Source organism: Psychrobacter sp. LV10R520-6 (assembly GCF_900182925.1).
Taxonomy (GTDB): Bacteria; Pseudomonadota; Gammaproteobacteria; order Pseudomonadales; family Moraxellaceae; genus Psychrobacter.
In genome coordinates, this window is sequence record NZ_LT900024.1 from 979,246 (window position 1) to 1,209,931 (window position 230,686).

Annotated in this window: 192 protein-coding genes, 1 tRNA gene and 12 pseudogenes (2 of these 205 running past the window's edge); 88 read left to right on the plus strand and 117 right to left on the minus strand. The window is 43.0% G+C overall.

All coding sequences use genetic code 11. The annotated features are described in order from the left end of the window. Nucleotides 1–250 carry the final stretch of a methylated-DNA--[protein]-cysteine S-methyltransferase gene (locus U1P77_RS04020; RefSeq protein WP_321156098.1) on the plus strand. Its footprint begins 323 nt before the window's first position, so 250 of the gene's 573 nt are visible here — the last part of the coding sequence; the start codon falls outside the window, past its left edge; its stop codon occupies nucleotides 248–250. Nucleotides 251–348: 98 nt separating this feature from the next. Here the strand turns inward: U1P77_RS04020 and tnpB (U1P77_RS04025) are convergent, their stop codons facing one another. Next, on the minus strand, nucleotides 349–1,500 hold the full coding sequence (gene tnpB, locus U1P77_RS04025; protein WP_321156099.1) for an IS200/IS605 family element RNA-guided endonuclease TnpB: 1,152 nt from the start codon (nucleotides 1,498–1,500) through the stop codon (nucleotides 349–351). A gap of 244 nt (nucleotides 1,501–1,744) precedes the next feature. Further along, nucleotides 1,745–2,494 (minus strand): YebC/PmpR family DNA-binding transcriptional regulator, encoded by a 750-nt coding sequence (locus U1P77_RS04030; protein WP_321156100.1) that lies wholly within the window; start codon nucleotides 2,492–2,494, stop codon nucleotides 1,745–1,747. 321 nt (nucleotides 2,495–2,815) lie between these two features. On the opposite strand from U1P77_RS04030, the gene U1P77_RS04035 reads away from it, so the two are divergent. Further along, nucleotides 2,816–3,646, plus strand: a complete 831-nt coding sequence (locus U1P77_RS04035) for an ion transporter (protein WP_321156101.1) — start codon at nucleotides 2,816–2,818, stop codon at nucleotides 3,644–3,646. Between the two features lie 149 nt (nucleotides 3,647–3,795). Here the strand turns inward: U1P77_RS04035 and U1P77_RS04040 are convergent, their stop codons facing one another. Continuing rightward, entirely contained in the window at nucleotides 3,796–5,121 is a 1,326-nt protein-coding gene (locus tag U1P77_RS04040) for an ABC1 kinase family protein (protein WP_321156102.1), read from the minus strand. A 219-nt stretch (nucleotides 5,122–5,340) separates the two neighbouring features. Continuing rightward, entirely contained in the window at nucleotides 5,341–5,877 is a 537-nt protein-coding gene (gene aroQ, locus U1P77_RS04045) for a type II 3-dehydroquinate dehydratase (RefSeq protein WP_321156103.1), read from the minus strand. A 331-nt stretch (nucleotides 5,878–6,208) separates the two neighbouring features. Between aroQ and U1P77_RS04050 the strand changes: the two genes are divergently transcribed. After that, nucleotides 6,209–6,424 carry a cold-shock protein gene (locus tag U1P77_RS04050; RefSeq protein ID WP_321156104.1) on the plus strand — a complete coding sequence of 72 codons (216 nt, stop codon included), beginning with the start codon at nucleotides 6,209–6,211 and terminating at the stop codon, nucleotides 6,422–6,424. Between the two features lie 259 nt (nucleotides 6,425–6,683). Then, on the plus strand, nucleotides 6,684–7,838 hold the full coding sequence (locus U1P77_RS04055) for a DEAD/DEAH box helicase (RefSeq protein ID WP_321156105.1): 1,155 nt from the start codon (nucleotides 6,684–6,686) through the stop codon (nucleotides 7,836–7,838). 151 nt (nucleotides 7,839–7,989) lie between these two features. Here the strand turns inward: U1P77_RS04055 and U1P77_RS04060 are convergent, their stop codons facing one another. The 9 genes and pseudogenes from U1P77_RS04060 to ilvA all read right to left on the minus strand — a co-directional run bounded on the left by U1P77_RS04060 (nucleotide 7,990) and on the right by ilvA (nucleotide 15,699). After that, nucleotides 7,990–8,904: a sulfite exporter TauE/SafE family protein gene (locus U1P77_RS04060; RefSeq protein WP_321156106.1), complete on the minus strand. Its 915-nt coding sequence runs from the start codon at nucleotides 8,902–8,904 to the stop codon at nucleotides 7,990–7,992. A gap of 120 nt (nucleotides 8,905–9,024) precedes the next feature. Then, nucleotides 9,025–9,348, minus strand: coding sequence for a cbb3-type cytochrome oxidase assembly protein CcoS (gene ccoS, locus U1P77_RS04065; RefSeq protein ID WP_321156107.1), 324 nt, complete (start codon nucleotides 9,346–9,348; stop codon nucleotides 9,025–9,027). Nucleotides 9,349–9,484: 136 nt separating this feature from the next. Further along, a complete protein-coding gene (locus U1P77_RS04070) occupies nucleotides 9,485–10,255 on the minus strand; it encodes a YdcF family protein (protein WP_321156108.1) in 771 nt (256 codons plus the stop codon). After that, nucleotides 10,245–11,405, minus strand: a complete 1,161-nt coding sequence (gene murB / locus U1P77_RS04075; protein ID WP_414479043.1) for a UDP-N-acetylmuramate dehydrogenase — start codon at nucleotides 11,403–11,405, stop codon at nucleotides 10,245–10,247. The genes U1P77_RS04070 and murB overlap by 11 nt, the downstream gene beginning before the upstream one ends. A 113-nt stretch (nucleotides 11,406–11,518) precedes the next feature. Further along, nucleotides 11,519–12,037, minus strand: coding sequence for a low molecular weight protein-tyrosine-phosphatase (locus U1P77_RS04080; RefSeq protein WP_321156109.1), 519 nt, complete (start codon nucleotides 12,035–12,037; stop codon nucleotides 11,519–11,521). A 274-nt stretch (nucleotides 12,038–12,311) separates the two neighbouring features. Continuing rightward, entirely contained in the window at nucleotides 12,312–12,734 is a 423-nt protein-coding gene (locus U1P77_RS04085; RefSeq protein WP_321156110.1) for an Hsp15 family ribosome-associated heat shock protein, read from the minus strand. Between the two features lie 166 nt (nucleotides 12,735–12,900). After that, nucleotides 12,901–13,551, minus strand: a complete 651-nt coding sequence (locus tag U1P77_RS04090; RefSeq protein WP_321156613.1) for an FMN-binding negative transcriptional regulator — start codon at nucleotides 13,549–13,551, stop codon at nucleotides 12,901–12,903. Between the two features lie 85 nt (nucleotides 13,552–13,636). Then, nucleotides 13,637–13,801, minus strand: a pseudogene (locus U1P77_RS04095) (excalibur calcium-binding domain-containing protein); the annotation flags it as partial. Nucleotides 13,802–14,145: 344 nt separating this feature from the next. Beyond that, entirely contained in the window at nucleotides 14,146–15,699 is a 1,554-nt protein-coding gene (gene ilvA / locus U1P77_RS04100) for a threonine ammonia-lyase, biosynthetic (RefSeq protein ID WP_321156111.1), read from the minus strand. Nucleotides 15,700–15,996: 297 nt separating this feature from the next. On the opposite strand from ilvA, the gene rpiA reads away from it, so the two are divergent. Next, the gene (gene rpiA, locus U1P77_RS04105; protein ID WP_321156112.1) at nucleotides 15,997–16,656 is read left to right on the plus strand and encodes a ribose-5-phosphate isomerase RpiA; all 660 of its coding nucleotides are present in this window, start codon (nucleotides 15,997–15,999) and stop codon (nucleotides 16,654–16,656) included. Nucleotides 16,657–16,787: 131 nt separating this feature from the next. Here rpiA and argF read toward each other — a convergent pair whose 3' ends face one another. The 3 genes from argF to dnaB form a co-directional block, all read right to left on the minus strand. Then, the gene (gene argF / locus U1P77_RS04110; protein ID WP_321156113.1) at nucleotides 16,788–17,711 is read right to left on the minus strand and encodes an ornithine carbamoyltransferase; all 924 of its coding nucleotides are present in this window, start codon (nucleotides 17,709–17,711) and stop codon (nucleotides 16,788–16,790) included. Nucleotides 17,712–17,887: 176 nt separating this feature from the next. Next, on the minus strand, nucleotides 17,888–19,012 hold the full coding sequence (gene alr, locus U1P77_RS04115; RefSeq protein ID WP_321156114.1) for an alanine racemase: 1,125 nt from the start codon (nucleotides 19,010–19,012) through the stop codon (nucleotides 17,888–17,890). Nucleotides 19,013–19,165: 153 nt separating this feature from the next. Beyond that, on the minus strand, nucleotides 19,166–20,566 hold the full coding sequence (dnaB, locus tag U1P77_RS04120; protein ID WP_321156115.1) for a replicative DNA helicase: 1,401 nt from the start codon (nucleotides 20,564–20,566) through the stop codon (nucleotides 19,166–19,168). A 365-nt stretch (nucleotides 20,567–20,931) separates the two neighbouring features. Between dnaB and pdxA the strand changes: the two genes are divergently transcribed. From pdxA to U1P77_RS04135, 3 genes are all read left to right on the plus strand, one after another. Next, on the plus strand, nucleotides 20,932–22,014 hold the full coding sequence (pdxA, locus tag U1P77_RS04125; RefSeq protein WP_321156116.1) for a 4-hydroxythreonine-4-phosphate dehydrogenase PdxA: 1,083 nt from the start codon (nucleotides 20,932–20,934) through the stop codon (nucleotides 22,012–22,014). A 298-nt stretch (nucleotides 22,015–22,312) separates the two neighbouring features. Further along, nucleotides 22,313–23,182 carry a 16S rRNA (adenine(1518)-N(6)/adenine(1519)-N(6))-dimethyltransferase RsmA gene (rsmA, locus tag U1P77_RS04130; protein ID WP_321156117.1) on the plus strand — a complete coding sequence of 290 codons (870 nt, stop codon included), beginning with the start codon at nucleotides 22,313–22,315 and terminating at the stop codon, nucleotides 23,180–23,182. A 118-nt stretch (nucleotides 23,183–23,300) separates the two neighbouring features. Then, nucleotides 23,301–24,143 carry a symmetrical bis(5'-nucleosyl)-tetraphosphatase gene (locus U1P77_RS04135; RefSeq protein ID WP_321156118.1) on the plus strand — a complete coding sequence of 281 codons (843 nt, stop codon included), beginning with the start codon at nucleotides 23,301–23,303 and terminating at the stop codon, nucleotides 24,141–24,143. An 81-nt stretch (nucleotides 24,144–24,224) separates the two neighbouring features. On the opposite strand, the gene U1P77_RS04140 is transcribed toward U1P77_RS04135, so the two are convergent. The 5 genes from U1P77_RS04140 to U1P77_RS04160 form a co-directional block, all read right to left on the minus strand. Beyond that, nucleotides 24,225–26,723, minus strand: a complete 2,499-nt coding sequence (locus U1P77_RS04140) for a site-specific recombinase (RefSeq protein WP_321156119.1) — start codon at nucleotides 26,721–26,723, stop codon at nucleotides 24,225–24,227. 267 nt (nucleotides 26,724–26,990) lie between these two features. Further along, a complete protein-coding gene (locus U1P77_RS04145) occupies nucleotides 26,991–28,775 on the minus strand; it encodes an acyl-CoA dehydrogenase C-terminal domain-containing protein (protein ID WP_321156120.1) in 1,785 nt (594 codons plus the stop codon). A gap of 547 nt (nucleotides 28,776–29,322) precedes the next feature. Next, a complete protein-coding gene (locus U1P77_RS04150) occupies nucleotides 29,323–31,116 on the minus strand; it encodes an acyl-CoA dehydrogenase C-terminal domain-containing protein (protein WP_321156121.1) in 1,794 nt (597 codons plus the stop codon). Nucleotides 31,117–31,603: 487 nt separating this feature from the next. Beyond that, nucleotides 31,604–33,301 carry a putative bifunctional diguanylate cyclase/phosphodiesterase gene (locus U1P77_RS04155; protein ID WP_321156122.1) on the minus strand — a complete coding sequence of 566 codons (1,698 nt, stop codon included), beginning with the start codon at nucleotides 33,299–33,301 and terminating at the stop codon, nucleotides 31,604–31,606. A 160-nt stretch (nucleotides 33,302–33,461) separates the two neighbouring features. After that, nucleotides 33,462–34,337, minus strand: a complete 876-nt coding sequence (locus U1P77_RS04160) for a 16S rRNA (uracil(1498)-N(3))-methyltransferase (protein ID WP_321156123.1) — start codon at nucleotides 34,335–34,337, stop codon at nucleotides 33,462–33,464. A gap of 348 nt (nucleotides 34,338–34,685) precedes the next feature. Between U1P77_RS04160 and tnpB (U1P77_RS04165) the strand changes: the two genes are divergently transcribed. After that, the gene (tnpB, locus tag U1P77_RS04165) at nucleotides 34,686–35,840 is read left to right on the plus strand and encodes an IS200/IS605 family element RNA-guided endonuclease TnpB (protein WP_321156124.1); all 1,155 of its coding nucleotides are present in this window, start codon (nucleotides 34,686–34,688) and stop codon (nucleotides 35,838–35,840) included. 104 nt (nucleotides 35,841–35,944) lie between these two features. Here tnpB (U1P77_RS04165) and U1P77_RS04170 read toward each other — a convergent pair whose 3' ends face one another. From U1P77_RS04170 to U1P77_RS04180, 3 genes are all read right to left on the minus strand, one after another. After that, nucleotides 35,945–36,790, minus strand: coding sequence for a methylenetetrahydrofolate reductase (locus U1P77_RS04170; protein ID WP_321156125.1), 846 nt, complete (start codon nucleotides 36,788–36,790; stop codon nucleotides 35,945–35,947). A 47-nt stretch (nucleotides 36,791–36,837) separates the two neighbouring features. Further along, nucleotides 36,838–38,262 carry an adenosylhomocysteinase gene (gene ahcY / locus U1P77_RS04175; protein WP_321156126.1) on the minus strand — a complete coding sequence of 475 codons (1,425 nt, stop codon included), beginning with the start codon at nucleotides 38,260–38,262 and terminating at the stop codon, nucleotides 36,838–36,840. A 370-nt stretch (nucleotides 38,263–38,632) separates the two neighbouring features. Beyond that, the gene (locus tag U1P77_RS04180; protein ID WP_321156127.1) at nucleotides 38,633–40,564 is read right to left on the minus strand and encodes a TonB-dependent receptor domain-containing protein; all 1,932 of its coding nucleotides are present in this window, start codon (nucleotides 40,562–40,564) and stop codon (nucleotides 38,633–38,635) included. A gap of 357 nt (nucleotides 40,565–40,921) precedes the next feature. Here U1P77_RS04180 and U1P77_RS04185 point away from each other — a divergent pair, with 357 nt between their 5' ends. Then, on the plus strand, nucleotides 40,922–42,841 hold the full coding sequence (locus U1P77_RS04185; RefSeq protein ID WP_321156128.1) for a mechanosensitive ion channel family protein: 1,920 nt from the start codon (nucleotides 40,922–40,924) through the stop codon (nucleotides 42,839–42,841). Between the two features lie 107 nt (nucleotides 42,842–42,948). On the opposite strand, the gene U1P77_RS04190 is transcribed toward U1P77_RS04185, so the two are convergent. The 5 genes from U1P77_RS04190 to uvrA form a co-directional block, all read right to left on the minus strand. Beyond that, nucleotides 42,949–43,428 (minus strand): DNA-3-methyladenine glycosylase family protein, encoded by a 480-nt coding sequence (locus U1P77_RS04190; protein ID WP_321156129.1) that lies wholly within the window; start codon nucleotides 43,426–43,428, stop codon nucleotides 42,949–42,951. Then, nucleotides 43,422–43,583 carry a hypothetical protein gene (locus tag U1P77_RS04195; protein ID WP_321156130.1) on the minus strand — a complete coding sequence of 54 codons (162 nt, stop codon included), beginning with the start codon at nucleotides 43,581–43,583 and terminating at the stop codon, nucleotides 43,422–43,424. Before U1P77_RS04195 ends, U1P77_RS04190 begins: the two co-directional genes overlap by 7 nt. A 220-nt stretch (nucleotides 43,584–43,803) precedes the next feature. Beyond that, nucleotides 43,804–44,535, minus strand: coding sequence for a Smr/MutS family protein (locus U1P77_RS04200; protein ID WP_321156131.1), 732 nt, complete (start codon nucleotides 44,533–44,535; stop codon nucleotides 43,804–43,806). A 112-nt stretch (nucleotides 44,536–44,647) separates the two neighbouring features. Next, on the minus strand, nucleotides 44,648–45,535 hold the full coding sequence (trpC, locus tag U1P77_RS04205; protein WP_321156132.1) for an indole-3-glycerol phosphate synthase TrpC: 888 nt from the start codon (nucleotides 45,533–45,535) through the stop codon (nucleotides 44,648–44,650). A gap of 646 nt (nucleotides 45,536–46,181) precedes the next feature. After that, on the minus strand, nucleotides 46,182–48,776 hold the full coding sequence (uvrA, locus tag U1P77_RS04210; protein WP_321156133.1) for an excinuclease ABC subunit UvrA: 2,595 nt from the start codon (nucleotides 48,774–48,776) through the stop codon (nucleotides 46,182–46,184). 779 nt (nucleotides 48,777–49,555) lie between these two features. Between uvrA and U1P77_RS04215 the strand changes: the two genes are divergently transcribed. Then, nucleotides 49,556–51,055, plus strand: coding sequence for a SulP family inorganic anion transporter (locus tag U1P77_RS04215; RefSeq protein WP_321156134.1), 1,500 nt, complete (start codon nucleotides 49,556–49,558; stop codon nucleotides 51,053–51,055). 55 nt (nucleotides 51,056–51,110) lie between these two features. Further along, the gene (locus tag U1P77_RS04220; RefSeq protein WP_321156135.1) at nucleotides 51,111–51,971 is read left to right on the plus strand and encodes a universal stress protein; all 861 of its coding nucleotides are present in this window, start codon (nucleotides 51,111–51,113) and stop codon (nucleotides 51,969–51,971) included. 35 nt (nucleotides 51,972–52,006) lie between these two features. On the opposite strand, the gene U1P77_RS04225 is transcribed toward U1P77_RS04220, so the two are convergent. Beyond that, nucleotides 52,007–52,879 (minus strand): LysR family transcriptional regulator, encoded by an 873-nt coding sequence (locus tag U1P77_RS04225; RefSeq protein WP_321156136.1) that lies wholly within the window; start codon nucleotides 52,877–52,879, stop codon nucleotides 52,007–52,009. A gap of 308 nt (nucleotides 52,880–53,187) precedes the next feature. Between U1P77_RS04225 and U1P77_RS04230 the strand changes: the two genes are divergently transcribed. Then, entirely contained in the window at nucleotides 53,188–54,318 is a 1,131-nt protein-coding gene (locus U1P77_RS04230) for an S-(hydroxymethyl)glutathione dehydrogenase/class III alcohol dehydrogenase (protein WP_321156614.1), read from the plus strand. A 157-nt stretch (nucleotides 54,319–54,475) separates the two neighbouring features. Here the strand turns inward: U1P77_RS04230 and U1P77_RS04235 are convergent, their stop codons facing one another. After that, nucleotides 54,476–55,372 carry an AraC family transcriptional regulator gene (locus U1P77_RS04235; protein ID WP_321156137.1) on the minus strand — a complete coding sequence of 299 codons (897 nt, stop codon included), beginning with the start codon at nucleotides 55,370–55,372 and terminating at the stop codon, nucleotides 54,476–54,478. Here U1P77_RS04235 and U1P77_RS04240 point away from each other — a divergent pair. Next, nucleotides 55,300–55,569 (plus strand): annotated as a pseudogene (locus tag U1P77_RS04240) (Ohr family peroxiredoxin); the annotation flags it as partial. The gene U1P77_RS04235 and the pseudogene U1P77_RS04240 sit on opposite strands and share 73 nt — an antisense overlap. 218 nt (nucleotides 55,570–55,787) lie before the next feature. Here the strand turns inward: U1P77_RS04240 and U1P77_RS04245 are convergent. The 5 genes from U1P77_RS04245 to pnuC form a co-directional block, all read right to left on the minus strand. Further along, the gene (locus tag U1P77_RS04245; RefSeq protein WP_321156138.1) at nucleotides 55,788–56,312 is read right to left on the minus strand and encodes a TIGR00645 family protein; all 525 of its coding nucleotides are present in this window, start codon (nucleotides 56,310–56,312) and stop codon (nucleotides 55,788–55,790) included. 81 nt (nucleotides 56,313–56,393) lie between these two features. Beyond that, complete coding sequence (locus tag U1P77_RS04250) at nucleotides 56,394–57,284, minus strand: DMT family transporter (protein ID WP_321156139.1); 891 nt, start codon at nucleotides 57,282–57,284, stop codon at nucleotides 56,394–56,396. Nucleotides 57,285–57,293: 9 nt separating this feature from the next. Beyond that, nucleotides 57,294–57,596 (minus strand): LysE family translocator, encoded by a 303-nt coding sequence (locus U1P77_RS04255; RefSeq protein ID WP_321156140.1) that lies wholly within the window; start codon nucleotides 57,594–57,596, stop codon nucleotides 57,294–57,296. A 131-nt stretch (nucleotides 57,597–57,727) separates the two neighbouring features. Beyond that, complete coding sequence (locus U1P77_RS04260; protein ID WP_321156141.1) at nucleotides 57,728–58,312, minus strand: ATP/GTP-binding protein; 585 nt, start codon at nucleotides 58,310–58,312, stop codon at nucleotides 57,728–57,730. Further along, a complete protein-coding gene (gene pnuC / locus U1P77_RS04265) occupies nucleotides 58,263–59,003 on the minus strand; it encodes a nicotinamide riboside transporter PnuC (protein ID WP_321156142.1) in 741 nt (246 codons plus the stop codon). Before pnuC ends, U1P77_RS04260 begins: the two co-directional genes overlap by 50 nt. Nucleotides 59,004–59,282: 279 nt before the next feature. On the opposite strand from pnuC, the gene U1P77_RS04270 reads away from it, so the two are divergent. The 7 genes from U1P77_RS04270 to U1P77_RS04300 all read left to right on the plus strand — a co-directional run bounded on the left by U1P77_RS04270 (nucleotide 59,283) and on the right by U1P77_RS04300 (nucleotide 67,694). Continuing rightward, nucleotides 59,283–60,428 (plus strand): beta-ketoacyl-ACP synthase III, encoded by a 1,146-nt coding sequence (locus tag U1P77_RS04270; RefSeq protein ID WP_321156143.1) that lies wholly within the window; start codon nucleotides 59,283–59,285, stop codon nucleotides 60,426–60,428. Nucleotides 60,429–60,685: 257 nt separating this feature from the next. Beyond that, complete coding sequence (gene prfA, locus U1P77_RS04275) at nucleotides 60,686–61,774, plus strand: peptide chain release factor 1 (RefSeq protein WP_321156144.1); 1,089 nt, start codon at nucleotides 60,686–60,688, stop codon at nucleotides 61,772–61,774. Nucleotides 61,775–62,029: 255 nt separating this feature from the next. After that, complete coding sequence (locus tag U1P77_RS04280; RefSeq protein WP_321156145.1) at nucleotides 62,030–62,338, plus strand: type II toxin-antitoxin system HigB family toxin; 309 nt, start codon at nucleotides 62,030–62,032, stop codon at nucleotides 62,336–62,338. Beyond that, nucleotides 62,328–62,678: a helix-turn-helix domain-containing protein gene (locus U1P77_RS04285; RefSeq protein WP_321156146.1), complete on the plus strand. Its 351-nt coding sequence runs from the start codon at nucleotides 62,328–62,330 to the stop codon at nucleotides 62,676–62,678. The genes U1P77_RS04280 and U1P77_RS04285 overlap by 11 nt, the downstream gene beginning before the upstream one ends. Before the next feature lie 104 nt (nucleotides 62,679–62,782). Next, nucleotides 62,783–64,318, plus strand: a complete 1,536-nt coding sequence (lysS, locus tag U1P77_RS04290) for a lysine--tRNA ligase (protein WP_321156147.1) — start codon at nucleotides 62,783–62,785, stop codon at nucleotides 64,316–64,318. Between the two features lie 250 nt (nucleotides 64,319–64,568). Continuing rightward, nucleotides 64,569–66,560: a DNA polymerase III subunit gamma/tau gene (dnaX, locus tag U1P77_RS04295; RefSeq protein WP_321156148.1), complete on the plus strand. Its 1,992-nt coding sequence runs from the start codon at nucleotides 64,569–64,571 to the stop codon at nucleotides 66,558–66,560. Between the two features lie 234 nt (nucleotides 66,561–66,794). Then, the gene (locus tag U1P77_RS04300) at nucleotides 66,795–67,694 is read left to right on the plus strand and encodes a LysR family transcriptional regulator (protein WP_321156149.1); all 900 of its coding nucleotides are present in this window, start codon (nucleotides 66,795–66,797) and stop codon (nucleotides 67,692–67,694) included. A 456-nt stretch (nucleotides 67,695–68,150) separates the two neighbouring features. On the opposite strand, the gene U1P77_RS04305 is transcribed toward U1P77_RS04300, so the two are convergent. From U1P77_RS04305 to purD, 4 genes are all read right to left on the minus strand, one after another. Then, entirely contained in the window at nucleotides 68,151–69,332 is a 1,182-nt protein-coding gene (locus tag U1P77_RS04305; protein ID WP_321156150.1) for an aspartate aminotransferase family protein, read from the minus strand. A gap of 81 nt (nucleotides 69,333–69,413) precedes the next feature. Beyond that, nucleotides 69,414–69,605: a DNA gyrase inhibitor YacG gene (locus tag U1P77_RS04310; protein ID WP_321156151.1), complete on the minus strand. Its 192-nt coding sequence runs from the start codon at nucleotides 69,603–69,605 to the stop codon at nucleotides 69,414–69,416. Between the two features lie 368 nt (nucleotides 69,606–69,973). Beyond that, on the minus strand, nucleotides 69,974–71,380 hold the full coding sequence (locus tag U1P77_RS04315) for an ABC1 kinase family protein (RefSeq protein WP_321156152.1): 1,407 nt from the start codon (nucleotides 71,378–71,380) through the stop codon (nucleotides 69,974–69,976). Between the two features lie 323 nt (nucleotides 71,381–71,703). Then, on the minus strand, nucleotides 71,704–73,047 hold the full coding sequence (gene purD, locus U1P77_RS04320; RefSeq protein WP_321156615.1) for a phosphoribosylamine--glycine ligase: 1,344 nt from the start codon (nucleotides 73,045–73,047) through the stop codon (nucleotides 71,704–71,706). A 285-nt stretch (nucleotides 73,048–73,332) separates the two neighbouring features. Here purD and U1P77_RS04325 point away from each other — a divergent pair, with 285 nt between their 5' ends. Then, nucleotides 73,333–73,506, plus strand: a complete 174-nt coding sequence (locus tag U1P77_RS04325; protein WP_321156153.1) for a hypothetical protein — start codon at nucleotides 73,333–73,335, stop codon at nucleotides 73,504–73,506. 66 nt (nucleotides 73,507–73,572) lie between these two features. Beyond that, nucleotides 73,573–78,444 carry an NAD-glutamate dehydrogenase gene (locus tag U1P77_RS04330; RefSeq protein ID WP_321156154.1) on the plus strand — a complete coding sequence of 1,624 codons (4,872 nt, stop codon included), beginning with the start codon at nucleotides 73,573–73,575 and terminating at the stop codon, nucleotides 78,442–78,444. A 135-nt stretch (nucleotides 78,445–78,579) separates the two neighbouring features. On the opposite strand, the gene U1P77_RS04335 is transcribed toward U1P77_RS04330, so the two are convergent. From U1P77_RS04335 to U1P77_RS04360, 6 genes are all read right to left on the minus strand, one after another. Then, nucleotides 78,580–82,557 carry an SbcC/MukB-like Walker B domain-containing protein gene (locus U1P77_RS04335; RefSeq protein WP_321156155.1) on the minus strand — a complete coding sequence of 1,326 codons (3,978 nt, stop codon included), beginning with the start codon at nucleotides 82,555–82,557 and terminating at the stop codon, nucleotides 78,580–78,582. Nucleotides 82,558–82,687: 130 nt separating this feature from the next. Next, nucleotides 82,688–84,289: an exonuclease SbcCD subunit D C-terminal domain-containing protein gene (locus U1P77_RS04340; protein WP_321156156.1), complete on the minus strand. Its 1,602-nt coding sequence runs from the start codon at nucleotides 84,287–84,289 to the stop codon at nucleotides 82,688–82,690. Between the two features lie 173 nt (nucleotides 84,290–84,462). Further along, a complete protein-coding gene (gene cobA, locus U1P77_RS04345) occupies nucleotides 84,463–86,136 on the minus strand; it encodes a uroporphyrinogen-III C-methyltransferase (protein ID WP_321156157.1) in 1,674 nt (557 codons plus the stop codon). A gap of 258 nt (nucleotides 86,137–86,394) precedes the next feature. Then, a complete protein-coding gene (locus U1P77_RS04350) occupies nucleotides 86,395–87,033 on the minus strand; it encodes a phosphoadenosine phosphosulfate reductase domain-containing protein (RefSeq protein WP_321156158.1) in 639 nt (212 codons plus the stop codon). A 79-nt stretch (nucleotides 87,034–87,112) separates the two neighbouring features. After that, nucleotides 87,113–87,709 (minus strand): DUF934 domain-containing protein, encoded by a 597-nt coding sequence (locus U1P77_RS04355; protein WP_321156159.1) that lies wholly within the window; start codon nucleotides 87,707–87,709, stop codon nucleotides 87,113–87,115. Next, a complete protein-coding gene (locus tag U1P77_RS04360; RefSeq protein ID WP_321156160.1) occupies nucleotides 87,702–89,387 on the minus strand; it encodes a nitrite/sulfite reductase in 1,686 nt (561 codons plus the stop codon). Before U1P77_RS04360 ends, U1P77_RS04355 begins: the two co-directional genes overlap by 8 nt. A 370-nt stretch (nucleotides 89,388–89,757) precedes the next feature. Here U1P77_RS04360 and sat point away from each other — a divergent pair, with 370 nt between their 5' ends. From sat to U1P77_RS04390, 6 genes are all read left to right on the plus strand, one after another. Then, nucleotides 89,758–91,017, plus strand: coding sequence for a sulfate adenylyltransferase (sat, locus tag U1P77_RS04365; protein WP_321156161.1), 1,260 nt, complete (start codon nucleotides 89,758–89,760; stop codon nucleotides 91,015–91,017). A 592-nt stretch (nucleotides 91,018–91,609) separates the two neighbouring features. After that, nucleotides 91,610–92,749, plus strand: coding sequence for a sulfate ABC transporter substrate-binding protein (locus tag U1P77_RS04370; RefSeq protein WP_321156162.1), 1,140 nt, complete (start codon nucleotides 91,610–91,612; stop codon nucleotides 92,747–92,749). A 268-nt stretch (nucleotides 92,750–93,017) separates the two neighbouring features. Next, complete coding sequence (locus U1P77_RS04375) at nucleotides 93,018–94,043, plus strand: sulfate ABC transporter substrate-binding protein (RefSeq protein ID WP_321156616.1); 1,026 nt, start codon at nucleotides 93,018–93,020, stop codon at nucleotides 94,041–94,043. A gap of 246 nt (nucleotides 94,044–94,289) precedes the next feature. Beyond that, on the plus strand, nucleotides 94,290–95,114 hold the full coding sequence (gene cysT, locus U1P77_RS04380; RefSeq protein ID WP_414479066.1) for a sulfate ABC transporter permease subunit CysT: 825 nt from the start codon (nucleotides 94,290–94,292) through the stop codon (nucleotides 95,112–95,114). A gap of 1 nt (nucleotide 95,115) precedes the next feature. Continuing rightward, nucleotides 95,116–96,036, plus strand: coding sequence for a sulfate ABC transporter permease subunit CysW (gene cysW, locus U1P77_RS04385; RefSeq protein ID WP_321156164.1), 921 nt, complete (start codon nucleotides 95,116–95,118; stop codon nucleotides 96,034–96,036). Between the two features lie 143 nt (nucleotides 96,037–96,179). Continuing rightward, nucleotides 96,180–96,902 (plus strand): sulfate/molybdate ABC transporter ATP-binding protein, encoded by a 723-nt coding sequence (locus U1P77_RS04390; protein ID WP_321156165.1) that lies wholly within the window; start codon nucleotides 96,180–96,182, stop codon nucleotides 96,900–96,902. A 107-nt stretch (nucleotides 96,903–97,009) separates the two neighbouring features. Here U1P77_RS04390 and U1P77_RS04395 read toward each other — a convergent pair whose 3' ends face one another. Next, nucleotides 97,010–97,333, minus strand: coding sequence for an ArsR/SmtB family transcription factor (locus tag U1P77_RS04395; protein WP_321156166.1), 324 nt, complete (start codon nucleotides 97,331–97,333; stop codon nucleotides 97,010–97,012). Nucleotides 97,334–98,074: 741 nt separating this feature from the next. On the opposite strand from U1P77_RS04395, the gene U1P77_RS04400 reads away from it, so the two are divergent. From U1P77_RS04400 to bfr (U1P77_RS04410), 3 genes are all read left to right on the plus strand, one after another. Next, nucleotides 98,075–98,266 carry a (2Fe-2S)-binding protein gene (locus tag U1P77_RS04400; protein ID WP_321156167.1) on the plus strand — a complete coding sequence of 64 codons (192 nt, stop codon included), beginning with the start codon at nucleotides 98,075–98,077 and terminating at the stop codon, nucleotides 98,264–98,266. Nucleotides 98,267–98,561: 295 nt separating this feature from the next. After that, a complete protein-coding gene (bfr, locus tag U1P77_RS04405; protein WP_321156168.1) occupies nucleotides 98,562–99,050 on the plus strand; it encodes a bacterioferritin in 489 nt (162 codons plus the stop codon). Between the two features lie 80 nt (nucleotides 99,051–99,130). Next, nucleotides 99,131–99,613, plus strand: a complete 483-nt coding sequence (bfr, locus tag U1P77_RS04410) for a bacterioferritin (protein ID WP_321156169.1) — start codon at nucleotides 99,131–99,133, stop codon at nucleotides 99,611–99,613. A 136-nt stretch (nucleotides 99,614–99,749) separates the two neighbouring features. Here the strand turns inward: bfr (U1P77_RS04410) and U1P77_RS04415 are convergent, their stop codons facing one another. Further along, nucleotides 99,750–101,126 (minus strand): DHA2 family efflux MFS transporter permease subunit, encoded by a 1,377-nt coding sequence (locus U1P77_RS04415; protein ID WP_321156170.1) that lies wholly within the window; start codon nucleotides 101,124–101,126, stop codon nucleotides 99,750–99,752. Nucleotides 101,127–101,459: 333 nt separating this feature from the next. Here U1P77_RS04415 and yghU (U1P77_RS04420) point away from each other — a divergent pair, with 333 nt between their 5' ends. The 6 genes from yghU (U1P77_RS04420) to rhuM all read left to right on the plus strand — a co-directional run bounded on the left by yghU (U1P77_RS04420) (nucleotide 101,460) and on the right by rhuM (nucleotide 108,776). After that, nucleotides 101,460–102,341: a glutathione-dependent disulfide-bond oxidoreductase gene (yghU, locus tag U1P77_RS04420; protein WP_321156171.1), complete on the plus strand. Its 882-nt coding sequence runs from the start codon at nucleotides 101,460–101,462 to the stop codon at nucleotides 102,339–102,341. A 260-nt stretch (nucleotides 102,342–102,601) separates the two neighbouring features. Further along, nucleotides 102,602–103,765 carry a DUF1176 domain-containing protein gene (locus tag U1P77_RS04425; protein WP_321156172.1) on the plus strand — a complete coding sequence of 388 codons (1,164 nt, stop codon included), beginning with the start codon at nucleotides 102,602–102,604 and terminating at the stop codon, nucleotides 103,763–103,765. Between the two features lie 371 nt (nucleotides 103,766–104,136). Further along, nucleotides 104,137–104,331 (plus strand): hypothetical protein, encoded by a 195-nt coding sequence (locus tag U1P77_RS04430; RefSeq protein ID WP_321156173.1) that lies wholly within the window; start codon nucleotides 104,137–104,139, stop codon nucleotides 104,329–104,331. Nucleotides 104,332–104,421: 90 nt separating this feature from the next. Next, nucleotides 104,422–106,086 carry a DEAD/DEAH box helicase CsdA gene (locus U1P77_RS04435; protein WP_321156174.1) on the plus strand — a complete coding sequence of 555 codons (1,665 nt, stop codon included), beginning with the start codon at nucleotides 104,422–104,424 and terminating at the stop codon, nucleotides 106,084–106,086. 269 nt (nucleotides 106,087–106,355) lie between these two features. Then, entirely contained in the window at nucleotides 106,356–107,615 is a 1,260-nt protein-coding gene (locus tag U1P77_RS04440) for a DUF819 family protein (protein WP_321156175.1), read from the plus strand. A gap of 150 nt (nucleotides 107,616–107,765) precedes the next feature. Further along, nucleotides 107,766–108,776, plus strand: a complete 1,011-nt coding sequence (gene rhuM / locus U1P77_RS04445; protein ID WP_321156176.1) for a virulence RhuM family protein/type II toxin-antitoxin system death-on-curing family toxin — start codon at nucleotides 107,766–107,768, stop codon at nucleotides 108,774–108,776. Between the two features lie 218 nt (nucleotides 108,777–108,994). Here rhuM and U1P77_RS13520 read toward each other — a convergent pair. Continuing rightward, nucleotides 108,995–109,402, minus strand: a pseudogene (locus tag U1P77_RS13520) (DUF2855 family protein). Between the two features lie 355 nt (nucleotides 109,403–109,757). On the opposite strand from U1P77_RS13520, the gene U1P77_RS04455 reads away from it, so the two are divergent. From U1P77_RS04455 to U1P77_RS04465, 3 genes are all read left to right on the plus strand, one after another. Beyond that, entirely contained in the window at nucleotides 109,758–110,513 is a 756-nt protein-coding gene (locus U1P77_RS04455) for a M90 family metallopeptidase (RefSeq protein ID WP_321156178.1), read from the plus strand. Nucleotides 110,514–111,010: 497 nt separating this feature from the next. Next, the gene (locus U1P77_RS04460; RefSeq protein WP_321156179.1) at nucleotides 111,011–111,277 is read left to right on the plus strand and encodes a hypothetical protein; all 267 of its coding nucleotides are present in this window, start codon (nucleotides 111,011–111,013) and stop codon (nucleotides 111,275–111,277) included. A gap of 1,508 nt (nucleotides 111,278–112,785) precedes the next feature. Beyond that, nucleotides 112,786–114,066 carry a tyrosine-type recombinase/integrase gene (locus U1P77_RS04465; protein WP_321156180.1) on the plus strand — a complete coding sequence of 427 codons (1,281 nt, stop codon included), beginning with the start codon at nucleotides 112,786–112,788 and terminating at the stop codon, nucleotides 114,064–114,066. A gap of 355 nt (nucleotides 114,067–114,421) precedes the next feature. Here U1P77_RS04465 and U1P77_RS04470 read toward each other — a convergent pair whose 3' ends face one another. Continuing rightward, nucleotides 114,422–114,991 (minus strand): plasmid pRiA4b ORF-3 family protein, encoded by a 570-nt coding sequence (locus tag U1P77_RS04470; protein WP_321156181.1) that lies wholly within the window; start codon nucleotides 114,989–114,991, stop codon nucleotides 114,422–114,424. 166 nt (nucleotides 114,992–115,157) lie between these two features. Beyond that, entirely contained in the window at nucleotides 115,158–116,147 is a 990-nt protein-coding gene (locus tag U1P77_RS04475) for a hypothetical protein (RefSeq protein ID WP_321156182.1), read from the minus strand. A gap of 266 nt (nucleotides 116,148–116,413) precedes the next feature. On the opposite strand from U1P77_RS04475, the gene U1P77_RS04480 reads away from it, so the two are divergent. The 10 genes from U1P77_RS04480 to U1P77_RS04525 all read left to right on the plus strand — a co-directional run bounded on the left by U1P77_RS04480 (nucleotide 116,414) and on the right by U1P77_RS04525 (nucleotide 131,666). Further along, nucleotides 116,414–117,484: a LysR family transcriptional regulator gene (locus U1P77_RS04480; RefSeq protein WP_321156183.1), complete on the plus strand. Its 1,071-nt coding sequence runs from the start codon at nucleotides 116,414–116,416 to the stop codon at nucleotides 117,482–117,484. Nucleotides 117,485–117,793: 309 nt separating this feature from the next. Further along, the gene (locus U1P77_RS04485; protein WP_321156184.1) at nucleotides 117,794–119,080 is read left to right on the plus strand and encodes an NRAMP family divalent metal transporter; all 1,287 of its coding nucleotides are present in this window, start codon (nucleotides 117,794–117,796) and stop codon (nucleotides 119,078–119,080) included. A gap of 669 nt (nucleotides 119,081–119,749) precedes the next feature. Further along, nucleotides 119,750–120,643, plus strand: a complete 894-nt coding sequence (prpB, locus tag U1P77_RS04490) for a methylisocitrate lyase (protein ID WP_321156185.1) — start codon at nucleotides 119,750–119,752, stop codon at nucleotides 120,641–120,643. A gap of 96 nt (nucleotides 120,644–120,739) precedes the next feature. Further along, nucleotides 120,740–121,867: a bifunctional 2-methylcitrate synthase/citrate synthase gene (gene prpC, locus U1P77_RS04495; protein ID WP_321156186.1), complete on the plus strand. Its 1,128-nt coding sequence runs from the start codon at nucleotides 120,740–120,742 to the stop codon at nucleotides 121,865–121,867. Between the two features lie 403 nt (nucleotides 121,868–122,270). Continuing rightward, on the plus strand, nucleotides 122,271–124,904 hold the full coding sequence (acnD, locus tag U1P77_RS04500) for a Fe/S-dependent 2-methylisocitrate dehydratase AcnD (protein WP_321156617.1): 2,634 nt from the start codon (nucleotides 122,271–122,273) through the stop codon (nucleotides 124,902–124,904). Nucleotides 124,905–125,005: 101 nt separating this feature from the next. Then, a complete protein-coding gene (locus U1P77_RS04505; RefSeq protein WP_321156187.1) occupies nucleotides 125,006–125,791 on the plus strand; it encodes a hypothetical protein in 786 nt (261 codons plus the stop codon). A 92-nt stretch (nucleotides 125,792–125,883) separates the two neighbouring features. Continuing rightward, nucleotides 125,884–127,119 (plus strand): 2-methylaconitate cis-trans isomerase PrpF, encoded by a 1,236-nt coding sequence (gene prpF / locus U1P77_RS04510; RefSeq protein WP_321156188.1) that lies wholly within the window; start codon nucleotides 125,884–125,886, stop codon nucleotides 127,117–127,119. Between the two features lie 192 nt (nucleotides 127,120–127,311). Continuing rightward, a complete protein-coding gene (locus U1P77_RS04515) occupies nucleotides 127,312–129,165 on the plus strand; it encodes an ABC transporter ATP-binding protein (protein ID WP_321156189.1) in 1,854 nt (617 codons plus the stop codon). 109 nt (nucleotides 129,166–129,274) lie between these two features. After that, the gene (locus tag U1P77_RS04520) at nucleotides 129,275–129,892 is read left to right on the plus strand and encodes a GNAT family N-acetyltransferase (RefSeq protein WP_321156190.1); all 618 of its coding nucleotides are present in this window, start codon (nucleotides 129,275–129,277) and stop codon (nucleotides 129,890–129,892) included. A 259-nt stretch (nucleotides 129,893–130,151) separates the two neighbouring features. Continuing rightward, on the plus strand, nucleotides 130,152–131,666 hold the full coding sequence (locus U1P77_RS04525; RefSeq protein ID WP_321156191.1) for a bifunctional 2-methylcitrate dehydratase/aconitate hydratase: 1,515 nt from the start codon (nucleotides 130,152–130,154) through the stop codon (nucleotides 131,664–131,666). Between the two features lie 79 nt (nucleotides 131,667–131,745). On the opposite strand, the gene U1P77_RS04530 is transcribed toward U1P77_RS04525, so the two are convergent. From U1P77_RS04530 to merR, 6 genes are all read right to left on the minus strand, one after another. Further along, a complete protein-coding gene (locus U1P77_RS04530) occupies nucleotides 131,746–132,504 on the minus strand; it encodes an SDR family oxidoreductase (protein WP_321156192.1) in 759 nt (252 codons plus the stop codon). Between the two features lie 196 nt (nucleotides 132,505–132,700). Further along, on the minus strand, nucleotides 132,701–134,146 hold the full coding sequence (gene merA / locus U1P77_RS04535; RefSeq protein WP_321156193.1) for a mercury(II) reductase: 1,446 nt from the start codon (nucleotides 134,144–134,146) through the stop codon (nucleotides 132,701–132,703). Nucleotides 134,147–134,149: 3 nt separating this feature from the next. Further along, entirely contained in the window at nucleotides 134,150–134,395 is a 246-nt protein-coding gene (gene merF / locus U1P77_RS04540) for a mercury resistance system transport protein MerF (protein ID WP_321156194.1), read from the minus strand. Between the two features lie 9 nt (nucleotides 134,396–134,404). Next, a complete protein-coding gene (gene merP, locus U1P77_RS04545) occupies nucleotides 134,405–134,680 on the minus strand; it encodes a mercury resistance system periplasmic binding protein MerP (protein WP_321156195.1) in 276 nt (91 codons plus the stop codon). A gap of 43 nt (nucleotides 134,681–134,723) precedes the next feature. Next, the gene (locus U1P77_RS04550) at nucleotides 134,724–135,071 is read right to left on the minus strand and encodes a mercuric transporter MerT family protein (protein ID WP_321156196.1); all 348 of its coding nucleotides are present in this window, start codon (nucleotides 135,069–135,071) and stop codon (nucleotides 134,724–134,726) included. Nucleotides 135,072–135,309: 238 nt separating this feature from the next. After that, entirely contained in the window at nucleotides 135,310–135,696 is a 387-nt protein-coding gene (gene merR, locus U1P77_RS04555) for a mercury resistance transcriptional regulator MerR (RefSeq protein ID WP_321156197.1), read from the minus strand. Nucleotides 135,697–135,990: 294 nt separating this feature from the next. Between merR and U1P77_RS04560 the strand changes: the two genes are divergently transcribed. The 3 genes from U1P77_RS04560 (at nucleotide 135,991) to U1P77_RS04570 (ending at nucleotide 140,367) form a co-directional block, all read left to right on the plus strand. Further along, the gene (locus U1P77_RS04560) at nucleotides 135,991–137,376 is read left to right on the plus strand and encodes a DUF2868 domain-containing protein (RefSeq protein WP_321156198.1); all 1,386 of its coding nucleotides are present in this window, start codon (nucleotides 135,991–135,993) and stop codon (nucleotides 137,374–137,376) included. 120 nt (nucleotides 137,377–137,496) lie between these two features. After that, entirely contained in the window at nucleotides 137,497–138,492 is a 996-nt protein-coding gene (locus U1P77_RS04565; RefSeq protein WP_321156199.1) for a sterol desaturase family protein, read from the plus strand. Nucleotides 138,493–138,597: 105 nt separating this feature from the next. Further along, complete coding sequence (locus tag U1P77_RS04570; protein WP_321156200.1) at nucleotides 138,598–140,367, plus strand: GTPase/DUF3482 domain-containing protein; 1,770 nt, start codon at nucleotides 138,598–138,600, stop codon at nucleotides 140,365–140,367. A gap of 53 nt (nucleotides 140,368–140,420) precedes the next feature. Here U1P77_RS04570 and U1P77_RS04575 read toward each other — a convergent pair whose 3' ends face one another. The 3 genes from U1P77_RS04575 to U1P77_RS04585 form a co-directional block, all read right to left on the minus strand. After that, entirely contained in the window at nucleotides 140,421–141,440 is a 1,020-nt protein-coding gene (locus tag U1P77_RS04575; protein ID WP_321156201.1) for an ArsA family ATPase, read from the minus strand. A 43-nt stretch (nucleotides 141,441–141,483) separates the two neighbouring features. After that, nucleotides 141,484–141,771 (minus strand): cory-CC-star protein, encoded by a 288-nt coding sequence (locus U1P77_RS04580; RefSeq protein WP_321156618.1) that lies wholly within the window; start codon nucleotides 141,769–141,771, stop codon nucleotides 141,484–141,486. Nucleotides 141,772–142,074: 303 nt separating this feature from the next. Next, a complete protein-coding gene (locus tag U1P77_RS04585; protein WP_321156202.1) occupies nucleotides 142,075–143,754 on the minus strand; it encodes a carbon starvation CstA family protein in 1,680 nt (559 codons plus the stop codon). Nucleotides 143,755–144,351: 597 nt separating this feature from the next. Between U1P77_RS04585 and U1P77_RS04590 the strand changes: the two genes are divergently transcribed. Together U1P77_RS04590 and U1P77_RS04595 are read left to right on the plus strand one after the other, a co-directional pair. Further along, on the plus strand, nucleotides 144,352–145,023 hold the full coding sequence (locus U1P77_RS04590) for a hypothetical protein (RefSeq protein WP_321156203.1): 672 nt from the start codon (nucleotides 144,352–144,354) through the stop codon (nucleotides 145,021–145,023). A gap of 109 nt (nucleotides 145,024–145,132) precedes the next feature. After that, nucleotides 145,133–145,696 carry a hypoxanthine-guanine phosphoribosyltransferase gene (locus U1P77_RS04595; protein ID WP_321156204.1) on the plus strand — a complete coding sequence of 188 codons (564 nt, stop codon included), beginning with the start codon at nucleotides 145,133–145,135 and terminating at the stop codon, nucleotides 145,694–145,696. A gap of 85 nt (nucleotides 145,697–145,781) precedes the next feature. Here U1P77_RS04595 and recD read toward each other — a convergent pair whose 3' ends face one another. The 3 genes from recD to U1P77_RS04610 all read right to left on the minus strand — a co-directional run bounded on the left by recD (nucleotide 145,782) and on the right by U1P77_RS04610 (nucleotide 157,277). Continuing rightward, on the minus strand, nucleotides 145,782–148,112 hold the full coding sequence (gene recD / locus U1P77_RS04600; RefSeq protein WP_321156205.1) for an exodeoxyribonuclease V subunit alpha: 2,331 nt from the start codon (nucleotides 148,110–148,112) through the stop codon (nucleotides 145,782–145,784). A gap of 109 nt (nucleotides 148,113–148,221) precedes the next feature. Next, nucleotides 148,222–152,742, minus strand: a complete 4,521-nt coding sequence (locus U1P77_RS04605) for a UvrD-helicase domain-containing protein (RefSeq protein WP_321156206.1) — start codon at nucleotides 152,740–152,742, stop codon at nucleotides 148,222–148,224. Nucleotides 152,743–152,843: 101 nt separating this feature from the next. After that, nucleotides 152,844–157,277 (minus strand): exodeoxyribonuclease V subunit gamma, encoded by a 4,434-nt coding sequence (locus tag U1P77_RS04610; RefSeq protein ID WP_321156207.1) that lies wholly within the window; start codon nucleotides 157,275–157,277, stop codon nucleotides 152,844–152,846. Between the two features lie 440 nt (nucleotides 157,278–157,717). Here U1P77_RS04610 and U1P77_RS04615 point away from each other — a divergent pair, with 440 nt between their 5' ends. The 10 genes from U1P77_RS04615 to U1P77_RS04660 all read left to right on the plus strand — a co-directional run bounded on the left by U1P77_RS04615 (nucleotide 157,718) and on the right by U1P77_RS04660 (nucleotide 165,664). Then, nucleotides 157,718–158,236, plus strand: coding sequence for a hypothetical protein (locus U1P77_RS04615; RefSeq protein ID WP_321156208.1), 519 nt, complete (start codon nucleotides 157,718–157,720; stop codon nucleotides 158,234–158,236). Nucleotides 158,237–158,301: 65 nt separating this feature from the next. Further along, nucleotides 158,302–158,526: a hypothetical protein gene (locus U1P77_RS04620; RefSeq protein ID WP_321156209.1), complete on the plus strand. Its 225-nt coding sequence runs from the start codon at nucleotides 158,302–158,304 to the stop codon at nucleotides 158,524–158,526. 23 nt (nucleotides 158,527–158,549) lie between these two features. After that, nucleotides 158,550–159,071, plus strand: coding sequence for a hypothetical protein (locus U1P77_RS04625; RefSeq protein ID WP_321156210.1), 522 nt, complete (start codon nucleotides 158,550–158,552; stop codon nucleotides 159,069–159,071). Between the two features lie 61 nt (nucleotides 159,072–159,132). Next, a tRNA-Arg gene (locus U1P77_RS04630) sits at nucleotides 159,133–159,208 on the plus strand. Between the two features lie 220 nt (nucleotides 159,209–159,428). Continuing rightward, nucleotides 159,429–160,895 (plus strand): tyrosine-type recombinase/integrase, encoded by a 1,467-nt coding sequence (locus U1P77_RS04635; RefSeq protein WP_321156211.1) that lies wholly within the window; start codon nucleotides 159,429–159,431, stop codon nucleotides 160,893–160,895. 164 nt (nucleotides 160,896–161,059) lie between these two features. Beyond that, entirely contained in the window at nucleotides 161,060–161,881 is an 822-nt protein-coding gene (locus U1P77_RS04640) for a hypothetical protein (protein WP_321156212.1), read from the plus strand. Nucleotides 161,882–162,011: 130 nt separating this feature from the next. After that, nucleotides 162,012–162,308, plus strand: coding sequence for a helix-turn-helix transcriptional regulator (locus U1P77_RS04645; RefSeq protein ID WP_321156213.1), 297 nt, complete (start codon nucleotides 162,012–162,014; stop codon nucleotides 162,306–162,308). A 2-nt stretch (nucleotides 162,309–162,310) separates the two neighbouring features. Beyond that, nucleotides 162,311–162,589, plus strand: a complete 279-nt coding sequence (locus U1P77_RS04650; protein WP_321156214.1) for a hypothetical protein — start codon at nucleotides 162,311–162,313, stop codon at nucleotides 162,587–162,589. A 194-nt stretch (nucleotides 162,590–162,783) separates the two neighbouring features. After that, nucleotides 162,784–163,392, plus strand: coding sequence for a hypothetical protein (locus tag U1P77_RS04655; protein WP_321156215.1), 609 nt, complete (start codon nucleotides 162,784–162,786; stop codon nucleotides 163,390–163,392). 109 nt (nucleotides 163,393–163,501) lie between these two features. Continuing rightward, nucleotides 163,502–165,664: a DUF3987 domain-containing protein gene (locus U1P77_RS04660; RefSeq protein ID WP_321156216.1), complete on the plus strand. Its 2,163-nt coding sequence runs from the start codon at nucleotides 163,502–163,504 to the stop codon at nucleotides 165,662–165,664. A gap of 55 nt (nucleotides 165,665–165,719) precedes the next feature. Here the strand turns inward: U1P77_RS04660 and U1P77_RS04665 are convergent. Further along, a protein-coding gene (locus U1P77_RS04665) for an IS3 family transposase (RefSeq protein WP_321156217.1) occupies nucleotides 165,720–166,909 on the minus strand; the annotation gives its coding sequence in 2 pieces (ribosomal slippage) (nucleotides 165,720–166,639 and nucleotides 166,639–166,909; 1,191 coding nt in all). A 263-nt stretch (nucleotides 166,910–167,172) separates the two neighbouring features. Between U1P77_RS04665 and U1P77_RS13525 the strand changes: the two are divergent. From U1P77_RS13525 to U1P77_RS04675, 3 genes and pseudogenes are all read left to right on the plus strand, one after another. After that, nucleotides 167,173–167,301 (plus strand): annotated as a pseudogene (locus U1P77_RS13525) (hypothetical protein); the annotation flags it as partial. A gap of 43 nt (nucleotides 167,302–167,344) precedes the next feature. Next, nucleotides 167,345–167,515 carry a hypothetical protein gene (locus U1P77_RS04670; protein ID WP_321156218.1) on the plus strand — a complete coding sequence of 57 codons (171 nt, stop codon included), beginning with the start codon at nucleotides 167,345–167,347 and terminating at the stop codon, nucleotides 167,513–167,515. A 15-nt stretch (nucleotides 167,516–167,530) separates the two neighbouring features. Then, nucleotides 167,531–167,668 (plus strand): annotated as a pseudogene (locus U1P77_RS04675) (peptidoglycan DD-metalloendopeptidase family protein); the annotation flags it as partial. A gap of 116 nt (nucleotides 167,669–167,784) precedes the next feature. Here U1P77_RS04675 and U1P77_RS04680 read toward each other — a convergent pair. The 15 genes and pseudogenes from U1P77_RS04680 to U1P77_RS04750 all read right to left on the minus strand — a co-directional run bounded on the left by U1P77_RS04680 (nucleotide 167,785) and on the right by U1P77_RS04750 (nucleotide 178,997). Continuing rightward, nucleotides 167,785–168,810: a WD40 repeat domain-containing protein gene (locus U1P77_RS04680; RefSeq protein ID WP_321156219.1), complete on the minus strand. Its 1,026-nt coding sequence runs from the start codon at nucleotides 168,808–168,810 to the stop codon at nucleotides 167,785–167,787. Further along, nucleotides 168,803–169,777: a CobW family GTP-binding protein gene (locus tag U1P77_RS04685; protein WP_321156220.1), complete on the minus strand. Its 975-nt coding sequence runs from the start codon at nucleotides 169,775–169,777 to the stop codon at nucleotides 168,803–168,805. The genes U1P77_RS04680 and U1P77_RS04685 overlap by 8 nt, the downstream gene beginning before the upstream one ends. Nucleotides 169,778–169,973: 196 nt before the next feature. Then, a complete protein-coding gene (locus U1P77_RS04690; protein WP_321156221.1) occupies nucleotides 169,974–171,005 on the minus strand; it encodes a CobW family GTP-binding protein in 1,032 nt (343 codons plus the stop codon). 147 nt (nucleotides 171,006–171,152) lie between these two features. Beyond that, nucleotides 171,153–171,650, minus strand: coding sequence for a phosphoribosyl-AMP cyclohydrolase (gene hisI / locus U1P77_RS04695; protein WP_321156222.1), 498 nt, complete (start codon nucleotides 171,648–171,650; stop codon nucleotides 171,153–171,155). A gap of 52 nt (nucleotides 171,651–171,702) precedes the next feature. Beyond that, a pseudogene (locus U1P77_RS04700) lies at nucleotides 171,703–172,134 on the minus strand (amidohydrolase family protein); the annotation flags it as partial. Between the two features lie 15 nt (nucleotides 172,135–172,149). Beyond that, nucleotides 172,150–172,575 carry a dihydroorotase gene (locus U1P77_RS04705; protein WP_321156223.1) on the minus strand — a complete coding sequence of 142 codons (426 nt, stop codon included), beginning with the start codon at nucleotides 172,573–172,575 and terminating at the stop codon, nucleotides 172,150–172,152. Between the two features lie 29 nt (nucleotides 172,576–172,604). Then, on the minus strand, nucleotides 172,605–173,066 hold the full coding sequence (locus U1P77_RS04710; RefSeq protein WP_321156224.1) for an amidohydrolase family protein: 462 nt from the start codon (nucleotides 173,064–173,066) through the stop codon (nucleotides 172,605–172,607). Continuing rightward, complete coding sequence (locus U1P77_RS04715) at nucleotides 173,056–173,616, minus strand: LbetaH domain-containing protein (RefSeq protein WP_321156225.1); 561 nt, start codon at nucleotides 173,614–173,616, stop codon at nucleotides 173,056–173,058. Before U1P77_RS04715 ends, U1P77_RS04710 begins: the two co-directional genes overlap by 11 nt. Continuing rightward, complete coding sequence (locus tag U1P77_RS04720; RefSeq protein WP_321156226.1) at nucleotides 173,606–173,908, minus strand: hypothetical protein; 303 nt, start codon at nucleotides 173,906–173,908, stop codon at nucleotides 173,606–173,608. Before U1P77_RS04720 ends, U1P77_RS04715 begins: the two co-directional genes overlap by 11 nt. Beyond that, nucleotides 173,905–174,831, minus strand: a complete 927-nt coding sequence (gene folE2, locus U1P77_RS04725) for a GTP cyclohydrolase FolE2 (RefSeq protein WP_321156227.1) — start codon at nucleotides 174,829–174,831, stop codon at nucleotides 173,905–173,907. Before folE2 ends, U1P77_RS04720 begins: the two co-directional genes overlap by 4 nt. Nucleotides 174,832–174,915: 84 nt before the next feature. Next, entirely contained in the window at nucleotides 174,916–176,121 is a 1,206-nt protein-coding gene (zigA, locus tag U1P77_RS04730) for a zinc metallochaperone GTPase ZigA (protein ID WP_321156228.1), read from the minus strand. Between the two features lie 216 nt (nucleotides 176,122–176,337). After that, nucleotides 176,338–177,228 carry a metal ABC transporter solute-binding protein, Zn/Mn family gene (locus U1P77_RS04735; protein ID WP_321156229.1) on the minus strand — a complete coding sequence of 297 codons (891 nt, stop codon included), beginning with the start codon at nucleotides 177,226–177,228 and terminating at the stop codon, nucleotides 176,338–176,340. Between the two features lie 22 nt (nucleotides 177,229–177,250). Further along, entirely contained in the window at nucleotides 177,251–178,123 is an 873-nt protein-coding gene (locus U1P77_RS04740) for a metal ABC transporter permease (RefSeq protein ID WP_321156230.1), read from the minus strand. Further along, complete coding sequence (locus U1P77_RS04745; protein WP_321156231.1) at nucleotides 178,120–178,875, minus strand: metal ABC transporter ATP-binding protein; 756 nt, start codon at nucleotides 178,873–178,875, stop codon at nucleotides 178,120–178,122. Before U1P77_RS04745 ends, U1P77_RS04740 begins: the two co-directional genes overlap by 4 nt. Then, on the minus strand, nucleotides 178,872–178,997 hold the full coding sequence (locus U1P77_RS04750) for a hypothetical protein (RefSeq protein ID WP_321156232.1): 126 nt from the start codon (nucleotides 178,995–178,997) through the stop codon (nucleotides 178,872–178,874). Before U1P77_RS04750 ends, U1P77_RS04745 begins: the two co-directional genes overlap by 4 nt. Nucleotides 178,998–179,326: 329 nt before the next feature. On the opposite strand from U1P77_RS04750, the gene U1P77_RS04755 reads away from it, so the two are divergent. Further along, entirely contained in the window at nucleotides 179,327–179,749 is a 423-nt protein-coding gene (locus U1P77_RS04755) for a bifunctional hydroxymethylpyrimidine kinase/phosphomethylpyrimidine kinase (RefSeq protein ID WP_321156233.1), read from the plus strand. On the opposite strand, the gene U1P77_RS04760 is transcribed toward U1P77_RS04755, so the two are convergent. The 4 genes and pseudogenes from U1P77_RS04760 to U1P77_RS04775 all read right to left on the minus strand — a co-directional run bounded on the left by U1P77_RS04760 (nucleotide 179,634) and on the right by U1P77_RS04775 (nucleotide 181,846). Beyond that, the gene (locus U1P77_RS04760) at nucleotides 179,634–180,275 is read right to left on the minus strand and encodes an aminotransferase class III-fold pyridoxal phosphate-dependent enzyme (RefSeq protein WP_321156619.1); all 642 of its coding nucleotides are present in this window, start codon (nucleotides 180,273–180,275) and stop codon (nucleotides 179,634–179,636) included. The genes U1P77_RS04755 and U1P77_RS04760 overlap by 116 nt on opposite strands. 46 nt (nucleotides 180,276–180,321) lie before the next feature. Next, a pseudogene (locus U1P77_RS04765) lies at nucleotides 180,322–180,534 on the minus strand (integrase core domain-containing protein); the annotation flags it as partial. 40 nt (nucleotides 180,535–180,574) lie between these two features. Beyond that, nucleotides 180,575–180,733 (minus strand): annotated as a pseudogene (locus U1P77_RS04770) (IS3 family transposase); the annotation flags it as partial. 25 nt (nucleotides 180,734–180,758) lie between these two features. Beyond that, a protein-coding gene (locus U1P77_RS04775; RefSeq protein ID WP_321156234.1) for an IS3 family transposase occupies nucleotides 180,759–181,846 on the minus strand; the annotation gives its coding sequence in 2 pieces (ribosomal slippage) (nucleotides 180,759–181,594 and nucleotides 181,594–181,846; 1,089 coding nt in all). A gap of 519 nt (nucleotides 181,847–182,365) precedes the next feature. On the opposite strand from U1P77_RS04775, the gene U1P77_RS04780 reads away from it, so the two are divergent. The 3 genes from U1P77_RS04780 to U1P77_RS04790 all read left to right on the plus strand — a co-directional run bounded on the left by U1P77_RS04780 (nucleotide 182,366) and on the right by U1P77_RS04790 (nucleotide 183,546). Continuing rightward, nucleotides 182,366–182,548 carry an integrase arm-type DNA-binding domain-containing protein gene (locus U1P77_RS04780; RefSeq protein WP_321156235.1) on the plus strand — a complete coding sequence of 61 codons (183 nt, stop codon included), beginning with the start codon at nucleotides 182,366–182,368 and terminating at the stop codon, nucleotides 182,546–182,548. A 172-nt stretch (nucleotides 182,549–182,720) separates the two neighbouring features. Beyond that, on the plus strand, nucleotides 182,721–183,095 hold the full coding sequence (locus U1P77_RS04785) for a tyrosine-type recombinase/integrase (protein WP_321156236.1): 375 nt from the start codon (nucleotides 182,721–182,723) through the stop codon (nucleotides 183,093–183,095). Between the two features lie 40 nt (nucleotides 183,096–183,135). Next, nucleotides 183,136–183,546, plus strand: a complete 411-nt coding sequence (locus U1P77_RS04790; RefSeq protein WP_321156237.1) for a tyrosine-type recombinase/integrase — start codon at nucleotides 183,136–183,138, stop codon at nucleotides 183,544–183,546. A 563-nt stretch (nucleotides 183,547–184,109) separates the two neighbouring features. Here the strand turns inward: U1P77_RS04790 and U1P77_RS04795 are convergent. From U1P77_RS04795 to U1P77_RS04820, 6 genes and pseudogenes are all read right to left on the minus strand, one after another. Continuing rightward, entirely contained in the window at nucleotides 184,110–185,792 is a 1,683-nt protein-coding gene (locus U1P77_RS04795) for an NAD-dependent malic enzyme (protein WP_321156238.1), read from the minus strand. Between the two features lie 706 nt (nucleotides 185,793–186,498). Next, the gene (locus U1P77_RS04800; RefSeq protein ID WP_201554532.1) at nucleotides 186,499–187,623 is read right to left on the minus strand and encodes an NAD(P)-dependent alcohol dehydrogenase; all 1,125 of its coding nucleotides are present in this window, start codon (nucleotides 187,621–187,623) and stop codon (nucleotides 186,499–186,501) included. 33 nt (nucleotides 187,624–187,656) lie between these two features. Then, nucleotides 187,657–189,111, minus strand: coding sequence for a benzaldehyde dehydrogenase (locus U1P77_RS04805; protein ID WP_321156239.1), 1,455 nt, complete (start codon nucleotides 189,109–189,111; stop codon nucleotides 187,657–187,659). 203 nt (nucleotides 189,112–189,314) lie between these two features. After that, a pseudogene (locus U1P77_RS04810) lies at nucleotides 189,315–189,572 on the minus strand (integrase core domain-containing protein); the annotation flags it as partial. Nucleotides 189,573–189,812: 240 nt separating this feature from the next. Beyond that, nucleotides 189,813–189,983 (minus strand): hypothetical protein, encoded by a 171-nt coding sequence (locus U1P77_RS04815; RefSeq protein WP_321156240.1) that lies wholly within the window; start codon nucleotides 189,981–189,983, stop codon nucleotides 189,813–189,815. Nucleotides 189,984–190,157: 174 nt separating this feature from the next. Continuing rightward, the gene (locus U1P77_RS04820) at nucleotides 190,158–191,084 is read right to left on the minus strand and encodes a bestrophin family protein (protein WP_321156241.1); all 927 of its coding nucleotides are present in this window, start codon (nucleotides 191,082–191,084) and stop codon (nucleotides 190,158–190,160) included. 183 nt (nucleotides 191,085–191,267) lie between these two features. On the opposite strand from U1P77_RS04820, the gene U1P77_RS04825 reads away from it, so the two are divergent. Then, nucleotides 191,268–191,966 carry an IS1 family transposase gene (locus U1P77_RS04825; RefSeq protein WP_321156242.1) on the plus strand — a complete coding sequence of 233 codons (699 nt, stop codon included), beginning with the start codon at nucleotides 191,268–191,270 and terminating at the stop codon, nucleotides 191,964–191,966. Between the two features lie 196 nt (nucleotides 191,967–192,162). On the opposite strand, the gene U1P77_RS04830 is transcribed toward U1P77_RS04825, so the two are convergent. From U1P77_RS04830 to U1P77_RS04885, 12 genes and pseudogenes are all read right to left on the minus strand, one after another. Next, entirely contained in the window at nucleotides 192,163–193,167 is a 1,005-nt protein-coding gene (locus U1P77_RS04830; protein ID WP_321156243.1) for a porin, read from the minus strand. A gap of 150 nt (nucleotides 193,168–193,317) precedes the next feature. Continuing rightward, a complete protein-coding gene (locus U1P77_RS04835; protein WP_321156244.1) occupies nucleotides 193,318–193,671 on the minus strand; it encodes an acyl-CoA thioesterase in 354 nt (117 codons plus the stop codon). Between the two features lie 67 nt (nucleotides 193,672–193,738). After that, nucleotides 193,739–194,933: pseudogene (locus U1P77_RS04840) on the minus strand (IS3 family transposase). 91 nt (nucleotides 194,934–195,024) lie between these two features. Next, a complete protein-coding gene (locus tag U1P77_RS04845) occupies nucleotides 195,025–195,408 on the minus strand; it encodes a rhodanese-like domain-containing protein (protein WP_321156245.1) in 384 nt (127 codons plus the stop codon). A gap of 249 nt (nucleotides 195,409–195,657) precedes the next feature. Continuing rightward, the gene (locus U1P77_RS04850) at nucleotides 195,658–196,356 is read right to left on the minus strand and encodes a VIT1/CCC1 transporter family protein (protein WP_321156246.1); all 699 of its coding nucleotides are present in this window, start codon (nucleotides 196,354–196,356) and stop codon (nucleotides 195,658–195,660) included. A gap of 66 nt (nucleotides 196,357–196,422) precedes the next feature. Next, on the minus strand, nucleotides 196,423–197,160 hold the full coding sequence (locus U1P77_RS04855; protein WP_321156247.1) for a DUF8596 domain-containing protein: 738 nt from the start codon (nucleotides 197,158–197,160) through the stop codon (nucleotides 196,423–196,425). A gap of 95 nt (nucleotides 197,161–197,255) precedes the next feature. Further along, entirely contained in the window at nucleotides 197,256–198,362 is a 1,107-nt protein-coding gene (locus U1P77_RS04860; RefSeq protein WP_321156248.1) for an FAD:protein FMN transferase, read from the minus strand. Between the two features lie 60 nt (nucleotides 198,363–198,422). Further along, complete coding sequence (locus tag U1P77_RS04865) at nucleotides 198,423–198,743, minus strand: hypothetical protein (protein WP_321156249.1); 321 nt, start codon at nucleotides 198,741–198,743, stop codon at nucleotides 198,423–198,425. Beyond that, nucleotides 198,736–199,329 (minus strand): hypothetical protein, encoded by a 594-nt coding sequence (locus tag U1P77_RS04870; protein WP_321156250.1) that lies wholly within the window; start codon nucleotides 199,327–199,329, stop codon nucleotides 198,736–198,738. Before U1P77_RS04870 ends, U1P77_RS04865 begins: the two co-directional genes overlap by 8 nt. Before the next feature lie 66 nt (nucleotides 199,330–199,395). Beyond that, a complete protein-coding gene (locus tag U1P77_RS04875) occupies nucleotides 199,396–200,889 on the minus strand; it encodes an ATP-binding protein (RefSeq protein WP_321156251.1) in 1,494 nt (497 codons plus the stop codon). Nucleotides 200,890–201,049: 160 nt separating this feature from the next. Next, nucleotides 201,050–201,724, minus strand: a complete 675-nt coding sequence (locus U1P77_RS04880) for a response regulator (RefSeq protein ID WP_321156252.1) — start codon at nucleotides 201,722–201,724, stop codon at nucleotides 201,050–201,052. Nucleotides 201,725–201,743: 19 nt separating this feature from the next. Beyond that, nucleotides 201,744–202,352, minus strand: a complete 609-nt coding sequence (locus U1P77_RS04885; protein ID WP_321156253.1) for a cytochrome b/b6 domain-containing protein — start codon at nucleotides 202,350–202,352, stop codon at nucleotides 201,744–201,746. 206 nt (nucleotides 202,353–202,558) lie between these two features. Here U1P77_RS04885 and U1P77_RS04890 point away from each other — a divergent pair, with 206 nt between their 5' ends. The 5 genes from U1P77_RS04890 (at nucleotide 202,559) to arcC (ending at nucleotide 207,183) form a co-directional block, all read left to right on the plus strand. Further along, a complete protein-coding gene (locus tag U1P77_RS04890) occupies nucleotides 202,559–203,260 on the plus strand; it encodes an IS1 family transposase (protein WP_321156254.1) in 702 nt (233 codons plus the stop codon). A 49-nt stretch (nucleotides 203,261–203,309) separates the two neighbouring features. After that, a complete protein-coding gene (locus U1P77_RS04895) occupies nucleotides 203,310–203,642 on the plus strand; it encodes an amino acid permease (protein WP_321156255.1) in 333 nt (110 codons plus the stop codon). 138 nt (nucleotides 203,643–203,780) lie between these two features. Continuing rightward, a complete protein-coding gene (gene arcA, locus U1P77_RS04900; protein ID WP_321156256.1) occupies nucleotides 203,781–205,025 on the plus strand; it encodes an arginine deiminase in 1,245 nt (414 codons plus the stop codon). Between the two features lie 127 nt (nucleotides 205,026–205,152). Next, on the plus strand, nucleotides 205,153–206,163 hold the full coding sequence (locus tag U1P77_RS04905; protein WP_321156257.1) for an ornithine carbamoyltransferase: 1,011 nt from the start codon (nucleotides 205,153–205,155) through the stop codon (nucleotides 206,161–206,163). A 66-nt stretch (nucleotides 206,164–206,229) separates the two neighbouring features. Beyond that, complete coding sequence (gene arcC, locus U1P77_RS04910) at nucleotides 206,230–207,183, plus strand: carbamate kinase (protein ID WP_321156258.1); 954 nt, start codon at nucleotides 206,230–206,232, stop codon at nucleotides 207,181–207,183. Between the two features lie 9 nt (nucleotides 207,184–207,192). Here arcC and U1P77_RS04915 read toward each other — a convergent pair whose 3' ends face one another. From U1P77_RS04915 to U1P77_RS04950, 8 genes are all read right to left on the minus strand, one after another. Then, complete coding sequence (locus U1P77_RS04915) at nucleotides 207,193–207,342, minus strand: hypothetical protein (protein WP_321156259.1); 150 nt, start codon at nucleotides 207,340–207,342, stop codon at nucleotides 207,193–207,195. 961 nt (nucleotides 207,343–208,303) lie between these two features. Then, the gene (locus U1P77_RS04920; RefSeq protein WP_321156260.1) at nucleotides 208,304–208,717 is read right to left on the minus strand and encodes an acetyl-CoA carboxylase biotin carboxyl carrier protein; all 414 of its coding nucleotides are present in this window, start codon (nucleotides 208,715–208,717) and stop codon (nucleotides 208,304–208,306) included. A gap of 100 nt (nucleotides 208,718–208,817) precedes the next feature. Further along, nucleotides 208,818–209,552: a 5-oxoprolinase subunit PxpA gene (gene pxpA, locus U1P77_RS04925; RefSeq protein ID WP_321156261.1), complete on the minus strand. Its 735-nt coding sequence runs from the start codon at nucleotides 209,550–209,552 to the stop codon at nucleotides 208,818–208,820. Beyond that, complete coding sequence (locus U1P77_RS04930; protein WP_321156262.1) at nucleotides 209,542–210,465, minus strand: 5-oxoprolinase subunit C family protein; 924 nt, start codon at nucleotides 210,463–210,465, stop codon at nucleotides 209,542–209,544. The genes pxpA and U1P77_RS04930 overlap by 11 nt, the downstream gene beginning before the upstream one ends. Before the next feature lie 87 nt (nucleotides 210,466–210,552). Then, complete coding sequence (pxpB, locus tag U1P77_RS04935; protein WP_321156263.1) at nucleotides 210,553–211,236, minus strand: 5-oxoprolinase subunit PxpB; 684 nt, start codon at nucleotides 211,234–211,236, stop codon at nucleotides 210,553–210,555. 33 nt (nucleotides 211,237–211,269) lie between these two features. Continuing rightward, a complete protein-coding gene (gene accC / locus U1P77_RS04940; RefSeq protein WP_321156264.1) occupies nucleotides 211,270–212,616 on the minus strand; it encodes an acetyl-CoA carboxylase biotin carboxylase subunit in 1,347 nt (448 codons plus the stop codon). Nucleotides 212,617–212,684: 68 nt separating this feature from the next. Beyond that, nucleotides 212,685–213,218 (minus strand): acetyl-CoA carboxylase biotin carboxyl carrier protein, encoded by a 534-nt coding sequence (accB, locus tag U1P77_RS04945; RefSeq protein WP_321156265.1) that lies wholly within the window; start codon nucleotides 213,216–213,218, stop codon nucleotides 212,685–212,687. 572 nt (nucleotides 213,219–213,790) lie between these two features. After that, nucleotides 213,791–214,504 (minus strand): DarT1-associated NADAR antitoxin family protein, encoded by a 714-nt coding sequence (locus U1P77_RS04950; RefSeq protein ID WP_321156266.1) that lies wholly within the window; start codon nucleotides 214,502–214,504, stop codon nucleotides 213,791–213,793. Between the two features lie 499 nt (nucleotides 214,505–215,003). On the opposite strand from U1P77_RS04950, the gene U1P77_RS04955 reads away from it, so the two are divergent. From U1P77_RS04955 to U1P77_RS04970, 4 genes and pseudogenes are all read left to right on the plus strand, one after another. After that, nucleotides 215,004–215,759, plus strand: coding sequence for a glycosyltransferase (locus U1P77_RS04955; RefSeq protein WP_321156267.1), 756 nt, complete (start codon nucleotides 215,004–215,006; stop codon nucleotides 215,757–215,759). A gap of 78 nt (nucleotides 215,760–215,837) precedes the next feature. Continuing rightward, nucleotides 215,838–217,068, plus strand: a pseudogene (locus U1P77_RS04960) (IS256 family transposase). 314 nt (nucleotides 217,069–217,382) lie between these two features. Continuing rightward, entirely contained in the window at nucleotides 217,383–217,688 is a 306-nt protein-coding gene (locus U1P77_RS04965) for a helix-turn-helix domain-containing protein (RefSeq protein WP_321156268.1), read from the plus strand. Between the two features lie 17 nt (nucleotides 217,689–217,705). Next, the gene (locus U1P77_RS04970; protein WP_321156269.1) at nucleotides 217,706–218,962 is read left to right on the plus strand and encodes a type II toxin-antitoxin system HipA family toxin; all 1,257 of its coding nucleotides are present in this window, start codon (nucleotides 217,706–217,708) and stop codon (nucleotides 218,960–218,962) included. Nucleotides 218,963–219,642: 680 nt separating this feature from the next. Here the strand turns inward: U1P77_RS04970 and U1P77_RS04975 are convergent. The 8 genes and pseudogenes from U1P77_RS04975 to U1P77_RS05010 form a co-directional block, all read right to left on the minus strand. Then, the gene (locus U1P77_RS04975) at nucleotides 219,643–220,707 is read right to left on the minus strand and encodes a 2,3-butanediol dehydrogenase (RefSeq protein ID WP_321156270.1); all 1,065 of its coding nucleotides are present in this window, start codon (nucleotides 220,705–220,707) and stop codon (nucleotides 219,643–219,645) included. 236 nt (nucleotides 220,708–220,943) lie between these two features. Next, nucleotides 220,944–221,327 (minus strand): hypothetical protein, encoded by a 384-nt coding sequence (locus tag U1P77_RS04980; RefSeq protein ID WP_321156271.1) that lies wholly within the window; start codon nucleotides 221,325–221,327, stop codon nucleotides 220,944–220,946. 384 nt (nucleotides 221,328–221,711) lie between these two features. Continuing rightward, on the minus strand, nucleotides 221,712–223,466 hold the full coding sequence (locus U1P77_RS04985) for a hypothetical protein (RefSeq protein ID WP_321156272.1): 1,755 nt from the start codon (nucleotides 223,464–223,466) through the stop codon (nucleotides 221,712–221,714). 424 nt (nucleotides 223,467–223,890) lie between these two features. Beyond that, nucleotides 223,891–224,475: a TetR/AcrR family transcriptional regulator gene (locus U1P77_RS04990; RefSeq protein ID WP_321156273.1), complete on the minus strand. Its 585-nt coding sequence runs from the start codon at nucleotides 224,473–224,475 to the stop codon at nucleotides 223,891–223,893. 167 nt (nucleotides 224,476–224,642) lie between these two features. Next, on the minus strand, nucleotides 224,643–225,500 hold the full coding sequence (gene yghU, locus U1P77_RS04995) for a glutathione-dependent disulfide-bond oxidoreductase (RefSeq protein ID WP_321156274.1): 858 nt from the start codon (nucleotides 225,498–225,500) through the stop codon (nucleotides 224,643–224,645). Nucleotides 225,501–225,548: 48 nt separating this feature from the next. Then, nucleotides 225,549–226,229 (minus strand): glutathione S-transferase family protein, encoded by a 681-nt coding sequence (locus tag U1P77_RS05000; protein WP_321156275.1) that lies wholly within the window; start codon nucleotides 226,227–226,229, stop codon nucleotides 225,549–225,551. 20 nt (nucleotides 226,230–226,249) lie between these two features. Continuing rightward, nucleotides 226,250–226,756: pseudogene (locus U1P77_RS13530) on the minus strand (transposase). Between the two features lie 34 nt (nucleotides 226,757–226,790). After that, nucleotides 226,791–227,150, minus strand: a complete 360-nt coding sequence (locus U1P77_RS05010; RefSeq protein ID WP_321156277.1) for an IS630 transposase-related protein — start codon at nucleotides 227,148–227,150, stop codon at nucleotides 226,791–226,793. A gap of 511 nt (nucleotides 227,151–227,661) precedes the next feature. On the opposite strand from U1P77_RS05010, the gene U1P77_RS05015 reads away from it, so the two are divergent. The 5 genes from U1P77_RS05015 to U1P77_RS05035 form a co-directional block, all read left to right on the plus strand. Then, the gene (locus tag U1P77_RS05015; RefSeq protein WP_321156278.1) at nucleotides 227,662–227,817 is read left to right on the plus strand and encodes a hypothetical protein; all 156 of its coding nucleotides are present in this window, start codon (nucleotides 227,662–227,664) and stop codon (nucleotides 227,815–227,817) included. Between the two features lie 78 nt (nucleotides 227,818–227,895). After that, nucleotides 227,896–228,189: a putative quinol monooxygenase gene (locus U1P77_RS05020; protein ID WP_321156279.1), complete on the plus strand. Its 294-nt coding sequence runs from the start codon at nucleotides 227,896–227,898 to the stop codon at nucleotides 228,187–228,189. Nucleotides 228,190–228,656: 467 nt separating this feature from the next. Continuing rightward, nucleotides 228,657–229,211: a carboxymuconolactone decarboxylase family protein gene (locus U1P77_RS05025; RefSeq protein WP_321156280.1), complete on the plus strand. Its 555-nt coding sequence runs from the start codon at nucleotides 228,657–228,659 to the stop codon at nucleotides 229,209–229,211. A 146-nt stretch (nucleotides 229,212–229,357) separates the two neighbouring features. Then, nucleotides 229,358–230,026, plus strand: coding sequence for a DsbA family oxidoreductase (locus tag U1P77_RS05030; protein WP_321156281.1), 669 nt, complete (start codon nucleotides 229,358–229,360; stop codon nucleotides 230,024–230,026). Between the two features lie 128 nt (nucleotides 230,027–230,154). Then, a protein-coding gene (locus tag U1P77_RS05035; RefSeq protein ID WP_321156282.1) for an ABC transporter substrate-binding protein crosses the window boundary here: on the plus strand, nucleotides 230,155–230,686 show its 5' portion. Its footprint extends 773 nt past the window's final position; the window shows 532 of its 1,305 coding nt (coding positions 1–532); the start codon lies at nucleotides 230,155–230,157; its stop codon lies off the right edge, out of view.

Here is a 230,686-nt window from a genome sequence, read left to right on the forward strand (position 1 = left end):
GCAAAGAGTATGGAGAGAACTGCAAACAATACCTCATGGTGAAGCTATCAGCTATGCCACGTTAGCACAGCTTGTTAATAATCCTAAAAGCTATCGTGCCGTTGCTAATGCTAACGGGAAAAACCCATTTAGCATTATTGTTCCTTGTCATCGAGTGATCAGTAGTGATGGTAAGCTTGGTGGTTATACTGGCGGATTGGATAAAAAAGAATACTTGTTGGCGCTAGAAGGCGTTAAATGTAAAGGTTAGCTTTAATGATGAACTACCGACCACCTATAGAGGTGGCGGTTTCTTAGGTAATACCCATACTTGATACGATATTCTGTATCAGCGGTTAGGCAAATTCACTAAGCTAACCCTGTCGCACCGACAGTTTTATTCTTTAGACAGCGTAATCCTTGATTTAGGATGTTGATACTGGCGTTGATATCCCTATCATTACTCTGTAAGCAATTTGGGCACTGCCAAGACCTCACAGATAATGGTAATTCAGCCTTAGCAAGTACATGATCACAGCCTGAGCAGGTTTTAGACGATGGATACCATCGGTCTATTTTGACAAGCTCTTTACCATACCATTCTGATTTATAAGCAAGCATGGCGGTAAAAGTAGACCATGAGCTGTCCGATATGGCTTTGGCCAGCTTTCTATTCTTAACCATGCCCTTGATGTTCAAATCTTCAATTGCAATAACATCGTGGTTTTTGATGAGATTGAATGAGAGTTTATGCAGGAAATCTTTGCGTGCATTGGTTATTTTTTCATACACTTTGGCAACTTTTAGGCGCTGCTTTTGGTAATTACGACTTTCTGACAGCTTACGCTGTTGAGTTTTAGCAACTAGTCTGCGCTTGGCTAATATCTTCTGAGATTTGGCCATTTTAATTTCAAGTTTTGATAAAAACTTAGGATTAGCAACTTTTAACCCGTCTGATAAAGTAATAAAGTCTGTTAATCCTAAATCAATACCGATATTGGAGTGGGTTTTAGGTAGATCATCAACCATTGTTTCAACCAGTAGGCTGACATGGTATTTGCCCGATGGGCTTTTGCTGATGGTAGCGCTTTTAATTAAGCCATTGATAGAGCGGTGTATCTTCGCCTTGATGTGACCGATTTTAGGCAGTTTAACGCTGCTTTGTGTGACTGAAACTGTACCCTTTTGATTATTGGTAGTGTAGCTGTCTTTGATGCCTTTTTTCTTGAATTTAGGAAAGCCTGAACCTTGTTTGAAGAATTTACTATAAGCACTGCGTAGGTTTTGCTGGACGTTGGCTAACGCCAAACTATCCACTTCTTTTAACCATTCAAACTCAGTCTTGTATTGAGCTGGAGTATTTTTTAGTTCGGTTTTGGTTTCTCGGTAATGTTCAATCTTATCATTCAGCATCTTGTTCCAAATAAAGCGGGTGCAACCAAACGACTTAGCAAAGAATATTTGCTGATCCTCTGTCGGGTACAGTCTGATTTTATAGGCTTTAAGGATTTGTTTGCTCATATAGAAGTTGCTTGTAATTAGCGGTATAATTATTAATTATTATAACACATACGCCAAATAGTAACCCAAAAATACGCATTCATCCCACTACTTTAGAAGTAGGGGAGTTCTGCACTGAGGTGTTAAAATTAACCATTTAAAAAGTTTATTACATAAAGAAGGTGCAAAAAAGGCCAAACGTTTAGAAGCGTTTGGCCTCCTTTCTACATAAACTATCTATTAATAGATAGCTTGTTAATAACCATTATTCCTCAAGCTGTGCTATCACCTCGTCTGAGAAATTTACATTGGTGTAAACTTCTTGTACATCATCGATGTCCTCTAACATATCAATCATTTTCATTACTTGTTGCGCATCATCAATGTTACCAATCTCCGCACTAGTCGCTGGTGACATAGTGACCTCAGCGTTGTCAGAGACCAAGCCTGCCGCATTTAAGGCGTCTTTCACTTGACCAAAGCTATCTACTTCGGTAATAACTAACAGTGTTTCACCATCGTTTTCGATATCTAGTGCGCCGGCATCTAATGCTGCGAGCATTACTTCATCCTCTAAACTGACATCATTAAAGCTAATCTCACCGCGCTTATTAAATAGATAAGCGACAGAGCCTGAAGTGCCTAAGTTACCATCGTGTTTGGTAAAAGCATGACGCACTTCACTGACGGTTCGGTTGAGGTTGTCAGTCATGGTTTCGACTAATACGGCTACGCCGCCGATACCATAACCTTCATAGCTGACTTCTTCCATATTGTCGTTATCACCGCCGCCCGTACCACGAGCAACCGCACGATTGATCGTATCCCTAGTCATATTGGCTGATAAGGCCTTTTCAATGACGGCTCGTAAGCGTGGATTTTTATCAGGGTCGGGGTCACCTTGCTTGGCAGCGGAGACAATTTCGCGGATAATTTTGGTAAATACTTTACCTTTTACCGCATCCTGACGCGCTTTACGGTGTTTGATATTTGCCCATTTTGAATGACCTGCCATATTACATCCTTAAATTTTTGCTTGTTATTTAGTGAGCTGATAAGAGGGCTGCTAATAACAACCGCTGATTTGTGCTCACATAATTTTTTATTGTACAATGGCCAAGCTGATTTGTGGTAATAAGCTTACTTGTGCGTTAATGATTTGTATGTTGTTAAGAGCGTTTTTTTGCTACACTGTGACAAATGTTATAGGGCTATAATAACCATCAGTTGTCGATATTATAAACCACTTATAAGCATTTTGACTCGCCACACTTTTCATACCGATTTAAACCATTCGATTTTATAAACCCATTACTGCTATGACGCTACCTATTCTATGAAGCAACCAACCGCTGAAGCCATTACTCGCCTACGTAAGCGCATTCATATTGTTATTGAGGGAACAGATACCCGTTTGGGTAAGCTGTTCGATATTGTATTATTGATTGCGATTTTGGCCAGTGTGGCCGTAGTGATGCTTGATAGTGTGCTATATATGCGCTTGCAGTATGGCACGATATTTTATTATGCCGAATGGTTTTTTACTATTTTATTTACTATTGAATATGCTTTAAGGCTATTTTCAGCGCCTAACCGCTTCCGTTATGTCTTTAGTTTTTTTGGGGTAGTGGATCTATTATCTGTGCTACCGAGTTACTTAAGCCTAATGTTCGTGGGCGTACAGTATCTACTAGTAATACGTATCTTGCGTATCTTGCGTATTTTCCGAGTGCTCAAGCTGAAAGCTTATATGCAGCAGGCGGGCTTTTTAGCATCGGCACTCAAGACCAGTCAACAAAAAATCACCGTATTTTTCTTATCACTAGTATTGTTAGTAACTATTTTCGGCTCGGTTATTTATGTGGTTGAAGGGCCAGAAAATGGTTTTACCAGTATTCCACTTTCTATTTATTGGGCAGTGGTGACTATGACCACAGTCGGCTATGGCGATATGTCACCAAAAACGCCACTGGGACAAGCCATTGCGACTATGGTTATGATTACCGGTTATTCCATTATTGCCGTACCGACGGGGATTTTTACCTCCGAGCTGGCACGTAATATGCGTCCACAGCTCAATCCAGTAACTTGTCCGAACTGCGGTAAATTTGGTCATGCCTTAGGGGCCGTGTTTTGTGATCGTTGTGGATATGCATTACATGTCTAATATGGTAGACATGCTCTACATGTGCAAGATGTAGTCTGCCTATCATAAAACGACTACATCATGCCTCGCTAGTCATACCTACTTTGATAAATAGAATCTAGCTTGCTTGCACTCGTGTCATCATAAATTGACCATACTAAAGATGAAAATTAACGTGCAGGTGTTTCTATCGTTGATGTTTTTATATATTCATCAACCAGCGGCGACAAATCGATTTTCACGCCTAGATTAACTAAGTTCCAATACTGTCCGGATACCGTGCGATCTAGCATCATAGTAATAGCTGATGGTTGAAACTGACCAAAATACTTTAAAGATGTTCGCATTTGGGTGATGGCTTCGTGATGTACTTGGCTGGTAGCAAAATCAAAATCGCCGTCTTGATAGGGCATGATGGACAAAGGTTTGAGACCAATCGATAGCCATTTTTGATAAAAATCACCGGGAATTTCTGTATTTTCATCTCGGCGTACTTCAAGAGCGACTAAGTCTTGCTCAAGCGCTGTCACATCACCTTTTATTGCATGTTGAGCAAAACGGCGAAATAATTGAACTTCACTATCACTATAGCTGCGAACACCACCAAAATCATAGGCTATGACACTGCCATCGATGCGAAAAGCAAAGTTGCCTGGGTGTGGATCGCAGTGCATCCGATATAAGCCAAAAAGTTGTCCGGCGCTAAAATGAAACAAACGTTCTGCGATTTTCTTTTTAATAGCGTTATCCCAAGTTGCGGCTACTGTCAGCGTTTCGCCCATTTCTTCGGTTAAGGTTAAGACCCGTTTAGAGGAGTGGCTACTGATGACCTTTGGAATAATAAGGCCTGTATCATCGGCGTGAAAAGCGCCAAACACTCTTAGATTATGCGCCTCTTTCGTATAGTCCAGCTCGTCATGTAAGCTTTGGCGAATCTCGTTAAACAGCTGATTTTGTAGCTCGCGGCTCATGTTAAGAACACCAGCAATTTTGAGTGCCATGCGCACCTGTTTAAGGTCACTATCACAGTTTTCATCAACATCGGGATACTGCACTTTGACGACTACTTTTTCACCAGAGGGTAGAATAGCCTTATGGACTTGTCCGATAGAGGCGGCGGCAAATGGTGTTTCTTCAAATTCAGTAAACAGCTGGTCAACAGGAGCTTTGAGCTCACGCTCTATTTGCGCACGTATCTGCGAATAAGGCATTGGCGGCGCATCTTTTTGTAGCTTCTCTAAGGCGGTTGCGACTTCAGGTGGAAACACATCTTTATATTGTGATGCAATTTGGCCCACTTTCATCACCGCACCTTTCATCTCCCCAAGTGTTTCGGCTATCTGAATACCCACATCTTGCATTAACTCTGAGCGCGCTTGCAGGCGTTTTTCTTCGTCACTAGAGAGGTGCTTTAATGAGTTTTTTGCCGCCTTGCCCGCAATACTTGCAGTCATGCCAGCAAGTTTCATAAAGCGTTTTCCGGACGATTTTGCCATTCATATCACCATTATTAAATTATTCATTAAGTCATATTTTTGATTATTAAGCTGTTTTGTTGCTATGACTGTTTGTTTATAAGCGCTACTTTATTACCAATATAAGCGCTAAATATAAAATCTATGTTTTCATTAAGTCTTGTTTTAATCAAGCTGTCACTACTTAACCAGTTCGCTTTAGTTACTGTACCAAACGATGCAAATATTAGTGCAGAAAAATCAATCATCTAAATTTATAAGATAGGTATTGACCAGCCAATAATCTAACGCCATCTGATAGCCCAAATGCCCCAAACCACAGACAACACCGACTGCTACATCACTTAAATAAGAATGTTGCCGGAAGGATTCCCGCGTATGGACGTTGGATAGATGCACTTCGATAAATGGCTTTTGGGTCGCCAATAAGGCATCACGTAGAGCAACCGACGTATGAGTGAAAGCCGCAGGATTAATAATAACCGCGTCTACTTGCGCCGTAGTTTCTGCTAGCAACCCGTAGTGCTGAATGTCATCAACAAGCCTGCCTTCATGGTTTGATTGAATACAAACCAGCTCAACACCGTGTTGAGCGGCGCGATTAATCAAGCGCGTCTCGATATCAGCAAGGGTAGTATGACCATAAATTTCAGGCTCACGCTTGCCTAGTAAATTAAGATTTACCCCATTAACAAGTAATAGTTTATAGGTAAGGGCTTGGGTTACCTTAGGATTAGAGAGGTTTGCTGGCATCGTTGACTGAGGGGAGGTACTCATAATGGTCTCTACAAACTTGAAGTGGTATTGGTACTCATCAATTATTAATGCATAAAAGATGCTTATATTAGAAAGGATAAGCTTAACAAGTTTAACCCTAGCTCTTTATCATAACAGCTTGCTAGCTAGGTTATAAAAAAATTACATCAAAAACTGACTTAGACCTCAAAAATCGTGTTAAAAGTCTTTATGTTACTAAAAACCCGTGCTATGATATTTTATAAGCAATAATTATTGCAATTTTGTTACTGATTTCATAATTTTAGTACCCGTTTATATGCAATGTTGCAAAGGAATTTGGGGCTAAGCGAACTTTTTAGGAAGTAATGTTATGTCAGATCGTGAGCAAGGTATCGTTAAGTGGTTTAACGACTCAAAAGGCTTTGGTTTCATTCAACGTGATAGCGGAGAAGACATTTTCGTTCATTTTCGCGCGATCCAAGGTGATGGTTATCGTTCTCTAAAAGATGGCGAAAAAGTCGAATTCAGTGTGGTAGAAGGCGATAAAGGCCTCCAAGCGGAAGAAGTGAGAAAAGTAGAAGAGTGATCAAGACTGACATTAGCGCAGTTTATCTATAATGTCAGCGCAAACTACTGATATACTACTAAGTCAAGCCTGTCTTATCTTACCGATGTTGAGTTTATCGCAGCGTATTCGGTAAGGGATAGATGTTAGGCTTGGCTTTTTTATGCTTTTTAGTTTGGCATGGCTATAGTTATTGATATTTAGATACAGTCTACGCTAAGGCTTACCGTGAGCCTATCATTGGTTAATATATAAGCGGTTAATATAAAAGGATAATTTTTTGAGTAATTTCACGACATTTACTGATTTGCCACTTTCAGCGCCCACTCTACGTGCGGTGAGTGATTTAGGCTTTACCGAGCTAACTCCCATTCAAGCGCAGATATTACCGCATACCTTGGCACATCAAGATGCTATCGGTCAGGCGCAAACGGGTACCGGAAAAACGGCGACCTTTTTGCTCACCATTATGGAAGCTTTGCTCAACCGTCCTTTTGCTAGTAATGAAGAGCGCTATTTAGGTGAACCGCGCGCAGTTATCATGGCGCCAACACGCGAACTTGCTCAGCAAATATTCGATGATTGTATTATGCTGACCAAATATACTTCGCTACATAGCGTCTGTATCATGGGCGGAACCAACTACGAAACCCAGCAGCATGAGCTTGAGCGTCAATATGTCGATATTTTGGTTGCAACGCCTGGTCGTCTGATTGATTTGATGAATAAAGGCATGGTTCATCTTGATCGTGTGGAAGTACTGGTATTAGATGAAGCCGATCGCATGCTAGACATGGGTTTTATTCCTGATATTAAGCGCTTAGTTGGCCGGATGCCACCCAATACCGATCGTCAAAGTTTGTTGTTTTCTGCCACATTTAACCAAGATGTGATGAACTTGGCTTATCGCTGGCTGCATGAGCCGCAGTTTGTTGAAATTGAGCCGGAGCATAAAACCAGCGAGCTGGTTGATCAGCACTTTTATTTACTCACAGAAGATCAGAAGTTAGAAGCGTTACAGCGTATTCTTACCGATACGGCAGTGGAAAAAGTGATTGTCTTTGCCAACCGTAAAGATCAGGTAAAGCGTCTCTATCATAAGCTACGCCAAGCACACAAAATTGTCATGCTATCCGGTGATGTGATTCAGCAAAAACGTGAAAAATACTTACAACGTTTTAAAGATGGTCATGCCTCTATTTTGGTAGCAACGGATGTGGCAGGGCGCGGAATACATGTTGATGATATCAGTCATGTGGTCAATTATACTTTGCCCGATCAGCCGGATGATTATGTTCATCGCATTGGCCGTACAGGGCGCGCTGGACAAACAGGAATCAGTATTAGCTTCGTCAGTGAGGACGATGCTTTTAATATACCAGCATTAGAGAAGCATTTAGATACTAAGTTTACCCTTGAGCAGTGGCAACAGTAACTGTTGTAAAGTACTAGCTGTAAAGCACCATTATAAACCAAGCATCATGTTTAAAATAAAACCCTTAACGTCACGATTGGCGTTAAGGTTTTTTTTATGGAGGTTGCTAATGAGATATTTTCACGCTGAATTGTGACATATTTTTATCATATCACTGAGTATTTTTTATCGCAGCGGAATGATTATTGTCCATGTTATATTCACTTGGCATATCACTTGGCATGGTACTCATGTCGTGCCTACTAAGATCTGTAGTGTTATCGGTATTGGGCATCATATCATGATTCATTTGACTCATATCGGCTGCAGTTGCTTCAGACAGTTCCGGCTTAGACATCATAGAAGAATTACTGCCGTGATCCATCTGTGCATCGCTACCGCCATGACCACTGTGCATGTTAGCCATTACCATAGGTATAAAAACAACTGCTAAGCCAGATAACACCATAATAGCGCCATTTAGCTGTCTTAGGCGAAAACGTCCAATCTTATCGCGTAACCAGCCAACGGTTTCGTGCGTGGCAACCAACATTGGCACTGTGCCTAAGCCAAAGACGAACATCAATGCTGCACCGCTCAACGGATTGTGGGCGACTATTGCGATAAGTAGGGCACCGTAGACCAAGCCACAAGGCAAGAAGCCCCAAAGTAGACCAGCAGTTAGTGCACGTGGGAAAGTGGTTAGTGGGAATACTTTTTGACGAAGTGGGCTAAGGTACTGCCAAAAGCGCATACCAAAACGCTCAAGCTTGGTCAAAAATGGTGCGCCAAGCATGGTTACGCCAACAAAAACCAGTACTAAGCCCAGTAAAATACGTGGCGTACTGTTACCCTTCATTAATGGCTCTAACACAGTGGTGCCAATAAGTCCTGCGACTAAGCCTAAGAGTGCGTAACTGGTTAGACGTCCCAGATGATAGGTGGCAACTAGAGCACGGCGCTTAGCGGGACTGACATCTTTCATAGATAGTCCAAATGCCGTCACAAGACCACCACACATACCTAAGCAGTGCGGTGATCCAAAAAACCCCATCAATAATGCTGCGACTAATAAAGCGGTGGTCATAATGAGCGTCTCATAGAATAAGTAGCGGGCCGAAAACGGGTTTATCTTATCGTTAGTAACTTAGTAATAGTGACCGATAATGCAGTTGATGACAGATAGGAAGTATTGGTCAAAGCTATATTAAATATTTGGGTTGTCGTCACTGTCAGTATTATGATTAGTACTACGGTTAGTAATAAGAGTCGCATCCACTTCTGCACTATTCACTTGCTGGTTATTGGAGTCGTCACTGTTAAATTCATGCTTAGTGTTCTCAGCAGATGCTTTAGCATTATCATGAGCTTGAATGGTTTGCCTGCGTTCTTGACGATCCTCTAAAATAATGAGCTGCGAGGCATTGTCTAGATCTTCAAACTGGTTGGATTTTACCGCATAGCGTACCGCCCAGATGGCAACCACAAACAGCATCAAACTCAATGGAATTAATAAAAATATGCTGAGCATTATAGACCTCTTGGTTGGCGGTTCCACTCTATTATACGCTGATTGCTGATAGATTAAATGACTGGTATGGGAGAAAGCGTAGGCACAATTTGACAAGTTATAGAAGCGCTTAAAGCATAAATTTCAATCAAAGGTACTAATCGAAGGTTTTGGCCGCTTTGCCCCTTGGAGTCAGTAACTGCTGGGAGGTCATGTCTTCGGCGCGGCGACAGTCTAACTGCGGGCGTAAAACATCACGAAGGTAAGCGGCAATTTCGTAAACGGCACGCCTTGAATGGCTTAAGTTTTGTGCCGGCTCCCTCCAATCACGTTCGACCGGCAAGGGTGCATTAATTGGGGTACTGTTGATACCGTTTAAAGCAAATTGTCTCCGCGCACGAGCCATATGATAGCTATCGGTAATAAGATAGACGTGATGTAGAGGAATGCGTTTGGCGGTAAAGCGTGCATTTTCGCAGGTATTCATACTGGCATTTTCACTTATTAAGCCATCAATACCATGTTCGATGAGCCACTGCCTGAGCCAAGGCGCTTCAGCACCACTTAGCACGATAGGTAGTGGTAGATCGTGATACGCTGTGGCCGCAGTACGAACGCGATTGAGGCTATAGCGATTGAGGATAATTTGATTGTTGTTGTCATTGGTCAAGCCGCCACCGAGAACCACATATGCAGTTGGTGGTGAGCTCATCGCGGCAGCTGGCATAGTGGGTAGAGGCAAGTGTTGCAATACATAGATAACAGTGTGTGAGAACAGGGGCGTAAATAAACTGATAAGCACTATAATAACGGTCGTTGAACCGAGCACAAAAGTAATGCTAATAATACGAAACAGTTTGACCATGCGTTCAGCTGATCGCAGGTAATGTCGCCATAGGCGTTTAGACAAGGACTGTTTAGACCACATGCTCGCCATTTCCGATTGAGCCATCAGCATTTACCCAAACCGGCTCACGAGATAAATGAATCGCAAACTTCTCATAAACACAATCCGCAATGTATTGCTGAGCTTGTGCTACGTCGTCTTGGGTGGCTTGATAAGGGGTGTGGTTGGTGAGCACTAACGCTTGCTGTTGATGAGTGACAATCGGTGCAATACCGCCACCTTTTAAGCCAGCTTGCTCAATCAACCAGCCTGCGGCGACCTTGACCATTGACTGAGGCATCGAGTAGCCAACGATATCAGGGTAAGTTTCTTGTAGCGCCGTAAACTTAGCATTACTGATGATAGGGTTTTGAAAAAAACTACCACAATTGGGTAGTTGCTTAGGGTCAGGTAGTTTTTGTGTGCGAATATCGATAATTGCTTGCATCACATCAGCCGGAGTGGGGAGCGTACGATTTTGTTGTTTGGCATAACTTTGCGCTACCAATTGCACATCGCCATAGCTGGCTAAAATACGTGTGGGATCAAGATGCAAACGAAAACCCACACGACTGATTAGCCAGGTATTTGGCGAGCGTTTAAAGAGACTATCACGATAACCAAACTCGCAGTCAGTAACCGATAAATGCTGCCAAGTTCTGCTGGGTAAATGATAGGCACGCACATATTGCAAGCTATCTTCTAACTGGACGCCATAAGCGCCGATATTTTGTACAGGTGCTGCACCAGTCAGACCAGGTATTAGGGCGAGGTTTTCAAGTCCATACCAGCCTTGAGCGACCGTATAGATGACCAAATCGTGCCAGTTTTCACCCGCCATGACTTCAATATCGACGTACGTTTGGGTCTGATTGATGACGACAATACCGCGCATTAGTGGTCGTAAGACGATGGCGTGCAATTGCGCTGGCAATAACACGTTACTACCGCCAGACAGTACCAATAACGGTATATTGTATTCATTGCTTCCTGCATAATTTGCCATAAAGCGATCAAGCTGGTCCTCATCCGTTAACGTCACCACGGAATCAGCAACACATGCCAACGCCATAGTATTGGCATGTGACAAATCATACGACCTTTCAGAAAACTTTTTGTGTGAGAAGTCATGAGATAGGTCAGGCGATAAATCACGTTGGATGCTAAGATCAGGGCGCAAAGCTGAAGTCATAAGGTAGCCTGTTTGGCGAATAAATAACAAATTATGCGGTATTTAGTATAAAGGATGCGCCGACTAAAAGTGGGAGAAATATAGAGATCTTATCTCTATATAGTCTTTCAAACTTATACGGTCTTCCAACTCTCAATCCAAGCTTGGGCGCTTGATTCAATACGTTCAATAACTTCTTCAAAAGCTTGGCCATCACCTTGATAGGGATCGGGGACATCGTCGCCACCATAGGTTGGGTCTTCTTCGCTAAATAATGCTAATTTTGCTAATGGCTTAGTGGTTATGTTAGCGCTATCGTTTGTATCAGCGATACTGTTTTTGAGTACTTGTAAGTCAGCTAGGTTTTGCGCATCCATTGCCAAAATCAGATCAAAGTTACGGAAGTCATCTGCACTTACTTGGCGGGCCACCAGTTTATTGATATTATAACCGTGAGCTTTGGCATGACGCCGCGCCCGTGCGTCTGGCTTATGACCAATATGCCAATCGCCTGTACCTGCTGAGTCTACTTTCATCGCTAGCCCTGCAATAGCAGCTTGCTGACGAAAAATCTCCTCGGCGGTTGGTGACCTGCAAATATTGCCCAAACAAACTAACAATACAGATGATGGAGTGGATGCTTTAATCAGCATAGTATGACCTTCTATGACAATAAAAAAAACACGCTATAAGAAACCAACATTAATAATGCGGCTTATTAGCATGTAAATGGTTAAACAAATTAGCTCTCAGCGTAACGGTTAATGCCCTGAATGGCAAGAGTCTAAGCTAAACATTAGGGTCATTCATCGAATCTGCGCTGATACTATCTGCGCAGATATTATAGGTTACCGTTGATACTAACGTTTACGTAGCGCGTAGGTAATGCTTTAGCGTTCTTTTAGTTCTATTGGTTAGCCCTAATGGTTAGTCTTGATTGTTTTTAAAGCGCTGCAAGTCACGGCGCTCTTTCTTACTAGGCTTATTATCAGGGCGCGCAAGATTGGCCAATTTACGCTGCTCAGCATAATAGGCACGGCGCTCTTCGCTTTCTTCAGTTTCTGAATATAAGACTTGGGCGGCAGTAGCATTGCCTCGCTGAGCCGTTAATGCTTCCACGGTTACTGTTTTTTCGGTCATCGCGGTTGCGGAACCTTGGCGGATGGTTAATTCATCTCCAACCGCTATCTCTTTACTGGTCTTCACACGGCTACCGCCATAATGCACCCGTCCGCTCTCAATGGCTTGTTTGGCAAGGGTGCGCGTCCGATAAAAGCGTGCTGCCCACAGCCATTTATCAAGGCGGATTTTAATTAAAGCTTGGTTTGTATTATCAAGGTTGTTTTTCATGGTGATCCCTTTGAATACATATGGAATAAGACACTCTAAAACTAATTAAGAATAATAAGTGCTAAGTAAATACTATTAGTGCTAAATGGTTGTAGGATTTTTATATTCAAGTGGTTTTATATAAAAGCGCTCTGTATTGAAGTGCTTTAGTATTATCAATATAAAACTAACGGCTGCTATGGTAGCCGTTTTGCTTTACAACTTTATGAGCCATAGTAGCCGCGTGTTCAGTATTTAACTCGTTTAGCCCATTGATGACACCTGCTATATTTTCTTCAACTTTGCCCTGACTCAGTTTAAACTGAGCCTGTACAGCTTCTATGGTTAGCTCAAACCCAATAATAGCGCGACACATAGTATCAATATAGGCAGCTGGCGCATCTTCTAATGACCAAGGACTATCTGATATAGTTTCCTGCTGTGAGGTCATTTTCCCTAACACCCACTTCAGTCTATCAGTATCTTCAATCAAATTAATGTCTGCTTGTATATGTATACTTTGATAGTTCCAAGTAGGCACTTCTTTATGCGTTTTAGCTTTGGTCGGATACCAATTAGGGCTGATGTAGTGTCCTGAGTCTTGAAAAATGATTAACCAAGATGTAGAGTTCAAAGCATTTTGATAAATTGGGTTTTTCCGAGCAAAGTGACCATAAAGCTTACCGTACTGAGAATGATCGTTATGCCAAAATAAAGGTATATGACAGGCTTCAATACCATCGCTGGTTTGAGCGACCAATGTCGCTAATGGATTGGCTGCAATAAAATCAATAATACTGTCTAAGTTATTTTCAGAAAAGTTTGTAGGGACGTGAATGGCACTCTCAACCTCATACTTTCAGTAGTAGTCAATGAACCATCACAAAAATGATAGGTTACTCTAACAAAGATAGTTTTTAAAGTTAATGACACCACTGTTGTTCACAGGGGATACCATCGTTATTGCCATCCATTTTTGTATTAGGACAATGTTGTATAAAGTAAGTCGCTTCTGCACATGACTTCATTTGTGAGCAATGCTGTCTGCCGTCACAAGAAAAGCTTGGCGTTGCTACTACTGGCGGAGCAGGTTGTGAATTTACTACTGAATTCAGTATTGGGTCTGATGCTGAAGTTGGCTTTGAGTCAACGTACGTCGGCGGTATATCATCAAAGTCAGTGGACGTGAAGGCATAGCCAGTAGAGGTGTCGGTCGCGACATCGATTATGGAGTTAGTAGTAGTGTCATTTTCAGATTGAACAAGTTTATAGCCGTAAAACGCTAGAATGATTAAAACCACGACAATCAATATCTTTTTCATGATCGCTTGATACCTATTCATAGCCGCTATGAATTAATGACCGTTATCAATTAAAAACGGCCATTAGTTAGAAACAGGCATGACACGCTATAATTCATGCCTGTTTTATACTATTTCAAAAACAACTGATAGCCAATATTGTCATTGACCGTAGCACAGTCATAGCCGATATCGAGTAGGGCATCTTGTAACAAGCGTGAGTTGCTCTCAGACGCTTGCAAGCCAACCAAAACGCGACCTTCAGCGGCACCATGATTGCGATAATGGAATAAAGTGATATTAAAATCGTCGCCTAATTTTTCTAGGAAAGTTAACAGCGCACCAGGGCGTTCAGGGAAGGTAATCTTTAATAACTGCTCATTTTCTACATGGGCATGACCGCCAATCAGATGGCGTATATGCGACTTAGCGATATCATCATCCGTTAAATCGTGTGCCGCGTAGCCATCAGCTGCCAATTGGTCGCTGATAGTCTGGCGCTCTTTATCACCTTCTTTTAGCCCAATACCGACAAATATCGCAGCAGGCTCCATAGAGTCTGGTGATAGTTGATTGTCCGCACGGTAGTTAAATTCAGTGATATTACGACCATGTAGACTGCGGCAGAAGTTTAAGAAGGCACCTGTTTTCTCAGGAATGGTAACGGCAAAGATCGCTTCTTTTTTCTCACCAATCTCAGTACGTTCAGCGATATAACGTAAGCGGTCAAAGTTCATGTTCGCGCCACAGATAATACCCACACAGTTCTTATCTTGTATGTTATTAGCCTTGATATATTTTTTCATACCAGCGACTGATAACGCGCCAGCAGGCTCAACGATGCTACGATTTTCTTCAAAAATATCTTTGATAGCGGCGCAGACTTCATCGTTGCTACAAGTTACTACTTCAGGTTCAACCACCGGTCCTGAGTTATCACTTTTTTGGGTGCGAATCACCTCAAACGGCAGCTCGCCAATTTGTGCCACTGCTACGCCATCAACAAATAAGCCAACTTGTTCGAGTTTTACGCGCTCGCCAGCTTTAAGTGCCGCTTGTAGGCAAGCAGATTGTTCGGCTTCTACCGCGATAACTTTAACGTGTGGAACCACTTCGCCAAGGAATGCCGCAATGCCTGAGATAAGGCCACCGCCACCTACAGCAACGAAAACATAGTCCATATTGCGCCATTGCTGGGTCAGCTCAAGACCAATGGTGCCTTGACCGGCAATGACCAGCTCGTCATCGTATGGCGGTATAAACGTTAAGCCTTCACGCTCAGCAAGCGCAATGGCATAACGGTTGGCTTGATCGAAACTATCACCCTGTAGGTCAACATTGCCACCCAACGCTTTGACCGCATCGACCTTAATGTCAGGGGTGGTGGTGGGCATAACGATAATATTTTTTAGCGACAATTTTCGTGCGGAATAAGCAACACCTTGGGCATGATTACCGGCTGAAGCACAGATAACGCCGTGAGACTTTTGCTCATCGCTTAATTGACTGATACGGTTATAGGCCCCGCGCAATTTAAAGGAAAAAACGGGTTGTAAGTCTTCGCGTTTAAAACGAATGTCATTAGCAAAACGCTGGGTCAGCTTGGGTGCAGGCTCAAGTGGGGTTTGAATAGCAACGTCATAGACGGTGGCTTGCAAGATGGCTCGTACCCAATGTGACAGCATAACGACTCCTAATCTAGGTGATGAATAAATAGATGATGAATGAAGATAAAAACGAAATAGATTAGCCTATGCTGATTTTTGTCATCTTGCAAGGCGCAATTGCAATTTCCGTGGTCGTGTTCACGCTAGTTATGATTTAATTAAAGCCTTTATAACGAAACATGCATCCTAAAAATGACCAAAATAATGGCTAAATTAAAATTGGTGGCAGGCTGACATCTGTTATAGGCATCAGTTATAATGACCGCGCATTTTACCTCTTTTATATTGATAAGTTTGTCTTGCCAAGGATTTATGATGAGTGATCAGCACGCACAAAAGCAAGCCGCTGCCAAGGCTGCTCTACGCTATATCGAAGACGATATGATATTAGGGGTAGGGACGGGTAGCACGGTAAATTGTCTGATTGAGTTATTGCCTACATTTAGGCTTGCCGGTGCGGTTGCCAGCTCACAGGTTACAGAAGATAAACTTCGTGCACTCGGTATCGAAGTGGTCGACTTAAATTTTGCCGGTACGCTAGATGTTTATATCGATGGTGCAGATGAGGTTAATGAGCATTTGCAATTAATTAAAGGGGGCGGCGGGGCACTCACTCGCGAAAAAATCGTTGCAGCCGCGTCTAATAAGTTTGTATGCATGGTTGATGACAGCAAAATGGTTAAGGTACTTGGGCGCGAGTTCCCCGTACCGATTGAAGTGCTACCGCAAGCGCGCTCTTATGTGGCACGGCAGTTGGCGCAGTTGGGCGGTGAGCCCGTATATCGTGAAGACTTTGTTACTGATTATGGCAATGTCATCTTAGATACTTATGACTTAGATGTTAGTAATCCGCTTGAGCTTGAACAGCAGTTGAATAATATCGTGGGCGTGGTATGTAATGGTATTTTTGCTGCCAATCAAGCCGATATTGTGTTAAAGGCGGGTAGTGATGGGGTAGAAACCTTAACGCGTTAAGATTAATTTAATATTTTAGCATAACGGTTTTTGTATAGTAAAAAAGGCAGATTACTAATGTAATCTGCCTTTTTTATGGTGTCGATTTTTTACGATATTAACTTTAAAAAATCTTTTTAGACATATCTTTACTATGCAGGCAACTTAATCTTGTCTTTTAATAAAAATTCCATCAATGCCTTTTGCGCATGTAAGCGGTTTTCTGCCTCATCCCAGACTACAGAACGTGGGTCATCGAGCATATCGTGAGAAATTTCCTCTCCACGATGCGCAGGCAAGCAGTGCATAAAGACCACTTCTGGGTCTGCTTTGTCTAATAATGATGGTGTCACTTGATAGGGAGCAAAACGGCGCGCGCGGGTGTTTTGTTCTGACTCTTGACCCATACTGGCCCACACGTCTGTGACAATTAAGTTGGAGTCTTTTGCCGCATCCTGCACGTTTTCGACTAGGCTGACGCAGTGCGAGAAACGCTCCATAAGCGCAGGATCTGGCTCAAAACCATAAGGGGCAGCGACGCGCAGCTCAAAGCCAAACTGATTTGCTGCTTGCATAAACGATGAGCACATATTATTGCCATCACCGACCCAAGTGACGATTTTATTTTCGATACTACCGCGATGCTCGTAGTAGGTTTGCATATCAGCAAGCAGCTGGCAAGGGTGGTAGTCGTCGGTTAGCGCATTGATAATCGGCACACTGGAATATTCCGCAAAAGTTTCAACTTTTTCGTGCCCAAAGGTACGAATCATGATGATGTCAACCATGCTCGATATCACGCGTGCCGAGTCCTCTAAAGGCTCACCGCGACCCAGCTGCGTGTCATTTGGCGATAGAAAAATAGCACTACCGCCGAACTGACCCATACCGGTTTCAAACGATATGCGTGTACGGGTAGATGATTTTTCAAAAATCATACCCAGCGTACGGCCAACAAAGGGCTGATAAATCTCGCCGGCATGTTGCATCTTACGCAATTCACTCGCGCGTTTGATGAGAGCTTCTAGTTCTTGTTTGGTTAAATCAGATAAGGTCAAAAAATGGCGCAAACTCATAGCAGTCCTAGCAGTCGATCACAGTCAATGAAAAATGATACGTTATCAGCCGTCAATGGCGATCAGCTATGCCGTGGTGACAACAAACTTTTAGTATAGCGTAATTACTTCCAATGTAAACGCCCAATTTTGACATGAGGAGTGAGTACTAGGACTTCGTTATTTGGATACATTAGTTAAACTTGTTTGCGCTCTGGACGTGCGCTAAGGCGACACAGAAGCTCATAACCAATAGTACCAGCATGAGCGGCCACTTCATCAACATGAGGCGCACTGCCCCAAAGCACCACCTTACTGTTTAGAGCAATATTTTCAGGTGCTGCACTGATATCTATAACAATCATATCCATCGCGACCCGACCACGAACCGGACAGGGATAGCTTTGGTTATTACCATCATCAGTATTGGCATCGATGACAGAGACATAAGAATCGTCATTGATCACACGTGGATAACCGTCACCATAACCTATACTAATCAATGCCGTTCTGGTATCTTGTTGTGCAATCCAGCGGCTACCATAGCCAATAGCGTCGCCAGCTTTAACCGTTTGAAAGGCCATAATTTGCGCGCTAAAGTCCATCGCAGGCTGTAAATTTAAATCATAAGCAGATTTCGTATTGACCGGCGAGCTACCATATAACATGATGCCTGGGCGTACCCAGTCATAGTGGCTGTCGGTAAAATTCACCAATCCTGCTGAATTGCATAGTGATCCTCTAATATCTGGGCTGATATTATCTCGTAGGACAGTGAGCATGTCAGCGAAGCGCTGTATTTGGATAGCATTTAATGGGTGGTCACGGTCATCTGCATTGGCAAAATGAGTGGTAAGAATCAGTTGGTAGCCAGCAGCATGAAGTTGATTTGCTGCCTGAATGACGTTCTCATCGTTAAAACCCAAACGATTCATGCCGGTATTATATTTAAGCCATACTAGCCGTGTTGGGCTATTAGCTGACGGTACATTCTCTAACGCCCAATCTAGCTGTGGACGATGATGAATGACACAACTGAATGACTGATCAATGGCTTGCTGCCATTCATCCACGCTAAACACCCCTTCAACTAGGCCAATCGTTTTATCCCAGCCTAATTGCCGTGCCTCTAGCGCCTCATCAAAAGTTGCCACGCCGATACCGTCTGCCTGCTGTAGAGCTGGCAAGACCACGGCGACTCCATGACCATACGCGTTGGCTTTCACCATGGCTAGAACTTTTGCAGTAGGCACAATTTTTTTGACTTGCATCAGGTTGTGGGTAAGGGCATCGGGGTTAATAGTGATAGTGGCGGTGCGCATAGTCAGCTTCTTTATTAGCAGAGTTTCAAAGCTACTGACCAGCCAAAGCTATTGTTATTAATAGCCGTTTGTTATCAGCAGCAATTTATCGTTAAAAGTTAATCAAATTATTAAAGGTTAATTGCTTTTTTAAATATTAGGCACGCTCGCGCACTATTCATCATCAAAGGTAACGCCTTGATAGTATTCAGGCGTGAGGTTGATAAAGCGGGTAAACTGCCCCTCAAAACCCAAGCGTAATGTTCCGATAGGACCGTTACGTTGCTTACCAATAATAATCTCAGCCACGCCTTTGTGGTCTGAGTTTTCATTATAAATCTCGTCGCGATAAATAAACATAATCAAATCGGCATCCTGTTCAATTGCGCCAGACTCACGTAAATCTGACATAATCGGGCGCTTATTTGGACGGTTTTCTAGACTACGGTTCAGTTGTGATAGGGCAATGACTGGACATTCAAGTTCACGGGCTAACGCCTTTAGACTACGAGAGATCTCAGAGATTTCCCCAACACGGTTGGTATCAAGACCAGGGACTTTCATTAATTGTAGATAATCGACGATGATAGCGCCTAACTTTCCGTCATGATTTTTGGCGATACGGCGACAGCGTGAACGTAGCTCTGATGGTGGTAGGGCAGTACTGTCATCGATATATAAATGCTTTGATTGCAGATGTTGAATGGCATTCATCATCTTTGCCCACTCATCTTCGTTCATTTGCCCTGAGCGCAGATGGGTTTGATTGATCGCTCCCCACGATGACAATAGACGCATAACAATTGATTCTGCTGGCATCTCCATAGAAAACACCACCACTGGAAGATCTTCATTGAATAAAATCCCCTCCGCCAAGTTCATAGCAAAGGTGGTCTTACCCATAGAAGGACGAGCGGCGACAATGACTAGATCACCAGCTTGTAGCCCTTGGGTTTTATTATTTAGCTCGGCAAATGGGGTTTGCAGACCAATCATGCCATCAGGATTTGATTTGAGCTCTTGAATTTTATCGATGACGTTGGTCAATACCGAAGTAATACCAACCGGCCCGCGCTGCTCAGCGCGTTTATTATGCTGCTCATTGATACTGAATATTTTGGCTTCCACATTGTCCAAAATATCACTGACGGTTTGATCTTTGGGATGATAAGCTAAAGTGAGCATATCATTGCCCGTAGCAATCAGCTGGCGCAAGGTAGACAGTTCACGTACGCGCTGTGCATAGGCCGTTAGGTTAAAGAGAGTCGCTGGGCTTTGGCTTAAGATATCGGCTAAATAACTGTCACCACCAGCACTTTTAAGAAGCTTTTGAGCTTCTAACCAGTCATGCACCATAACCGTATCATAAGGCTCATTAACGGCCGCCAAATGAGCGATAGCGTCGAAGATATATTGGTGCCGCCCCGCATAAAAGTCGTCTTTGGTGACGATGTCGGCAATCTTGTCATATGCCTCTTCAATACTCATCAAAGAAGCCAGCAACGCCTTTTCGATATCGATATTGTGTGGCGGTTGCTGATTGAGTAAGTCGTCGGTCTTGTCGGTGTCTGCCATGAGTGCCTAATTATTAAAAAAAGTCGGTATTCAGAAGTCGTTGTAAAAAATGCATTAAAATAAAACAGTTAAAAGAGTATGTCTAAAAAAATAGTATGATTAAAAATATAAACAGAAAGTGAGCTGTACTTCTACGATAGAGGTACCAAAACGTGGCTTCATCGCTCGCCAGTAAATGCTACAATCAAAAGCGAAAGTTTAACACATTATGTGCTTTTTTCGGACGCTATCAGCAACTATCTATGTATCCGCCAGTCTCTTAATAGATATGAATAGCGAATAAAATGATGCACTAAAAAGTCATAAATATAATAAGAAATATAATAAAATCTGATATTTATAATATGAGTAAGGACAGTTCGACTATGCAAAAACTACCTCTTCTTATCACCACTGGTGAGCCTGCGGGCATCGGTATGGACGTGGTGCTACTACTGGCACAAGCCGGTAAGTTACAAGATTTTTCGCGACCAATTTGGGTGACCGCTGATGCCGCTGCCATGCAAGCGCGAGCAGATGAGTTGGTCGCCGCTGGTGTGTTAACGAGCAAACTATCTTGGCAAACAGCAGATGCACAAATAGATGCTGACGATTTTATAGGGCATATATCACAGCAGTTTGCTGTCACTAATGATGATAATAGCCCTGCGTTTATTTTACTTGATATTCCTTGTGGTGCTCCTGTGGTCGCTGGTCATATTGATATTAATAATGCGCTAATGGTTGCGCAGCAATTAGAAATCGCCCATCAGCTTGCGTCAAATAACACTGTGGCCGCTATAATAACCGGACCACTACAAAAATCTGCGCTGATTGATGCAGATATCAAGCTGTTGGATGGCACGATGTTTAGCGGTCATACGGAATTTTTTATGCAGCAAAGTGGCCGTGATAAAGTGGTAATGATGTTAGCCAATCCAACCATGAAAGTCGCCTTGGTGACCACTCATTTGGCTCTAAAAGATGTGCCCGCTGCTATTACTGCAAATAATGTACGCCAGACCGTACAAATTGTGCTCGATGATATGCGCTCAAAATTTGGCTTGACTCAACCGCGTATTTTAGTTTGTGGTCTTAATCCGCATGCTGGCGAGGGTGGGCATTTGGGCACGGAAGAGATTGAAATTATCAATCCTGTGTTGCAAGAATTTATCGCAGCAGGGGTAGATATCTCGGAGGCGATGCCCGCTGATACACTATTCACGCCCAGACATTTGGAGAATTGTGATGCAGTCATTGCGATGTATCATGATCAAGGATTGCCGGTACTTAAGTCGCATGGTTTTGGTGATACGGTTAATCTAACCTTAGGGTTGCCTTATATTCGAACGTCTGTAGATCATGGCACGGCGCTTGATTTGGCGGGTCGCGGCGGCGCCAGTGCTACTAGCTTATACCAAGCGTTGGTTATGGCGAATGAAATGGCAGATAAGGCTTTGGCTCATTAGAATACGCTACTTACAATCATTGATTTACTTTAAAAAGAATACAATGCTGCTAGGATAAATTTTTTGGAGCCTCTAAAGTTGAGACGCCGCACAGCAAGCGAGGAAAATTTGTACCAGTAGCACATTATAATACTTGTGCCATTTTTATTTTGAACGGACTATATTTTTCAACCTACAAGATAATGCGAAATGCAGGCTGATTATAAGCTGTGATATAATTTAAAAAATATAAAACCACTCTCTTACTGCCTTATTAGCGGTATTTACTATTTTATTGTTTATTAATTAAGAATCCTTTATGTCTAAACCTTCGTTTGACGCCGAAACCTTATCTGCCAGCTTGCGAGCTGCCAAACACCAGCCACGCAAACGCTTTGGGCAAAATTTCTTGCATGATCGCAGTGTTATTCGTGAAATTGTCGATAGTATTCATTTAAGTCGTGATGAAAACCTAATAGAAATTGGTCCCGGTATGGGGGCATTGACTGAACCTTTATTAGCTGAAGTCGACGCTATGACTGTCATTGAGCTTGATCGAGATTTGGCAGATAGCTTACGCATTCGTATCGGTGCCAACAGCCATCCTAACTTTACGATTATCAAAGCCAACGCCATGAGCGTTGATTATCGCGAGCTATACACCCCCGAGCGTGGCAAGCTACGCGTGGTGGGCAATCTACCGTATAATATCTCTACGCCGATACTATTTCATTTGCTTAGTTATGCCGATGTCATTCAAGATATGCACTTCATGTTACAAAAAGAAGTAGTAGAGCGTATTACCGCCGACGTTGGCAGCAAAATCTATGGTCGTCTGTCAGTCATAATGCAATATCATTGTGATACCGATTATTTACTGACCGTACCCAGAGGTGCTTTTAACCCACCGCCCAAAGTGACTAGTGCGGTCTTTCGCCTTACCCCGCATATTGATAAGCCAATAGTGGCAGAAGATGAGCAGCATTTTGCACTCATAGTACGTGAGACCTTTAACCATCGCCGCAAAACCCTGCGCGCTATTTTTAAAAAATCAACCCTGCTATCCACACTAAGCGAAGACGATTTTGCAGCTTGTAATATTGATCCACAAGCACGTCCAGAGACTCTAAGCGTCAGTGACTTTGTGAATTTAAGCAATCATGCGCGTCATTTAGAAGTAGAGAGCTAAAGTATATTTATTATTGATAAACGTTATCCGTATCTCTAGCGTCGATTGTTTTCAATAAATATTTCTTTATGCACTTATCTTTCAATAATAATTATCAAGTCTTAGCAACAGAGGCATTATGAGTTTTCGTCATCAATACGTCATCGGTGATTTGCAAGGTTGCTATGGCGCGTATCGTCAATTACTTGACACCCTAGATTTTGATCCTACCCAAGATAAGCTATGGTTTGCCGGTGACTTAGTGGCGCGCGGTGAAGACTCATTGAGTACCTTGCGCGATGTGAAAGCGTTATGTGAGCAAGGCGCAGCAGCGACTGTCCTTGGTAATCATGATTTGAATTTGCTAGCGGTGTGGCGCGGGGCGACTAAGATTAAGAAAAAAGACAAGACGGCGCCAATTTTTGCCGCCGATGATAGCGAGGAATTACTGCAATGGTTACGTCATCAGCCGATTCTAGCTTATCCTGACGCTCATACGGTATTGGTACATGCGGGTATTCCACCGCATTGGAGTATTGAGGCAGCAGCAGATTACGCACTGCAGTTGGAGGCACAGCTGCAAGGCAGTTTATATCAGCTTGATCGGATACTGCCACACTTATATAGCAAAACGGTCGATGAGTGGCACACCGGTATTAATGGTTTTACCAAAACACGAGCAATTGCTAATTATTTTACCCGTATGCGACTATGCAAACAGGATGGCACACTGGAGTTTAGCTTTACCACCAGTCTCGATGAAGCGATGCCAGATGATTTTGCGCCATGGTTCGAATGGCAAGTGCCACGCGAGCGTAAGATATTGTTTGGACATTGGGCAGCGCTTAAAGGTGATATTGATCTACCACACGCTCGTGCCCTTGATGGCGGCTGCGTCTGGGGTAATTATCTATTGGCTTACCGATTAAGTGACGGTAAAGTTATCACTTCTAGTGCGCACTGTCCTACGCCACAGCCTTAAATCACAATCCGCTGAATTTGTTTATTCCGACATTTTTTAAGTGAGCTCGTTTTAAGCAAAAAAACAAGTCGCCGCCCCAATCTAATTCGGTAGGTTGGGCGGCTTTTTGGGTTTAGGAAGTGGCGTTTTGGCATCCCCCGCAGCTTTGCTACCAGAGCCCTCATGACTACTACCAGAGCTATTATGACTACCATCAGAGCCCTCATGATGGTTATTGTTTTTGCCATTAGTAGCTGCGTCAAGCGTTTTGGTGGCCTTATCATATTGAATGTCATCAGTGTAGGGTACGCTGTTGAGCTCTTCATCTACTAGCCCATCGTCAAGGTCGATTATATTTTTGGGTGAGGCGTTAAATAACGTAGTCTGAGCTACCTGTCCTGTACTGATATCATCGATATTATTAGCTTGAGGTTGATTGTCGTAGTAGATGTCCGTTGCGTCAGATTTCATGGACTCAGGTAATATTTTGATATCAGATAAGCGTCTGACGACATAATCATTGGGTATTGGCTTGCCGTCTTTTTGTGCTGAGCTGTCCTCAAAAATCATATGCCCTTGGCTATCGATACGCGCGTATTTCATGGGATTGTCGCGTGGCCAGAAAAAATCAGACGGGTGATGAATAATATGGCCAAAGACGAGTTTGGTGAGCCGACTCCATTCAAAGAATCTGACTTCTTTAGAACGCAATGCTACAAATAGGGCAAGCGAAAAGCTTACCATCAAGTTGACGATACCAATAAGCGCGACCCCAAGGAAGGACAATAAAATGACTTCCCAACTCATTTGTGTGGCTGATAGGTTAAACAGTCCGTGCGCCAAGTTTGCCGAAGCAAAAGCAATGTGACGAATATCAATCGGTAAACCAAATAAGTAACCGATAGTGGCGGTACTGCCTAAGAATACCCCAAATAAAAAGTTGCCCATGATCGCGCCAAGATTGGCTTCTATAAAGCCGCCCAAACGCTGAAGCCATGATTTGGGTAATAAATATTGCAGTAACCGATGCCGTTGAATCCGCGCACCAATTTGATTGTAAACGGCCAAATTATCATAGTAGCCAGCAATAAGACCAGATAAGAATAGATAAACCCCGGCAATGGCCGCGTGCGGTAGCGCTAATGAGCGAAAGGGATCTAGATCATGGAGAAGGTGGCCCGCCTTATCCGGATCAATCATAGGCGTACCCGTGTACTGCAGCCATGCAAAAGAGATAATCAGCGCCACCGGTATGGCCAGCATAATATTGCCCATAATAGCGATGAATTGGGTGCGCAAGATATCGACCATCAGCTCTGATAACTTAGTGAGCTGATGTGATTTTTTACCCGAGCTGTCTGAGATGGTCGAGGCGATAGCAGCAGCGGTCATTGCCGGCTGTTTGGTTGCCACTGTACCATGAATGACGTGGATAAAAACGAAACCTAAGCCATAGATCATACTGTTTATAAAGGCTCGGCCCATTGGTGCCAGCGCTAAATGATAAGCCAATATTTTAGTAGTGGCCATAAAAGCAATCACAAACCCGCCGATAGAAGCTTTTTTAAACATTTTTTGGTAGCCAGCTTTATCGGTACTGATATAGTGTTCACCAACGCGGCTGGCGTTTTCGGTCACTTTACGTGAGAGTAGCTTGGTATTGTTATCAATCAAATAACCAATACTATAAAGACGATTGGCAGAGGTGATCAGCGCCTGAATAAGTTCAATCACTGCGCGATCGTGTTGTTGAGAGTCATCTGAAACCAGCTGAGTTAAGACACGCATGCGCTGCAAACTTTGATCGAGACGCAGCATCATATTGGTCAGGCGGATGGAAATACCGGTTTTATAAATACGTTTGCGGACGGTGGCGACGATATCTTCACATTGCTCCAGCATGACTAATAATGGCGCTGGGTTGACCGCTTGTTCAGGAGTAATATCAGTTAAATTATCTAGCTCGTGTGTTTGTCGATATTGATTAACAAATAAAACTGCTTCCTGATTTTGTGCCACAAAGGACGCTGAGTAGTTTAGTATTTGCGGGTAAGCTCCCATCAAATCAGGATGTAGTCCGATACCACTGATACGATAAGATAAAATAACAATAGCGTTCAAAATACTATTTTTTGCCGTGGCGACTAAGTACAGATGTTGTTCTTTGACTTGAAGTAATTCAACTAAAGCATCCCACTTTTCTTTTTCGATGTTAGCCAGCCAGCGCTCATCAGAGCGCTTATCGAATAAATATCCTACTAGCTCAACGACCGAGTCATCTTGTGGCAGTAGCGGTAAAAATCGATGCCCGATTAAGCGGCGCAGGCTACTAAAAAATCCCTCATCTGACATGATGCCAGTATCAGTATATAGGGCAATTTGGCGATATTGGATAATCAGCTTTAATACAAAGCTGGCAAGTCCATCACCATATTCTGGATGTTGACGTAAGATATTAATAAGGGTCTGGAGGTTTTTATTGGCTAAAACGGGCTCCTTATCAGTCACTCGCAGCTCATCAATTAAGCGTTTGAGAACCGAAGGATCGGGTACATCACTTAAGGCAGTAATCTGCTGTAAAATGCGTTTCATTTCTGACACATCGTACCCTTTATTGTGGTTGTTCGAATATGGGTTGTTTTTTTGGATATTTAAAATGACTTAACCAGATAGCAGCATATTTAGCTGTTATTAAAAGTCAAAGGCTAGCCCGCTGTTATTTTAATCTGAACAGCGTGTCGATGGTCAATTATTTTGTTAGTAATTGATTTCAAGAGGTAGTTTGAGTAAAAAAGTATTGGGCAATAAAAAAGGACAGTAGTAAAACTGTCCTCTTTATCGTTGTATTAAGGATGGTTTAGCAGATGATTAGCTAACAGCGACATTAAAGTAATCAAGATCAAAGTTCATCATTGGATCGCTACCGGCTTGGACCATTTGCGCATGAGCATCAATACGGGGTAGTACACGACCGACAAAGTAGTCAGCAAGCTTGGCTTTATTGGTATAAAACTCGCCTTCTTTACCATCAGCAGCTTCTACCATCATGGCAAACATGTAAGAGTAGCAGAGATAACCAAACGCATGCATGTAGTCAACCGCGCAGCCATTAATCTCATTCTTACGCGTACTGATATTAGCAAGAACCGTTTTAGTTAACTCTTCAACCGTATCCGCAGCCCCTAATGTTGCTTGCTTGATACCATGGTCTGCTTGCATGGAGTCAATATAATCACGAATTTCACCTAAGAAGTTGGTAACATATTTACCCTCGTTGCGAGCGACTTTACGGCCAAGCAGATCAAGCGCTTGGATACCATTGGCCCCTTCGTAAATCTGAGCGATACGGGTATCACGAACGATTTGTTCCATGCCCCATTCGCGCACATAACCATGACCACCAAAGACTTGTTGGCAATCGATGGTAGCTTCTAAAGCTTTGTCGGTTAAGAAGGCTTTAGCCACAGGCGTTAGCAATGCAACACGAGCAGAGGCAATTTGAGCTGCTTCAGGGTCGGTACTGAACTTTTCAGCATCAAGTTGCTTGGCGACGTACATGGCAAAACAGCGTGATGCTTCAGAGTTCACCTTAGCGTTTAATAGCATACGGCGGACATCAGCATGGTGAATGATGGCATCAGCAGGCTTTTCAGGGCTTTGGAGTTGCGTATCGCTACGACCTTGAGCACGATCAAGCGCATAGAGTGCGGCATTTTGATAAGCCAGCTCGGAGCCACCAAGACCTTGAAGACCCATAGTCACGCGTTCGTAGTTCATCATAATGAACATAGAGGACAGCCCTGTATTTTCAGCCCCAACCAACCAGCCTTTGGCATTATCAAAGTTCATGACACAAGTAGCGGAGGCTTTGATACCCATTTTATGCTCAATAGAGCCCGCTGCTAGCGTATTGCGCTCGCCTAAGCTACCATCTTCATTAACTAAGAATTTTGGCACCACAAACAATGAAATACCTTTGGAGCCCGCTGGTGCGTCTGGAGTTTTTGCTAACACTAAATGAATAATATTTTCAGTTAAGTCGTGCTCACCACCGGTAATAAATATTTTGGTACCTGAAATGTTGAAACTATCGTCGTCGTTAGGCACCGCTTTAGTTTTGATGATACCTAAGTCAGTACCAGCATGAGGCTCAGTCAAACACATCGTACCTGACCATTCACCAGAATACATTTTTTCTAAATAGGTTTTCTTTTGTTCTTCTGAGGCGGCGGCATTCAAACATAGGGTTGCACCAACGGTAAGGTTAGGGTACAAAGCAAACGATTGGTTGGTGGTGAAGATCATCTCTTCAGTCAACATAGTGACCATTTTTGGGAAGCCTTGTCCACCGTACTCAGGATTACCGCCAAGACCAACCCAACCGGATTCCGCATATTGGTTGTAAGCTTCTTTAAAGCCTTCAGGAGTAGTGACTACACCGTCGCCTTGGAAGGTCGCGCCTTCTTCGTCGCCGCTACGGTTAATAGGGAGGAGAACGTTTTTGGATAATTTTGCCATTTCTTCCAAAATCATATCGACAGTTTCCATATCGACATGAGACAAATTATCATTATTTTGCCAAAATTCATGAGCTTTGAAAACGTCTGTTAAGATAAAACGCATGTCATTAAGAGGGGCATTATAGACAGACATAAATATTCCTTATTGTTCTATATGGATAAAAGTAAATCGGCTTATCTGCTATTGCTAAAGCTATAGATAGTACTAAAGCGGTTAGATGGTACTAAAGCAATAAACACGCTAAATAATAGGGTTGTTCGTAGTACTTGTTATTTATTGATGATGTACGATTTACCGGTAACGTCATGGTAATGATGTGACATATGCTAGCTGTCACACTAATTTTATCATTGTAAACATGATAAGCGATAAATAAATTTTAGCAAATTAGCGTCTAATCTTGTGTATTTCTTCGTGAATTACGCGTACACCAAAAGTTGCGTAGCGCCCTTGTAGTATTTAAATAGAACTTAAATAGTCTATTTATCATTCAAGATTGGCTAATCAAGACCTATTAATAACAGACGGGTAAACAAGTGTAAATAAATACACTATAAGAGACAGCTGGATCTAAGAGCTTGACCTAACACCTAAAATAAAATCGGCAACATACCTGAGTATGTTGCCGATTATTGATTAGTCTTTGTTAAATCGATCAATCAAAAGTTGAAACGCTTGGTTAAAAAGCAAATTGATCAACGTCCATACTCATGTAGGGCTCAACGCCAGTGCCGATACGCTGTACGTGGGTGGTAGTACGTGGCAATAATTTAGCAAAATAGAACTGCGCTGTTTTTAATTTGGCATCGTAAAACGCTTGTTCGCTACTACCGTTGGCAATTTCGGTTTGAGCGATCAATGCCATACGTGCCCATAAGTAGGCAAGAGTCACATAACCGCTAAAGTACATATAATCGACAGCTGCGCCGCCTACCGCTTCAGGGTTTTCAGCCGCTTGCTTGCCGATATCTGTGGTCAGATCGGTCCATTCTTTGACATGTTTGATAAGAGGACGGGTAAATTGGCCCATCTCATCATTGTCTTTATTGTCTTCACAGAATTGTTCAATAACCTTAGTGAAATTCGCAAGCAGTTTGCCTTGTGAGCCCAATACTTTACGACCAATCAGGTCAAGTGCTTGAATTTGAGTCGTGCCCTCATAAATACAACCAATAGTCGTATCACGGACATTTTGCTCCATACCATACTCAACGCAAAAGCCACTACCGCCCAAAGCTTGAACGCCGTGGTTGGCAGACTCAAGACCGGTTTCGGTCAAAAAGGCTTTACCAATGGGGGTAAGCAGCGACAGCATTTGATCCGCGTATTTGCGGGCATCGCCTTCACCTTTGGCAACCGTATCAGCAAACTGAGACATATAACCGATCAATGCACGGCCGCCTTCAGCAAATGCTTTGGTGGTCAATAACATATCGCGGACTGCTGGATGCACGATGATAGGGTCGGCAGGTTTTTCAGGGAATTTAGCGCCATCTAAAGAACGGAATGCTAAGCGCTCTTTGGCAAAAGCCAATGCTCCTTGAAAGGCGTACTGAGAGGCGGTAACCCCTTGGATGGAGGTGCCGATTCGTGCCACATTCATAAAGGTAAACATGTATTTTAGACCACGGTTCTCTTCACCGATTAAATAGCCGGCTGCCCCGTCATAGTTGATTACGCAAGTGGCTGAGGCTTTGATGCCCATTTTGTGCTCAATAGAGCCACAAGAAACCGCATTACGCTCGCCTAAACTGCTGTCCTCGTTGACCATGAATTTTGGTACAACAAATAAAGACAAGCCTTTGGTGCCCGCTGGTGCATCTGGCGTGCGCGCCAAAACAATATGGATAATATTATCAGACATGTCGTGCTCGCCTGCAGAAATCCAGATTTTACCGCCTGTAATTTTATAGGTGCCATCATCGTTAGGTTCCGCTTTGGTGCGGACCAAGTTTAGATCAGAGCCACATTGTGGTTCAGTCAAACACATCACGCCTGTCCATTCGCCTGCGACCAGTTTAGGCAAATACTTGTGTTTTTGCTCGTCAGTACCATGATGCTCAAGAGTGGAGACACAGCCTTCTGAAAGTCCTGGATACATACCAAACGACCAGTTAGCGGTACCCACAAACTCAGAAAGAGCTGAGTTTAGAGACATGGGCATGGCCTGGCCACCGAATTCTTCATCAGCTGTTAAAGACGTGAATCCAAGCTCACAGTACTGCTTATAGGCCTCTTTAAACCCTTTAGGGGTAGTGACTTCGCCATCATTAAAATGACAACCTTCAGCATCACCGCTCATATTTAGTGGTGACAGCTCATTTTCAGCAAAACTTGCTGCAGCTTCTAGGTAACTGTCTACAATATCCGCTTCAATATGAGAAAAAGCATCCATAGTTTGGTAATGTGCAGTGCTGTTTAAAAGCTCATGCATGACAAATTTCATATCACGTAGCGGCGCTTTATATTGCATACTTCCTGTCCTTTTTTAGAATATGAACGATAGCGAAACAATGATTGCTACTATTATCTAGCAGCTAAGTCATATTTACGGTTGCCTGATTTGTCTTAATTAATTTTTTCATTAATGATAGACAGTGACAAAGACTATTGGAGATATCGGTCATATTGGATTTAGATAACGTTTAAAAGAGTTAAATATAATGACTGTTAAGGCCTGCTTAATATTTAGCTGGTCTCAATGAATTCACTGTAAAAGATAGGCGTTCACAGGGGATAATACAAGTTTGGCGGTGAAACTGATAAGTCATGAACCTATCTTGCATCCTTTGTACAATCAACGTTAGGAGATAGATAATGATGGGTAGTGATCGCATAGTAACTTTATAGATATATTATACTATGTACTATAAAAGACAACTATTAACGATGTTAACAACGACTATTCGTGAGGTAAAAACTAAACAATACGCCCTAACCAAAGCTGATTTATAGTGGTTTTATTTGGATGAATATTGCTGGGTCAACATTTCGGTTGCCTCGTCTGCGGTGACCGGTCTGCTAAACCAATATCCTTGACCATACGTGCAGCCCATTTGTACTAATAAATCACGCTGTTGTTCGGTTTCGATACCTTCAGCGACAACCTGCATATCAAGAGCGTTTGCCAAATCTAAAATAGTTTTTACAATAGCGTTCTGGGTACGATCGGTGACGATTTTAGAAATAAAGCTTTTATCAATTTTGATGAAATCAAAGGGATATTCTTGTAAATAACTGAGAGATGCATAACCAGTGCCAAAGTCATCAAGGGCTAGGCAGACGCCCAGTTCTTTGAGTAAGGTGAGCTGTTGCTTAACGTTAGCATGGCGTAGCATTAAGGATGATTCGGTTACTTCGATGTGTAACTGATGCGCGTGGATATCATGTTGGGTAAATAAATTATTGATAAAACTGAAAAATTTAGAATGACTAAACTCAGCAGCGTCAGCATTGATACAGATATGCTGAGTAAATTCTAGCGCCTGCCAAATAGACAGCTGCTGGGCGATTTGTACCGCCATTTGATAAAACAACTCAAATGATAGCTTGTACTTGATAATCGCATCGATGAAGTCGATAGGTCTTAGCAGACCGCGGGTAGGGTGTTGCCAGCGTACCAATGCCTCAAAGCCAGTAATAGCTCCGGTATCCAAGGCTACTTTTGGCTGATAGTAGGGCACAAACTGACAATCATTGATAGCTACTCTAAGTTCAGCTTCCAGTTGTAAGCTGTCAGTAGTTGCCTCATTGATGGTTTCGTTGTACCAACAGACATCATCACCACCATTCTGCTTGACATAATGTAAGGCTTTTTCAGCTTTAATAAGCAGCTCTGAGAACTGATTGCCATGGTCAGGGAAATAACTGACGCCAACAGAGATGTGCAAATAAATCACATCGTTAACCAGTGCATATGGGCGCTCGCACATTTGCATGAGACTATCGAGCTGATTGCGTACCATATTAGCGTCGCTACATTCAAAAAGTAATGCAAAGTCATCCCCACCAAAATGTGAAAAACAGCGCAAGTTGCTCATCTCTAGCTTGCTAACCTGCTTTACGAAGTCTTTTACTAGGATGTTGATACTATCAGTCCCTAATGTGCTGGCAAGATTACGATAGCGGTCGATGTTTAAACGCACAATGACCACTTCTTGGTAGCTTTCTAACAATAACTCACTGGTCTGGCTCAAAAACACCTTACGATTAGGCAGACCGGTTAGTTGGTCATAATTAAGCAGATGCGCCACTTGTTTTCTATCTTTGACAACTGATGACATATCGCGAACCATACCGACATGGTAGACCGTTTGCTCGACACAAAGTCTGCGGTAAGTCATATGGCATTCTAGTGTTTGTCCGTAACGGGTAGCCATCGAAAAGTCATTTTCATAAAACCCCTCATTGTCCAAACGCTCGGTAATATCTTTCAGGATAGTCCTTTCTTCTTCTGATAAGAATTCAGCAGAATATATTCCCAGTGGTCGGCCAATCAAGAATTCTTCATTGTAGCCAATCATAATCTCGTAGGTAGCATTGACCGATAAATAACGAAGATTGGTGTCCAATATGAATATGGCATCTTCGAACCGCTCACATAATTGAGTCAAAAGTTGCTGCTTGATCGAAGCTGGGATGGGGTCAAAATTACTCATAACACTGGCTCATAAAAGATACTGGCTCATAAAATTCAAAACAAATGCTGGAATATAAGCAGGCTAATATTAAGGAGAAATACTATCAATCATACTATAACTAACAATAGTTTATTTTTAATGTTGAAAGTTAATAGAGATTGCTGTTCTTATCCTATTATTAACGACTCAGAGCATGCAACGTTGCCAACGCGACAAGCGGGGCGGTCTCGGTACGCAACACGCGCGCACCAATTTGCCAAGGCGCAAAGCCACTGTGTTTAGCTTGCGCGCTTTCGTCATTGCTGAGGCCGCCTTCAGGGCCAATCAACAGCTCAATATAAGGCACATCTTGTTTTAATACGACTAATAGCGCCTCTGGCATTAAAGGCTGACCTGTTGCCGGAACACTCATTTGCAAACGTATATCCGCTTGATGATTGAGTACCTGATAATAGGGATCTTGACTGAGCGCTACCATAGTGGGACTGACCGCGTCATCGACTGTCAATGATGCGGTATCAGTGTTTAACCACTGGGTAATGGGCTGAGGCGTAAGAATAAGTGGCGGACGGTTTAATCCGCATTGTTCACAAGCAGCAATAGCGATTTGCTGCCAATGGTGCAGTTTTTTGTCGACTTGCGAAGGCTTTAACGAGACTTCACCGTGATGGCTACTGAGCAACTGAATGGCAGTGACGCCAAGCTCAGTGGCTTTTTGGATGGCATAATCCATACGGTCGCCGCGGCTCATGACTAAGCCTATTTTGCTGATAATAGGCGCGCTGCGATCATCGCTTATATGCGCTAATAAGGTGACCGTGGCATGCTTTTTACTGATGGTTTGTAGCTGTACTTGGTATTCACCGCCAAAGCCATCGAATAAAATACCTTGGTCGCCGATATTGGCTCGTAGCACACGGCACCAATGATGGACGATACTGTCCGGTAACTCGACGTCATTGCCTATAGGCAGCGAGCCTAATCGAGGTCGACAAAATTGCTCGGATTTATGGTCGTAATTATCACTATTGATGGCATAAAAGAAACGTCGCACGGCGTTTTATTCCTATTTTTTTAATTAAGAATATTTAGTAATAGCCTAATAGAATATCACTTGGCTACTTTAAAAATATTTTTTGTCACAAATTTTTATTATAGAGTAAATAGTCTATAAATAAAAAACTGGTGCTCCTAAGAACACCAGTTGCTTAAACTATAAATTTAAAAGAAGCTGAATGTGATAAATACTTAGCAGTTTTAACAACCCTCGCGCAGAAATCCCCTACCTCTAAGGTAGTCGGCTGAATGCGTCATTGGTTATATATTGATATTACATTATAATTATAAAAAATATTATGAGGTGTTATTATATCTATACTAACCAAAAGAGTAAAACGATTGCATGAGCAAGCCCATTATTAAAGCCTACAAATTCAGGCTGTACCCGACTGATGACCAGCAAGTGTCCTTTGCTAAGTCATTCGGCTGCGCTCGTTTTATATGGAATAGAATGCTTGCTGATAAAATAAAACATTATGACTGTCATAAAGAAAGCTTAAAAAATACACCCGCTCAGTATAAAAAAGAGTTTGAATGGCTAAAAGAAGTGGATAGCTTGGCATTGGCCAATGTGCAACTCAACCTACAAAAAGCCTTCCAGAGCTTCTTCAAATCACCTACTTTCGGCTTCCCAAACTTCAAACACAAAGGTAAAAAAGACAGTTATACCACCAATAATCAAAAAGGTACGATTGCGGTTGGCTTGAACAGTATTAAGTTGCCAAAAATCGGTCACATCAAAGCGATTATTGATAGAAAAATTACAGGGCTGGTTAAAAGCGCCACCATTACCAAGACTGCTACTGGTAAATACTTTGTCAGTATTTTGGTTGAAACGGTAGCCGTCGATCTACCTAAAACCCAATCAAATATCGGTATTGATTTAGGATTAACAGACTTTATCGTCTTATCGGACGGTACAAAAGGTGCTAATCCTAAGTTTCTAGCGAGACTTCAAGGCAAGCTTGCCAAGGCGCAACGTATTTTATCCAAACGTGCGCGGGTGGCAAAATCTGCCAATCGTAAATTATCCGAAAGTTGCAATTACCAAAAGCAGAATACCAAAGTCGCTAAAATTCATGAGCGGATCAGAAACACCCGCACTGACTTCTTACATAAAACCTCATTCAATATCGTCAAAAACCACGACATTATTGCGATTGAGGATTTGAACGTCAAAGGGTTGCTCAAAAACCATAAGCTTGCTAAAGCAATCGCTGACAGCTCATGGTCAACCTTTACCCATATGCTGACCTATAAAGCTGACTGGTACGGCAAGACCGTTATCAAGGTAGATAGATGGTATCCCTCGTCTAAAACCTGCTCTTGCTGTGGTCATATTCTTGGCAAAGCGGAACTTAAACTAAGCGACAGAGAGTGGGATTGCAAAATTTGCCTGACCCACCACAACCGCGACATTAACGCCAGCATCAATATCCTAAATGAAGGGTTGCGATGCTTGCAAACTCTCAAAAAACCCTTGGTTCAAGGGTGTTAGCTTGGTAAATTTACCTAACCGCTGGTGCAGAACATCGTACTAAGTATGGGTATTACCCAAGAAACCCCTACCTCTTAGGTAGTGGGTAGTTCATGCGCCAAACTCTAAGCAAGTCCTAAAGCTTCAACCAAGCGTTTATTTGGTTCAACCTTATTCATACTATAAAAGTGCATCGCTGGCACACCCTCAGCGATTAAGCGCTCGCATAGACGGTAAACAACATCAAAACCAAACTCACGAATAGCTTTGCGATCATCACCAAAGTCAGCAAGTTGCTTACGCACATAGCGCGGAATATCAGCGCCACAGCTGTCAGCAAATCGGACTAAATTGCTAGAGTTGGTAATCGGCATAATGCCCGCCACCAACGGCTGTGCTACGGTATCGATACCACGGCTTTCTAACGCATCACGCAAATACAAGTAGCTGTCAGCGTTGTAAAAGAACTGGGTAATCGCCGCGTTTGCGCCAGCTTGATATTTATTCACTAAATTATCAATATCGAATAAAAAGCTACGCGCTTGCGGGTGCATTTCAGGATAGGCAGCCACTTCGATATGGAAATGATCACCTGAATGCTCACGGATAAACTTGACCAAGTCGAGTGCAAAAGGCAGTTGACCCATACCGACTTGTCCTGACGGCAAATCACCACGTAACGCTACTAAACGCTTAATACCTAGACTTTTATAATGAGTTAATAACTCAGCAATTTCGTCCTTATCGTCACCGATACAGGAAATGTGCGGCGCAACCTCAGTCTCGCCACGCGCGCACAGATCTTGCACAATCTGTAAGGTACGGCTGCGCGTTGAGCCGCCCGCACCATAGGTCACCGAAAAGTAGGTTGGTGATAGCTTGTTTAACTCATCAAAGGTGCTGAGTAGCTTCTCATGTCCTTGCTCAGATTTGGCAGGGAAAAACTCAAAAGAAAAAGCAGGCTTACTCACAGTCGCGCTCCTTATTGTTCATATAAATATTGATATAAGTACTTATATTAGTATTTATAGGCATCAGGTTTGAAAGGGCCTTCAACTGGCACACCTAGATATTCGGCTTGCTTATTGGTCAGCTTGGTTAGCGTGCCGTTAAAGCCGGCTACCATAGCAGCAGCCACTTCTTCGTCTAGCTTCTTCGGTAAGACTTTGACATATAAGTTATCAAAGCGCTCATCGACAGGTAGCTCAGCGAATTTTTCTTCAAACAGATACATTTGCGCCAATACTTGGTTGGCAAATGAGCCGTCCATCACGCGCGATGGGTGACCAGTAGCATTACCTAAGTTCACTAAACGACCTTCAGCTAATAGAATTAGGTAATCGTTCACATCGTCTGAGCGGAAGATTTGGTGAACTTGTGGCTTAACTTCTTCCCAGCGCCAGTTATCACGCATAAACTGAGTATCGATTTCAGTATCAAAGTGACCGATATTACAGACTACCGCACCTGGTTTTAGAGCCGCAAGCATGTTTTTATCACAGACATGGTAGTTACCAGTGGTAGTGACAATCATGTCGGTATCTTCTAGCAGGCGAGTATTGATGTTTTCCGCACCGCCAGTATTGTCGCCATCAATGTATGGTGATAATACTTCGTAGCCATCCATACAAGCCTGCATGGCACAGATAGGATCGACTTCTGAAACCCGAACAATCATGCCTTCTTGGCGTAAGCTTTGTGCTGAGCCTTTGCCCACATCACCATAACCGATAACTAAAGCGCGACGACCGGCAAGGAACATATCCGTACCACGTTTAATCGCGTCATTTAAGCTATGACGGCAACCGTACTTATTGTCGTTTTTAGACTTAGTGACGGCGTCATTAACGTTGATAGCAGGAACTTTTAGCGTGCCTTTGTTAAGCATTTCGATTAAGCGATGCACGCCGGTAGTGGTCTCTTCTGAGATGCCATGCATGTTATCTAATAGGTGAGCATATTCGTCATGGATAAGTGCGGTCAAATCACCGCCATCATCTAAGATTAAGTTAGCATCCCAAAGCTGGCCTGTTTCTTCGCCGCCAACGTGTACTTGCTGGCGTAAGCACCATTCGTATTCTGCGTCAGTTTCGCCTTTCCAAGCGAATACAGGAATACCAGCAGCAGCAATCGCAGCAGCAGCATGGTCTTGGGTTGAGAAGATATTACATGAAGTCCAACGCACTTCAGCACCGAGCGCAATTAAGGTCTCGATAAGTACGGCAGTTTGGATGGTCATGTGGATACAGCCGACGATTTTGGCGCCTTTAAGGGGCTGATCCGCTTCGTAGCGACGACGCAAACCCATAAGGGCAGGCATTTCGGCTTCAGCAAGGGTGATTTCACGGCGGCCGTAATCAGCTAAGCTAATGTCCGCGACTTTATAGTCAGTGAAAGAGGGGTCGATCGTATGGGCAGATGGGGAAGTAGACACTGCGTCCATAATATGCTCCTATCAGTGGTTAAAGTATGATAAAAAGAATAAAAACGCAGGTGCCGTTGTTCACGCTACTTAATACTCAAATCTTTAGTATTAAACAGTTTACCGAGCCTAACATGACGAATTAATTAGCGTAGCTTGTTTATAAATCTCAAACTTAACTATTAATTAACATGGCGCAACACCTCTCGGAGGTCGTTATTGTAATTCATGGCGCATAATTTGTCACCTATTGGCTGCGGTAAATACTGTACGCTGATGTTACGAATTACGTTTTCAGTTCGTTGACAAATAATTGAAAGCCATAAAAAAAGGCCATCGATTGATGACCTTTATAGTTAGTAATATACGTTTTAAGTGAGGCTAAATAAATTTAGAACCAGTTATAGGTTAGTGAGGTGAAGAAGTTAGTGCCGTCTTGGTTATAACGCGAGCCATATTCACCAAAACTTTCATTGGTTGAGTAGTCTACGTTGGTCAAGTTATTAATACGACTTGTCCATGTTAGATTTGGGCTAAGATAATAACTGCCACTGATATTAAACAGCGTGTAGTCATTCATGAAAGTGCTATTATCCGTAACATTATATGTTTTACCGACATATTCTGCTTCAGTACGAATATCAAAGTTGGCAGCTTGGTAGCCTACATAGACTAATCCAGTATGTTCAGGACGAAATACTAATTGTTTACCTTTATCATCTCCTGAACGCGATTCAGCATTGGTACGCGTATATTGACCACCAAATAAGATATTGCTTAGTTGCCAGTCTGAGGTAAAGCTATAACCTGATAGCCGTGCTTCATCAATATTGCTAGCTTGGTATTTATAACTTGGTAGCTCTTTATTAGTAATAAGATTTTTAACGTCGCTATTAAAACCAGTCAAACGAGTAGTTTGTATCGCACTGGTAGATTCAATAAATATCTCTAAGTTTTTACTTTTTTCAACTTTCAAATCTTCATTGGGGATATAGTAAGAGCTCTCAATATATAAATCATTAAGAGTAGGAGCTCTATAGCCGGTGGCAAAGCTAGTACCAAGACGTAGACTCGGTGCTAGTTTTACAGCATAGCCAAGCCCAAATGTGGTTTCGTCACCGAACTGTGAGTTATCATCGTAACGAACATTGGCTTGGAAATCATAGGCTTGCTCGTTAACTTGATAACCAGCAAAGCCACTTTTAATGGTACGGTCATTTATTTTATAGCTATCGCTACCATTATCAGGAGTATTATCAGTAAGGTCTACTTCCTGCTTAAGCCATTCTGCACCCGCTTGAATCTGTCCTACAGGTAATTGATAAGTACTTATTAGATTCGCTTGCTTTTGTTTAGTTTCAAATGCATCACCAACCTTATTATCAAGCTTATCTAAGCTCTGACCTGCTGACAGACGTAAAGTCAATTTATCGTTTTCGTATTGTGAAAATGCTGATACTGCACCATTTTCCTGATCAATTTCTGCATTAGCGCTGTCACCAAAATCATCAAATTCAGTGGTAGATTTAGCAAAAATACCAGTCGCGCCGACACTGATATTTTGAGTCAGAGGTATGCTAGCATTTAGGGAGAAATTATTACTTTTAAAGCCGTCATCATCTTTATTGTTACCTGTTTGATATTCAAGAGCGCTGATACCTTTGGTTTGGTTGCGATTGGCAGAAAGACTGAGCTTTGCGCCTTGGGCGTTCGCAAATTGTGCTGCTGCACCATAAACATAATGATCGTTTGAGCCAACACCTGCGGTAACAGAGAAGTTTGTTTGCTCAGCGCCACTACCTCTAGTAAAAATTTGAATGACGCCGCCCATAGCATCTGCGCCATAAATACTAGAACCAGAAGCGCCATATAGTACCTCAATACGATCAACTTGATCAGCGGGCAATAAGTTCAATGCAGGTTGCCCAGATGTCATCGAGCCGTAACGGACACCATCTATCAATACCAACACGCGCTTACTATCATAGCCACGCAAATAGAAGTTACTACTTTGACCTAAGCCGCCATCTTGCTTGATGCTAAAACCTGGCTGGCGTCTCAGAACTTCCATTACTGTTTGACCTTGGAAGCGCTTTAAATCCTCTTTATCAACCACACGAGTTTGGGCGATAACGTTACTAGTCTTAGTTGGAGTACGCGTAGCGGTAACGACGATTTTATCAAGCTCAACTTCTGGTAGCTCGTCATCACTGACGACATTTGAATCATTGGTGGCTGCTGTAGCGCTAACGGCAAGTACGCCAAGTGCGCTTAAAATACACAACCGAAGATAGCTGGTCGAAGACGAACGTGATAAAACCATATTTAATTCCAAAGTTATAAAACTATGAATGACCAAAATCAGCAGGCAAACTGAACAGCACTCATTATCTACAATACTTACACATTTATAAACAACTTTAACCTAATGTTTCCTCACTGTAAGCTGAGCCGTTTTCAAGATGAGATGCTATTTACTCATTTTGCCGTATCTTAAAACTAATTTTATAATTTTCCAGCTTTTGAGAACCTAAAAGATAAGCAAAACATAAATAATAGACCCCATTGCCAGTTACCATAAAAGTGCGCAATCAAAAGCACCGCAGTTATAAATAATTGCTATCATAGCGGCAGCTTTTGTCCTTTTTTATATTCTATCTACTAAGTTAAGAGGTTCGTTTTGTCTATTAAGCGTTATGTGAGTCCTGCTACTGCATCATCTTTATTAGCCAGAGCGCCACTTGCAATGGTGCTATTGATAGCGTTGCTGTTTAGTATGGTATTGCCAAATACTGCCATTGCTGCTGAAGGCGGTGGGGTGCTGGGTATCGGTGACAGTAAGGATGACAGTGCGAGCGAGCCTGCACCAGACTCATTCGGACGGGACTCGCCGCGTCATACGGTACAAGGATTTATCAGTGCACTGGGTGAAAATGATTACTTATTGGCCAGTAATTATCTCAATTTATCCAAATCTGACAATCCAACCACCGTTGTGCGGCAGTTTAAGCAAGCGCTCGATGCGGGTGGGCGTTTTCAGCCTGATTTGCAACTCAATAATACCCCTGAAGGTAACTTAACGGATCAGCTACCGCCAAGCCAAGAAAACGTGGGCAATATTAGTATTAATGATAAAAAGGTCCCTCTGCTATTAGAGCGTGTTGTTTCCAAAAAAGGAGAGCAGTACTGGCAGTTCTCTACTGAGACGTTAAGCTCAGTTCCCGATGTTATAGAAAATACTGAGCCTACTTTAGTCTCGCGTTATACCCTTGAGTCGCTAGAAGATAAAAAGCTGTTTGGTTATCAGCTGGCTGATTTGGTCGCGGCGGTGGCAATCACTATTGGTAGTTTTTTGCTAACCTATGTGCTGGTATGGTTATGGTATCACCTTCTAAATCTCATCTATCCGCGGGTACGCGGTGTCCCATTGCCGCTACCGGATAAAGTAATACTACCGCTTGCCGTCGTTATTATGGCGCTGATTTTATCAGATGTGATGGTTTATTCTGGCGTGTCGGTGACGCTACGTGAACCGGTTAATCGCTTTACCGAAATTGCCTCGTGGCTAGCGACAACTTGGCTATTACTCCGGGTCATCGACGCTATCTTTACCCGCGCTGTAAATTTAAGCTATAAAAAGAACTATATTGAGCGGGTGTCTATATTAGGCTTACTGCGCAAGATCGTCAAAGCACTACTGCTAATATTTGCCGTTATTGTGATCTTCGGTAATTTAGGTTTTGACTTGACCACTGGTATTGCGGCATTAGGGGTAGGTGGTTTGGCCTTAGCCCTAGGTGCGCAAAAGACCATCGAAAATCTCGTAGGTAGTGTGGTGGTGGTGGCAGATTCACCGGTGCGCATAGGCGATTATTGTAAGTTCGGTACTTATGAAGGTACGGTGGTCGACATTGGTATTCGTTCATCACGCGTGCGCACACTGGCGCGCACCATTGTGACCGTTCCTAATGGTGATTTTTCATCCATGCAGATTGAAAACTTTACCTCCCGTGATATGTTCCGATTTTTTCATCAGTTATACCTCAAGCGTACTGCAGATATTGACGTGGTATTTCAGATGGTAAAAGACTTGGATGAATTTTTAAATAAGCATTACTTAACCAACCAAGAATGGAATCAAGTCAATATTTTAGAGCTGCGCCAAGATTGTTATGTTATCCAATTGCAAGCCTATATTAATGCCAATGATGTTATGGAGTTTTACGACAAACAAAACGTAGTATTCGTTGATGTATTGAATCAAGTCGCAAAATATAAAGTCGAACATGCGCTGCCAACGCAGCAATTAATCGTCAACCAAGCTGAGCTTGAGCATCAATTAAAAAATGATGTTGAATATAAAGCAGCTGATTCTGTGGACGATACAGCAAGTGTTGCTGATGATAGTGAGCATAGCTCTGTTAATCTAAGACAGGATTTAGAAGCACTCGCCAATACTGGCAAAGTATATAAACAAGAACATGAAAAAAAAGGAGAGATTGGAGGAGATGAGCAGAATAGCTCCAAGGAAAATGCTGTCCATACTTTAGCCAAACATCAGCTTCAGCGCATTCAAAAAGTTTTAGGTTTTCCAAAGTAAGAAAGCATTGTGGTGTTCTTGAAATAGTCTACTGCTTGAAGTACTCCTTAGTGTTCCTAATCGATTTACTCAATCGAGTGTATACAAACAAGTAATGACATTGCCAACTATACCGGCACTGCTTTTCTGTTCTTCATCCAGCCGTAGTGCGCCCACAGTAGCAAGCTTGCGGCACTACGATGCGGCGACCAATCTTGGGTCGCTGTCTTTAATTTTTTCGGAGTTGGGCGTTCTACTAAACCTAATAAATCCATCGCAGCGACTTTAATCGCCAAGTCGTCAACGGCGAGCACATCAGCTCGGCCCAAAGAGAATAGTAAATACATCTCGGCAGTCCAGTGACCAATGCCGATAACGGCCGTGAGTATCTTAATTACATCCTCATTTGCTAGCGTTATCAGGGCGTCAAAATCGATATCATGCTCAACCAGTGAGCGGGTATAACGAATTTTTTGTTTAGAAAGACCTTGTGCCCGTAAGGTAACATCTTCTGCCTGCATAATTGCTTGCGGAGAGGTCAAACCGTTATCGGCCAGTCGTTGCCAAATGCTGCTAGCCGCCGCAACGGATAATTGCTGTCCTACCATATCGCTCTCATTAACTGCTCAAATCCACCTGTATTGTGCCGTAGACTCGGCACACCAACTTGCTCATAAATAGGGGCAAACTTTGGTTCAATGGCGATAAGTGCCATAATTTGCGTTTTCAATTCCTCGGGGGTATCAATCGTTTGTAAGCTCATAAATAACTCATTTTAGGTTGCCGAATGACAGTTTCTGAATAAAAAGCGCTGAATAAAAGCGGTCAAATACATTTAAAAGCGTTTATTTGATACCACTATATTTCTGATACACAATAGGCTATTTTAATATTCAAGTTGGGCTTAATAATAAAAATTAGAGATAAAAAAAGGACCGCGTGTACGCAGTCCTTTTTTGCCTCTCAACCGAAAAGCTTATAATTTACTCGCCGTCAGTTTTAGGTTTTTTTAATAATACCAATACGGCGCCATTGCCGCCATCTTTTGGTGGGGCTGAGCAAAATGCCAATACTTCCGGCAATTGACGCAACCAGCCATTGACGCAGGTTTTGAGAATAGCTTCGCTGCCTTTACCGTGGACAATTTTTACCATGGTTTCATTATTCTGTTTAGCTTGGCTCAGCAGTTGAGTCATCGCCGCGCGAGCTTCTTCAATCGTGCAGCCATGAATATCTACCGCATCATACCAACGCAATTTGCCTTGTTTGAGCTGAGTAAATACTTTGGTTTGTAGGGTAGGCTGCTTATAAGATAAGTAAGATTCACCGGCGACAGGATTAAGCAGCGCTTGCATATCCGATAAGCCTGCGCTTATATCTGCCGCTTCCTTACCTTGAGCGGCAGCACGTTTTGACAAGGTCGCCGCATCAGGTTTACGGCCTTTTTTAGCATTGGCAGGCGAGCGGACGTTGTTGTCATCAAGCTGATTGACGCCATGCATCGCTTGCATGAATAGCACTTTGTCATCATCGATATGTTCACTGTTTAACTGCTTTACGGTTTTATTGACTTGTTTTTGGGTAAGCAGAGAGACGGGGTCAGTTGGCTTTTGATCTTCGCCATCAGGTGACGTGGTATCGCGACCCTTGCTGAGTTGTCCTTTAAGCTCTTTGAGCTGGTCTTGCATTTCTTTTGAGAATATAGAATTTGCCATAAAAGTTAACGTGTCTGTTGAGTTAATGAATGGATTAATTGATAAATGATTTAATCACTAAGGCTATAGTTAATGTTATAGCCAGTATCGTACTAGCGTTGCCTGTCGTACTTTACGCGCTCACAGGGACGCTCGCAAGTAAGGATTGTAACGCCCGTCCTGGGTGATCGGTCTTCATAAACTGCTCACCGATTAAGAAATGCTGAATATCATGGCTGAGCATTAGGCGAATATCGTCTGCGCTATGAATGCCGCTTTCAGTCACGATAAGTGGTTTTTGTAAGGTGCTATTACTAATAGCATGGCTGTTATCGTCAGTCGCTAAAGCTTGTAATAGGGTGTTCTTTAGATCAAAGGTAGTTTGCAAGTCCACCTCAAAGGTATTTAAATTACGGTTGTTAATACCGTAAATGTTATGGTTTGAGCGTGGCAACTGTAAGGCGCGTTCAAGCTCGCTAGCGGTGTGTATTTCGATAAGTACATCCATACCAAGTTCAATACTCAGAGCATGCAACTCTTGCACCTGCGTGTCATCAAGGCAGGCCATAATTAGCAATATACAGTCTGCGCCCAATAAATAGGATTGATAAATCTGATAAACATCAATCATAAAGTCTTTGCGTAATAGAGGTAGATTGCAAGCTTCACGCGTTTGGGTCAAATAGCGATCATCACCTTGAAAATAATCGCGGTCGGTTAATACTGATAAACAGCTTGCGCCCGCTTGCTCGTACTGCTGGGCAAACAACGCTGGTTCAAAGTTATGATTGATAATACCTTTAGAGGGTGAGGCTTTTTTGATTTCAGCGATAACACTAATATCAGCCGCTCGTAAGGCCGTAGCAAAACCGCGCCGCGTTCGCTTATCAGCAGCAACTTCCGTTTTTAAGTCCGCAAGCGATAGCACATCACGAGCAGCGGTGACTTCATCACGTTTGGTGGCGACAATACGCTGTAATACTGATGGAATATCGGTATCTGTTTTTAGGCTGGTGGTCATGGCTATATCCGGTTATCAGTCAAATTAAGTCATTAGTTAAATTGTTAGTCAAACTAAAGAGGCCGTAAAGTTGAATGGTTGTGATTAAAAAGTATGCCGAAGAGCTAAAGAGAAGATGACTGTCAAAGTCAAGCTGTTATCTTTGAGGCTATGAAAACACAAATAGAACTAAGTTGTCCCGACTGTCAGCGTACCAGTTTAAAGAAAAACGGTATCAAAAGCTACGGTCAGCAGAATTGTCAATGTAAGGACTGCAACCGCTGATTCATTGGTGGTCATGCCATAAGTTGTCAAGGTTGTCATTCTAAAATAGAGAATAGAATAGGCCTTATGAGAGTGCGTGGCTGTGGTATTCGAGACATTGCTGATATTACCTCAGTGAGCATCGGCAAGACACTAAGCACGGTGAACACTTAAATTCATAAAAAGATGCCAAAAAAATATTAATACGAGTATTTAGCGGTCGAATATTTTTAAAAAAAATACAGTGCTGCTGAGATGAATTTTTCGAAGCCTCTGGAGTAGAGATATCGCACAGCAAGCTAGAAAAATTTATAACAGCAGCACATTGTCATGCATATACTTGTTCTATTCTGAATTGACTGTATAAATTAAAGTAGCTTTATAACATTTCTACATGACACTTTTACGAATGGCACTCTGCCAATAAGAAGGGCGCAGTTTGGCTTATTTCTGAACAAGCTACTTCTTCAGGTGAGCCTTGAGCGACAATAAGTCCGCCTTCATCGCCAGCACCTGGGCCGATATCGATAACCCAATCGCTATTACTGGCAACCTGCATATCGTGTTCGACCATAATAACAGTGTTTCCAGCGTCAACGAGCCCACTCAGTTGTGACATCAACATCGAAACATCTGCAGGATGTAGGCCGGTTGTCGGTTCGTCAAGGATATAAAGCGTATCGCCACGCTGCGTTCGTTGCAGTTCAGTGGCCAGTTTGATGCGTTGGGCTTCACCGCCCGACAGTTCGGTTGCTGGTTGACCGAGTCGTAAATAGCCAAGGCCGACTTGTAGCAAGGCATTTAAGGCCCGCAAAATGGCAGGTTCATCGGCAAAGAACTCATAGGCTGATTCAACCGTTAGGGCGAGCACTTCGGCAATGTTTTTGCCTCGATAGGTGATTTCAAGCGTTTTGTCATTGTAGCGTTGGCCATGACACACTTGGCACGGCGAATAAACACTGGGAAGAAACAGCAGCTCAACCATTACAAAGCCGAGGCCTTCGCAATTTGGACAACGACCTTTTACCGTATTAAACGAAAAACGACCTAGATTGTAACGACGTGCTTTTGCTTCTGGCGTTGCTGCAAACAGCTTACGCACATGATCAAATAGCCCCGTGTAAGTGGCCAGATTTGAGCGCGGTGTGCGACCAATTGCCTTCTGGTCAACGGTAACCAATCGACTTACGTGTTCCATACCACTAACAATTTTCCCACCAGTTGGCGTTTCTAACTCTTGTTCGAGTAAATCGGCCTCGCCAGTTGGAGCCTCTACGATCTGTTTCTGTCCTAGTGACTCATAAATGAGTTCGACTAGAGCCTGACTCACTAGACTCGACTTACCTGAACCCGATACCCCAGTAACGGTGGTCATAACGCCTAGCGGAAAATTAACATCTAGCCCCTGCAAGTTGTTACGCTCAACTCCTGCTAGCTTAAGCCAAGCCGTCGGCTCTCTTGGGGTGTGTTTTACTTTCGCATCGGTGGTGAAAAGATATTGGCCAGTGGGCGAATTTTTGACTTCGCGTAACCCTTCTACCGGGCCACTATAAATCACTTCGCCACCGTGGGTTCCTGCATCTGGCCCAACGTCAACGATCCAATCGGCGTGCCTGATAACGCTAACATCGTGTTCAACCACAAATACCGAGTTGCCCGATGCTATTAGCTCATCCAATGCACTTAATAGCGCTTGCGTGTCTGCTGGATGTAGACCTGCGGAGGGCTCATCGAGCACATAAACCACCCCGAAAAGTTGCGAGCGAATTTGAGTAGCTAGGCGCAGACGTTGTAGCTCACCTGGGGATAAAGTAGGGGTGGTGCGCTCAAGTGACAAATATCCTAAGCCCAGCATTGTCAGTGCTTCAACTCGCGAAAGAATGTCACTGGCAATACGCTGAGCGACAATGGCTTTTTCTCGACTTACGGTATCATCAGCTGGATTTTTATTAGCAGCATCTTGAAGCTTGAGCGCAACTTCGGTCAGGGTTAGCTGTGACAACTCGCCAATATCTAGTCCTGCAAATTTGACCGATAACGATTCTTTCTTTAGTTTCTTACCATGGCATTCCGGACATACAGAAATCTGCATAAACTGAGAAACGCGTTTTTTAGTTAGCGGGCTTTGGGTAGAGGCAAAAGAGTGCAATATGAAGCGTTTAGCACTCGAGAATGTGCCCATATAATTGGGCTTTTCATCATCCTCAATCGCCGCGCGCACTTGTTCAAGGCTATATTCTGGATAGACTGGGACAGTGGGTGTCTCGTCAGTAAATAAAATCCAATCACGGGTTTTTTTAGGTAAGGACTTCCACGGCGTGTCGATGTCGTAGCCGAGTGTTACTAGGATGCGGCTCAGGTTTTTACCTTGCCATGCGGGTGGCCATGCTGCAATAGCACGTTCTCGAATGGTTTTACTATCATCGGGGACCAACAGCTTTTCAGTTACCTCAAACACGCGGCCAATACCAGAGCAGGTAGGGCAAGCGCCATCAGGGGTATTGGGTGAAAACGCATCTGCATACAGCATCTCTTGACCGACAGGATATTCTCCAGCTCGTGAGTAAAGCATGCGTAGACCGTTTGAGATGGTGGTGACACTGCCAACCGATGAGCGCACAGAGGGCGTGCCCCGTTGTTGTTGCAGTGCGACCGCTGGCGGCAGTCCTTCTATGGCGTCAACATCAGGCTCATCGACTTGGTCTATCAATCGACGCGCATAAGGCGATACTGAGTCAAGGTAGCGACGCTGGGATTCTGCAAATAAGGTACCAAAAGCCAGTGACGACTTGCCTGAGCCGGAGATGCCGGTAAAAACCACCAGCGCATCACGAGGTAAATCGATATCGACATTTTTTAGGTTATGAACACGTGCGCCCCTTACTTGAATGCTATGGTCGGTAGCGCGGGGATCTTTAACACGAGAAGATTTTTTAGTTCGGCTTTTACTCTCTGTTGAATTATTATTGTTTGTTGTTTTTTTATGGGGGCTGTTCATAAAACAATTATTCCTGTTAAATTGTATTTTTAAATTTTAGATGAGTTTGGGCTGTACCCCTTATAAGATTTAGCGTAGTTTAGTAAATATTTTTTTCTAACTGTAAATATTAGTGATTAATAAATTGTGCTTTGAGCTATGCTTTGATTGGGGATCCACATGGCTCTCCTCAATAGGAATTATCGATAGCTCAGTTTTTGTGATTTATTGGAGTATTCAAGGAAGTGTCCGTAAGAGACTTATTTTCTGGACACTAGTCGGAAGTACGAAGAATTTATTTGCCATATCAATCGATAGTTTTTTCAGCATACAGCCTCTAATTACTTTATTAGAGCTAAAAAATATAATATTTTCTTAGCCATATCTATATGTTAGAATTAGCGCCATTAACGACAGCTACTATTTATCAATCCTATAAGCTATCAATCCTATAAGAGTTTTAATATAAAAATGAATATGCCAATCTAGCTGTATACCCTTCAGTAACTTATTGTTTTCTATAGCAATACCCCTCTTTTAAAGCGTTTTACGCTTTTTTCTGTGTGACCCCATTGCTTTATTATTTATCTTATCAATCGATTTGTCCGTTAAATATCTGACATTAAGATACTCAAAACAGAGTTTAGCTTCTTCTCATAATATTTAATGGGATCATGAGCCTAGCCAGAAGATTGCGGCGAATTACTATGCCTCTACTTTGCTAGTATATTTTAAACGTATCGATTAGTAGAATAGTAAATCAGTAAATCAGTAAATCAGTAAATAAGACTGAGTTAAAAATGTTAAATGTTATTAAAGAGCATTGGTTATCGAATGTCAAAGGCGATGTTCTGGCTGGTATGGTAGTTGCTTTGGCCCTTATCCCTGAGGCCATTGCCTTTTCAATTATTGCTGGCGTTGACCCGCAAGTAGGTCTCTATGCCTCTTTTTGTATTGCCGTAGTGATTAGCTTTGTCGGTGGACGTCCGGCGATGATTTCTGCAGCTACCGGTGCCATGGCGTTATTGATGGTAACGTTAGTCAAAGATCATGGCTTACAATATCTGCTGGCAGCAACTGTTTTGACTGGGGTTTTACAAGTTATCTTTGGTTTCTTAAAACTGGGTAACTTAATGAAGTATGTCTCTCAGTCAGTCATTATTGGCTTTATTAATGCCTTAGCCATTTTAATTTTTATGTCGCAACTCCCTGAGTTAATGCCGCAAGCAGGCTCCAATTTATGGCATGTCTATGCTCTGGTGGCCTTAGGATTAATCATAATATATGGTTATCCCCACATTCCAAAAATTGGCAAGATTATTCCTTCACCATTAGTCTGCATCGTATTGGTGACTATTTTGGCCATTGTATTTGGTGCAGAGGCACGAACCATCAGTGATATGGGCCAGTTGCCCGATACCTTGCCTATTTTCTTATTACCCGACATTCCTTTGAATATAGACACCTTGCGTATTATTTTGCCTTACTCAATTAGTTTGGCCATAGTCGGTTTATTAGAATCTATGATGACCTTGAGCATCGTAGACGACCTAACTGATACCAAAGGCAATCGTAATAAAGAATGCAAAGGTCAGGGAATGGCAAATATGGTTAGTGGTTTCTTTGGCGGTATGGCAGGTTGTGCGATGATTGGTCAATCTATAATCAACGTAAAATCAGGCGGCTTTACTCGTTTATCGACCTTAGTTGCTGGGATGTTTTTATTATTGATGGTGGTCTTTTTAAGTGACTGGTTGAAGATTATTCCAATGGCCGCGTTAGTGGCGGTTATGATTATGGTATCGGTTGGTACCTTTAACTGGGGCTCTTTTAAAGAGTTGAAGACCAAACCTCTACAGAGTAATTTAGTAATGATCACCACGGTTGCGGTGGTCGTGGCCACCCATAATTTAGCTTATGGGGTCTTAATCGGCGTTCTGTTATCGGCATTATTCTTTGCTAATAAGATTGAACGTTATATGAGTGTCGATACGCAACTAGATGAATCAAAGCAAACGCGTTATTATCGAGTGAATGGCCAAGTATTTTTCTCATCTGCAGAGCGCTTAATAGAATCATTTGATATTAAAGAAGCGATTCCTAAAGTAGTTATTAATGTCTCTGAGGCTCATTTTTGGGATGTGACAGCAGTCGCTGCTATTGATAAAGTCATTATTAAGTTTCGCCGAGAAGGCACCGAGGTTGAGCTCATAGGTCTCAATAAAGCCAGTCAAGCGATGGTAGAAAAGTTCGGTGTTCATGATAAATCGGATAGTGCTAATAACTTAAGCACTCATTAAAGGCTTGTTAAGGGCTTATTGATAACTTTATTCATTCAAGAATTAAGGATAAATTATGACCACCGAACAGCACATTCTAGCTTGTATTGATGGATCAGCAGTTACTGAGTCTGTTTGTGACTATGCTGCATGGTATGCCAGTCGATTAACCTTACCGGTTGGGTTACTGCATGTTAGTGATATCCCTGCGTCGATTAGGCGTGACTTGTCAGGCGCGATAGGGGTGAATAGTCGCCAGTTTCTATTAGAAGAATTAACCGATCTAGATGAACAAAGAGCGAAGGTTGTTAACAGCTATAGTAATGCCTTAGTACAAGATGCAAAAAGCCATATCAACAGCAATTTTGATGTAGAAGTCAGCGTTTACCAACGCCGCGGCAAGCTATTACCCGCTATTGAACACTTTGAAGCAAAAAATCGCGCCATTGTTATGGGACGACGCGGAGAAGATCATAAAAATGATCGAATCAATATTGGTAGCCAAATCGAAACGGTGGCACGCGCATCACACATACCTATCCTGATTTGCTCAGAGGAGTTTGCCACACCTACCTCATACATGATCGCATTTGATGGCAGTAAAACGGCTATTAAGGCCACACAAATGGTAGCTAAGAGTCCGCTGTTAAAAGGCATGCAAGGCCATATTGTGATGATAGGCAATCATGATGATTCCTCCAAAGAAAGCTTAGCGGCGGCAGTGGAGCACTTAACGTCATCGGGCTATATGATAGAGGCTCATCATTTACCTGATTCTGATGCCGTTGATACACTACTAACGTTTCAAGTAGAAAATGATATTGATATCATCGTGGTTGGTGCTTATGGACGTTCTAAATGGCGACAATTATTTCTTGGGAGCACGACTACGGAGATTATTGCCAGCACGCTCTCACCCGTTATTTTAGTACGCTAGGTTAGTGCATTAAAGGGCAACGTACGTGAAAATACTTATGGTTTAGATAAGTGTTCCATTAGATAATCTACCAACAACCTGATTTTTGGTGACAAATGACGATTGTGGGGATAAACCGCCCATATTTCTTCTCTATGTTCTCTGTAGGTATCCAGTAAGCTTATCAGCTCTCCTGACTCTAGGTGTGTTTGCACGTAGTAGTCAGGCAGCTGCACGATGCCGAGCCCTTTTAAAGCGGCATCAACTAAGCTATAACCGCTGTTATAACGTACAGTACCAGTCACACGAACATTCCGCTCCTTACCAGCTTCCTTAAAATGCCAGTAGTCCAAGGTGCCAAGCAGGCAGTTATGTTGAACAAGCTCAGTCAGAGAATGCGGTATACCGTATTTTTCAATATAGGATGGCGACGCGCAGACAAAATTGGTACGGCTACTGAGCTTTTTGGCCATCATGGTAGAATCGCGTAGCTTGCCAATACGAATCGCTAAATCATAGCCACCTTCAATCAAATCGATTTTTTGATTGCTTAAAAAGGCGGTCACTTCAATATCACTATATTGCAACATAAAATCATTCATCAATGGTAATAGCTGCCGCTCCCCATAAGTGACAGGGGCGGTCAACTTGATCATACCTTGCGGTTTCGATTGCAGATTACTTACCGCTTGTTCAGCCGCATCCAAGCCGTCGAGCACACCGCGGCAGTGCTGATAAAATACCCGGCCTTCTTCCGTTAACGATACCCGACGCGTGGTGCGATACAGTAATTTAATATTGAGGCGCTGCTCTAAGGCGCTCACCTGCCGACTCACTTGGGCGGTTGAGATGCTTAACTTTTTTGCCGCCTGAGTAAAGCTCTCATATTCTGTAACATAGACGAACTCACTGATGCCATCCCACTTCATGATTATTACCACTGTGTAAAAGATAATTTCAAATAGAGTATATTATCATTAGTGTAGAAATAATGTAAAATGGCAACATAAATTAAAACAGCTTCTAATCTATTAGCGCTGAAGCCTGCTAATATAAAGAAAGCACAATGAGTTGAATGTTTCCTTTTCGGAAGTAGTGAGAATACTCCCTGTCACGTCAAAAGAGATGGATAGTGTCACTCAACCGCAAATGCGTATTTTAGAGCGACGCCTGTATTTAACAGGCTACAATAATTAATTATTAATTATTAAAAAGAGAGACAACTATGTCAGAGCAAATGTCAGATAAATTTATCAAATCTAGAGCCGCCATTGCTTGGGGGCCAAATCAACCACTCTCAGTTGAAGAAGTGGACGTCATGCTGCCACGTAAAGGCGAAGTGTTGGTAAAAATCATTGCCAGCGGTGTCTGTCATACCGATGCCTATACCTTGTCTGGTGAAGATCCAGAAGGTGTTTTTCCCGCTATCTTGGGTCATGAAGGCGGCGGTATCGTTGAGCAGATCGGCGAGGGCGTGACTAGCGTGCAAGTTGGCGACCATGTTATTCCTTTATACACTGCCGAATGTGGCGTTTGTAAAATGTGTATGTCGGGTAAAACCAATCTATGCTCAGCCGTACGTGAAACTCAAGGTAAAGGCCTAATGCCAGATGGCACTACGCGTTTCTATAAAGATGGCGAACCTATTTATCATTATATGGGCTGCTCAACTTTCTCTGAATACACGGTCTTACCAGAGATTTCTTTGGCCAAAGTAAACAAAGAAGCACCGTTGGAAAAAGTTTGCCTGCTCGGTTGTGGCGTGACTACTGGTATGGGCGCAGTCATGAATACGGCCAAGGTTGAAGAAGGCTCTACCGTTGCTATTTTTGGTCTTGGTGGTATTGGGCTAGCAGCCGTTATCGGTGCAAAAATGGCAAAAGCCAGCCGTATTATCGGCATTGATATTAACGAAGATAAGTTTGAGTTGGCCAAAAAGTTAGGCGCGACCGATTGCATCAATTCTAAAGACTACGATAAGCCTATTCAGGATGTCATCGTTGAGCTGACTGATGGCGGCGTTGACTATTCATTTGAATGTATCGGTAATGTCGATGTCATGCGTTCAGCGCTTGAGTGCTGCCATAAAGGCTGGGGCGAGTCGGTTATCATTGGGGTTGCCGGAGCCGGCAAAGAGATCTCAACCCGTCCCTTCCAACTAGTGACCGGTCGAGTCTGGAAAGGCTCAGCATTTGGCGGTGTTAAAGGCCGTACAGAATTGCCCGGTTACGTCGAACGCTATTTAGAGGGTGAGATCCCATTAAACGATTTTATTACTCATACTATGCCATTAGAAGATATTAACGAAGCATTTGATCTTATGCATAAAGGTGAGAGTATTCGCTCTGTTATTCATTTTGATGCGTAAGTTATAGCTATTTGGTCAAAGTAGTTAAATCATAAAAATGCTGTCCCACTAATAATTTACGGGGGCAGCATTTTTCGTTTAAGAAATCTATTTGAAGAGGTCGGTTTTAAATAAGCTGGTTATCTAGCCGCACTGTATCTGTTTTCGAATGAACCGACTATATCAACTCACTGCTGGGAATAATACCGAACAGCCGCTTATACTCTCGGCTGAATTGACTCGGACTCTCGTAATCTATTTGCATGGCAATTTGCGATATTTGTTCCTCACCGAGTTGAATCAGTCGCCGTGCCTCCATCAACCGTAAGCTTTTTTGATATTGTAGCGGACTTAATTGAGTAATCTCTTTGAAATATTGATGGAACCCTGAGACACTCATACCGCAGCTACTGGCTAGATCTTCTATTACCACCAGTTCACTCAAATGTGTCTTAAGCCAATCGGTGGCTTGGGTAATGCGATGCGTATGACTGCCATTGACCACCAACTGTCGTAACTTTTCTCCTTTCTGCGCCATAAGCAATCGATAATAGATCTCTTGCTGAATTAATGACGCTAAAAATACAATATCATTTGGATAATTGAGCAAATCAATCAAGCGCTCAAATACTGAAAGTACAGTGTCCTCTAATGGCCATTTTATACCCAAATACCGCTTGTTTATGCTTTGCTTGGGGGGGGGTATCTTGGCTAGGACTTCTCTAATTGTGGTAAGGTTTAACTTCATGGATAAAACGATAACAGGCGTCTCTATCGTAGCGTGCTCAATATGCAAACTGATAGGGATGTTGACTGGGCAAAACATTAAATGACTGTCATCGAAATACTGACACTCTGTGCCTAGGTAAATCTCTCGCTCCCTTTGTAAAACGATGCATATGCTTGGCTCTTGGACATAGCTAACCATGTCACTGGGTCTATCTGCACAACAAAAAAACAAACTCGAAACGGTAGATTCAATAGTTTTATTTTTGAGCAGTAATGGGCTATGCGGCCTGTTTTGATAGTGCGTTGAGTATGACGGCACAACAATTAAAACTGCCAGTAACGTCATCAAAAACCTCTGCCCAAGTGGGTATTGGCATGAAAGCTGATGGCAGCTATAACTTGGACATCGATTTATATGTTGAAGTATCCGGTATCGACGAGGAACAAGCGCAAACATTGATCGAAGCCACGCATCAAGTGTGCCCATACTCTAATGCCACTCGCGGCAATGTAGACACACGCTTAGAGGTTACTGTGGTTTAATCAGTATTAACGGTTTGACGTACAAATTCAGATTTGCCATAGCGTTGGGAAACAACCAATTGAAAAGCTAAATATTTTTTCAATACATATCCTGACAATAAAAAAACGCCCGTAGCTCCAGTGTTCTGAGTTACGGGCGTTTTTTATTCAGCGCAGTATAGTTGAGAAGGCAAGAATTGACAGGGCAGACGTGAATGTGAAATATACCTTGATAAGTATTAGTGCTTTTTCGTCTCACCAACCACTTTATCCATAACGGCAAATAATAGGCCAGATATTACGAATGTCATGTGAATAATGACTTTCCACATGAGTTTATCAGCATCGAGATCACTCATTTCAGTAGAGATGTCCATAAATGACTTTAAAAGATCAATCGCAGAAATGGCAACGATAGCGCCAATAAGCTTTAGTTTGAGACCAGAAAAATCGACCTTACCCATCCAGCTAGGCCGATCAACATGATCACCGATGTCGATTTTTGAGACAAAAATCTCGTAGCCGCTGAATATTATGATGAGTAACAAGCTGGCAACCAAGGAGATATCGACCAGCACCAGTATATCGACGATGACGTTTGCCTCAGAGGCGGTCCAGATATTGGCAAACATATACCAAAGTTTTTGGACAAATTTGACAAATAATAAAATAATGCCCAGAACCAAACCTAAGTAAAAAGGTGCCAGCAGCCAGCGACTACTAAAGATAGTTTGTTCTAAAGGTTTTTCGAGCTTTTTTAACATATAGATCTCTTGATGATCGGAGTAGCGCTGTTTCTATTGCCGTTGTTGTTATGCTATAGGAGACTGTCAACACACTGCGATTTAAGCTTTAACCGTCTTTTTATTTAAAACAAATATTGATACTGCGCCCAAAATTACGGCGCTTGCCACTATAAACCGCATGGTCAAGGGTTCAGATAAGAAAAGCATGCCAGCAATAGCGGCCAGTACAGGGACACAAAATTGCACTACTGCCGCTTGCGTACTCTTTAGTAGTGGCATGGCAACGTACCAAAGGCTGTAACCTATACCAGAGGCAACCGCACCTGAAAGACACGCCAGCAGAACCCCTTCTATACTAACTTCTACTAAGTAACTCATTCCTGCTAACAGTAGTATCGGAATAGCGACGAGGCTTCTGATAAAATTAAAGCCAGTTGTCCGTAGTGGTGACACGCACACTTTACCGCGGATGCTATAGATGCCCCAGGCCGCGCCACTTATTGCCATGATCATAGCACCAAGTAGCGAGGGTACTGCCGCTGAAGGGAGCATCAAGTAAATAAAACCTGCGAGCGCCACCAAAAGTGCCCCCCATTGTAGGGTACTCAGCTGCTCTTTTTGATAAATACCCCAACCAATCATGGTCAGTTGCACCGCTGAAAACAAAATAAGCGCCCCAGTGCCGGTGTCTAGCTCCACATACGCAATCGAAAAACAAAGGGCATAAACCACTAAGCTAACACTACTGAGCCAACTGCCTTTGTCTTTTAAAATGGCATTATTGAGCATATCGTCGTTTTTTGCGCTCTTACGTCGTATATTATAAGTATAGACCGTCATGATAATACCAAGGCAGACCGCGCCGCTCAGTAGCCGAATAATGGTAAAATTCCAAGGATCAATATAGCCTCCTGCTAAGGCCATTCTGCATAGGAGAGAATTTGCGGCAAATGCCATCAAGGCAATAATTGTGTATAAGGTGGCTTTCAAAAATAATTCCTAATAAGATATAACAAGCGTAGCGCAAACCACATTCCAAGCTAAGGAACCAAGATACAAAGCACCTGCAACCCGAACGATGTCATATGTGACTGGAACAGCCTTGAATAAAGTGGCCAAACCTAATGCCGAAGCGAACATATAAAATACGAACCCAAGACCAATTCCTGCCAGCGAAATCGTACCTGCTAATCGACCTTGAGAAATAGATCTTGAGGTCAAACATAACATGTTGGGCCCCGGTGTTAGCACAATTCCTAATGCTATTACGGCCACAGCAGCTAAGCTTCCACTTGTAATCATACATTAACGCCTTTTAATGGTAGTTAAAGTCTAAAAAAGTGATTAGTAGGTTAACAATAACGTAACTCAACGAACGGTAAACCGAAGGAAGCCTCATTTACTATATAAATAGCCTAAGCAATACATTTTAATTAATTGAAATATTTTAACCATCTTACTACCTGTCGAACTCTGTCATCTCTATTCCCGCCAATCCGTCGAAACTGCTTATCGTGGCGATCGAACTCATCAGCAAAACGGGCGCTTATCTCTTTGCGTTCATGTGGGCTATCCCGTAAGTCGTCGGCAACCCAAGGGATATCGACTTCGGTGAGTAAAATTAAGTCATAATAATGTACTAATGCAGCTTGCGTAATGGCATTAGGACAATCGCCATAGTACCAGTTGGCATAAATCATCAACTCAAACAGACTGGTATCACAAAACAAATAGCCAGTAGTTTGTTCGGCCTGTTTCGCTAGTCTGTTTTCTAAGTCTATCTGGCCTTGAGCTATGGGCAATAAATCGTCCCAGGTACAGGTTTTTTGCTCTCTGTCCCATTTCGCCTGCAAATAGGTGCGCATATATTCTGGCACCCAGTGGCTATCAAAATGCGTCGCCAAATCCCGACATAAGCTGGTCTTGCCAGTACTTTCTGCGCCTAAGATGGCAATTTTGATCACCGATTCAGGCGTATGCTGCGTTAAATTGAAGGCGGTAGCGTCGTTGCCATTCATAATATGCCCAGATTGCAATGAGAGTAAACACCACGTACTGTAGTGCGGTAAAGGTCAGTCCTTTATAGAAGTACAGCGGCACTGAAATCGCATCAGCCACTATCCATAGTAGCCAGTGCTCAATTTTGCGGCTTGCCATTAACCACATTGCCATCAAAAATAGGGCAGTGGTCAGCATATCGGTATAATCGACCCAAGTAAATAAGTGTAGACCTAACACCGCGCCATCAAAGCTAAAGTTATTATTGATTACTGGTCGGAAATAATAAATTAAAGCGACAAACACTACTGTTGCAAAGGCAATCCCTGCTAGAATAGGTATGTCGCGTGACTGGATATGCTCAATGCGTACCTTGTTTTGAGACTGCTGGTCTGGCTGCTGGCTGTTGCCCTGACTCACTTTGGCTTTCTGACTGATACAGGTTTTGCTCTTTGACCAATTGACCCAGCCATATAAGCTCATTACCGTGTAATAGGCATTGATGAACATATCGCCAAACAGCTGCCATTTCCATAACAGATAAACGAAAATAGCGGTACTTACCAAACCGATAGGGAAGACCAAAATATTAGTCTTGCGGGCAAGCAGCACACTTGCCACGCCAAACACCACCGCAATCAGTTCCAGCACAATAAACAGCATGGGATAATCAGCATACTGTCCGAATAGCCAATCAAAAAACCCTATCATTGCATCTCCTTTTATTGTCTGTAAAACTCAAGATTTTAATTTTTGGTAATTATATAGTAGGTAGGCCAAAATTAAGCCAATCTTTACCCGTTATCTACTTGAAATAGATTATTTGTAACAAAGTATTAGAAAAAATATAATATTCAGGCATAATAAAGACATTGATTTTAAGTTTACAGTTATTCACCGAACCATTATTCATTGAAAGTAGCCTGCGCTATTTTCTCTCCCTTTTATGCTTATTCATAAGCGACACAGTAGTAGACAAGGAAGCTTATCATGACGATTTGTATCACCGGCACTGGCCTGTATATCCCCCCTTATAGCATCAGTAACGAAGAGCTGGTATTGTCATTCAACCAGTATGTCGATAACTATAACGAACAACATGCTGACGAGATAGCCGCAGAGACGGTTACGCCGATTCAGCATTCATCGGCTGAGTTTATTGAAAAAGTATCTGGTATTCAATCACGCTATGTGATGGAAAAAGACGGTATTTTAAACCCTGAAATCATGGCTCCGGTTATTGCCTATCGCAACTTAGGCGAAGAGCTTTCCATCATGGCTGAAATGGGTGCAGCAGTGCTTAGAGACGCGCTAGCAGATGCTGGACTAGAAGCCAATGATCTGGACGGTATTATTCTTGCCTGCTCAAACTTCCAGCGTACGTATCCAGCAGTAGCTATCGAGATTCAGAACGAAATCGGTATGATTGGCGGTTTCGCTTATGATATGAACGTAGCTTGTAGTGCCGCGACCTTTGGTTTATCACAAGCACACGGCTCAATCGTATCGGGTCTTGCCAAACGGGTGGCCGTAGTCAACGTTGAGATTACTTCCGCGCATCTCAACTGGCGCAACCGTGATAGCCACTTTATCTTTGGTGATGTCGCAACCGCTTGTATCGTAGAAGAACTTGATACGCCAAAAGGTTATGAGATTCTCAACTCTAAGCTATTTACTGAGTTTTCAATCAATATCAAAAACGAATACGGCTTTATGGATCGCTCAGAGTTCTTAGCTGCCGAAACGCAGATGTATCCGGATATCAAAGAGCCAGTAACAGACAAGCTATTCTTACAGAATGGCCGCAAAGTGTTTCGTGAAGTCTGTCCAAAGGTGTCAGAGATCATCACCGAGCACTTGCATGAAAATGACTTGCAAGCGAGTGATGTGAAGATGATGTGGCTACATCAAGCCAATGCCAATATGCTGGACTTAATTTTACGCACTGTGGTTGGACGTGATGCGGATAAAGCCATTGCTCCAAGCGTAATTGCTGAATTTGCCAATACCAGTTCAGCCAGCCCGATGATTGTATTCCATCGCTACAAAGGTTCACTACAATCAGGTGATCTAGGGGTGATTTGCTCGTTTGGTGCCGGTTACTCGATTGGTTCAGTCTTAGTACGTAAAGTTTAAAATCTGAGACTATAAGCTTAAGTAACTAACTTACTCGCACTATCAAAACTGAAGCGCACTATCAAAATAGCCAAGAGCAATCTTGGCTATTTTTTATGGTTTGGATTTTTATTATTATTGCTCGTTGAGGATAGTTATTGAGCTTATTTAGAGACCTTTGACGATATAAGCGCTAAGTTTACGCAGGGGTTTTAATTTAACTGCAAAAATTTGCTATAATCGCGGTCTTATTTCCATCATTTAGATAAAGTTGAGTTATGAAAGAATCCTTGCGCCTGCGTTTAGACCAGATGGTAGATCGTTATGAAGAGGTTACTGCCTTATTATCCGATCCTGGTGTCATTAGCGATAATAATAAATTCCGTGAACTGTCCGTTGAGCACAGCGATTTGATGGACATCACTACGCTGTGGTTGAATTATGGCCACGCAGAAGCCGACCAAGCAGATGCCGAAGTGATGCTAGCAGACGCCTCAGATCCTGAAATGAAAGAGATGATGCATGACGAGATTGATAATGCGCGTGATACCATTGTACAAATGGAAGAGGCGCTCAACGTCATGATGTTGCCTAAAGACCCCAACGATAAAGTTCCAGCATTTTTGGAGATTCGTGCGGGTACAGGTGGTGATGAAGCGGCGATTTTCTCAGGTGATCTGTTTCGAATGTACCAAAAGTATGCACAGACTCAAGGGTGGACAATGGAAGTATTATCAGCCAGTGAAGGTGAGCATGGCGGTTATAAAGAGATTATTACCCGTGTATCGGGTAACAGCGTCTATGGTCGTCTAAAGTTTGAATCTGGGGTGCATCGTGTTCAGCGTGTGCCTGAGACTGAAAGCCAAGGCCGTGTACACACATCAGCTTGTACTGTGGCAGTGATGCCGGAAGTTGAGATTGATGATACGGTAGATTTAAACCCTGCAGACATTCGTTTTGATACCTTTCGCTCGAGTGGCGCAGGTGGTCAGCATGTCAACACGACTAACTCAGCCGTACGCTTAACCCATATTCCAACTGGTACTGTAGCAGAGTGTCAGCAAGAACGTAGCCAGCATAAAAACCGCGCGCAAGCTATGAAAATGCTGATCTCAAGAATTCAACAAGTCAAAGTGCAAGCTCAGGTGGATGCAGCAGATACTATACGCCGTGACTTGGTCGGTAGCGGCGATCGTAGTGAGCGTATCCGCACTTATAACTTCCCGCAAGGGCGCATGACTGATCACCGTATTAATCTAACGCTATATAAGCTTGACGCCATTATGGAAGGCGATATGGATGAATTGCTTGATTCACTATTACGTGAGCACCAAGCAGATTTGATGGCCAGTATTGGTGGCGAGTAAGTACTGTGCAGTCAGTTCAAAATAGAACAGATATAGATATGATAACGTGTTACTGGTACAAACTTCCCTCGCTTGCTGTGCGAATTTACTCCAGAGGCTTCGGAAAATTTATCCTAGCAGCACTGTATTCTTTTTAAGATAAATCGACTCTATTTGAGTTATATGATTCTGTGCGCTTAGTGCCTTATCTTGAACACCTAATGAAGTGGCGATTAATATTGCTATCTTCCCAAAATGGGAATATGATTAAGCTATATGAGAGTCATTGCGAAAAGTACTTTATATAAATTTTGGCAACGACCCAACTGTGGGGATGCAAAAGGTCAGCTTGAAGCATGGTATGATTTTGCTATAAAAGCAAATTGGGAATCGCCCCAAGACATAAAAAATGCTTTTAAAAATGCCAGCATATGCGCTAATAATCGAGTGGTTTTTAATATTGCTGGTCATAAATATCGATTGGTTGTAGAAATGCAATATCAAGCGAGCATTGTTTGGGTAAAGTTTATTGGTACTCATGCAGAGTATGACAAAATCGATGTCGAGGTGGTAAATGAATATTAAGCCAATCCGAAATGATCAAGATTTGAAGCAAGCGTTCAAACAATTAGAGTCGGTGTTTCAAGCATCTAAAGGCAGCATTGAGGCTGATACTCGTGATGTATTGGTTACCTTGATTGAATCTTATGAAAACCGATATTATCCAATTGAACATGCAGAAGCCGTTGAGGCCATTAAATTTCAGATGGAAAATTTGAATCTAAACCGGCAAGATTTAGAACAATATCTAGGAGCGCCGAGTAAAGTATCTGAGGTTTTGAATCGCAAGCGCCCATTAAGCTTATCAATGATAAAAAAATTGCATAGAGAGCTTAATATCCCGTATGAAAGCTTAATTCACTAAATTAATGTACTGCTATCACTAAGACTATATTTAAGCAGTTTTTAAAACTGCTTTTTTATTTTATAGTTAACTTTTAAAAACTATCCAACAATTTTGAGAGCGTTATGTCAAAGCAAAACAACGAAGAAAAAGCCCCAACTTTAGAAGACGCAAACGAACTTATTGCTCAGCTGCAAACCAAATTAGATGATATTAGTGCTTCTGGTAAGCAGCCTTACCCCAATCAGTTCAAACGTACCGATTACGCTCAAGACTTGCAAACGGCCTTTGAGAGTATTCCAAAGCAAGAAATTGAAGATAACGCTGCTAAGGGTGAAAAAACTCAGGTTAATATTGCTGGTCGTGTCATGCTCAATCGTGGGTCATTTATTGTTATTCAAGATATGAGCGGTCGTATTCAGCTATACGTCGCACGCAAAGAGCTGGATCCAGAGATGCTTGCTAGCATTAAGTCCCTAGACTTAGGCGATATCGTTGGCGTATCTGGCTATATTGGTCGCTCAGGAAAAGGCGATTTATATGTGCATATCGAAGAATTGCATTTACTGACTAAATCATTACGTCCAATGCCAAACAAGTTTCATGGCTTAGCGGATGTTGAAGCCCGTTATCGTAATCGCCACCTAGATTTGATGACTAACGAATCGACTCGCGATACCTTTATTATTCGTAGCCAAGTGGTGAGTGGTATTCGTCAATTTATGTTGAATGAGCGCTTTATGGAAGTTGAAACGCCCATGATGCATACCATTCCTGGTGGTGCGGTAGCGCGTCCGTTTGTCACCCATCATAATGCCCTAGATATGCCGCTATATTTACGTATTGCACCTGAGCTTTATTTGAAACGACTAGTGATTGGCGGTTTTGAACGGGTATTTGAGATTAACCGCAGCTTTCGTAACGAAGGAGTCTCAACCCGCCATAACCCTGAATTCACTATGATTGAGTTTTATCAAGCGTATGCGGATTACCATGATTTGATGGATTTAACCGAGCGCTTGTTTAACCAGCTAGCGACTGATATTTTGGGCAGTACTGAGCTGACTTATCAAGACGAGACCATCAGTCTAAAAGCACCATTCGCACGCATATCAATGTCTGATGCTATCGCGCAATATGCTGAAGGTTTTGATATGGCGCATATTGATGACCGCGATTACTTAGCCGACTATGTATCGAATACGCTTAAGCAGCAAGTGAAAGACGTCTTTGGGGCTGGTAAATTAAAAACGATTGTTTTTGAAGAAACGGCTGAGCATCAATTGCGTCAGCCCACCTTTATTACGGAATACCCAGCTGAGACCTCACCGCTGGCTCGCCGTAATGATGACAACCCTGAGATTACCGATCGCTTTGAGCTATTCATCGGTGGTCGCGAATTGGCTAATGGCTTTAGTGAGTTAAATGATCCTGCTGATCAGGCGGAGCGTTTCCGCGGCCAAGTTGCCGAAAAAGACGCGGGCGATGATGAAGCCATGCACTTCGATGAAGACTATATCGAAGCCTTATCTTATGGCTTGCCACCAACGGCAGGCGAGGGTATCGGTATTGATCGCTTAGTGATGTTATTTACGGATTCGGCCAGTATTCGCGATGTGATTCTATTCCCGCACATGCGCCGTAAGCCTGCTAAAGATTAAGGATAGTTAAGCAAATACAAACCTGTTTCAGAGTTAGACTTGCTTAGTGTACGACATGTAAAATCTTAGTCGGTCTTTCTTGTACTAGGTTTATATTTAGTGCACTACGGCACTAAATTGCACACACTTGATGACCCTTTGTTAAACCTGCTCAAAGCCAGACGTATGCGCTGGCTTTTTGCTATAATAAGCACTCTAAAATAAGTACTCCTAAATAAGCAATCTAAGCTACTTGGCAAAATGGATAGATATGACGCAGCAATATCAAGTCTTAGCCCGTAAATATCGCCCCAAAAACTTCCATGAGTTAATTGGGCAGACACATGTCTCACAAGCGTTGATTAATGCGATTGATTATAATCGTCTGCATCATGCTTATCTGTTTACTGGCACGCGCGGTGTGGGTAAGACGACTATTGCACGTATTTTATCCAAGTGTCTGAACTGTGATATGGGCGTTACCAGCACCCCGTGCGGCGTATGTGATAATTGCGTGGCGATTGATCAAGGTCGCTTTATCGATTTGATTGAAATTGATGCCGCTTCTCGTACCAAGGTTGAGGACACGCGTGAGTTGCTCGATAATGTTCCTTATGCGCCAAGCCAAGGACGCTATAAGGTTTACCTCATTGATGAAGTGCATATGCTGTCGACGCACAGCTTTAATGCGCTTTTAAAAACGCTAGAAGAACCGCCTGAGCATGTCAAGTTCTTGCTGGCAACTACCGATCCGCAAAAACTACCGATTACTATTATTTCGCGCTGCTTGCAGTTTGTGCTGCGTCCTCTGCCGCAAACTCTGCTCAGTGAACATTTGGCAAACGTCTTAACCCAAGAACAAGTCGCCTACACTCAGCCAGCATTATGGCAGCTGGCAAGTGCGGCTAAAGGTTCAGTACGTGATGCTTTGTCATTGACCGATCAGGCCATTGCCTTTGGTCAAGGCGCTCTTGATGATGTGACGGTTAATGCGATGCTTGGTTTGATTGATGCGGCCGACTTGGTGCGCTTAATCACTGATATCTATAACCATGACAAATCTGCAGTTGCGGCTCATATCGAACAGATGCGCGCGCAAATGGTTGATGCTTCCAGTATGTTTGATGGACTCGCTGAGCTACTGCATCAATTGGCACTAACCCAGCTGCTGCCTAAAGTTGCCCTTAATGTAAATGAGGCACAAGCGCAAACTATAAACACGCTCGCGCAGCATATCAGTCCTGATGTCTTACAGTTGTATTATGAGATTGTCGTAAAAGCGCGCGAAGGTATCAAGCTTGCCAGTACGCCGATGCAAGCGCTTGAGATGTGTATTTTGCGCCTATTAGCGTTTCGTCCGTTGCCTGTTGATGAGATGTTAGTAACCACTGCTACTGAGGTTTCAGATTCTGCAACTTCTACCGGGCATGTCGCAACGTCAGCGCCTGAGTCCCAACCTTACAATGTTGATTATGAGGTTGCTAATAACGCTGATCATGAGATTGCTCATGAGATTGTTAAGCAAGAGGAAAATAACGCTACGCCAATAGATGATGTAACAGCGGTAAGTGAAGCAGAATCTAGTTTATTGACAAGCACTACAGACAATAATGAACATTTAGATATCAGTGATGATATTAGTAACGATATTACGGTTGATGAGGAGTCTAATGACATTTATCGAACTCATGAGCCAACCGCTGATAATAATACCGTAGAGTCAGAACCCATTGCGGAACCCATTGCGGAACCCATTGCGGAACCCATTGCGGAACCCATTGCGGAACCCAGCGGAAATGATTCTCAGTTAATACAACAGACTGACGACCCACGTATCTTGTTGCGTTGTTCCCCACAACAAATGACCGGCGAATGGACACCGGGAAAGTGGGATTATTGGCTCCAAACAGCTCGTGAAGACGACATGCTAGCGCAAGATGAGCTGGCCTTAGCGCGCCAAGGTATGATGACGGGCGTATGTAATGGCAAAGCAGTATTTATCACTAGTGTGGATAGTAAGCACTTGCAAGCGACTTTTCAACAGCTCGCGGAAAAATTGCAACAGCAATTCACACAAGCAGAGATTAGTTTGCAAATTGATAGCAGTGTCATGACAGCCGATGACAAAACCCCTGAGCGTCGTCAACGTCAGCGATTGGTACAAGCGACAGCGGTAGCAGAATCAAGGTTATTTAACTCACCCGTGATGCAATACCTGACTGATCGCCGCGAAGGAAAAATGGGCAAGGTTCAGTTATATTAAACAGTCAATAAGGCTTTCAATAATCCTCCTTTTTAAATTTAATCATAAATAAATGTTGATTTTTGCTATCGGAATAGTCTATAAAATATCTATAACCTTGATATAATTGATTTTATTTTATGTTAAGCACGGTAGTTATGACGTGAGAGATGTATTTAAAAACTGTAAAATTAACCAAAATCAGCTATAATGGTTAAGTTATATTAAAAACTGTAAAATAGCTTAGGTGAAAGTATGATAGATAATTTACGCGGTATGGCCGTGTTCGCCAGTGTGGTCGGACACGGCTCTTTCAGTGGTTCAGCTCGCGAGCTTGGTATCACAACCAGCGCGGTCAGCCAACAAATTCGGGCACTAGAAAATGAGCTGGGTGTGGTATTACTACATCGCTCGACTCGTAAGCTGAGCCTAACGGAAGCGGGTGCGAGCTTTTATGACGCTGCAAAAGACGTGGTCAGCGCTGCTGAGCAAGGCAGAATTAAAGTTAATCAGCTGCGTGATGAATTAGCAGGTAGTTTACGAATCGCTACCACGCCTGAGCTCGGGGTTAATCATATTTTACCGGCTTTATCCACTTGGATGGCGGCACATGACGATCTGAGTATCACTTATTTGGCAGACAATCATTATATCGATATGATTGATGAGCGTATCGATATTGCCGTTCGTATGAGCCCAAATATCAATGACTCAACCTTAAGCAGTCATCCACTGACTGATGTGCGTCAAATGCTGGTCGCCTCACCACAGTATTTACGTCAACACAAAAAGATCGAAACCCCCAAAGATTTAGCCGACCATCATCTAATTTGTATCGATATCATGAAAGACTCTAATCATGTTGATTTGACTCAGACAGAAACGAGTAAAAAAACACGAGCAAAAATGACCTCGCGTATCCATACCAATAACGTCTTTATGGCGACCACTTTGGCTAAAGAAGGCCATGGTCTGGTTAGAATGATGGAGATGGATGTTAAAAAAGAGCTAGAGAGTGGCGAATTGGTCGAAGTATTGACTGGCTTTCAGCTACCAAGCTTTGTGCTATATGCCGTCACCTTAAACCGTGAGCAACAACCGGCAAAAATTACTCGTTGCCTAGAAGTATTGAAAAAATACTTTCATGCTAGCTAGAGCTCATACCTTTTAATATTTTAGCGCAGAAGTCCCCTACCTCTAAGGTAGTGGGCTGAATGCGTCTTGACAAAATCTCGCTTAGTTGCTAAATTCTACTTAAGGAACAGCATTTCAGACCTTTAGAGCAATCTAATAACATCATCGTTAGTCTGTCACCGAATTGCTTGAAAACAGCAATAATGTGAACCCTCGGTGCGAGGGGGATAGCTCGGTAAACTTGCCTAACCGCTATTGCAGAACATCGCAAATAAGTATGGGTATTACCCAAGAAACCCCTACCTCTTAGGTAGTGGGTAGTTCATTTCAGTGGTTGTATGAAGAATTACATCAATAGTGAAGAGTAAAAAATAAATATAGAACATCAAAAAAGCCCCTCAATAATTTTATTGTGGGGCTTTTTTTTGACTAAATTGTCATGAATACTGTCAAAGCCGTTGTTTTGAAAACTTCTATTTAGAATAGGGGTTTTAACAATTCTAGCAAACGCTCAACCACTTGTTCGCTTTCATCACGGCTCATATTGAGTGGTGGTAGCAAACGAATGACATGCCCGCCGGTGACGTTGATAATCAGTTTTTGCTCATCACGGGCGCGGTCAACCAGCTGGCTACAATCCATGGTCTCAGGTAGCACAATACCGATCATCATCCCAGCCCCGCGACTGCTGACGCCATATTGGCCTAGCGCATCAGTCATGCTGTCACGGATAAACTGTCCCTCAGTGACGGCATTTTCCATGATGTTACTATTGGCTAATACGTCATAGACACTATGAACTACTCGGCTTGCCAGCGGCGTACCACCATAAGTAGAGCCATGACTACCGGCACCAAACAAGCCATTGGCTCGTCCGCGTACCATACAAGCACCGACTGGGAAACCGTTACCAAGCCCCTTTGCTGTGGTCAATACATCAGGACGAGCATTGCTATGTTGATACGCAAAGTATTTTCCCGTACGTCCGTTACCCGTCTGTACTTCATCCAGCATGAACAGCCAGTTATGAGCATCACATTCAGCTTGTAGTTGTTCTAAGTAAGCAAATCCATTGGCAGCGGTATTGAGACCGCCTTCACCTTGAATAGGCTCTACAAATATCGCGCAGATGTCATCGTGTTCTTTCGCTACTTTTTGAATCGCTTCAATATCATCAAAAGGCACACGGATAAAGTCGTCCTCTAAGGTAAAAAAGCCTTCACGCGCCTTAGGGTTGGCAGTCGCTGATAATGATAATAAGGTACGACCATGGAATGACTGTTCCATCACAATGACTTTAGGACGTTTAAAACCTTGCTGATGGGCATATAATCGCGCCATTTTTAAGGCTGCTTCATTCGCTTCAGCGCCACTATTAGCAAAAAATACACTGTCCATTTCTGCCGCACTACATAAGGCTTCGCCGGCACGCTCTTGCCAATCGATACCAAATAAATTACTGGTATGTACCAAGGTCGCTGCCTGTTGCTGAATAGCTTGCGTTACTTGCGGATGGCAATGACCCAAACCGCAAACTGCAATACCGGTCAGCGCATCTAAATACGGCGTGTCATCCTGCGTATAGAGCCAACTGCCCGCACCGCGGGTAAAGCTAATCGGTTGACGATTATAAGTAGGCATCAGATAAGTAGCTGACATAGTGACATCCTTAAGATAGTAAAATGGAGTAAGTCATACAATAATGATAGCTATAACAGCGAACTGCTATTTTAGTAGCGGTTATAGCTCATCAGAAAATGGCGTAGAATCGGCAGGTAGGGTATAGTCTTCGTTTGCCCAAGCGCCTAGGTCTATAAGCTTACAGCGCTCACTACAAAACGGCTTAGATTTATTATCTTGCCAAGCTGTTTTCGTACCGCAGCGTGGGCAAGGATAAGTTTTGGGTAGGGGATTGGGGGTTGGTTGGGTCATAAGAAAATGAGAGTATCCTCGGATTCATCAGTGAATAAAAATGGTTATAATAGCACGCGATTATTAAAAGACAAATATAGACAAAACACAAATATAAGGGCGCGCCTATATCTTTAATTAGTAACTTTAGCAAGGATGGCGCAGATAAGGGAAGTACCTCTTAGGTTTTTCTATTGTACTTGCAAGCGGATGGGAAAGTTTTTAGCGATTACCATCGAATGGCAGTTGATACTCAACATAAGCATTTTAAAAATAAGTAGCTAGCATGTCACCTTTCAGAGACTTAGAAGCCATAATAGCCTAAGCAAACAAAAATAAATTAAAAAAACCGCCACTAAAGGCGGTCCAAAAATCTACCTACTATTATACTAAAGAAAAAGTTTCACCAACTTGTTAGAATCTGTATGAGCGTCAATTACCGTTAAAAACGTATAGGCCCCAATAAACTTACGGCTGATAAACATAAACTCTTTAGGAGGTAGGTTAAACTCGAATGATTGTATCGCACGAGTAGCAGACGCTGAAAGTCGTGAATGCAGTTTACTACCTGCCCAAATATAACGTTGTTGCTCATCCAAGCAGCTGACAGGGATGTCAGGATTAGTTGCGGGATTACTAAAAGGTTCGGTAGCCAGTAAAAACAGCGAGGCAACATCAGTACGGACCTTATCACTCATACTATCAAAAAAATCATAACCTGTCATAACTAACGCCATTGCCTGATGATCATGATAGTAACCTGCTCGTAATAGGCCACGCGCTATCGTCAATAGAGTGTTATCAAATTGACGAATAGCACCAAAATCCAGTAAAACTAGTTTGTCGATCTCAGCATCATCATCTTGGTCATTATTGCCGATACGCACTAAATAGTTACCAAAATTTGGATCAGTTTGCATCTCGCCCCACACAAAAATCTCTCGCATCATAATTTCGATGGCAGCTTGACCAATCGCGTTGCGGCGCTCGTGAGGCACTAAGCGCAGCGCTTCGGAAACAACCGAAACTCCTGGCTCATAAGACATACACAATAAACGCTTAGTTGAATAAGTACGATTTATTTTGGGAACCACATAACGCGGATCATCGAGTAGACGTTCATAAAAACGTTCTGTCGTTGCGGCTTCTGCCTCATAATCCACTTCATGATGGAGTAGATCACGTATTTCCTCAAACCAAGTATCAAGTGAGCGCGTTTGCGGAACGATATTACTTACTTTTAACAAGCGTTTGAACAATGCCAAATCCGAATCAATAGCGTCTGCCACCCCTGGATATTGAACTTTTAACACCACTTGTTCGCCAGTAGCCAACACGGTTGCACGATGAACTTGGGCGAGGGAAGCGGTGCCAATAGGAACAGGGTCAACGTCAAGTTCGCTTAGCTTGTCACCCAAGATACGCTGTAACGTTTGCTCTATTTTTGACCAAGTGAGTGTTGCAGTATCATCATTGAGTGTTTGCAGCGCACGAGTAATTTCAGGCGGCAAGACGTGCTCACCATACATAGCTAACATCTGACCAATTTTGACTACCGAACCTTTGAGCTTGCCAAGCTCTACTGCAACATAATTCGCCTGTGCTTCCATAAAGGCTTGATTGCGTACCGTGCGTGCTTTTTTGTCTAAAAACATACCAGAGACACTATTGCCCGCCCAGCGGCGACCAATATTCAAGGAGGTTTTAGCAATCGACAATCGACGTTCGAACCCTGAAGTTTTTAGGTTATCAATCGATTGTTTATTATTAGAAGGTTTAGACGGATCATGTGCCATAAAGATCATCATTCATCGGGGTGGTATTGATTTGCGGGTTACAGACCAGCAATACAAGCCAGTAATAAAAAGAATATGCAACGTAAGTATAAGAAATTGTACCATACAAAATGATATCGGTTGATGAGCCTTAGAGGGCTTATAACAGTTACTTTGTAAGCTCAAGTTTTGCTATTGAGACTAGATAAGGCCATCAGACAATTAATAAAATATCAAAAAATTCGACCTAGTATGGTACTAGATCGAATGAGGATTAATTCTAGAAAATCTCACTTTTTATCAAAAAGTATCAAAATGTCAGGAAATGCACTTCTATTAAGTTGTTAATAATTTTCACGTGCGATAGCATGATGACCGATATCACGGCGATAATGAGCACCATCAAAACTAATCGCGCCAGATACAGCGAGTGCTGCTTGCTGCGCTTCCAATATATTGTCTGCCAACGCAGTGATACATAATACACGCCCGCCATTGGTGACAACGGCTTGGTCGTCATTTTCATCAATCGCCGTGCCAGCATGAAAAACTTTTACGGTGTTATCACGTTGAGCAGCAAGCTCTGGCAATCCAGTAATGATATCGCCTTTAGAAGATGTTTCTGGATAGCCTTTCGATGCCATCACAATGCCTAATGCAGGGCGTGCGTCCCAATTGGCTTGATTGGGTAACTTACCAGTTAACCCTTGAGCAACCAAATCTACCATTGAGGACTGCAGGCGCATCAAAATTGGCTGCGTTTCAGGATCACCAAGGCGACAATTGAACTCAATCACAAATGGATTACCAGCTTCATTGATCATCAACCCCGCATACAAAAACCCAGTATAAGGATGACCTGCAGCTTTCATGGCATCAACGACTGGCTGAATGACTTGTGCCATTACTTTGTCATGGACGTCTTTGGTAACCACGGGAGCAGGGGAGTATGCGCCCATGCCACCGGTATTCGGGCCGGTATCTCCTTCAAAAGCACGCTTATGATCTTGGCTAGTGGCCATTGGTAAAATGTTCTCACCATCAATCATACAAATAAAGCTGGCCTCTTCACCTCTTAAAAATTGCTCGATGACCACGCGGCTACCCGCATCGCCAAATTTATTGTCCGCTAGCATATCATCAATAGCTGCATGCGCTTGTTCAATGGTTTCGGCAACGATGACACCTTTACCAGCTGCAAGACCGTCAGCCTTAATGACAATTGGTGCGCCTTGTTTATCAACATACGATTTAGCGCTGGCAACGTCAGTAAAGCCTTGATATTCGGCAGTGGGAATATTATTTTGCGCCATAAATTCTTTGGCAAAGGTCTTAGAGCCTTCTAATTGCGCACAATAAGCCGTTGGCCCCCATGCTTGAATACCAGCATCACGGCAGGCATCTACAATACCGATGACTAATGGTGCTTCAGGGCCAACGATGACCATGTCTATGGCGTTATTTTGGCAAAAGTCTATGACCGCACTGTGTTTTGCAGCACTAGGTTTTCCAAAACTAAGATTGCCTGCACCAGCAGTAACTTCTAAAATGACGTTTTGACACTTAGGTTCAAGGGCAGTACCTGCATTGCCAGGGGCAACGTAAATGTGCTGTACCTTGTCATCTTTTGCACACTGCCAGGCTAATGCGTGTTCACGACCACCTGAGCCAATCACCAAAATATTCATCATACGTTTTGCCCTTAGCATTAATTGTTAGTAGCCAGTTAGTAAATTACTGTTAAGCATAATGCTGTATTCTAGCAAAAAAGTCGCATTGATTGCCATGAGTATCCCTGCCAGCACGCAAAGGTTGCCGTAGTAACCATTCAGACGGTTCAATAATAGCGTAGACTACTCATTATAGATGAGCCAATAAGTTAATCTTGTTTAACCATCAGCCACTAATTGTACTAAAACTAGAACTGATGGTGTTATTGATAGATGGTTTCATTAATAAAGGTTATCGACCTGATGCTGATCCATAAAATGATTGTGCTATTGCTAGGCGAGCAGGTGCGTTACAATTCATCGGACGAGCGCTGTCACTATCATAAGCACTACTATAACCAGTCGCCTGCCAGCATAAGAAAAGAAAACACACGGAAGAATAAGTTATTAGTGAATAACGTCGATAAACAGACGTAACTTTTAAACAAACCTCTTAAATACAACCCTAAGAATCAAACTTATAAAAAAGGAAAAACAAACGCGATGCCAAACTCCCTAAGTATAACAACAGAGCGTATTGGCCAAATAAGCGATATTGCCACCAGTTATGTGCAAAAGGATAAATCGCTCCTGGATCATTTTATTCACAGTTACTATCGACCGCTACATCAGGAGACGGCAGGAGCCATCAGTGATGCCGATCTTGCGGGTATGGTGCTGCATCATTTTACCTTGCTAACCGCCTATGATGGCAAAAAGCCGCAGCTGACGGTTTTAAACCCTATTGCTGAAGAGCAACACTTTCATAGCTCGCATACTATTATCCAAATGGTGGCGTATGATCGGCCATTTTTGGTAGATACTTTATTGATGACCCTTGAGGCGCAGGGTATCGATGTACATCGCACTTACAATACTATTATCAATGTACAGCGTGATGATACCGGTACAATCACCCAAATTGATAGTGCACCCGAAAGCGCGACTTCTCATATGTCATTGATTCATTGTGAGATTGCTTACCAAGATCATGATGAACTTGCAGCCCTGCATCAGTTGTTATTAGACAAAGTTGAGACGCTAGATACGGTGGTCGGTGACTGGGAGCAGATGCATACTCAGCTGACGGACATCAAAGCTGAGCTGTTACAAAAACCGCTGCCTGAGGGGTTTTATTCACATCAAGAAATTCAAGCATTCATAGATTGGATATTAGACGATCACTTTATCTTTTTGGGCTATCGAGAATACCGCCTAGAAGGGGGCAATCATATTGCCGTTAACAACGATAAGACGAATGAGAACAAAAAAGGTGGCGCCAACATGGGTGCTGACCTAGACTTATTTGCGATTGGTAACAGCGGTCTTGGCTTGCTGCGCGGTGCTGAAGAAGACCGATTATCGACCAGTTTTGATAAACTACCTACTGAACTCAAGCAGTTATTGACCGTGCCTCGCGTACTGATGCTATCTAAATCAAGCCGAGTGTCACCTGTCCATCGTTCGGTATATATGGATTTTTTGGGTATTCATAAGTTTGATGATAATGGCAAGCTAGTGGGGGAATATCGCTTTATTGGTCTGCTAACGTCACAAGCTTATCAGCTAAGCGTGCAACAAGTCCCACTACTACGCGAAAAGTCCTATAAGATAATGGCCATGGCAGAATTGCCACGTGATGGTCATGCCTATCATAAAATGATGTATGTGATTAATACCTTACCACGTGATGACTTGTTTCAAGCCAGCGTCGAGGAGCTATATCCTATTGTCTCTGGTATTAGCCAACTACAAGATAAAAAAAGTCTGCGTTTATTCAGCCGGATCGACCCTTATCAGCGCTTTGTGTCGTGCTTGGTTTATATTCCGCGCGATAAGTTCAATACTGAACTGCGTATTAAAGTACAAAACGTCTTAAAAGAAGCTTATGGTGGCACGTCATCTGGCTTCACAACTGAGTTCAATGAATCAGATCATGCCCGCGTCCATGTGCACGTGCGTACCGTACCGGGTCACGTCAATGAGATAGAGAACAGTGTACTTGAGGCTGAGCTGTCAGCACTCATGCAGTCATGGAGCGATCACTATCAAAAAATGCTGCTCGACAATGTGGGTGAACAACAAGCCAATGCTTTAATGCGCCGGTTTTTGCATTACATTCCGGCCGCTTATCAAGAGCGTTTTGATGCCCATACTGGGGTCGAGGATACCAAACGTCTGGCAAAATTGACGGATGAGCAGTCGATGATTTGGCATCTGTATCAGTCAACAGGTGATGCCAGAAACCAGTTACATCTGAAGCTGTATGGTCGTCAGCAACCGGTTATTTTATCTAAAGTATTGCCCATTCTAGAAAATTTTGGCGTTTCGGTCATCTCAGCACAAACGTATGAATTTGATTTGCCTGAGCAGTCTATTTGGATGCAAGAGTACGAGTTGACTTTGCAGCATGTGGATACGGTTGATATGCAAGTGGTGCGCGGCCAGTTTGAGGACAGCCTCAAACAAATCTGGGCAGGGCGCATTGAGAGCGATACCTTTAATGAATTGGTTTTAACCTCCAATATTGATGCTTATAATGTGGTGGTACTGCGTGCGTTATCACGCTATATGCGCCAAGCTCGTGCGCCATTTTCTAAAGATTATATTCAAAAAACAGTGGTGAAGAACAGCGCTATCAGTGTGGCTTTGGTCAATCTGTTCGATGCGCGTATGAATCCTAGATACGGGAATGATGGCCGTATGGAAAAAACAACGCAGATTCAAGCGCAGATTACCAAAGCGCTGGCAGGTGTCGATAGCTTAGATGAAGACCGTATCTTGCGCTGGTACTTAGACTTGATTAACGCTATGGTACGGACGAACTTTTATCAAACCGAAGCTGATGGTCAGCGTAAAGACCGGCTGTCGTTTAAGTTCTTAGCAGCAGATATTCCAAATTTACCCAAACCTAAGCCGATGTTTGAGATATTTGTGTATTCACCCCGTGTTGAAGCGGTGCATCTACGCGGCGGAAAAGTCGCCCGTGGCGGCCTACGCTGGTCAGACCGCATGGAGGACTTCCGTACTGAAGTGCTCGGTCTCGTCAAAGCGCAAATGGTCAAAAATGCGGTGATTGTCCCTGTGGGCTCTAAAGGCGGCTTCATTGTGAAGACCAAAACCATGGCCGACGGTCGTGATGCTTTCCAAGCCGAAGGCATTGCCTGCTATCAGATCTTCCTGCGCGGTATGCTCGATGTCACAGATAATATTGTCGATGGCATCATTGTCCCGCCAGCAGATACCGTGCGTTATGATGACGATGACCCCTACTTAGTAGTCGCGGCAGATAAAGGCACGGCAAGCTTCTCTGATATTGCCAATGCCTTAGCCGCTGAATACAACTTTTGGCTCGATGATGCGTTTGCCTCCGGTGGTTCGGTCGGTTATGACCACAAAGCAATGGGTATCACGGCACGCGGCGGTTGGGAATCAGTAAAACGCCACTTCCGTATGCGCGACATGGACATCCAAGACCGTGATGACTTCACCGTTGTCGGTATCGGTGATATGAGTGGTGACGTATTCGGCAACGGTATGCTGCTCTCAACCCATATCAAGCTGGTTGCTGCTTTTAATCACCTACACATCTTTATCGATCCAAATCCTGATACTGCCACCTCGTATGCAGAACGGGCACGCTTGTTTGAGATGCCGCGCTCGACGTGGGAGGATTATGAAAAATCTTTGATTAGCCAAGGTGGCGGTATATTCTCACGGCAAGATAAAACCATCGCCATCAGTGTTGAGATGAAGGCGCTTTTTGATATTAGCGATGACAGCCTTGCGCCCAACGACTTGATCAGCGCCTTACTGCGTGCACCAGTTGACCTGATTTGGAACGGTGGTATCGGCACTTACGTGAAAAGTACCAATGAAAGTCATGCCGATGTCGGCGATCGTGCCAATGATGTGTTACGTATCAATGGTAATGAGCTGCGCTGCGCCGTCGTTGGCGAGGGCGGTAACTTAGGCTTCACTCAGCAAGGGCGTATTGGATACTCCCAGGCGGGCGGGCGTATCTATACCGATGCCATTGATAACTCAGGCGGCGTTAACTGCTCAGACCATGAGGTCAATATCAAAATTTTACTCGGCAAAGTGGTCGAGCAAGGCGATATGACACTAAAACAGCGTAACGAGTTGCTTGAGAGCATGACCGATACCGTCGCGGAATTAGTATTGCGTCAAAACTATCTACAACCGCAAGCCATTGAGCTCAGTCAAATTCGTGCCGAAGCAAATGTCAGCGATCATCAGCGTTTCATTCAGCTGTTAGAAAGTGAGCAGCGCCTTGACCGCGCGATTGAATATCTGCCATCAGATGAGGAGATTGTCAAACGCCAAAAAGCAGGAACTGGCTTGACCAATCCTGAGTTAGCCGTGGTTATGGCTTATGGAAAAATGTGGGTCTATGACAACTTGTTATTATCAGACTTGCCTGAAGCGCCGTACTTTATCAACGAGCTACGCAAATACTTCCCAGATGAGCTCGCCTCCCGCTTCTTTGATGAGATGACTGAGCACCGTCTACACCGCGAAATCATCAGTACTTATCTGACTAATAGCGTAGTCAACCGCCTAGGTATCGAGGCACTATTCCGTCTCTATGAAGAAACAGGGCAGTCGCTAGCGACTATTATTCGTGCTTATGTTATTGCGCGTGATGTCTTTAATGTCTCAATAGCGTGGCGATTGCTTGAAACACTAGATAATAAAGTCGATGCTAAGCTATTGCTACAGCTTGAGCTGCGTCTGCGTGATGCGCTCGAACATGGCGTGGTTTGGTTTATCAACGCCTTTGGTCAAGACTTGCAAGTCGCCGACATGATTAGCCGCTTTGGCGATAGTGTCGAGCAGTTGACCAAGTCCGGTGGGTTTATCGAGCAGCAGTTCGCAGATTACTTACAAGAGGATAAGGTACGCTTAAGTAATGATGGACTAAAGGATAGCAATGCATCGCTGTTCGCCATGATGCCTTATCATGTCGATGCCCTTGATGCAGCACTACTGTCTGAACAATATGAGCGTCCTGTTGATGAGATTGCAACCTTATACTTTGAGGCTTATCAAGTCTTGCAGCTGGATTGGATGATGGATAACATCGCTACTTTACCGCAGCAAGACTATTGGGATCGCCGCGCTCGCCATGCGCTAATCAATGAGCTGTCCCGCAGCTTACGCTTGCTGATGGAGAAGGTATTGTCACAGCCCAATGCCAAGCAAGCCTTTGATGATTGGAAGTCAAGTCATGAGTCTCAGATTGGATCAGTAACAGCAGAGATGAAAAAGTTAGATGACAATGATGACAGTAACATTAGCTTATCGACGCTATCAGTGCTGATGAGTGAGATTAGTGGTGTAGTGACCAAATAAATATTTGTTTATAAGTATTTATAAAAACAACAAACCCATCCTTAATAGTTTAAGGGTGGGTTTTTTAATGGCTGATAATCAATCGTAGAAAGAAAGATAAAAACAGAACCGTACGGGTCTCTAACATAACCCTAGTCAGCTGGCAATTTTATGACAGCCTTGACCGGTGATTTCACTAAAACCGCCAGATATTTTCTTCACCTGAATTTGAGTCATGATCCGCTCTTTCAATGCCTGAACATGAGAGATGATACCGATAAGCTTGCCCTCTTGCTGTAGGCTAGTGAGCGTATCAAGGGCAATATCTAACGACTCTTCATCAAGCGTACCGAAGCCTTCGTCCAAAAACAGCGAGTCCACGCGAATATTGTGGCTGGCCATCTGTGACAGCCCAAGCGCTAAGGCGAGACTGATAATAAAACCTTCGCCACCGGATAAGTTTTTGGTGCTACGGATATCACCGCCTTGATAGTTATCGATGACATTGAGCTCCAGCGCGTTGCTATCATCATGAATAAGGAGATAGCGGTCGCTCATCTTTTGCAGCTGTAGATTGGCATGGCTAATCATCACTTGGAAGGTCAGACCTTGCGCGAAGGTGCGGTACTTTTTACCATCAGATTGACCAATCAGCTGATTAAGCTGCTCCCAAATCTGACTGTTTTGCTGCTGCTCGTCGATGGCACGTAGCTGCTCGGTATGACTTTTTTGATTGGCATTATGGTCTGATAGTACCTGTTGAAGGCCCCCTATTTGTAGCCCGATGTTATCGTATGCTTGCTGCTTGTCTTGCTGTTGACGCTTTAATATATCTAGAGTTTGGTCTTCAAATTCATGACTGCTTTTATGGTTCATGGTTTTGTGATTAATGGTTTTTTGATGAAGAGTCGCTTGGTTGTCATCAATACGCGTTTGCAGTTGTGACACGTTATCATTTAATAATTTATCACGCTGTAGCAGTGCATCTCGCTCAAATTTATCTAGCCTTGCTGCTGTAAAGCTACTCTCGTCGGTAAAGTTTTGCTCACTGAGTATTTGTACAAACTTATCATTGAGTAACTGTAACTGCGCCTCTATATTTTTAATATCTATGACAAGCTTATCCAGGGAGTTGTGGGTATATTGCAGTTTATGGCGAGCATTATCAGCCTGCTGGCGTGTTTGAGCGAGTATATCATTCGCCTGTTTTACAGCGTCTTGTAGCTGCTGCGCTCTAGCATCAATATCTGGCTCTTTGGATAAATGATTGCGATCTTCGGTAAGCGTATCTCTATGCTGCTGCTCAGTGCTGATGTTATTATCAAGCTCAGTCAGCTGCTCTGTTAACTCTGTTACCTGATGCGCCAACGAATCACGCGCGGCACTTAATACATCACTCTTCTGCGACGCCAGGTTTAAACCTTCGTGTGCTTGCGTCCACGCGGTAAGTTTGTCTTGTAGCGCGTAATATAATGCTTTGAGCTCAGACATACAGGCGTCAACCGCTTCTAGTTCTAATCCTTGCTGTTGTTTTACGCTGTCTAGTAACTGATTGGGTAAAACCAATCCCAGTGATAGTGAAAGTGATAGTGAATCTAGCGGATTCAGAGGTTCTAACAACGTAGCCATCTGCGTTTGTAGGGTGTTTATCTCATTAACAGTAGCCGTAAATGCTTGCTGCTGGCTGTCTATGCGCTGCTGGACAATAGAGCACTCAGCTTGAGAGCTTATTTGTTCTTGCTTAAGCTGTACCTGTTGTTCCTGTATTTGCTTTAAGCCTAGCTGCTGAGTATTCATCTCGCCTTCTAATTTTTCCCAATCTTCTAAACGTTTATGAATATCAGCCGTTATAAGTGTCAGGCTGTTTCGATCTTCTTTTAGATCAGCAAGTAGGGCTGTCAGCAACGGATAAGACAGCTGATTGGTATCATCAGACTCCAGTACAGAAGACTGATTTAAGATCTTAAAATCGTTACCTTTATCGATGCCTTTATTATCAACAGCATAATTAATATCTTTAAAACTACTGCTATCGACCTCTATTCTGAGCTGATTAATAGCGTTATGCGATTCAGTCTGCGCAGTATTCCGCTGCTCGTATAGATTTTCGATCTGTTGTTGTAACGACTGCAACTCACTTTGAGCACGAATATGCTGTTCTTGAGTGCGGCGTAACGCTGCGTTTTGCATATCAATATCTTGCTCAAGAGTGGTGATAGCCTGAATCACGCGCTGCATTTGTTCATGCTTAGAGATATCTTGACCAAGGCTCGCTGCTTGGAGTACTTGGGCAAATTCAGCGGGCGGATTGTCATGATAAGGATGGCTGGTCGATCCACATAGAGCACAGGGCTTGCCATCTTGTAGCGCTAAAAAGTAATCTTGTAGCTGAGCCAGCGCTTGCAGGGTTTCTAAGTGTTCTTGCTGCGCGCGTTTTTGTTGTTGTAAGCTCGCAATAGCTGTCTCTAACTGGGCATTTTCTTGACTATATTGGGTGCTAGTAGCGGTTAATGGATCGATATTGGTGGTGGATTTTGTTATATTCTCTGTCAAAGATAATGCTTGTTGATAATGGCTGTTGATAGTGTCTAATAACTGGCGTTGGCTACTTAAGTGAGCAAGGTGTTGATGGTGCTGGTTGGGTGATTTGCCTGCTAACAAGGCTTGTCGCTTAACTTCAAACTGAGCAATCCTCTCTTGTGCTTGATTACTGGCAATCTTATTATCGCTAAGCTGAGTAGCTAGAGTAGCAAGTGCCTGATCAAAATCCGTTAACTTTGCACGGTCAGTCTTATTTTCACTCAGGCGCTGAGCGTTACTAGTGAGCTGTTTTTTGAGCTCGCCAGCATCACGGCCAAAGCCGGCCAGTCCATAGTCGTTATTAGCAAGGATCGCATCTTGTTCATGCTCGGATAAGTAGTCTTGCTGCTGCGCTTGTTGTTTATGTAGCTCAGTCAGCGCGGTTTCTTTGGCCATCAATTCTGTATTGCGCTGGGATAGCCGTTCAGACACGCCAGCGCGCTGCTGCTGCTTGTCCGTTAAAGCTTGGCGGACACCATTTAACTTTTGATCAAGCGTGCGCACTTGAGCAATAATAGGACGTTCACGCTCCCATTGCGTACTGGCTTGCTGTTCCTCATTTTGGGCGCTGACTACCTGATTATCAGCCGCGGTTAATTGGGCTTGCTGCTGCGGAAGCTCAGTCTCAACCGCGTGTTTTTGTTGCTGTAAACCTTTTAAATACACGCGCTGAGCATATAGTTTGCCATAGTCTGCCTCAATCTCTAAGGCACGCATTGCCGCTCGTAATCGGGATGCCTCAGGGGCGAACTGCGCTTTAGCATCCTTAGCATGAGTCAGTTGCGCTTGTTGATCCGCTATGGTCTTATTCAATGATTCGATATCAGTAAGCCAATTAATATGCTGGGTCAGAACCTCTAATTGGGTTTTATGTTGCTGCTGATCGCGGCGTTGTGTTGTAAGCTCTGCGTTATAATCACTGATCTCAGTAGGCGTTAATAGTTGTAGACCACTAAGTTTGGCTTGCAACTTTCCCAATTCAGCTTTTTCGTCGCGCAATTGTTGAAACGTGCGCATAGAGATGGTGGCATAAATATCGGTGCCAGTGATTTTTTCTAAAATATCAGCACGCTCATCAGGCTTAGCCTTCAAAAATGCGGCAAAGCCACCTTGAGCCAATAATATAGAGCGGGTAAATTGCTCAAAATCCATACCGGTAATGGCTTGGATACGTAACTTGGTTTTCTTGAGCGCACTATCTAATATTTTATCAGTATCCGCATCAGCGATTTCATGAGTCGCATCTTGCAAATTTCCTTCAGGCTTATCATGCGCGCGGCGCTGTCCCCAGCGGCAGCGATAGCGCGTCTCATCGATTTCAATTACCACCTCGGCAAAACAATCGCCGGTTTGCCGAGTCATGACTTCATTGCTACTTTTACTGATGATTCCAATACGCGGCGTTTGCGCATAGAGTGCGAGACAAATGGCGTCTAAAATAGTGGTCTTGCCAGCCCCTGTTTGCCCTGTAATTGCAAATATGCCGTCATTCAGGTATGCAGGAGTCGTGAAATCAATATGCCATTCACCTTTTAGCGAGTTTAAATTTTTCAAGCGTAGCTCTAAGATGCGCATGGTAGTCAGTTACTCTATTGCAGTGTTAGGGTTTAAAGATTAAATGGTGAGAGAGGGTAATAAAAAAACCAAGGTAAACAAAGATATTGGCAAAAGTACAGGGGCACCCTTATTCAGCATTGGCATCATTTTGTTCAATCATATGCAAGATGTGCTGATAGGCATCGCGTAGGGCAGGCTTTTGCGTGTCTACAATCTCATGAGCGCTTAAGCAACGCTCAAATACCTCATCGCAGCTTAGATCTTGTAGGGCTTCTTGGCTGTGCGCTTGCATCATGACCCTATCTTTAATTTGCTTGTTACTAATTTTTAACACCACAATGTCACTGTCCGCAACCAGGTCATTAATTCGCTCGCGCAAGTCTGTGATAATCTCCGCGCCGTTATAAATGACCTCAAGCCAGATACTTTGTGATAACTGGACAAGAGCCGTCAATTCAGCGCTTATCCTCGACCAATCACCACTAATCTGCGCTAGCTTTTGAAAGCAAGGCACAGGCAAAGTGTGTACTTGCATAACCTTATCAGGGTCATAAAACATCTGCCCAGCGTCCATTTTAGGCGTTTGGTTTTCTTGTGGGGTGTCTTTGATGACATTGGGGGTATTGATAATATTGGTAGTGCTGTTAGTAGTACCAGTCTGCTCATCATTGACAATATCAGTGTTTTCTTCTAGATCAGCAAACAGATCTGGCGTCGTATATTCAGAACGTACCGCCGCTTTAGAGGTTTTAGGAAGCTTGGATAAGGGGGTAGATACTTTAGAGGTAATAAATTTTTCAGTGCTTATGTTTTTGATGTCATCGCTGTCATGACTCTTAATACCACGATTACGAATAGTGTCACCAAACTGAATCAGTAACACCTGTTTTTGTTGCCTTGCTTCCCCAAAGCCCATCGCGATTGGCGAGCCGCAATAACGAATGTGCTCATAGCCGCCCACTTTTTGCGGGACATGTAAATGACCCAGCGCCACATAATCGATAGCAGAATCAAAGAGGTTTGCTGATATCGAACCTAGCGAGCCGACATACAGGTCGCGCACGCCATCATCTTCTGTGGTACGCCCGCCAGCGGCAAATAAATGACCCGTTGCAACGATGGGTACATGTTGTCCATAAGTCGTAAGTAAGGAGGCCTGCTCAGCAAGCGCGCAATCTGTCACCGCCCGATAATGCGCCTCTATACCAGCAATGACATTGGCATCTTTAGTACGGCCAGACTCGCCAGCTTGACTGCTACGCACATCGCGATCGCGTAAATAGGGAACGGCAGCAATCAGACATAGCGGTAGGCTATTTTCTGTATCATCAGATGATAATAGTAGCACCTCATCATTGGGGTCTTCGCACGCTGTACCGACTACCTGTACATTTAGCGCTTGTAGCAAGCCTTTTGCCGCATCCAAAAAAGTAGGCGAGTCATGATTACCCGCCACAATGACCACATGCTGGCAGTGTGTTTTTACAATCCGAGTCAAAAAATCATAATATAAACTTTGCGCGCGATTGCTGGGGGTCATGGTATCAAATATATCACCAGCGATGATTAACACATCAACCTGCTGGGTGCTAATCGTGTCATGGAGCCAGCTTAAAAAGGCTTCAAACTCGGCATAGCGCATATGCCCATACAGCCTGCGCCCTAAATGCCAGTCGGAGGTATGCAATATATTCAAAGGTCTAATATGAGAAGCGGTAGATACGGACATAAGCAGGCTATGTTTACGGTAAATAGAAAGCTTTTATTCTAACAAGAATTGACGGGGTTTACTGTGTTTGAATGGGTCTGGGTAGTAATACTATGCTTTGATAACTTAATCTGTTATAAAAAAACCACACTAACCCTTCTGCTAGTGTGGTTTTTTTTATTTGTATGGCGAACTTAATCAATCACCAACTGCTCTAAACTATCATCTTCCTGCCGCTCAGCGATATTGGCTATCATAGACAGTGCATGTGCTTGCTGACTGGTAGGCTGATAGTTAGAAGATGTTAAATCTTTGGGCGTGGCAGCCGTACCCCCACGTAGCCAATTGTTAGTAGTATCGCTCACGTTTTCATTGTGCTGCTGATTATGTAGACGGTACCAAGCCAAATCATGATGTAGGCTAACCACGTCACCCATAATCAGTAACGCAGGCGTTGGTAGTTGCGCTTTTTCTTGCTGGGCGACAATGGTAGCTAGCGTACCCGTTAATACTTGCTGATTGGGCATACTGGCATTGGAGATGACAGCGATAGGAGTATCAGCGCAGCGCCCCGCCTCAATCAAGCCTTCGCTCAAGCGTGGTAACGAATGCAGCCCCATGTAGAAAACGACTGTTTCGTCGGTATCGAGTAGATTTTTGAAATTATCGTTTGGTGCTCCAGCTTTTAAGAACCCAGTGACAAAACGTACCGACTGCGAATGATCTCGGTGGGTTAGCGGGATTCCGGCATAGCTTGCTGCTGCATTAGCGGCAGTAATTCCTGGAACGACTTGGTAAGGAATACCATGTGCACGTAAGCTTTCGATCTCTTCACCACCACGGCCAAAGATAAACGGATCGCCACCTTTTAGCCGCACCACACGTCGACCTTGCTTGGCTTCATTGACCAATAGTTCATTGATACCTAATTGCGCCACGGCATGGTTGCTGCGTTTTTTACCGACGAATACTTTATCAGCATCTCGGCGACACAAATCCAGCACTTGCGGCGATACCAGCGCATCATAAAATACAATATCAGCTTGTTGCATGAGTCGTAGTGCTTTAAAGGTTAATAGCTCTGGATCACCCGGTCCTGCGCCGACGATGTAAACTTCACCAATGGGCTGTACCGTTTTGGTCTCTGTGTCAGAATCAACTGTACTAGACGATGCAGCCTGCTCAGTAGTTGGTAGGGAAGCAAGTGTAGCGTGGCTATTTTTGTCGATTTGTGCAGCGGTACTGTCCAAGTCTGCTTGTAATCGCGCCGTTGCTTGGGTTTCATTTCCAGCAAACATCAGCTCACTGACTTGACCTTCAAAGGCGCGCTCCCAAAACTGCCGACGTCCAGTAAGAGTTGGTATTTTTGTTTTAACCTCAGCACGGAAATCACCGGCCAGCTTAGCCAATTTGCCATAGCCTTGTGGTATTAAGGTCTCTAACCGCGCCCGTAATAAACGTGCCAGCACCGGCGCTTTACCATTTGATGAGATACCAATCACAATTGGATTACGATCCACGATAGCAGGAAAGATAAAATCACATAAGGGCGGGGTATCGACCACATTGACTGGAATATTCAACTCAGTGGCATCGGCATGGACGTGGTGATTGAGCGTTTCGTCATCGGTTGCGGCTATAATCACGCGAGCGCCTATCATGTAGGTCTTATTATAATTTTCATATACTAATGTGTGCTTGGTATCTTCGAGCAGCGCTTGCAGCTCAGCACAGATGACGGGTGCAAGAACGGTGATACACGCGCCAGCACGGCTGAGCAAATCGGCCTTGCGCAGTGCCACATCGCCGCCGCCAACGATAAGCACTTTGCGGCCTTCTAATTTAAAAAATAGCGGAAAGGTGTTCATAGCGTCACCATTAGTTAGTTGCGGTCAATTACAGTTAATTTATGAAACCATTATGGGGCATTGCGTACTTATGCTCACCTAGCGTATTGGCATTAGTATATTCATTTTTGACATGTTAACGGTAGTTTTTGATGGGAAAAGGAATAGAAGTATAAAATAATGACGGGCATAAAAAATCCCGCTTACTGTCATAAGCAGGCCTAAGCGGGATTTTTTATCGGATTAGTTTTCTTCAAATACAATTACATAGTTGGCTTACTACAACTGGGTATGCAAACCACATTCGCGGTTCTCTTCTACTTTAGTTGGGTCAAAGTAGTCAAGCTCGTTCGGTAATTTGTTTTCAGTCAGATAAACATCCAAATCGGTATCGGTTTTTTCGAATAATGGCGCAACTTTTAACACGCCATCTTTTGATAGGCTTAGCACATCAAGACCTTGACGGAATTCCGTTTGATCTTTACGAATAGCATTGAACCAGACGTCAGGCTTTAGTTCGTTCAGCGCACGGCGGAAAGGCTCAAGTTTCACTTGTTCTGTGAACTCATCATGTTGTGGATTATCAATACCTGGGATGCCGTTCATAGTCGCGTCGCGGTGGGCAGCCGTTTGCTTAGGGATATAAGTGACGACATTTAAGTTTAGATCACGAATAAGCTTGTTGGCAAACTGATAAGTCGCGTCCGTGTTGTAGCCTGAATCTACCCATAGTACGGTGATTTCAGGGCGCTGCTTTGCGACCAAATGTAATATAGCCGACTCATAAGGGCGGAAGTTAGTAGTGATAATTGGGTTTTTAGCTTGGGTAAGTGCCCATTCGACGATTTCTTCTGGCGACTTGCCTTGTAGGTCTCTATTGGCTTGGTCAATATCTAAATTGGGGTGCAATTGGCTCATAATACTGTCCTTAACGGGAATTAACTAAAAAAGTGAGAAAGGTAAAACTTGAATGGTGAATGAGTTTAAATGATAAAGATCAAGCGCCAGCAAACATAGGTAAGTTGGCGGAACTGCGTCCAGCATGAGCACTGGCAAGGGCATTAAAAGCTTGGGCAATATCAAAATCAGACTGCATGACACGTTCGTTCAATACAAAACTGTCCGCGCCGGCACGTAAAAGGTAAGCAATTTGGTCACGACCAAATTCGCCTGCCATCCGAATCTCACCCTTATAGCCAAGTTGGCGTAGGGTTTGTGCAAAGCTAAAACCGCGACCGTCAGTGAAAGCGGGCACATGAATAACAATCAAGGCTTGCGCCAATAAAAACTCTGTCAATCCTGGCAGCGCATCGGTATCGGTATTTGCGGTAATCCATAAACCTAGCCGACTGCTATGCTGGATTAACAGCTCATACACTTGTTGCAATAGTCCACCAGCAAGTGTATCGGTTGCGCTAAGTAAATCAGTCAGCGGTACCAGTACATCGAGCTTCTCTTGTTTGTGTAGCAGCTCAAGCAAGGTGACATGTGTAAGTGCAATACCATCTGGCAGCTCAGCAGTGGTAAGCGCATGCCAAGTGTCTTTACTACTAATATCAATACCGTTGCTATTTAGCACATGATGATTACCCATAGACCTTCTCCTTGAATGGGGCAATGCCAACGCGGTCAATCACATCGCCAAAGCGTTCAACATCGTCTTCAGTCTTTGCGCGTAGCTCAAGATATACGTCCAAGATTACTTGCAAAGTACTGGCAACGTCAGCTGCAGGGACGGCTCTACCTAGTATTTTTCCAATTTTGGCATTATCGCTAGAGTTACCACCAAGGCTGATTTGATACCAGTGTTCGCCTTTTTTATCGACGCCTAAGATACCGATGTCACCAACGTGATGGTGGGCACAGGCATTCATACAACCAGACATATTGAGACGAATCTCACCCAAATCATATAAATAATCAAGGTCGTCGAACTGTTTTTCGATTTGTTCCGCGATATTGTAAGTAGTGGCATTAGCAAGGGAGCAATAGTCCCAACCAGGGCAGACGATCATGTCGGTTAAGGTATTGATATTGGCACGGGCTAAATTCAGCTTGGCCAATTGCTGCCATAGCTCATACAAATGACTAACTTGCACATCAGCGAACACTAAATTTTGCTCATAGGTACTGCGCAGCTCACCAAAACTGTAACGGTCAGATAAGTCAGCTAGGGCATCCATTTGTGTGTCATTCACGTCGCCTGACGGCACATAACTGCCGTCGACCAAGCCTGCTTTTAGAGAAATAACCACCGCACGGTAGCCAGCCACTTTATGTGCGACCGTATTTTGGGTATACCAGTTGGCAAAGTCTTTATTGCTGGTCAATAGCTGTTGCAGTTCAGACTGCACTTGTAGCGCATCGATATTAATGTAATCAGGGGCACTAAAATAGCTGCTAGCGGTGGCAAAATTATCATCCGTTAGGGTGAGCGCGCCGTCTTTGATGTGTGCTTCCCATTCGGCATCGACCAATTTTGCAAACTCGCGACCGCCCATGCTCTCAACCAATATTTTGATACGCGCTTTGAACTTGTTATCGCGGCGACCATGCAGATTATAAACTCGCAAAATGGCGTCCAAATAGCTGAGCAGATGCTTGCGCGGTAAAAACTCACGAATAACTTTGCCAATGACTGGCGTACGTCCAAGTCCACCGCCGACTATTACTTCAAAACCAATCTCGCCTTCATCATTAGTTTTTACATGTAGTCCGACATCATGGACTTGAGTCGCGGCGCGGTCATTTTCCGTACCGATAACGGCAATCTTAAATTTGCGCGGCAAAAAAGCAAACTCAGGGTGAAAGGTTGACCACTGACGAATAATTTCGCAGTACGGACGCGGGTCAGCAATCTCTTCTTGATGAATGCCTGCGTAAGGGTCGGTTGTGGTGTTACGAATACAATTGCCTGAGGTTTGAATGGCGTGCATTTGCACGGAGGCCAAATGCGCCAAGATATCAGGAACATCTTCAAGGTTCGGCCAGTTCAGCTGGATATTGGTACGCGTGGTGAAATGCCCATAACCTTTGTCGTAAAGGCGAGTGATCTCAGCCAATTTTCGCAATTGATAGCTGGCAAGTAGCCCGTATGGAATGGCGATACGCAGCATAGGTGCATGACGCTGAATATAGAGCCCGTTCTGCAAGCGCAGCGGTAAAAACTGCTCTTCTGGCAGTTCACCCGCCAAAAAACGCTGAGTCTGGTCGCGAAATTGCGCAACCCGTTCCTCAACCAAAGCTTGGTCAGCATAGTTATATTGATACATGGCGTACTCTCAGTTTTGTTTTAATCTTGAAGGCGGTGTAAAAAATTGCGCTAATGGTATATAAAAGCAGCAGCGAAAATGGTTTGCGTGTGGGGTGGCGTCTCAAAAAACGGTTTCAAAACAATATGGCTATACATGATATAAGGTTGGAGTTTGAATCATAAATTCATTTCAGTCATATCCATATCCAAACACAGCATAAATTTTCATAACGAAAGTTAGGTAGCCTATGCTTATAGAATACAATGCATCATAACCAATTGCCTATTCAAGCTCAATTCACGATTTTATTCATATTTTTTTGTTATTTAAATATTTCTTTCTCACATTTTTATTTCACTACTATTTATCTGAGGTCTTCGAGATTAACATGACACAACTTGCATCCACCGCATCAAAACCCGAATCAAAATTAGTCCCGCCACATGGTAGTGCGATGCTTAAGCCGCTATTATTAACCGGCACTGAACGCGAACAGGCACTTAAACTTGCCAGCACTTTGCCAACCATTACCCTGAGCTCACGCGAGCGCGGTGATTTGATCATGCTAGGTATTGGTGGCTTTACCCCGCTGGATGGTTTTATGAATCAAGCCGATTGGCAAGGTGTGGTTGATAATATGCACCTGCAGTCAGGTAAAAATTCTGGCTTATTTTGGCCGATTCCGATTACCTTGTCTGCCCCTAAAACGACCGCCGATAGCCTGAATCAAGGCGATAAAGTGGCTTTGGTCGCTGAGGACGGTGAAGTCATGGGTATCTTGACGGTGGAGGAGACCTACACTATTGACAAAGAACACGAGTGTCAGCAGGTTTTTACCACGACAGATCCAGAGCATCCAGGCGTTCAGCAAGTATTGAACCAAGGTGAGGTCAATATTGCAGGCAGTGTTAAGGTACTGAGCGAAGGCGAATTCCCAGCGCTGTACCCAGAGATTTATAAAACGCCTACCGAAACGCGGCAGATACTAAATGATAAAGGCTGGCAGACGGTTGCGGCGTTCCAGACTCGCAATCCAATGCACCGCTCGCATGAGTACTTAGCCAAAATTGCCATTGAGATTTGTGATGGGGTGCTCATACATTCATTACTAGGCGCGCTTAAACCGGGCGATATCCCAGCTGACGTGCGTCAAGAAGCCATCAAAACCTTAATTGACAACTATTTTAGACAGGATACCGTTATTCAAGCGGGCTATCCGTTAGATATGCGTTATGCAGGTCCTCGTGAAGCGCTGCTTCATGCGCTCTTCCGTCAAAACTACGGCTGTAGCCATCTGATTGTTGGGCGTGACCATGCGGGTGTGGGTGATTATTATGGCGCGTTTGATGCCCAGACTATCTTTGAGCACTTAGATAAAGACGATATTATCACTCAGCCGTTAAAGATTGGCTGGACGTTTTGGTGCAATGCGTGTAATGCAATGGCTTCTGACAAAACTTGCCCGCATGATGCCTCGCAGCATGTCAAAGTATCAGGGACGAAACTGCGTAAGGCACTATCGGAAGATGAAGAGGTACCAGAAAACTTTAGCCGCCCCGAAGTGTTGCAGGTTTTGCGCAATTACTATGCAGGTATCGCCCGTGAAGAACGTGCCGAAGTGAAATTAACTGGTGCGTCTGCGGTTTAAGAGACCCGTATCCCTCGTTAAAAAGCCGTTAAAAAAAGGTGCCAGACGTTAAATCTGGCACCTTTTCTATTTATTAAGTCTTAGCCGTCAGTTGAAGGTCATTTAGCTGATGTTTAAATGACCTTCAAGCTTTTGGTAATCGCCAGCCAACATACCACCACCGGAACAAAAATAATTCAGTGCCTGTTTGTCTTGGCTGTCAATAGACAGCATGCCGTCCTTGAATTGAAAAAAGGTTACGCTGTCGTTGGCTATAGTCTAAAAAATGACACCGTGAGCATCATCCTGCTAGATCATAATTGGCTTATCACCTTATCGTATAACTGTCTAACAAACCTAAATAATGGAGAATACCTAATAAAAGCACTTATGCCAAGTTAATTACTGGTTACCCTTATTTGTCACTAAGCGTTGCCCGTGCAAGCTGCTAGCATGGCGCTCATTATCTAGAGTTTTAACCAACGTTACCTTCTAACTCTTAGCTCAATAACTGTATTCTGTCCCGACAAATATCTTCTATTCCAATAAATATTGTCATAAAAAACGGTTTAATAAAGCCCATATTATAAATCCAACCTTATAGAGAGCTACCATGCAACCTATTAATAAAGCTACCAACATCGCATCTCGCCACGCTGACCCTAGTTTGGCATCCGCTCAAAAAAATATCTTGCCACGCCCTTTGGTGATGGGTGCTGCGCTTACAGCCATGATGATGTTTGTTACTGCCTGTAATCCGGTTCAGGAAACCCAAGACGGTACAGATAATGCGGCGAGCGACAAACAAAACATCGAGCTACTGAACGTCTCTTATGATGTGTCACGCGATTTTTATAAAGAGTACAATTCGTTATTTAGCAGCGCTTATCAAATGCAGTATCCGGATAGCGAGGTGGATATTAATCAGTCACACGGTAGCTCAAGTAAGCAAGCACTGTCCGTTGCTAATGGCCTGCAAGCCGATGTTGTGACCTTAAACCAAGAAAGCGATATGAATATGCTGGTGGATAAAGGTCTGGTAAAAACCGATTGGCGCCAAGCTTTTCCTGATAATGCCGTTCCTTATACTTCCACTATGGTATTGCTGGTTCGTAAAGGCAATCCAAAGCAGATTGAAGATTGGCAGGATTTGACAAGATCTGATGTCGAGGTGGTGATGCCAAACCCGAAGACTAGTGGCACCGCGCGCTATGCCTTTTTGGGGGCCTATGGTTATGGACTGCATTATTTTGCAGAAGAAGCTTATCAAAACCCCGTTCAAACCAATGCGTATATCAGAAAACTACTGGCAAACGTCATCACTTATGACAATGGTGCACGCGCTGCTACTACCAGCTTTACCCAGCGCGGGTTAGGCGATGTACTTATTACCACCGAAAATGAGGCGCATTTGGTCGCCAAGCAATTTGCCAAAGGACAGGTTGATATTGTTTATCCCAGCTATTCTATTGCCATTAATAATCCGGTCGCGATGGTCAAAACCGTCACCGATAAAAACGGCAGTACGGACGCGACAAACGCTTATTTAAAAGGTTTATGGGACAAGCCTGCGCAAGAACTGATGGCGCAGATGTATTTACGTCCTAGTGATGAAAAGGTACTGGCAGCGTATCAAAACACGTTACCTAACATAAATACCTTTGAGCCAGTGGCCGTGTTTGGATCTTGGGATAAAATTATGGATACCATCTTTGTCGATGGTGGGCTGTTTGATGAGCTGGCACGTCCGTAACCGTAAGAACAAAGAATCGGTAGCTGTTTCAATTACCCTTAGTTAGCTATATATTCCATTTTGGCAATAACATACACATATTCGTCATTAAACATAATAAGCTGGCGCTGTTAGCATAACTGCATTACATCTTATATCCCTGTATATAACTTTAGAGGCACTTATGACATCTTACGCAGCAAGCAATTTGTTCAGCAAAAAGCTCAGTATAAAGAACAGCCCCTACAAAAACAAAGCACTCAGCGTGTTAAGTATTGCAGGCGTTGCGATGACCTTGGGACTTACTGGCTGTAGCAATAGTGAGCAGGCAGACACGACTGTCAATGCTGATGGCACGCCAGCAGCGGGTCAAAACATCGAGTTGTTAAATGTCTCTTATGATGTGGCGCGCGATTTCTATAAAGACTATAACCCATTATTTATTGAGCATTATAAAACTGAAAACCCCGATACTAATATAACTGTCAATCAGTCTCATGGCGGCTCGAGCAAACAAGCACTATCAGTCGCTAATGGCTTGCAAGCCGATGTAGCCACTATGAATCAGGGCTCAGATATTGAGTTATTGGAGAAAAGAGGCTTGGTTGAGGCAGATTGGGAAGAGCAGTTTCCTGATAACGCGGTACCTTTTACCAGTACCATCGTCTTTTTGGTACGTGAAGGCAATCCAAAAAACATTCAAGACTGGGAAGATTTAACCCAGCCGGGTCTTGAGATTGTAATGGCCAATCCGAAAGTTACCGGTAATGGTCGTTATGCATTCTTAGGCGCTTATGGCTATGGCCTGCACACCTTTAATAATGAAGAAGCTCCTGCTAAAAACTACGTTAAAGAAATGCTCAACAATGTCAAAGTCTATGAGAATGGTGGACGTGCAGCAACCACTACCTTTGTCCAGCGCGGTATCGGTGATGTGTTGATTACCTTTGAGAATGAAGCCAACCTTGCTGCTACTGATTTTGGTAAAGGTGAAGTTGACATCATTTATCCTGAGTATTCTATTAAGTCTGAGAGTCCGGTTGCTATTGTGAAGGCGGTCACGGATAAAAAAGGCACCACTGCTGCGGCAAAAGCCTATCTTGATTACTTATGGAGCGAGCCTGCCCAGCAATTAGCAGCTGATCTTTACTTACGTCCTAGCGTAAAAAGCGTCCTTGATAAAAACGGCGATAAATTACCACCGATTGATACCTTCCGTCCGAACGAAGCATTTGGCTCATGGGATGAAATCATGGGTACTTACTTCAGCGATGGCGGTGTCTTCGATCAGTTAGCGATTAAAGATCCACAGTAGTTATTGTATAGCCGCGCTACTTTAGAAAAAATACAGTATGGCTGGGAAAAAATTTACCAGCTATACGAAACTATATAAAGGACATGGCCATCTGCGCTATGTCCTTTATACCGTAAGCCTTCTAATAATACCTGTACAACATGGTTTTTACGATAAACACCATCAGTTAGGCAATAGGACATCATTATGAGTGCAACAACTTCTCCTGCCAGCAACAAACCTAATAAAAAAGGCTGGCTGACTCGCATGCGCCAGCGTAATGTGCTGCCAGGGTTTGGGCTGAGTATGGGTATAACGGTCTTTAGCTTGTCGTTATTGGTGGTACTACCGTTTGCAATGATGGCTTATACCACAACCCAGATGGGCTGGATGGGATTTTGGGAAACCATTACCCAGCCGCGGGTCACCGCTGCTATCAAACTGAGCTTATGGATGTCCTTCTTAGCGATGTTGACCAATATGGTATTTGGCACGCTGGTGGCGTGGGTATTGGTGCGTTATGAATTTTGGGGTAAGTCGTTGATTAACGCCTTGGTCGATTTGCCTTTTGCGCTACCGACCGCAGTGACGGGTATATCTCTTGCGACTTTATATGCGCCGAATGGTCTCATTGGGCAGTGGTTTGAAAAGTTTGATATACAAGTGGCTTTTACCCCTATAGGGATTTGGTTGGCACTGGTTGTTGTAAGCTTCCCTTTTATTGTGCGTGCCGTCCAGCCAGTATTGGCAGAATTATCGGTTGAATTTGAAGAGGCGTCTGCGGTACTAGGGGCGAATCGTTTAGCCACTTTTCGTAAGGTTCTTTTACCGGAGATGCTACCCGCATTATTAATGGGCGCTGGCATGATGTTTGCGCGCGCGACTGGCGAGTATGGTTCAGTGATTTTTATTGCTGGTAATATTCCGATGGAGTCTGAAATTCTACCGCTTATCATTATTGGTAAATTGGAGCAATTTGATATTCAAGGGGCCTCAGCGGTGGCGTTGTTTATGCTGATGATCTCGTTCGTGATTTTATTAACCATTAATATAGTACAGTGGAAACTGTCGCGCCGCGTAGGAGCTCGCTAAGATGCAAATAGCCAATAGCTATGACTACCAAAGCAATCCCGCGACCAAAGATACACCATGGATCAGACGCACCTTTATTATCATTGCCGTCTTGTTTATGATTATCATGTTAGTGGTGCCGTTGCTAGCGGTGTTTTATGAGGCCTTAAAAGGCGGCTGGCAGCTTTATATTGCCTCGCTTGTCGACCCAGAAGCGCTACAAGCGATTAAGCTAACCCTAATTACTGCCGCTATTGTATTACCTATTAATATGGTGATGGGGGTAGCGATAGCGTGGCTAGTGACCCGTTATCAATTTAGAGGTAAGCAGTTAGTCACGACCTTGCTTGATTTACCATTTTCGGTATCGCCGGTAGTCGCTGGTTTAATGTTTATCCTATTGTTCGGTCTCAACTCTACCGTTGGCGGCTGGCTGGAAAGCATGGGAATACAAATCATTTATGCGGTTCCTGGTATTGTCTTAGCAACGTTATTTGTGACCTTTCCCTTTGTGGCGCGTGAGTTGATACCCTTGATGCAAACCCAAGGCGATTCTGAGGAGCAGGCGGCATTGACGCTAGGCGCCACCGGTTGGCAGACATTTTGGCATATAACCTTACCTAATATTAAATGGGCCTTGTTATATGGTTTGATTTTGACCAACGCACGGGCGATGGGTGAGTTTGGGGCGGTGAGTGTGGTATCTGGTCACATTCGCGGCGAGACCAACACTATGCCGCTATTGGTTGAGGTTGCTTATAATGATTATAACTTTACCGCCGCCTTTGCTTTATCAAGCTTACTGGCTGGTTTAGCACTGATTACGCTGCTAGTACAGCAATTAATGACCAAGCTACAAGAGCGCAAATTCGCCAAATCCGAGCGGCTGGCAAGTGCGCCTGAGCTACCAGTGAGCGCCAATGCAACGGTTGATAAGAAATAGCAGTGCTGACTGAGAATTTGGAGCATCAACAACAGCTACATCCTTAGTCAGTTTTCACACTATTTAACTATTTATCAAACCATTTGCTAGATCATAAAAAGCTAACAAAAGAATCAATAAGAGACATTAAAAGGGATATTGCTATGAGCATCGAGATTAGGAACGTTAATAAAACCTTTGGCGACTTCACCGCCCTTAATGATATCAATGTCACCGTACCAACCGGTAAGATGACTACCTTATTGGGTCCTTCTGGTTGTGGTAAAACCACTTTGCTGCGTATCATTGCAGGGTTAGAATACGCAGACTCAGGGCAAATATCGTTTGATGAAGTCGATGTCACTAATACGCCCGTACAAAAGCGCCATATCGGTTTTATGTTTCAGAACTATGCGCTGTTCCGTCATAAAAACATCGCCGAGAACGTGGCGTTTGGGCTGACTTTATTACCCAAAAACGAGCGACCGAGCAAAGCCGATATTAATAAGCGCGTTGCGGAACTATTAGACTTAGTACAATTACCGCAGATTGCGAACGCTTATCCGCATCAGCTCTCAGGCGGTCAGCGTCAACGTATTGCACTGGCGCGTGCGCTCGCGGTAAAGCCAAAGCTATTATTACTCGATGAGCCGTTTGGCGCGCTTGATGCTAAGGTACGTAAAGAGCTGCGCACTTGGCTAAAAGATATCCATCATGAGCTGGGTATTACCAGCATCATGGTTACTCATGATCAAGAGGAAGCGCGTGCCGTATCCGATGAGATTGTGGTCATGAATCAGGGCCGTGTTGAGCAAGTAGGGACTCCAGAGTCATTGTTTCACAATCCATCCAACGCCTTTGTCAGTGACTTTTTAGACTTGGTTTAGCTTTTGCTTTAATCACGCATTAAACAGCATAAAAAAAGACCTATATTTATAGGTCTTTTTTTATGCTGTTTGGTTTTTATGCAGCGCAGAATAAATGTGCTAAAAGCCTAAGCCAGCCACTGACGTTTATCCGCTTGTTCAAGTAACGTCTGGTAAGTGGTCTCTAAGACATCTTGACACCATACTGGTAGGTCGTCTGCCACCTCATACCACATCCAAGTACCATCACGCACACAACTGAGAATCCCTAACTTTTTGAGATGATTCAAGTGCCGCGATATCGTCGGCTGTGGCTGGTCAAGCATGTCAACCAACTCACCCACACAGCGTGCTTGTTTTTTGAATAGTATTTGAAAAATCCTTAAGCGAGTTGGATCAGACAACACTTTAAATAAATCAAGGGGCTGAATGGTAAAGTTATTATCAGGCATAAGAAATTCCAAATATTAGTTGTATTGCCACGCCCAGTGATCTCTTACCATTAGCCATTTTATCTATCGGTTAAATGACTGGGAAACTCAAGAAGAGAGCGTATCGAATGCGATGAAACATAAAAAATTGTAATGAAGAGTATGACGATTGGGATTACTAGATATACTATTTTATGACGTGCAAGATACCTATGTAAGCAGTCATACCACGTTCTTAGACAACTAAAACACATATCAATCTATTAATCCTGAACAGTTAATATATCATCAATAGTGAACAATATCGATTAATAAAGGGTCTAATTTACCTTTTATCGACATATTACTACCTTCCGTCGACATTTACTATCACAACTGTTCACAAAAATAGGGCCACAGTAACATTGAACGTTACTTGTAATTAATTGCTCTTTACTCTAGCAAGTTTGCGTGAATAACGTCCTGATAAATGGCCGTACTAATGAACAAAAAAATTGTAAACGGCCCTTTATCACTAACAAGTTTATGATTGATAAATTTGTCATTCGCAACCAATAAATCTATGACTGATAAATTGTCTAAAAGTTATTGTAAATAGTAATAATTATCGTTATTATATGAAAAATAAATCAAGAATGCTAAGATATTGATAGTTAAGTAACTTATTTTTCTTTAAGCTTTGTCTATATGGTCATTAAGTATCCAATATACAACCTCAGCTTAAAGAATCATTGAAAGTAGCACTCAGAGTAGGACAAGCACATGTACGTATGCATCTGTAATGACGTAAAAGAAAAGCAAATTCAGGCCGCTATTGCTTCAGGTATCGATACCCTTGATGGCTTAAAAGACACGCTTGATGTTGCAACTTGCTGTGGATGCTGTGAGCCCATGGTCAATGATTACCTAGACGAGCATCAGGCCAAACTTGAGGTCTTAGCTTATGCCGTTTAAGCACTATCGTCTTAGGTCGGCTTAGACTGCTTTTATCGCCACTTCCTAAAGTCTTTATTTCCTAAATTTGCATTGAGTCTCTATTGGCAACGCTAGCTAATCATGATTCTTAATCGGCATCTTATTGTTAGTTCATAATATTACAAGCTATACAGGGCCTGTATGCTACTATATCTGTCTCATATTGTAAGACGTTTATTGATTTTGATTGATCAGTTTATCGACAGTGCTGTTCTTATATGAACTATTATGAATGGAAGGTAATCTGTAAAATAAAAGTATAGGAGTGTACGTTATGATAGGCAGCCCAAAAGTTATTGATTATTTAAACTTCTTGTTAGGTGGTGAGCTTGCCGCACGTGACCAGTATTTTATCCATTCTGAGATGTATGCTGAATGGCATTATGGCAAGCTGTACGATCGTATTAGCCATGAGATGACGGACGAGACCTTGCATGCACAGGCTATCATCCGTCGTCTCTTAATGCTTGGTGGCACGCCTAAAATGAGCGTTGATGGCATTCATATCGGCAAAACGGTACCAGAGATGTTGCAGCTAGATCTTAATCTTGAATATCAAGTACAACAGCACTTAAAAAACGGTATTGCCCTATGTGAAGCAGAACGTGACTATGTGACCCGCGAGATGTTGGTTGTCCAGCTCAGAGATACTGAAGAAGATCATGCCCATTGGCTTGAGCAGCAGCTACGTCTTATCGATATGATTGGTCTGCCTAATTACCTACAAAGTCAAATGGCTGAAGTATCGCCTAATCTTGCCTAATAACTAAGACCCAAATTGTGGGTTTTGCTAGGTGAGTCATGACATTTAAAAGCTAAGGTAATAATAGAGGGAGAGCGATTATGAAAGGTGATAAAGACGTTATTCGCGCACTTAACAAAGTGCTGGGACAGTCACTGATAGCCATCAATCAGTATTTTTTGCATGCTCGTATAGCACGGCATTGGGGTCTTGAATCACTTAATGACTCGCTATACCATCAGTCTATTCAAGAGATGAAATGGTCAGATGATTTGATTGAGCGCATTTTATTATTAGAAGGTCTACCAAATTTACAAGATTTGGGTAAAGTGCTTATCGGTGAAGATGTACCAGAGATTATTAACTGTAATTTGCGGTTAGAGAAGCAAAAATTCGCTATTATCACTGAGGCCATCACGCTATGTGAAGAGCGTCATGATTATGTCTCACGCCAGCTATTAGTCAAACTTAAAGACGGTAATGAAGAGTATGACGATTGGCTAGAGACTCAAGAAGACTTGATTAAGGACGTTGGGGTACAGAATTATATTCAATCACAGATGGGTGATGATAAAGCGCCTTAATGTTAAAGCGAACTAGAGCAGTCAGACTTTAGTCAAACTTGCCAGCATGTGTTTTTTATATAAAGCACTCGCTGGCTTTTTTAGGTCTAAAATTTGCTAAATACGGATAAGGGAAATTGCCTTAAACCTTAATGTATCAATACAAACCGCGGCCATCTTCAGGTTTTAGACGTAAGAAGCACAGCCCTGAGAGAATAGTGAGGATGCCCAGTACCCAGTAAGTGGTTTGAAATGCCGTCAAGATATCAAGCTGTAGACGCTCACGTAGTAAGTTGAGCATTGCCGCGCCAAAGGCAATGCCGAAGCTAATGGCCAGTTGTTGATTAACTGCCATGAGACTGTTGCCGCTACTAGTCTGCGTTCCTTCTAGGTCGCCAATGGTAATGGTATTCATAGCACTAAATTGCATGGAGTTACAAGCGCCCATTACCGTCAAAACAGGGATGAACCATGGCCACTGTGAGGCATCATTAAACTGTGCCAAAACGATAATTAATACACCCATTAAAAAGGTGTTATAGACCAGCACCTTGCGATAGCTATAGCGCTGAATGATTTTGCTGACCCAAGGTTTAACGCCTATAGCGCCAACAGCGATAGGGGCAAGTAGCCAACCTGCCTGCGAGGGAGAGTATTCAAACACCACTTGTAGCAACAGCGGCAGTAAAAACGGAACCGCACTAATACCAAGGCGGGTAAATAAGTTACCAGTAATACCAATGCGAAAGGTACGAATATTAAATAAGCTCAAAGGAAATAGTGGTGCTTGCCGACGTTTGGCATGCCAAATGTAGCCACCTATCAGTACCGTTGCTGCTAGTGCTAACAACAAGCCATACAAGCCACGGCCCGTTTGCGCGCCAAACTCAACCGCTAGCGTAAACCCACAAGCCGCCGCTGCAAATAACAAAAATCCCGCCCAATCCAGACGTTTGGTATCTTCATATAGTGCCGGTACCAGCTTTTTGGCCATGATAAAACCCACTATGCCCATTGGAACATTAATCAAAAATATCCAATGCCAACTGGCGTACTGCACTATATAGCCGCCCAGTAGTGGCCCTACTAATGGGGCAATCAATGCGGGAATTACCGCAAAGTTCATCACGGTCAACAGCTTGTTGCGGGGATAGGATTTAACCAAAATCAAGCGGGCAACGGGTGTCATCATCGCGCCGCCAATGCCTTGTACAATACGCGAGCCAATTAATAAGTCTAAAGTAGGTGAGGCGGCACACAGCAGCGAGCCAATACAGAAGATAATAATCGCCGATAAGAATACCCGCCGTGTGCCATATTTGTCTGCTAAAAAGCCACTAATGGGAATGAAAATAGCCAAGGTTAAGGCATAGCTAATCACTGCCCACTGCATTTTTAGAGGCGATTCGCCAAGCGCTTGTGCCATTTGCGGCAGCGAGGTGTTTAAGATAGTGGCATCTAAAATCTGCATAAACAGTGCCACTGCTAGCACGTAGGGTAGATATTTATTTTGTGTTGCTGTTAGTGTCACCATACTGACATCACCATCTCTCACATTAAGGCTGTGGCGGTCTAGATATTACGCCAATAAATAATATCTTAATGACCGCACTTTTATAAAACATCATCCTATTGATTGTCCGTAGTATAAGAACAACTTAGGTCTAATTAAAGACAAGCAAAGTAACCGTATGCTCTGTTTATAAATCCCTACACTAGTTACATGAGAGGACTTTAACAGGCTGGCAGGCATTCGTTATAGTGAGACCTCTCTTTATTTGATAATAAACGTAATATAGAAAGCTTTAATTTTTAATAAAACCGTAACGCCAATTACAAAACCACCTATAAAATCAAAGAATATCTTATGAGTAACGATAACAACCACTCTACTAACAATACTAATTCACAGGACGATACCTATACGCTGCCTAAGGTTTGGACGCAAGATAAAGACAATGGTGGCAAGTTTTCTAGTATTAATCGTCCAACGGCTGGCGCGCGCCACGAGCAAGTCCTACCGGTAGGTGAGGCGCCGTTGCAGCTGTACTCATTGAACACGCCTAATGGAGTGAAGGTAAACATCCTACTAGAAGAGTTAGCAGAGCTTGAGATAAAAGGAGCTGAATACGATGCCTATAAAATCGATATCTCTGAAGGCGATCAATTTGGTTCAGGGTTTGTAGAGATTAATCCCAATTCTAAAATTCCGGCGCTGGTCGATCATTCTGCTGTAACGGATGCTGACACTGGTTTTGAAAATAAAGCTGGCAAGCCTATTGAAATTTTTGAGTCCGGGGCGATTTTATTGTATTTAGCTGAAAAATTTGGCAAATTTATACCGATGATGCAAGGCGGGGCGCGGGCAGAATGTTTGTCTTGGCTAATGTGGCAGATGGGAAGCGCGCCGTTCTTAGGTGGCGGCTTTGGGCATTTTTATGCTTACGCACCCGAACCCATGGAATATCCGATTGATCGCTATACCATGGAGACCAAACGCCAACTTGATGTCCTAGATACTCATCTAAAAAATAGCGAGTATATGTGCGGTAATGATGAAGCAGACTATAACATTGCTGATATCATTATTTGGGCGTGGTACGGCCAGCTAGTACTTGGTAAGCTCTACGATGCCGCTGAATTCTTACAAGTTAATGACTATAAACATGTCCAACGTTGGGCTAAGAAAATAGCTGAACGTCCCGCAGTAAAACGTGGAGTAGTATTAGACTTAAAACCTATTGCTTAACTGATAATTAATAGGTTTATATCAGTAATAGTAACGGTTTTAACAGTAAGATTGATAAGTAAACTGCTTATCAACCTTACTTTTTACGAGCAACAGATACATAAATATTTACACAAACGAATATATATCTGCTACTTGTTTGCGTTTTTACATAATGCTACATTGGCATAACAGATAGAAACACTGCTGGGTTAAGATAGTTACCCGTTGTCTCTGCAAAGGGCAGGCGTCTGTATTTTCCTTATTTGTGAGTAATGCTTATGAAAGATACTAACCTCGTACCTCCGGGCAAGCGTCTGTGCATAAGCTGCCTATCAAAAACTAAAATATTAAATAATAAGCTATTTAAAAATAAAATTATTGTGTCTGCATTATTGGCTATAAGTTCGGTTGCTATTAGTTCTACGAGTCTAGCAGCCGCGCCTGTCGAATTTACCAGTCAGGATTGGCAAGTGGTCTGTGATAATACGCGCACTTGCCGACTGGCAGGTTATCAGGCTGAGAACAATAGCGAGTTCCCTGTATCCGTATTACTTGTACGCCGCGCAGGCGCTAATGCTAGCGTGGACGGCAGAGTTAAGCTTGGCGGTGCTAAAGAGAACTCCTCTAAAGCGCTAATGCAACTCGGCAACCGTCACCGTATCTCATTATTTATCAATGATAAAAACTTAGGAGAGACTAAGCCCTTCTCAGCGGCTGCTGGTGATGCGGAGCTCACAGAATCTCAAGTAACTGCGTTGCTTGATGCATTGACCAAATCCAGCAAAATTGAGCTGGTACTGCGTAACTCGCGCTGGCAGCTGTCTGATAGAGGGGCAACCGCAGTGATGCACAAAGCCGATGAAGCACAAGGCCGTATAGGAGCATCAAGCGCCTTTATTAATAATGAGAGCACCAGTAAATCTAATAACAGTGTGTTAGCCGTCGAGCCTGCGCCGTCGCTACGTTTGGTCTTACCTGATGCTAGGCCAACGTCCAGTAGCAATAAAAACTTTAGTATAAAAGCATCACAGTTATCCGCACTACTACAAACGGCAATGAAAGACGCCCGTAATGACTGTCCGAATTTGTCTGACAGCTCACCATGGCGTGTCAGTCGCCTAAATAGCACACAGCTATTAGCGCAGCACAGTTGCTGGACGGGTGCCTATAATACCGGCACAGGCATATGGGTTCTGAACGACAGTAAACCTTATAAGCCAACTCTGATCACTACCAGTGCGACAGATTATAGCAAAGGTAAAATAAGCTCAGTACAAAAAGCTCGCAGTATTGGCGACTGCTTATATAAAATCGATTGGATATGGACTGGCAACCGCTTTGCCAAGAGTCATGAAACCACCACTGGACTTTGCCGTATGATTGAGGCGGGCGGCGCATGGCAGATGCCCACTTACGTTTCTAAAGTAAATACGTCACCTTAATTGACTCTAAGCCTATAGGCTGTGTTTCCTTAGAAAATGTTTTCTTGATTTAAATAGTGTGTATCATCCTTTTAATAAAGGCAGATAGTAGCGGTTACTAGTGATATAAGGCTTGTCTGCCGTTTTTTATCAGCTATTATCAACCCTAAATATCCAGTCTCTTATAATAAAGTGAAAGCTAGTTGCCGCTAGCGCTTTTGTTATGCTATACTGCGTCGCCACGTTAGCTTCGACTGACGTGAATTATGAGATTGATAACATCGCCTGCGATTTTGGGTCTAGGATGACTGAAAGTAATTGTTGCCGATGATTTTGTGTACTTAAATAATCCTATTATTTTTGACTCATATCTTATCTACTAGCCCAACATCATGGCTAGATTGGTTGTTGTTTCGGATTTATCAGCTTTGGATTTAAGCAAAGATAAATTGCCTATAACAGACAAGGGTAAGACACTCGGCACTACCACCAAAATACGTCAGACAGCACGCAACACCTTTTATAGAAGTGATACGCTCATTGCAGCCAAACTTCTCATTATTGATACTTTTATTAAGGTTCGATAATTATTAATAAACAGGTGACGTGGTGAACGGTTATCAGTGGTAGGCATCAAGCTTCTGAATGTACAGCAGCTTATACTACCAAGGCTACTCATGACTGACATCTTATCTACAATCGCATCTCAAAACGGTATTATTGAAGACACTAATACCTCAGATAACACTCAAGCGCCTACTACTGACGCTAACACTTCTGAAGAAAAAAAACCCACTTTTACTGACCTGAATATTGCCAAACCAATTCTTACTGCGCTTGAACGCAGTGGTTATACCAGCCCAACACCTATCCAAGCACAAGCCATTCCTTTTGCTCTAGCCGGTCGCGACTTGTTATTGTCAGCGCAAACAGGTAGTGGTAAAACAGCTGCCTTTGTTATTCCATTGCTAGATCGTTTAAGCCGTGCTACTAGCTTCGATAAAAACACCAAAGCCCTTATCTTAACGCCAACGCGTGAACTTGCTCAGCAAGTACATGACAGCGTCCGTACTTACTCTAAAGACATGCGTGGTTTGTTCTGCGTGCCTTTAGTTGGCGGCGCACCATACAACGGTCAGATCACTGCTTTGAAAAAAGGCGTGCAAGTCATTGTAGCGACTCCTGGTCGTTTACTTGACCATATCAATGCCGGCCGTGTTGATTTATCACAACTAGAAGTATTGGTACTTGACGAAGCGGATCGCATGCTAGACATGGGTTTTGCTGATGATATTAGTGATATTTTAAGAGCTGCGCCTAGCGATCGTCAAACCATCATGTGTTCTGCGACTTGGGATGGCCCTGTTGGCAAGATCGCCGCAAACTTCACCAAGAATCCTGAGCGCGTTGCTATCAAAGTAGAATCAGCTCATATCGACGAAAAAGTCTATTACTGTGATGATTTCGATCATAAAAACAGAATTTTAGACAAAGTGGTTTGCCAGCAAGACGTAGAACAAGTCATTATCTTTGCTGCAACCAAACGTAGCACTGAAAAACTAGCTAAATCGCTACAAGAAGATGGTCATAAAGCCAGCTTTCTACATGGTGACTTACCACAAAGCAAACGTAACCGCATTGTTCAAGATTTACGTAATGGCAAATGCAAAATCTTAGTTGCAACTGACGTAGCTGCTCGTGGTCTTGACGTGCCAGCACTATCACATGTAATCAACTATGACTTGCCACGCCAAACTGAAGATTACGTCCATCGTATCGGTCGTTGTGGTCGTGCCGGTCGTACTGGTGTGGCTATTAGCTTATGTAGCATGGATGATCGTCCACAGCTAAACGCTATCAATCGTTATTTAGATCGTAAAATGGAAGTATGTGTCATTGAAGGCATGGAGCCTAAAAAGACTTATGTTCCTAGCGACAACAAAGGCAACACACGCGGCCGTGGCCGTGGTCGCTCTAATGGCGGCGGTAACGGTCAAGGCCGTGGTCGTTCAGCGAGTGGTTATGCTGGCAAGCCTAGTGGTAACGGTCAAGGCCGTGGTCGTTCAAGCGATAGCAGCACTGGTACTGGTCAACGCGCTAGCAATGACAGCGGTTATCAAGGTAAGCCACGTGATTCATCTGGTAAGCCAAATGAGCGTTCAGGTGGCAAGCCGTATCAAGGCAAACGTGCTCCTAGCCGTGGTGACGGCGCTAGCGCCCCACGCGGTGATCGCGCTGCAACCGGTCGCGGTCGTCCAAGTGGCAGCCAAGGTCGTACTGGTTCAGGTAATGGCGGTGGCCAAGGCCGTCCAACTGGCGGTAATCGTAACAAAAACTCGTAATAAGCTGGCATTGGATGGCTAGGAAAATCCTAGCCATCTGAATTGCTAACAAAGAGTTCGAAATAAGAAAAGCCAGATACTTGTTATCTGGCTTTTTTGTGTCTTATACATTTGAATATAGTTCTTAACTTTAAGTGCAATGCTACAAAAGCTCTATCATTAATTATGATTCATAATAATTAATACAACATAAATGCCTGCTTGCGCGTGGTTTTAGCCTTGTCTATACTGGCCTATTTTTATAATCTGTTACGATTCGGAGCCATGCGATGCTCGCCATCTCTCATTTAGCTATTGCTCAATTAAAGGTAGACAGCTTGCCAGTAGCGTTTGGTATCATCATGGCCGTCATTGGCTTGGTGTTCTATACCCAAGGTCTGCCGGGTAAGTTTTGGCGACGTTTTTATGCGGTGTTGCCGGGTATTGTGCTGTGCTGCTTTATACCCGCGACGCTAAACAGTCTTGGCGTGTTTGCTGATGGTATCGGCTCGCAGATATATGGCTTTACCGCGACCTATCTGTTGCCAGCAAGTTTACTGCTGATGACCTTATCTATGGATGTGCCTAAGATTTTAGGTCTAGGGTGGAAAGCCATTGCTATGTTTGTCGCCGCAAGCGTTGCTATTGTTATTAGCGGACCGATTAGTTTGGGGCTGGCTAAATGGGTATCGCCAGAGATGTTTACCGATGATACGCTATGGCGCGGATTTTCAGCGGTTGCCGGCAGTTGGGTTGGCGGAGCGGCGAACCAAGCGGCCATGAAGGAGCTGTTTGGAGTCAGTGATGATTTGTTCGGTATGATGATATTGGTTGATACCACTAATGCTTCATTGTGGTTACTCGCAATATTAGTCATGGCCAAGCATAGCGATAAAATTGACCGTTTCTTAAAGGCGGATACCAGCAGTATTGATAAAGTAATCGCCGCCGTTGAAAGCTATGAGCGCGATCATGCACGTCCAGCCACCTTAAATGATTTGATGGTGATGTTTGGACTGTGTTTCGCGATGGTAGGATTGGCGCATTTTGCTGGTGGGCAGATTGCTGGATTTTTTGCGCCCTATGATTGGGCAGTACAATATAGCTTTGCCAGCTCTTTCTTTTGGATGGTGGTGATTATCACCTTATTAGGCGTGGGCTTTTCCTTTACTAAGATACGACGTTTGGATCATGTTGGCGCGTCCAAAATCGGTACGGTATTTATTTTTATTTTGATTGCCGCTATCGGTATGCAGATTAACCTAGCAGGTATAGTCTCACAGTGGCGTCTGTTGCTGATTGGTTTGGTATGGATGAGCATTCATATAATGATTATATTTATAGTCGCCAGAATCATTCGCGCACCATTTTTCTTCTTAGCTGTAGGCTCTAATGCCAATACCGGTGGTGCATCTTCAGCCCCGATTGTCGCCACCGCTTTTCACCCGTCATTAGCACCAGTGGGTGTATTTTTAGGGATTTTGGGTTATGCGATGGGCACGATAGGCGGCTATATCAGTACTCAGTTGATGCGTCTGGTAGTGACTTGACCTTAATAAAGCAGCATAGGTAACGCGCTATAAATATTGTCCAAAACCTTAAAATAGCTACGGTGTTAACTGCGCTTAATGTCATGTACTCTCTATAGAGTTAAGCAATAGTCGGTCAATACCAACTCTGTATAAGTAAAGGACGAATAAATGAAAGTTACTAGAAATGATGAAACTGCTGAAAACTCGAAAATAGAGATATATAAATTAGCAGATGGCCAGTCTGATATCCGTGTACATATCGAAAATGATAGTGTTTGGCTAAACCGCCAGCAACTATCAGAGTTGTTTGACCGCGATGTAAAAACGCTGGGTAAGCATATTAATAATGTGTTTAAAGAGGGTGAGCTAGATAAAAAGGCAGTTGTCGCAAAATTTGCGACAACTGCCACGGATGGTAAAACCTATCAGGTTGAGCACTATAACCTTGACGTCATCATCTCAGTTGGCTATCGAGTAAAGTCACCGCGCGGTACCCAGTTTCGTATTTGGGCAACCCAGCGCTTACGCGAATATTTGGTGCAAGGCTACACTCTAAATCAACAGCGATTTGATAAAAATTCTGCCGAATTACAACAAGCCTTAAACTTAATTAAAAAAACCGCCCAAAGCCCTGAACTGAATACTGACGAAGGCCGAGGTTTGGTTGAGATTATCAGCCGTTATACGCAGACTTTTTTATGGCTACAACGCTATGATGAAGGCTTGTTAGATGATCCAGCGGGGCAGTTTGGCGGCGTGTTACCCAGTCCGACTGAAGCTATGGCAGCCTTGAATAATTTAAAATCACAGCTTATGTCTCGTGGTGAGGCGACAGAACTGTTTGCTCAGCCTCGTGGCGACGGTTTGGCTAGTGTGCTCGGAAACTTAGAGCAAACGGTCTTTGGCGAGCCTGCGTATCCTACTATCGAGAGTAAAGCGGCGCATTTACTATACTTTATGGTAAAAAACCACCCTTTTACAGATGGCAATAAACGCAGCGGTGCTTTTTTATTCGTAGATTTTTTGCATCGTAATGGTCGATTGCTCAATGACCAAGGCGACATGGTTATTAATAATACTGGCCTTGCAGCCTTAACCTTATTGGTCGCTGAGTCTGATCCCAACCAAAAAGAGACCTTAATTAAACTTATCATGAATATGCTGTCATTAGAGGTCTAAGCAGGAAGTAGTCTCAAATAAGTCCTGTTTTTGCCTCCTATGTTTATTTGAGTATCTGCTCGATAATTTCACAAACCTTGTTAACATCGTCAGTATTGGTTCGCCAATTGACAAAAGACGTACGAATGCCGTGCTTGCCAGCTAAAATTGTAGGGGTCATAAATACTTTGGAGCGAACAGTATTATCTTACCTAACGAAGCCCATAACTAAGACGTTATCAGGAGGCATGGGAGAGCGTTAAGTCAGGTGGTAGCTCTGCACGATGGGCACTGCCGTCTATCAAGCTCGCTGATGTAACCCTCGTAGGTTTTATGACTAACTCATTGGCCGGCGGGAAATAGCCAAACAGTCGTTCGCCGATTGGCAGCTCGTTACTATTTTATTCGATCACATCAGCAAAATCCCATACCGGAATAATCCCCCATTTTTGCGCCTCGTCGCCATTCGGCGGGAAAAACTGCCAATATTTTAATTGATCGCCCATTACCGCATAAGTAATATTGTTGGCGGTAAAGGCAAAACGGTCAACTTTGGCTAATACTTCGTTATCGCTAATGGTGTTTACCGGTGTTTCTACTAAGCGATGTTGGGTTATATCTGCTTTATTGGTTTGAAACTCTTGCATATCTCTTTCCTTGAGACTTGGGTTGGGCGTCCAGCCGTATTAATTCAAAACTATCTAATAACTGACTAAAAGCTATGAAGATAAATTAGCAAAGTTAATGATAGTGCTGTGTAATGTGATGTGATGAAAAATCGGCTATTGTCTGAAAAAAGGACATAACTCAACAACGTCACTAGGTTATGATACGCTTATAACAATTTAACTCGATCATTTGACTGAAAGTAATGTCACCAATTATGTCAATAAAATCGTCCAACGGAGCACAGAAAGTTACACCTCTGAGCACACCTTTCGTAAAGAGCTAGAAAACCTTATTAATTCGGTCTAAATATCAACATTAGAGGAAAAACAGAACATGTTCAGCATGATAAAAGACTGGCGCGAGCAGCGTGTATTGGACAACAGCGAATTTACCAATGCCGACTGGATGCAAGCTGCCGAGCGCATTGTGATACTTGATAGGCTGAACGAGGATGAGATGAGCCGCCTGTTTGAACTGGCAACTTTATTTTTGGACGACAAATCTATTAACGGAGCTCAAGGCTTTGTAATCACCGATAAGGTAAGACAGTCCATTGCCTTGCAAGCCTGTCTGCCTATTTTACACCTAAGCCTTGAATGGTACGCTGGCTGGTCATCAATCATCATCTATCCCGGTTCATACACCAGCGAAAGCACCACCGTAGACGAGTTCGGTATCGTCCATGAAGGTCACCAACATCGTAGCGGTGAAGCATGGCTTCGAGGTCCCGTCATTCTTTCATGGAAGGATGCCAAACATTCAGGCGAGCGTGATGGTCACAATGTCGTCATTCACGAATTTGTTCACAAACTCGACATGCTCAATGGTCGAGCCAATGGCTTTCCACCAATGCAACCCGATATGAATCCTACTAGGTGGACCGAGACAATGGAACGCGGGTTCACTGATTTTCAGAAACATCGCAAGGCGGGGTTAGATCGTTATGGTGCTACCAATCCGGCTGAGTTTTTTGCCGTTCTCAGTGAAGTGTTCTTTGAAACACCTCAGAAGCTGGTGGACGCTTATCCTGAGATTTACGAAATCATGGTGAAGTTTTTTCTTCAGGATCCGCTAGGATCGAAATCGTAAGCTCATGATGTAGGCTTCATAAGATATGGAATAGCAGCAAGTAAAAAGGGCAGTGCATCCATTAAATGACGTACTGCCCTTTTTTTTGATAATTTACTGATTAACTACTGATTAATCAAAGCTTTAAACCGTCCATTGGTCATTGATAATAGCGATCAGATAACGCTTACCTTGATATCAGTTTTATTATACTAAATAGCATAATAAGGATAAATTATCAAAATTTGTGATAGTGCTGTGTAAACTATTGTTTTTAGCCCTTAAACCTACCTAATACGATAATGCAGCAAATTGATGAGGTAAACATGGTGTAACGAGTGATAACAATCATAAAGTTGGAGCTTGAGAGTCTATAGAGGTCGCTATGCAAAAGTTGGGATTACTTACACTGACGCTAATAATGGGGCTGGTAGCCACCAGTACTGCCACAGCAGATATAGTTGAGCCGTTGCAGCCGAATTCCGCCATAATACGGTAACCAAGATCTACGAGCAGTCATGCAACTTGAGCGAGATTACTTCGATAAAGAGCAAATGTCCTGTCATATCGGTTACGACGTCTTATGGAATTCTCAAGACCCTGGTTATGAGCAAGACAAGCAGTTTTCAATGACCACGCAAGGATTGGTTGAAGTTAGTTTAGCGCACGGCAGTAAGGTTTATTACGATTTGTTCTGTGATGATGCTGATTGCCAAGTGACAGATGTTATTTTGGATGACGAAGGCAGTTCATTAAAAGATTATTTAATGGAGGCTTGTGGTTAATAAAAAACGGTTGCTAAGTAAATTATTAGCTAAGATAGATTTTAGTATTAGAGAGTTATTAGCCATCAATCGAGACTGAGTTCTTATATTTAACAGCCAACAGTAGTAAGTGTTTTTGAAAGTTATAAATAATATAGTGAGAATAATTTAGCCGCGGAATAAATACAGACAGATAAATTCAGAAAAGCTATTTTTTTAAAACCATTGCGTAGAAGTTAATAAATTAGTCATATTAATTAGTTTGTAGGAATCTTCAGGACCGTTAGTTTGTTTTCGCATAATGTATATTATGTTAAACTAGAGCTACCTGACATTAACTTCATAAACCCATAACTAAACAGTAAGTCATTAATTAGTCTAGCTCCTGATTACTCAATCATAATATATTATCTATTTAAATAATCATTATGATCGTCACTAGCATAGTTACTAACTGATATGTCTTGAAGACTTAATGTCCAGAGTCTTAATTAGTCCTAGTGCGCTCGTAGTCTACGATTAACTTATTAAATCAATCTGTCAATGACCTCTTATAGACACGTTGTAGGTACAGTAATTTTAATACTCATTTAAAGTTAGTCTGTTCAATGAACTTGTTCTACTCATCATTGCTAAGCTTACTACCTTCATAATGTACATAACCCCTTTGCATAATTTGTCATTCCTAATCATTCCTAATCATCACCTAATAATCAAATCACTCATCAATCGATTGTTGGTAGCTTAGCCAACTTCCTCATTGATGCGAATGTGCTTGAACTATGTTAGGTACAGAAGTATTCGCCACCAAGTGACAATCAGATCAAAGTAAAAGCAATAACCCTTCTGGAGGCCTATTACTCTATATCATTGATAAGAACGTATACAAGCTCTAACAATGCTCCTCCTTGGCATCTCAGTAAGTCCAAGTCTAGATACACCTCATAGCTAACTACATTGTAATACGCTTTTATTTAGAGTCACCAAAAGGGTCTTCCTGATTAGTGAAACATTCATTGGTCTTTTCTAACATCTCTCGTTCTTCCTGAGATATCTCAATCTAAAGCATTGAGTTGATACCTTCCAAATTTGCACAGAACAGTACTATCACCCTGATTAAGGTATTCTGTGCGAGTACAGGAGCACGGTTTTTCGTGCAAATATGTCGAAGGACTCTATTGCCAATAGCAAACAGCACTCTTACTTTTAATCTATGTGAAGATTATTCCTTCAAACACCATATAGATCAACAAAAAAATAGCTTACTCCTTCTTTCTCCACTATACTATAATTATCCCCAAGTGAGCCTTGGGAATGATTAAGTCTATAAGCCCATTATTTATTAGGTTTATTAGATATAGATATATAAACAGTGTCCGTTTCAGTGTCCAATTATCTTTTACTATCTATACAGAACATGATTTTCATAAGTCATCATACTTGTGGAAATCATGTTCTCAAGTTAAGTATCAAGTTAATATATGAATACTCCTAATTAATCCCACCTGTAACATTTATGGATATACATAATGGTTGTCAATAATGTGAATGATATTAATAAACTTGAATGCCGAGATAAAGATTATTCAGTCAGTATTTCAGGCATTTCTGGTTTAAGTGTTCGTATCTACCCGAATGGCAAAAAGGAATACTACCTTCGTTATTCCCATCCACACATTGACGGTAAACGACCTAGAATGATGCTAGGTAAGATCGATGATATTAGTTTATATGAGGTTAAGTATAAAGCAGAGTCCATACTTAACCTGGTCTCAAAGGGCACTGATCCCAAGGCCATACATCAACAAGAACAAGTTAATAAATACGCCCATCTAAAAAATGCAACGTTTGCTGAGGTCTCGCAGGCTTGGAGAGACAACAAGATGGCAAGTCGCCATCAAGGTAAATCTAAACAGCTCTCGTTTAGTGAGTCGACCCTCAAATTTTGGGATTTGTGTCTAGGATATATGTGTCGTGAAATTGGTGACTTAAGAATGAACGATATTACTAGCGAGATTATATTGAATGTGTGTGAGGCTATTCAAAACAATGAAAATCAAGCGATTTTCGTTGGCGCAAGTACCCGACTTTATACTGAAAAAGTATTTTCATTCGCTGTAGCGCGAGGACTATGTGATAAAAATGTGGCTATTGATACGCGCGGCGAGCTTGCACCTGCCAATTCAGGTAATCATTTGCCAGCCATTACTAAACCCGACCAGTTTGCTGCCCTCTTAACTGATATGTTCACATTTAAAAGCGCAAGCAAAATTACGTTAGAAGCAATGAATTTGCTACCTTACGTGTTTGTACGTAGTATCGATTTGCGGTCTATGCGCTGGCAGGATATAGATTGGGATAATAAGCTATGGGAGTTTTCCCCTATTAAAGGCGAAGGTCGTGAGGATATGGTATCGCACTTAGTTGTACCACTAGCCACTCAGGTCATTGCGCGCTTACGAGGAATGCAATCAGTCACAGGTCATAAAGAGTATGTATTTGCATCGATGCGCGCCTCAAGAAATCCTTATATTAGTAAAGCAACGCTAGTGCAGATATTTCATAGGCTTGGATACAAAGACTTGCAATGCGCTCATGGATTTCGGGCATCAGCTAAAACTTTGCTTATGGAACAACCTGAGTTACGCTACTCGGATATCGTAACAGAGTTACAGCTGGGTCATAGAATAAAGGACACGCATGGTGGTGCTTACAATAGACTTGATGAGATAGATACTAGAGTGCAAATGATGCAAGATTGGGCAAACTATATAGATGCGCTCCGAAATCGTTCTAAAGAGCAACCATAGAGTTCAAAAAGACACACCGATGCGTTGTGAATATTCAGTTACTAATTCAATCATCCTCTTTGTTATTTTCAATGAAGTCGATCATTACTCGAAGGGACGGCCTAGCTCCGCTTGGGCGAAAAAAGTAGTTGCTTTACACAAGATCTCATTGGCTTGCTGAAGCTCCCGGTTGTCTCGATCAAGCGCTTTGACACGTTGCTCTTGGCTTTGAGCATGAACCACTTCGGGGGTGCTTTTCTCAATGCGCTTTTTTATGCCATGATCGCAAGGTTTCAGGACTCCAGCCTATCTCCGAGGCTATTGCGTGGGTAGTCACTTGGTACTTCAATAGCACCTTACAGCGCTGACTTGAAGGCTATCGAGAAAAACGTGTGTTTACCTCATCTTTACTAAAGGTCGCGGGGTCAAAATCGCTACCACTGTCTAAGCCAAGCCAATCTAGCATATTTGAATGATCTTCGTGAGTTTCGTCTGCTATCACTTCCTGAAGATATTCATAACCGCCCATTCCACCAACATCTTCAGGAGGGCAGGCACGGCGACCACCAATACAAATAGGCAGGGTTTGCTTCTTATCTGTGGGCAATATTTTTTCAAGTTCGATAATATGAACCCAGCCATCGCCCATGTCGTATTCATACATTAATTTGTCTTTTTCCTCCTTTAAAAACAAGGAAATAGGTTTACCCATCTCATAATCTTGTCCTTCCCATAGTTCACCGAATTCAGGGTTATACTGTACATAGGTAGTCTGTTGGTATTCAAACTGATGCAAATGGCTGTTTTCCCAACCCATAGACTCTTGGATAATAACGTGCAAATCGTCAAGATGGTAGCGACTGTCAATCAGAACCCTTCGCCAAATCGGAGGTTTGCTCCATTGCAAGGCAATTTTAATTTGATAGGTTTGTTTTTTTTGGCTCATTGATTTACTCACTGTTAGTTGAGAAAGCTTCAAATCCTTTAAAAGAGACGCTTAAAAGATATAATCTACTACATAAACATAGACTTATGCAAAAATAAGTTAAACAGACAGTTTTATAGTCACTTGTAACGAGATTTCTAACTCAGTCACTGACTATCAGTCAGGATTAATCTGTAGTCTCACGGTATAAAGTACTTTGCGCCTCTTCCCTAAAATCCTCAGGGCTGATATCTATTCCGGTTACAGCACTATTCTTAGTAATATTATCGGTACTATTATTTTTTACTTCATTTTGTTTTGATGCTGGCTGTGCGGGCAGTTCTTCACTTGAGACTGTTTTTGTATTATCCATTTCAAGTTTACTATCATTAGTCGTAGCGTCAGCGCTCAAAGTATCGCTGCTTGATGTTTTAGTTGATATCGCTGTGCCAGAGTTATTTAGGTTGGTATTGTCTACATTTGAAGGATCAACTTTAGTCGTTGTATTCTCATTAGTCGCTTGTTCACTATTAGCAACTAGTGTGTTAGTAGATATTGTTTGAATACTATTTGGGGCTAAATTGTTGGTTGAAGCTGCTAAGAAACCCGTAGCGTTGAGTGTCACCACAATAAGGGCGCTTAATAATAATCCACAAAAACCCCCGATGATCAGAAGCTTGCCATTGCCCACTGGCTTACCCCACAATGTGCTGGTCTTTTTAGTGCTAGAGTTAGTACCTGAATTTGTTTCAGTTTCAGGGGCTAAGTTGTCATTGTCATGCGTAGACTCGTTATCAGCAGATAATTCTGATAAATCTGTGACCTCGCCTTCATAATTTATCCTTTCATCATCATTAGAGAAGCTGATATCAATGCTGGTAAAGTCTGACTCGTTAGAATCTATCTCTTGTTCATAATCGGTAAATAGGTGCAGCTCTTCTTCGTTTAAAGGTTCATAGGTAGATGATTCTTTAAATTTCTCTAAGCTCTCTAAATTGATAGTAACATTATCATCATTATTGTCACTATCAATGCTTTTAACACGGTTGAGGAAGCGCTTATAAATATCACTGGTGCGAGTATTTTTAGTAGGTTTTGCATACTCGGTTTTAGATAAACCCGCCCCTTGATCAACCTTGGCATCATGGTCAGTGTTATTGTTGTCTGCGTCGTTCATAGGATGATACCCAGCCAGTTTATACCACTAACATTAAGTGATTGCTAAAATTAAGTTATTATACTGCTGTCTTGCTAAAATGTAACAAAGCTGTGTGTGGACAATATAATTGGCTGGCCGACTATCTTCAAGCACAATTTGTATCATCGGTTATAATCTATTCGTAAATTAGTACAATCATGCCAGGTATTCGAGTTGCTATATAGGCTAAGTGAATCCCAGCACTGATTATCAGCACTTATTATAGTGTCTTGAGGATGTAAAAAATGGATCTAAAACAGCTCAATGCCTTTATTGCCATTGCCAACGTAAGAAGCTTTAGTGCCGCGGCAACCACAACGGGCTTATCACAGCCTACCTTAAGCCGACTACTTAAACAGCTTGAGGCTGATATGGGCGTGGTATTGGTTGATCGCTATCACAGGCCGTTACATCTGACAGCAGCAGGTGTCTTTTTTTATGACAAAATCAGCGGGGTACTGACTGAGATTGAAACCGTTACTAGTATGACCCAACGGCTATCTGCACCCAGTACAACACTAAATATAGGTTTTGTGCCGTCGGTGCTGTATGGGTTACTTCCAGAAATCATTGCGACTTTAAAGCGTAATAAATCTAATAACAGCGCTAATAATAGTCCTAACAACAGCCCTAATATCGAGGTCAATCTCAAAGATATAAGCTCCTACCAACAGATTGAAGCGCTCAAAACGGGTGAGATTGACATTGGCTTTGGTCGCTTTGCCCATCAAGACCCTTGGATACAGCAAATATTATTACGCCATGAGCGCTATGTGGTGGCGCTCCCTAAAGCGCATCCCCTTGCCCATGTCCGTAAGCAACGGTTGATTGATTTGGCAAACAACCGCTTAATTTTATATCATCAAACGCACTTGCCAGTGCACACAGCCAATACGTCGCTTTCGCAAATACCGACCGCTCAGACGGATAGCGCTGCTAAGAAGGATAACATTAGGACGGATAATAAGACGGATGCAGCAAACGTGAGTTTAGCGAACTCAATTACAGAGCCTTTATTGTATTTATTTGCTCAATACGGTATCTCGCCGTTTATGACCACTAAAGTCAGTGATTTACAAGTCGCCCTGGGCTTAGTGGCCGCAGGCGAAGGCATTACCTTAGTACCTGCCAGCCTACAAACCGTTCGGACTGATCAGATCAGCTATCAGCGGCTAGTTCACGAGAACGTCACCTCCCCTATTTATTTACATACCCTAAAGGACTTTGTACATCCTAAAGTTCCTGATCTTCTCAATGCTATCTATCAGGTATATGAGAAGCGTGGCATTACCTATCGACGGCAGAAATTTGTTTAATTACTTTAAAATATTGGCTATTGGATGGGCATAGTGTTATAAAGAATCGCTAAAAAATACGCTCAATATTGGTGTTTAATATTGACGCTTAACAATAAAAAATATTAGGAATGGTGATAAAAACAAACAGGAATAATAATTAGAATAATTATTATTCTGAGTAGCATCATTGTGATAAAGTCGATACAAGATGAATCGTTTTATACTAATTATTTTATAAATCATTCTCTAAAAATCATTCTCTAAAAATCATTGGCAAGCTGACACAGGTAAGTGATAATTTGCCGTTTTAACTATTTTGAGGTATTCATGTCCACACAACAACTTAACCACCCTAATAATAAAGCCAACGATACTACCGCTGCGCAAGAAGGCTTCAGTTGGCGCATTTTTGGCCCAGGTATCTTGATGGCAACGGCTGCCATTGGCGGCTCACATCTAATTTCATCGACTCAAGCAGGTGCACTTTATGGCTGGCAGTTGGCTATTATGATTATATTAGCCAACGTCTTTAAATATCCGTTCTTTCGTTTCGGTACCGACTACGTTTACGATACTGGCGAAAGCTTGATTGCCGGTTATGCCAAACGCTCAAAAGCATATCTTTGGATATACTTTATCCTATCTATCTTATCAGCGGTTATTAGTACTGGCGCGGTGTCGTTAATTGCGGCGGTAATTTTAGGCTTTATGCTGCCCGCTTCTATTGGGCTGTCAACCATTACGCTGGCATTAATAGTGACTGGGGTATGTTGGGTATTTTTAATAGCCGGTCATTATAAGCTGCTTGATGGAGTTACCAAATGGATTATGATTGCGCTTACTACCACGACCGTTGCGGCAGTAATCATTGCGGCCGGTAAGCCTACGGTTATGGCGGTTGACTTTGTAGCGGCCTCCCCTTGGAACTTAGCTACCTTAGGTTTTATTGTGGCACTAATGGGCTGGATGCCGGCACCGCTTGAGTTTGCTGCCATTACCTCTATGTGGACTTCAGCGAAAGTGAAAGCCGATCACACGACGCACCGTCAAGGCTTATTAGATTTTAATGTCGGCTATTCAATCTCTGCTATTTTGGCGTTATTCTTCTTATCGCTCGGTGTCTTTGTTCAATATGGTTCAGGTCAAGAGATTCAGATTGCCGGCGGCGCTTATATCGATCAGCTGATTAGCATGTATACCAATACCATTGGTGAATGGTCGAGATTGCTGGTCGCCTTCATTGCCTTTATGTGTATGTTTGGCACTACGATTACTTGTGCGGATGGTTATGGGCGTGCCAATGCTGAGTGCTGGCGCTTGTTAAAAGGCCAAGACGAGATTAACAAAAAGCAGATCGCTTTTTGGACGACTTATGCCATTGGTGGCGGACTAGTAATTATCACTTTCTTTACTGGACAGTTAGGCACTATGCTCAAGTTCGCTATGATATCGGCATTTCTTTCTGCCCCTATCTTTGGTTGGTTGAACTACTCATTGGTAAAAAGCCATCAAAAACTTTCAGTAGGTATGAATGCGTTATCAATTGCCGGTTTAATATTCTTAGCGAGCTTTGCGCTATTATTCCTAGCCAACCTTGCCGGGCTTTTTGGTTAAACCTTTTTAAATTAAGTGCTTCTTAGTTGAGCTCTTGTTAGTTGAACAACTGCATAGTTTAAGGCCTCAATAGCTCGTTTATTGGGGCTTTTTTATTGCTGATATTTTTTTGATTGATAATACTTAGAATTGACAGTACTTTTGATTAATAGTACTTAGATATGAAGCAGATTATACAATTGCTATCTTTGTTGTAGATATTCAATAGTATGTTATCAAACCAAATAAAAACGAGTATTTAACTCAATTGCTTAACATTCCTAACACTTATAATATTTAATATTCTGCCGATAGCTTCTATTGCATATCGCTTGTTCGGTATGCAAGTAGACTCAATTAACCACAACTTCGTTACTGCTCTAGACTGACTTAAGGCCATAAAATACAGTATTGATTTTATTTCCTTGCCACCAATTGTAACTAAATGTAAAAATTATAGCCTAATATAATAGCTTATTTTGTGTATATGAATAATGGATCGGCTGAGCTGTATAATAATGGATATTGCTATTCAAATAACGAATAAGTTAATTATAAATACATTAAGTAGTTAAATATAATAATTAGTAGAACTGAAATGTTTCTTTGAAGCTCCGAGTAATTAGGTATAATCAAAGTCAATAAAGAATTAATAACGATAAGACAAACCCTCTACAAAAGGATTTTCGCATGACATTGCCATCAGCTGGCGCTCGTTTTCGCAGCGCACTTACCCAAAAAAATACTAACAACCAACCGCTACAAATTGCCGGTGCTATTAACGCCTATACTGCCATGATGGCGACTCAAGTGGGTCATCAAGCCTTATATCTTTCCGGTGCTGGCGTAGCCAATGCGTCATTTGGTTTACCTGATTTGGGTATGACCAGTCTTGATAATGTCTTAGAAGATGCTCGCCGGATTACTGATGCTGTTGATACGCCATTATTAGTCGATATCGACACTGGTTTTGGTGGCTCGTTTAACATTGCCCAAACCGTTAGAAAAATGGAAAAAGCGGGCGTCGCAGCGGTACATATTGAAGACCAAGTGGCACAAAAACGCTGTGGCCATCGCCCCAATAAAGAAATCGTTAGTATTTCAGAGATGGTGGATCGCTTAAAAGCAGCCCTTGATGCCAAAGTTGATAAAGACTTTGTAGTGATGGCACGTACGGACGCCCTATCTGTCGAAGGCCTTGACGCTGCTGTTGAGCGCGCGGTTGCGTTTCAAGAAGCCGGCGCTGATATGATTTTTGCTGAAGCCTTAACCGATATTGAAATGTACCGTAAGTTCACAGACGTGCTAGACATTCCCGTACTTGCCAACATGACTGAATTTGGTCAGACTGACCTTTACACGACTGATCAGCTATATGGCGTTGGTGTGGATATGGTGCTGTATCCATTATCAGCATTTCGTGCCATGAACAAAGCCGCGCTCAATGTTTACCAACATATCTTATCTGACGGCACGCAAGATAATGTCGTTGATACCATGCAGACTCGTATGGAGCTCTATGACTTTTTGAACTATCATGAGTTCGAGCAGACTTTAGATAAGCTATTCGCTGATAACAAGTAAACCGTATCTTTTACTGATGAACAGTTACCGCTATTACTTAGCATCATTGCTTAAAACTATCACTTAACACCACGCTACCACCAAAAGGAATTTATCATGGCAGCACAAAAAGAACTTTCAGGCGCAGGCCTACGCGGTCAAGTCGCTGGCAAGACCGCTCTATCTACCGTTGGCAAATCAGGCTCAGGCTTAACTTACCGCGGTTATGACGTTTCAGATTTAGCAGACAAATGCATTTTTGAAGAAGTCGCTTATCTTTTATTATATGGCAATCTGCCTAACCAAAGCGAACTTGATGCCTATCAAACCAAACTTAAAGGCTTACGCGGTCTACCGCAAGCATTAAAAGATGTGCTTGAGCGTATCCCTGCTGACTCGCACCCGATGGATGTGCTGCGTACTGGCAACTCAATGCTAGGTAATCTTGAAACTGAAATGAGTTTTGATGAAGAAAACGACCAAGCGGATCGTATGCTAGCCGTATTCCCATCGATTATCAACTATTGGTATCGTTTTACCCATGACAATGAGCGTATCGAAACTGAAACGGACGACGAGACTATCGGCGGACATTTCTTACATCTGCTAAAAGGTGAGAAACCAAACGAGCTACATGAAAAGGTGATGAACGTATCGCTCATTCTTTACGCTGAGCACGAGTTTAACGCTTCAACCTTCACCGCGCGCGTCTGTGCCTCCACCCTATCTGATATCCATTCTTGTATTACTGGCGCGATTGGTACCTTACGTGGTCCTTTACATGGCGGCGCGAACGAAGCAGCTATGGATATGATTGAAGGCTTTAGCTCACCTGATGACGCCGAAAAAGAGATGATGGGCATGCTGGCGCGTAAAGACAAAATCATGGGCTTCGGTCACGCTATCTACACTGATTCAGATCCCCGTAACGTAGTCATTAAAGGTTGGGCTGAAAAACTAGCGGCAGACGTTGGTGATGATGTGCTATACCCCGTATCAGTACGTTGTGAAGAAGTCATGTGGCGCGAAAAGAAGTTGTTCTGTAATGCCGATTTCTTCCACGCTTCTGCCTATCATTTCATGGGTATCCCCACCAAACTGTTCACGCCAATCTTTGTTATCTCGCGTCTGACAGGCTGGGCATCGCATGTATTTGAGCAGCGTGCCAATAACCGTATCATTCGCCCAAGTGCGGAATATATCGGTGAAGAATTGCGTTCTGTACCAGATATGAGTGCGCGTTAATATATAGAATTTTATCTGCGCTAGAACAAGCGATTGTTTCACTATAATCTGCTTGTTCTAGTATTTGGTTTGAAAAGTTTAGCCTTGTAGGGTGAACTCTATCATATCAATAATAAAATTATAACCAACGTCAGAAAATCCTATTTAAAGGATTTTCCTTGCAAGTCTAACAAAGCAATGCTTTGTTTTAACGACTTTCAGGTGCGCACTGCGCACCCTACACTTATTTTCAATTTTCAAAAAGTTTTTTTAGCAAAGCCTGCCAGCACTACTGAACTGATGACTATCACGTTAATGACAACAACATTGATTTTGCTAAAAAACCCGCCTTTCTTATTCAGCTTGACCCCCATTTTAACCAGCCCACAGCCAAAGGTACTCTATGGACAACCTAATTCAGCCGATGAATGAGCAATTCAAAAAGCCACTACCCGATACTGACCTGTATTACTTCGATACCCGCGAAGCCGTTGAGAATATCGAAGTGGGCGCTTATGACAAACTGCCGTACTCATCAAAAGTACTGTGCGAAAACTTGGTTCGTCGTTGCCCACCTGAGGACTTGACTGCTGCTTTAACCCAGCATATTAAAGGCAAGCAAGATCTTGATTTTCCTTGGTATCCGGCTCGTGTGGTCTGTCATGATATTTTAGGCCAGACCGCCTTTGTTGACTTAGCTGGACTCCGTGATGCTATTGCTGAGCGAGGTGGTGATCCCTCTCAAGTTAACCCTATCGTCCCAACACAATTGATTGTTGACCATTCGCTGGCGGTTGAACATGCCGGCTTTGAAGAAAATGCATTTGAGAAAAATCGTGCCATTGAAGAACGTCGTAACGATGACCGCTTTCACTTTATCAACTGGTGCGAGTATGCCTTTGATAACGTCAACGTCGTACCACCTGGTAACGGCATCATGCATCAAATTAACTTAGAGAAGATGTCGCCAGTCGTACAAGTCGTAAAAGGTAAAGACGGTCGTGAAGTAGCCTTTGCTGACACACTCGTTGGTACTGACAGCCATACCCCAATGGTTGATGCCTTAGGTGTTATCTCTATCGGTGTTGGCGGTTTGGAAGCTGAAAGTGTTATGCTAGGCAATCCTTCATATATGCGCCTCCCAGACTTCGTTGGGGTGAAGCTAACCGGTAAATTGGAAAAAGGCATTACCGGTACCGATTTAGTCCTCGCCATGGCGGAGTTCTTACGCAACGAAGGCGTGGTCTCTACCTATATCGAATTCTTCGGTGATGGTGCACGCCAGCTGACCGTTGGTGATCGTGCTTCTATCTCTAATATGACCCCTGAATATGGCGCCACTGCGGCGATGTTCTATATCGATGAGCAAACTATCGATTATCTACGCCTTACCGGTCGTAGTGAAGCGCAAATAAAATTAGTCGAACAGTATGCCAAGCAAACCGGTCTATGGGCTGATGGCATGGAAACGGCTGTCTATGACCGCGTACTTGAGTTTGACTTATCAGCAGTAGTACGTAATCTGGCGGGTCCTTCGCGTCCCCATGCACGGGTCTCAACCACTGATTTGGTCGCCAAAGGCATTGCTCACGGCGCTGATGACAAGTTACCAGAACCAAAAGAAGGCATGATGCCAGATGGTGCGGTTATCATTGCTGCTATTACCAGCTGTACCAATACTTCTAATCCGCGCAATATGGTTGCGGCTGGCCTAGTCGCCCGTAACGCCAATGCAAAAGGCTTATTACGTAAATCTTGGGTGAAAACATCATTAGCCCCTGGTTCTAAAACCGTAAAAATGTACCTAGAAGAAGCAGGGCTGATGTCTGATATGCAGCAAATAGGCTTTGATGTAGTCGGCTTTGCTTGTACCACTTGTAACGGTATGAGTGGCGCACTGGATCCTGATATCGAAAAAGAAATCATTGATAATGATTTATTCACCACCGCCGTGTTATCGGGTAACCGTAACTTTGATGGGCGTATCCATCCGTATGCCAAGCAAGCCTTCTTAGCGTCACCACCCCTGGTTATCGCTTATGCCATCGCGGGTAACATTCGCTTTGATATCGAAAAAGATTCATTAGGCCAAGACCAAGATGGCAATGAGGTTTACCTAAAAGACATCTGGTTCGACGATGACGAAGTGGATGCTATCGTGGCAGAAGCGGTTAAACCGGAACAGTTCAATGCCGTCTACATCCCGATGTTTGATGAAGCTAAAAAAGACACTGGTAAAGCCTTAAGCCCATTATACAACTGGCGTGATCAGACCACTTATATCCGTCGTCCGCCCTATTGGGAAGGCAAAATGGCGAAGAAAAATGCGCTAACTGGTATGCGCCCGCTAGCCGTACTTGGTGATAATATCACTACTGATCATATGTCACCGTCGAATGCTATTTTGGGTGATTCAGCTGCTGGTGAATATCTTGATACCATGGGTTTACCAAGCGAGGATTACAACTCGTATGCCACCCATCGCGGTGATCACTTAACCGCTCAACGTGCGACTTTTGCTAACCCTAAATTGCTCAATGAAATGGTACGCGATGATAAAGGCGAAATTATCCAAGGCTCATTGGCCAAGGTTGAGCCTGAAGGCCAGGTCATGCGTATGTGGGAAGCGATTGAAACCTATATGAACCGTGAGCAGCCACTAATCATCATTGCAGGTGACGGCTATGGTCAAGGCTCAAGCCGTGACTGGGCTGCCAAAGGTGTGCGTCTAGCTGGTGTAGAAACGGTGGTTGCTGAAGACTTTGAGCGTATCCATCGTCAAAACTTAGTCGGTATGGGCGCCCTACCGCTACAATTTGAAAAAGGCGTAAATCGTCATACCTTAAATATTGATGGTTCAGAAGTATTTGATGTGACAGGCGAAGTATCTGCTGGCGGGTTGATGACCTTAATAATTAACCGTGCCGATGGTAGCAAACTTGAGGTGCCGATCATCTGCCGTTTAGATACTGCTGATGAAGTAAAAATGTATAACGCTGGCGGGATGCTACAGCGCTTTGCCAAAGAGTTTATCGATGGTACGTTAGATGTTGCTTAATTGCTTAGTTAATTAACAATACAAGTGATAAAAGAGCCGATGTTGTATAGATAGTTTATATAGCGTCGGTTTTTTTATTGTCTATATAATTAAGCATTCCTATGAATAAAGTGAGTAAATATATGCTTTTTAACGAAGTTATTGAAAAAATGAATCTATTCACGATCTCTGCCGTTAGAACTTCAGATTTAGCAATTTCTGCTAGAAAAATGATGAATTGGGATAAGGAAGAATGGACTACGCGCCCTTGTTTAGTTACTGCGGGAAATAGACCGGATTTAGATGAAAGCCAGTTCCCACTCGTTCATTCACTTTCTGAGGAAATGAGTAAGACATTTGGATTGGTTTTTGGAAAACCAGAGTCTTGTGAATTCTTAGAAAATGGTGGTGTTTCTTTTGGTAATGAAAAAGATTTCATATCTGTTGAGCATATAATTGGTACGCAAATAATTTTATATAATTATTGCCTTTTAGAAGCCTACGAATTCAATTTATACAACCGTCTATTAAAAGATAATTCTGAAAAATTTACGGATGAAAAATTTTCTATTAAGGATTTTCAAAATAGAGGTTCTGATAGGTTACTTGCAGGCATTATTGAAAGAGAACAAAATAAATACGAACGCATGGGTGTTAGAAAACGAATTGAGACTTGGAAGAAGTTAGGTGTAGAGCCTATTTCTGAAAAATGGCTTGAGATTTACGATATTTTGTCAGAAAGACGCAATAATCTCACACATGAGGCCCATCCAGAGGACGTAGAGCTGAAAGAGGCGATAATTTATTTTCATCATGTACGTTTAGTTGCAAAAGAGATGGCTGTTCGATTTGATGATAAGAGTATTGTTTTATGCAAAACGCCATGGCAAGACTTTCCCGAAGTGTAAGAGACTAAATTAGGTATATAGTATATTTTATTTAAATTAATTATGTTATATCACTCTATATTACAAATGAAACCATTAAAAGGACTCCCACAATGACCCAATCAAACTCTAAACCAAACACCCCTTTCACTCCACAGATCTCCGTCCCTGCCACTTACATGCGCGGTGGCACCTCAAAAGGTACCTTTTTTAAACTGTCTGATTTACCTGAGCGCTGTCAGGAAGCAGGTAGCGCCCGTGATAATTTCTTATTACGCGTTGTTGGTAGTCCAGATCCTTACGGTAAGCAAATAGATGGCCTAGGCAATGGCAGCTCTAGTACTTCAAAGACAGTTATTTTATCGCCAACCGATAAAGACGATCACGATGTCAACTACCTGTTCGGGCAAGTTAATATCGCCAAGCCCATTATTGACTGGAGTGGTAACTGCGGTAATCTAACCGCAGCGGTGGGCGCTTGTGCCATTAATATGGGTTTAGTAGCTGCCGACCGTATTCCTGAAAGTGGCATTTGCGCGGTACGTATCTGGCAAGAGAACATTGGCAAAACTATTATTGCCCACGTTCCCGTCTATACAGATGACAATCAAAAGGTTCAAGTACAAGAAACTGGTGATTTTGTGCTCGATGGTGTAACTTTCCCTGCTGCCGAAGTCAAAGTTGAGTTTATCGATCCCGTAGATGGTGACAGTGCTATGTTTCCTACTGGTAACTTGATCGATAAATTTACTGTGCCTAATATTGGCAGTTTTGAAGCAACCTTCATTAGTGCCGGCATTCCCACTATCTTCTTAAAAGCTGAAGATTTAGGGCTAACGGGTACTGAGCTACAAAGTGATATTAATAGCGATACTGATTTATTAGATAAGCTTGAAACCATTCGCGCTTATGGCGGTGTGGCAATGGGTTTATTTGCAGATGTCAGTGAGGCACAAACCCGCCAACATACCCCAAAACTTGCGTGGGTTGCGCCGGCTAGCAGCTATATGGCATCAAGTGGTAGCACTGTATCTGCCGACGATATTGATTTGGTCGTGCGAGCGATGAGTATGGGCCAATTGCATCATGCGATGATGGGTACAGCAGCAGTAGCGATTGCAGCAGCAGCAACCACGCAAGGTACGCTGGTCAATCAAGCCGCAGCAGGCGCTGGCCAATCCACAAAACAGTTGTCTGAGGTGCGCTTTGGTCATCCATCTGGTACATTATTGGTTGGTGGAAAAACAGAACAAGTCGATGGGCGCTGGCAAGCTAAGAAAGTCTCTATGAGCCGCTCAGCTCGTCGTATCATGGTTGGTCAGGTGTTTGTACCAGCGGATGCTTTTTAAGTTTAGACCAGCTATTAGTGAAGTGGATAGAGACTTATACGAACAGTCATTATAATCAGTTATATTCTTACTGAATCATATGTTCTTAAAACTACTAATCTGAAAGAGTTAGCCGAAAAAATTAACAAGTCTAAGGGCCCAAAAAAGTAGTATTTGTTTTAAAATATAAATCTAACTTTCTATATTAACTCTATGCCAACCTCTCCCCAACCCCGCCGTGTGCCATTAGACAAAAGCCCGGCGCTCAAAAAAACTGAGCGCCGGGCTTTGCTGTGGGACATTCTAAAAAAACTAGCGGTATTTGCTACGCCTTACAAAACCTTAATTATCGCCACGCTAATTTTAACGGTGCTTGGCTCATTTACCGCGCAGGTCAATGCCTTTGTATTGCGTTATACCGTAGATACCTTAACCGAGATTGCGACCTTACCTGACCCTTGGCAGGCAGGTTTGCGGATGTTAGGTATCATTAGCGTTGTTCTATTAACCAAAGAGGTATTATCGATATTTATCTCTTTTGGACAACGCTACTTTGGTGAAAAAATTCGTATTAATCTATCGCGTGATTTATCACAGCGCATTATCGAGCGCATCCTTACCTACCGTATGGCATTTTATACCAGTAGAGAAAATGATAGTGGTAAGTTGCAAACCCGTATCGATTATGGTGTTAGTAGTCTCACAAGCTTAGTGCAAAACTTCTTTATTGATATGTTACCGCTGTTTGCCAGTGCCTTTGTATCGCTGATTATTATGTTTTCGACCAATTTTTGGATCGGTCTAGTTGGTCTTATTATCATACCGATATATTTCTTTATCAGTCAAAAACAAGCACGGCGCTTGCAAGGCTACCGTAGACAGATGCGCGGGTTTAGGGAAGCCAAAGGTGGCTTGGTCATTTCACTGATTAATTCGATTAGTGTGGTCAAGTCCTTTGTCCGTGAGTCTATTGAGGCTGAGAAGCACTTAAAGATTCAAAAAGAGATGACCGACAATCAGCTTAGAATTCGCAGCATAGGTTTTATTTATGACGCGATAAAGACGTTTATTGAGCAAATTGGCGTGGTGGTGATTATCGTACTCACCGCTTACTTTGTATTGAAGGGTGAGATGACCATCGGTATGGTTTTATTTCATGTGATACTCTTTCAAAATGTCGCCGCCCCTATCCGTCAATTACATCGTATCTATGACCAAATTAATAATGCGTTAACCTATGCCGAAGGTTTTTTTGAGATATTAGAAGATGAGGAACAAGTTGAAAATATAGACGGGATAAGTAGCAAAGATTTAAAAGGTCATATTGAACTCAAAAATGTTGATTTTACTTATCCTAATGGAACGCAAGCATTAAAAGACGTCAGCTTTACCATCAAACCCAACCGCATTACCGCCTTGGTTGGCTTAAGCGGCGCTGGTAAAAGCACGATTATTAGTTTACTGGTGAAGTTCTATGAGCCAGATGCTGGCAGGATATGCTTAGATGGCCATGATTTGGTAGATTGCGATACCCATGAGTTGCGTCAGCGCATAGGTTTGGTATTACAGAGTAATCATATTTTCTCAGGGACTATCAGTGAAAATATCCGTTATGGTGATATAAATGCCAGCGCTGAGGATATTGTTGTCGCCGCCAAAAAAGCCTCTATTCATGAGCAAGTCATATCTTTAGCTAAGGGTTATGAGAGCGAAGCCAAGTCTTTATCAGGCGGACAGCAGCAGCGTATTGCTTTGGCTAGGATGTTTTTAAAGGATCCGCCGATTGTATTTTTGGATGAGCCAACCGCGAGCCTTGATGCGATTGCCAGTCAGCAAGTCAAAAAAAGCTTAGATTTAATTAAAAAAGACCGTACGGTGATTATGGTCTCACACAATATTGCCCAAATTATCGATGCTGATGACTTAGTCGTGATAGAGAACGGCTGTGTGGTTGAGACTGGTACTCATGAAGAGTTGTATAATAAACGCGGTAAGTATTTTGAGATATTCAGCGCTATGTCTGATAGTTTGAATTTGGATAAAATCAGCCAAACCTTGAACAGTTAATAGAGGCTAAAAATATGTTGGGATAATCAAACATCGTATAATGTCCGTCGTTTTAAAAGTCATTTACCACCCTTAATACTTCCATTCCATTGTTAGAAGCCCCTTAATTATGTCCTTTGAATTTTCTATAAAAACTTTTGATGAGCTGACTTCAGTTGATCTGTATCATATTTTAAAAGCACGCTCGCAAGTATTTGTGGTTGAACAAAATTGTGCTTATCAAGATATGGATGAAGTGGATTTTGATTGTCTGCATTTTATCGCCCATCAAAATGAATCCCTAGTTGGTTACTGCCGAATCATTCCTCCTGAATTCAATAAAATGAAGTCTAATCTTTCAGTAGCGGACTCTGATAACAAGTCTTCAGCCAATTCATCTGTGCCTGCTATAGGTAGAGTGTTAGTATTGTCAGAACATCGAGGTAATGGCTTAGCGCGGCAAATTATGACTCAGGCTATTGCCTATTGTCATAAAAAATTCGGTAAAAAAAGACCTATTATAATCTCAGCACAGACTTACCTGATCCGCTTCTATGAATCATTAGGGTTTGTCCCTGAAGGTGAATTTTATCTTGAGGATGGTATTGAGCATGTGAAGATGGTTTTATTTATGGTCAAAAAGGTTAAAGTGAAAAAACAGGGTTCAAGTACCAGCAATATTCTGAGTTTTCTGCTGTTGGTGTTAGCCCTTTTATTCATCGCAGGTTTGGTTTACTTAATGGTTTAAACGGCTTTTAATGAATAAGGTGTTGAGCATATTCACATGGTTTTGGACAAACGAGAAGCTAAAATAGTTTAATTTAATTAAAACGTTACGGCTACTGACTGATAAATGAATAATTCATCCTCGTCGTTGTACATTATCTAACTGTTGTTTTACATAGAGTATGTTACCTTTTATATAGTAATAATTATCAGTAGTAGCCATAAAATAGTAATTGTAAAATAATAGGTAGGATAACTCACTTAAGGAAAAGGATATAACCATGACTGACACAGGAAAAACGACAGTAGAAAGTAACGTCCGCCCAGAATATGACACCGAAATTCAAAAAATTGCCGATTATGTTTTAAATTACTCTATAGATGACGATTCTCCAAATAGTGATGTGGCATGGAGTACGGCACGCTACTGTCTGATGGATACTCTAGGCTGCGGCCTACTCGCGCTACGGTTTCCAGAATGTACCAAGCATTTGGGGCCCGATTGTGACGATCAAATCACTCCTAACGGTGCGCGTGTTCCCGGAACCTCTCATCGACTTGACCCCATCAAAGCCGCCTTTGATATTGGTTGTATGGTGCGCTGGCTAGATTATAACGACACTTGGCTTGCTGCTGAATGGGGACATCCCTCAGATAACTTAGGCGGTATTTTAGCGGTAGCCGACTATATCAGCCAGCAAAACGTCAGCCAGGGACGCGCCGCGCTTACCATGAAGACCGTGCTTGAGGCCATGATTATGGCGCACGAGATTCAAGGAATATTGGCGTTAGATAACTCCTTTAACCGCGTTGGCTTAGATCATGTGTTCTTAGTAAAATTGGCCTCAACTGCAGTGGTCGCCAAGCTATATGATCTGCCACGCGAACGTATAATGGCTGCGATCTCACAAGCTATCGTCGATGGCCAAGCACTGCGCACCTATCGTCATACTCCCAATGCTGGTAGCCGAAAATCATGGGCGGCAGGTGACGCTACTAGCCGAGCGGTGCGCTTGGTAGATATTACTAGACGAGGCGAGATGGGAATACCTAGTGCCTTGACCGCTCCGCAGTGGGGATTTTATGATGTGCTATTTAGCCATACCAATAAGGACCTAGCCACTAAGCCTGCAAGCGAGAGACACTTTACGTTTCAACGTGACTTTGGCAGTTACGTGATGGAAAACATCTTATTTAAAATAAGCTTTCCGGCTGAGTTTCATGCGCAGACCGCGTGCGAGGCAGCCGTAATTTTGCACCCACGAATCGAAGATAGAATTGACGATATCGAAAAAATTGTGCTGACCACTCATGATTCAGCCATTCGCATCATCTCGAAAGAAGGGGCACTAGCCAATCCTGCCGATCGCGACCATTGTCTACAATATATGGCTGCTGTGCCCCTGCTAACGGGTGATCTTATGGCAGAAAATTATGAAGATGACTATCATGAACAACATCTATCAATCGATGAGCTGCGTAGCAAAATGGTCGTGGAAGAAGACGCGCGTTATTCAAAAGATTACCATGACCCCAGTAAGCGCTCGATTGCTAACGCCATTCAAATATTCTTTAAAGATGGCACCAGTACCGATAAGGTCGCCGTCGAATACCCTATCGGCCACAAACGTCGCCGCGAGGAAGGTCTCCCCGTACTAGAGGCCAAATTCCAAGCCAATCTTGCCACGCGTTTTATAGACAGTCGTTGTGAGGAAATTTTCGCGCTATGTAACGATCAAGCGCAGTTAGAACAAACGCCAGTGAATGAATTTATGGATATGTTTGTTACTAACTGATTGATATAAATAAACGCCCGGCTTGTTTATTAACAAGCCGGGCGTTTAGATAGCTTTTAACGCTTAGTCAACCTAACAGCTACCACGGTATCGACTCTCCTGCCCAATCAACGAAACTTCCTGATTGGGTAGCGGTCATGCTGGCCAGCACCTCTAATAAGCATTCAGCACTATAGGCTGGCGAGAATAAATGTCCATCAGCGACATTTCCTTGGAAGGGTGCGGACAGTTGGGTATTTACCGTTCCCGGCTGCATGACCACCACGCAGACATTTTTGAGCGACCTTCCCCATTCAATACTAAGATTTTTCATACCCATATTTAGCGCCGCTTTACTCATTCGGTAGCTATACCAACCGCCCATTTGGTTATCACTAATACTGCCCACACGTGCTGAGATAGTCGCGAATATCGCTGGCTGGTCATTACTGCGCTCTGCTTTGGTCAATAACGGCTTTAAGTGCTTAGCAATAAGCAGGCCGGCTAAGGCATTAACTTGCATGTTTTGTAAGAAGAACTCAGATTCAACTTGTCTCAGCGCTTTTTCTGGTTGCGATTGCTCGGTATGAAGTAGCCCCACACAGCTGATAATCCAATCAAGATGCGTGCTCTGTTGTCCAATAACCTCAGCCGCCTGCTTGATACTGTCCTCGTCACTGACATCCATTTGAATCCAGTGCAAATTTTCTGCCTCAAAAGTAGGTACGCTTCGGTGATAAGTGGCAAACACCCGAACACTGTTATTTTTCTCGCTGGCTGCACTCGCTACCAATTGTTTGACCATTGCTTGTCCGATACCACCGGTACCACCAATAATCAGATAAGTTTTAATGTCCATAAGGCACCTTCCTTTTCAATTTTATTATCTATTATTAACGTGATTGTTATTCTTAACATAGCATACTGCACAACAGATAATTAGAGACAATTTATGAAAAGAAACAATAAAAAAGCTGCTTTATAGTACGTTTAGCATATCTAATAGTGTTGATAGTGGCAACAAGCCGTCTCAAACGCATTTCTTTATTACGAGGTTATCCCGCGCAGCATGATAGTTCTTTAATATCCTTGCTAAAAATTTGTGCACATAGCTTTAAACCTTCGACCATCGTTAAATATGGGAAGAGTTGTCCTGCGAGATCATCTACTGTCATATTATTATGAATAGCGAGTGCAGCACTTTGAATTAATTCCCCTCCTTCATGAGCGAGTATTTGTGCGCCAAGAATATTACCTGTTGGTTTGTCAGCGACCAGTTTGATAAATCCATCTGTTTCAAAATTAACCAATGCTCTAGGCACATTTTCCATGTCTAACACCCGACTAATAACCTCAAACCCTACTGCTATGGCTTGCGCTTCAGTTAATCCCACCGTTGCGACTTGTGGATCTGTAAAGATAACCGCAGGCATGGTGGATAAATCGAGTCTAGCATCACCACCCATCATATTGATACCTGCCTTGGTACCTGCTGCAGCTGCTACATAAACATATTGAGGCATGTTAGAGCAATCACCTACAGCATAAATATTAGCTGTTGATGTTTCCATTTTATCATTAACTATAACGGCACCATTTTTTTGTGTTTCAACACCTACGTTTTCTAATCTAAGCTGCGCTGTATTTGCGTGACGACCGGTAGCAATAAGTAACCTATCAGCGCTTAAAACTCCTTCATTTGTATCTAATGAAAAGGTTTTTCCATCATAGCTGACGCTGCTTGCTTGAGTGTTATTTAGTACTCGAATACCCTCTCTTTCAAAACACTCTGTTAATCTCTCACCTAATAACGGCTCTTCTGCATACAACAACGTATGGCGTGCCAATATAGTCACACTACACCCTAAACGATGATAGGCTTGGGCAATCTCCAAAGCAATAACCGATGAGCCAATTACCAGTAAGCTCTCTGGCAATTCTTCAGCAAATAAAGCTTCTGTAGATGTCCAATACGGGGTGTCTGCTAAACCATTAATTGGTGGGATAGTCGGTGTAGAACCCGTTGCAATTAAAATGCGGTCTACGCGAAGTTCTTTTTCTGAACCATCAGGCTTTTTTATAAGCAACGTATTTTCATTTTCGAAGTGTGCGTAACCTTTTAATAAGGTTATTGCTGGATTTGACTCTAAAATACTGATGTATTTGGTATCACGTAATTCATCGACAAGTGAAGTTTGTTGTTGAGCTATTAGAGAACGGTTTACTTGAGGATGGCTGTTTTTTAGTCCTTTAAATGGATTATCTCGTTGCTGATGCGCTAATTGTGCAGCACGAATAAGTATTTTTGATGGTACACAACCTGTATTGACACAAGATCCACCAACCACTTCAGCACCTTCAATCATGGTTACTCTTGCTCCAAGCTCTGCCATTTTAATAGAACTAGCAAAAGCACCTGAGCCACTGCCAATGACAGCTACATGCATAACTTCTTTTTTATCAGTAACATGTGATGTATAAACTTCGATATCATTAATCATTTTTCATCCTTTTTTCGTATCATTATTATAGCCATTTTTATCCGGTGAATGCTTCTTTTTATACAGTGCATAAATGGTAAGTGCGACGAAAATCGCTAGTGCTGGAAGCAAAACAATGTCTAGATATCCCGTCAAAGAAGCAAGACCTACAGCACCCAATAAAATAACAAGCACAGGAGTAAAACAGCATAAAGCGACAATTACGGTGCCTACAATTCCGAATCGGAGTAATAATTTGTCTCTATTCATAATCAAAATTCATTTTTTTAATGTAGATGGATAACCCGCGTTGGTTGTTGCTTTAATTAAGGCTTCAACGTTGGTTTTGGTATCATCATATTTAATCACAGCCAACTTAGTTCTGTAAGTGACTTCAGCCTTTTCAACACCATCGACACTCTTTAGTGAATGTGTGACTGTTATTGGGCATGTAGTACAGTTCATCGTTGGTACGTCAAGCTTAACCGTTCGAATTTCAGCGAAAGCGCTGATACTTGAAAAAGCAAGTAAACAGCTTAATAGTAATTTTTTCATCTTAGATTCCAATTTTAGAGGGTTGTAATGGTTTAATAAAAAATTAAACCAACCAAAGTAACCAGTAATTGCTAGTGACCAAAACAATCGCGACTGAGGCGCTCAGCCAAAAGATAATTTTACGGCGCTGCTGTATTGCTATTACGGCACATGCCGTATCTGGTTCACACTCTCCTACTGGGCGATAAATTTTCCAGCCTGAGTAACCAAATGACAGCAGCACAAACAGAACGAATATAGGTTTGTATGGTTCAAATGCGGTTAAGTTACCTATCCAAGAGCCGCTTACTCCAAGTAGCAGTAACACTAAAGGGCCGACACAGCAGACACTTGCACCTATGGCAGCCAAAATTCCTCCTATCATTGAAAGGTTTAATTTTTTCTTCTGCATATGAATACCTCGTTAAGTTACGATACAAGTGTATTCTATGTACCTAGGTACGGAGTCAAGGTTTTTTTGGCAAGTTAATAAAATATATTTTCATGGGCTTGATGAGGTGCTTCTATGTAGAACAACATTGATGTTAAAGGCTCTGCTTTGATATAAAAACAATTTATAAGAATCAGATGTCTTGTTGATGTACTTTCAATGGATAAAACTCTAAAAAATTTAGTTAATATCGGATTTGCTAAGGCTGTAAAGAATCGATAATAGGACAACAAGTATCATCTTTGTTATTATGACATTGGTCTATATGTTCTAAGAGTGCTTTTTCTAAAAGAGATAAGTCAGCTTGTTTGGTTTGAACAGCAATTAACTTTTTTTTCGCTAGCTCTTCGACCTGTCTACAAGGGCTATCATTAAGTAAAATTAAACTCTTTATTTCATTTAACGTGAATCCTAATTCTTGAGAACGTCTGATGAAACGAATTCTATTTACCGTTTCTATTGGATATTGTCTATAACCTTGCATAGGTTTAATGGGTTGTTTGATTAGTCCTTTACGTTCATAAAAACGGACGGTTTCTACATTGATTCCGATTTCTTTTGCTATTTTGCTGATGGTTCTAGACATTATTTCTCCTTGCTAAAAAACAGTACAATGTTAAATATATTTTCCTAATTAAATTAACATGTTATCAAGCAACAGGTAATAAATACTTACTGAGTATAATAAATTATTTATAAATAATCCTACTATCCGTAACTATTCTATTCACTGCCCAAAGTATAAATACCATTTATTCTTGCCTAGATAACCATGGATAATCACAAATAATAGTCTTACCAAATGCGCTACAATACGCTTGAATCACTATTCATCTGCACGACTTAATGTTTGTTCTATTTATACGGATATTACCCCATCATGCTATCGCCCCAAGACCAACTGACTGAGCTGGTACGAACCCTTGAAACCCAGCAGCACGTCTTTGCAACCGATCCGTTACTGGTCACCGAAAAATTGCAAGTAGAAGACGGGTCACCCATTCAAAAGCTGCATCGGCGTGCAACGCGTATTGATAGTAATGGCGCGCTGGCACGGGTGTTGGGTAAGATTGATGGACGTATCAAAGGCATCATGATGGTCATGAGCGTCGTATGGTGCGTATCAGGTTTTCTGGGCTTGTTTACCTTACTACAGGCCAATGTGGTTAATTTCTTTTATGTATTGGTCTGTCTGCTAGGTTTTCATACGATTATGTTGGTTGGCTGGCTGGTATTAACAGTGGTTAATCAGGGTAAGCAATCCTCAAACTGGTTTGCAAGTTTTGTGAGTCCAAGTCACTTGATTCGCGGTAAAGACGACATCACGCAAGCGGCGGTTGGCTTATATGAGCAGCAACTCCAGCATAGTGGGATGCGCTGGTATCTGGGCAAGTTCAGCCATCAGTTGTGGCTTGCGACCCTAACAGGTATGCTTTTTGCCATTATATTTTTGTTAATCGTACGGCAGTATAGCTTTAGCTGGGAGTCGACGTTACTGTCTGATCAGGCGTTGATTACCCTCACCCATGTGCTCGGCTGGTTGCCCAGTATGGTGGGTTTTGATGTGCCTAATAATGCTGCTATTGTACAAAGTCGTCTGGTGACTGATGCCCTGCCCTTATCGGTGGCAAGACAGTGGGCAAGTTTACTGATTGGTAGCCTGCTGATGTATGGCATCGTACCGCGCTCGATAGCATGGGCGTTTTGTGCACTGATGTTTCGTCGTAAAAAGATGCACTTGGATATTAAGCTACCCTATTATCAAAAGATTTTGAACTTTTGGCAGCGTCAAGTGGTGGATGCGGATGATTTCACTGAGGTCGCCGCGCCAGTAGCACCAAAAGCGACCGTTAGCGCGGGCAAGAAGCTAGTAGCTCTACTTGAGTATCCTTCTAATACAGAGACTTGGTGGCAGACAGACATAGTTGTTACTGATGATAATTACCGTGCGGATGTGGTGGAAAATTTCGGCATTGTTGATGATCGCAATGATATGATGCGCTTAACGGCTTATTTGGACAACCATCCCGTACAAGTGTTACTGGGCATTCACAATAAAGCGCTACCGGATCGCGGGACGCTGCGAAAATTAGATCAAATTGCCACTCATGCCAAGCACGGCTTGATTGTGCAGCTATTAGGTAACGACGATGTTTCTAATGAGCTTGCATCAGAGGCAGACCTGACATCACCACAAGCTATTCGTCACCAACAATGGCAAACGGCTCTTTCTGCGCGAAAAATTGGCTTGGTAAATAACAATTAAAACCCAGTATCTGCTGTCTAATGACGTCAGCGTTCACAACAAATGCTGATTTTATAAAGCTTTAGCCGTATATTAAAATGACAGGGACGTCGGGTAACAATCGATAAGTGGTGGGATGATATGGCGACAACAGATGATGGCTTCATTAGTAATAATAGTAACTTAATGAATCTAGGTCAGTATGGCCAGACCTTAGAGGGTTATAGAGACACGTTAAACCAAAGTATTCTCGCGCTTGCGCCTGAGTCATGGCAGCCGCTGCTGACCAGTATTTTACCGACCCATTGGCAAGAATGGTTATTGCCACTGATGGGTGCGCCGTTTTTCTTATTATTTTTGGCCGAGTGGTTTTATCAGTCTAAGCGCGGGAGCGGTGATGCCTTTAATTGGCGACGCGCGGCGACCAACTTTAGCTTAGGCGGCTCTTACTTAAGCTTCGAGTTAATTATTCAAGCTTTGATAGTGCTGCCGATTTGCTTATGGTTATATCAGTATCGTCTGTTTACCATTGAGGTGACGTGGCTGACCGCAATTCCAATCTTTATCGCCGTCGAGTTTTGTTATTACTGGTTTCATCGCAGCTCGCATCGGATCAATTGGTTTTGGTCAGCGCATGTGGTACATCACTCCGATGATCAGATGAATCTATCGACTGCCATGCGTCAAAGCTTGCTGTACTCAGTGACCGGCTGGTGGTTATTCTTCGTCCCACTGATGCTACTGGGTGTGCACCCCGTTTGGGTGTTTTTCTTTTACGCGCTAGATTTAATTTATCAATTTTTTATTCATACCGAAACGGTTGGCAAGTTCCCAAAATGGGTCGAATACATTTTTGATACCCCATCCAATCACCGCGCCCATCATGGTACCAATGGTGATTATATCGACCAAAACTATGGCGGGGTCATCATCATTTTTGATCGCTGGTTTGGTACTTATGTGGAAGAAGATCAAGTCAATAATCCTGTCATTTATGGTGCCGTTGGCGAAGCCAGTCATGACAATATTTTTAGCTTAATATTTTCAGTGTTTTATCGCATGTGGCAGCGCTTCTTTCGAACAAGAGGGCTTAAAAATAAGCTCAAAGTATTGTTTAACCCACCAGGTACGGTTTAACACCAAACGTATCTGTGTTCAGCCTGTGATTGATGCTATTTTCTTACTTAAGCTAACCTTTAATAAAAATATTAACTTTCAACATTGATAATGTAAGACACTATTATGAATCGTAATGACAATAAAGATGCTGGCATGAATAACAACAATACCAATCAGCCGACAAGTCTCTTTGCTGACAAAGCTTATGCTGCGCCATCTGAACAAAATGAAGAGCTGACGGCATCGGTAAACAAAAATAATTTAAACAAAGAGCAGCCTATTAATATTAATAAGGATCAAAACACTAACAGTACGACTGACCCTTACTCTACCTTAACCTCAGAATCGTCACTTGAAACGACAACGCGCAATAAAACCACCATTGCCAGTGGTGAGCCATTAAAGCTGGCGGTCGTTGGCCATACCAATACCGGAAAGACCTCAGTATTGCGCACCCTACTGCGTGATGTTTATTTTGGCGAAGTAAAAAATGAAGCGGCCACGACCCGCCATGTTGAGCGTGCCCAGCTGACCGATAGTCAAACGGGTGAGGTATTGGTCGCCTTATATGATACGCCCGGATTGGAGGATGCATCCGGATTGATGGATTGGCTGGAAGATAACACCGCCAGTCGTCGAGATGGTATTGAGCGTTTACAACAATTTTTGGCCGCCGATATTGCCTCTGGGGCCAACGGTGCTGATGGCTTGGACGATTATGGATACAATGATTATAGCCAAGAAGCAAAGGTTATCCGGCAGTTGCTGGCAAGTGATATGGCTATTTATGTGGTCGATGCGCGCGATCCAGTATTGGGAAAGTATAAAGACGAATTGGCTATCTTGTCTTGGGCAGCAATTCCGGTCATGCCAGTATTTAATTTCACGGACAGCCAAGATGCCAATATTGATCAGTGGCAAACCATGCTGGCACGTCGTAACTTGCATATTTCAACCCGATTTGATTCGGTAGCTTTTGAGTTTTCAGATGAAATACGACTGTGGCAAAACCTGGCAACCATGCTTACCCATGCGGAAATGCTCGAGCAGCTAATGCAACGCCGGACTGAAGACTGGGCCCAGCTATATGATGAGGCCAATATTATTATTGCGGACTTTTTATTAAATGTTGCTGCCTTTGTCCACGAGATTAGCGATGATGATGACCCTATGCCGGTATTACAACAAATGCAAGAAGCGGTACGCCAAAGCGAGCGTGCTATGCAGCATAAACTGTTAAATTCATATAAGTTTTATGATAATGGCGTAGCAGCAACCCCGCTTGAATTGCAAGCCTATCAGCAAGACCCCTTTGATCCCGAATTGCTTAAGAGCTATGGTATTCGCACCACATCTGGTGCTGCTGCTGGCGCTTTATTGGGATTAGGATTTGATGCGGCTGCATTAGGCACGACATTGGGATTGGGCGCTGCATTGGGCGGTATCGCTGGCGGGTTATTATCTAATACCAGTAGTATCGCTGATAAAATATCGGGGGTGAAGCGTTTATACATTGACCCGGCTACCCTCACATTATTAGCTACCCGTGCGATAGATTTATTAACAGCGCTGCGTCATCGCGGACATGCTGCTACTGATGCCACGCAAATGCTATATGGTGGCGACCAAGTTAGCGCTCAGCAAACCAGCGGTCATGAAGATGACAATCATACTGTTGATGACACTACTCTAATAACCCCGTGGCCGACCCATAAGCTACCCAGTGAGATCAAAAAAGCGCGCGGCAAGCCGCAATGGTCATCATTGAGTAGTGGGAAGTCTGAGCAAGCACAAAGTTTGCGTACGGATGCGGCTTGGTCGTTATCACGCAAGCTTGAGTCACGTAAGCTAGAAGCAAATAAACTGGAATCAAGTAAGCGCGAACGGTCATAAAACAACGTGTTGCTGCTAAGTTAATAGGTTACTTTAATATCTTATTTAATATTTTAGGTTAATAATGAGCTTAACGCCTCAGTCCCTCGTACATCCGTTTGCTGTAGATAGATCGGATATACAGGGTAGTCAGTAAAGCTTCGCTCGATATTACCCATTAGTTTCTGCTGTCTATCGGCACGTTGTTGCCAGAACTCATCCTTTTGCGTCGGTATGATCAGCTGATTGACTACGATTGCCGCTGGCGTGAGCTTGGTTTCCTCTAATTGCTGAATGGCACGCTGGGTTTCTGCTAAAGGTAATACATCAGCAGTCATCACCTGCACAATTGCCGTTTGTGCGCGGTCATGGAGTAGCTGCCCTGCCTGACGAAACAACTCTTTGCGTTTTTCTAATACTGATACCGCCTGCTCCCAACGATCAGGTTTGTGCTTGGCAAATGGGTTTGGGACGTCTTTTTTATCATTACTAGCTTTAGCCTTACTGGTATTAGTATCTAAATGAGTGGCAACCGAACGCAATTTAGCTTGCCGCCGTTGCTGAGCCAACAGCCCATCCGTCCACGCCCCCATCATCTCAGGCAACACCAATAAACGTAAAGTATGCCCTGTGGGTGCGGTATCAAAAATAATATGATCATAGCCTGCATCGGCTGCCGCCACTAAGTGTTGACACATCGACTCTAACATTGCCGCTTCCTGAGCCCCTGGTGCTGATTTTGAGAGACGCAAATGCTCACGAATTTTAGGCATCATATCAGGGTTGGTATAAGCCTTAATGGTGCGCTCGACTTGTACAAAGTGAGCATCAACGATGATGTCAGGATTCAACTCGATAGCATCAAGGTAAGGCGTAATAGCTGTTTTTTCATTACTTAGGCGCACGTTTAGCACATCGCCTAAACTATGTGCAGGATCGGTTGAGATGATCAGTGTCTTTTTGTGCTGGGTAGCATAATGGCTGGCGAGTGCCGCAGCGGTAGTGGTCTTACCTACCCCACCTTTACCACCAACAAATATAATGGGCTGCGAGGAAAGTTGTGTAACCAAAGAACGTAAAGGTTGTAGTGCCATATTTTATGTCTCCATTATTGTTTACTATTAACTATTAGTAAGATTAGCAACAACCAACATGATCAAACGGACATCTATCCATTCCCATACGGGTATGCCATTCATGAAAGTTCTCTAAGAATAACGGTTGTAATTCCAGGGTATAAAAGCTGGCGGGATTATCAATACCTAAGCTTTCAGCAAACATCAGCAGCATAAAAAAGTCTTCTTCATCACGTGCTGCGCGCGCCATCGTTTGCCGATAAGGGGCATGATAGAACTCATTCAAACCTGCTACAAAACGTTGCCACCACGGTGCGCTATATTCACTGTCTTCTGCTGCTGTGCTAATGAAATTATTGACACTATCTAGAGTCTCATCTAATGATTTATCATGGTTTTTATTGTCCATATTTTTACCTATTTTTGTCATTCAATCCTATCTTGAAGATTCAATTATCGCAAACAATCTTAATTTTTCATATATATCACTGTTTAAAATATATCACGTCTGCCTCAATGATAGTTATTGTTTGCTTTTCTTTGCAAAAACCATTCATCACTTGATGACATAAAAAAAACGCCAGCGATTGCTAGCGTCTTCTTTTAATTTAACCATTAGTTTTAATGATTACTTTTAATAAATGGTTAGGTATTAATTTATATCTTTACCTTTATGCTCCGACCATTCACGGCGTAAAACAGACAAACTCTCAAAGGTGACCAATATGGTAGCAATCAGGATAATAATATCCATAGTGATAAGCAACCAATTGCCATCAACGTAGAAGGTTTTGAGCTGGATTAATAACGCAAACACCGTCATCACTAATAAGAATGATAATGGTGCTAAGGTATACCAGACCGGCTTGCCTTTACGTAATAAAATAACAGTCACAATCATTAAGGTTAATGCAGCCATTAACTGGTTAGTAGTACCGAATAAAGGCCAGATAATCATACCACCTGCACCATCGATACCGCCTGCACCAAACGCCAATAGCAAACAGGTCCCTACTGCTAACAGCGTAGCCACTACACCTTTAGTCAATATTGGAATGTTATAAAATTCACCAAATTCTTGGAAAATATAACGTTGCAAGCGTACCCCAGTATCCATAGTGGTACCCGCAAATAATGCTGCCATAACCGTTAGTATGGTTTGTGACAATACTATATCAATACCAACACCCGCATTCAATATCGCAGCGCCGCCGTCAATAAAGGCACCGATAGAGCCGTCACCGAATTTCTGATAAACAGCTTCCCAATCACCAAGTGTTGCAAAACCCGCGGTCGCCGCAAGGATCGCACCTAACGCTAGCATACCTTCGCCAAGCGCACCAAAGTAACCCACGAAACGCACGTCTTCTTCTTTATCAATTTGCTTAGAAGTCGTACCTGTTGCGACCAAACCATGGAAGCCTGAAATAGCCCCACAAGCAATGGTAACAAAGAGCAGTGGCATGATTGAGGGTGTGTCTATTGGTAAATTAGTATTAATCGCCGGTGCTACAATAGTAGGTGTTGAGATAAAGATGGCGGCATATAATAAAATCAAACCTACGAATAACTGCAAACCATTAATATAATCGCGTGGCTGCAATAACATCCATACCGGCAATAATGAGGCAACTGCCGCATAGGCAAATAAAATGATAATCCAAATGGCATTATCAGGCAGACCAAAAACGGTCTCAGGGAAGGCGAATGGGAACATAGAGCCAAGGTAAATAAGACCATATAATGCACTTACCCCAATTATTGATACCCATAATAAATTCATCTTATAACGATAAATACACTGGCCAATAATTAAAGCAACAATTAACGCGCCCCACACCGGCAATACAGCTGATGGGGTTTTAATCATCATATTGGCAATAGCAACGCCGAATACAGCATTAACCATAAGCAATAGTAAAAAGATAACCACCATCATCAAACTACGTACGCGCGTACCCATAACTGTACCGGCAATGGAGCCAATGGACTGCCCTCGATTACGCATACTTGCCCATATGGCTGACATATCATGAACGCCTGCCATAAAAATCGTACCAAAGACTACCCAAATTACTGCGGGTAACCAACCCCAAATTACGGCAATACCAGGACCAATAATTGGTGCGGCGCCCGCAACTGAGGTAAAGTGATGTCCCCACAATACGTATTTATTGGTAGGTACATAGTCCACCCCATCTTTCATGGTGTGTGCTGGCGTGGGACGGCTGTTATCTAATGCTAAAATTTTGGTGGCGATAAACTTCGAATAAAAAACATAACCGCAGAGCATCGCGGCGACGCCAAGTAACAACACAATGGCACTATTCATCTTATCTCTCCCTAGATAAAACGAGGGTGGAAAATCACCACTTCCTCTTATCCTTATTTTTTATTCCATAGTAAGCGCTGGCAGGTAAGTCACATGATGACTATCATCCTACCTATCTTTGAGCAACGATCTATATAGTTGTTACTGTTGAATACAAGCCTTTGTCATTAAACGCTTGCGATTACGATAAATTAGAATACCAACCAGAAATTTACACTCGATGAGCATAAACAAAAACGTTAACATTAAAAACAATAGACTTGATTGTGATCTGCATCTGTAAGAGTCGAAGTTTAGTCTATAGCAAGGTATTAATATTCTGTATTAAGTGTAGCTGATTTGACACAAAATGTAACGTCTAATATACATCAGGCAACAACACAGTGCCAAAGTTAAGATGATAAAATAGTTGTTAAAGCTCATTTTGAATGAGTATCTAATGCTGACTGGCCTTTTGATCGATTCATAAACACGTAAGCATAGAAATCATGCAAATATTCAAGATATTTTAACCGTTAGAATTTGGCCATACTAACGCGGTGAACAATAATATATGAGATGGTAAAAACAAATGAATATTAAAAGAAAGGTATTGTAATGGCGCATTATTTTGGATTTATACCCTCAGATAAACTCAACGATATGATCGATGAGGCTGAGAAAATTATTACCTCAAATGAGACAGTCGACTACTATCCTTATCGTAATGAGCTTACACAACAGATTGCTAGTGAACTTATTGATAGCTTATTGGTCAGCTTAATTGATGTGATTCCAAACCCTGAACGGCAAGCGTCTATGCGTAAAATTATTGAAACTATTGAGCGCGCGACTGAAACGCTACTTAACGTCTTGCTTGGTAAAGATAAAAACGAAGATATCATGCCCAGCTTTAACTTTTTAAAAAACCAATCGATGTTCATAGATAATGAAGGGCTACGCCGTGTAGGGTTTAAACTCTCTAAAGACTCAGCACAAACAATTATTGAAGGTTTTGCATCGGTCACGCCAGGTACGGTTGATAAAGTAAAGTTCAAAACGGCGCTTGAAACTATGAATGAAGAAGCGCTAACTCATTTCATTAGCCGCTTTACTGAAACGCTTAAACTTGGCATGATCAAACGCAAGTCTATTCCCGTTGCCAAAGCGGCTATTGATAAAGGAATGAGTATGGCGATTAATAAACTACTGCCTCAGCTGCCTGATGCGGGATTGAATCGTTTAGCAAGTTTTTATCGCCCTTTTCTTATAGAAATAGCGGATGAATAAAGCGAGAATAACAATATGAGATTATTTTTGTCCTAAAAACCACGTGGCATTGGGCAAATTCACTAAAACTTGCTAAAATAAGCAGCACTTTCTACCGATGGCGCAACCAATGACTCAAATTAGCAACCAAGAAATTGAAAAAACCCTACGTAACTCAGAGTGCCTTATTAGCAGTATTGAAGTGGCCGCTGCTTATGAGCGTCTTGCCGCACAGCTCAACCTACATTACGCTGGGCTGAACCCGATTGTCATGGTCGTTATGAACGGTGGACTTATTCCAGCCGGTCAGCTACTTACCCATCTTACGTTCTATCATCGCATGCATTATATTCATGCTTCGCGCTATCGTGATAACGAAGGAACGAATGAGCTGGACTGGAAATTCAAGCCTGACGTCAATATCGCTGGCGAGCATGTGTTACTAATTGATGATATTTTTGATGAAGGCATTACTTTAAAAACTATTGTCGAAGAATTAAGTAAAGAAAAACCTCTGTCTATTGAGTCTTGTGTATTACTTAATAAGCAGCATGATCGTAAAATCGCAGACTTTGAGGTCGATTTTGTAGGTATCGATGTTGCTGACCGTTATGTTTATGGTTGCGGTATGGATTTTCACGGTTATTTGCGTCATCTACCTGGTATTTATGCTATTAAAGAAGATAAAATATAATTTTTTATCTTTCCTTGTACTCAAAAAAAAGCATCCAATTTGGATGTTTTTTTATGTCGCTGTTTTGCTGTAAATAATAATTATTTTAGTAACTATCAGATGTTTTATCAAGTTGTGCAAATTGCAAACTTAGCCCTGTTTGTCTTTCAGTTGGGGTCGATAATGCACGTGTGAAGGCAGAAGCGGTACTAAAAATAGAGACCTGCTTTTTGGCACGCGTCACAGCAGTATAGATTAGCTCTTGGCTCAGCAATCGTGCATTATTGTCATCAAAGGCAATCGCCACATGTTCAAACTCTGACCCTTGTGACTTATGAATAGTTATTGCATAGGCGGTTGCAATCATCTCATCACTAAGCATGTTAGTAGCCATTCCTTGTACTTTGTTCTCAAAAAATACTTGCAAGCGCCCTTTTTCTGTCTGTAGACAAATGCCAACATCGCCATTAAATAGACCCAGTTCATAATTATTTTGCAGTACCATTACTGGGCGTCCGTGATACCAAGGAGATTTGGATAGTGGCAGTTTTAGCTGATTTCGGTGTTGTTCACTCAGATAGCGATTAATATAATGGTCACCGCAGCGTCCGTGATGACCAGCAGTAAGCACTCTAAATTGATTGAGTAAAACTATTAGTTCGTTAAAATAGTTGATATATTTTTCTGTTGGCACAGATTTCGCTATTTTTATATTTTCTAACATTTTTTTGGTTTGATTTATATATTGAAGATAGTTATTTGTAATGCCTTTTAGAAAATCAAGAATGCTTAGGCTATTTATTATTGTGTTATCAGATACAGCGCTGGTTAGATGATGAAAATTTAGGGCATCATCTTCATGTAATAGTTGCCAGACCGCTGGCATATTTTGATCTGTAGGCTGGTGTCTGTCTGCTTGGTTAATCAATCGCGCTAATTTACCAATACCAGAATCCGCAGTGAAGCGCCGACTCATCTCAAGACGTTGATGAACGTCCTGTAGCGCAGGTATTCGGCATAGATCAGCCAGTACCGCTCCCGCATCGACCGCTGCCAATTGATTGGCATCCCCTAATAGAATAAGCCGTGCATTAGGTTTTATCGCGCTGACCAAATAATTGGCCAACTCTACTCCGAGCATAGACGCTTCATCGATAATGATAATGTCTTCACTGAGCGGATTGTCAGCATGATAGCGAGGCCAACCACCCTGCCCGATACCAAGCAGGCGATGAATGGTCTTCGCCTCTGGCAATTGTATAGACACGCCAGCCTGTTGTATCGCGTTCTGTAACGACTCTTGCATGCGCTGGGCTGCTTTACCCGTTGGCGCAGCTAAGGCTAGATTCGCGCTTGCCGAATTCCCTGTTTTTTCTTTCTTTGTCCCTACTTCTTGAGGTTGTGTCTGCTGTAAAGCAATGACCAACTGGGCAACGGTAAACGTTTTCCCGGTACCTGGACCGCCAGTTATAATACTAAAAGCGGATTGGTTTGCCATATGAATGGCATCTTGTTGCTCAGTGTTCAAAAGTGGATTGAGTGTTGTCGGTAACTTATTAACCTTTTGAGCTTTGATGCGAATAATGTGGTGAGCAAGCGCATACTCAGCCTGCCATGTACGGTGTAGCCATAAGGTTACCTTAGTATGGCTATTATTTGAACTTTGCTCTGAGTGAAAAATAATTGGCCGATTGGGGCTACTTTCACTGCTAGTGTCGTTGGTTTCGAATAGTGGCTGATTGCTTAAAATATCTTTGAGCTTACTTAGGCTATTTTCTTTAGGGCTAGAAGTTGCCGCCATCTGCTGTAAATAGCAATAAAGTTGACTGCATACGCTATACCGCTGCTCTAATATTAGCTTTTCATATTCAGGCAAAGTGGATTGGCGCATTGCGGTATCCCATAACGCCGTATGCTCCATAAGCTCAATGTCAATCACAGCCGACGATGTGCCTTCCAATGCTATGAATAACGGTTGCAACAGTGGTTGTAATAACTGCTGCTGCCAGCCAAAAAGTTCAGCGCCTTTGTCTGATAGATCAACACTGCTTTTTATACCAGTACTGTCGCGCATATAAGTGCTAGGATAATTATCCTCCAGCACTAATACGGTATGCCCCTCTTCCAAACGCTGTACCAGCACCTCAAATATCGCTTCAAATAACCAGTCATACGTCACACTATCTTCATTATACATAGCTTCAGACTCTAGTTGGGCATGATATGCCAACCGTGTCTGCTTGCGGCGCTGTAATAGATACCGGCTGATTGTGGTGGCCCAGCTGCTCCCAACATCGCTCTTAGCATTGTCTTGAACGCTGCTCTGGTGATTGCCTGCCTGCCCCTGTTGAGAGGTGGGTATATTTTTTGCCGAACTGTTTACGTCTTGAGTTATTTTTTCAGCGGTTTCTTTCTCAATGTCATTATTATTGTTCATCATTTATCCATTTATTTTTTTAGCTATATCGATTATGAAAGTTGGCTATCAACGCCATAAGCTAATTTAATTATCTATCAAACCATCACGTTTTACTTGATGTATTAGGCTAGGCGTTGGGCGTACCAAACATCTCATCCAATGCTTGTACCAATGCGAATGGAATTTGCCATTGTATGCGACCATAATTATGCGTCCCTTGGGTACTAATGCCCCGTAAGAACACATACTCTACTGCGCCTAAATATTGCGTTTCATTACCTTCATAGTCAGGCAAACGTAAACCTAGAAAACGATGTAAAGCAACTTGGTAAATAGCAGCTTGCAACCAGTAGCCTGCTTTATTCATCGCTGCACTTAAGTTTTTATCATTATAATTGCTTAGGCTATTTCCTAAGTAGTTACTTTTATAATCCACCACATAGTACTTGCCTGCATATTCATAGACCAAGTCAATTTCACCACGTAAATAGCGATAGATATGACCAGAGTATTGGGCGGTAAGCTGAATATGCTTTTCAGGTTCATCAGGCAGACATGTCGTAAAAACGTCATTAATACCTTCAGGGGTAAAGTCTTCTGATAGTCCCATATTAAATCCCAGCTCAGCAATACGCTGTTTAACGGGTATTGCTTGTAGTGGCTGGCCAGATGCTAGCAACGGTGCCTTCAGAACTTCTGCTATCCACCCTATCAATTCATCATGGTCTGTCGCTAACTGGTTATCAGCGGTCGCTAGTAATTCAGTGCTGCCACTCAAAGCTTGGTCATTCTCTAATGACTCTATTGGTGATGATAAAATCGGTGTTTTATTTTTCGCTAACCGTTGTTGATAGTCAGCACTGCTATAACTAACAGGCAGCTGATATTGACGAAGGCTTTGGTCAATAATGGTTGACCACTTACTCTGGTTAGTAAAATCTATTTTTTCAAAAATTTCATGCAAAAACGTGCCAGCATTAGCACCTTTGACAAAGCGAAAACGAATATCATCTTCGGAGATTATATCGTTAATATCGTCATCGTCTTGATAAATAGAAGAGGACCTGTTGTTTAACAATGCCATGCTATCAGTCAAATCCAGCTCGTCCTCTATACCATCATCAAAAATAGCTAGCGCCTGGCTTTGTTCGCCCAGTTGCCGTGACAAGGCGGTAAAGCTGGTCTTTGCCCATCCCTTGAAATAGTGTGATTGAATTTGTGCATAGGCATATTGATAGTCAACCCGCGTCACCGTGGGAGCGCTGGATTCAGATTGAGTATTACTTGTGCCTTTTGATTGTTCATTAGCCTTTATCAGCGCTTCAGCGTTGGTTTCGATGGTCTCATATTCCAGCCAGCCAATTTGATTCTGTAATCGCTCTGGCAACACAAATTTATGACTCTCACAACTTAGCCATTTCAAGCTTGGTTTACGCTCAGCATCGGTTTTATTATAACCATCCTTAAGCACCATATATAACTGCTCACTAGCACGGGTAAACGCAACATAGGCTAGCCGTCTCAGCTCTTCATAGTTTTCAGTAGTTTCAAACTGGGCGTAGTAGTCCGTGGGTTTATTACCTTTTACGGACTGACTATAAGGCTTGCCAGCACTGGCCGATAGACGGCGCTGCGTTTTTTTATCCTCAATATCATGATCATATAAGTATAGTTTATGCTTATTACGACCACCGGTTTTAGAACTGGCATCAGGACTAGCGCCGTCCATACCTATGACATAGACTACCGGAAACTCCAAACCTTTAGACTTATGAATAGTCATGAGTTGCACACCGGACTCAGTCGGTAGTGGCTGCTGGCGTGCCCATTCAGGTATGCGGCTACTATTCATATTTTTCTTATACCATGCCAGTAATTCATACTCTCCAATATGCATACCGTGCTGCGCTAAAATATCTAACAAATGGCGCAAATCCATCAAATAACGGGCACCGTCTTCTAAGTCAGCAAGACCCACCCATATATTTTGGTGTGCGCTCTGCTTATTTTTTGCTTGACCGTCCTGCTTAGAATTCTCTTTAGCCATGGGATTATGAGCAAACAAGTAATGCAGGGCTGATAAAACACCATTATGTTGCCAATAGCCAGCAGCGGCCTTGAGATAGGTTTGAAAGTCTTGGTAGCGCCGCTTGAGATGTAGCTGTTCAAGATTTAGACTCTGTTGCTCTGTATTGCCTGGTTCTACGTTTACTGGCGCTATATGATCCTCATCCGTACTTAGCATCAGCGCTTGCACTTGGTTGAGACTTAACTGATAAAAATGACTGGTCAATACTCGGTTAATGATATCGCGGCGATGCGGTTTTAGCATCGCTTCTAATAAGGCCGCTAAATCACCAGCAATAGGCGTGTCAAAAACATTGTTTTCTGCGGTCTCAAGAGTAGGCACACCAAGTTTACTCAGCATATCTTCAACTTGTTTTAGCTCATACTTCCGGCGACCTAATACACCGATATCACTTGGCTGCAGCGTGCGGCCCTTTATGGTTTGCTGACTGGCCAGCAAGGCGGCAATATGCAACGCTGTCAGCTCATAAGCATCGTATTTTGCTTGTTTATCATAAGGCAGATGAATAATACTGACCGGACTGTTGGGTAAAATCTTAGCTGTTTCCGCTAATACCCCTGCGGATACACTAGCTGGCTCTGCTGTCGTTGCGCCTTGTTCAATGCCTGATACTGCCTGCTGCCACGATGCCTGGTTGTCAGTATTTTTCGCAGTGATGTGCTGATAATAAATATCCTTACCCAATTGCGCTAATTGGTCCGCACTTTGTGAGTTTGACGGATCGTTACCATTAACCACTGATTCAGCTCTACCAAACCAATGATTTAATGCCGTAATCAATCGCTGATTTGAGCGCCAATTAACATCAAGGCTCATCATATGCTTATCATCAAACAGCGCTTTCATCGCATTATAGTTGGCAACATCCCCGCCGCGAAAGCCATAGATAGCTTGTTTGGGGTCCCCTACTAGCAACAAAAACCCACGATGGGTATTTTTAGCATTAGAATCGTTACTACTTTTAGCGTCCTTAAGATAAATACGCTCAATCATGCGCGCTTGTTCGCCATTGATATCTTGCGACTCATCAATCAATGCCACCGGATAATGATGACGGATATAACGGGCCAGCCGCTCGCCTTGCTTACCTGATAGCGCCTGGTTTAAGCGCACCATTTGTAAGGCGAAGGTAGTCTCTCGCCGTGCCTCTAATATCGATGGCAGCTTTTGGCGTACTTTAATGGCAATATCACGATTCAACTTCTCATTTAACGCATCAAGATAAAGTTCGATCTGCTCGGCATAATCGCGCAGGGTTTTTAGTGCTCGTATACTTTCAAGATTGATAAAGGCTAAACGCTCGGCTTCTTTACCTTTATTAAAAACCTTTCCACCCTCTTCTTTACTAATAAAAGCATTGGGGAGTTCAGTATATAAAACGTCAGCCTTATCCTCTAGATGGGTAAAGAACGCAACATCATACTGGCAAATAGCTCGTTGAATCGTGACGATAGATGCTATGTTTTTACCAATCTTACCGGCTTTGCCAAACCCTTGCGCCGTACGGTATTCAATATCAAAATAAGGTTCAATATCTTTTAAATCACACTTCTCAAAATTATCCAACGCCTGCTGATAAGCGCCAAAATCAATTGCTTCGCCCAGCTCAACCTCTGCAATAGGGGTCGAGATAAACTGCAATGCCTTTTGCGCAACAGATAAATGATCAGCAGGGGCAGTTAAGCGTTTGGTGTGCTGTAATAGGGCATAAATCTCTGGTTGCTGGTAATACATATGACTCTGGTGCGCACGCACAGCATCGTGAATGATACTTTCTATAGCCACTTGCTCATGATCGCTGATTTGCATACCTTGCTGATGACCAGTCTCGGCACTGTACTCAGACAGCCACTTCTGTGACAGACTGTCCAATGTACCCACAAACAGCTTATCCAAGGTGGTAAGCACCAAGGCACAGCGTCTAATAGCGTCAGATAATGGATAATCTGTTGTATTATCTAACAAATACACCAGTAGGTAGCTATTAACAGGATCTTTCATGAGATCGGTATTACCTGCCAGCTGCGCTTGCACATCAAGCCACTCTTGGCGGTTTTGACGCTGCTCAGGGGTTATCTTATTATTGGATAATTCAGATTTCTTAGCACCTTTATTGTCTTTAGTACCTGTACCCGTATCTTTATCCTTTTTAACACTATCAGCGGTTTTGCCTGCAGAATTTTTAACACTGTTATTTTTTAACTGCGGGTAGAGAATATCGCGGGTAATAGGGTTAACTGGTAGTTTATTAAACCATTGTAATAATTGATAAAAATCAACCAAACGTTCATTGATACGTTGACGCATCTCAGCAGCAGCGGCACGAGTAAAGGTTGTGGCAATAATCTGCTCAGGTGGGCGCTTCGCTTCAATTAATAGCCGCAATACGATACCGGTCAGTGTCCAGGTCTTGCCTGTACCCGCTGAAGCCTCAATTAAATATTTACCATTTAACGGCACACGTATCGCAGGCGGTTGCTCGGTCTTGTTAATCGCGTTGACAGGTGGAACGTTAGCCGTGCTACTGGCATTAATGCTATCGTTATTAGGCTGATCCATAAAGTTATCCATAAAAGGCACTTGTTCAAAGTCGTACAGTTTGCATATTTTTTATTGCTGTTTAGAAAAACTCTCACTTAAAAAATGGTAAGTAAAGAATCTTATAATGGCTTTAAGGCGTCATTCATTGTGCCAAATAAGGGCTTGGCCAATGCTGGTAAAGCATCCATCAACTTAGTAAAGACGTCTTGTTTATAAAGCATGTATTGCCATAACTCATGTTGTGAGCAGGTATCATAGATCACATCGCTGTTATACCCTGACCATAGCCAGCTATCAAAATCACTACGTTTGGGCTGATAATTAGACTGACTGTAGACATCGTGAGTATCGTCAGCAGCATCACTATCGTTATTTTTAGGATCATTTACTTTATCAAGATACGTCATGGCATGAACCGGCAATATCGTCATTGGGGTCTTGCCAGCAATATGAGCAAATCTGACCCACTTAAGCAACTCCGTCAAAGCAGCATCATAAGCGATGGGCGCTAGTGAAAAAGCGGTCTTACCTTTATATTTACTGTGTTCATCGCTAGGCTTATTAAAGCGCCAAATACTTTTACCGTCATCAGCAGCTACTTGCACTTCAGTGGTACCCCGCGCTACCTGCCAATAGACATGTGATAACCAAAAGCGTAATAGATACTGCGTGCGCGCGCTATTTGGCAGGATGTTTAACCAAAGCTTAGGTGATGTTGGTTCTGACTCCAACTCTGATACTGATGTTGGAACGGTCCCTTTAATTTGTAATTGACCATGAGTATTGATATCAGCGGCATGAACCGTAATCATGGTCTCAGTAGATGGTGTTAATAACATGCTGCCGCTGTTTTCATTGCCATTACTATTGACATCAATACCCAGCTCAGACAGCTGTTCGGCGAACTCTTGGCACTGCTGGGCCATTTGAAGTTGTTGATAATGCAAAGTTGATTGACGTGCGACACCTGCTGGCATGACAGGGTTATACAAGAGAGCATTTAGCAGGTCAGACTCTTGATTGCTTACGCCTTTCTCAGCAATTTCGGCATTGTCTGCAGCATCAGCTTTAGAGCTATTTTTAGAATTGGTTTCAGCATTGGTTTGTAGTTCACTGAGCAGCTGCGCATTTACCTTGTAAGCACCCAAACCTGATAAGGATAAAGGCTCTTGATGCACCGTGTCCTCTTCAGGTAATACGATATGCACTTGCTGTTCTCTTAAAAAATGCTTGGCCGGATGACGGACTTGATATTGTAAATACTGCATATCGACTTGAGTGATATCCAAGCGAGCGTCGGCCTCATGATCTGACTCAATACGCTGAGCAATATGGGCATAGTCCTCTTTGCTCGGCAGCTCGACCTTAATAGGGGGCGAGATATTAGCGCCATCTTGGGCTTGCAAGCGTTCAAACACATCGTGCCAAACTCTCGCTGGGGCGTTGGTCTCTTTCTGACTTAGCTTTTCTTTTTGCATGGCACAGCCTAGTAAACGTATCATTTCTTGTCCACTATCTTGCTTACTGTCTTGTTCGCTATTTTTCTCGGACTTTGAATTTTTTAAACTCGTAGCCACTGGTGTACTCGATACTTCCGACACCTCAGGCTGGATAAATACTTCGGTCGCAAATGGCAATGCCGGATGGCGCGTGACTAACCATTGTTCGATAAGTTTGGGCAGATAACGCTGCACTTGGGCGGTCAATACATCACTACTGTCAAGATTGTTAGAATGTTCATTATTGTCTAAATTGTCTAATTTTTTTTGCTCGTCTATTAACGGATTCCATTGCCACGTCACTTCACCTTGTAAAAAATGCAATAGCTCACTCACGGGATTGGCAGGCAGGTGCTCATGGGTATCGGTTAGTCGTTGCCCATTATAAAAAATCCAGCAGGCATTACGCGCACATAATAAAGCATCTAAAAACGCCCCATTATCATCATCTTCACTAAACCTATCACCACGTTGTGCTAACCCGGCTTTCATTAAGTCATAACGATTATCACGGTCACGATTGGGAAACTCAGATAAGTCCATATTGAGCATAACCACTAAGCCAAACGGTACGTTACGCAGTGCACCAAAACGCCCAAAAGTAATCACTCCAGTGGGCTCGGCACTAACTTGTTGACTCTCAAGTTCATCCTCAATGCTGTCAAGCATAAAGCTCAGCTTGAGCGGTAAGGTACTGACTTGCGGCAGCTTGGACTCAACTTGGTTGGCCTCGCTCTGCACTGCAGTCAATGAATCAAATGCATCATTCGGCGTAGAATTAGCCTGAACATCACTGTCAGCATGATAACGCTGATAATGACGATTGGCGCGTAGACTGCTCTTAAAGCCATTCATCGCATTAAAAATAGCACGCATAGGCCGTGTCTGATCAAGCGCACCAAAATAAGGATGGATAATATGATTCTCAATATTATTTAGCCAATCCTCAGCCTTATGACGGGCTTGGTACTCATTTCGACACCCATCAAGCCCATTATGAACACGGCATAGCGCCTCAATAATCGGCGCATCGCCCAAGCTAATCGCTGAGATGGGTACTGTTTTTTCGGCCAAGGTATTATCCTGCCAATGCTCAGGATACAAACAATCACTAATACCCGCTTCCGGCATTACCAAACCTAACGCCATTTGATCTAAAGCATAAGCAAAGCTAAAACGATAATCATAATCTTGTGCGTCAAGCGTCTGCTGTAGATGTACCTCATCAAATCCACGCACAAAACCTGCTTGCTCTAACAAGTCGCAAGCCCGACGCATCTGTTCGTGGGTCAGCCCAAGACTCTCGTACAGTGGCGGTAGCATCAACCAATCCAACACTTCAGCAACCTCAAATCGTGCCGTGTCACTACCTAGCAAGCCATAAAAGCCACGTATCGCTTCCCATAATTGTCGAATAGACTTATCAACCACCCCTGTCACTTTCGCCGGTAACGTCAGACCATCCTGCCCTTCTCCATTAACAAATACCGAATTAATCAGTTCATGGTGACGATCAACGTCAGGTAATAGCACTACGATATCAGACAGATGACGTGGTTTACCGTTATCACTAGGTTCGTTGAGCCAACGCCCAATCATACCGCGCAGTACTTCAAGCTGGCGCTGCAAATTATGGCATGAATGAATGCTTAGGCTATTATCATATTGCGATAATTTCCATTCACGGGATTGTTGATTGTGCTTACCTTCTAAAGTAGCATCGTCGTACCAGTCATCATTATTGTCTTCATTATCGCTTAAGCTATTTTTATCCTCTAACTCTTTTGCTGATTCCTTTGAATTAGGTGACATTTGCGCGCCTAACGCTGCACTCAATCGTCCAGCAGTCGTTTGCTGGGTTGCGCTCTCATCCAGCATCAACACATCCTGCTGTAAATGTGCCAGCAAACTAAGTGGTTGAGCACTGTTTCCTGAGTCAACGGACTGCTTATCTTCATCGAACTTATCTTGCCAAACCAGCTCAAAGTCTTTTTGGCTTTCGTTACCAGAAAGACCCGCCAGCATCGCGAAAGTCTCACGCGATTGCTTGCCCAGACGTGACAGCAAGGTATGTCCATGATCTCGTAAAAACACGCTTTCGGGATTAATCACCTGTTGGCGCTGCAGCCACTGCTTATCGACAATATCTGCCCAAAACAACTGCGAAGGATTGTAATGGAGCAAGGTAATATTAATGTGCGTTGATAGGCGCTGCAAAAACTTCAGCTCATTTGGTGGCAACTGCTGAATGGTAAAAATATGCAGCTGGCTGGGTAATATGGCTTCAATATCTATCGCTGCGTTGTTAACTTTACCCGACATAATCTGCCAAAACCGAGTCTCAATAGACGCGCGATGCTCATAAACAGCAGCAAATAAGAGGCGCCATAGGTAGCGTTGTGCAGCCTCAAGCTCAGTATAATGAGCGACCAGCCAATCGGGGGTGTCAGTAGCATATTTATCAAATTTCTTAGAGAATTGGTCCTTTGCGGCCACCAATACCTCTACCTCTACTGCTTTATCTGCCGACCACAAATCTAACCAATCTTCACGGTGGTTCAGGTAACGGCTAAATACTCGTGAGAAATCAGTGGCCAACGACCACAATCGTATATCTTGCTGACTACGATCCGCTTCTGCATCCAATAACGCTGACAGCAGTGGATATAAGGGATGGCTGTCATTCGCCATAATATCATTTTGGTAATAGGTAAAATAGCCGAATAGCCGCCATTGCATGACTGAACCCGTTAGCACGGCTACCTCAGGTACGGTGATACTCTCTTGTTCACGCTGTACGCTTTCAAGCCACGAATTATACTCAGCCAAAACTTTTTGCATCAGTGTCCACTGATACTGCCCCCAAAACTTAGTGGTGACTAAGGTACTAATACCGGCTTGGCTAGCAATAGACTTATCCAACCAATCACCCAATACCATTGAAGGTACAATGACAATAAACTCTGCAAAAATAGGCTGATTTTTAGATTTATAAGCAATCAGTAACTGCTCAACCAAGCGTTCGGTACGGTGCGACTGAATAATCGTAAACATAGACAATAATCTGATTAAAATAGCGAGGTGGAAGAAAGAATGACAAGTACTAGTGGTGATAGGCGTAATGACAAGCGTCATTATTAAAGAGTTTTGTTAGGAAAACTAATAAAAATGATGATACGCGCAGCATACAAACGAAGCCGTAGACAACAATTATCAATCTATATTTAGCGGTCGTTCCTGCACACTATTTCTGCTAAAATGACGACCGTAAACACTATAACAATAGCGACAACTAAGCATAAATACCGATAAAACAGCAAGGTCCTCACTGATTAGTGTGGCACCGATTGTTGTGGTTTACCAGTATATAAGCTGGGAGTATAATGACTATACGACAATTAGTGTCGCATAGTCATTCAGGATTAATCATTACTATAATAATGACGCATCTATATATCCCTTCAACGCTTTTAACAATGAGATAATTTAATACTATGCCCTTGCGTCCCATCGATGCCATTTTTTTTCACCCTGAGCGACGTCTCTATGTCGTATATTATCGTGGGGAGTTGTGGCAATTACCACGTATGAAAATTGATGATACCTCATGGCAACGCCGGCGGCCTTATGATGGGGCGATGAATGCGCTTTATCTCAGTAGCCATCAAGCGATCAATGATCCTGTATTAGCACAAAAATTACGAACATTGAATCTACCTCATGCGTTACGTGGTTGCACCCTACTACGCTTTGAGGCATGGTGGGAAACACATGGTTTTGAATGGCTTAAAGATCAGCTGACTACGGGTCAGTCACCATTAGCCACGCATGCAAAAACCGCTGACAATCAGTCTACGTCTAGTCCAAGTCACAAACCTGACCAACCTAATAGCGCTACTGATACTGCCAATCATGCCAGTAGCGACCAAACAACCGCTCAAGCCGCAGCAACGGATATCTTTGCCGATATGTTGGCAGACTTAGCGGATGAAGTAATGCATCATCATCTTTAAGCCAGATAGAATGCGATAATTATTCAAATCTTCGATTAAACTGATTAAAATATGAGCCTTTAACTATGAAAGACTACAAGCTGCTATTAGTTGGGCTGCTCTTACTGCTGCTAATTATTATTATTGGTATCTTCGCCTGGCTATGGAGCAGCAATCGAAAAAATATTGACCCTCTGCCTATCGTAGCAAATGAGGTCGCAAATGGTCAGTCGTCTATCAACACATCAGAAGAACCAAATGCGATTGCCAGTAACATTTTATACTTGCAAGCTGAAGACAAGCTCCTTTAGATGATGTCATCATAAGCTTTGAGTTGCGCCATCCAAATGTGCAGGTCTTAGCCCGCTACGTACCCACAAAGATGCTACTTACCTTACCGGATACCGGTGTCTCTGGTAATAAAACTTCACAATTTATCGTCAATATTGACCTCATTATTGCTGATGATAGTTTCACTAAAACTAGGCTATCATCCCTACAGTCTTTAATTAATAACGCTCAAGCTAAATTCAATCAAAGTAAAGTCAATGCCAATGGTATGGTGCAGGATGACACCGCTAATAACGAAGCTCGCAACCTAGCTTCATTTGGCTATGCGATAAAAGGATCGCAAGCAGTTGATGGTGTTATCTTGACCGATAACCCTATTGCTATTAGCTTTCGTAATTTTTTGCTTTCGAGTGTTGGGCAAGACATACTGAAAAAGTATGACTATGACAATATTGATGGCTATAAAAATAGCATGGACGACTTATTTAACCCTACTTCACGTGCAAAATCAACGACAGCCGAAAGTTCAGTAGACGTTGCTGATGCCCTCAGCAATGGTAAATAACTTCTGCTGCCTTTATTGATTGCTTTTTTAAGCATTTTTTTTTACAATGGCACTCTTTAACGCGCCTATAGCTCAACAGGATAGAGCAGTTGCCTCCTAAGCGATCGATCCGAGTTCGAGTCTTGGTGGGCGCACCAATCATTGTATTTAGCAGTAACCTCGCATTACCTAAACCCTCTCAACCCCTTCTATACAATCATTTTATGTCTTCTGATATTACTTGTCATTACCTATTATCACCTTTACAATGTTGTACATACTGATGTACATACATGAAATTATCATTATTTTGTTGTACACAAATCGCGTTATTGTTGTACATGGTAATTATTAATCGTGGCTAATCGAGGTGTGGCAATGGCTGAGCGCAAAAACTACCTATTAAATGTTAATGGCATAAAAGCTATTGCTAAGCTTGCACCACCAGCTAAACGTAAAAGATATAGCGATGGTGATAGCCTTCATCTAGTCCATGACCCAAAGGGTTCGCTGTACTGGGTAATGACTTACCGTTATCAGTCAGATAAAGATATTAAGGCCAAACAAAAAACCTTTCACATTGGAACATACAGGTCATCAAAGCAAGATGTTGACACCGTGTTCAAACCTGATGTTAGTCTTAAACAAGCTCGTTCTTTGCGTGATAAAGCTAAGGCATTACTTGCTGATGGTATTGACCCCACCATTGATAAAAACCAGCACAAGAATAACGTTGAGCAAAAAGACTTATTCAATGTGATAGCGCAAAGCTATATCAATGATAAATCAGACACCACACCCAAAAACGTCCAGAAGCTACAAACCTACCTTGATAAGCACGTAGCGCCACATATCGGTGACTACCCTATTCAAGCTATCACAGCTCAAGATGTGATTAAGACAGGTTTAGCCGTACAGACCTACTTTGAGCAGCAAGGTAAATTGACAACGGACACCGCCCACAAGAGCGTGGCATTTATAACGTCAGTGTTTGAGTATGCTATTAATACACTAGGCTATGACATTATCAATGTCGCTTATGGGCGCAATAAAGCGTTAAGGACACATAAAGCTGAACGTATGAAAGCTATTGAACAACATCAATTTTCAGAGCTTTTACGCAATATTGACAACTATGGTAAAGATAACCCGAACGGGCATGCGCAAACGGTGGCGGGTATGCAGCTGATGACGCTGTGTTTTGTTAGAACTAAGGAACTAAGGTTCTTTGAATGGTCTGAGATTGATTATCATAAAAATGTGTGGCGCATACCAGCGCATAAGATGAAAATGCGTCAAGACCATATCATTCCACTGTCACCACAAGCTATGGCTATCATTGAGCGTATGCGTCCACTAACGGAGCAGACGGGTTACGTGTTCTATAACTTTGAACGCAGTCAGCCCTATAGTGAGGTGTGGTTCAATCAAGCACTTAAGCGCATGGGTTATACAGGCGACCCCTACCCTAAAATGACTGGTCACGGCTTTAGGCAGCTGGCTAGTACAGGGCTGTATGAGCTGCAATTCAATGATAATCTGATTGAGATACAACTTGCACACCTTGAGCAATCAAGCGTCAAAAAGCGTTATGACTTATCTGCTCATCTAGCAGAACGCCAAATGATGATGAATAAATGGGCGAACCATCTTGATGATTTACGCGCTGGCAAGGCGGTTAGCTTTGACTTATTGACCCCTGATGAACTCGCTAAAGAAATGGATAGCCGTAATGAGCAAGCGAATGATATAGCACTGCATGATAAAGATATCCTAATAAAAAGCTTGCAAGCGCAAGGCATATCAGCCGAACTATTAGCACAGCTTGCCGCACAAATGCAGTAACTTTATATTATCAGTATTGGAACGAAAGACCAGATTTGACAGCGCTAATTGCTGCCATACTAATTGCAAGGCTAGGACTAATTACCCGAACGACAGCAACCGCACCCTTATGCTGTCAGCGCCTTGCTCCTTTTTTTGCTTTAAGGGTGTAGAGGGTGCGAATGATGAGCTATAAGAATAAAAAAATTACTATGGAAGATTTTAATAAAGACATATATATAGTTATGGCAAATAGCTTACGCTTTCCACTAAATGAAATTGTAGCATGGGCTATATTCGGTGATAGTACATTTGTAAATGACAATGCTATGTTGTATTCAAACTATGCTGACATAACTCTCGATAATGCTTTAATTGACGAATCACATTTAGAATTAATGAATACTATTGAAGAAGATATAAAACAATTTATAGATGAAAATACTGATAGTGTTGATTTTTCAACAATGGCTAGTACTGAAAGCGGCATGAACAATATATTAAATATTTTTTTACCAGCTAAGTATGAAGCCCTTACTCTGTTACTTTCTCAAAAAGACAGTGTTTTTAAGGGATTTCCTATTTGGTGGGCAGCTATAGTAATAGCGCACAGAGAAATTTCAATATTCGCCTTCAAAAATGGTAGCTATTACTTAGCAATGCAATTCAGTGAGTTTTGTAAAGAGTGTCAGGCACGAATGATGTTTAAGAATGTAGCTTTTATTAAGGCTTACCAAAAGAAGTTAACTAAAGTACATAAGAAAAATGGTTCAAAAGGAGGTTCACAAAAAGGCGTTAACTATAGCGAACCAAAGCAAAAGGCATTGGATTATCACGATAAATATCTGAGCGATAGGAATGAGAAAGGTAAACCAATTCACTCAAATGATAAGTCAGCTAGAGAAATACTATCTTATTTTGAAAGAAAATCTGTACATCTTGGTTATACAGAACGCTCATTATCCAACATCATAAGTAAGCATCGTAATAAGCAAATCAAAGTCTAAAACATCATTTTACTAACTATAATGTCATTATAGTACCTCAAATGAGGTAACGGATAACTCCACCCCGTAACATTCACTTCATAGCAGGGCATTACCGCCCATTCCTTTAACCGCTATGAGGTGAAATAACATGAAGTTAAATAATCAGTACCTAAGAATGGCAAACCTTGCCAATCACCCCGCTCGCACCGCTAAGACCTACACCACCGCATCAGATCAACAGCGCACCGTCACCGCCAAAGCTGCTACTCGTGGCATTACTGGCTTTTCTGCAAAGCATATCTATCATCTAATCAATCAAAACCAATTCCCAGCACCCGTTAAAATTGGACGTGCCAGCTTATGGCGCTTGTCTGAAATTAATGAGTGGTTAGATAGTCACACCGCACAAGCTGACGTCCAGTCCAACGACATGGCGAGGGCGTAACTATGAGCCAACCTAATAATATTCTACAACCTCGCCTAGTGGCAGCCGATAGTCATACTTTGTCAGTAGTGGACGACTATATTCAGAGATTCTCAGATGACTTTGAAAATCTATCAATGGCACTTAATACAGTTATTGCAGACGACCCAGCAAGCAATGGCGTGTTAGTCGCGGTAAGAACTGCCTTACTCGCTAATAGTGAAAAAGCTGTTGGCTTGAGCGAAGGCATTATGGAGCAGCTTATTTTATTGCCTGAATTGGAGGTGAACCCTTATGAGTAGAAAAGACCCCAATAGCAATTCAAATAAGTCTAAACCCTACGCTGGCAAGTTGATCGCTAAACGTATATCAGTGTATTCACCAATCCTTTCAATACTATTGGTGGCTATGGCATCTTGCATGCAAGCACGAGCGCCGACTAATCCTATAGTGAGTGATAACAGCCCTGCTACTCAATATTCAGGAGCTAGCCATTATGGATAATTCAATCCGCACGACCCAAAAAGATAATAGGTCTACTCTTAACACTGCCACTAATAAGCCCGTCTTTAAAAAAGGCGATAGCGTCCTATACCCGTCTGTGGGTAATGACACTTATAAACTAATCTATGACAGCGATAACGGCTGTCTAGGGTTCGTCTTTGATGGCGGTATTTATCATTATGGCAGTGATGGAAAGGCAGACGTTGGCTATCACAACCTTGTCCCTAGTTTATTCCACGACACGCCAGCCAATCGCCAAGCCATAAGTATCTTGTACAGTAGCGCGCACTCTACCCAGTCATGCCAGCGTAAGATTATCGACTTGACCATTCCACATGACGACGAGGTGATTTTAATGCCGTCGATAATGCTATCAGATATCGCTTGTGATATTGATGGCGCAAACCGTAATTTAGACAGTGTTGGACATTTACTCTACCTAATCTATCAACGTCAAATTACAGCGCAGCAGATTATTGCTATGGCTCGTTTGGCGCACGACTCAGTTGATACATGGAAAGCGATACTTTGCAGTCAACTTGACGACCTTAACAAACCCCTAGCCCAAACCAACTTTGGCAAAATGGAGGTGGCATTGTGAAAAGCTATCCACCACCACGGTGTAACCGCAAACAAGCCAGCCGAAAAAGCTACTATAAAAAGTATAGAGCGACGCGCCAGCCGAAAAAATCGCAAGCAAGGGGGAATAGATGAACACAACACCAGTAACAGACACCCATGAAAAAGCCCGTGCTGAGAACACGGGCGGCTTCATTGAATACATTGCTGACTTTGATAACACTACACTAGGACAACGTGCACAAGATGGTGACTTAAGCCAGTTAGATAGCTTGCATGATGACTTAGGATTGCCAACAAACCATATTGATAATACGCGCTACCTAGATAATGATCTTAGCATGAGGGGCGGCAATAGCAAAGGTGATAAATTACCTAATACAGTGGGCAGTTATGGGCTTGTGATGCTCAACAATAAGGGCGAACTAGTCAATGTAGCAGCACACATGCCTAATAGTGATAAACCGCCTAACATATCGGACACCACGCAAGCCAGCGCCTACGCTATTGGCTCAATGAGCCTTAACGATGACTGGTGGCTAGTAACTGGTTTGAGTGATGCAGTCACGCTTTACGCAGCCCTAGCCATGATGAACGGTAACGAAAACGTAACCGTCTTCGCGTGTCTTAATCAAAGTCTATACGATAAAACGCTAAGACATTTTGCCGAAGTTAAAACTATAAATATTATTGACACCGCCCAGCACAAAGATAGAATCATAAGTCGCTTGGCAGGCGTGAACGCTATTGCTCATATTGCACCTATAGATTCAATTATCAATAGACTGAATGAGAGTGACTTGATAGGCGATTTAATAGCAGATGCTGAAACTATAGACTTGGCAGCATTGACATGGGGAAAGCTTGGCTGTATCGCTAACACCGACAGCAAACCGACACGCTACCCCGTAGAGGCATGGGGCACTAAAGGTTGCATGTTAAGAGATGCGGTAGAAGCAACGGCTTACTATGCGCAAACACCCGTAGCTATGGCCGGACAATGTTTTCTTGGTGTAATGTCAACGATAGGGCAGCGTTACGTCAACGCGCCATTTGTCATAGGTAATAAGTACATGCCTAGCAGTTTGTTTGTGCTTACCCAAGCTGAAAGCGGCGGCGGCAAAAGTAGGACTATGGGCTTTACTCACCACGCATTGAGAGAGTTTCAAACCAAAAAGCGCAAAGAGCACAAAACCTTAATTGGGGAATGGAAAAGCGAAAAGGTAAGTGTTAATAAAAAAGACTTAGAAAGGTGGTTATTAGAAAACCCGCCGCCAAAACGTATACTAATTTACGCCTCAAGTGGCACTATACAAGGATTTTTGGATAACATGCTGCTAGGTAATACCCGTGACATTGCATGGTCAACAGCCGAAGCTGCAATGTTTTTAAATGGTCACAGCATGACCAGTGAGACTGCCAAAAATAATATGTCAACGCTGACAGACATATGGAGTGAGGGTAGTTTTGACAGGGTACTGTCACCTAGGGGTGCAGACAACATAGAGGAAATAGGAGCCGATGGCGTGCGCTTTACCTTGGACTTACAGGGGCAGCCACCCATTATCGAACCAGCATTGAACAATGAGGTTATGAACGAGCAAGGGCTGCTGCCAAGATTTTTGTTTGCATTTCCCGCAAGTATGAACGGGCAAATAGTTTATAACACGCCTGAATATATGGACGCTCAACCCGATAGAGATGCACGCCTAGTAATTTACTGGCGGCGCTGTAATGAATTATTAGACCCAAGCCAGTCAAAAGCACCTATAGACGATGAGGGCAATCCTAAGCGGCTTAACATGCCTTTTGCTGACAGACAGGCCAAACAAGCATTAGCAGACTATCAAACCTTAGTAGAAAGCAAAACGGCTAACGGCGGTGAGTATGAACACTACGGCCCATACGCTAGACGGCAAGCAGAAAATACCAGTAGAATAGCGACGTTAATAGCACTTTTTGAGGATAGGAAATCATTACAAGCTGATGACTTTAAGCGCGCCGCCATGCTTGCTAAGTATTCAATTACTGAACGTATAAGATACACTGACAGCCCCCAAACTGGTGACAATGACAGTCAAAAACTCATTAGATGGTTAGTGAGTTATTGCAAAAAACAATCAGTTAATCAGATTGCCTACTCAACAGCCCAGAGCAAGGTAAACCCCAAGCCGCTAAGAAATAAAGCAGTTTTTGAGTTATGCACCAGTGTTTTAGCAAGTGAGCATTACATCAAAATTATTCCAGAGGGCAACAAACGTACTATTCAGATTAGGCCTGACCTACTGGCTTGATACAGTGGGAAAAAGGGGGAAATGGGAAAGTAAGCAGTAAAAGTGTAGTGGTCAACTAATTTAGGACACCTGATAAGAGGTTTTTGTTAAAGTATCGTTTCTCTTTTTCTGCTGGTGGTAAATAATCATTGAAGCTGTGCGGTCTCACGGTTTGATAGTAGCCCCAAATATAATCAATAATGGCGGTCGATGCTTCAGCGATATCCTTGTAGCCGCCCTTTAGCATCCATTCAGTTTTAAAACTCCTGAAGAAGCGCTCAGTGGGTGCATTGTCCCAACAATTTCCACGACGGCTCATACTCTGCTTCATACCATCACAATCAGCTACTGATTCAGCAAATGTATGACTGGTGTAATGTGATCCTTGATCAGAATGGAATAGCACACCGCTTGGCATTAAGCGCGTGTGATACGCCATTTGTAGAGCACTAGCGGTCAGCACACTATCAGGGGAATCTGATACAGCAAAGCCCACCACACGACGGGCATATAGGTCTAAAACCACCGCTAGGTAACACCAGCCGCCTTTGACACGAATATAAGTGACATCCCCCGTCCAGACTTGATTAGGCGCAGTTGGGCTAAAGTTGCGATCTAAAAGGTTGTCATGCGTTCTATGTTCTTGATCAGCGTGCTTATACTTGTGTGTCTTTTGCTGACAGCTTTTAAGTCCCATTTGCTTCATAAGTTTACCTGCCAGATAGCGGGTCAGCTTGATGTTATGCTCATTCATTAGTATGGCAACGATGCTGCGAGCGCCAGCCGATTGATTGGAGTCATTGAATATTTGACGAATCAAAGCTTTGAGTGTCACCCTCTCAAGGCTAATTGGCTTTGGCTTCAAGCCATAGTAGTAACTGCTTCTGACCGCGCCAAATAGGTCACATAACTTACGCTTACTCAATCGTTTGTCCTGCTCTGCAAGCTTGCTTATCAGTAGTAGCCTTTTAGACTGTCCGATGCCAACAGAGCTGAAGCCTTTTTTAGGATGTCGCGCTCCATTCTTAGACGCTTATTCTCTTTGCGTAAGTGTTGCAACTCTCGCTGCTCATCAGTTAACGCCAGTCCTTGAGTTGGTGCAACGCCTTGTTGCTCTAATCGATACTTGCGTACCCAGTTGTCTAGGGTAGATGTGCCAATCCCTAAAGACTCTGCTACTTCAGCTATTTTTCGCTTGTGATCAATCACTAAGCTGATGGCCTCTAACTTAAATTCTCGGGTATATTCTCTACGTTTGTTAGTCATACTAGTTTCCTTCTTTGAGTTAGTATAACCTCTTAAACACTGTCCAATTTAATTATGCCACTACAATGAGTTATGTGATGCATTAAAAGTCGATATAACTGAGTTAGTCTAAAGTGCCAACAACACCTGTGTTCTGTGGCGGTCGTTATGGTTGTGGTCGCCATGACCTGAACATGTCCGCGCGCAGAATCTTCGGTGGCTTCGGGCACCTCATCGTCTGAGAGCAATTAAATGGTTTTTACAAATCTGGCCTTGAGGCAGGATTGACCAAACGTCAGGTCGCAGAATTCAGCCAACTACTGAAGAGCAAAGTCGACTTCCGGGGGGAGCTGAGAACAGGCGATACATTTGCGCTTATTACCAGCCGCGAAATGACCGATAGCCAGATTACGGGCCAAACTAGAATTGAGGCATTGATGTTGCAGCGGGGCGCGCATGACTACCATGCAACGCTACGGGGTTAGTTCCGCCTTCAACCTCAGTCGGCTTAATCCGGTTACCGATCGAGTATCGCCGCATAACGGCGTGGATCTGGCAACGCCCACAGGCACACCGATTCTAAATACCGGACTGGGCCGGATGACACGTGTCAGCAACCACCCTTAAGCTGGGCGGTATGTCGCTATCGATCACAGCGGCTCGTTTTCGACGCGCTACCTTCATTTGAGCAAAGTGCTGGTTCATCGTGGGGGAAAAGTTGAGCGCGGCCAGAAAATAGTCTTGTCCGGGAATACCGAGCGTTCTACAGAGCCACACCTGCAAGCGTGTCGCAAAACGTAAATGTACAGAACCTCACAGTCCAAATAGGTTATTTATAAGATAAAGTCTATTGATCAGTTGACCCCAAGGGCATTTACAAACGTAAATTTACAGATTCAGGCGGCTGTGGGCATGATGCCAGCAAATCCCTGTTCTGTGGCCACCGCCAAGTATTGACCATCAGGTGACCAGGCGATGGCTGTCACGGCACCGTTCCCTGCCGGTTTAATGATGGCAGCCTGTTCGTCCGCATCGCCATCCGCCAGTTGCGTGACCAGAACAAGACCATTGTCGTAGCCTGCGGCTATCATTGGATAGACAGGCGCACTGGCAACCGCAGTCACAAGGCCGGATTCAGCGTAGCCAAGCGAAATGGGCTCCTTCCCCATTGGTCCTTTACTCCCATTGAACGGCCAGCATGGAATGACGCCCGCACCGCTAGTTGCCAGATACTGCCCGCCCGCAACCCATGCCCAGGATCGGACCTTTGTCGCATAACCGCTCATATACATGTCCTGCTTGTCTTTCAACCGCCACCCCCGGATGCAGTCTTCCTGCATGGCCGACATGATAAATCGTGAATCCGGGCTCCAGGTGACGTCTAGATGAGACCCGGCCCATTTCAGACGCAGCGCGTCGGCATCCGCATCATCGGCGGCGCGTATGCTGACGCCCCCATAATGGGCGACCGCGATGCGCTTGCCGTCCGGCGAGAAGCAGAAACCGCCCACGGTGCTCGGGTAGCTGAAGGTGATGGTAGATTTGCCTACACGGGTGACATGCAACCGCTTGCCTTCGGAACACGCAATCACTCCGCTCGGGTGACTGCCAACGTTGTCCAGCCAGCGCCCGGCAAAATGAGCAATTTCGGTAACGTCGCCGGCCACAGAAATTGACAGGAAGCGGCCATCGTCACCACCGCTGATAAAACCACCCCCGGGAGCCGGAGCCAAGCTCAGGCAGGCACCCGTGTGGGCCTGCACGGTGACTGGCTCGGCATGCACATGCTGAACAATCGTCACAGAGCCGTCACCCAACGCAAACGCCAGGGCGCCAGAGCAATCAAAATGGCAGGCAATAACGTAGTCCGATAGTTGCCACACCCGGCCAAGGCGTTCGATTAAAGACTGAGGCTTAGTCATGAACCGTGCCTGCCTCACAGGCGTGAAAGCCTGCCTTCAGTGCCGCTTCATCAAGATTACGCCCGATGAAAACAAGGCGACTTTCCCGATTTTCATCAGCGCGCCAGGGCTGCGTAGCAGTGCCATCAGTGAGCATATGCACACTTTGAAACACAAAACGCTGCTCCATTCCTTCCAAGTCGAGAATGCCCTTGCATCGCAGAATATCAATACCCTGTATGCGCAACACTTCCGATATCCAACTTTCAAACCGGTTCTGTTCCAGAGGCACCTTTGTTGTGAGTGATACACTTTTTATCGCGTCGTCGTGCTCGTGGGCATGATCTTCGGTGAGAAACCCGGGTTCGATCTCAATGATCCGCTCAAGATCAAAACTGCCTAAATCAAGAATCTGATCCAACGGTACGTCGCAGTGATTTGTGGTCAGAATACGTGCATAAGGATTCATAGCCAGAATACGTTGCTTCAGCGCTTCGCATTCCTGTTCCGATACCAGATCAACCTTGTTTAGCAGTATCACGTCGGCGAAGGCCACTTGTTCAGCCGCTTCCGTGCTGTCGGCCAGCCGGGCGGGTAGATTCTTGGCATCAACCACAGTAATCACGGCATCCAGGGCTGTTTTTGATCGAACCTCATCATCGACAAAAAACGTCTGCGCGACCGGCGCTGGATCGGCAATGCCTGTGGTTTCGAGAATAATGGCATCAAAGCCTTTCAGTCGTTTCATCAGGCCCGAGATGATACGGATCAAATCGCCGCGAACCGTACAACAGATACAACCGTTGTTCATTTCGAAAACTTCTTCATCGGCACCGACAACCAGATCGTTGTCAATACCCACCTCGCCGAACTCGTTAACAATCACGGCGTAGCGTTTGCCATGTTGTTCCGAGAGAATGCGGTTAAGAAGTGTGGTTTTACCGGCACCGAGATAGCCGGTGAGGACAGTAACGGGAACTTTATTCATAAGGCTCTCCTGATTGATGATGAAATGGTACGTTATAACACTGTATTGATTGTCCGAGCCATCGCTCTCAGGATTCAATGCAATTCCGAGAAGCGAGCGCTGCAAGATGATCGGGTTCGAGGCGTCGCCATAGGCCTGTTAAATTTCGAACATTTTACTCGTATCAATGAAACTGAGGGTCGGAGGTGTTTGCTTGTCACTTGAAGCAAGCTAGAAGATCTGCTTCAAGATTTTCGAACCCCGTCTCATCATCATCGATACCTTCAATGCAACTTTCTTGGGATTTGTCTAGCTCCACCTCGGTTAGCATCTGGTCGCTGAGGTTATAGCCGAAGACGCCATCGGAAGTAATGAAAATGGCTTTGACCCGTTGAATAGCGAGGCCCGATAACAACTCATGCAACCGGACGCGATCAAACAGAATGCTGGCATGAAAGCGCCAGCCAATGGACGTAAAGCCGTCAGCCCGATTTTTGATTTTAATGTAGTCACCCTCCGGCAATGGTCCCCGATCCAAACTCGCTGGGGATTCAGGCAACCCAACTGCGGTTTTCGAAAACGCAGGCATGGTGAAGCGCCTCAACGGATTGGTGTTGGGCGCTGCAAAAGTCGAAGCGGCCGAAAGAGCCGTAAGAGGAATCTTTCCGAAACTCACTCGGTATAACGGTTTCTCGTGACCAGCTTTCTTTGCAAGGTAATCATCCAGGGCAACAAAGTCTTCGCCCAGGCACTGATCGGATTTATTTGCTACAAGTACATCGGCTACTGCAATCTGCTGGCTAAAGGTGGCGTTCTGGGTATAACGCGGATCACGTATGCGCCTGGGGTCAATCAAGGTGAGCGTCGCCCTCAAATCAATGACGGTGGCATAGTGAGGCTGGCTTAGCGACTCAATGACTTCCTGAGGATGTCCCAGTCCCGTTGGCTCAATCAGCAATCGATCTGGTTTCGCGTCCATTAATAATCTGTTCAACGCTATTTGCATGGGCAAACCTGAAACGCAACACATGCAGCCGCCAGCCACCTCGCGAATAAAAACACCGCTTTGCGATCCGTGACTGCCAGCGATCAAACCGCCATCGATGCCTATTTCGCCGAACTCATTGACTAATATCGCCCAGCGCTCATCGGTGGGCTTGCTGGCCAACAGGTGCAAAATGGCAGTGGTTTTGCCCACTCCGAGGAATCCGGTGATGATATTTGTTGGCACTGCTTTGGTGATTTGCATACTGACACTCTCTGTGTTTGGCACTTTCATTCAGTTTCTCTGCGCACGAAATGGCAAACGTCAAGTTAAAACCGCTGTTAGAAGAATGCTGGCGACCCCCTGTTGAGTTGCTACCGCGGGATGCTACCCGCCAAGCGGCCGACAGCGCTATAGGATTGTCGGGTTCGAGGCGTCGCCATAGACCTCTGAAGGATCGAACACTTTCTCTGTCTCGGTAAAACTGAGAGTCGGGGGTGTTTGTCCGTCACCTGGGTCGATTTTTCGGTAGAAACACGACCGGTAGCCAACGTGGCAACTAGCCTGCTTTCCTCTTAGTCGAACCCGAAGCCATACCGCATCCTGATCGTCGTCTATTCTTATTTCTACGATGTCCTGGACATAACCACTGACGCCGCCCTTGTGCCAGAGCGTTTGCCGTGACCTGCTCCAGTAATGTGCCTCACCTGATTCAATCGTGCGAATGAAAGCCTCTTCATTCATCACGCCCACCATGAGCACTTCACCCGTATCGGCATGGGTGGTGACACACGTGATGTGCCCCAAGCTGTCAAACTTCGGCGCCAAGTCCTTACCCTCCTCTACCTGCTCAATACTAACTCTCTTGTAGAACATAGATTGGTCTTCATGTTGTTTACGATAAGCCATCTCTTTGGACTCCGTTTTCAGCCTATGGACACGGTTTGGTTTAACAGCTTCTTTATTTTGCGAACACGATAGGGCGGCCTGCGGGTTTGCCAATCAACTGACCAAATCGCATAACAGGCTGGCCGGAAATAATGGTCATTACCGGCCAGCCCTGGAATTCCATGCCTGCGTAAGGTGTCCACCCTGAAACACTGGCCATATCAATGTCTTTGACCGTTCGGCGCGCCTTCATATCAACCAGCGTCAAATCCGCGTCGCTTCCGACGGCAATACGACCCTTGCCCGTCATGCCAAATATTCGCGCCGGCCCACTGCACAGCAAGTCAACTACCCTGTTCAGCGTGACCCGCCCCTCGTTCGCGTGGTTCAGCATAACTGGTAGCATCGTCTGAACACCGGGCATGCCACTGGGCGTATCGGGATAAGGGGCCAGCTTTTCTTCCAAGGTATGCGGGGCGTGATCACTCCCCAGCACATCAACGGTGCCATTGTTGACCCCTCACCATAATTCCTGTCTATGGCGTAGCGATCTTATGGGTGGATTCATCTGCGCACGGGCCCCCAGCTTCTCGTAGCAGCCCGGAGCGGCGAAGGTCAGGTGTTGGGGCAAGACTTCCACGGTAACTAGGCCCTTATGATTGACCAAGAACGCGATTTCTTCTTCCGTGCTGATGTGCAGAATATGGAGGGGTCTTCCGGTTGTTCGAGCGATCTCTACAATGCGTCGCGTTGCACGAAACGCGCTTTCAACATCCCGCCAGTTAGGGTGCTCGCCCACATCACCGGCTTTTTCGGCTAGGGGCCGTCTTTCACACAAGCGCGCCTCGTCTTCTGCATGAATGGCCACGCGGCGGCTACCGGCAGCAAGAATACGCTGCAATATCTCGTCTTCCTCGGCCAGCAGGTCGCCAAATGAACTGCCCATAAACACTTTCAGCCAGCACAGCCAGGCTTTTACTCCAACGATTCAAGCAGATGCACGTTCTTTGGCGAACCACCGACATAAAACGCGTAATGGCACCACGCATCTTTTTCGGCAATTGCCAGTTTCCGCTCAAGGTCACCCTGCGTTAGCGTTAATGGGTTTGTATTTGGCATTTCACAAACGCTGGTGACGCCACCGAGAACGGCGCCCCGCGTGCCTGCTTCAATGGTCTCCTTGCGTTCAAGGCCGGGTTGGCGAAAATGAACCTGGGAGTCAATTATACCCGGTAGCAGGTGCAGACCTGCGGCATCAATAGTATCCCGCCCCTGCCAGCCAGTCTCTCCGATCGCCACGATGCAGCGGCCGATGCAAGCCACATCGCATTGTGCAAGCCCCCAAGGGAGAATGACCTGAGCGTTTTTAATTAGTAAATCGGCATATTTCAATGCCTTTTTGCATGGCGCATCAAGCGCGTGGTCCTCAGAGTTCATTCTGAATCGCCTTATAGCCCTGAACCAGTTTCACATTCGTCTGAGCAACGTCTTCTGAGAAAGCGGTGGCTGCCACGGACATTCTGGGAATTTCTGTCAAATCGGTTTGCGGGCCTATGCGCATGGTTGACGGCACGTAAAACCCAGAGGGCAGTTCTACGCCATCGACAACCGCGTTATGACGGACGGCGCTGCCGTCTCCTATCACGCAATCAAACAACACAGAATTAAAACCGATAAAAACGCCCTTGCCAACGGTACAGGGGCCGTGCACGATAGCCCTGTGCGCAATTGAAGTGGCGGCGCCCGCGGTGACAGCCGCCCCCGATTTTGAGTGGATGACAACGCCGTCCTGAATGTTCGCTCCCTCTTGAATAATGATCGGTTGCATATCGCCTTTTTCATCCGTTTCATCCGCACGAATGACTGCGTAAGGGCCGATAAATACGTTTTTCTCGATGATGACTTTGCCGCAGACAATGGCAGTCGGATCGACAAAGGCGTCTGGATGAATAATGGGCAGATCCCCATTTGGATTTTTACGAATCACCACTAAACTCCTTCTTTTTGATGTTAAAAATAGAACATCCTTGCTCGCTCGCAGCCTGATTTATTTTATCGTCAACATCCGTAAAGTTTCTGGTATAGGTGACTCTGCGGTATCGGGTTTTTAAAAGCTGGACGAGCACATCAAATACTACCGCAGGGCGAGCGTTTCCGAGATGCGCATAGTTATAGACAGTCGGCCCGCAGACGCTGACCTCGTCCGGCCGGACTGTCACCAATGGCTCTTTACATCTTTGCAGCATATTGAAAATGGAAATGTCGACTGCGCCGGTCATGAGGCTTCAATGCCTGATGACGAGCTGACATAAGCCACGGCATCATGCGCGTGCAGACTTTCCAAGTGGCGCACTTTAACGTCAAATCGAGCATATTCAGTTGCCAAAGCCCTCGTTAGCCTTCTAGCGGCATCTTCCACATACATCAGATTTTCCCCGTTAAGCCTCGCAAATGCTTGTTCATCGGCGCGTTTAACCAGCGTCTGTACCGGGGTAGAAAGCGCCGCCTCTACACGGTTTATTAACTCAGGGATGCCCAAAGTGTCTGCACTGTTATCTACAGGGATAGAAACGCTGGCGATGCTTCGTTGGCTGTGCGGTGTCGCCATGGTTCCGTTCTTTTCAATCCAGTCAGCAACCGTTTTGACATCTACTCTCTTTGGAGCCTCATGCTCTGAAGTGAAGGCATCACGAATAACCTGCCGGGACAGCGCGGCGGAACAAGGACAGGTTGAGGAATACGTAATGTCTACGGATAAACAGACACTTTCGCGCCCAGTGTCATCGTCTCTTTCGGCGGTGACGACCACCGGATAACACTGCCAACCCGAGAGATCCGGAGTAATCAGCGCGGGACGATTGTAGAGAAAAGGAAACGAGTAGATGATTTTTGCTTTGCGCGAACTGCAATCCTCGTGACTCACAACCGATGAGCTCAACAATTCTTTCAACAAGGCGGGATTCAGCGCCTTGACCGATGATTTGTTAAGAAGGTTATAAAGCCGCGACATATGGATACCTTTAACGGCATTTGGCCCGGCGGGCAGATCTACAAAAATGGAAACACTGCCTGACGTCGGAGATGAACAGCCTTCTTCATTCAATGTGATTGGCAGACTAACGTTTTCCATTCCCACCCATTCGAGCGATTCAGATCGCTGGTCAACGAGGCTTTTGGCAATATCAAGCAGCGACGCTGTCATAACTTTCTCCAAGATATATAAGGGTTAACTGTTCGGTGCGCATTACTTGACCTCCATGCCCAGCAATTTGTTCTCCCGTATACACTATTCCCATGCGGGAAACGGATCATTTAGCGTCTTCCAGAATGACTTACCGGCAATCAGTTCCTCATCTTTCAGTAAGCACTGATCCAACTCATGGCAAATAGCATCCCGATCCAGATTCTGGCCGATAAACACAAGTTCCTGGCGCATGTCGCCAAAGGGTTCCTGCCAGTCACTCAGGATAGTTTTTCTCGATTCCTCATCCTGCGGCCAATCGCTCTCGGGAACCGCTTTCCAGAACATACCGCCAAAACCATGCCTTGCCATACCGCCCGCCTGACTCCATTGCCCAGCAAACTCTGGGCGAGTCGCCAGCCAGAAGTACCCTTTGGATCGAATCAACCTCCCTTCGTCGGCGGGGTTTTGGATGAACTCAAAAAATTTGGCGGGGTGAAACGGTCGACGGGCGCTGTAGACGAAGCTGCTGATGCCATATTCTTCGGTTTCTGGGCGGTGCTCTCCCCGCATTTCCTTCAGCCAGCCAGCCGACTGCTGAGCGCGCTCAAAACTGAACAGCCCCGTCCCTAGAACACGCTCCAGCGGCACTGTTCCATTCTGAATTGGAAGGATCTCCGCATCAGCGTTCAAGCTCCTGAGAACGGCCATAACCTGATTAAGCTGTGCAGAATCGACGACGTCTGTCTTACTCACCAAGATGATATCGCTGAATTCGACCTGATCTGCGAGCAAATCGGCCACACTTCGATCGTCTTCCTCACCCATACTTTCTCCAACATCCTGCAATGCTTCCGCGTCCTGGAAGTCAGTCAGGAAGTTGACCGCATCAACAACCGTCACCATAGTGTCGAGGTTGGCAACATCAGAGAGGCTAACCCCACTTTCGTCTGCAAAAGTAAAGGTCTCTGCGACAGGCAGTGGCTCTGATATGCCCGTGGATTCAATTACTAGGTAGTCAAAGCGCCCCTCATCGGCCAAACGTCGCACTTCCAGCAGCAGATCTTCCCGCAACGTGCAGCAGATGCACCCGTTCGTCATCTCCACCAGTTTTTCTTCAGCGCGGTTAAGCTGAACTTCCCTTTCAACCTGTGCTGCGTCGATATTGACTTCACTCATATCATTGACGATGACCGCGACACGGCGACCGTCGCGGTTGTTCAGAATATGGTTCAGCACGGTGGTTTTACCGGCGCCGAGAAACCCCGACAACACGGTGACTGGCAGGCGATTGGGCAAAAGCGATGTCATTCTTATGAACCTCTCATTGATCGGTAATGTTTCATATAATAAGCAATGTTATAATATATCATTTATAGCTAATTTTATCTATCTAAATTGATCATCACGGCAATAGCAATAGCGAGACCGGAATCCAGCACGCCGACCACGTCGACTGTTTGCACGATAGCCATCTCCACCATCCGCACGGTGATCATGGTCCTGTAAATGTGGTGTCCTAAATTGCTATTTGATAGCGTTTACAATCAGTCGCGTGTTATACCTCATCATGTCGATATAAGTCGACGCAGGTCCGTTTGCCTCTGATAGAGATTCAGGATAGAGTACTCCGCCAGATTTGGCACCGGTCGCGTACGCGATCTGCTTAACGAGCTGGGAACTGCTTGAGTTTGCAATGAAGTATGTGTGGATTTTCTCTTTCTTCATCTGGTCGATCACCCGGGCAACTTTTTTCGCTGGCGGCTCGTTGGCGGTGGAAAGACCCACAGGTGCAAGAAACGTCACACCGTACTCTCGACCATAGTATCCAAACACATCATGGTCGGTTAGTACTTTTCGGCGGTCACGCGGAATCGATTTCAACTCATGACGAATCCAGCCGTCAGTTTTTTTCAGTTGGGCGTTGTAGCGCTTGGCGTTGGCACGAAAATCGGCGGCGTTCGCTGGATCGGCCTTGATCAGTGCTTCTTCGATATTCGCGACCCAAACCACGATGTTGGGCACGCTGTTCCAGACGTGCGGATCGATCATGGTCTGACCGTGTTCGTAGAGCGAATGCGTTTTGATACCGTCCGACACGACCACCGGGTCAATACCACCTGATGCCCTCGCGAGGCGCTTGAACCAGGTTTCCAGATCTTCGCCACTCACAAAGGACACAGCGGCGCTCTTTAGCGCTTTGGAGTCCTGGGGCGTTGGCGAATAGCTGTGCGGATCGCCATCAGGCGGTACGAGCGACTTGACCGAGACATGGTCACCGCCGACATTTTTTACCACGTCGCCCAGTATCGTGAAGCTAACCACGACTGGGATGGTCTGCGCCAAGGCAGCACTGGCCGCGCCGAGATATACAGCGCCCGCTACTATCATATTTGTGATTACACGAAATTTGTTCATTTATAGCTCCTAGAGAAAAGAATCAGCCCCTCAGATGCGGGCGTCGGATGAGACGCGTCAGCGCCCCAGATGGATGGGTGAAAAGTGATATGCCGTAGATGCAACTGATAGTGAGAATAATGGTCGGGCCCGACGCCACGTTGATATGGTAGGAAACCACCAGACCGACAAAGCCGGACACCGAGCCAAAGATCGCGGCCAGTGCCATCATGGCCGGCAACGAACGTACCCAGAGCTGCGCTGCGGCGGCAGGAATGGTCATCATGCCGACGGCCATCAGCGTGCCTAGCGTCTGAAATCCAGCGACCAGATTGATGACGACTAGAAACAAAAAGAACAGGTGATACAGCGATCCACGACCACCCACAGCACGCAGGAATCCGGGATCAAAGCATTCGGCGACCAACGGCCGATAGATCCCTGCCAGCCCCAGCACGGTGAGCGAGGCGATGCCGGCAACGGTGTAGATGGCCTGGGCGTTGATCGAGAGGATCGTGCCAAACAGGATATTGAGCAGATCGATGTTCGACCCCCAGAGCGAGACGATCATCACCCCTAGGGCCAGCGACGTGAGATAGAACACAGCAAAGCTCGTGTCCTCGGCTTGGCGCGTGGCCCGACTGACCACACCGGAGGCTAGGACCACGGTCAGTCCGACAATCAGACCACCCAACCCCATGATCGGCAGCGACAACCCCCCGGCGACTAGAAACCCGATTGCCGCGCCCGGCAATACCGCATGTGATAGCGCCTCTCCCATCAGCGTCATACGCCGCAGTACCAGCAGCACGCCGACAGGGCAAGTACTCAGGCCCAACGCTATCGCCGCGACCAGCGCACGCCGCATAAAGCCATAGTCAGCAAAAGGCTCGATGACCAACGAATAAACCGTCACGAAGCCACCTTCGTGTTGAAAGTGCAGATATCTGCCTGCTCGTCCCGGTTCTCAGCCATCGCACGGGCACGCATCTGGTTCGTGGCGGACAGCGACGTTGCGGTCGGCCCCCAGTGGACGACCTCGTGGGCCAGCAACAGGGTGTGATTGAAATGCTCGTGAATCTGCTCAAAGTCGTGCAACACCGCGATGACGGTGCGCTTTTCTGCATGCCAGCGATGGATGACATCGAACAGATCGCGAGTGGTACGCGCATCGATGGCCGTGAACGGCTCGTCAAGCAGAATGACTTGGGCATCTTGTAACAGCAGTCTGGCGAACAGCACGCGCTGGAACTGTCCGGCCGAAAGCGACCCGATATGACGGCGCTCGAAGCCCGTCAACCCGACCTCCGACAGAGCATCACGAGCGCGCGCTGCCGTGGCGGCAGAGATCTGGCGAAACGCACCGACTTCGCGCCAAGCACCCAGGCAGACCGTATCCGCCACGGTCAGCGGAAATTGCCGGTCGATCGCCGCAGCCTGCGGTAGATAACCGAAATCACGAATCGACAGACCGCCGCTGTCGATGTGCCCGGTTTCCAATGGCAACTCGCCGATGATGGCTTTTAACAAGGTGGATTTGCCTGCGCCGTTAGGGCCCGCTATCGCGGTCAGCTCGCCGCGGACAAAACAGCCCGATACATTATGTACCGCTGGGCGTCTTTCGTAGGCGATAGTGACATCGTCCAACGTAATAGCAGCGTCTCTCATGGCAGTGCCACTGCCCAAGCAACAGCCAGCCATAGCGGCAGGATTAGCACCACTGCGATAGCCAGGCGATTGATACTCCCACACGCAATGGGTGAGCGAGATAATGGGTCACGATACTTCATAGCTTCTCCTAATGGATCACGATACTTCATAGCTTTTTTGTTATGTTATAATATAACATTAAATATTTAAAATGTATACGGTGCTCTTGCAAAAAACAGCCAGCTATCTCATGATCACTATTAAACGGTATCAATAGACGGTGCGCCGTCGGCCGGATCGGCCCGTCATTCCGGACCCGGTCGGATCGCGAAGTGCGCGGCTTGGCGCGGTGTGTGCCGCGCATGATTGCCTCGATCGGCCACGACAGCAGCCAGATTGATTGAAGATACGCTCACGCGCCGGTTTTCAGACCGACATTAAAGCTATTTCGGCGAATGGTGGCTATGGCATGACAGTGATCACCGCGGTTATCGCACAGAATACGTGTGGCGTGCAGCAAGTTCAGCTGGTGGACTATGCCATGATCATCAGCCAGATGACCTCGGTTCGTGACGATATCCGCATCGATGCGGTGAAGATTCGAATGCTTGGCGACGCAGCAATCATTAATGCTGTCGCAGCGGGAATCAGGGGGCTTGACATCCCGATTGTGCTTGATCCGGTGGTGGTTGCGAAAAGCGGTGACCGCCTACTTGCTCCCGATGCGGTGGAAGCACTGCGTGTGCAGCTTTTGCCCTACATCACGGTATTAATCTCTAATCTGCCGGAAGCCGCCGATTTTTTGGGAGTGGCTGAGGCCAAATCCCCCGCTGATATGGAAATGCAAACGGCGTACCGGTGCGCCCATAGCCTGATTGGATCTCATCCATAATAAGTAAGATACCGTGGTCATCACAGAAAATACGCAGGTACTGAGCGAATGAAGGCGACATCAATTGAAAGCCTCCTTCACCCTGTACCGGTTCTGCAATGATAGCGCCGATGTTTCCGACATCAGTTTCCACTTCAAATAAACGCTTTAGGGCATCGATTGCCTGCTGATCACTGACTTCGTTATCTGGACTTGGATATGGGATATGGTAGACGCAGCTCGCCAGAGGTCCTAGCCCACGCTTATAGGGGGCAACTTTACCGTTCAGATTAACAGCAGCTAATGTGCGACCATGAAACCCACCGTCAAAAGCAATGACACCAACACGATTAGTCTTAAGACGAGCGACTTTTATGGCATTTTCAGTTGCTTCCGCACCGCAGTTAGTGAGCATGCCTGATAGCTCACCACTGATAGGTATAAGCTCACATAATCGTGGCATAAAGGTTTGATACGGTATATGAGCAGCCGCATTGTAAGCATAATGAATGAGGGATTGTGCTTGATTGATGATCGCGGTAACAATGTGAGGATTGAACCGCCCCGACTATATCGGAGACTGTTTGTTTAAGTTAGGCCGCTAGGCCTAACTGATTAAGATTATCATAATAGCGTCTTTCAAACTCAAAAGGTGACACATAACCAATCGTGCTATGCAGTCGTGTTTTGTTAAACCAGTCCACCCATTCAAGCGTGGCTAATTCAACATCATTAACGTCATGCCATTGCTCTTTTAAATACTTAATCACCTCAGATTTATAAAGTCCATTGACCGTTTCAGCCAATGTGAACCGCCCCGACTATATCGGAGAATGTTTATTTAAGTTAGGCCGCTTGGCTTGACAGGTTAAGATTATCATAATACCGCTTTTCAAACTCAAAGGGTGACACATAACCAATCGTGCTATGTAACCGTGTTTTATTGAACCAATCTACCCATTCAAGGGTCGCTAATTCAACATCATTAACGCGGTAACCCTCCCAACCATAAGACACCTAACAAATAGAATTAAGCTGCGTGGTTTAGTTTCTGTATCGGCGTAAAGCCACCATTACCCATATTAGGGCGCTCGTTATTATAGTGGTACAACCAGTCTTCAGCTTGCTGACGGACTTGATCTAAATCAGTAAACAACGCTTGGTTTAACCAGTCATAGCGCATGGTTCTGTTGTAACGTTCAACATAGGCATTTTGCTGTGGATTGCCAGGCTCAATATAACTGATCGTGATACCTTGTTCTATCGCCCATTCTTTGAGTGCATTACTAATGTACTCAGGACCGTTATCACATCTTACTTGAGCAGGTTTACCTCGACATTCAATCAGCTGATTCAGACTGCGTATGACTCTTTGAGCGGGTAGCGAGAAGTCAATCTCGACCGTCAAGGCTTCTCGGTTGTAATCATCAATCACATTAAACAGTCTAAAGGCTCTGCCATCAGTTAGGGCGTCATGCATGAAATCCATACTCCAGCTTTGATTCGGCTCTACAGGTACAGCAAGTGGTATTGGTTTGGCACGCTTAATGCGGCGCTTAGGTTTGATTCTAAGGTTCAATTCAAGCTCACAGTAGATACGATACACCCGCTTATGGTTGTATGGCAGTCCTAGCACGTTTCGTAAGCTTAAAAAGCATAAACCAAAGCCCCAGTTCTTATTCTGGTTGGTCAAATCTATCAACAAATTGGCTATTTGGCGGTTCTCATCAGAGGCAACTGACTTATGGTAGTAGACCGTCACGCTGATATTAAAGATTGAGCACGCCCTGCGGATGCTTATGCCACGATCTTCAATGTAGTAACAAGCCAACGCTTTGCGCCTTACTGGCGCTACCACTTTTTTGACATGGCATCCTGTAATATGTCTGATTTAAGACATTCATCGGCATACATCTTCTTTAATCGGGCATTCTCAACTTCAAGCTCTTTGAGACGGGTGATAAGCGCGGCATCCATGCCGCCATATTTAGATCGCCAGTTATAGAACGTGCTTTGGCCTACATTGTGCTCACGGCAGAGCTCAGTAATGGGCACACCTTGTTCGGCTTGTTTGAGGATATTGACGATTTGGTTGTCGCTAAAGCGTGACTTTTTCATGATGTTCTCCTGCTGGTAGTTTAGCAGCTAATCTCTACTTTCAAGTGTTCTTGTTTTTAGGGGGGGGGATTACCACGCTGTTAACATTAAAGTATGAGACTCTGTATAAATGGTAAAAACTTGAGTCTAAAGTGATCTTGCATTTAGATAGCTGTCCCCTCCTGATACTGGTTATCAACATGGAGGTTTCTTATAGGTGTCCAATTTTATTATGCCACTACAAACAGACATAGCAACAACCTAATGTTGTTAAATGTGTTGTTAAAATAATTTATTAAAAAAGTATAAACCTTGTATATAAAGGCTTATAGATGAACAATCGATGCGTGGTGGACGCACCATCTTAGTATAACGTAATGCCCTATATTACCCCGTAAGCCTTACGCTACGGGGTTTTTTAATGTCTGGATATAACCTTATCTCACCTTAATTATCCATAACTAACTGTTGCATACCGTAATTAATACGGTACTATTTACGGTATAGTCTAATAACAACCAAAGTGGATACCGTAAAATCATGGCAAAAAATAATAAGCCTTTAACTCATACGCAAGTTAACCAAGCAAAGCCATCTGATAAGCCTTATAAACTAACTGATGGCAGTGGTCTGTACTTGTATGTTAGCACTGCTGGCACTAAGTCATGGCGTATCGATTACCCTGAGCCTTTGAAAAAAAAGCGGGGGACACTCACGCTATAGTCAAAAAACTTTATTACTACTACAAGCCAGACGAGTGCCAATAGTACAATAGGTACAGCAAGCGAGTCTAACACCGTAGCAGTTTTACATTTCGCTGACTATAGGTAAATATCCTGAGATTACACTGGCTCATGCTCGCGAGCTAAGAGGTGATATAAAATACACTTTAGCCATGGGCAAAGATCCCCGGAGAGTCAAAAAGGATGATGAGCGCCAGCAACTACTAGAATCAAATAATACGTTTGCTATGATTGCTGAGGAATATATCTCAAGACAAACCCACCTATCTCCTACTACCCATAAGAACAACAGACGCTATGCTACATACTTAAATGAAATCATTGGTGATATGCCTATGAACCAAATAAAGCCTATCGATGTATTGGATGCATGTAGAGCTGTAGAGAGTAAAGGTTATTTAGAAACGGCTTTAAAAATGAAATCGCTGGCAGGTCAAGTCTTTAGATATGCGGTTCAAACGGCTAAAGCTAAACGTGATGTGACTCAGGATTTAAAAGGCGCCTTAAAGCAGTCGCCAACTAAGTAAGCATTACCCTGCCATTATTGACCCTGTCTAATTTGGTCAAATGCTACGCTCTATCGATGGCTATCATGGTTCGTTCGAAACTAAATGCGCTTTGAAATTAATGCCCATGTTGTTTGTCAGAGCTGGCGAGATGAGGTATGCTAAATGGTCTGAGTTTGAGTTTGACCTAGAGCAAAAGACATGGATTTTCACGCCCCGTAAGACAAAGAGAAAGACCGGAATATCGCTGATAGTACCTCTGACAAAACAAGCTATAGAGATATTGTCTGAGTTAGCTGAGCATAAGAAAAGTGAGTTCGTATTCCCAGCCATTCACACCACTGTACAACCAATGTCCGAAAACACCATGAATCAAGCGCTAAAACGACTTGGTATCGATGGTGGTACCCATACTATTCATGGATTCCGCGCATCTGCTAGAACCATAACAGCTGAACAGCTGAACAGCTGAACAGCTGAACAGCTGAAATATGATGATAAGTTCATCGAGTTACAGCTTGATCATCGTGTATCTGACATGCATGGCCGTGCATATAACCGCACCCAATTTTTAGATGAGCGCAAGAAAATGTTGCAAGATTATTTAGATGAGTTGAAATCGTAAGTAATAAAGTAGGCTCTAATGTTCTAAATCGCAGAGCTTACTTTATTTACGCTCAATCTAATCTACTCACTTTCCTAAGGTCTAGATAAAAATAGTAGTTTTATAGATAAACGTCAGTAGCGAACCCAATGATCAAGGCCGTAAAGATATTACTAACACTATGTTTCATATAGCATTAGCAATTTATTCTTATTTAGCATTTTACTTAGGTGACGTTGTAGATATCAGGGTTTGAACCACACAATTAACGACACTATATAATAAGCAACTATAATTTTATTATTTCAAATACAATCATCCTTATATTAGCCAAAATTAAGGTTAAATCAAAAGCAAAAAATAATAATAAACAAAGCCGAATGCTACTTCTAACAATAACATTCGGCTTTTTTATATGTACTTTCTAACCACTAGAAGGAGGTACGACGATAGTTGCGGTATTTGGGTAACCAGAAATTAGCTTTTAATCGACGTTCAAAATTTTCTGCCGTTACAGGTAATGCTAATCTATCTTCAATCGCTTGTAGTGCAACTGCACAGGCTATTTTTTCACTGATCTCTTTAATGACTTTGATTGGAGGCAATAGTGCGCCTGGTGCTTTTTTATATTCCATTGATACATCTGCAAGTGCTTGGCTTGCGGCCATTAGCATATTATCGCTGATGCCCGTCGCACGTGATGCTAAAACACCTAGGCCAATACCTGGAAATATATAACTGTTATTACACTGAGAAACTTCGAAAGACTGACCTTCAAAAGTTGTATTAGGAAAAGGGCTACCTGTTGCAATAATTGCCTTACCTTTGCTCCAGTTAGTCACTTCTTGTGGTGTTGCTTCAACACGAGACGTTGGGTTTGAAAGCGGTAATACAATTGGATTCTCAGTATTAACACATAAAGCTTCGATCACCTCTTGTGTAAATAGACCTTTTTGTCCGCTTACACCAAACAATACTGTTATTTTTGCTTGTTTAACCACTTGCGCTAAACCGAGTTTCTGACTCTTATCCCAACTTTCAATAGCTGATTCTTTTTGCACTAACGGTGCTTGGAATTTTTGTAGCTCTGTCATGCTATCAGTTAGCAAACCATAACGGTCAACCATAAATACTTGTTTACGCGCCTGCTCTTCCGTTAAACCTTCACGCTGCATTTGGCGAATAATATGCTCTGCGATACCACAACCAGCTGATCCTGCACCCAAAAATGCTATTTTTTGTTGACTAAGTTTTTGACCTTTGTTTAAACAAGCTGCAATCAATGTACCGACTGAAACAGCAGCGGTCCCTTGAATATCATCATTAAAGCAACATAGCTGATCACGATATTTATTCAATAATGGTGTGGCGTTCGTTTGTGCAAAATCTTCAAATTGTAATAATACCTCTGGCCAACGCCGTTTAACAGCTTGAATAAATAAGTCTACAAATTCATTGTATTCATCACCAGAAATTCGTGGATTTCTCCAGCCCATGTACATAGGGTCGTCAATTAACTGTTGATTATTGGTGCCTACATCTAATAAAATTGGTAGACAATAAGCAGGGCTAATACCACCACAAGCTGTATATAGAGCTAATTTACCAATTGGGATTCCCATTCCTCCAATGCCTTGATCTCCTAAGCCCAATATACGTTCACCGTCAGTGACAACAATCACTTTTACTTTTTGTTTGGTTGCATTTTGCAGCATGTCATCAATTTTATGGCGCTCAGGATAAGAGATAAATAAACCACGTTTACGGCGATAAATTTTAGAGAATTTTTCACAAGCTTGGCCAACCGTTGGTGTATATATCAACGGCATAACTTCCTCAATATGCTGCTCAACCAAATGATGGAATAACGTCTCATTTGTATCTTGTATATTACGCAGATAAATATGCTTATCCATATCGCTAGTAAATGAGCAAAGTTGATGATAAGCGCGTAATGATTGCTCTTCGATCGTCTCAATGTTGTGAGGTAATAAACCTGTTAAATTAAAGCTGTCACGTTCTTCTGATGAAAAAGCGCTACCCTTATTTAACAAAGAGGTTTCTAATAGTGCTGGCCCAGCAAAGGGAATATATAACGGACGTTTATTTGGCATAATAAAATCTTCTTAGTAAAGGCGTATAAGGCGTATGGTGGTACAAAGTTAATTGTTTAAATATTTTTACCAATTCATTATGGCGTGTTGAACATTCACAAATAGATACTACTGATAGCTAAAATAGTTCCAGATAAGGCGAAAATTGAAGATAATGCAGGTGCCTTAGCTAGATTTGTAACACAGTCTGGGGTTATTTTAGCATCAGCTCGAAGAGACAGGACTCTTTTTTGCCGCTACTTTGCCAAAAATATCCACTTAGAATAACTAAACTAGATATTTTTAATCTTGAATCGACTAAAAAATAGTCTCTGTCAGTGCCATGGTCGAATGTTCAACACGCCCTAAATAACAAAAATTATTTAAATTTATGTCTTTATCTAACTTTCTTAAAATTATTCAAACTAGCACACTTAAGGGTTGATACCCATAAGAAATTAAATATCTTTCATAAGCCCTCAGCATTGATGATGAAGTGGTCGTTTTATTGCTTAGATTAACATATGAAGTGCAATTTCAGAGAGCAGGTGAAAAAAAGACCTAGATGCACTAGCATCAAAGCCGCTATCCACCGCCAAAGTGAGATTGCAACCATGAGCTATACACATCTAAGCCTAGGTGAACGGTATTAGATTTATACTTTCTATTTTTCTTAGGTAATATTATTGATATTGGGGTTTGAAGACATGATCACGCGTGACCATCTCTACTTACGTTCAGCAATTCTGACAATTGGTTTTAAGGTAATGCCTTCATGACTGTCTATTGCTGCTTGATTAATATCTTTGAAGTCGTAGAATTTAATCAGTTTGTCAAAAGGAAACTTGCCTTGTTGGTATAGTGTGACTAACTCAGGGATAAACTTCTTGGGTGAGCTACTTCCTTCGACAACCCCAATAATAGACTTGCCTCCTAACAGTAAATCATTGACATCAAACTCAGCGTTGGTACCTAATTGTGGTGCACCCACTACGGCTATTTTTCCCAAAATACCAAGGGCATCTACACCTTGCTTCAAAATCTCAGGCCGTCCCGTAGATTCAATAGCGAAATTAACACCACCACCAGTAATTTCTTTGATAGCTTCTATAGGATCTTGCTCTTTACTGTTGATCACGTGTGTGGCACCTAGTTCCTGCGCCAGCTTCAAACGAGATTCGACGATATCTACGGCAATAATAATGGTTGCGCCACACAGTTTTGCTGCAAGTAGCGCACTTAGGCCTACAGCACCTGCCCCCCAAGTCACAAAGCTACTCGCTGGTGTGACCTTTAGAGCGTTGATAGATGCCCCAGCGCCTGTTTGAATGCCGCACCCTAGAGGTCCTAATAATGCAATATCGACATCCTTATCAACTTTGACTGCATTATTCTCACGACTCAAGGCATAAGTTGCAAAAGAGGATTGAGCGAAAAAATGATCATGAACTGCTTGGTCATCATGGGTACAAATCGCATTATGTCCTTCTGGGTCTGCACCGCTAAAATTGCGCCCAAAAAAGTCCGAACAATACGCAGGGTTTCCTGTAATACATTGCGTACATTTTCCGCAGTAACCATAAGTTAGAACCACATGGTCTCCAACCTGTAAATCAGTGACATTAGGCCCTATAGCATCGACAATACCTGATCCTTCGTGACCAAGCACTGCTGGCAGCGGAACTGGATAATACTGATCACGCACAATCAAATCGGTATGGCACATCCCTGTTGCAATCACTTTGACTAGGACCTCATCGCCTTCGGGTGCACGTATTTTTAACTCCTTTAATTCAAAATCAGCACCTTTACATGCCGTCACTGCTGCCGTGATATCTTTCATGTCTTTCATAACTTTGCTTCCTATGGTTAATTATTAAGTTTATTAAAAAGGATAGCGTGGCGCTTGAGCTTGAATGGTCATCCATTGCCACTGAGTAAATTCGTCTACATTTGCAGGGCCGCCAATACGTGTTCCGTTTCCTGACGAACCGAAGCCACCAAATGGATTCACAGTGTCATCATTGACGGTTTGATCGTTGATATGTAGTAGGCCCACATTTAATTGTTGTCCAAGCTGTATGCCTCGACCCACATTTGAGGTGATTATACCTGCAGAGAGTCCATAGTCCCCATCGTTTGCCAATTCGATAGCCTGATCATCGCTACTAAAAGACAGTAAGACTGCCACTGGACCAAAAATTTCTTTACTAAAAATAGGATTATCAGCATCAATATTTGAGAGCAGCGATGGCTCAAAAAACACCCCATTGGCATGTCCACCAATCTCAATTTTTGCGCCATGCTCGACTGCTTCATGCACTAGCTTTTCTACTTTTTGTGCTTGCTTTTCATTGATGAGCGGTCCAATCGTAACATCACTTTTAGCCGGATTACCCACTACGAAATTTTCGATTTTTTCGATGACCCTTTGTTTTACTGAATCAAAGATACTTTCATGAATCAGAATTTTTCCTGTAGTCATACAAATCTGTCCTGAATGCAAAAAGGCACCCCATGCAATGTTTTCTGCAGCCAATTCAATATCAGCATCATCTAAAATAATAAGTGAGTTTTTGCCACCTAGCTCCAATGAAACTTTTTTCAATGTCTTCGCAGCATTCGCTCCGACAATACGTCCCACATCTGTTGATCCTGTGAACTGGATACTAGCAATATTTTTATCTAATGTTAGTGCTTCACCAACTTCAGCGCCACCTGGCAATACGTGCAATAGACCCTCAGGCAAACCTGCTAATTCAAACAGGCGTGCAATGGCATAGCCACTACATACTGTTGTTCTCTCATCCGGTTTTAGTACCACGGCATTGCCTAATGCTAATGCGGGAGCAACGGCACGCAGCGCTAGATATAGAGGAAAATTAAATGGTGAAATTACCCCAACTACACCCAAAGGTAGACGCTTAGCCATACTCAATCTACCTGTTTCAGTAGGCAGTAGAGTCCCTTGATCAGCAGCAGGCAAACCTATACAATTTTTGAGTACTTGAATAGTGATACTGACTTCAAATCCTGCTTTGAGCTGTATTGAGCCACTTTCTTTCACTAGCCAATCAATCACTTCTGCTTGGTTTTCACTTAGGAGCTGAACTGCTTTTTCAAATACTTGTTGGCGCTCTTTATAACTCGATGACCACCACTTTTTCTGTGCCTTTTTTGCCTGTTGCGCTGCGACAACCACATCCTCAGCAGAGGCATAGCCAATTTCACCTAATAATTCACCAGTGGCAACTTCAATCACACGATAGGTGGATTCAGCTGGCTGCCACGTGCCATTGAAAAGTTTTTTATCCCAAACCTCGGTTGCTAATATCGACATGATGACCTCTTAGAGTTTGTTTATGCCAATTGTTGGCAGAACTATCAAAACAATCGTATTGCTTTTATAGCTGATAGTCGCAGCTTCCATATCAAAAATTTAATGTTAATTGAATCTAAAGCTTATACTTTAGTGTAAAAATTTACTTTTCAAATCATGTACATAAGGAAAAGTGAACCGCCCCGGAAAGATCGGAGACTATTTTATTGGAGTCTGGTGGCTTTTGCTGACGGGATTAGACTCTCATAATATATCGATTTAAACTCAAATGGCGACACATGACCAATCGCACTGTGCAAGCGCTTTTTATTGAACCAATCTATCCGATCTAGGGTTACAAGCTCTATGTCGTTCAGACCCTACCACTTGTCTTTCAAATAATGAATTATCTCAGTTTGATACAAGCCATTGACCGTTTCGGCTAAAGCATTGTCGTATGAGTCACCGGTTGTGCCAACAGACCTGCAGCAAGCAGTCTCTGACAAACTCGGGGCGGTTCATATCGTAATTATGACTGTATGACCTAATGATAACGAAAACGGATACCATAAAATCTCTGCTCTACTCACTTTGCAGCATTAAATTTGTGAGTTAATTTCAGTAGCGACTCAATTTTAATAGTAGTACAAAAGTTGCTAATGCTATATTAAATATGAGTTAGCAACCTTTTTTGTATCTAGTATTTTACTTAGGCGATGTTGTTAATACTGGGGTTTGACCATAGTGCTAGAGGATAAAATTGTCGCCAGCTCTTCATTACTTAGCAGCTGCTCTTTTCTGACCAATTCAGCAGTACCTGAGCCGCTGAGCAAGGCTTGGCCCGCAATGCGGCTGGTGTTGTCGTATCCAATATGTGGTACCAGAGCGGTCACAATGCCAATACTGTTTTCTACGTGTTGTGCGCAACGCTTTTCATTGGTAGTAATGCCCTAAATACATAGCTCAAAGTGGCTTATATATATTTATTTAACATCAACGCGTGGTTCTACTTGTAGTAAATATTAAATTTAACCAGTTCAACAGTTTTTAAGATTTATGCGAGCCGCTTATTGTAAGCAGCCATTTTTAGGAATGATATCAGGCGGAAGATCGTTTTCTCCTAGTGCTTCCAATAGATTGATTTCGATAGTGCGCGACAGAGCAGTAAGTGGCAAATGATTAGCGGCCACGCCAAAAGGATCTGTCATCTCTTCACTGAGCGCATCCAGACCAAAAAAAGTATAGGCAATTACGCCACAGACTAAAGGGGTGGCCCAACCCAAAGAAGATGACAAGCTAAAAGGCAACATAAAGCAATATAAATAAGTAGTGCGATGGACCAATAGGGTATAAGCAAATGGTAGTGGCGTATTTTGAATCCGCTCGCAGGCAGCCAAGACTACAGTCATAGAAGTAAGACGTTCATCCATGTTTTGTATCATAAGATCCGATGATAATTGCTGGCGTCGACTGTAACCGAGCTTCTTGCCCATCAACCGCAGCAGATACTCGGGTAGATTTCTCGCTTGGCGCATGCTGATGTGATGCTCTGGTTCTACAAACCGGTCAACGTCCTGCCACGGCGAAGTATTACGAAGTCGATGCCGTAAGGCGTGAGTAAAAGCAATGGTAAGGTGGATCATACACTGCTGAGTATGCCGTCCGGTCTCAGTTTCCTCATTTATAAAAGAAAGTACTTGGCGTGTCAGGCTACGAGCATCAAATACTAACTGGCCCCATAACCCTCGACCCTCCCACCAGCGTTGATAGCTAGCATTGTTACGAAAGCCGAGAAACAATGATAAAGCAATCCCTAGCAAGGTGAAGGGCGCTGTACTATAAGATGAAAAAGAGCTTGGAATCCAATGCTGAACAGCTGATATTAAGGCACTGAGCAGGGTGATGAATAAAATTTGGGGATAAATATGAGGGATTACAGAACCGCGCAAGGTAAAAAGTATTTTGAATGCATTCGGTTTTTGCCAGACAATCATGTCAGCTTCCTATCGATGGGGTTGGTATGCGCAGTATCAAATACGTGATTTGATCAATGATATGGTTACCCAAATTATTGAGACAATTGTGATTGGCAATTTTAGCATTAGGTGGTGTATCAAAAAGTATGCTGAGGCATTAAGGAAGGGTGACAGCCGGAGCAAGATGTTATATTTGAGGTTATGAAGACACAAATAAATATCAATTGCCCCGACTGTCACAGCACCAGTTTAAAGAAAAACGGTATAAAAAGCTATGGCAAGCAAAACTACCAATGCAAAGACTGTAAACGTCAATTCATTGGCGACCACGCCATTACCTATCAGGGTTGCCACTCTAAAATAGAGCATAAGATACGACTGATGATAGTACGAGGCTGTAGTGTTAGAGACATTGCCACTATCACCTCTGTCAGCATTGGCAAGATACTAAGCACCATAGGCTCATCGATCTATAAGACCTCACCAAAGCAGCATTACTACTCGCGTTTAGAAGTTGATGAGTTCTGGACATACGTACGTTGCAAGAAGCAGAAGGTATGGTTAATCTACGCCTATGACCGTGATACTAGTGAGATTGTTGCCCATGTTTGGGGTAAACGTGATTTAGCCACGGCCAGAGCGCTTCGAGCTCGTCTTAAGAAACTTAAGGTGAGCTATTCAATCAGCATGGACAACTGGGATAGCTTTAAAACCGCCTTCAAGGCAGACCCTAAGCAGATTGGTAAAAGATATACTGTTGGCATAGAAGGTAATAATTGCCGTTTAAGACACCGATTGAAACGCGCTTTTAGAAAGACCTGTGCTTTTTCTAAGAAGCTTGATAATCATTTTAAGACATTCAATATGGTGTTCTTTTATATCAACTATGGCTTCGTCTAATGCCAGCATACTTTTTGAAACACCACCAATTACTTAGAATTGAAACCATCAAAAAAACCCTTTATGCTATTGTTTACATAGCGTAAAGGGTTTGATTCATGCTTTTTTCCCTAGGTGAAGTTATCGATATTGGGGTTTGAACTGTTTTATAAATCTAAAATAACGCAATATTCAACTCTGAACTTAAATATTCAGTTTAGAAATTATATTTAGCCATTACTTCAACTTGCTGACCTTTTTTATCGCTTCGATCTCTCCACTCAATACCAATATCTAGATCTGGTATATATTCATAGACAAGGTTTACACTTTTTACATTCACAGAAGTATCTGCTGCATCATCTACATTAATCTCACCATAACGCATATTGCTGAGAAGTTTTTCTGTAAACTTATGTCTATATCCTACCGTGTAACCCGTTTGCGAAACAAGCTTACCATCTTCAGCATCACAATTTGGACTACTTCCAACACATACTGTGGAATAGGCGCCCATACCTTTACCGTTATATACGCTCGCATGTAGCGAATCATTACCCAAATTTAGTTTACCCGCTAAGGAGACCCCTACCCCTACATCCGAATCGTTTCCATTTTCAGCCTCACGAGCAGTTGCGGCCACGTTATAACTAAAATTAGAGATGTTATCCTTGTAGCTTATAACCATATCAGGCAGGCTAGCTTCCTCAAAAACAGGGTCTTGAGCCGTAAAACGAAGCCCCTTATAAACATAATGCAAAGTCAAATCTGGACGAATATAAGCGCCACCACCAGCGATCGTTCCCAAACCCGTTCCCAGGAAGTCAAGCTGTTCAGTTAAAAGTGGGTAGACCGCCAAAAACTGACCATTCCAGGTTTTACCTACGGTCAAATCATCGACCTGAAAATAAGCATGACGCAATCGTAATTCTGCACCGCCCTTTTTGCCAGTGCCATAATTACCATAGAAATCCCCTTCAATAAAACCCGTTAATTTTTTATCATCTAAAGTCTTAGTGGTTTTAAAATTGATCCGAGATTGGCGTGCACTTCCTTTGAACTCAGAATCCCCTTCGTCCGGAGGATTAAATATGCCTTCCGCTTTGACATAACCACCGATACTTAAAGTGGTGTCTCCATTTGTCACAAGCTCTATTGCTTGTGCCTGTGCGCATACCCCAAAAACGGCCAAACCAAAAGACAACTTTTTTAGATAAAGCATGATCTATACACTCCCTGTTTTAGTTTAAAATCCCTTTAAATTCCTTTAAATCCCGACTACTACCGTACTTTCTTTAATACCATAAATCCTGGAGCCATTTCCTTGTCCAGCACCATTTTCTTGGATAACAATACCTGCATCCTGTTTTAGTTAAGCCCTTCTAAAGCAGCAATAGCAGTTTTTTTGCGTCGTCGATGTTTTTTTCTGTCCACTGGCTTTATCAAGATACACCAGCACTGATTCACCGCTAGCAACAATGGTATTCAGAGCCGTGCTGTAATAACTGTATTCATGAATCAAGCTGGTATTACCAACTTTCTTAACCCGGACCCCAATCCATAAGGTATCAGGGTAAGTCACTGGTTTAAAATAGCGACAGGATGACGCGGCCATTACTGAAAAAGACCTTGCATTGAATAGATTCAATTGACTGTTATAATGAATACGAGCATTTTGGGCGTAAGTGTAATAAACCACATTATTGACATGACCAAAAGAATCCATATCACCCCACTATACTTGTTGTGAGCTATGCTGTCAATCCCGTAGAAACTAACTTGGGAGATTTTGATCAAGCAGCCTGACGATAAAAGTCAAACCACATCTGTCTTGGCGTTTTATAGCCCAAACCCTTTTGAATTCTAGTCTGGTTGTACTCAAGCTCAATATATTTAATGATGTCATTGATGGCTTCGAATCTCGTTTTATAATCCTGATGATATACCAACTCATTTTTCCTTGCGGAGCAGTGCTCCTCACCCGAGAAGCTCTCTATCGGAGCGTTATCAAAGCAGTTGCCACGTCGTGACATTGAGCCTTTAAACCTGTGCTGCTTGATAATTTTGTGATACTCATGACTACAGTACTGACTGCCTCTATCAGAGTGGATGATTAAATCTCTGCTGGGCCTTCTATTCTTAATTGCCATATTTAATGCTTTGCAAACTAAATCTGCTGTCATGCGCTTATTGATGGCGTAGCCGACCAGCTCTTTAGTGTAGAGATCTTTGACTCCCGCTAAGTATAACCAGCCCTCGAGCGTCCATATATAAGTGATGTCACTAACCCTGAGAAGCACTGCTTCGCAAGGTTAGGCCGATTGGCATCACACTTCTGATCTAGCAGGTTTGGATAGACCAGCTTATTGTGATTTGAGTTGGTGGTGATTTTAAAACGTTTGTGACGACGGCATTTGATGTCGTACTCTTCTTTGAGGCGTCTGACCATGTATTCACTGATGGCATATCCTTGCTCTGTAAGATGAGCATGCAGTCGCTCATAGCCATAGCGCTTCTTGGTCTCATCATGAGCCACTCTGACCAGTAATTCACTTTGATTGCGATGTATTTGCTGCTCACGGATGTCACGATTCACCCAGTCATAGTAGCTTGATGGCTTAACGTCCAGTACACGACACATACGAGTAATACTAAATACTTGCTGGTTGGCTTCAATAAAGGCGTACTTTACGAGCTGTGCTTCGCGAAGTACGCCGTGGCCTTTTTTAATATCTCTCGTTCCTCTTCAGCTATTTTTAATTGCCGTTTGAGTTGCTTGATTTCTTCAAGAGCTGCCATAAGTTCAGGATCATATTGTTCTGTGCCGACAAGCTTGCCTTGATTGGTTTTGTTCTGCCAATTAGATAACGTTTGCATCGCTATTCCCAACTGCCGAGCAGTTGCACTCAGATTGCCGTTGTTGTCTGCTATTTTTTTGACCGCTTCTGCTTTGAATTCCGTACTGTAGCTCTGCATCTTCTTGGTCATGGTAAACTCCTTGTCGAGTCGTTAGTTTACCAAGTTTATCTCTACGGTTTCTTCAGCATAGCTCAATTATGCTTAAGTGTAAAATACCGGCCTAATCAAAATCAACACCATCATTTAGCATAACTATTGGCTTAACGGCTTCAAGCCACCCGTCATAACCACCTTCAATTGATACTACATGTGTATAACCAAGCGCTTTCAATGACTGCGCCGCTAATGCAGCACGCCCACTAGTTTTGCAGTAGAGCAAAATATTAGTATCAGCACTACTGACGACAGGCAAATCAGCAATTTTGAACTCTAGTAGGCCACGGGGTAATGATACGGCTCCTTCGATATGACCGGCAGCGTATTCATTAGGCTCTCGTACATCAATAATCACATCGGCTTTACTGCAAGCTGCTTCTGCTTGCGTAAGTGGAACTTCAGTAATTTGTGCTTTAGCAGCGTTCACTAGATCATGCGCGGTTTTCATAGTAGTACCTCTTGATATAGTATGGGAAGTAAGACAACTTCTACAGTAATGAAAATAATTAAAACCTCCAATTTATACATCAAAAAAGAAAAATAAATTATTCAAAGCAACTGATATATATAATTAAGTATATCATTTTTATATACATTTAAATTTATGAATATATTTTTTACTAAATTTCGATTGGTGCAAATAGTTAACTGTGAAAAAGCGACAAGACAATAAAGTCTTTCTAAAAAACAATAAGGTCTAAACCGCCACACCAAATAAGCGCCCAATCAAGGAGGTTGCCAGCATTGCTAAAATCCCCCAAACCACCACCCGAGTAGTAGCAGGGATAACAGGCGCACCGCCTAAGCGTGCGGAGACTATGCCAAGCAGGATTAAGCCGACTACGGTCAACGATGCTAGTGACCAAATTAGTGTCTGCGCTGGTAATATCAAAATACCAATAACCGGCAATATGGCGCCAGCAATGAACGATAATCCCGAGGCCACTGACGCGTGAATCGGTTTTGCTTGGCTGAGGTCCGTCAGGCCTATCTCGTCACGGGCATGAGTTTCAAGCGCATCGTGCTCGGTCAAAGCTGCTGCAACTTGATGCGCCAAGTCATGATCAAGTCCGCGTGTCTCATAAATTTTTGTCAGCTCGATAAGCTCGCGCTCAGCATTATGAGTCAGCTCATGACGCTCTTTATCCAGATCCGCCTTTTCGGTATCCGCTTGTGATGATACCGAGATATATTCACCAGCAGCCATCGATAAGGCGCCTGCTGTTAACGCTGCCATCCCTGTCAGTAGTAATGTTTGGTTACTTGGATTCGCTGCAGCGACACCAACTAATAAACTGGCCGTTGAAATCAGTCCATCATTCGCACCTAACACGGCTGCCCTTAACCAATGATTACGATTGCTCAGATGGGCTTCGTCATGAATAGAATGGTGCATAGATACCCTCAAACGGTGTCGACATGAATTAGAATAGGTCAGTATAGCCTATAATGTCATCTATAATCACTTGGCTTGTTTTAACGCTACTAATCGATAAGTCATCAGTAAAAAAACCAACGTCTGACTACCGGCATAGAACAACAATAAAGGCAGTGCCCGACTGTCCGATCCGACCATAAACACGTGAATACTGATGAACATATAAGCCATAAAAGTCAAAAAGTGTAGCCATCGCCATGCTGACTGACCGATATATTTTTTAATATAAAAGCTAAATGCGCAGATAAGTAATAGCCAAAATCCTAATTGCCCTAATGCAACACCCACACGGTCAGTCTGAAAACCAAAGGGTAGTAAAATTTGCCATATACTGAGATTAAGATAGTTATCCGCTAATAAAACGCTCGCATGAAAAGCGGCAAAACCCACTGCAATCAGACTTAAATATTGATGTAAGGCAAATACCCTGGCCGCATTAAAGTGCTTGCCTAGACGCGTACTCAACAACAAGCCAAAAACGACTGCTAACCAAAATAAAGTATACGCAATAACACCGCCTGCACGTGATAAATACCAAAAGTGTTTATCAGTGGCTGTCAGTAGTTGAGAAACTGTCTCTCCCCACATTAAAAGCGCATAGCTGCCGATTCCAACAGCAATGCTCAATATTAATACAGTTCCTAGAGCCTGAGCAATTGCTTTTGTCAATTTGGCCGTCAATGTAGTGGCCCGACTATTAGGCTCAAGAAGATGCTGAGTATTAGAGTCAGTATGACTGTCGGTAGAAATATCGGTGTGCATGGCTAAGCTCCTATGAATGCCTCTACTTGACGTGTTTATTTTTAGAATGCCTATCTTTTAGCGTCTCTATTCTTTAACGTAGTCATCTTAATAAGTTAAATAGCCATTAAATTTAGACGGATAGCAGGGGATGCTATTACCTTGTTATCCGTATCGATCAAAATCGCAGCAATATGATGCTTGTTAAGCCATGTCATCGCTTCCTTGACCCCAAGGAGCACGCAATACTTAGCGTATACTTCCGCCGTCATGGTGTCCGTAGCCAGTACGGTTGCAGTTAGGACATCGCTTGTTACCGGACGATTGTAATGAGGGTGAATCAAATGATGTTGCCAGCGGCCTTCATGCCACCAGCGACGGTAGTCTTGCCCAGATGTGGCGACGGCACCAGAGCTGAGAGTAAGGATTGCGACATCTTCTTCATCTTGAACATGCTCACCATCAACGAGGCAAGGTTTAGCGATAGCAACTCCCCAAACAATCGGGGTAATCGGTTTATCTATGTCTTGATCTCTTGGAACACCAATGGCCATATCACCGCCCATATCTACTAAGCAGGGGAGTTGCCAGTTATGAACTTGGCTGATCTGTTCAGCCAAGTTCATAGCGCACCACCCTTTAACATACCCATTCAAATCCAGCGCCATGCCGGATGGAAGATATATTTGATGCTGCCCGCCAGCTAATGTACGAAGCTGAATATCTCCTATGTACTGACTGGCTTGGTTCGTAATGGGCGCATCTTGCAAATTTGGAGTGGCATTTGAGGTGGCATTTGAGCTAATAACGGGCGCGGATAGCATAGACACTTTCGGCAAGGTCTCAAATGAATGTTTATAACCAGCTGCCCAAAGGGATTTTAGTAAGGTCGGTGTTACTAAACCTTCAGTCTTTGAGACGAAGTGAATAGCACGCTGTAAGACCTCGAATAATTCTGCACTCGCCTCAGTCCATTGGTCGGTATGATTGTTGAGTCTCATCAGCTCACTGGTCTCATCAAAACGACTGAAGATGCGCTCCCAGTAAGTTAGCCGCTGCTGAACGTCGCTTGTAAGCAAGGCAATCTGTTGGTCTATTGTCGCCTGTGAATACTGCAGGTGCAGTTTTGTGACATTCAATCTGATTTGAATGTGGCAACCCATCGCCGACAGTTTAAAGGTCGTTAGATGGGGCATAGTTGTATTAGGTGCGTTCTTTTTCATTCTAAGCCCTTACTTTTTTAAGAGAAACCTTAAGCTTATTATCCGTTAGCTTTTTCTCATTTATTGAGAAGAACGTGTACGGGCGACCACACTTATAGCCTCAACAGGCGCGCTTGCCACTTCATTGACCTGTCGCAACTGGTTAATATCGACAATTGGCGTTGGCGCAATAGCCATCTCACCATTCTCAGAAATAGCAGTACTTAATATAGCGGTGTTTACAGATGGACTGTCTGTTTCTTGATTGAGTAGTAATAGCCATCCCGCCATGGTGCCAGCGATCGAGACCATCATAATGCCGCTTTTAAGAGCGGCAAAAGGATCTGCTTTTTTAGCAGTCTTAGTAGCGACTTTAATCGGATGTGATTTGGTATTAGTCATCGTATTCATCCTCATCATGCTGCTGATAGCTCGTAGCGATTAAACGACCCTTCTCTTTATAACGCTTGTCGTCGTGTTTTTTGCTGCTATGTTTATCCTCCTTATGTTTGTCGTCATCGTGATGATCATCTTTATAATCGTCGTCATCAAAGCCCTCAACACGATAGTTATCGGTAGCGACCGGATTTAGGATGGCACCGAGGTTGGCGTCAATATAAGTGGTGCCGCTGTCTAATCGCACCTCATAAGCAACCGTACCGTTATAGTTGATGAGCTCTGGGGCAGACTGCAATAGCGCATTAGGAGCGTCTTGTTTGGCAAGCATAGTTGCTTGCGCGGCTGTGAGTGCAGCAAGTGATGACGGCTGAGCAGATGGAGATGGCGTGAGAGGATTTGCGACGGCTTTAAAAGACGATAAATAAGACGAAGGAGAGGTAATGTCAGTACTTTGACTCATAGAGTCCGCTGCTGATAAGGCGCTAGCAGGCTCAAGTGACTGAGCGGACAAGGCAATGACCCCGCCAAAGAACACTAATGAAGTAGCACCAACAGTCAATAACAAAGGTTTCAGTAAGGGTAGGCTCACAGGTTGTACTCCGTATAATATTATTAGGGAATACAAGTAGCATACGCAATGAAGATTAACTCAAGCTTAAGACAGGGCGGCTTTATTATTGATAGTGCTCTTGATTTTAGTTTTAATAGTGACGATAAAGCCAGTTTCTGGTTGGGAGCGGTTGGTAAACTCTAACGTAAGACCATGAAGCTCGGCAATTCGATTGACGATTGATAAACCTAAGCCGCTACCCAATTGGCTTTGACCGGCTGGACGGTAGAAGCGTTCGCTTAGCCGCGCTAACTGCTGAGGTTCTACGCCCACGCCATTATCGACCACTCTAATGGCATTGGTGTCTAACTGCAGTTCAATCAAAGACCCCTCTGGACAATAGCGAATGGCATTGTCTAAAAGGTTGCGGATTAATAATTTGAATAAGATTGGATTGATAAGGATGGGTAAAATATCGGCAGGATTGTCGCAATGTACCGTGCGCTTTAATTGAATATGCTTTTCACGAGCCAAACGGTTAACGTCACTGAGCACAACGTCTGTTAGCATCAGCCAGTCTACTTTTTCTAATTGCTCAGGGGGTAATTGTTGTTGCGGCTCTATTTTGGCTAAAATTAGCAATTGTTCGACCAAATGAGTGGCGCGCTCAATGCCTTTGCTAATCTGTTGGGTATGATAAAACAGCTGACTATCATCTTCTATGCCTGATAGCTGTAATATCTGCTGCTGTAACAAGTCAGCTTGTAATTTTAAGGCGGCAAGCGGGCTTCTCAGCTCATGCGAGGCGTCAGCGGTAAAACGTTGCTCGCGCGCTAGGGTGTCAGCTACTTTCACAAATAAAATATTTAAGGCAGTTACCAAAGGCTGAATCTCTTTTGGTACCTCTGCTGTGACAGGGCTATCATCTTGCGGCTGACGTTGTTCAAGCTCAGAGCTAATCTTGGTTAAGGGCCTAAATCCGCGGCGAATCAACCAAACAACCAAACCTATAAACGCCAGTAGCCCCACTAGCATCGGCAGTACCTGCACGGACATGGCATCGACAATCATTTTCTGGCGAGAATCAAGATTCTGACCGACGGCAATCACCCGACTTTCATGTTTATGAGAGTGTTCATCGTGAATATAAAACAAACGCCAGCGCTTGCTAAAAGGATTAAGGCGTTGATAGGTATGATCATACTTTTCTAAAAACCCACGCTGGTCGGGCAGAAAAGCAAATGACTGACCATTTTCATCGGCCATTAATAGGCGTCCATCCTTATCCCAGATAGCAAAGCCCATATAGTCATCTTCAGCATCCCCAAGGTCGCCTGACAGCTGCTTACTTTTTAGGTTGTAAATTTTGGCAGCGTGCTTTTCTTTATTTTTATTTTCGCCCTGTTTGTCATCATAGTCATAAGGGTCTTCATCAGCGGATACGCCTATTAAGTAACGGGCAACTTGAGTGATTTGGGTGTCATTCATCTCATTAATTTCATCCCACAATCGCCACGCAATAAAGCTTGATGTGAGTACCCATAGCAGAGGTAGACCAATCAATAAAGAGGTTAATAGCCGTTGCTGGATACTTTTCATAGGCTCACAAATTAAGGGACAAAGTGGATGATCTAAACGTAGACCCGCAAACTACTATACTGTCGATTCAAAATAATTTGGATACCAGAAAGACAAATGAAAGTGCCACAAACAGTAGACCAAACGAGCATGACGTCGTAGCCAATTTATATTGGATTGACTATAGACGATTATATACTGGATTGAGATAGTAGCCGACGCCGCGTTTGGTCAAGATAAAGTCATTGCCCAGCTTCTTACGTAAATGATGAATATGCACTTCAATGGCATTACTTTCGATGTCTTGTTGCCAGCCATACAGCTTGTCCTCTAAACTCGCTCGGCTATGGATTTGCTTAGGATGGGTTAGCATTTGTTCTAATATTGCCACCTCTTTGATGGTCAATTCAACGATTTGGCCTTGATGCGAGACTTGCTGATTGTGCGGCTGATAGGCCACCTCGCCATAACGAATCTCAGGTTGACTACGCCCCTGACTGCGGCGCATCAATGCTTGCAAGCGCGCGATAACTTCGTCTAATGCAAATGGTTTAACCAAATAATCATCAGCGCCTGCATTGAGTCCGGCCACGCGATTGGCAATTGCATCGCGAGCAGTAATAATCAATACGGGCGTATCTATCTGTTTAGACCGCCAGTTTCGGAGCATGGTCATACCGTCACCTTTTGGCAAGGTCAGATCAAGCAGCACCGCGTCAAACATACCGTCTTGCAAGGCCATTTCACCTTGCTTGGCATCACTAAACCAATCGACCATCATGCCGTGGCTTTTTAAGCCAAGGATTATGCCTTCAGCAATGGTGCTATCGTCTTCTATTAATAATATGCGTGCCATGTTTATTCCATCGCTATGTTTACTTCATAGTGGACTGATCATCTGTCACTGTTTTATTGCCGGTTATCATCGATTTAATCAGATTTTGCCGTTGCCAATAGCTCATGGCAATGGCGGCTATGATATGTAGCGGCACGAGCAGGTACAAACTATTCGCCAGTAACTCATGCGCTTCTTCAAGCAAGTCTTTATTACCGAGGAGTCCTGATTCCATTAAATAACCTGTTATCCCTAAGCCTATAATAACTGCCCATAACGATAATACCATAATGGCTGCTAATGGATTATGACCAAGATGCTGCTTATCAACGTGGCGGGTACTTAGATCAGACAAGTGGCGCTTAATACGCATAGGTGTGGGGAAAAAATCGCTAAAGCGGGCATAGTGAGTCCCGACCAAACCCCAAAGCAAGCGCGTGACTACTAAGCCTACAACGGTATATCCTACATATTCGTGCAGCTCGCTACCGTCTTCTGTAAAGAGTAAATTGGCAATAATACCAGCCGCGACTGCCCAATGGGTAATCCTTACTAAAATGTCCCAAACCCTCACTTGCCTAGTCTTAGGATTGTTCGAAAACGGTATACTAGGGCTGTCGATCAAACTAGTCGTGTGTTTTTGGCTCATGGTCGTCACTCGCTTAATAGTTTGTTTAACCGTTATTACAACAAACAAAACTTAAGGCGAGCTTAGGGAACTACAAACTTTTAAACACTCAAACAGTAGACCTCTTTCCAAACCAGAAAACATGTTAAATTGGTGGTGTATCAAAAAGTATGCTGAGTAAATAAAGGAGGGGTGCCAGCCAAAGCAAAGATGCTATATTTGAGGTTATGAAGACACAAATAGAGATTAATTGCCCCGACTGCCACAGTCCTAGTCTAAAGAAAAACGGTATAAAAAGCTATGGTAAGCAAAACTACCAATGCAAAGACTGTAAACGTCAATTCATTGGCGACCACGCCATTACCTATCAGGGTTGCCACTCTAAAATAGAGCATAAGATACGACTGATGATAGTACGAGGCTGTAGTGTTAGAGACATTGCCACTATCACCTCTGTCAGCATTGGCAAGATACTAAGCACCATAGGCTCATCGATCTATAAGACCTCACCAAAGCAGCATTACTACTCGCGTTTAGAAGTTGATGAGTTCTGGACATACGTACGTTGCAAGAAGCAGAAGGTATGGTTAATCTACGCCTATGACCGTGATACTGGTGAGATTGTTGCCCATGTTTGGGGTAAACGTGATTTAGCCACGGCCAGAAAGCTTCGAGCTCGTCTTAAGAAACTTAAGGTGAGCTATGGTTCAATCAGCATGGACAACTGGGATAGCTTTAAAACCGCCTTCAAGGCAGACCCTAAGCAGATTGGTAAAAGATATACTGTTGGCATAGAAGGTAATAATTGCCGTTTAAGACACCGATTGAGGCGAGCAGTTAGAAAGACTTGTGCTTTTTCTAAGAAACTCGACAATCACTTTAAAACGTTCAATATGCTGTTCTTTTATATCAATTATGGTTATGTCTAATGCCAGCATACTTTTTGAAACACCACCCATTTTTTATCTATCAACTTCAATGATATTGATTCCATATTTCTTTTCAGCAGCTTATGGATTTTTGGTCGCCTATCGCAAAGAGGGTTATAAGGCATCTGAGAGTTCCACTAAAGATGTCATTATTGGTGTGACAGCACTACTTTATAGTATCTGGTTGTTGTATGCAGCCGGTATTCAGTACTTTTTGCTATCAGCTTTATTGTATCTACCTGGTGTTGTTCTATATATAAAAGCTCGCAAAGAGTACAACCATCAGCTATTCAATACTGCTGAAAAAGTGATACTTGTAGTCATCACTATTGCTGCTATTTATGCTGCCTATGGTCTGTACAACGGTACTTTAAGCTTATAACAGTAATACTGAATAAAGACTCATTAAATTTATAATCGTTAATAAAATTAGCTAAGAGTAATTTTCACATTAATTATTTGTTCTCTAAATGGTGGTGAGGTACTTGCACACTAACCCAAAACTAATAAGGATACAAAAATGTCTAACAAGTCTTTAGGTGTTCATTCAGAAGTAGGTAAATTACACAAAGTTATGGTGTGTTCTCCAGGTCTTGCCCATCAAAGACTGACACCACAAAACTGTGATGACTTATTGTTTGATGATGTCATGTGGGTTAGCAAGGCTAAAAGCGATCATTATGACATGGTCACAAAAATGCGGGATCGCGATATTGAAGTTGTTGAAATGCATCAGTTGCTTGCGCAAACCCTTGATGATAACGATGCCATGAAATGGATTATGGATCATAAAATTACTGATAATCATGTCGGTACTTTATTGGCTGATGAGGTTAGAGATTGGCTGACCAAACTTGAGCATAAGAAACTATCTTCATTTTTAATTGGCGGTGTAACCACTGAAGAATTACCCAATGACATTGGGGCTTCACTTAAGAAATTATCAGCACTTTCAGGTACCACTGAATTTGTATTGCCACCATTGCCAAATACTCAGTTTCCTCGCGATTCTTCAAACTGGATATACGGTGGCGTTACCCTTAACCCTATGTACTGGCCAGCTCGCCAGCAAGAAACGCTCCTTGTTTCAGCTATTTATAAATTTCATCCAGACTTTAAAGGGGCTGATTTCAAAACTTGGATGGATGATACTGAAGAAGATTTAAGTGGAAGTAGCTTAGAGGGTGGTGATGTCATGCCTATTGGCAACAAAACTGTACTGATTGGTATGGGTGAGAGAACGTCACAACAAGCGATTACGAGACTGGCCAAGACTTTGTTCATTGATGGTTCGGTTGACCATATCATTGTGGCGGCCTTACCTAAGCAACGTTCTGCTATGCATTTGGACACCGTATTTACTTTCTGTGATATTGATTTAGTCAACGTGTTTCCCGCAGTGACAGATCACATTGTGACCTTCCATATTCGTCCTGATGAAAGCAAGCCACACGGTATTGATGTGCGCGAAGATGACAGACATTTTTTGAAAGTTATAGAAGAAGCATCAAGAGTCGATAAACTAAGAGTGGTCGAAACGGGTGGTAATAGCTACGAAGTTGAACGTGAGCAATGGGATGATGGTAATAATGTCCTTGCTCTTGAGCCAGGGGTTGTCATCTCTTATGACCGCAATACTTATACCAACACGTTACTTCGTAAAGAAGGCATTGAAGTTATTACGGTTCCAAGCTCCGAGCTTGGCCGTGGCCGTGGTGGTGGTCACTGCATGACTTGTCCTATCATTCGTGATCCAACTGATTGATAAGTTGATGCTTTACAGACTTATCAATCGTTCAAATCTTACCTGGAAATAAAATAGCTAAATATGATTGATACTTTTTAACTTTTATAAATTTAAAGCCCTATAAACTCAAAATTAAGGAATTGTTATGAGTTTCAATCTTCATAATCGTGATCTTCTTAGTCTTATGCATCATAGTGAACGTGAACTTACTTATCTTCTAGATTTGGCTCGTGACTTAAAAAGAGCGAAATACTCAGGCACAGAACAGAAGCATCTTTTAGGTAAAAACATTGCTCTAATTTTTGAGAAGACCTCAACCCGTACTCGCTGTGCTTTTGAAGTAGCGGCATATGATCAGGGTGCCAATGTGACTTTTATTGGTCCAAACTCATCACAGATAGGTTATAAAGAGAGCATGAAAGATACCGCTCGTGTGTTGAGTCGTATGTATGATGCCATTGAATATCGTGGCTTCGGTCAAGAGATTGTTAATGAGTTAGCAAAATATGCTGATATTCCAGTCTTTAATGGCCTAACTAATGAGTTTCATCCTACACAAATGCTAGCAGACGTGCTGACCATGCGTGAGCATATAGACAAGCCGATCCATCAAATTAAATATGCTTATTTTGGTGATGCTCGTAATAACATGGGGCGCTCATTATATTTAGTGGGTGCTAAGATGGGTATGGATGTACGCCTCTGTGCCCCTAAAAACTTATGGCCTGAAGAAGAATTCTTAAAAATATGTGAAGATTTTGCCAAGGAATCAGGTGCGCGTCTTACTGTGACAGATGATGTAAAGACTGCGGCAAAAGGTGTTGATTTTGTTCATACTGATGTATGGGTATCTATGGGTGAACCAATTGAGAGCTGGGCTGAGAGAATCGATGCTCTAATGCTCTATCAAGTCAATATGGATCTGATAAAAGCCACAGGTAATCCCAAAGTGAAGTTTATGCATTGTTTGCCAGCTTTCCACAACTCAGAAACTGAGTTGGGTCAAGAAATCACTAAAAAATACCCACAGCTAGCAGATGGTATCGAAGTTACTGAAGAGGTATTTGAATCACCCTACAACATCGCATTTGAGCAAGCTGAAAACCGAATGCATACGATTAAAGCCGTTCTAGTATCTGCGCTTGGTAATATCTAATTTATAACTTTGACAGCGCCGACTACTGATATGAAGTTAACTGCAGATAATACTTAGGAAAATATCATGAGGTTACTAATTGCATTAGGTGGTAATGCTTTATTAAAACGTGGTGAGCCCTTATCTGCTGAAAATCAACGCCAAAATATTAAGATTGCCGTTGAACAGATAATGAAGGTTACGGATGATAACGAGTTAGTCATTGCTCATGGTAATGGCCCTCAAGTAGGTTTGCTGGCTTTGCAAGGCGCTGCTTATACTGAAATCGATACTTATCCATTAGACGTTTTAGGCGCAGAAACGGAAGGTATGATTGGCTACATCATTAAGCAAGAGCTTGGGAATGTCTTGCCTAGAAACATGTCAATTGCCACACTGCTCACTCAAGTAGAAGTAGACAGTAAAGACCCTGCTTTTAACAATCCAACCAAGCCTATTGGCCCTGTATACTCTAAAGAGGAATCAGAAAAGCTAAGTAAGCAAAAAGGCTGGATTATTAAAGAAGATGGTAAATACTTTAGGCGAGTGGTTGCAAGCCCTAAGCCTAAAAAAATATTTGAACTTAAACCGATACAGTGGCTACTTGAAAAAGGCGTTATTGTTATCTGTGCAGGTGGTGGCGGTATCCCGACAGCATTTAATGAAGATGGAAATTTGCAAGGTGTCGAGGCAGTAATCGATAAAGACTCGTGCGCCTCTTTACTCGCCCGTAGCCTTGAGTGTGAGCTATTGGTTATTGCCACTGATGTGGAGTATGTTTATACAGACTTTGGCACTGACAAGCAAAGAGCGATTTTGCATGCTCATCCAGACGCTTTAAGTGAGCTTGATCTTCCTGTGGGTTCTATGGGACCAAAAGTTGCGGCTGCTTGCGAGTTTGCGCGTGCGACTGGACACATTGCTATAATCGGTTCACTTGCCAATATTGGTAAGACACTTGAGGGAGCTGGTGGTACTCGTGTCTCAACTGAGTGCGAAGGCCTCACACATGCAATTGTATCGCTAAAAAATACAGGGTGATTCCTCGATTTAATCCGCACTCTCACGATATAAAATATTTTTCGCTTCTTCGCTGAAATCTTTATCAGTTATCGCGGTATCAGCATCTAGATTAACATTACTGCGTTCTGCTATTGATGGCTTTGAGGATACTTCTTTTTGATTAGAGATAGATAACATAGGACACAGTAAAAATTAAGCAATCCTAGCGGACAACTAACGAGCAGCCTGCACCATGTTTTTTGAATAATTACGAGCATCCTGCGATGTTTAGCTTGTTACAGATAATCTAGTTGCTACTGCTTCATTAGGCAGATTAAGAAAGGAAATGGCAATACAGCTCACTTGTCAGGTCAAAAATGTGACTGCTAAGCGCTAAATTATTATAGTAGGAGGCGCTGTCGACTCACCAAAATTTCTGAATTTATCAGATATTGTAGATCAACCATTACTGAGCATATTTCTTGTAGATATTATAAGTACAGTCTCGCGACCCGAACGAACATAGCGACAGTGCAGTATTGTTGAATGAGTTGTTGAAATTATCTATTTAAAATTTACAAACTCTGTTGATAAAGACGTTTCGTTGGCAAGACAAGCAGTAAAAATAATACAGCAGACACGCCAGCACAGTACATAAATCTAGCATTTCATTGGGCTATCTTGTAACATATTAGGCGTCGATTTCTTTATTAATGCGATGCTATGAATATCAAGTCTATTGATGAACACCTATAGCGACTTATTACTCTGATCGCCTTTATTGTTTAATATACTTCGGATAATCCTCTCGGCATAATCATTAGGCATTTCAATCACTTCTTTTATCGCCGCTCGAGCATGATCGTGCTGTTAAATTTTTGTTAAGCACGTTATTAAATACCTCAACTTAACATTATATTATATATAGCGTTAAGTTAAGGTATTTAACCGTTTTATTAGGTGATATCTTTGATACTGGAGTTTAAGGATGTTCAAATTACCCACAAAATCAATGTAGCTACAGTACTCTCAGAATTGATTCATAATTTACGAAACAACTTAGAATGTTTTATATCAAGCAACCTAATAGAAATAGTATAGTTAAACCACATATAAGAAATAGCCTTTATCAAGGCTATTAATTCACTTTAAGCGTTCTCTATATTTCTAAATTAAAAATAGGCTGCCCATATTCGATATTATGTCCATCTTCAACTAAGATATCGCTGACGATACCTTCTTTATCACTGATAACAGGCAGCAACCGGGTCAGCTCGTCAATAAAGCAAATCTTTTGACCCTTTTGAATATGATCGCCCTTATTAACTAGGTTATCGGTTGCATCATCTTCACTTAAGTAAACTTGGCCAACATGAGTAGCACACAAATGCGAATGCTCACTACCACCATTTCCAGGCTTGTGAATAGGCCTTGTCTCTACATGGCTGGTAGCGCTTTGTTGATTTAGGTTGTTGACTACCGTAATAGACTGACCGCTATTTGCAATCGTTACTTCATGCAACTGACTGCCCTCAACAAGTTTAACCACACGTGCCACTTGCTCTATATCCATAATAGACTCCTTAATTTATTTCTAACGAATACCAAAATACTGAGCAATAATCATCATGATTAAGATACTAATGTAATAAAATAGCGCTAAGCAGAGACTTTTAGGCAGATATCTTAATACCTTTAAGCTCTAGTTGTTTTTTTATTTCTTTAGCAAATAAAATGGCATGTTCACCGTCGCCATGTAAGCAGATACTTTGAGCGTCTACTGGCACCTTTGCGCCGCATATACTGGTGACGGTACCTTCAGTAATCATCTGTAATACATGATTGGTCGCTTCATCAGTGTCAGTTATTAGAGCATTGTCCTTGCTACGAGAGACTAGTGAGCCGTCTTTTTCATAATTTCTATCAGCAAATACTTCTGATATCGCCTCTAAACCATGGTTTTTTGCTGACTTAACCAGATAGCCCCCTGATAAGCCCATCACTTTTAAATTGGGATCAAAACGCTTGATTTCGCTGACTAAAATATCTGACAACGCTTCATCAATAGCCGCTTGATTATACAAAGCACCATGCGGTTTAACATACTCTAAAGGCACACCAACCAAGTCGCAGAGCGCTCTAGTCGCACCCAACTGATAAGCCAATAAGGCACGGTAAGCGGCTTCATCTAAGGACTGATTGGTACGACCAAAGTTCTCTCTATCATGTAGACCTGGATGGGCGCCTACCCTAACGTTGTTTGTTTTTGCTAATTGCAAGGTCGTTAGCATTTCAGCGTAAGAACCGGCATGAAGACCACAGCAGACATTAGCAGAACTGACTATGGTCAATAATTTATTATCTTGTCCACAGCCTTCAGCGACATCGGCATTTAAATCAATTTTCATGGGCGTACTCCTTGATTTGATCGATATAATGTTGTCTTTTTTGTTGCTCATACAATGCCTGCTCTAAGTCTACGACGACAAATTGACAGATTTTACCAAACCTGATTTGTGCCATCAGTCCTATATCCGCGTTAATCACCGTAGCGATTTTAGGATAGCCGCCTGTCGTTTGCGCGTCAGCCATCAGAACAATAGGCTGCCCTTGCGGCGGTACTTGAATCATTCCAATATCGACACCGTGCGAGCTCATCTGCGTAGGCTCAATCAACTCAAGTGGCGATGTGCCTGCTAAGCGATAGCCCATACGGTTGCTACTACTTTGTAGCTTCCACTGCTCTGATTCAAAAGCGTCCTTAGAGGAAGGCGTAAAGCGCTCATACTCGCTACTTTTTATCACTCTAATGATATGGGTTGGCGCAAGGCGAGCCACCCCTATAACTGGTAAGCTTGCAGCGATTCTAATTTTTAAGGTGTCATCTGCTTTAAGATACCTACCCTCAAAGCCACCAAAACCAGCTTTTAGATTGGTGCTAGCCGATTGCAATACAGGTTCGATATCAAAGCCGCCATGCACACATAAATAGGTATACATGCCTTGTAGTGGACGTAGAAGTTTTAGGGTTTGCCCTGCTTGCGCATTGATACGCCAATAGCAGGGAATGCGTTTATCGTCTAAATACGCCTCGTATAGCGCACCCGTTAAGCAAAAACTGACATCTTCTTCAAACTTTATGGTCAAATCACCTAAAGCAACTTCAATAGCAGGCTCGTTAAGATCATTTTTCATCAATGCATTACCTGCTTGTAGAGCCCAGCTATCCATCACCCCATTTTTACCCACGCCCATGCTTCGGTAGCCAAATCGTCCTGAGTCTTGGATGCTAGCAAGGGCATTCGCGGTTAAAATTTTCATTGATATCCCCATTTATTCGTACTTCTATTTATTAGCATTGCTATTTATTCGCACTTCTTATTGTTATGACCCTTGTTTATAGATATTTTATTCATGAATATCAATAGCGGTAAACTTCAAGGTATCACCTGCGTTGAGCAAAGTAGGAGACGCTTTGGTTAAATCAAATAAAGAGGTATCGGTTTTTCCTAATAGCTGCCAACCCCCTGGAGATTCAAAGGGATAGATACCCGTTTGTTCACCGCCAATGCCGACTGAGCCTGCGGGCACTTGAGTTCTGGGTGTAGCATGTCTTGGAAAATACAAGGATTCAGATAAGCCGCCAAGATAAGGAAACCCAGGCTGAAAACCAATAAAATAAACGGTATAAATAGCCTCGGTATGTAAATCGACAACGGCTTCAACGGAGAGACCTAATTCACTCGCCATAGCTTTTAAATCAGGACCATATTGGCCACCATAATGCACTGGAATTTCAACGTACTTACCGTCTATTATTTTTGAAGGAATATCATCAAGCAGAGCTGATAGCCTATCTTTAAAGTCTTTAAGCTCACTCCATGTTAACGACGCTATGAATACACTTAGCGTATTCATACCAATGACCACTTCTATGACTTCTGGTATCTGTTGTATGCTATCTGCTAAAGCCCAACATTTTTGCTGTTTGTCTAAAGTCATAGGTTTAGGAAAAAACAAAGCCAGATTGGTCTCACTGCATATTTGCCATTGTAGTTCCATAAGCGCACGCTCCATTATCTTTGTTTTCATTCTGGCTTCAGATTTTTGCCATGAATAGTTGATTTATATGTTTTCTTTTATCCATTCGGCCAGATAATGAATACTCATTTGACCCTGACAAAACCCTGCATCTTTAAACAGTCGTTGATGAAGACTAATATTGGTATCAATCCCTGTAATTTGCGCTTCTGATAATGCCGCTTGCATCTTTTTTATAGCCTGAGCTCTTGACTGATCATGCACGCATATTTTAGCGATCAAACTGTCATAAGAAGGTGGCACGGTATAGTTTGACTCGATATGACTGTCCACTCTAATACCAAAACCTGCTGGCATATGGCAGTATTCTATACGCCCAGCGTTGGGCAAAAAGGTATCAGGGTTTTCAGCATTAATACGGCACTCAAAAGCATGTCCAGTAATAGAGATATCGCTTTGTTTATGCGCTAGCGCTAACCCTGCTGCCACTCGTATTTGTTCTTGAACGATATCAACCCCAGTGACCATCTCGGTAATAGTGTGCTCAACCTGAACTCGAGTGTTCATCTCGATAAAAAAGAACTCACCATTTTCATATAAAAACTCAAACGTGCCAGCACCTCTATATTGCATTTGCTGGCAGGCAGTAACACAAGCTTTACCTATCTGCTGCCGCTGCTCATCAGTAATTCCTGGGGCTGGCGCTTCCTCAATTACTTTTTGATGGCGACGCTGCATAGAGCAATCGCGCTCACCTAAGTAGATAGTATTACCATGAGTATCAGACAGTACTTGTACTTCAATATGCCGGGGCGTTTGTAGATATTTTTCCAGATAAACGATAGCACTGCCGAAATTGGCTTGGGCTTCCGTTTGGGTCATAGAAATAGCGGATAATAGATCGGCCTCTTTTTCGACGACGCGCATACCGCGACCACCGCCACCGCTTGCGGCTTTAATAATAACGGGATAGCCGACATCATTTGCAATCTTGATGACCTGATCACTATCAGTAGGCAAAGCACCTTCGGAGCCAGGAACACAAGGCACGCCAGCTACAGTCATTTGTTTTTTTGCAGCGACTTTATCTCCCATATTCCTTATATTATCTGCAGTTGGCCCAATAAAAATGAGGCCAGATTTTTCAATTAAGGCGGCAAAGTCTGCGTTTTCGGATAAGAATCCGTAGCCTGGGTGAATGGCTTGTGCGTTGGTAATTTTTGCAGCGGAGACAATCGCTCTTTGATTGAGGTAGCTGTGTGTCGCATTAGCAGGGCCGATACATATCTTTTCATCGGCTAAGCGTACGGGTAGCGAGTCTTTATCCGATTCCGAATGGGCAATTACAGATTGAATGCCTAACTGTTTACAAGCTCGGATAATACGTAGGGCAATCTCGCCACGATTCGCAATTAAGATTTTTGAGAACATGTCAGTTTTCCTAAGAAATACAATATCAAATACAGCAACTGTGCAATACTTTGCAATGTTGGTTAGTCTTAACTATTTGGCTCTATGATAAATAAGATCTGTCCATACTCTACAATATCACCTTCATCGATTAAGACCTCTTTGATAGTGCATGCAATGCCTGCTTTTACCTCATGCATCATTTTCATCGCCTCAATGATACACAGCGTTTGTCCCTCATCTACCTTATCGCCAACTTTGATAAATTCATCAGCTGTAGGCTCTGAGCGTCGAAAAAAGCTACCTAGCATAGGAGCTAATACTTGGTTTTTTGGGTCTTCAGTAGGGGCTTTTTCATCAATACTATGACCGCTTGCACTGATATCATTGGTATTGTCTTTATTGCCATCAGCGCCTATTGCCGTTTGCTGTTCCGAGCTTGAGGCGCTGGTAGCGAGATTGCTGCTGCTGTTATTGTTGACAGCATGGTTGCTATTTTCATTGCCATTAGCCTGACAAACTATAGAGATACGCGCGTCGCCATCGGTCACTTCTAAAGAATTTATATCGGAGCGTTCCGCTAGCTTTATCAGCTTTTCTAGATCAGTAAAATTAATATTCATATTACTAGCTATTCCATTAGAGTAAAAAGCCTAGATTAACATACCAAATACAATGCTAAGTAATCAAAATAACTTGGACTATTTCAGGTTATTGATTCTAGTTATTTTTGATGACTATGATGCTATAGCAGAAAATCATAGGCTGGCTTGTACTGTATTAGACGTCGATTACTTTATTAATGCAGTGATATGAATAACAATATTATTACTAGGCATCAGTAGCGATTCGATTATAAACGTAGTAAAAAGTTCGTATGGAAAACCAATTGATTTTGAAATCACTGGGGGTCAAGTCCATGCCAGCTAAGTTGCAAACGAATTAATCGATATAATACAAGGTGCTGAGCATTTTGTTGCTGACAAAGCTTATGATGTCAATCCTATTAGAGACAAGCTTAGGCAAGAGAGTATCAATTTAGTTATCTACGCGCTGTCCAATTTTATTAGCCACCACACACTTACCTGAAGAGCAAGACGTAGAGCTACTCTCTAAGTAGCTGGGATGGGATTTAACATAACAAGCAAAATTAATTGATTAACTTCTTATTTCAAATTGAGAGCTGGTCTGGCTATCAGACCCAACCCTCTTCCAAAAGCTGCTCGGTGTTACTCACTTTAAATTCATTATATAAGTTGAAAAATACCGTTGGGTCTTCAATATTATCGAGCAGCTCTCGTTTATTGAGCGCCACAAACATAGCCAGCGCATAAGCCGCACAATGGATAGATTTTTTGGGATTAAACTCAATATCAGTAAAGGCTTGATATTGCATGATCTCCTCATGCAGCTGAGGGTTTTGCTTTAGGGCATTCACATACAGCCAATCATAAAACGTGGTTAATGGCTCTACGCTCCACTCTATACCAAAATAATTGTAGCTGATTAATTCACCCGAGGTTATTAATCGCTGGTCTTTTTTGGCTTGTCTTGGCGGCGCTATCAGCAAGTCGGTATAGGGGCCACCGTACTCAAAAACACTACTGGCTTGAAAGGCGTTTTCGACACTATACTGCCTGCCATCATGCTCATTAGCCAGCTGTAAGCTCAATGGACTCAGCAAAAAACTCAACTTATTGCCAGATTTACTAGATAGCTCTAACACTTGCTTAAACCCATACTTTTTGCAAATGACTTGATGCAGGTCATTGATAGATTTTTTCTTTTGTCTACTCGCAAATCCCACATGCCGCTCAAACCTAACCATGTCCGTTTTTACCAGATTGTCACTGTTGACTCTAGGTATGAATACGGGTCTGTGTTCTACAGCGTTTTGTGTTTGTTCCATAGCGATGTGCCTTATATCAATGGTCTTTTAGAAATGGTCTTTCATAACTGGTCTGGCATAAATAGCATATAAATAAGCAGTCATCTAAATACATTATTATCTTATGAATACTGATTAATTATAGTGTTTGATAGCCAATCTCGCTATCCGTTTGTATCTACTAACCTAGAAACTCCGCTTTGACGCGAATTTTATAATGGCCGCTCGCTCTATCACTGTTAGCAGCGCCTCTTTATCTCTTGCCATTTAACTCTCTGGTAGTCAAATGCATCTGCCCAGTCCGAAATGCACTGAACTCAATCAGCGCTCGCGGGGAAGTTTATCTTATTATTAGGCATTTATCCTGCCCTATTTTAGGGTTATTGATAACCTCACTGGCTTTTTGGAGTTAGTGACTCAGATACAACAGCCTCTGATATAGTCGGGGCGGTTCAGTGTTGACACAGTAATAGCAGTAGACACAAAGTGTATTCCATATACTTTGCCCGCGACTTTAGGCTTGAAAGTAAAACACATAGGCTGGGAGCATTTCAACTTTGATCCTAGCCAAGGCATGAGCGGAAGCTCTATAGTCAGGCATTTAGCGGCACGATATTGTGACTCAGTTGTTACTTTAACCGAAAGAGATAAGGAATGTTGGCTAAAAAATACTCGTCACAAATCACAAGTAATCGCTATAGCGAATTCTTGTCCGTTTCCTGTTCAAGAGTATATTGAGAAAAATAAAAAAATAGTATTAGCTGTTGGTCGTCTACATAGACAAAAAGGGTTTGATTTGTTACTTGAAGCTTGGCTTCAGGTAACTACAGTTATGCCAGAATGGAAATTAAAAATAGTTGGTGAGGGTGAAGAAAGAGTGCAGCTAACCGAGTTTATTGAAGCAAACCAAATAACCGAGAGTGTGGAGTTGGTTGGTATGACTGATAATGTGGGTCAATATTATAGGCAGGCTGAGATATTTTGCCTGAGCTCTCGAGTAGAAGGGTTTGGTATGGTTTTAACTGAGGCTTTAGCTTTTGGTCTGCCTATTGTAAGTTTTGATTGTGGACCTGGCCCCGCAGAAGTTTTAAAAGGTACGGGCTCTATTTTAGTTCCTGAAAATGATGTTAATCAACTTGCTTTAGCATTGATTAGTTTGATGAAGGATGATGAGCAGAAAAAAATTATTAGCTTAAGAGGTAAAGAGAAAGTCGAAATTTATCAACCCGATAATATAATAAGCAAGTGGTTAAATTTACTTAAAAGCTTTGAATAACTTAAAATATTGCCTTAATTCGGAGACTTTCCTGAAAACTGTGTAACTGCTTATAATCCATTAACAGGAGAATAAGTAATGACTAACAAATCTGACATTTCGATCCTGGCCGAACAAATGGCTAGCAGCATGAATAGCTTTGAGGACATCAAAGACTTCCAGAAGCAGCTCATGCAATCGTTTATCGACACTGCCTTAGAAGCTGAGATGGAAGATCATCTAGGCTACCCCAAGCATGAAAGTGACACAAGCGAGCTTGAGATATCCACCCCAAGAGATCGTGACAGCAGCTTTGAGCCTGTACTGGTTAGTAAACATCAAAGCCGTATTACCGGTCTTGATGACAAAATCATCTCCAACTACGGGCATAGCCCTTCGTCTTGCGCTTCGGGCAACTGTCTCCCAGACACTTGCTTATCCTCGCTCATACGCCAAAGGTCAGACAACCACTGAAATCGTTGAGACCATCAAAGACATCTACGACGTCGAAATATCAAGCAGCTTAGTATCAAGGGTTACTGACAACATCATAGACGACATCACCGCTTGGCAGAATAGGCCTCTTAGCAGCATCTATCCTATCGTCTACTTAGACTGCATGGTCGTGAAGATACGCCAAGACAAGCAAATCATCAACAAAGCGGTCTATCTAGCTTTAGGTGTTGGACTGGACGGTAAAAAAGAGCTGCTTGGTATGTGGCTATCAGAGTTTGAGGGCGCTAAGTTCTGGCTTACTGTACTCACTGAGCTGCAGAACCGTGGGGTGCAAGACATCTTAATCGCCTGTGTTGACGGTTTAAAAGGCTTTCCTGATGCCATCAATACTGTTTACCCTAAAGCACAGGTTCAGCTGTGTATCGTGCACATGGTGCGTTACTCAATGAAGTTTGTGCCATGGATGAATAAAAAGAAAGTAGCTGCTGATTTAAAGGCGATTTACGGCGCTGATACCATTGAGCTGGCACAAGCCAATCTTGAGCATTTCGATGAGACATGGGGTGATGAGTATCCGCATGTCGTCAAGTCCTGGCGTAGCAACTGGGAGGGCTTAACGGTATTCTTCAATTATCCTAAAGATATTAGAAAGGCTATTTATACCACCAATGCTATTGAGTCTTTAAACAGTGTGATCCGTACGGCGGTGAATAAGCGTAAGGTGTTCCCATCTGATCAGGCGGCGTTTAAGGTGGTGTTCTTGGCAACCCAGCAGGCATCCAAAAAGTGGTCTATGCCTATTCGCAACTGGACGTCTGCCTTAAATCGCTTTATGATTATGTTTGATGACCGTGTCAGTAAGCATTTAATCTAAATGGCAGTTACACAGAATTCGGGATGGGCTCAGTATAGCGGACAACCTGTAATTTTATTTTCTAGGTTTTTAGGCTGTAGCAGTGTATTTAGCTTTAACTAATAATTGAGGATATTTGTTGATAATCACTTAAATACCAATTCAAAAGATGCAATCTGATATAGCGCGACTTGGGCTATTTCCGATCATTGATTTTTATTCAGAACCCTATTACTTATGCGAAGTAAATAGTAAACCAATCCTTCATACTTGATTCCTTAAATGGTATAATAGTTAATAATCTATCTATATTGAACGATTAATTGGATTAATTCATGACTATCAGATTCGATTTTTATACACCAAATGAGATTGGTGAGATTTTAGGTGAGCGCTTAAGGGCGTGTCGCCTGTCACTAAACTTAACACAAAGCACCTTAGCAGATAAAGCAGGTGTTGGGGTTAGCACCGTAGCTCGAATTGAGTCAGGTCAAGGCGGTACACTAGATAACGTGATTCGGCTGGCAATAGGGCTTGGAATGGTTAATCAGTTTGCTGATTTATTTGAGGATGTTCCTACCACTATCGAAGATATTATTGCCAAACGAAACCTTCGCCAGCGTGCTTCGAATAAAAATTAATTAAGGCAGACGTTTACATGTATAAACCCACATTATTAATTAATGTTTACTACCAAGGGTTTGGGGCGCATCGCCTCATTGGTCACCTAACGATGGATGGTCGACGCCCCGTCTTTGGCTATAGCCCCTTGTGGTTGGCCGATGGGCTTGATTTGTCTCCGATAGAGATGCCATTACGACCAGCGCCTTATTATGGTACTCATGCATCGAGTCATTATTTATGCGGATTGTTATCCGATAGCTTACCTGATGGCTGGGGTATGTTGCTGATGGATCGATTTTTTCGCAAAACAGTGGATAATCCTGCTCAGCAAGTAAGTGTTTTAGAACGCCTTGCGTATATTGGTAACTCAGCGATGGGTGCGCTTAGCTTTGAGCCTCAACACGACATTAATCTTGATACCGCCGATCTGAGTCTAGCTAAGCTTGCTGCTGCCAATCATACTATTTTATCTGGACAGGACAGTGATATATTGGCTGAGCTCATCGTCATCGGTGGCTCTCCACAAGGAGCAAGGCCTAAAGCCTTAGTTTTATACGATGAAGCGTCTGAATATCTCACTACTGATTTAACGAGTAGCCATCCATCCGCCATGCCATGGCTCATCAAATTCCCAGCGCAGTCTGAGCATAAAAGTGTTTGCCTTTTAGAGGCACTCTACGCAGATATGGCAAAGCAAGCCGGCCTTAACATGCCTGCCCATCATTATTTTGACATTGATGACAGCCATGCTGCTTTTGGTGTTGAACGCTTTGATCGCATTGGCAAGCAAAGGGTTCATGTGCATACGTTAGCCGGTTTATTGAATCTTGATTTTCGAACACCATCTCTGGATTACTTGCAATACCTACGCTGTGTACGTATGTTGACCCAATCGCAATGTCAAGTAGAAAAAGCCTACCGACAAGCGGTATTTAATGTGATTTTCAACAACAAAGACGACCATAGTAAGAACTTTTCTTTTGTAATGGATAAAGCGGGGAACTGGTCCTTATCTCCAGTCTATGATATTGCCTATAATTCAGGTATGAACGGTTATCATCAGATGGATGTTGGCGGTGAGGCCAAACACCCTACTGCCGCACATTTATTAAAACTTGCCAACCGTGCCGATATCAAAGAAAATAAGGCACGCGCTATTATTGAGCAAGTGGTCTCAGTTGCTGAATACTTTTTGACTGTTATTAATGATTATTCCATTGAAAGAGGGTTGTTGAACCAAGTGATTTGTGATGTGAAAGCGAACATTGAGAGGATGACTCTATTGATATAGAGTACGTCTCAGCGGTAGGCTGTCACTATGGTCATCAGTTGCTGCCATTTTTCCGTTTTACGCTAATAGCGGTATTTGTAATATACCGTAAACCACTTGCTAAAGCAGGATGGTAAGTCGCGCCATTGTGCATGGTACAAACCATAAGTGACGCATCTTCTCTTTGTTGTGGTAAACAAAAATATAAGACATTGCTTATTTTTTCAACCAGCCCTAAGCCTATACAACCCCTAATTATAATAGTGACAGCCAAATAATGTTGTTAAAATTTTTAACTCAGCGTGTAATATTGTTAAAAAAATATCAACTTGTTGTTAAAGACTCTAGATGTCTGTAAAAAGTAATCGCTAAGCAGTCAGCACCACAAAAAATCACACGCCATATTGAAAATTATATGGTATCTTTCAATAATTTATGTTGCTAGCTAAGTATTTTAAGCAATAAAAAATCCTGAAAGCTTTTATCATCAATGTTTTTAGAACTAAACGGTTTATTTAGAAATGTCTTATGGCTTTGTTGATATTGGGGTTTCCACAGTACTTCTAATACCAAGCAAAAACGCCAATCTGGATGGTTGGCATTTTTTAGTTTAGATTGATTAATTTTAATGTACAGATTAGGATGGTGTAGTTATTTCAATAACCTTAATCTGCGGAAGCTAACTCTTTCACCTTATTGGTTTACAGGTTTGGGTTTACAATGATTTTCACCGCTGATTCATTGTTATGAATTAAGGTCTCAAAGCCTTTAGAAATCAAATCATCTAATTTGATACGTTGAGTAATAAAAGGCTCAAGATTAACTAAACCGTCTTCGACCAATTTAATGGTTTCTTTGTGGTTGTTTACATAGCCGATAGTACCACGTAGATCAAGCTCTTTCATGACCACACTATGTACATTTACTGAGGCTGGGTGGCTCCAGATAGAGACAATCACTACCACACCAGCGGATTTGGTGAGCTCAACCAGCGAGTCTAATACCTCATTGACGCTAGTGCATTCAAAGGCAATGTCTGCACCGCGATTATTAGTAATCTTCATGACTTCTTCAGTCAAATTGACTTGAGTAGGGTCTAAAACATAATCGGCAACGCCACTTTCTTTAGCTTTTTCTTTACGTTTGGCACTTAATTCGGTAAGGATTACGGTAATACCTTTGGCTTTTAGAACCGAAGCCAATAACAATCCAATCGGACCACCACCACCAACTAAAGCAATATCACCTGCCTTAGCCTCACTGCGCACAAAAGCATGGTAACCAACTGCTAACGGCTCAATCAAAGCTGCTTGATCCAATGGGATTTTATTAGAGATAGGGTGTACCCAACGGCGTTTAACCGCAATTTTTTCAGATAAACCACCTCCGCGACCGCCTAGGCCGATAAAGTTCATATCCTTCGATAGGTGATAATTCTCACCAGGTGCGGTAGACACGTCATCGGCAATAATGTACGGTTCAACCACGACGTGCTGGCCGATTTCAATATCATCAATCCCCTCGCCGATAGCATAAACGACGCCTGAGAACTCATGACCCATAGTGATTGGAGCAGACTCTCCTGAAATCGGGTGAGGATGACCACAAGGAGGAATAAAGATAGGACCTTCCATAAACTCATGCAAGTCAGTACCACAAATACCGCACCAGGCAACGTCGATACCAACGGTGCCTGGTTTTACAGTGGGCTCTGGAATGTCTTCAATGCGGATGTCGCCTTTGTCATAAAAACGTGCAGCTTTCATATAAATCTCCTTCGGTTATCATTAGAAAAATTAATGAAAAATATGAAGTTTACTTACCACTATCATGCCCAGAGCAGAGTTGAATTATCAAGTATTGTTGGGTGAAACTAGCTATGATAAAGAAAATTTATTATTCGAAACAATACTATAAACCACATTCTAAATAAAGGTAATCAGCTGGATAAGTCCTAGCAACTTGTATTAATTGTTAATGTTAATGTGAGCGTTTAAATGAACTAGCCGGCAACATATATTGCTCCCATCCAGCAATGTTTAGGCTTATCAATAATTTCTGAACTGTAGAACACAGGTGCGTCAATAGCAGTCCTTCTCTCAATCGCAGTTCTTATAGTTTCAAATTCGTCAAACGATATATTACGGTTACTCTCAACTTCCAACATCATAGAATTAATGCTAAGACTTTTAGGGATTTGGCTCATAGTTTTCTCGATTGCTCTGTCTGAATCAAGTTTCCCCATTGCACTAGCTTGTATGAAGTGAGCATATTTCCCAGACAAACATCCCATCTCAAACTCATCAATACTGATACCAACCAAGCCTGTTCTCTCCAATACGGATTTGTACATATCGATCTCTGACTTTCTTAGCTTGTTTTTCATCGTTCATGTTTCTATCCGTAAGGTTTTTGGGGTTAAGGGGTTTCCCCTTATCGGCATGCCAGAATGAAAAGAGGTGGTGTATTGTAATGACGGCATATACTGGCTTATAATTTACTAATCAAAACTTATTATTAAATCTTCATACTTAGACCTAAGCAGCATGGTCATATCCTGCCGATAGTTTAGCAATTACTCTATATCTATACATGTGCTTATTTTCTAATAGGTTAACAATATAGTTGTCTAGAGCAACTTTTATATTACATATAGAGTCAGTTCAAAATAAAAGAGAGTCGTTCATATCAACGTGCTACTGGTATAAATTTTTCTTGCGTGCTGTTCGCAAGCGTGCTTCGAGCCTGCAAAAAATTCATACCAGCAGCACTATATCGTTTTTAAATTGAATCGACTATACCATAGTTGATTCGCTTCAAAAACATTCTGGTTTACTACTTGGCTTATGTAGTCGATATTAAACTCTCTTTTGTCTTCAGATAGTCGTAGTACCCTTGGTAGACGGCTAATTCCTAGTTCTCCATCTGCTAGCGCATAATGTCTGTATGTTTTATTTATAATTTCATCACATTCGAATTCTATGTATACCATACCTCTGTTTTGAGATTTAGCCATGCGAATAATCGATATAAAAACTTCTTTTTTAAGATGTAACTTCTTTTTATTAATATCCTCTACCGTATATCTAGGCCTTCTCCCCAATGCAATTTTTTTCCAAAAGCTTCCTTGTTCTTTGATTGTAAAGTAATTATCGAGATTGTTTTTTAGGTCTTCAAGTTCTCTTATAGATATTTTAGTCTCATTTAATTTTTCTTTAACCATGAAGAGTGGCATACCCATAACTTCTGAACGCTCCTCTATGCTTGACTCTTGAGAAAAAATAAAGTCATGAGATTTAGTCAGTAGCATTCTTAAAGCCATTAATTTAATTAGCAACATCTCACTACTGGGAGAGTACATGACTAAAGGTTGTAATCTAAAATCCTGAACACCTTCTATCATTTCCTTAAGTAATCTATCTAAATGATAGATTAGATAGTCTTGATCACCTTTCTTATGAAGGATAGTTTGAATTCTGGGTAGTTTCTGAAGTATTAATACTGAAACTTGTTTTTCGTAAGTTATCATACGCTCTTTTATAATGGCTTCTATAGAACCGCCGACTTGTTCTAAACGTTCTTTTAGTAAAGGTTTTAAATACCTCCTTTTCAGACTTCGGGTTTCATTAACAAAATCCAAAATTGTATCGGGCGTCCCTCGATCAAGCGTGTAAAACCGACTCATAGAAAAGGAGCAATGAGATAGATATTTTAAGTCATGCATATCATATTTTCTGATAACAACATGTGTTAGATAGACGTACTTTTCAGCACTATTGCCACTGCTATCTTCATGAAGAAACCGTCGAAAAGAATAAGGATTCTTACCAATTTCATCCGTATTTCCAATTAAAAACCAGTATTTTTGTCCTTCTACAACCAAAAAACCTCTATCTTTCCCCTCATTCCTAATGAAAGAAGGTATATAAGTAGATTTTTGAAAATCTATGTCAGATGAATCCCACTTTCGGAAGTCTTGTCCTTGTATTTTCTGCTTAATAAAGACCTCCTTTAGGTATGATTTAATCATATGGGAGTCCAGTTTGCGAAAACTAGGGGAGACTTTTAATTTAACAGTGCCTATCCATTGTGCTAAGTCATATAAAAAAGCTATTTTCATTCTTTTACGATTTTTATGTTCATATAATAAGTTGTGTATATTTAAGTTATCTAAACAACTAAATATTGCTTCAATTTCATCAGCGAGTTGCATAGCGTCATAATACTCAGAGCGCGAATTAATAATTTTGAACATATCTGAGACTATGGCTAGTAGATCATTATTATGAGTTTGAATGTTTCCCATAGTTTCTTTTAAAGTGGCAGGACGTTTGTGTATTAGTTCTTCATTGGCATTGAGATAGATACCTCGAGGTTCTAGTATGTTTTTATATAAACTATGTTGACTCTCCGGATCTAAATCAGGAAGAATACTCTGAATTATTTCTCGCCAATCTGGACTTAGGTTAGGGTCCATCGATTTTAATTTATAAAGCTGATATTCAGAAAGATCACGAATATTCATTGTGCTTGCCCCTGCAGAAATTCCATTTCATAAATGCCATACTAAGCGAATAAGCTCTTAAAACAACAGTATAGTAGGTTCTCTATAAACAAGATATAGTCAGTTCACAATAAAAAAAATACAACCCATATCATGGAATAGTTTCTTTAAATTATTCTCCATCCAACCTTGGCGTAGAAACTTTGCTTGTGTGGCAACCCATGCTAATGGGTAGTCATTTGATGCCCCAATCAGCATACGGACAGCATGTTCTTTAATCTCGGGGTGTATGTGTTTTTACTCATTGTTCTATTCTTTCAGATTAATGAGCCTCTGAAAAACCCGGGGCGGTTCACTCAGGGCGTATGTGATAAAGCAATCCTATCTCCACGTGTCGCTTGTGAATATATGACTGCTCTATAACACGCTAGAGAAAAACACCCTTCTACACCATATTTTCAAAGATATCATCAATGTATTTTTCTACGGCATCACTATCATTGGTGACTTGAGCATACGTCTTCAAACCTATTATTTGAATTTGGAAATAACGCGCCAGCTTAACCGGATTTTTCTCAACGCTGATCTCACCATTATCGATGGCTTGCTCAAAAATAGTAGCAAAGGATGCTTCTGTATTCTCTAAAATACCCGTTGCATGAGTCAACAAATTTGGGCTATTGTTCTGGGTGAGTTCAGCGACCGTTTTGACAATCATGCACATACCACTTGGCGCATTGGCTTGATTACATACAGTCACGCTATGAATGAATCGCTTCAAACCACCCAGCACGGTGACTTCTTCTGCCATACAGTCGGCAAGCCTCTGAGCACCGTCTTTAGCATAACGATTTAATGCTTCTGTAAATAATTTGTCTTTGCTGCCAAAAGCGGCGTAAATACTACCAGGATGCATTTTCACCACATCTTGTAGATTTCTCATTGACGTTGCGTGATAGCCCTTTTCCCAATAGAGATTTTTTGCTTTTTCAATCACATCATCGCGATTAAATTTTACTGGGGCACTCATAATTTTACCTTAAAAATTTTGTCTTAAAAGCTTGTCTAAAAATTGCTCTTAATTATCTGCCTTAAAACTGGCCTTAAAAACTTAAAATTGCTCTTAAAAAACAGAAACCAAGTAATAATAATATTACTTGGTTTTTTACGTTATCGCTTGGCTTTATTCGAAATAAGCTACTTTGGCTTTAATGCTAAGACTCTATCAATATCTTCAGCATTATGACGGTTTTCGAGTTGCTCCCACTCTTCACCCCAATTGCGGTTGATGATGCAGCCACGTTGTACTGCTGGTCGCGCTAACATGGCTGTCGCCCAACGCTGGATGTGGGTATACTCTTCAACCTGAAGGAATTCTTTTGCGTCGTATAAATTCCCCAAAACTAAATTGCCATACCAAGGCCAAGTGGCAATGTCCGCAATACTGTACTCATCACCAGCAATGAATTCGTTCGTCGCTAATTGCTTGTCTAATACATCCAATTGGCGCTTGATTTCCATCGCAAAACGATTGATGGGGTATTCAAATTTTTCGGGTGCATAAGCATAAAAGTGACCGAACCCACCACCTAAGTATGGCGCAGAGCCATGTAACCAAAACAGCCAGTTAAAGACCTTTGTACGCTTATTACCTTCTTTAGGCAGTAATACCCCAAATTTTTCAGCAAGATACACTAAAATTGAAGCCGACTCAAAAATAGGCTCAGCATCATCGACAGAGTGATCGACTAATGCTGGAATCTTAGAGTTGGGATTAATAGCTACAAACCCCGATGTGAATTGATCCCCTTCGCCAATTTTAATCATGTGGGCATCGTATTCCGCATCCTTACCTAATGCCAATAACTCCTCTAACATGATGGTAATTTTTTGGCCATTAGGCGTGCCCATTGAGTACAGTTGCAAAGCATGCTTGCCAATAGGCAGCGCTTTTTCATGGGTTGCACCCGACACCGGACGATTAATACTTGCCCATTTACCGCCATTTTCTGCGTCATGAGTCCAAATTTGGGGAGGTATGTATTGATTTTCCATTCTTATCACTTCTATATTGGTGAAATTTATTAGACTTTTTACTAGTGATTAGGCTTTTTTATCGAAGTTTTGTGGATATAGCGCCCGTGCGGCAACGTCATCAAACTCAGTCTTAAACTCGATATTTTTAGCAAGAGTTCGTGCTTTTTCTACCGCAGGACGTGCATTGATGCTTGCAAACCAGCGCTTTAGATTAGGATAGTTCTCTAAACCCTCTTCGCCTAATACGAATGTTGCCTTGTCAATCCAGCCCCATGCTGAAATATCGGCAATTGAATACTCGTCGCCAACTATATACTCGCGGCCTTCCATGTGGGTATCGAGCACTTCATAATGACGTTCAGCTTCACGGAGATAGCGATTGATAGCATAAGGTATTTTTTCTGGCGCTTTATGTCTGAAATGAACGGATTGACCAGAAAAAGGTCCAAGGCCTGTCGCTAGAAACAGCAACCACGATAGCATTTCACCGCGATCTTCTGGCTTTCCTGCTAATTTTCCCGTTTTCTCAGAGAGGTACATCAAGATAGCAGTTGAATCAAACACGCGCTTACCATCGTCTTCAATTGCCGGTGTCTTGCCATTTGGGTTGATAGCGCGGTATTCAGGCGTGTGCTGCTCACCTTTTAGAGTGTCTACAGCGACCAATTCGTACGCCAACCCAGTCTCTTCAAGGTAAACAGCCACTTTCATTGGGTTTGGGGTTTGGTGAAAATAAAACTTAAGCATAACTTTATCCTATTATATAATCAGTTCACAATAAAAGAAATACAACCCATATCATGGAATAGTTTCTTTAAATTATTCTCCATCCAACCTTGGCGTAGAAACTTTGCTTGTGCCCACTTTTTCTCGATAGGATTTAGATCAGGGCTATAGGGTGGTAGAAATAACAGGCGATGACCGTGTCTATTGAGCAATCTTTTAACCCTTTTGTGAAAGCTTGTCACTCAGGCATAGCCTTCGTCTTGCGCTCGGGCAAAGCAGTGCTTTGCTTTATCCTTGCTCATGTCCATGACTATCACGCACTTGGTTTTGAGGCTTGGGATGAGGGTATATTTGCACCAGTCGTAGAATATGTCACCATTAATATTTTTCTCAAAGTAATCAAGCGCAAATAGCGTCTTTTCATACAAAGCACCGATGACATTGGTTCGTTTTTTACCTTGCCAGTTGTAGCTGTCGATACAAGGAGTTCCAATAGGTGCATAGCCATAGGGTCTTATAGTCTCAAACTCAAAGCCACTTTCATCCATATAAACGATGGGATAACCTTGCTGCGTAAAGCTATCAAGCTTCTTCTGGTACACCGCTCTTTTTATCGGACACGCTTTTGGGTGTTCCAAGGTCTTTTTTTTGACTGATGCCAAGGCGTTTTAAAGCCGTATGAATACCCGTCTTACTACAATTGAAGCGTTGTGCTCGTTCATACAGACAATCGTCTGGATATTGTTCAATATCTTTTAATAATAGGTCATCGTGTATTTTGCTTGGCGGTTTATCTCTTGTCTGTTTGATACTCGGATTTTTGAGCCAGCGCTGTAAGGTGGTTTTGCCGATATTGTAAAAAGCACAGGCTTGCCGAATGCTCATATCCTGTTGTTTGATGTTTTTAATCACTTGCGCTCGAAAGTCTGTTGAATAAGTCATATATTCTTCTACTGCTCTGCTTATCTTTAAGTTATTGTATCTTGTTTATAGAGAACCTACTATATGAAAATATTAGTCTGGTCACTATAGAAATAATCAAGAATGTGAGTTGTGGGTTGAACCGTTTCTTTATTGCTTGGTGTTAGAACCACTATAACTACAAATGAACGGTCGTTCAAGTACAAATTTTAAATAACTACTCATTTAATTATCAAAATTAGGCACAATAAGTGTTTTTACTTACGCGATATTTAGAGAAGTTAATGTTGTGCCTATGTCAAATAATTTAGATTAAATGGTTGATGAGGGTAAGCACAGCTAGAGAGGCAGGTATCATCTCTAAAATACCGAATATTACTTTGATAAGGCAGTAAAGGAAATATACGATGCGCCGTAACCGATAAACGCCAATGCTAAATAAAAATGTATCGACTTATTTTAGGACGGGACACGGGACGATTTAAACATTATTAAAATCAAGTTTAAAAGCTTATCATTCCATTGGGGATTCATGTTTGCCCGCTCGCTGTTTCAAGCAGCAGACATGGAAGCGCAAGGCCACCTATTAAACCGTGTTTCTGATCTAATCAATCAAGGTCATATTCAAACCACGGTTGCCAAAAATATAGGTATTATTAACGCAGCCAATTTGCGCGTCGCCCATTAAGCACTAGAATCCAGCACCTCAATCGGTAAAATGGTATTAGAAAGTTTTTAATATAACCCCACTAAAAAAGGACTAAAAATGACCACATTAACCGTTATTGCCAATATCATTGCAAAAGATGACCACATCGCCTTAGTGAAGGCTGAACTTGAAAAGCTCCTACCAGTTACACGTGTAGAGGAAGGCTGTCTCCAATACAACCTATACCAAGACAACGAAAACCTGGCTCATTTTATGTTTCATGAAAGCTGGGCGTCACGTGAGCTGTGGCTGACACATATGGAAAATCAACACTTAAAAGACTACTTAGCGGCAACAGATGGCGCTGTTGAATCGTTCATCCTGAATGAGATGACAGAGGTTGCTCAGTAGTATTTTTACTTAGTAACTGTTTAGAATAAAAAATAAGACTTAGAGTAAAAAAGAAGAGCGCCAACTAATTTAAAAGCGCTCTTCTTTTTTGCTTATTGATGCCGAATAATTATGTTTCGACTCACCTAATTAGTGCAATAAACCTTACTAGCAAGACCATAGAGATGTGTCAAACATCGTTGATGCGTTTATGCTTACAAAGCATTACTTACCTAAGTTACGGATATTACTGATCTAATTGTTATAGATAAGAGGAATGTAAGTCACTCGTTACATTTTATTTAAGCGATTGCTCAAATATATGTTGAGCGTTCGCTCAATATCATTTATAGTGATTTCTGTTGACCCGCCTAAAGAAGCGTTACGGCTCAATTTGAGTGAATGCTCAAATTTATTATTAGGCCTTAATCAGTAACCAACTTTAAGCTGACATGAAAAATCTCACATTTATTATTAGGAATTATATTATGACTGACTTTACCCTTCACGATAAGCAAAGTGCCCCAGCAGACAGCCAAGAATTGCTCGACGTGTCTATCAATGCCTTTGGCATGATTCCAAATTTGCACGCGGTCATGGCAGAAGCACCAGGACTACTCGAAGCCTACCAACGTCTACATCAGTTGTTCTTAGACAGCAGCTTCGATGATGAAGAAACCACTGTCGTATGGCAAACCATCAACGTCGAGCACGCCTGCCATTATTGCGTTCCTACCCATACTGGCATCGCCAAAAGCATGAAAGTAGATGACGCTATCACTGAAGCGTTACGTAACGAAACCCCGCTACCAACAGTACGCCTAGAAGCACTACGCGACTTCACGCTCTCCGTTGTCCGTAACCGTGGTAATGTTGATGATAGCGCTGTTCAAGCATTTTTGGATGCTGGTTATACCAAGCGTCAGGTTCTTGAAGTCATTCTTGGTACCGCTCAAAAAGTAATGAGCAACTATACCAACCATCTTGCCAACACACCGATAGACAAACCATTCCAAAAATTTGAATGGCACAAAGCTGACTAATGAAGCTGACTAATAACACAACCAGTTAGGGGTTGTTATAATCCCTCTGATGTTTTTATACTGTTGTTCGAAAGACTGTTGTTCAGAAGTCAATCGGGCAGCAGTTTTTCAGTTAAATTTATAGGTAGAAGCTCACGAGAGGTCATATGGAAAATTCAAAGCAGTTATTATCAGAGCAACCCCTACAAATAGACATCGTATCAGACGTTGTTTGCCCTTGGTGTGTTATCGGCTATCGGCAGCTCGCTGAGGCATTGAAACAGACCAATACCCCGCATGAGATTCATTGGCATCCGTTTGAACTGAATCCCAACACGCCACCTGAAGGACAAAATCTGCGCGAGCATATCATGGAGAAGTACGGCAGCACGGCTCAAGACTCTGAAGAGAGCCGCGTTAGAATGACAGCCGCAGGCGCAGAAGTTGGCTTCGAGTTCCAATTTACGGATGACACGCGAACGTACAATACCTTTAACGTGCATCAACTGTTGCACTGGGCGGATCAGCAAGGGCGCATGCACGATTTGAAGCAGGCACTATTCACCGCGCATTTCACAAACAATCGCAATGTGTCTGATAGTGCCGTGCTTGCAGATATTGCAGCAGATATTGGGTTAGACCGTACTGAAGCATTAGCCGTTATCGAAGATCAGCGTTTTGCCAAAGACATACGCGAGGCCGTACAACGCTCGCAAGAACAAGGCATTCAAAGTGTACCATCCGTTATCTTTAACGGTCGTCATCTGGTTAGCGGCGCCCAAGGCGTTGAGAACTACATCAGCATTCTACAGCAATTGGCTGAGATGCCAGACTAAACGAGGCTTTTAGCTATAGTTAATGCTAAATAAAATAGAGTTGTAGATAAATACATGTGGCTAAAAAAATTCGTTTAGACGATATAAATTTTGAAAAACATCAACTTTAAACAACAATTGGAATTTAGATGCCCGTTATTAAGTCTTGGCCAACACTGACGCGCTACCGCGCTTACTGGGTAGCGCTTTTTGTTTTTTTGGGTATTTGTGTGGGCATCTCTTCAAGCACGGCAGTTACCAGTACGGTAGCCAGTACTGAGGATCAATCATACTGGCAGCAGATGGAAACGCGGGGTAAAAATCAAGATGTCTATTTTTATGCGTGGGGCGGCGATGCGCAAATAAATGCTTATATACAATGGGCAGCAGAGCAAATTAAGTCTCAGTACAATATTAACTTAGTACATGTAAAACTCAGCGATACCAGCGAAGCCGTAAGCCGCGTATTGGCTGAAAAATCAGCCAATAACAATAGCCAAGGTAGCGTGGATTTGGTGTGGATAAACGGGGCTAATTTTGCCACCATGAATGAACACTCACTGCTACTAAAACAATGGTCAAATAAGCTGCCAAACTTTGCACTCACTGATCCTGACAATAACCCTGCGGTTACCTTTGATTTTGGTATTCCCACTGAAGGAATGGAAGCACCGTGGGGAC

Bases quoted from the DNA above. Each gene is read 5' to 3' on its own strand.
- tnpB (WP_321156099.1), bottom strand. From the start codon at position 1,500: ATGAGCAAACAAATCCTTAAAGCCTATAAAATCAGACTGTACCCGACA.
- U1P77_RS04030 (WP_321156100.1), bottom strand. From the start codon at position 2,494: ATGGCAGGTCATTCAAAATGGGCAAATATCAAACACCGTAAAGCGCGT.
- U1P77_RS04035 (WP_321156101.1), top strand. From the start codon at position 2,816: ATGAAGCAACCAACCGCTGAAGCCATTACTCGCCTACGTAAGCGCATT.
- U1P77_RS04040 (WP_321156102.1), bottom strand. From the start codon at position 5,121: ATGGCAAAATCGTCCGGAAAACGCTTTATGAAACTTGCTGGCATGACT.
- aroQ (WP_321156103.1), bottom strand. From the start codon at position 5,877: ATGAGTACCTCCCCTCAGTCAACGATGCCAGCAAACCTCTCTAATCCT.
- U1P77_RS04050 (WP_321156104.1), top strand. From the start codon at position 6,209: ATGTCAGATCGTGAGCAAGGTATCGTTAAGTGGTTTAACGACTCAAAA.
- U1P77_RS04060 (WP_321156106.1), bottom strand. From the start codon at position 8,904: ATGACCACCGCTTTATTAGTCGCAGCATTATTGATGGGGTTTTTTGGA.
- ccoS (WP_321156107.1), bottom strand. From the start codon at position 9,348: ATGCTCAGCATATTTTTATTAATTCCATTGAGTTTGATGCTGTTTGTG.
- U1P77_RS04070 (WP_321156108.1), bottom strand. From the start codon at position 10,255: ATGTGGTCTAAACAGTCCTTGTCTAAACGCCTATGGCGACATTACCTG.
- murB (WP_414479043.1), bottom strand. From the start codon at position 11,405: ATGACTTCAGCTTTGCGCCCTGATCTTAGCATCCAACGTGATTTATCG.
- U1P77_RS04080 (WP_321156109.1), bottom strand. From the start codon at position 12,037: ATGCTGATTAAAGCATCCACTCCATCATCTGTATTGTTAGTTTGTTTG.
- U1P77_RS04085 (WP_321156110.1), bottom strand. From the start codon at position 12,734: ATGAAAAACAACCTTGATAATACAAACCAAGCTTTAATTAAAATCCGC.
- ilvA (WP_321156111.1), bottom strand. From the start codon at position 15,699: ATGCTGTCACATTGGGTACGAGCCATCTTGCAAGCCACCGTCTATGAC.
- rpiA (WP_321156112.1), top strand. From the start codon at position 15,997: ATGAGTGATCAGCACGCACAAAAGCAAGCCGCTGCCAAGGCTGCTCTA.
- argF (WP_321156113.1), bottom strand. From the start codon at position 17,711: ATGAGTTTGCGCCATTTTTTGACCTTATCTGATTTAACCAAACAAGAA.
- alr (WP_321156114.1), bottom strand. From the start codon at position 19,012: ATGCGCACCGCCACTATCACTATTAACCCCGATGCCCTTACCCACAAC.
- dnaB (WP_321156115.1), bottom strand. From the start codon at position 20,566: ATGGCAGACACCGACAAGACCGACGACTTACTCAATCAGCAACCGCCA.
- pdxA (WP_321156116.1), top strand. From the start codon at position 20,932: ATGCAAAAACTACCTCTTCTTATCACCACTGGTGAGCCTGCGGGCATC.
- rsmA (WP_321156117.1), top strand. From the start codon at position 22,313: ATGTCTAAACCTTCGTTTGACGCCGAAACCTTATCTGCCAGCTTGCGA.
- U1P77_RS04135 (WP_321156118.1), top strand. From the start codon at position 23,301: ATGAGTTTTCGTCATCAATACGTCATCGGTGATTTGCAAGGTTGCTAT.
- U1P77_RS04145 (WP_321156120.1), bottom strand. From the start codon at position 28,775: ATGTCTGTCTATAATGCCCCTCTTAATGACATGCGTTTTATCTTAACA.
- U1P77_RS04150 (WP_321156121.1), bottom strand. From the start codon at position 31,116: ATGCAATATAAAGCGCCGCTACGTGATATGAAATTTGTCATGCATGAG.
- U1P77_RS04155 (WP_321156122.1), bottom strand. From the start codon at position 33,301: ATGAGTAATTTTGACCCCATCCCAGCTTCGATCAAGCAGCAACTTTTG.
- tnpB (WP_321156124.1), top strand. From the start codon at position 34,686: ATGAGCAAGCCCATTATTAAAGCCTACAAATTCAGGCTGTACCCGACT.
- ahcY (WP_321156126.1), bottom strand. From the start codon at position 38,262: ATGGACGCAGTGTCTACTTCCCCATCTGCCCATACGATCGACCCCTCT.
- U1P77_RS04180 (WP_321156127.1), bottom strand. From the start codon at position 40,564: ATGGTTTTATCACGTTCGTCTTCGACCAGCTATCTTCGGTTGTGTATT.
- U1P77_RS04190 (WP_321156129.1), bottom strand. From the start codon at position 43,428: ATGGTAGGACAGCAATTATCCGTTGCGGCGGCTAGCAGCATTTGGCAA.
- U1P77_RS04195 (WP_321156130.1), bottom strand. From the start codon at position 43,583: ATGAGCTTACAAACGATTGATACCCCCGAGGAATTGAAAACGCAAATT.
- U1P77_RS04200 (WP_321156131.1), bottom strand. From the start codon at position 44,535: ATGGCAAATTCTATATTCTCAAAAGAAATGCAAGACCAGCTCAAAGAG.
- trpC (WP_321156132.1), bottom strand. From the start codon at position 45,535: ATGACCACCAGCCTAAAAACAGATACCGATATTCCATCAGTATTACAG.
- uvrA (WP_321156133.1), bottom strand. From the start codon at position 48,776: ATGAACAGCCCCCATAAAAAAACAACAAACAATAATAATTCAACAGAG.
- U1P77_RS04215 (WP_321156134.1), top strand. From the start codon at position 49,556: ATGTTAAATGTTATTAAAGAGCATTGGTTATCGAATGTCAAAGGCGAT.
- U1P77_RS04220 (WP_321156135.1), top strand. From the start codon at position 51,111: ATGACCACCGAACAGCACATTCTAGCTTGTATTGATGGATCAGCAGTT.
- U1P77_RS04225 (WP_321156136.1), bottom strand. From the start codon at position 52,879: ATGAAGTGGGATGGCATCAGTGAGTTCGTCTATGTTACAGAATATGAG.
- U1P77_RS04230 (WP_321156614.1), top strand. From the start codon at position 53,188: ATGTCAGATAAATTTATCAAATCTAGAGCCGCCATTGCTTGGGGGCCA.
- U1P77_RS04235 (WP_321156137.1), bottom strand. From the start codon at position 55,372: ATGACGTTACTGGCAGTTTTAATTGTTGTGCCGTCATACTCAACGCAC.
- U1P77_RS04245 (WP_321156138.1), bottom strand. From the start codon at position 56,312: ATGTTAAAAAAGCTCGAAAAACCTTTAGAACAAACTATCTTTAGTAGT.
- U1P77_RS04255 (WP_321156140.1), bottom strand. From the start codon at position 57,596: ATGATTACAAGTGGAAGCTTAGCTGCTGTGGCCGTAATAGCATTAGGA.
- U1P77_RS04260 (WP_321156141.1), bottom strand. From the start codon at position 58,312: ATGAATGGCAACGACGCTACCGCCTTCAATTTAACGCAGCATACGCCT.
- pnuC (WP_321156142.1), bottom strand. From the start codon at position 59,003: ATGATAGGGTTTTTTGATTGGCTATTCGGACAGTATGCTGATTATCCC.
- U1P77_RS04270 (WP_321156143.1), top strand. From the start codon at position 59,283: ATGACGATTTGTATCACCGGCACTGGCCTGTATATCCCCCCTTATAGC.
- prfA (WP_321156144.1), top strand. From the start codon at position 60,686: ATGAAAGAATCCTTGCGCCTGCGTTTAGACCAGATGGTAGATCGTTAT.
- U1P77_RS04280 (WP_321156145.1), top strand. From the start codon at position 62,030: ATGAGAGTCATTGCGAAAAGTACTTTATATAAATTTTGGCAACGACCC.
- U1P77_RS04285 (WP_321156146.1), top strand. From the start codon at position 62,328: ATGAATATTAAGCCAATCCGAAATGATCAAGATTTGAAGCAAGCGTTC.
- lysS (WP_321156147.1), top strand. From the start codon at position 62,783: ATGTCAAAGCAAAACAACGAAGAAAAAGCCCCAACTTTAGAAGACGCA.
- dnaX (WP_321156148.1), top strand. From the start codon at position 64,569: ATGACGCAGCAATATCAAGTCTTAGCCCGTAAATATCGCCCCAAAAAC.
- U1P77_RS04300 (WP_321156149.1), top strand. From the start codon at position 66,795: ATGATAGATAATTTACGCGGTATGGCCGTGTTCGCCAGTGTGGTCGGA.
- U1P77_RS04305 (WP_321156150.1), bottom strand. From the start codon at position 69,332: ATGTCAGCTACTTATCTGATGCCTACTTATAATCGTCAACCGATTAGC.
- U1P77_RS04310 (WP_321156151.1), bottom strand. From the start codon at position 69,605: ATGACCCAACCAACCCCCAATCCCCTACCCAAAACTTATCCTTGCCCA.
- U1P77_RS04315 (WP_321156152.1), bottom strand. From the start codon at position 71,380: ATGGCACATGATCCGTCTAAACCTTCTAATAATAAACAATCGATTGAT.
- purD (WP_321156615.1), bottom strand. From the start codon at position 73,047: ATGAATATTTTGGTGATTGGCTCAGGTGGTCGTGAACACGCATTAGCC.
- U1P77_RS04325 (WP_321156153.1), top strand. From the start codon at position 73,333: ATGCTGATCCATAAAATGATTGTGCTATTGCTAGGCGAGCAGGTGCGT.
- U1P77_RS04330 (WP_321156154.1), top strand. From the start codon at position 73,573: ATGCCAAACTCCCTAAGTATAACAACAGAGCGTATTGGCCAAATAAGC.
- U1P77_RS04340 (WP_321156156.1), bottom strand. From the start codon at position 84,289: ATGTCCGTATCTACCGCTTCTCATATTAGACCTTTGAATATATTGCAT.
- cobA (WP_321156157.1), bottom strand. From the start codon at position 86,136: ATGAACACCTTTCCGCTATTTTTTAAATTAGAAGGCCGCAAAGTGCTT.
- U1P77_RS04350 (WP_321156158.1), bottom strand. From the start codon at position 87,033: ATGAGCCAATTGCACCCCAATTTAGATATTGACCAAGCCAATAGAGAC.
- U1P77_RS04355 (WP_321156159.1), bottom strand. From the start codon at position 87,709: ATGGGTAATCATCATGTGCTAAATAGCAACGGTATTGATATTAGTAGT.
- U1P77_RS04360 (WP_321156160.1), bottom strand. From the start codon at position 89,387: ATGTATCAATATAACTATGCTGACCAAGCTTTGGTTGAGGAACGGGTT.
- sat (WP_321156161.1), top strand. From the start codon at position 89,758: ATGACACAACTTGCATCCACCGCATCAAAACCCGAATCAAAATTAGTC.
- U1P77_RS04370 (WP_321156162.1), top strand. From the start codon at position 91,610: ATGCAACCTATTAATAAAGCTACCAACATCGCATCTCGCCACGCTGAC.
- U1P77_RS04375 (WP_321156616.1), top strand. From the start codon at position 93,018: ATGACCTTGGGACTTACTGGCTGTAGCAATAGTGAGCAGGCAGACACG.
- cysT (WP_414479066.1), top strand. From the start codon at position 94,290: ATGCGCCAGCGTAATGTGCTGCCAGGGTTTGGGCTGAGTATGGGTATA.
- cysW (WP_321156164.1), top strand. From the start codon at position 95,116: ATGCAAATAGCCAATAGCTATGACTACCAAAGCAATCCCGCGACCAAA.
- U1P77_RS04390 (WP_321156165.1), top strand. From the start codon at position 96,180: ATGAGCATCGAGATTAGGAACGTTAATAAAACCTTTGGCGACTTCACC.
- U1P77_RS04395 (WP_321156166.1), bottom strand. From the start codon at position 97,333: ATGCCTGATAATAACTTTACCATTCAGCCCCTTGATTTATTTAAAGTG.
- U1P77_RS04400 (WP_321156167.1), top strand. From the start codon at position 98,075: ATGTACGTATGCATCTGTAATGACGTAAAAGAAAAGCAAATTCAGGCC.
- bfr (WP_321156168.1), top strand. From the start codon at position 98,562: ATGATAGGCAGCCCAAAAGTTATTGATTATTTAAACTTCTTGTTAGGT.
- bfr (WP_321156169.1), top strand. From the start codon at position 99,131: ATGAAAGGTGATAAAGACGTTATTCGCGCACTTAACAAAGTGCTGGGA.
- U1P77_RS04415 (WP_321156170.1), bottom strand. From the start codon at position 101,126: ATGGTGACACTAACAGCAACACAAAATAAATATCTACCCTACGTGCTA.
- yghU (WP_321156171.1), top strand. From the start codon at position 101,460: ATGAGTAACGATAACAACCACTCTACTAACAATACTAATTCACAGGAC.
- U1P77_RS04425 (WP_321156172.1), top strand. From the start codon at position 102,602: ATGAAAGATACTAACCTCGTACCTCCGGGCAAGCGTCTGTGCATAAGC.
- U1P77_RS04430 (WP_321156173.1), top strand. From the start codon at position 104,137: ATGGCTAGATTGGTTGTTGTTTCGGATTTATCAGCTTTGGATTTAAGC.
- U1P77_RS04435 (WP_321156174.1), top strand. From the start codon at position 104,422: ATGACTGACATCTTATCTACAATCGCATCTCAAAACGGTATTATTGAA.
- U1P77_RS04440 (WP_321156175.1), top strand. From the start codon at position 106,356: ATGCTCGCCATCTCTCATTTAGCTATTGCTCAATTAAAGGTAGACAGC.
- rhuM (WP_321156176.1), top strand. From the start codon at position 107,766: ATGAAAGTTACTAGAAATGATGAAACTGCTGAAAACTCGAAAATAGAG.
- U1P77_RS04455 (WP_321156178.1), top strand. From the start codon at position 109,758: ATGTTCAGCATGATAAAAGACTGGCGCGAGCAGCGTGTATTGGACAAC.
- U1P77_RS04460 (WP_321156179.1), top strand. From the start codon at position 111,011: ATGCAACTTGAGCGAGATTACTTCGATAAAGAGCAAATGTCCTGTCAT.
- U1P77_RS04465 (WP_321156180.1), top strand. From the start codon at position 112,786: ATGGTTGTCAATAATGTGAATGATATTAATAAACTTGAATGCCGAGAT.
- U1P77_RS04470 (WP_321156181.1), bottom strand. From the start codon at position 114,991: ATGAGCCAAAAAAAACAAACCTATCAAATTAAAATTGCCTTGCAATGG.
- U1P77_RS04475 (WP_321156182.1), bottom strand. From the start codon at position 116,147: ATGAACGACGCAGACAACAATAACACTGACCATGATGCCAAGGTTGAT.
- U1P77_RS04480 (WP_321156183.1), top strand. From the start codon at position 116,414: ATGGATCTAAAACAGCTCAATGCCTTTATTGCCATTGCCAACGTAAGA.
- U1P77_RS04485 (WP_321156184.1), top strand. From the start codon at position 117,794: ATGTCCACACAACAACTTAACCACCCTAATAATAAAGCCAACGATACT.
- prpB (WP_321156185.1), top strand. From the start codon at position 119,750: ATGACATTGCCATCAGCTGGCGCTCGTTTTCGCAGCGCACTTACCCAA.
- prpC (WP_321156186.1), top strand. From the start codon at position 120,740: ATGGCAGCACAAAAAGAACTTTCAGGCGCAGGCCTACGCGGTCAAGTC.
- acnD (WP_321156617.1), top strand. From the start codon at position 122,271: ATGAATGAGCAATTCAAAAAGCCACTACCCGATACTGACCTGTATTAC.
- U1P77_RS04505 (WP_321156187.1), top strand. From the start codon at position 125,006: ATGAATAAAGTGAGTAAATATATGCTTTTTAACGAAGTTATTGAAAAA.
- prpF (WP_321156188.1), top strand. From the start codon at position 125,884: ATGACCCAATCAAACTCTAAACCAAACACCCCTTTCACTCCACAGATC.
- U1P77_RS04515 (WP_321156189.1), top strand. From the start codon at position 127,312: ATGCCAACCTCTCCCCAACCCCGCCGTGTGCCATTAGACAAAAGCCCG.
- U1P77_RS04520 (WP_321156190.1), top strand. From the start codon at position 129,275: ATGTCCTTTGAATTTTCTATAAAAACTTTTGATGAGCTGACTTCAGTT.
- U1P77_RS04525 (WP_321156191.1), top strand. From the start codon at position 130,152: ATGACTGACACAGGAAAAACGACAGTAGAAAGTAACGTCCGCCCAGAA.
- U1P77_RS04530 (WP_321156192.1), bottom strand. From the start codon at position 132,504: ATGGACATTAAAACTTATCTGATTATTGGTGGTACCGGTGGTATCGGA.
- merA (WP_321156193.1), bottom strand. From the start codon at position 134,146: ATGATTAATGATATCGAAGTTTATACATCACATGTTACTGATAAAAAA.
- merF (WP_321156194.1), bottom strand. From the start codon at position 134,395: ATGAATAGAGACAAATTATTACTCCGATTCGGAATTGTAGGCACCGTA.
- merP (WP_321156195.1), bottom strand. From the start codon at position 134,680: ATGAAAAAATTACTATTAAGCTGTTTACTTGCTTTTTCAAGTATCAGC.
- U1P77_RS04550 (WP_321156196.1), bottom strand. From the start codon at position 135,071: ATGCAGAAGAAAAAATTAAACCTTTCAATGATAGGAGGAATTTTGGCT.
- merR (WP_321156197.1), bottom strand. From the start codon at position 135,696: ATGTCTAGAACCATCAGCAAAATAGCAAAAGAAATCGGAATCAATGTA.
- U1P77_RS04560 (WP_321156198.1), top strand. From the start codon at position 135,991: ATGCTATCGCCCCAAGACCAACTGACTGAGCTGGTACGAACCCTTGAA.
- U1P77_RS04565 (WP_321156199.1), top strand. From the start codon at position 137,497: ATGGCGACAACAGATGATGGCTTCATTAGTAATAATAGTAACTTAATG.
- U1P77_RS04570 (WP_321156200.1), top strand. From the start codon at position 138,598: ATGAATCGTAATGACAATAAAGATGCTGGCATGAATAACAACAATACC.
- U1P77_RS04575 (WP_321156201.1), bottom strand. From the start codon at position 141,440: ATGGCACTACAACCTTTACGTTCTTTGGTTACACAACTTTCCTCGCAG.
- U1P77_RS04585 (WP_321156202.1), bottom strand. From the start codon at position 143,754: ATGAATAGTGCCATTGTGTTGTTACTTGGCGTCGCCGCGATGCTCTGC.
- U1P77_RS04590 (WP_321156203.1), top strand. From the start codon at position 144,352: ATGGCGCATTATTTTGGATTTATACCCTCAGATAAACTCAACGATATG.
- U1P77_RS04595 (WP_321156204.1), top strand. From the start codon at position 145,133: ATGACTCAAATTAGCAACCAAGAAATTGAAAAAACCCTACGTAACTCA.
- recD (WP_321156205.1), bottom strand. From the start codon at position 148,112: ATGAACAATAATAATGACATTGAGAAAGAAACCGCTGAAAAAATAACT.
- U1P77_RS04605 (WP_321156206.1), bottom strand. From the start codon at position 152,742: ATGGATCAGCCTAATAACGATAGCATTAATGCCAGTAGCACGGCTAAC.
- U1P77_RS04610 (WP_321156207.1), bottom strand. From the start codon at position 157,277: ATGTTTACGATTATTCAGTCGCACCGTACCGAACGCTTGGTTGAGCAG.
- U1P77_RS04615 (WP_321156208.1), top strand. From the start codon at position 157,718: ATGCCCTTGCGTCCCATCGATGCCATTTTTTTTCACCCTGAGCGACGT.
- U1P77_RS04620 (WP_321156209.1), top strand. From the start codon at position 158,302: ATGAAAGACTACAAGCTGCTATTAGTTGGGCTGCTCTTACTGCTGCTA.
- U1P77_RS04635 (WP_321156211.1), top strand. From the start codon at position 159,429: ATGGCTGAGCGCAAAAACTACCTATTAAATGTTAATGGCATAAAAGCT.
- U1P77_RS04640 (WP_321156212.1), top strand. From the start codon at position 161,060: ATGAGCTATAAGAATAAAAAAATTACTATGGAAGATTTTAATAAAGAC.
- U1P77_RS04645 (WP_321156213.1), top strand. From the start codon at position 162,012: ATGAAGTTAAATAATCAGTACCTAAGAATGGCAAACCTTGCCAATCAC.
- U1P77_RS04650 (WP_321156214.1), top strand. From the start codon at position 162,311: ATGAGCCAACCTAATAATATTCTACAACCTCGCCTAGTGGCAGCCGAT.
- U1P77_RS04655 (WP_321156215.1), top strand. From the start codon at position 162,784: ATGGATAATTCAATCCGCACGACCCAAAAAGATAATAGGTCTACTCTT.
- U1P77_RS04660 (WP_321156216.1), top strand. From the start codon at position 163,502: ATGAACACAACACCAGTAACAGACACCCATGAAAAAGCCCGTGCTGAG.
- U1P77_RS04670 (WP_321156218.1), top strand. From the start codon at position 167,345: ATGACTACCATGCAACGCTACGGGGTTAGTTCCGCCTTCAACCTCAGT.
- U1P77_RS04680 (WP_321156219.1), bottom strand. From the start codon at position 168,810: ATGACTAAGCCTCAGTCTTTAATCGAACGCCTTGGCCGGGTGTGGCAA.
- U1P77_RS04685 (WP_321156220.1), bottom strand. From the start codon at position 169,777: ATGAATAAAGTTCCCGTTACTGTCCTCACCGGCTATCTCGGTGCCGGT.
- U1P77_RS04690 (WP_321156221.1), bottom strand. From the start codon at position 171,005: ATGCAAATCACCAAAGCAGTGCCAACAAATATCATCACCGGATTCCTC.
- hisI (WP_321156222.1), bottom strand. From the start codon at position 171,650: ATGGCTTATCGTAAACAACATGAAGACCAATCTATGTTCTACAAGAGA.
- U1P77_RS04705 (WP_321156223.1), bottom strand. From the start codon at position 172,575: ATGGGCAGTTCATTTGGCGACCTGCTGGCCGAGGAAGACGAGATATTG.
- U1P77_RS04710 (WP_321156224.1), bottom strand. From the start codon at position 173,066: ATGAACTCTGAGGACCACGCGCTTGATGCGCCATGCAAAAAGGCATTG.
- U1P77_RS04720 (WP_321156226.1), bottom strand. From the start codon at position 173,908: ATGACCGGCGCAGTCGACATTTCCATTTTCAATATGCTGCAAAGATGT.
- folE2 (WP_321156227.1), bottom strand. From the start codon at position 174,831: ATGACAGCGTCGCTGCTTGATATTGCCAAAAGCCTCGTTGACCAGCGA.
- zigA (WP_321156228.1), bottom strand. From the start codon at position 176,121: ATGACATCGCTTTTGCCCAATCGCCTGCCAGTCACCGTGTTGTCGGGG.
- U1P77_RS04735 (WP_321156229.1), bottom strand. From the start codon at position 177,228: ATGAACAAATTTCGTGTAATCACAAATATGATAGTAGCGGGCGCTGTA.
- U1P77_RS04745 (WP_321156231.1), bottom strand. From the start codon at position 178,875: ATGAGAGACGCTGCTATTACGTTGGACGATGTCACTATCGCCTACGAA.
- U1P77_RS04750 (WP_321156232.1), bottom strand. From the start codon at position 178,997: ATGAAGTATCGTGACCCATTATCTCGCTCACCCATTGCGTGTGGGAGT.
- U1P77_RS04755 (WP_321156233.1), top strand. From the start codon at position 179,327: ATGACAGTGATCACCGCGGTTATCGCACAGAATACGTGTGGCGTGCAG.
- U1P77_RS04780 (WP_321156235.1), top strand. From the start codon at position 182,366: ATGGCAAAAAATAATAAGCCTTTAACTCATACGCAAGTTAACCAAGCA.
- U1P77_RS04785 (WP_321156236.1), top strand. From the start codon at position 182,721: ATGGGCAAAGATCCCCGGAGAGTCAAAAAGGATGATGAGCGCCAGCAA.
- U1P77_RS04790 (WP_321156237.1), top strand. From the start codon at position 183,136: ATGCTACGCTCTATCGATGGCTATCATGGTTCGTTCGAAACTAAATGC.
- U1P77_RS04795 (WP_321156238.1), bottom strand. From the start codon at position 185,792: ATGCCAAATAAACGTCCGTTATATATTCCCTTTGCTGGGCCAGCACTA.
- U1P77_RS04800 (WP_201554532.1), bottom strand. From the start codon at position 187,623: ATGAAAGACATGAAAGATATCACGGCAGCAGTGACGGCATGTAAAGGT.
- U1P77_RS04805 (WP_321156239.1), bottom strand. From the start codon at position 189,111: ATGTCGATATTAGCAACCGAGGTTTGGGATAAAAAACTTTTCAATGGC.
- U1P77_RS04820 (WP_321156241.1), bottom strand. From the start codon at position 191,084: ATGATTGTCTGGCAAAAACCGAATGCATTCAAAATACTTTTTACCTTG.
- U1P77_RS04825 (WP_321156242.1), top strand. From the start codon at position 191,268: ATGAAGACACAAATAAATATCAATTGCCCCGACTGTCACAGCACCAGT.
- U1P77_RS04830 (WP_321156243.1), bottom strand. From the start codon at position 193,167: ATGCTTTATCTAAAAAAGTTGTCTTTTGGTTTGGCCGTTTTTGGGGTA.
- U1P77_RS04835 (WP_321156244.1), bottom strand. From the start codon at position 193,671: ATGGATTCTTTTGGTCATGTCAATAATGTGGTTTATTACACTTACGCC.
- U1P77_RS04845 (WP_321156245.1), bottom strand. From the start codon at position 195,408: ATGAAAACCGCGCATGATCTAGTGAACGCTGCTAAAGCACAAATTACT.
- U1P77_RS04850 (WP_321156246.1), bottom strand. From the start codon at position 196,356: ATGCACCATTCTATTCATGACGAAGCCCATCTGAGCAATCGTAATCAT.
- U1P77_RS04855 (WP_321156247.1), bottom strand. From the start codon at position 197,160: ATGCACACCGATATTTCTACCGACAGTCATACTGACTCTAATACTCAG.
- U1P77_RS04860 (WP_321156248.1), bottom strand. From the start codon at position 198,362: ATGAAAAAGAACGCACCTAATACAACTATGCCCCATCTAACGACCTTT.
- U1P77_RS04865 (WP_321156249.1), bottom strand. From the start codon at position 198,743: ATGACTAATACCAAATCACATCCGATTAAAGTCGCTACTAAGACTGCT.
- U1P77_RS04875 (WP_321156251.1), bottom strand. From the start codon at position 200,889: ATGAAAAGTATCCAGCAACGGCTATTAACCTCTTTATTGATTGGTCTA.
- U1P77_RS04880 (WP_321156252.1), bottom strand. From the start codon at position 201,724: ATGGCACGCATATTATTAATAGAAGACGATAGCACCATTGCTGAAGGC.
- U1P77_RS04885 (WP_321156253.1), bottom strand. From the start codon at position 202,352: ATGAGCCAAAAACACACGACTAGTTTGATCGACAGCCCTAGTATACCG.
- U1P77_RS04890 (WP_321156254.1), top strand. From the start codon at position 202,559: ATGAAGACACAAATAGAGATTAATTGCCCCGACTGCCACAGTCCTAGT.
- U1P77_RS04895 (WP_321156255.1), top strand. From the start codon at position 203,310: ATGATATTGATTCCATATTTCTTTTCAGCAGCTTATGGATTTTTGGTC.
- arcA (WP_321156256.1), top strand. From the start codon at position 203,781: ATGTCTAACAAGTCTTTAGGTGTTCATTCAGAAGTAGGTAAATTACAC.
- U1P77_RS04905 (WP_321156257.1), top strand. From the start codon at position 205,153: ATGAGTTTCAATCTTCATAATCGTGATCTTCTTAGTCTTATGCATCAT.
- arcC (WP_321156258.1), top strand. From the start codon at position 206,230: ATGAGGTTACTAATTGCATTAGGTGGTAATGCTTTATTAAAACGTGGT.
- U1P77_RS04915 (WP_321156259.1), bottom strand. From the start codon at position 207,342: ATGTTATCTATCTCTAATCAAAAAGAAGTATCCTCAAAGCCATCAATA.
- U1P77_RS04920 (WP_321156260.1), bottom strand. From the start codon at position 208,717: ATGGATATAGAGCAAGTGGCACGTGTGGTTAAACTTGTTGAGGGCAGT.
- pxpA (WP_321156261.1), bottom strand. From the start codon at position 209,552: ATGAAAATTGATTTAAATGCCGATGTCGCTGAAGGCTGTGGACAAGAT.
- U1P77_RS04930 (WP_321156262.1), bottom strand. From the start codon at position 210,465: ATGAAAATTTTAACCGCGAATGCCCTTGCTAGCATCCAAGACTCAGGA.
- pxpB (WP_321156263.1), bottom strand. From the start codon at position 211,236: ATGAAAACAAAGATAATGGAGCGTGCGCTTATGGAACTACAATGGCAA.
- accC (WP_321156264.1), bottom strand. From the start codon at position 212,616: ATGTTCTCAAAAATCTTAATTGCGAATCGTGGCGAGATTGCCCTACGT.
- accB (WP_321156265.1), bottom strand. From the start codon at position 213,218: ATGAATATTAATTTTACTGATCTAGAAAAGCTGATAAAGCTAGCGGAA.
- U1P77_RS04950 (WP_321156266.1), bottom strand. From the start codon at position 214,504: ATGGAACAAACACAAAACGCTGTAGAACACAGACCCGTATTCATACCT.
- U1P77_RS04965 (WP_321156268.1), top strand. From the start codon at position 217,383: ATGACTATCAGATTCGATTTTTATACACCAAATGAGATTGGTGAGATT.
- U1P77_RS04970 (WP_321156269.1), top strand. From the start codon at position 217,706: ATGTATAAACCCACATTATTAATTAATGTTTACTACCAAGGGTTTGGG.
- U1P77_RS04975 (WP_321156270.1), bottom strand. From the start codon at position 220,707: ATGAAAGCTGCACGTTTTTATGACAAAGGCGACATCCGCATTGAAGAC.
- U1P77_RS04980 (WP_321156271.1), bottom strand. From the start codon at position 221,327: ATGAAAAACAAGCTAAGAAAGTCAGAGATCGATATGTACAAATCCGTA.
- U1P77_RS04985 (WP_321156272.1), bottom strand. From the start codon at position 223,466: ATGAATATTCGTGATCTTTCTGAATATCAGCTTTATAAATTAAAATCG.
- U1P77_RS04990 (WP_321156273.1), bottom strand. From the start codon at position 224,475: ATGAGTGCCCCAGTAAAATTTAATCGCGATGATGTGATTGAAAAAGCA.
- yghU (WP_321156274.1), bottom strand. From the start codon at position 225,500: ATGGAAAATCAATACATACCTCCCCAAATTTGGACTCATGACGCAGAA.
- U1P77_RS05000 (WP_321156275.1), bottom strand. From the start codon at position 226,229: ATGCTTAAGTTTTATTTTCACCAAACCCCAAACCCAATGAAAGTGGCT.
- U1P77_RS05010 (WP_321156277.1), bottom strand. From the start codon at position 227,150: ATGACTTATTCAACAGACTTTCGAGCGCAAGTGATTAAAAACATCAAA.
- U1P77_RS05015 (WP_321156278.1), top strand. From the start codon at position 227,662: ATGTTTGCCCGCTCGCTGTTTCAAGCAGCAGACATGGAAGCGCAAGGC.
- U1P77_RS05020 (WP_321156279.1), top strand. From the start codon at position 227,896: ATGACCACATTAACCGTTATTGCCAATATCATTGCAAAAGATGACCAC.
- U1P77_RS05025 (WP_321156280.1), top strand. From the start codon at position 228,657: ATGACTGACTTTACCCTTCACGATAAGCAAAGTGCCCCAGCAGACAGC.
- U1P77_RS05030 (WP_321156281.1), top strand. From the start codon at position 229,358: ATGGAAAATTCAAAGCAGTTATTATCAGAGCAACCCCTACAAATAGAC.